This is a genomic window from Natrinema zhouii, assembly GCF_013456555.2.
Taxonomy (GTDB): domain Archaea; phylum Halobacteriota; class Halobacteria; order Halobacteriales; family Natrialbaceae; genus Natrinema; species Natrinema zhouii.
In genome coordinates, this window is the sequence record NZ_CP059154.1 from 1,859,732 (window position 1) to 2,084,536 (window position 224,805).

Consider the following 224,805-nt stretch of genomic DNA (forward strand, 5'->3'; position numbering starts at 1 on the left):
TTCGCCGCGAGATCCCAGACTTCTTCGGTGACCACGAACGGACCGGCGAGCAGGAACCCGCCGACGATCTGCTGCGCAGAGTCCGCGAGACGGAAATCGCGCGGACGGTGTGGCCGTCGTAGTTTCATAGCAGTGGATTACGGCGGATCGGTAAAACGGTCCCGTTTGAGGGGCGAGTTCAGACGAACAGCAACAGCGCGGCATAGCTCGCCGCACCGCCGGCGAACGCCCAGAACCGGCTCTCGCGGTCGGACGGCAGTTCCTCCTTGATCACGTTGAGGATGATCCCGCCAGCCAGAAACGGCACGAACACCGCGAGAAGGAGTTCGGTATCTTCGAGGACGGAGCCGCCGGCGAAGCCGGCGATCACCGACGCGGACAACAGCCATCGCCCGCGGCGGTGGTACGGCTGCCCGTGGTGGTCTCGGAGATTGTCGTCCGTGACGAGGAAGTGCAGCGCCATCGCGACGGTAAACAGGAGGACACTGCCGAGTTCACGGTCCCAGAGGAGGTAGCCGACGATCGCGTTGTAAGCGGCGAATGATCCGACGTGGATCCAGAAGACGCCGGTTCCGGCCGGTTCTCTGCTCCGTCCCGGATCGGTATTCGACTGCCGGGCGAGGTGCTCGAGGCCGTAGAAGGTGACGAACCCGAGGAGCGCGATCAGGTAGCCGTGGTGTTCGGCGAAGGCAGTCGGGTTTCCGTGTTCCGCGAGCGTCGCCGCTGCCTCCCGGACCTCGGGCAGGAGGTGGACGAACACGTACGCGACCGAGACGCCGCCGGCGATCGACAGCCATCGGCTCCGCGGGATCCGGCTGCCGAACCCCAGTCGGCCGGCGAAGAGATGGACCAGCGCGAGGGTGATCGCGAACACCGGTGTGAGCACCGCGTCGGAAAACAGTGCGTCGCTCGAGAGCATCGACGCGGACGATACCGCTCCCAGAAGTATCGGTCTGTGGCCGGCCGATTCATACGGACTACTGTCAGTCAGTTCCAGCGCACCCGCATGGCGGATCGCGGGTGCGCTGGTACACAGGGACAGCAGACCGTATCAGTCGTCGGCGCTGGCCGGACGATCTCCACCCATCGACATCGCGTCGCCGACGGTCCCCGCCGTTCGGCGGACGAGACGACCGAACGCCCGCCGCCGACTGACGAACAGCGCCGTCCCGAGCACGAGGTAGATCGCGCTGTAGACGAGCAGGAGGTCGGTGCTCGAGACCGGCAACGAAACGAACTCGCGGATGAGAGCGAACTCGAGGAAGACCTGCGAGAGGAACAGGACGAGCAGGGTGAGTGCTTCTCTGACCGATATTTCGAACCGGATCAGCAGCGAGACGGCGAAGAAGGACTGGGCGGCCGTCAGCCAGATCTCCGCGGACTGCTTGAAGTCAAAGGCGAGGACGCCGTAACTGCCCAGTGCGAGAGAGTGAACGACGACGAGCGTCCCGATGAGCAGCGTCCACTGGTTGAGCTTCGACGAGATCAAGGCGTTAAAGCCCGCCGTCGAGCGCGCCTTGTTCACCAGGTAGACGACGACGATGAGCTCCGGCGCTTCGGAGGCCAGCGGCGCGATCCACTGGATCATGAAGAAGGAGGGGATGCCGACGCTCTCGCCGAGGAACTCGAGCCCGTGTGCGAAGGGCTCGACGGCGGTGAAGATCATCACGCCGGAGTAGACGAAGAGCACGATGACGGTCGCGATCCGACCCGGTCTCGAGAAGCTCTGGAGGTAGGCTGGGACGCCGACGTGATCCATGTCCGGTTCGACCTCACCGCGGAGAATGACCGCGATGTAGCAGACGTAGAGGCCGACCAGAAACAGCATGTCGAAGATGTCGATACCGCCGCTGAGTGGGACGAGGAACGCCCAGAGCGTCGCGATCAGTAAGAAGACGATCTCGAGGCCGATCTCGCGGTCGAGGATCACGACGTCCGAGAGGAAGCCGGGTCGCCGTTCGACCGCGGGATCGGCCGACGACCCCCGGCGGAAGATCGTAAAGAGCGCGACGCCGGCCCAGCCGATGCCGATGAGGATCCGGTTCGCACCGGTCATGTTGGCGACCGCGAGGTTGCCGGCCTCGATCCCCCGTTCGGTCCCCGCGAACACGCCCGCGTTCCACGCGTACAGCGCGTCGACGGCGTACTCGGGCGCGACCGCTAACACGGCGAGGACCGCGATCGCGAACGCTTGCGGGACGTCCTTCTCGGCGGTTTCGGCGGCCCACGCGAGGAGGAACGCCGCACCGAGGACGGCGAGGCCGGTCACGATCACCGTGCTGAGCGTGGACAATGTTTGGAGCGCAGCCGGTGCTCGATAGTCGAGCCCGACGGCCGCCGTGAGCCAGGGGAGCAGATCGGTAGCCACCACTACGGCGACCCAGGGGAGTGTCAGTGCGACTGCGGCCGAAATCGCGCCAAGTGCTCGTCGTCTCATAGAACTCGTATAGGAACGCGTACTGGTCGAACGGTGATACGTGATACGGTGCGATGGCGATACGGCCTGCTACTGCTGTGGCGTGTGCTCTTCGTAGGGCTGGACGACGACGAACCCCTCCGAGCCGGTGAACTCGAGCTGGTAGGTCTCGTCGGAGGACTGGCCGATCATGTTCGAGAGGGCTCGGTCCACGTGACTGCCGGGAGTCGTCCCGCTCCAGGCGACGGTCGCGCTGGGGTCGGTTCTGACCGGCGGGCGCAGAACCAGCGGCTCACCGTGGGTCGTGATCGCGACGCTCCCGGGACCCTCGAGGAAGACGTTGGTCATGCCGCCGGCCGAGAAGCCGGCGATGCTCTTGATGGTCCGGATCTCGTAGTTCACGCTCGATTCGAACGCGAGAACGTCGTTTCCGTTGACCGAGATCGACTGGCCGGCATCGAGCTCGAGAATCTGGATCTTTTTCTCCTGATCCGCCAGATAGAGGTGGCCCGTTCCGGTCGCCTCCATTACCGGCGTCCCCTCGCTCGTGGCTTTCTCCTTGAGGAAGCCAGTGATTCCGCCTTCGGCGGACGACTTCCCCTCGAAGGAGATATCCCCGTCGTAAGCGATCATCGATCCGGCCTTCGCGATTACGGACCCGTCGAGGGCAATGTCCAGCAGCTTGCCGTTCTCCAGTTGAAACGTGTCTCCACCCTCTTTCGGTTCGTTCGTCGTGACGAATTCGTTGACGTTCATGGTCTCTCGAGCCGGATGGCTCTCCCGACCATTGGGCGGGAGTGGGGAAATAGTTACTCGTATACCACTTTCAGGCCGGCGTGAACGACTGCCGAGCGTCGATCAGGCCCCGTTCCGAACGAAATCGGCCGCCTTCTCGGCGATCATCGTCGTCGGCGCGTCCGTGTTGCCGCTCGTGATCGTCGGCATCACCGAGGCGTCGACGACGCGAAGCCCCTCGAGCCCGTGGACTCGAAGCCGGTCGTCGACGACCGCCAGCTCGTCGTCACCCATCTTGCAGGTCCCGACCGGATGGTACAGCGTCTCGGCCGTCTCGCGGATGTGCTCGATCAGCGCCGCATCGCTCTGTGCGTCCGGTCCGGGTAGCACCTCCGCACCGCGGTACTCATCGAACGGCTCGGCCTGCACGATTGCTCGGGCTAGCTTGACGCCCTCGAGCAATACCTCGAGGTCCGTATCTTCAGTCAGATACTGCGGATCGATGGCCGGTTCGTCGAAGGGATCGGCGGACTCGAGCGTGACCCGGCCCCGGCTGTCGGGACGGAGCCGGAGCGCGCCGAGCGAGAAGCCGTGGCCGTCGGGGTTGCCGAATCCGTGTTCGACGAAGTGCGACGGGCCGAAGTGGAACTGGATCTCGGGCCGATCGGCGTCCTCGGTGACGGTCGCGAACCCGCCGGCTTCGGCGATATTTGAGGTCAATGGCCCCGTCTTCAGTACCAGGTATTTGAGGAGGTTCCGGATCGAGTCCGCGTCCGCGAGGCTGATCGGTTTCTCGCACTCGTAGTTGATCCCGACCTGCAGGTGGTCTTGCAGGTTCCGGCCGACGCCGGGGAGATCCGCGACGACGTTGATGCCGTGGTCCGCGAGGTGGTCGGCCGGCCCGACGCCGGAGAGCAGCAGTAGTTGGGGCGAGTTAATCGCACCGGCCGAGAGAACGACCTCTTCGGTCGCGTCGGCCGTCGCGTGACGCCCGTCGGCATCGTCTCGAGCGTACTCGACGCCGACGGCGTCCGTCCCATCGAAGCGGACCCGCGTCGCCCGGGCACCCGTCACCGCAGTCAGGTTCGGGCGATCGAGTACCGGTTTCAGGTACGCGTCGGCGGCGCTGTGGCGACGGCCGTCCGTCTGCGTGACCTGATAGAGACCGACCCCTTCCTGATCGCCGGCGTTGAAGTCCTCGTTGTGCGGGAGGCCGACCGCCCGTCCGGCGTCGACGAACGCCTCGCTGAGTTCGTTCGGCGACTGCGGATCTGCGACGTTCCGCGGCCCGCTGATCGCGTGATAATCCGAGGGGCCGCGCTCGTTGTGTTCGGCACGCTTGAAGTAGGGAAAGACGTCGTCGTACCCCCAGCCCTCGTTACCCAGTTCCGCCCAGTGATCGTAGTCCTCGGGCTGGCCGCGCACGTAGATCATCGCGTTGATCGAACTCGAGCCACCGAGGGTCTTCCCGCGGGGCCAATAGAGTTCCCTATCGTTGAGTTCCGATTGCGGGTCGGTGTGATAGTTCCAGTCGACCCCGGACTGGAACAGCTTCGAGAACGCCGCCGGAATACCGATCTCCCGCCGCTCGTCGGGCTCCCCGGCCTCGAGTAGCAGTACCTCGGTGTCGGCGTCGGCCGACAGCCTATTCGCGAGTACGCACCCCGCCGGCCCCGCGCCGACGATCACGTAATCGGCGGCCCGCCCAGATCCTGGCATGGTACTTCACACCATATAGCGGCGCTGTAATAAACATTTAAGCGAAAGATCGACGGATGCGACGGCAGTCGTCGTCGGCTCGAGTCGCCGATCGAAGCCGTGACGTTCGCCGCGAAATCCGACCGAGCGATCGCTCGAATATCAACGGCCTGAACGTGTAACCCGACGCCGGAACTACGAGCGGGTAGGAAATTCGATAGATGGTTCGTCGCAGAACGGGAGCGGTGATTCTCCTCACAGTCGTCCTGATCGTCGCAACTGCGGCTTACGGTGTCCTCGTGGTGGACCGTCCGCAGGTCGAATCCGTCGACAACGAGTGGGGAACCGTCACGAACGACCGAACCGAAGTCGAGACGCAGATCGGCGTCGACAACCCGCTGTTGCTCCGCGTCGGTGACGCCGCGGCGGACGTCTCGTATACGGTCTCGATGAACGACATCGAGTTCGCGACGGAGCAGGAAAACCGCGTCTCCCTCGCTGGCGACGAGAGCACCGTCACCGTCTCGACGTGGCTCGACAACAACGAAATTCCGGCGTGGTGGGCCTCTCACGTCACCAACAACGAGACGACGACGGTACGCGTCGAACCGGACGTCGTCGTCGACTACGCCGGTCTTCGACTCCCGGCAGACGAGTGGACGCAAACACAGACGGTCCACACGGATTTGCTCGAGCCACTCGAGACGAACGAGAGCCAGGAGTTTCAGGCGTACGGCCGGACGGTGCTGGTCGCCGACGAGACGAACGCGGAGTGGGGGAACACAACCGCCAACCGAACGCCGATCGACGCGTCGGCGACGGTGACCAACCCGACGCCGATCCCGTTGCCGATCACGGAGATCAGGTACACGATCCAGCTGAACGGAATCGTCGTCGGAGAGGGCGTCACCGCCCAACAGACCGTGCTGGAGCCCGACAGCACCCAACCGCTCGAGGCCACCGCGGCCATCGATAACTCGAGACTCGACGAGTGGTGGGTCACCCACCTCCGGAACGACGAGAGATCGAATCTGACGGTCGACTTCGACGCGACCCTCGAGTACGGCGGCGTCGAACGCACGGTCCCGCTCGAGTTCATCTCGTACGAACGGACGTTCGAGACGGACCTGCTCGGCGCGGCGGACTCGAGTGCGAACGAGTCGGCGGGGAACGGGTCTGCGGGGGGAGAGGTCGAGGAGAGGCAACAGGAACAGTTGTCAAACTGGAACTGATCGTCAATCGGGGTGAACGCGGCTATAGACTGCTCGAGCCACTAGATTCGCGCTCGAGTTCAGTAGACGCGGTCGAGCCCCGATCGACGTCTTCCGTGACCACGTCTCGCTCACGTTCTGCTCGTTCGAGCGTCGGTCGCCCGACGAGTTCTATCGTCTCGTCGCGAGAGATTGCCATCGTGACCGACGACCGCCGCGAAGCAACCGCCGTCCGATCGAGCTTTTTCGGACTCCGCCACGTCGACGCAGACATGACCGACTTCCGCGGCGCCTGGAGCGAAGACGAGGTCGCGACCTTCCTGCAGGAGGCGACGATTCCAGTCCGAATCGCCACCCATCGGCCGGACGGCTCGCTGTGGGTCGTCACGCTGTGGTACCGCTATCGCGACGGCGCGCTCGAGTGTGCGACGGGAGCGAACGCGGACGTCGTGCGATTTCTCCGGAACGACCCGACAGTCGCCTTCGACATTTCGACCAACGACATCCCCTATCGCGGGATCAGAGGGAACGGAACCGTCGAACTCTCGTCCGATAGCGAGAAGGAGGTCTTGCGAGACCTCATCGAGCGCTACCTCGGCGGAACGGACTCCTCGCTCGCACGGCGACTGCTCGACGACGACCGCGACGAGGTTCGGATCCGACTCGAGCCGCGAACGGTCTACAGCTGGGACTACAGCGAACGGATGGGGACAGACTCGAGCGAGAAATCCGAATAAGGGACGGAGTTACGTTCGGTTCCGTCTCAGCGTCGTTACGTGTTCAGTCGTCGGCGCTCGGTTTGACTGCTTTCGGCCCGTCGGAGTCGTCGCCGCGCGGGAAGTTGTCGATCGTCTCCTCGCGGAACGCCGCCTCGTCGAACTCGTACTCGTCGCCGAGGAAATCGAGCACCGTGTGCGTGTCGCGCATGGCGTTCTTGAGACATGTCGAGGCACCCGGCGACGGCGTGATGTTGAAGATGACATCGTCGCCGACGATCTTGGCCTCGCCCATGTCCAGGGACTTGTTCTTCGTGTCGACGATCTGCGGGCGGACGCCGCCGTAGCCCTTGGCGCGTTCGATGTCCTCGAGTTCGACGCTCGGGACGACCTTCTGGACGTGGGGCAGGAACTGTTTCCGGCCGACGTTCGGGAGGTCGTAGACGAGGTTCCGAAGGACGTACGGCAGGAGGATCCGATCCGAGAGGATGTTGGCGTAGCTCAGGAACGCCGCCGCGTTCAGCCCGAACACGTCGAGGAAGTCTTTCACGGTCGAGATGCGGCCGCGCTCGAGCGTCGGGACGAGCTTCGCGGTCGGCCCGAATCGCGTAATCGACGAGTCGTGGACGTCCGCGTCGCCGTGGACCGCGGCGAAGGGCAGCTTCTTCATCTGGAGCGTGTAGACCTTCCCGTTGAGGAGGTCGTCCGCGAGGAAGAAACTCCCGGCGATGGGGAGCAGGACCTTGTCCTGGCCGTAGCCGAGTTCCTTCGCGATCTGGAGGCTGTGTGAACCGGCGGCGACGACGGTGGCGTCGCAGTCGAACCGGCCGTCGTCCGTCTCGATCGTGTAGCCGTCGAGCGTCGGCGTGATGTCCCCGACTTTCGTCCCGGTGTGGATGTCGACGTTCGTCTCTTCGGCGGCTTGCTCGATGAACGACTTCGTCGTCTCGCCGTAGTCGACGACGTAGCCGTCCGGCGTCTGCAGCGCGAGCATGTCCTTCGAGGGGTCGCGGCCCTCGACGACCTTGGGTTCGATCTCGCCGATCTCGTCGCGTTCGATCGGTCGGAGTTTCGGGAAGAGGTCACCGAAGCCCTCGTCCTCGTATCGCTGCTCGAGTTGCTCGACCTCTTCGTCACCCACCCCGAGCACCATCTTGCTGCGCTTGGCGTGCATCTCCCGGTCGGGATCGTTGTTCTCGAGATACCCTGCGAGGAGTTCCGCGCCCTCTTTGACCGATTCGGCCTTCTCGAGGGTGTAGTTCGTCTCGATATCCCCGAAGTGGAGGGTCTGCGAGTTGTTCGTGTGGTGGGAGTTGATCGCTGCGATATCCGATTCTTTCTCGATCAGCGCGATCGAGTCGATATCAGTGAACTTCGCGGTCGTGTATAGAAGTGATGCGCCACTGATACCACCGCCGACGATTACGAGATCGTATTTTCCTGACATTATTGATCGGTGTGGGTCGGTAGTACAAATGCTCGACTCCAGACTGATAACTCATATTTTTTTGATCGGGTTTTCGACGGTTGTCGTATGTCGCATCGACGGCTGCATATCCGGGTTTTGACTGGCCGGAGCAAAGCGAATATATCTGCCGATAGAGTCCCCTCTACCCGGCCATTACCAGTCGGACTCACTCACACACACCGATTGCTTGCGTGCTACTCTCCCCGGTCGTTCCGGTCATCTCGCTGTCGTACACTCCGATTGTATCGACAGTCGACGTACCGGTGCATCTGCCGTCCCGTCGAAAAGCGGCGTGAGGTAACTACCACTCGCGCGCTCGCAGCGACCAGCAGTGAACAGTGGAGCCGTTTGTTCATACCGATAGGTTCCAGCGGCAGGGAGTCGACGACAGTCCGATCGGTGGCAGACGCAGTCCGACTATACTTTAGGTGCTCACCCGCAACAGCACACGTGAATTCTAACGAGGTCCGCCGCCAGTGGGCAGAACGGACCGGAGAGTACTCACCGGAATATTACGCCTACTACGGCCCGGACGAGCGCAGCGAGTCGGTCCGCGGCCTTCTCGAGCGCTTCGTCGACCGAGACGCGTCCGTCCTCGAGCTCGGCTGTAGTTCGGGTCGGCACCTCGCACACCTCCACGAACACGGCTTCGAGGACCTGACCGGGATCGACGTCAACGACGACGCGTTCGACGTCATGGACGAGACCTACCCCGACCTCGCCGCCGCCGGCACGTTCTACCACGACACCATCGAAGGCGTCGTCGGCGACTTCGACGACGACCAGTTCGACGTCGTCTACTCGGTCGAGACGCTCCAGCACCTCCACCCGGACGCGGAGTGGGTCCTCGAGGACATCTCACGGATCACCGACGACCTCCTCATCACGGTCGAAAACGAGGGCGAGGCCGCCGATCATACCGATCACTCGGCGTCGGCCGACCCCGACGTGAGTTACGTCAACGACGACTTCCCCCTCTACCACCGCGACTGGAACCGCGTGTTCACCGAGCTTGGGTTGCTCGAGGTCGAGATGGAGCGAGGCGATCGAGATACCGTCCGAGCGTTCCGAAATTCGCAGGAATAGGTGTTCTGGAGGCGGTTCGAGCGATCGACTCAGTTCGACTCGTATTCGACGAGTTCGACCTCGAGGTCGAGTTCGCCCTCATCAGTGTAGCTGGCTACGTAGGGGGCACTCCCGCCGTCCGAGCCGCGGAGACAGCTCTGTTGGGAGAGTTCGCCGTCGACCGTCGTCTCGACGAAGACGCACTCGAGCCCCGCGTAGGAGCGTTCCTCCGTGACCTCGGTGACCTGGGTCCCCTCGTCGGTGGTGGTCTGTTTGCGGTTACCGACCGAGGGGTTCGTAAAGCCCATCTCGAAGTAGTAGAGTATGGATGCGCTCTGAAGGGCTAAGACCGGCGCGTGTGCGGGAGTGAGGAACAGCTGGCCCCTCACCTCGTCACCGGGACTGGTTATCGTCGATTGATACTGCTCGCCGCCGAACTCGTAGTCGACACTCACGGTCACCTCCTCGCCAGCGTCCTCGATATCGTACACCAGGTGCCCGGTGACCTGTTCGCCGGTCTCCTCGTCCATTCCCGCGAGGTCGAAGGTATAGTGGCCCGGTCGACTCAGGTTGAACCAGTCGTCGTCCGCGTCGACCATCGAGTTGAATTCGTCGCCGTCGGCATCGCTGCTGCCGGACCCATCGTTTTCGCCGTTCCCACCGTCACCGACCCCGGCCATCCCGGTACAGCCCGCGAGAGCGACCGAGAGGACGACCGCCAGCGTCAGCAGGGTGTGGGCAGTCAGTCTCGTGTTCAGGAGTCGATCCAGTCCGGATTGTCCGCGTAATTTGTCCATGTGTCGTGTCGTACTTCCGCGTTCAGTTCGTTTCGACGGCGAACGACTCGACGATTCGCGCGGCGAGTTCGTCGAGTCCGTCATCGTCGTTCCAGTCCACTCCGAGGACGTACCCGTTCCCGCCCTCGCGGACGAAGAGATACGTGAGCCGCCAGCGCTCACCATCGGGCACGCTCCAGTAGGCGCAATCGATCACCTGACCCGTCTCCCCGTTCTCGAGGAAGCGGTCTCGCCGCTCGAGGCGCTCGATCGCCCGGATGTGCTCGTCGGTCTCGAGGGCCTCGAGGAAGTCCGCGACGTACTCCGCCAGCGTGAGGGCGACGCCCTCGTCGACGGAGACGGTCGCACCGGCCGAGCTCGTTCGGTCGTCAAACGACACCCCGCCCGCAGGCTCCGTCTTCGCGGACCAGGTCGTCGGATACGCGAGCCGATAGCCGTACTCGTCGTCGGCGTACATCTCGAACGTCGGTGTCGGTCCCACTCCGTCCATCTCGTCGTCGCCGGCCCCATCTGTTCGTCCAGCGCTCGCTCGTCCGGCCGTATTCCCCGTTTCCTCTCGGTTCGCGGGCACGCCGTCACCTCAGACCAGCCTGTCGGCGATCCCCGCGACGACGGGCAGGCGAATCGTCTTGCCCCGGTAGGTCGTGACCATGAGGTAGGCCCAGATCGCGAACCCGCCGAGCGCGAGTCCAAGCCAGATCAACCCGAGGAACAACGAGATAATGCTCCCGATGATGAACGTGTTCATACTGGCGAACAGAATCGTGAGGATAGTCCCGACGATGCTTACTGCGATATACGCCAGCACGAACAGGCCGGAAACGACCATGCTCTGGGCGGCGTGAAACCGCACGAACGGGTTGTCCCCTTCGATCACGAAGAAGAGCAGCCCTGTAACGAATCCGACCAGATACGAGAGCGCCCCCGCGATGTTCGGCTCGAGCCCCGATTCGGTTTCCACTGGGTCCGCCGCGCGTTCGGCCTCGATATCGACGTCTTGTGTATTGCTTGCCATTGGTGGTATCAGTGAGGGGCGCCGTTGTCGTGCCCGCTCCAGTACCAGTCAGCAGGCGCGACAATCGGTTATATGAACCGAGTGGGATCATCTCAGTAGATGAAATCGTCTCAAATCGTGAGACGACGCTCGGCGGCTGGTTCGGTTCCGTTCGATAGAGCCACGATAAACGCGAGTTACCGTCTCATCGCCGCAGGATCGGTGACTGACCAATGGACTTAATATCACCATGGGTCACTATCAGCGTGTGAATGGATGTCGAGGGACTCATCGAAATCGTCCGGCAAAAGCCGGTACTCGACGCGTTACGCGAGGAGGGTGGGATAGATCGACGAGAGTTAGAAGAACGCCTGGACGTCTCTCGGTCGACCGTCCACCGGTTCACCCGATCGCTCAGGGACAGCGGCCTGATCGAACGCGTCGACGGCGAATTCGTCCTCACGCCGTTCGGTGAGGTAACCGCTGCGGAGGTCGCCGAATTTCAGTCGGCTCTCGAGGCCGCGTCGGAACTCGCCCCCATCCTCCAGGTTGCGGCCGCTCACGACATCGACATCGATATCGCGGCGTTCACGGGTGCGACCGTGACGACCGCTGCGCCCGGAGATCCCTACCGCCCGGTGAATCGGTTCATGTCGCTGGTGAAAACGACCGAGACGTTGCGGGGGCTCGACCCAGCGACTATCAACCCGCTGCACCTGGACGAGTTGTCCGATCGCATCAATGCTGGAATGGAGACGGAGGCCGTGTATCCGCCGGCGGTAGTCGAGGAGATCCTTACGTCGAACCCGGAACGGGCACGCACAGTCATCGGAAGCGGCAATCTGACGTTTTGGATCCACGATGACATCCCGTTCGGACTGACGCTCTGTGACGACCGAATCGGCGTCGGCATCTACGACGACGAGACCGGTCTGCTGCGCACGTACGTCGATACCGATTCACAGACCGCACGCGAGTGGGCCGAAGATCTCTATACGAAATATCGCACCGAAGCGACTCCCCTTGCGGAGGAACTCGACGCTCTCGAGTTTGATGGCGGACACTGAGTTCCCCCGTCAATTTCGGTCATCGATCGACCGCTCCCTGCTCGAGACGAGGTCGTCTCGGTTCTGAATCCGAATGACGGATCGCAGTTGCTCTCGTTTCGGGCAGAAAAACACCCTACATACCTCCCCCGCGTTCTTATTGACACACGTTACCAAGTGTAACCATGAAACGGAGGCGTTTTCTCACAACGTCTGTGACCGTCACGACGGTCGTTCTTGCTGGCTGTAGTGGCCCAGACGACGATGACGACGGAGGTGGTGGCGGATACGACCTCGGCGAACCCCAGCAATTGCGGGCTCGAGATAACTTCTGAGTCTCAAGGTGACTGGCGCTCACGACGATCTCCGAGTTACTGATTCCCCTCCCCCGTAGTTGCGATTCCTTGGAATGTCTTAGATACCGTGAAAGAGGAGGAGGAGGAGTGCATGTAAATCGATGGCCTCGGCACTCATAGGGCTCGTCACCACCGGGTGCCGAGTCCGGTTCGGAGCGGGTGCATCGTCATCGGCCACGCAAACCTACCGCCGTCGCTCCAAAGACGGTTTGGATTCGGCAGCGAAAACCACATCGAACCTCGAGCTTACGGGCCGCGTCCCGCGTCCTCGTTCGCGAACGCCGCGTTCCACTCGTCGATCAGGTTCTCGAGTCGCCCCGTACTCCCGTGCGAGAACGTTCGGGGAGCGCGGTCGGTGGCCGTCCGCGGATCCTCGGTGACGGCGCTCGAGGGAGCCGGTTGGGTTCGAGTCGATGTTCGATTCGGTGTCGGTTCGGCGTCGGTCGTGGACTGCAGGCGTTGTATGCTCATGTCGGTCGGGTGTTGGAGATCGTCAAAATCGGTACTCGTCGGCGGCGACAAATTCAGGCTGCTACGTGTACGACCGACATCTGTATCCACCCCTACTGAGCCCATAGTTATAAAAGTTCATGATAGACATTAGCTCTGCGACCAGCTGTCTGAAACCAAATAGCATGGAACTGATTCGCACGATCGGTCGCAGCTCCCTCCTCGCTCAAACCGTGACACGACGCGCGTCTCGGCCCGCAGAAGTCCGATAGCTTGAGAACCCGCCCCCGTGATCACTCGAGTACTGATGACTGGCGACGAGCGCGACGGTGACGGCGACGACGTAGACGTCAGTTTCGTGGTGCCGGCGCGAAACGAAGCGGACTACCTCCGGGGAGCCCTCGCGAGCCTGACCGCGCTGGACACGGCCTACGCGTACGAGGTGCTCGTCGTCGATGGCGACTCGAGCGACGCGACCCGCGAAATCGCCCGCGAGTACGACGCGACGGTCGTCCGCGAAGCCGGCGAGAGCATCGCCGCGGCGCGGAATCTCGGGGCTGAGCGCGCGTCCGGCGAGTGGTTGGCGTTCATCGATGCAGACACGCGGGTACGGGCGAACTACCTCACCGAACTGCTCGGCTTCGTCGAGGCGAACGGACTCGCGGCCGCAAGTTCCTACTGCCGAATCACCGGCCCCCACCGAGCGAAGCTCATGGAGGCGACGATCAACCACGTCTTCTCGCGGCTCGAGCGGCCGATCCTCCCGGGGTTCAACTGTTTCGTCCACCGGCGCGCCTTCGAGGAGATCGGCGGCTTTCCCGAGGTGTCGAACGAGGACACGGCGTTCAGTCGACGGCTCGCTCGTCGCTACCCGACGGCCTACTGCCCGACCGTGCTGGTCGAGAGTTCGGGCCGACGGATCGTCGAAGACGGACTGACGGGGACGCTGTGGCACTACGCGCGTCTCGACCTCGATCGACTCCGGACGGAGTACTGATCGAGGACCGGTCGCTCGCGATCCGCCGCTTCAGGGTCCCACTTTTTGCTGCTCGGCGTGGCCGATACCGCCGTGACGAACGTGCCACCGGAGGCGGAACGACTGCTCGAGAGCGAGCCGTTGATGGCCCATCTGGGAACCTGCACCGAGGGACGGCCCCACGTCGCGCCGGTCTGGTACCGGTACGCCGACGGCGTCGTCGAGATCGTGACAACGGGCCGGAAGCTGGCGAATATCAGGGAGAACCCGCGAGTCGCCCTCTCGATACAGAAGGATGATGCGGGGCACACACAGTGGATGGTATCGCTACTCGGCACGGCGACGGTCGTCGACGACGAAAGCGAGACCACCGCGGCCCGCCGCCGGATCAACGAGAAGTACGACGCGGAGTCCGACGCGTACGCCGAAAACACGCTGGTCCGGATCGAGGTCGGCTCGGCGACGTACCAGACCTACGACTGAGCGGCGCTCCTCGAGGGGCGGACCTCGAAACCGTCTCGCAACACCGCCGTCATTCCCTGCCCGGCGACGGCCCGCGAAGCCCCGGATGCGTTTCCAGTTCGCGAACGCGTCGCATCTGTGCGCGGAGATCCGGCGGGCTTCCCGGAACGTCGAGGGCTGGAAAGTCGTCGCCGTCCTCGGTTTCCTCGAGTTCGTCGAGCGATTTCGGAAACGTCCGGAGGTCCTTGTGAATCGCCAGCCCGGCGTAGGCACCGTCGCCGATGGCGATCGTCGTCTGGTTCTGGCCGTGGGTGACGTCGCCGACGGCGTAGACGCCGTCGACGCTGGTCTCTCGGTCTTCGTCGACCTCGAGCGCCCCGTCGTCACCCAGTTCGCAGCCGAGGGCCGCAGCGAGGTCGGCGTTGTACGCGGAGCCGTACATCGCGAACCCGCCGAGGTAGTCTCGCTCGGTCCCGTCAGCGAAGGCGAAGCCGCCGAGCCACGGCGGTTCGTCCGCGTCGATACTCTCGTCGTCGTAGGCGGAGACGACGGCCGTGTCGATCCGGTCGACCGGGTGGGCGTCGAGTTGGGCGTCGGTGTCCTCGTCCCACTCCGGCTCGCGGTCGTTCAGGAGGAGGTCGACATCGGCGGTGAAGTTGCACATCGTCATCGCGACGTGGGCCGCGCTTTCGGTGTGGCCGAGCACGAAGACCGGGCCGTCGCCCAGCGTGTAGGCGTCGCAGTGCAGACAGTAGTGGAGCCCGCGGCCGGTGAACCGCTCGAGCTCCGACACTTCGGGGCTTCGATCCCGAAACCCGGTCGCGAAGACGACCCTGTCGGCGTCGATCGTTGCGTGGGTCGACTCGAGTCGAAATCGGGGGTCGGAATCAGCGTCCGTCGTCCTCTCGTCCCCGCCATCGTCCAGTCGCGACACCGATTCCACGGCGTCCGGGTAGAAGTCGCCCCCGTAGTGCTCGAGTTGTGCGACGGCGTGAGCCGCCAACTCCTGCCCGGAGACGTCCTCGGAGACGCCCGGCATGTTGTGGACGTGACTGACCATCGCGTGCCGACCGCCTTCCTTCTCGAAGAGAACAGTGCGGTGGCCGAGTCGGGTCGTGTACAGCGCCGTCGTCAGGCCGGCGGGGCCGCCACCGACGACGGCGACCTCGTACTCCAGTGGATCGGTCATGCGACTCCCCGTCCGACGCCCAGCGGGTTGAGGCTGAGCCGTGAATATGCGGCCGGATCGCGACCGGAATCCGTTCGTCGACTCGCATCAGGGTCGAAGAGAGTCCCGCGAGTTTCGAAAGGGGTTGAAACGGACGCACGGTGGAGGGTCGTCTATGAGCCAGGTTCACGATGCGGACGTCGACCTCGAACTCCCGACCGACGAAACCGACGACGCCGACCTCGAGCACGGATCGATCTTCTTCGTCGGAACCGCGACGGTGATCCTCGAGTACGCCGGCTTCACGATCCTGACGGATCCGAACTTCCTCCACAGCGGCGATCACGTCCACCTCGGCTACGGGATCACCTCTCGGCGGCGGACCGATCCCGCCCTCGAAATCGAGGAGTTGCCGTCGATCGATTTCGTCCTGCTGTCACACTACCACGGCGACCACTTCGACCGCGTCGTCGAGGCGAAACTCGACAAGGGGCTCCCGATCGTGACGACCCCGCACGCGGCCGAGAAGCTCGCCGAAAAGGGGTTTCACGAGACCTACCCGCTCGAGACCTGGGAGGAATGCCGGCTTCAGAAGGGGACCGCCCGCCTCACGATTACGGCGACGCCCGGCCGCCACGGCCCGCCCGTCGTCTCGAAGGGGCTGCCGCCGGTGATGGGGAGCATGCTCGAGTTCCGGTCCGACGAGATCGCCCCCGAGGAGCCGCCGCTCATCCGGCTCTACGTCTCGGGCGATACGCTCGTCTACGACGCGCTCGAGGAGATTCCCGAGCGCTACCCCGAGATCGACCTCGCGCTGTTGCACCTGGGCGGGACGCGGATCCTGGGCGTGCTCCTGACGATGGACGCGAAACAGGGGGTCGAGGCCGTCGACCTGATCGACGCCGAGACCTCGATTCCGATCCACTACAACGACTACGAGGTGTTCCGGTCGCCGCTGTCGAACTTCAAAGCGGCAGTCGAGAAGGCGGGACTCGAGGATCGCGTGGCATACCTCGAGCACGGCGAGAGCTACGAGTTCGAACCGTCGTCAAATCGGGGGTGAGTCGCCGGCGAGCGGCCAATGCGGCGGCCCGCCGTGTCGCTTCGGTTTGAGCAACCGGTGTGCGGTGGCGCGCGCTGAACCGCAGTGAGCGACCAGCGAACTGCGGTTCGATCTGTGCGAGGGATGAGTGAGCGACTTTGGAGCGAACGAATCGGCTGGGGAGGATGTGGAAATCCCTGTTGCCACGATAGCAGGGACACTGTGTTCGTTTCAATCTCACCGACGACGAGCGTCCTGCTCATGCTGGCAACACGGAGTAGCCACGCCCTCCCCAGCCGATTGCGGTCCTCGCTCCCGCTGGTCGCTGCGGTCCTCATCCCTCGCGCAGTTTCGGTCCGCGTCTCACTGATCGTTCGACGCGACCCAGCGCGCGCCACCGCACGTCGGTTGACCAGTCTCGAGCCGATGTGGTACTCATTGTGGGCAAGCGCAGTGGTATCATCTCCCTCAAGCGCCGTGAGATTAGTTTTCGAGCCGTTCGCGAGCCGCGGCGACCACGAGCGGGAGCGTGATCGTCGCGTCGGCGTAGACCGAGACGTTCTCGGCGTCTTTCTCGAGTTTGCCCCACGAGCGGGCCTCGTCGAGGGTTGCGCCGGAGAGGCCGCCGGTCTGTTGGGGATCCATCGTCAACTGGACCGCGTAATCGTAGGCGTCGGGCGAGACGAGCATCGTCTGGAGGGTGAAGTTCTTGGGGACGCCGCCGCCGACGACGAACGCGCCGGCCTCCTCGGCGTGGTAGGCGATATCGGTCAGCGGCGTCATGTCCGCCAGCGCGTCCAGCGAGAACTCCGAGGTCTGGGAGTACATCCACGCCTGCAGGCCGAGCACGGAGTCCTGGACGGCGGGGCAGTAGATCGGCACGTCGTTCTCGTACGCCGCGGCGGCGATACCCGCGTCCTCGTCGACGTCGTCGCGTTCGTTCACCTCGGCGTTCGCCCGCCCGAGCTCCTCGGTGAGTCGCTGGATCGGGACGACACCCTCCTCCTCGAGGACCGGAAAGACCTCGTCGCGCAGGTGCGATTCGAAGGTCGCGAAGAACTCCTGTGGGAGGTAGACGTTGTAGATGCGGTCGACGCCCTCGTCGCGCAGCGTCTCGTCGTGTTCGCGCTCGGTCTTCCCCTCGGCGTGGACCGCGCCGTGGTGGTGTTTCCCGCCGATGGCCTCGATGGAATCGTGGGTGAGGTTCGCGCCGGTCGTGACGAGAACGTCGATATAGCCGTCCCGGATCAGCTCGGCGACGATGGCTCGCATCCCCGTGGGGACCATCGCGCCCGCGAGGCCGAAGAAGACGGTCACGTCGTCGTCGAACATCGCTTCGGTGACGTCGACGGCCTCGTGGAGGTCCGCCGCACCGACGCCGGCGTTGCCGTACTCGTCGGCGAGTTCCCCGACCGTCATTCCGGCCCGGACCTCGGCGTGGCCGATCGGGTCGTGCGAGAAGGTCTTTCGGTCGGGCTCGTGATGGCCGTCCGCCTCGCCGTCGGCGTCGTCGCTCCCGTGGTCGTGCTCGTCGCTCATGTCCACGTGTCCGCGAGCCAGCGGTTTCAACGTCGCGATTCCGTCGATCCGTCGCCGCGAGGTATCCGAAACCCTCTCTCGGGAGCCGTCGAACCACTATCCATCAAGCACCCGTCACAGCTCGTCTGCTCACGAGGGGGCACTCACCCACTGCCGTCGCGGCGAATCACGACAGTAGCGAACGGAGCGCCGCCGCGATCAGCACTACGAGCAGCCCGATTGCTGTCAGCCGCAGGACGATCGCCGTCTGTTCTTCGGCAACAGTTCTGCGACGCCCGACAGGCCCGCCGCGGCTCCGAGAACCAGCAGCGAGACTGAGCCGCTGGTATGGAGGAGTTCGAAGTACGCGTACAGAGCGGCGAACGCGAGCGACCCACCGAGGGACACCCGCGCAGCGCGCCAGCCGCTCGGTTCGGAGGCGAGCGCCATAATATGAATGTCCACAGGCCCTGATACTGTCCGCTCCAAGTAAAAAGTGCGGTCCCTTCCTTCCGTACCGACGGCCGCACGCGACCGGCGAACCGCGTGTCGGCTTCGAACGGGAGGGAAACGATCGGCCGAACCGCTCGCGAACGGCCGTCAGAGCCCCGTCGGCACGTCGAGGAAGGTCGTCTCGAGGTCCCACCCCTCGACCAGGTCCTGCAGCGAGCGCACGCCGAACGTCTCCGTCGCGTAGTGACCCGCGAGGAAGACGTGGATTCCCGCCTCCTGCGCTTCGTGGTAGGTCTTCCCTTTCCCCTCGCCGGTCACCAGCGCGTCCGCGCCCGCGTCGACGGCCTCGTCGAGCCAGTCGACCCCGCTGCCGGTAACGACCGCGACGTCTTCGATCTCGTCCGGCCCGAACGCGAGGTGCTGGACCGGCTGGCCACCGGTATCCAGATTCGTCTCGAGGCGCTCGCGGAGCTCGTCGGGTGCGTAGGGATCGGCGGCCGTCCCGCGCTGGCCGATGTGCTCGGGGCCGAGTTCGCCAAACGGGGCGCGGTCCTCGAGTCCGAGCAGGTCGGCGACGCCGGCGGCGTTGCCCAGTTCCTGCTGGCCGTCGAGCGGGAGATGGGAGACGTACAGCGCGAGGTCGTTCGTGAGCAGCGGAGCGATTCGGTCGTAGGTGCGGCCGGTCACGCGGTCGAAGCCGCCCCACGAGAGCCCGTGGTGGACGACCAGCAGGTCCGCGTTGGCCTCGACGGCGCGGTCAATCGTCTCGCGGACGCCGTCGACGGCGAACGCGACGCGCTCGATATCGGCCTCGTCCGGGCCGACCTGCAGCCCGTTCGCGCTGGCGTCGATGTCAGCGTAATCTTCGGTTCGAAGCTCTTCGTCGAGTCGATCGACGACGCTCGAGAGTTGCATGCTCCGCCGTTCGGCGGCGGGCTCCTTGTATCCGGTTGATTCCCACTGGAATCGGGATGGGGCGAGCGACCGTCGCGTGCGGAAAACGTGGAGACGGGCGCGCTACATGAGGTAGAACAGCGGGAAGAGAATCACCCAGACGATGTCGACGAAGTGCCAGTAGAGCCCGAAGTACTCGACCGGGCGGTCGTCCGTGAGGTAGGCGTCGACGGTCACGATCCGGTAGATCATGAACGCCGCGATGAGCAGCCCGAGGATGACGTGGAACGCGTGGAGGCCGGTCGTCACGAAGTACAGCGAGTACTGGAGTTCGGTAAACCAGTAGATGTCGTGAGCGAACTCCTGGCCCCACTCGTAGCCCTTGATGCCGAGGAACGTGAGTCCGAGTAGCAGCGTGACCCCCATCGACGCCAGCAGCCCGCGCTTGTTCCCGCGTTCGGCCATCACCAGCGCGAGGATGACCGTGAAACTCGAGGTGATCAGGACGTAGGTGTTGATCAGGCCGATCGTCGCCGACGGCGGCACGGTCTCGAAGTTGCCCCAGCCGGCGTGGAGCCGCATGAACACGTACGCCCCGATGACGGCACCGAAGACGACGACGTCCGAGGCGAGGAAGAACCAGACGCCGGTCTTCGTCGTGCCGACCCCCCCGAACGGCCAGCGCTCGGCGATAGCCATCTCGGGTGCGTTGAATTCCTCGCGCCCGTACTGGAACAGCGCGGTCCCCAGAATGCCGACACCGATGAGCGAGAGCACGGGATAGAGAACGTTCTCTGATCCGGTAACCGTCCCGGGGAGGTCAGCGCCACGTGCGGTCGCGAAGTCGGCGACGTAGGGCGTCAGTCCCGACAGTCCGAGGAACATGACGAACATGCCGATTCCGATCCCGAACGGCCAGATGCTCGCGTGATCCTCGTGGTCGGCCTCGAGCGACTCGGCTTCCCCGGTTTGCTCGTGGGCGACCGCACCGCCGTCGGCCGCCGTCGCGTCGTCGACGAACTCGAGGCGACCGCTCGCGTAGCTGGGTCGGTTCGGCCAGTTCTCGAGCGGCGGCGGCGACGTGGTCGCCCACTCGGCGGTCCGCGTGTATGTCCACGGGTTATCGGGCGCATCGGGCCCCAAAACGAAACTCTTCGCGAGTGTGATGAACACGAGCAGAACCCCCATCCCGATAACGAAGGCCCCGACAGTCGCCAGCTGGTGGTAGAGCTCGGTCCCCTCGGGGTAGTGGAAGACGCGACGAGGCGTCTCCCACGCGAGGAACATCGGGAAGTACAGCAGGTTGAATCCGACGAAGTAGACGGCGAAGCTGAGCTTCCCGAGCCGTTCGTCGTACATCTTGCCGGAGATCTTCGGCCACCAGTAGTAGAGGCCGCCGATCAGCGCGGTGACACCGGAGACCATCACGTAGTGGAAGTGAGCGACGACCCAGTAGGTGCCCCGGAACTCGTAGTCGAGAACCACTGCACCGAGGAAGACGCCCGTAATGCCGCCGATGATAAACAGGACGAGCGCGCCCAGCGAGAACAGAAACGGTGTCGTGAATCGAACGCGACCCTTGACCATCGTGTAGATCAACGCGAAGACCATCAGGTCGAAGGGGAGCGAAATCCCGATCGTCGTCGCCATGAACAGCGTTTTGATCGGGAGGTTGATCGTCGTCAGAAACATGTGGTGCATCCAGACCAGGAAGGACTGCACCGCGACGAGCACCATGGCGATGATGACCCACTTCCGGCCGACGATTCGGCGGCCAGTGAACGTCTGGAACGTCTCGAACATGATCCCCAGTGCGGGGAAGAAGACGATGTACACCTCCGGATGGCCGAAGAACCAGAAGAGATGCCCCCACAGCAGGCTCGAGCCCTGCTCCGTCGAAGAGAAGTACTGCGTGAGCAGGAGGCGGTCGGTCAACATGAGGATCAGTGCGGCCAGCAGCGCCGCGAACGCGAATAGCATCATCCAGACGGTCAGGAGGATCCCCCACGAGACCAGCGGCATGTTCCACAGGCCGAGGCCCTCGGCGCGACAGCAGTGAATCGTCGTCAGGAAATTCACCGTACTGAGGGTGGTCGACAGGACGAACAGGGTCAACGCGAGGATCGTCGTATTGCCGCCCATCGTCAGCGTGTAGCCGGGGTTGTAGATCGGCACGTTCAGCGGCGCGTACATGTACCAGCCGTTGGCCCACGTCGCCCCCTGGAAGAACGAGACGATGACGAGAAGGCCCGAGAAAAGGTAGAACCAGTAACTCAGCGCGTTCAGGCGCGGAAATGCCATATCCTGTGCTCCGAGCTGGAGCGGAACGATATAGTTCCCGAAGCCGAATCCGAGCGGTGAAATAAACCAGAACACCATCAACAGCCCGTGGATTGAAACCGACTGATTGTACTCGTTGTTGGTGAGGAGTCCGGTGCCGCCGAACTCCCAGAGGTGAGCGCGGAATAACAATGCGAGGACGCCGCCGGCGATGAGGAAGAACAGCGCCGTCGCGATGTATAGAATTCCGACGTCTTTGTGATTCGTCGTCACCAGCCACCGCTTGATACTCGTCTGCGGCGGGAGTTCGCTCATGGAGCACCACCTCCTGAGCAGTGCCTCGAGTAGAGATCATCTCTGAACGTGGTGGGGCCGGTTTCGCCCGCGAACCCACGGTCGAAACGGCTCTCCGAACGCACAACGAGATACATAGTCACCACATCCTCTGCACGATTTATCGTATCAAGGTATCCGGCGCAGTTGCAGGCAGTACTTACCCTCTCACACTTCCGTTGGAATCGTGTTCTCCGGTTACAGCCCTCTAGGGGCACTCAGACGACCGAATCTCATCAGAACCGCTCTGACAGTCGATCTCGAACGGGAAACCGAGCCGGGATCAGTGGCTGCTATCGCACTCGCTTACCCGCGAATCGTCACTGCAGGATTGCCGTGGCGGAACCGAACGGGCTATCGCTCGCTCGAGTCCCGATCCAGTCCGGGATAGTCGGCGATGATTCCGTCGACGCCGGCCGCCGCGAGCTGCTCGAACTGGAGCCAGTTCGTCGCCGTCCAGGCGTTGACCGCTCGACCCTCCGCGTGGGCCGCCTCGAGCACGTCGATCTCGGGTTCCCCCGTCGAAAAACCGGCGTAGACCGTCTCGGCCAGCTCCGTTCCGGCGATCGCGTTCCGCGGCGGATGGATCGCCTCGCAGTCGTAGCGGCGCGCGATCTCGAGCCCGGCCTCGAGGTCGTCCCACACCAGCGGCGCAGCGGCGTCGTCGGCGACCTCGCGGAGCGCCGCGATCGCCCCCTCGCAAAAGGACGAGAAGAGCAGTTCGCCGCCGAACCCCTCGCAGTCGGCGACGACGCGCTCGACGAACGGTCGCCACACCTCTCGGCGCTCGGCGCGTTCGTTCCCCGAAAGCAACTCACCGACGCGCAGGTCCGATCGGCCGGGATTCTTCAGTTCGACGTTGAGGCCCACTGTCTCGGGGACGGCCTCGAGCACGTCCGCGAGCGTCGGGATCGTCGCGTCGGTACCCAGCACCCGCGCCGTTCGAAGCTCCGCGAGCGGCGTCTCCCGGACGAGCCCCGCCGCGTCGGTCAGTGGCCGGCCGTCGCGGACCCCCTCGAGGCGCTCGTCGTGGACGACGACCGGGGTTCCGCAGGCGGCCGGTTGGACGTCGATCTCGAGCATCGCGGTCTCGTCGCGGTCGGCAGCTCGAGTCGCCGCCTCGATCGTGTTTTCGGGTGCGATGCCGGCGTAGCCGCGGTGGGCGATGACGGCTGGGCGTGCCATACCGGATCGACGGGAAGCCGGGTAATGGAAGCTGTGGCGTCGGCGCTCGCATCCTAGACGTGGCGATACCCGGCCCGTCTTTAATCCGTATCCCCGCGGAAGGGGTCACCATGACCGAGACCACGCTCGCGGACGTCGAACGCGCGCTCGACCGCGCCGCCGACCTCGAGACCGAGGAGGCCGTCGCCGTCCTGCGAACGGCCCGGCAGGACCTGCAGGATCTGGGGAACAACGCCGACGTCGACGAGGAACGGCGACGGGCGCTCGAGGATCGACTCGAACAGCGGATCCGCGAGGTGACCGAGCGCGACGCCTACGATAGCGGGCTGGGCGCGGCGATGAACCCGTCCGAGGACGATGCACCGTAGTGGTCTCACCTATAGTACCAACTGAAAGTCAATAAGTCAATGTGCACCCGATCGCACGACGGGAGCACGGTTCGGGACGAGAACCGCGGCCTGTGCGATCGGTGTGAGAATCGCTTCAGGTGATACTATACCGGCGATTGACCGCGTAGCTGAAACCGAGATACAGTGCGACCATCGACAGAAATCGGGATCCCCCGGCCAGTGTCGAAGACGGGTCGAAAAACAGCTCCCAGACGGCGGTAACCAGCAGCGAAAACGCCAGACTGAGTATCACTGCCGAAACGACGACGAGCACCCACAGCCGCGTGGACTCGTAGTCGGTTGCGACGCTCCAGACCTCGCGGAGCGAGTGACGTACGGATGACATAGCCGACGATTCGCATCGTCGAGGCAAAACAGTTCGGACTGGTGACGGTCACAGATGGCCGCGTCATCCCCAGGTTTCCGGTCCGACACAGACACAGTGTTCCGCTCACAGCCGACGGCATCGCACAGCATCGCTGGCGGTGGTCACCGTTATCATACCACTGCGAGCGGAGATCACCGCTCGAGCGCATCAGAGAACCCGGCGAGATCGGCCGATCTCCGGCCCTTTTATTCGGGTGCTCCCCCGAGAGGTGCGTATGCGAATTGCACTACTCGGCGGCACCGGCGACATCGGCGAGGGACTCGCCCTGCGGTTGGCGCGCGATACGGGCCACGAGATTCTCATCGGCTCGAGGGATCCGGAAAAGGCCCGCGACGCGGTCGCGGAATACGAAGACGAACTCGCGGACCGCACCGACGACGTCGACATCAAGGGCTTCGGGAACGAGATGGCGGCCGATCGGGCCGATGTCGTGGTTCTCAGCGTCCCGCCGTACTACGTCGGCGACACCGTCGAAGCGGTCGCCGATAGCCTCGACGCGGACACCGTGCTGGTCACCCCCGCCGTCGGGATGCAGGGCGACGAGGACGGCCTGCACTACCACCCGCCGGACGCCGGCAGCGTCACCGAACTCGTCGCGCAGCGGGCCCCCGACGAAGTGCCGGTCGTCGGTGCCTTTCACAACCTCGCGGCCGACGCGCTGTCGACCCTCGAGAACGACCTCGACCTCGATACGCTCGTCGTCGCGGACGACGATGACGCGAAAGAGACCGTCCTGACGATTGCCAACGAGCTCGAAGGGCTGCGCGCGCTCGAGGCCGGGCCGCTGGCCAACGCGGCCGAAGTCGAGAGCGTCACGCCACTGGTCATCAACATCGCGAAGTACAACGAGGACATGCACGACGTCGGCGTGAAGTGGACGTAAACGGCGTGGGCTGAACCGAGACGAGCCAGAGCGACTGACGTCGTCCCGATTCGACGCACTCGAGAACTCCCGCTCCTCGAGCGGGCGCGCCGTACGGAAACGGCCGACGCTGCCGCTCGTCGCTCGCGAAAACCGAAGAAAATCGTAGGTGTTCGTCGTCTACGCGCCGGCCGACTCGAGGGCGTCCTCGATGTCGTTGCGCTGGGTGACGCCGACGAAGCGCTCGACGATGCCGTCGTCGTTCTCGATGACGAGCGTCGGCAGCGATCGAACCTGGTACTCGTTGGCGACGTCCTGTTGTTCGTCGACGTTTACTTTCTCGACTTCGAATCGGCCCTCCCAGTCGTCCTCGAGCTCCTCGAGGATTGGGTCCTGGGTCTTGCAGGGGCCACACCAGTCTGCGTAGAAGTCCTTGAGTGTGACAGTCATGCGGTCAACGCTAGTTGCCACGCGCTGCGCATAAGGGTTTCCCACTGCCAACACATTGCCGTGATCGGCGACGAGCTCGGTCGAAAGGTTTAGTTTCAGGGGCCCATAGGGACGAGTATGGACAAAGGACAGAACACTGGCGGGCTGATGTCCAGTGCCGGACTCGTCCGGTACTTCGACTCCGAGGACTCGAACGCCATCCGTATCGACCCCAAGACGGTCATCGCGTTCGGCGTCATGCTGGGCGTGCTGGTCCAGTTGCTGACGTTCGTCTCGTAACGCGGCCATCCGCCACTTCTCGTTGCATCGCTCGAGTAGCGAGAGCAAGAGCGAAATTTCGATACACCGGCGAGGGCCCGTCGCGGGATCGGACATCGCGAACGAATTCATCTCGTCTCGAGGACCCGGTCGGCTCGAGTCGCGTCCGAGACGGAAAGTCGCCACCGGTTCGTCGCTACCGCTGGGAGTTGCGGAGGATCAGCGGTTCGATCGCGAGCGTTCGCTTGGCGACCGTCACGATTCTGAGGACGTAGGCCGCGAACAGCAGAAACGGCACGAGCGTCGCCGTGAACGCCGCGCCGATCGCCAACGTGATGTTCGCCACGCCGAGCGTTCGCCCGGGGAACGTGCCCGCGTCGACGACCGTGAGCATGACGCCGGCGATGACCAGCGCCGGAATCGCCGCGTAGAGGATCATCTGCGAGAGCGTGACGAGTTCCCACTCGAAGTACAACGTCTTGACGTGCTCTCGCGCCGGCCCGAACAGGCTGAGCGATGTCTTCAGATCCTCTAAATTGGACAGCTCTTCGTCGCTCAGGCTGTCTTCGAAATCGTTCGCGATCCGTTCGACCTGGAAAATCTTCCAGCCGTAGTTGAAGTTCAGTGCGGCGAACAGGACGCTGAAGTTCCCGAACGTTGCGTCCTCGAGTTGATCGATGACCACTTCGGCGTTACCCACGAGGCTGTCGGTGAACTCGTCGACCTCCGCGCGGAGCTGGTCGTCGTCGTTGTCGGCGACGCCGTCGCGAAGCGCCTTCGCTCGCAGTTCGGCCACGAAGACGAGTTGGCGGAGGAACTCCGACGGATCCGCCGGGCTGGGCGACCCGATCAGTTCCTCGGTGTACTCCCGGAAGTCCATCGAGTTCTCCATCCGATCGCGCTGTTCGCCGAGCGGACCGTTCTCTTGGGAGAGTACCAACTGACCGATGGTGACGACGAGCGTGGCGCCGGTGATGATCGCCCCGATCATCGTGGAGAACATCGTTTCGATGGTGTCGCCGGTCTGAAGCTGTGGATGCAGGGGAGACGGCGTGAGGGTGACGAACACGACGAACGCGACGAACACGCCGAGCGCCAGGACGACGGTCACCTGCAGCCGAGAGGCGGCGAGCAGGAGCCAAATCTTGAGCCGACTTTCGCCGGCGCGTTCGCGCATCGTGTTGGCCGTGCCGATGTCCGAGTCGCCGTCCGTCTCGGTATCGGTGTCGTCAGCTATCTCACTATCGAGGTCGTCGGTGTCGTTCACAGCGATTCACCCGTCATCGGCACCGGTGCTCGTCTCGGCGGGGCGTTTGAATACCAGATACTTGGTCCCGCCGCCCGTGTAGTCGATCGTCTCGACGAGTTCCCAGCCGTCAGCGCCGTGCTCGTTCAGCGCCGCTTGCGGATCCTCTGCCTCCTTTTTCGTTTCGCTGCGAGACGGTCTGATCGTCCTGTACTCCCATCGACGCGCGTTGGATTGACTCATCTCTGATTTAGCTGATGTGGCCGAGGGCGGTAAGGATGCGGCAGACATGTCCCAACCGACCGGGTCCGACGCCGCAGTCGGTTCCGATGGCGCGACGTTTTTGACGCCCCCTTCCGTAGCCGCGGCCATGTCACTGACTGCGGGCGTCGTCGCGGTCCAGGGCGACGTTGAGGAACACGCGGCGGCCATCGAACGCGCCGCGGCGGCCCGCGACCGCGAGGTCACCGTCCGCGAGATCCGCGAGTCGGGGATCGTTCCCGACTGCGATCTGCTGGCGATGCCCGGCGGCGAGTCGACGACCATCTCTCGACTGCTCCACGGCGAGGGGATCGCCGCCGAGATCCGGGCGCACGTCGCCGCCGACAAACCGCTGCTCGCGACCTGTGCCGGCCTGATCGTCGCCTCGAGCGACGCCGGGGACGACCGGATCGGAGAACTCGAGGTGATCGACGTCACGGTCGAACGCAACGCCTTCGGCCGGCAGAAGGACAGTTTCGAAGCGCCGCTCGCGGTTGCGGGACTCGACGAGCCGTATCCGGCCGTGTTCATTCGCGCGCCCGCTATCGATTCGGTCGGCGACGCCGACGTGCTCGCGACGTGGGACGACCGCCCGGTCGCGGTCCGGGACGGCCCGGTCGTCGGCACTGCCTTCCATCCGGAACTGACCCCCGACAGCCGCATCCACGGGCTGGCCCTCTTCGAGAACGCCGACGCCGACGTCCCTGCAGCGAGCGAGCGCAGTAGTTAGAACCCGCGTGCGGTGAGCGTCCCCGCATCCAGTGAGCGCAACGTAGACCGAGTGGCGCAGAACAGCGAGTAGCACCTCGATCACCGCTCGCAGCCGGGACGAAGTGGGCGACTGTTTTATCTCGTCACATGGTGTGACTGGGGATACATGTCGAGCGAACACGACGCGCCCGATTACGAGATCACTGCCGGCGACGAGACGGTTCACAGCGCGTGGAACAACGGCCTCGAGCCGGTACAAACGATCGAGCCCGGCGACACCGTCCGCTTTACGTGCGAGGACTCGACGGGCGGACAGCTCGGTCCCGACTCGGCGATCGCCGACGTCGCCGCCCTCGACGTCGACCGGGTTCACTCGCTGACCGGCCCCGTCGCGGTCGAGGGCGCTCGACCGGGCGACGTCCTCGAGGTCGAACTGCTCGAAATCGACCATCACGGGTGGGGGTACACGCTGGTCCTCCCGGGTGAAGCGGAACTCGGGCTACTGGCCGACGAGTTTCCGGAGCCGGAGCTGTACGTCTGGGAGTTCGACGGTGACGTCGCTCGGTTCGTGAACGACATCGAGGTGCCGCTCGATCCGTTCCCCGGCGTGATCGGCGTCGCACCCGCCGAGGACGGTACTCACGAGACGTTCCCGCCGCGGTCGGTCGGCGGGAACGTGGACATCAAACAGCTCACGGCGGGATCAACGCTGTATCTGCCCGTCGCGGTCGACGGAGCCCTTTTCAGTATCGGTGACGGGCACGCCGCGCAGGGAGACGGCGAAGTCTGTGGAACCGGTATCGAGACGCCGATGACCGTCACCTGTCGGTTCGATCTCCGGTCGGACCTGTCGATCGACCGGCCCCAGTTCGAGACCACGGGGCCGTTCACCCCGACCGGCCGGGACGAGCCGATGTACGGGACGACGGGGATCGCGGACGACCTGCTGACGGCGACCAGAGCGGCCGTCCGGAACATGATTGACCACCTGCACGACGAGCGCGGCCTCGAGCGGAGCGAGGCCTACATCCTGTGTTCGGCGGCCGTCGATCTGAAGCTCAACGAGGTGGTCAACGCCCCGAACTGGGTCGTCTCCGCGTACCTTCCGGAGCGTCTCTTTCCGGCCGGAGAACGCCGATCGATATGACGTAGTGGTCGATATTCAGGGTGGAACCAGTGGTACGCATTTATTCATTGGCACCGTAGCAGTGCTATGCGCTGGTGTCGAATCACCGAAACGTCGAGCGATCGCCGCAAGGCGAATTCCGCGGACAGCGAGCGGACGGTAACGCGATGACGGACGTACCAGCGAGCGGCGTTCGCGACGACGAATCGTCAGAGCGGAGGACGAACGAGAACGAATCGCAAGAAACGCTTCCCGAGGACCTCGCGCGACGGCTCTTCGACGTCTGTCCGGTCGCCGCCCTCGTGATCGATTCGACTGGCAGTATCGCCTTCGCGAACGAACGCGCGGCGGAAACGCTTGGACTCCCGCGCGAGGAACTCATTGGCCGAGCGTACGGCCCGTCCGAGTGGAACATCTACTACGACGACGGGACGCCCGTCTCCGCGGACGACCACGCCGTCACGCGCGTCTTCGAGACCGGTGCGCCCGAGTTCGGGTTCGAACACTGGATCGAGCTCCCGGACGGCGCCGAGCGGTGGTTCTCGAGCAACGTCGCACCCCTCTTCGACGAGGACGGCAGCATCGAGTACGTCGTCGTTGCGTTCGAAGACGTGACATCGTTGAAGCGACGCGAGAAGCGGCTCACCAATGACCGCGTCAGACTGCTCGAGTTCCGCACGGACGAGTCGGCGGTTCCGCCCTCGCTTCGCGTCGAGGACGGCGAAACGCGGATCGAAATCGACTCCGTCGTCTCGCTGCCGGACGGAACCACCGTCCAGTACATGGGAACGTCGGATCTCGCTGCGAGCGACTTCGTCACCGCTATCGAAGAGGTCCCCCACTACCTCGACGTGCGGTTGCTCAGTTCGGTCGGCGGCCACAGTCGAGTCGAAGCGCACTCGGAATCGGAGACGGTCGCCCACGTGTTCTCGTTGCTCGGCGGCCGTCCCCGCGAAATTGTCGTCGCTCCCGACGAGGTCAGGTTCCGCGGCGAGCTCCCCGGCGACGTGGATCACCGGACGGCTGCGGACGAGATTCGACGGTTCCACGACCCGGTCGAACTGGTGTCCGAAGAACTCGTCTACTCTCCCTCGCTGCTGTACGACATCGTCACCGATGCGCTTACCGACCGGCAGTTGGCCACGCTCGATGCCGCGTACTTCAGCGGCTACTTCGACACGCCGCGGACGAGCACCGGTGACGAGCTGGCAGACCGGTTCGGCGTCACCCGTCAGACCTTCAATCAACACCTCCGCAAGGCGGAGCGGACCGTCTTCCAGCACCTCTTCGAGAAGTCCGGCGCGGACGGACGCTGACTAGTCAGTGCCGCCCCTTACGACGCCGTCTGCGATACTAGGTCGTAATGAACGACGAGACGGCCCACTCCGGTTCCGCTTCAGCCCAACCACACAGTGCAGACAGTTCGGGATACGATCCCATTACAGAAACGTTCCACAGCCGATTCGATGACGGCTCCGACACGATCGTCGCGATCGTCGAAGCCGTGGCATCCGTGACGAACTGTGAACTCTCCGCGATGTCACCGCTCTACGATACCGTCGATCCCGAGGCGCTCACCGACATCGTGACGTCCGGTCGAGACCGCCCCATCGACGTTTCCTTCTCCTACGAGGGGTGTTGGGTGACCGTCTCGAGCAACGGACACGTCGTCGTCGAACCACCGGAGAACTGAACGCGGCCGCGATCCGCAGTTCGGCCGAGCGCCGGATTCCTGCACCGTCTGGTTCCTCATCCAGTCACACCGTCTCGAGTTCGAGCGGCGGGTCTGACCGCCGCTCGCAGCCGCCAGAACCACTCACGCGACCGTATTCAGTGGTATTCATCCGCACGCCGGCCGTCACCGACGTCGCCGTCGGCTCCATAGCGGATCCGTGCATGCATTCGCGACCGGACCTGTTTTCTCTCTCCTCCCCAACGGTATGGGTATGCAGGCATCCATCGACGCGGTTCGCGTCGCGGGGACTCCCCAAGGGCCGGTCCCGGTGGTCGTCCTCGCCGTCGACGGTGAGGACGATGTCGTGCCGATCTTCATCGGCTTCAGCGAGGCGACGAGTATCGCCCGCGGGCTCGAGGCCGAGGATATCGGACGGCCGCTGACCCACGATCTGTTGTTGGACGTCATGGAGGAGTTGGGCAGTCGGATCGACCGCATCGTCGTCAACGAAATCGAGGAGCGCGAAGACGGGCAGGGCGGGACCTACATCGCCGACCTCCACCTCGAGACGGCCCGCGGCGAGACGGTGATCGACGCCCGACCGAGCGATTCGCTCGCGCTGGCGGCTCGGACGAACGCGCCGATCGAGATCACCGAAGGGGTCTTCGAGGACGGCCGAGACGACAGCGAGAAGTTCGACGAACTCGAAGACATCCGTAACGTGTCGGAGGAGATGTAGATGGACGAGACGCTCGAGGAGCTGTTCGCCGTGATCGAAGACCGGAAGGAAACGCTTCCCGAGGACTCCTACACCGCGTCGCTGTTCACCCACGAGAAGGGCGAGAACGAAGTGTTAGAGAAACTCGGCGAGGAGACGACCGAACTCGTGCTGGCCGCGAAGGACGACGACCGCGAGGAGATCGCCCACGAGGGTGCTGACATCATCTACCACCTGCTCGTCCTGCTCTCCATGAAGGACATGGAGCTGTCGGACCTCGAGGCGGAGCTCGAGGCGCGGCGCTAGGGACTGCGATCGGATGCCGTTCCGCCGCTCAGACTCACTGTCGCTTGCATTCGCCGCCGCTTGCATTCGCCGCGAGTATCTTGAATCGGCTGGGCAGTAGAGACACAGGCGATGGCACTACAACAACTCCAGAACGCGCATTCGGACGAGCAGATGCAGGAGTGTATCGACAACTGTCTCGAGGCCGCGCAGGTCTGTGAGTGGTGTGCGGACGCCTGTGCGGGCGAGGGTGAGGGAATGGCCCGCTGCATCCGGCTCTGCCGGGACGTGGCCGACATCGCGTCGCTGCACGCGCGGTTCATGGCCCGCAACTCGGACTACCATCAGGAGCTGGGCGAACTCTGTGCCGATCTCTGCGAGGAGTGCGCCGAGGAGTGCGAACAGCACGATCACGACCACTGTCAAGCCTGTGCTGAGGTGCTGCCGAAGTGTGCCGAAAGCTGTCGGGAGATGGCCTCGGCCTGAAATGACGCGCCGGGCGACTACGGATCGAACTGCGAATCAAGAACTCGACGGCATCCTTTTTCGAACGGATCAATTACTGACCGCGGCACCGACGGCACCGGCGACGGCGCTCTCGAGTGCCATCACGATCGAGATCGTGACGGCGAGCAGGAAGATACCGATCCCGGCAGCGCCGGAGACCGCCCCGCCGAGCGGCCCGAGCGCGAGACCCGAGAGACCGACGGCGACGGCGATGAGCAGGCCACCGATGATCCCGCCGAGCGAGCCCGCGAGCAGCCCGTGCCAGACGCCGCTTCCGAGGCTCCCGCCGGCCATGTAGCCGGCGACGAACCCGCCGACCAGCCCTGCAACGAGCTGGCCGACGCCCGGGACGACGAGGCCGACGATTCCGAAGACGGTCGCGACGAGGAATCCGACGAAGACGGCGCGCCAGTTTGTCATACGAGATCGAAGGACGGCAACGGGGATAAGTTCGCGGCGGACAACGAACGACCTTTTATGACCGCGCGTTCTACTTGTAGCCATGATTTTCGAAGACCTTCCGACAACGCCCACGTCGGAAGAGCTGATCGACAAGGCGTTTTCGCGGGCGGCGCGGGCCGGCAAGGCCAAGGGCGGCCTCGAGGCCCAGCAGTCGATGCTCCAGACGGCGGCCAACATCATCTCGGACAACCTCGAGAACGTCGTCACGGCATGGCCGGACTTCGAGTACGAGGACGACGTGCATCCCTTCTACTACGAGCTGGCCGACGCGATCGTCGACGTCGACAAGCTCCGACAGGCGCTGTCGGAAGTGATGTGGGCCAGCCGGAAGGCCCGCGAGATCCACGAGGAGTACCAGCCCCGACTCCGGAAGACCGACGTGGACACGGCGCGCAAGCACCGCAAGCAGGCCTTCGCCCGACTCGCCGATATCGTCGAGCAGGTCGACGACCACCTGCTGTACATCAACAAATCGCGTAACGACCTGCGCGACCTGCCGGAGATCAATCCCGACGAGCCGACGATCGTCGTCGCCGGCTACCCCAACGTCGGCAAGTCCTCGTTCGTCAACGACATCACGAACGCCCGCGGCGAGACCGCCTCCTACCCCTTCACGACGAAGGGGATCGGCGTCGGCCACTTCGAGCGCGACCACATCCGCTACCAGATCGTCGACACCCCCGGGCTGCTCGACCGGCCGCCACAGGATCGCAACGAGATCGAATCGCAGGCGGTCAGCGCCATCGAGCACCTCGCCGATTGCATGCTCGTCATGGTCGATCCCACCGGTGAGTGCGGCTATCCGATCGGCCCGCAACTCGAGCTTCGGGACTCGATCTCGGCCCAGTTCGAGGACATCCCCGTGTTCACGATCGCGAACAAGGAAGACCGGTTCGAGGAGGGAGACCTGACCGAGGCCGTCGCGGCCGACTTCACCATGAGCGTCGAGACCGGCGCGAACGTCGAGACGGTCGTCGACGCCACCGTCGAGGCGATCGGCTACGAGCCCGAGTTGCCGTTCGACGGATAACAGCTTTCACGCCCTCGATGCTGGCGAAATCGAAGAATTACCCATGATCGCGACTGGACTCGAGTCCCGGCAATGAAGGGGCCCGGTCTTCTCTGGTGGCTCCAGACCGCCGCAGGAATCTCGATGGCAGGACCGATGTTCGTCGTCGGCGTCGGATTCCTTCGGAGCGGCCAGCTCGTCGGTGGGATCGGATTTCTGGCGCTCGGCACGGGGACGCTCTACTTCCCGACGTATCTCGTCAACCGGATCGGCGGGCCGAGGACGTGGCTTCGGCGATGGATTGGTCGCACCGGTCGTGATGGTACTGCGACCGGTGCTGACGCCAATTCCGAGTCCGAGCCCGAGTCCGAATCCCGCCGCTCGAGGATCCTCGAGCGGCTTCGATGATAGCGGGCGACGAAACGTCGGTCTCGATGGCCGTAAGTTACGGATGGGAGGATGGTTCCCGGCGAATCACGAACAGCAGGCGAGCCGCGAATTCACAGCAGCTACCGCCTGAGAATTTCGACGTACCTGATTTCGACCGAGACGGACTGATCTGCGTGGCTATTGATTCGTTCGTGGAGGATATCGGCTAACTCGGGTGCTGACTCGCCCGGCGGACCGCCGATCGTCACGACCACCTGCTCCGGATTCCGGAACGGATAGTTGTCGTCCATCACCACCTGGTACTCGAGCAGTTCGTAGCTCTCGTATTGCTCCTGTGTAAGGACTGTCTCTACTTCGTCACGAGCGTCCTGCTCGAAGTTGCCCGCCTCGTAGGAGGCGTAGGTGATCCCGCCGAGGAACACCGCGAAGACGAGGACGATGACCATGAGACCGACGATCCGCCGGCGCAAGCGCTGTTCCGTCTCGCCGATCGAAAACAGATTCTCCGGACGATAGCCGGCGTACCACAGCGTCAACAGGCCGGCGAGGTTCACCGACAGCAAGTTGACGAGGACGAGCACCGTCGCGCCGATCGCGGCCGTCGGTTGTCCCCACGCGAGCGTGATCCCCGCGACGCCCGCGGGCGGAATCAACGCCGCCGCGATCATCACGCCGACGAGCGCGACGGAGGTTCCCGTCGCGATGCTGACGACCCCCGCGACGCCCGCGCCGAGCGCGATCGCGAGCGACAGTAAGTCGGGTGCGAGTCGTTCGGAGATCTCGCCGACGCTCGAGAGGACGAGATCGGGCGGGACGATGTTCATCGACCGAACCAGCACCGCGAAGACCGCCGCCGCGCCAATCGCGACCACGACGCCGAGGATCTGGTAGGTGATGCTCTCGATAAACAGCTCCTCGTCGTCGATCACCGTGCCGACGCTGGCCCCCAGCGCCGGCCCGATCAGCGGCGCGATCACCATCGAGCCGACGACGACCGCAGGCGAGTCCAGCAGCAGCCCCGCGGTCGCGACCACGGCGCTGATGACCGTCATCACCACGTAGACGGGGAAACTCGGCGTCAGGTCGTCGGCCTCCGCCTGCAACTCCTGGCGCGAAATGCGGTCCGATCCGACGTCGCCCTCCTCGTACTCCTCGCGCAGTGCCTGGAACCGTCGGGAGATGACCGTCTCCGCGTCGACGACGACCGTGTAGGCGTCCTCGTCGACGCCGGCCGCCTGAATCTCGTCGAGTACCGGTTCGACGGCCGCATCCGGTAACGGAAAGTAGACGACCGCCGTGTACGCCCGACTGCCGGTCTCGTCCGTCACGACGTAGTCGATCTCCCGCTCGTCGAGCGTCTCGAGGATCGTCTCTCGCTTCCCCGTCGGTACCGTCAACTGTACGAGCCGCACGTGTCCGTCTGAGACCGCGCGGGGTCATAACTCCGGGGCATTCCGTCCCACCGTGGAGGACGGTTCCGGCTCGAGCGCGGCGAGTCGTTTCGCTATTTTCTTGTAGTGACTTCTGGGAGTGTGCGTATGATACGACGTCTCGCCTCGGTAGCCGGCGCGGTAATACTGGTGTCCGCCGCTGGTTTCCTCGCCGTCGTCAGGCGCGACGTTCTCACCGATCCCGTCACCGCGACGGTCTTCGCCGGGCTCGTCCTCGCGTCGCTCCTGTGGATCACCGGCAGCCTCACCGATTCGGTCTCGCTCGGCCGGCGAGCCGTGTCGTGGAACGTCTTCGTCGGAGCGGCGAACGTCGTCCTGTCGGCCGCCGTCGTTCTCTTGACGGTCCGATCCGCCATCGACACCGGTGCCGAGAGCGCCTGGTTTATCACCGCGGCGATGCTCGCCGGCGGCGTCTCGCTGTCCTGGCTGGGTGTCCAGATCGTCTTCGACAGCCACCACGTCGACCTCGAGGAGGCACCCTCGAGCGGGCGGGTTCTCGCCGTCGCACTGCTCGTCGCCGGGGCGTTCGGCGTCGGATTGCTCGCGGGAAGAGTGGTGTAGCGGCCCGTCCGCACGTGGGCGAGTGTGATCGAGCGCTCGGCTCCCGTTCAGTGTATATAAAGGGACGAGACGCCTACACCGGTGTATGTTCGATACTCGCCCCAATCGAGGGGCCGAAATCGCCCTCGTCGGCCGCTCGAACGTGGGCAAATCGACGCTCATGCGCGAGCTCACCGGCCACAGCTTCGACACCGGCGGCAAACCCGGCGTCACCCGCTCGCCCAACCACTACGACTGGGCCCCCGAGGACTTCGTCATCACCGACCTCCCCGGCTTCGGCTTCATGAGCGGCGTCGACGAGGAGCACCGCGAGCAGATCAAGACCGAAATCGTCCACTACCTCGAGGAGTACGCCGACAACGTCCTCGTCGCGATCCTCGTCGTCGACGGCAAGAGCGTCATCGACATCATCGACCGCCACTCCGGTCCCGACGAAATCCCCTACGACGTCGAGATGTTCCACTTCCTGCGCGATCTCGACATCCCGACGATCGTCGCCGTCAACAAGATGGACAAGGTCGACGACGAGGACGAGCGACTCGACGCCCTCTGCGACCGCCTCGGCCTCTACCCGCCCTGGAAGCAGTGGCAGGACACCATTGTACCCATCAGCGCGAAGAAGGGGCAACTCGAGCCGCTGAACGAGGCCGTCCGGAGCCATCTGCACGAGCAGGAGCGAGACGATTTGTTCAAGTTCTTCTAACGAAATTTTGCTCTGCGGGCCGCAGAGCGGCCCTCGGCAAAATCTTCAAAAGAGCGCTATGCACTCTTTTGGACATCGCGGGATCTTCGATCACGCTCAGTTTCGATTAAAAGCACTCCTCCTTCCTCTCCGCTCGTGTTACTCGCTCCGAGTCAGTCGTCGGCCCGCTCGCTCCCTGGCTCACGGCTACGCCGTTCGCCTTCTCGCGGCGCTTCGCGCCGCGCTTTCGGTCGCTCGCGGTGAGTATCGGGTAAGCGCCTGCCCTCCCCCGCTGAGCGGAAACTTGCTTCCGCGATGCTCGGAAGAGCTTGCTCTTCCGTAGGATCGCGCGACTCTCGCAGTTGCTCGAGCCGCGCTCTTGGCCATCTTACGTCGTAATCGCGCTCAAACAACCCGGTTGTGGAACTCCTCGCCGGTCTCGAGGCGGTCGACGTTCTCGCGGACAATGTCACCCACATCTCGGAAATAGTCCCGCGTGTACGCGGCGCAGTGCGGTGAGACGATCACCTCGTCCAGCTCCCACAGCGGCGAGTCCTCGGGAAGCGGTTCCTCTTCGAAGACGTCCAGCGCCGCGCCCGCGAGGGAACTCGCCTCGAGCGCGTCGATCAGCGCCGGTTCGTCGACGACCGGCCCCCGAGCGACGTTCACGAAGTACGCATCGTCGCGCATCGCATCGAACGCCTCGGCGTCGAAGAGGTGGTGCGTCTCGTCGGTCAGCGGCACGGTAACGATCACGAACTCCGCCGCTTCGATCGCTTCGAACAATCGGTCGTTCGCGTAGATCTCGTCGAAGCCGGGGACGGGATCGCCGGAGCGACGGACGCCAGTGACACGAACGCCGAGCGCGCCCAGCGTTTCCGCGACGCCTCGGCCGAGCGTTCCGGTGCCGACGACGCAGGCCGTCGTTCCCGGGAGAGTAAAGGCCTCGTCCCACTCCGGTCGCTCCCAGCGCCGTTCCTGCTGGTTCGCAACGTGGTCGTGGAGCCGCCGGGCGAACATGAGCAGGTAGCCCGCGACCGTCTCGCCGACGGTTCGGTCGTGGATCCCCGTGCTGTTCGTCAGAATTACCTCGTTCGCCTCGAGTTCGTCGAACGGAAACCGATCGACCCCCGCCTGAATCGAGTGAATCCAGTCCAGTTCGAGGAAGGCGTCCCGATACTCGAGGGTGACGACCGCGTCGCAGGACGCGATCTCGTCGTCGCTGACTACTTCGATCTCAATCGGGAGATCAGCGAGATAAGTCGCGAGCTCTCCCGGCGGAAAGACGTCGTCGACTGACTCGTGGATGCCCAGACTGGCGACTGGCGACTCGAATTGGGTACGCATACGCACCGCTACGAACGAGGCGGGATTGAACCTTTGGTCGATTACGATTCGGAAGCCGACCGCATCGGAGGGTTTTCTGACCCGGAGAATTTCCTTTCATATTGATATACTTCCGTTCGTAGCGTCCTGCTATGCAACAACGAATTGACGCCGGTTCGAACGGCGAGCTCGGGATCGAAACGAGTCGCGTCACTCGACGGAGTACCCTGATCGGGGTCGGGGCGATGGCCGTTACCGGGTTGGCCGGGTGCTCGGCCAGAGCGAACGAAAGACTCGAGGACGTGACCGTCTTCAACGAGACCGACGAGCCGATCGACGGGACGATCGAAATCGTCGGGCCGGACGATGAGGTCGCTCTTTCGGACGCGTTCGACGTCGCATCACACGACGAGGAAGTCAACGGGGACTCGAACGCGTCGGCAGCGTACGAGCGGGTCTGGGGAACCATCGGCGACTACGACGTTTTCGTCCAACTAGCTGACGGGTTCGACATCGCCGGGAAAACGCGTGCGGACGAAACGGTGACGATCGAAGACACGGATAGCGCACTGCTCGCCGTCGTTCTCGGCTCGGACGACCGCGAAGACGAGATCGGTTTCGCCGTGGGAGAACGCTGGAGCGACTTCGAGCGGTAGTCATGGTACGGGTCACTGCCGGGACCATTCGTCGCGCCATCTCGGATTCTACAGGAATGCAGGGAGATACGTCTCCGGGTCGCTGAGAGGGTGGCTCAGTGAAAGCTATCATCACAAGGGGCTAAGCGGGGGTAACTCTCGTCATCGCCACCGATCGATGGTACCCCCGTCGGACGCAAAAGCCTCACGGACATCCGTTCGAATCCGAAAATCCGCTGGGTCACGAGCCCCGACGGGAATCCACGTTCGACTATCGCTACCACTCCTCGAGCCTGCGCAGTTCCTCGGCCACGTCCTCGATTTCGTCGGGCTCGAGCGCGCCACGTTCGGTCACGATCTCGGAAACGCAGTCGGCGGGCGTTACGTCGAATGTCGGGTTCAGCACGTCGATCCCGGCGTCGCCGTCGTACACCGCGGCCCGGTCGCCCGACTCGAGGTTCACGGCCTCGCGGGTCGAAACTTTGTCCGTCGCCGCGACGACGGACACTGGAATCCCCTCGCGGTCGGCGGCGATCGCCAGCGCTCGCGTCCCGGTCTTGTTCACGACGGAGCCGTCGGGAAGGACGGTGTCCGCGCCGACCACGACGCGGTCGACGTCCGCGTCGGCCAGCACGTGCGCCGCCGCCGCGTCGGTGTGGACCGTCACGGTGCTCGACGTCGTTTCGGCCAGTTCCGCCGCGACGGCGATCCCCTCGCGGGCCGGCCGCGATTCGGCGACGAAGACCCGCAACGGTTCGGCCGTTCGGAGCACCTCGAGCACTGTCCCCGACCGCGAGAGGGTCGCGACGCTGCCCTCGATCCGCTCGCTCGCGTTTTTCGCGGCGTCCTCGTCGGCCGTCAGCGCGCGATCGATGTTCGACAGCGCCGACTCGAGGACTGCGGGTGCACCCGTCTCCGCCTCCGTATCGCCATCTGCACCGGCCATCACCCGGTTTACTCGGTTCCGGAGGACGGCCATCGAGGGTCGCGCCTCGAGCAACCGGCTCGCGAGTTCGACGAGCTCGTCCCGCTCGCCGTCGGGATCCGCACCGAACGCATCCCGTTCGGCCACGAGAAGGCCCGCTCGATCGCGCAGCACCTCGAGCGCTCGTACGGACAGATATGCAGCGCCGTGTTCGTCGTCGGCCGCGATCGATCGAACGGTGGGAGCCACGCGCTCGTAGGCGGTCCACAGTTCGGGGACCGTCTCGCGGTCGTCCCCGACTTTCTCGAGCAGTTCGGTAGGGGCGACCCACTCGAGGTCGTCGTGTTCCTCGCTCAGATCGATCTCGCGAGCGTCGCAGTCGAACAGATAAGGGTGAACGACCCACTCGCGCTCGAGGTTCGAGTCCTCGAACTCGACCGGCCGACCGGAACGGACCAGCGAGACGGCGTCGGCCTCGAGGCCGGTTTCCTCGCGAATCTCGACGAGGACCTGCTCGTCCGGCCGTCCCTCCGCGAAGCCGGAGACGCCGCCCCACTGTCCCCTGTAGGTGCCGACCGAATCGCTCCGGCGCAACACGAGGACCTCGCTGCGGTTGCGGAGGAACGCGGTGACGACGCGGGTCGCGCTCGCCGCTTCGTCCTCGGATTCGTCGCGATCCCTCGCTGAGTCACTCATACTCGAGGCCACGACCGCTCGCGGGGAATCGCTTTCGGGATTGGCTGCCGTCTCCACGGCTATGCAACGTGCAGACCGAGTGAGTCCTCCGTCGGCGATCTGCCACCGACCTCGAGTGCGTGAACTATACCCGTCTCGGGTACCCTCGTGAGAGCATGACACAGCGCGTAACGGTATCGCTCGACGACGACTCGGCCGCGGCCCTCGAGACGTTGGTCGCCGAGACGGGCAACGGACAGAGCGAGGTCGTCCGCCGCGCACTCACCTTCTACGCGGCGAACTTCGAGGCGGCCAACGAACGGCCGAGCGAGAACCTCGAGCGGTACTACCGGATGCTCTCCTCGGGGGAGCACGTCCTGCTCGATATCGACTTCCTCCACGCCTTCCTCGAGCACTGCTACGCCGGCGGCGAACCCGATCCGGCGTTCGTCGAGGCGGCCGACCGGGTCTCCGACTACCACGCCCGCGAGTACGAGACCCGATTCGACGAGGTCGGCGACCTGCTCGAGTGGCTCTCCTTCTGTGGCTTCCTCGACGTCCGCGAGGAGGGCGAGGGGGTCTACCACCTCGTCTTTCCCTCGGAGGCCGTTCGCTGGTTCATGACCCGGTTCATCGAGCGCAGCACCGTCGAGTTGCCGACGGAGATCGAACTCGAGGGCGGCGTCTCGAAGGTGATCGTCACCGAACGGACGGCCGACTGACGCGAACAGGTGGCCGACTGACGATCGCTCGGCACGAGCGCCGATCCGTGATCAACGACTGGCAGGGAACCCGCTCGGCAGCTATCAGTGAACGCGCTCGAATACTGGGAACGGATCGTGACGATCACACGAGTTCATACGACTTCATACGTCGATCACAGTTCCTCTAGTCGCCGGACTGTCCGTATGTTCGACTCTTAACAACCCTTTTGGGAATCTCGGAGAGTGGTGTATGTGAATACACATCATGGGTGTCATCGATCGAGTGAAGGCGATCGGACCGGGCGCGCTCGTCGCGGCGGCGTTCGTCGGTCCGGGGACGGTAACGACCGCGAGCGTGATCGGTGCCGAGTACGCGTACCTGCTCGTGTGGACGATCGCGTTCTCGATCCTGGCGACGATCGTGCTCCAGGAGATGAGCGCGCGGCTGGGACTGATCACGCAGGAAGGACTGGGCGAAGCGTTCCGAAACGAGTTCGATAACCCGATTCCGCAGGCGATCACCGTCGCGCTCGTCGTGAGCGCGATCGGCATCGGGACGGCGGCGTTCCAGACGGGCAACATCGTCGGCGGCGCTGCCGGCCTGGCGACGATCACCGGCGTCAGCGAGAATATCTGGGGACCGATCATGGGTCTCGTCGCCGCCGGCCTGCTGTGGACGGGGAACTACAAGCTGATCGAGCGGGTCTTCATCGGCCTCGTCACCGTCATGGGACTGGCGTTCGTGCTCAACGCGATCATCGTCCGGCCCGATATCGGCTCGCTGGCGGGCGGCCTCGTCCCGACCGTCCCCGAGGGATCGGCGTACCTCATCGCCGGCCTCGTCGGGACCACCGTCGTCGGCTACAACCTGTTCCTGCACGCGAGCACCGTCCAGGAGCGGTGGGACGGTGCCGAAGACCTCGCCGAGTGTCGCGCGGACACGATCGGCATGGTCATCGTCGGCGGTATTATCACGACTGCAATCGTCGTCACGGCCGCCGCGGTGTTCCCCGAAGGAACGCAGATCAGTAACGTCGGCGAGATGGCCGACCAGCTCGAGCCGGTCTTCGGCGGCTACGCGCTCACGTTCTTCGCGATCGGCCTCTTCGCGGCTGGCTTCACGAGTTCGATGAGCGCGCCACTCGCGGGCGCCTACGCCACCGCCGGCGCGCTGGGCTGGGAGCGGGACCTGACATCGACCCGGTTCCGGGCGATCTGGATGACGATCCTCGGCGTCGGCATCGTCTTCTCGGCGCTGGACTACAACCCCGTGCAGGTGATCGTCTTCGCACAGGTCGCCAACGGGCTCTTGCTGCCGATTCTGGCGGTGTTCCTCATCTACGCGATGAACAACGACGGCCTGCTGGGCGAGCACACGAACAGTACCCTCCAGAACGTTCTCGGCGGGCTCGTCACGCTCGTCGTGATCGGTATCGGCCTCCGAACGCTCTACGACGTCTTGCTCCTCTAACGGACGACCGAATGACAGATTCAAACGCATATAACTCGAACGCGGACGCATCGATGGCTACCGACGAATCGACGGGTGACGGCGACACGCGCATCGGCGTCGATGTCGGCGGCACGTTCACCGACGTGGCGCTGACCGTCGACGACCGACTCGTCACCGCGAAGGTTCCGACGACTGACGAGCAGCACGTCGGCGTCCTCAAGGGGATCGAAAAGGCCTGCGACCGGGCTAGTATCGACCCCGCTGAGATCGACGGCTTCGCCCACGCCATGACCGTCTCGGTCAACGCCCTCCTCGAGCGCGGCGGCGCGGAGACCGCGCTCGTGACCACCGAGGGGTTCCGGGACATCCTCGAGATCGGCCGCCAGGACCGGCCGGCTCTGTACGATCTCGAGGCCGAGAAACCCGAGCCGCTGGTCCCTCGCGACCGGCGGTTCGAGGTCGACGAGCGGACGACCGCGGCAGGGGTCGAGCGACCGGTCGACGAGAGCGAGGTCCGCGACCTCGCGGCGACGCTGCGCGACCGCGACGTCGAGGCGGTCGCAGTCTCTTTGCTGCACGCCTACGCCGACCCCGAAAACGAGCGCCTCGTGGCCGAGACGCTCCGCGAAGAACTCGAGGTGCCCGTCTCCGCGTCTCACGAGGTGCTCGCGGAGTTCCGCGAGTTCGAACGCACGTCCACGACGGCGGTCGACGCCTACGTCCGACCGGCGATCGACCGCTACGTCGGCCGGTTAGTCGACGAGGCCGGCGGTGCCGGGATTCCGGCACCGCGAATCATGCAGGCCAACGGCGGCATCGCCGATCCCGAAACGGTCCGCGAGCACGCCGTGACGACGACGCTGTCGGGGCCGGCCGCGGGCGTCGTCGGTGCCGCGGCGACCGTCGACGACGACGACGTCGAGGGGCTCGTCACCTTCGACATGGGCGGCACCTCGAGCGACGTGAGCCTCGTCCGGGACGGCCGGGCGGAGCGGACGACTGACGCCGAAATCGACGGGCTACCGATCCGGACGCCGATGGTCGACGTGAACACCGTCGGCGCGGGCGGCGGCTCGATCGCCTGGGTCGATTCGGGCGGCGCGCTCCGGGTCGGTCCGGAATCGTCGGGCGCCCAGCCCGGACCGGCCTGCTACGGCCGCGGCGGGACGCGGCCGACCGTCACCGACGCCAACGTCGTGCTGGGCTACATCGGCCCCGAGACCGCGCTCGGCGGCGAGATGACGCTCGACGTCGCGGCCGCTCGCGACGCGCTCGAGCGACTGGCCGACGAAGCGGGTCTGGACGGGGCGCTCGAGGCGGCCCGCGGGGTCTACCGCGTCGCGAACGCGACGATGACGCGGACGATCCGTTCGGTCACCGTCGAGCGGGGCCACGACCCCCGCGAGTTCGCGCTCGTCGCCTTCGGCGGCGCGGGCCCGATGCACGCCGCGGCGCTGGCCGACTCGCTCTCCGTGGACCGGGTCGTCGTCCCGAGACCGGGCGGCGTCCTCTCCGCATTCGGCCTGCTCGCGGCCGATGAGAGCTACGACGCCGTTCGGACGGTGGGTGTGGGCCTCGACACGGCCGATCCCGCCGATCTCGAGAGCGTCTACGACGGCCTCGTCGAAACCGTGCGTTCGGACGCGTCCGATCCGGACGCGGCGCGGGTCGAACGGGCCGCCGACTGCCGGTATTCCGGCCAGAGCTTCGAGCTGACCGTGCCCGTCGACGACGAGTTCGACGCGAGGGCGGTCGCCGACCGCTTCCACGACGCCCACGAGCGGACCTACGGCTACGCGATGGACGAATCGATCGAGGTCGTCAATCTCCGCGCGACGGCGACGATCCCCGGTTCGGAGCCGACCATCCGCCACGAGGGCGCGGGCGACGCCGTCGTCGGGACTCGAGAAGCGCACTTCCCCGGCACCGGCGCGCGGGAGGCGACCGTCTACGACCGAGATTGGCTCGAGACCGGCGCATCGATCGAGGGGGCAGCGGTCCTCGAGCAGGCCGAAAGCACGACCGTCGTCCCGCCCGCTTGGGCAGGCGAAATCCTCGCGGACGGAACGCTAGTCATGACGCGAACGGAGGACGAAGGACAATGACGACAGACTCGACAGACGGGACGGACGACACAGACGACAGCATCGATCCGGTGACCCTCGAGGTACTGCGCAACCAGCTCGAGAGCGTCGCCGAGGAGATGGGACAGACTCTAATCCGCGGAGCCTACTCGCCGAACATCAAGGAACGTCGGGACTGCTCGACCGCGCTGTTCGACGCCGAGGGGCGGATGATCGCCCAGGCCGAGCACATCCCGGTCCACCTCGGCGCGATGCCGGCCGCCGTCGACGCCGTGCGCGAGCACGACCCGAAACCGGGCGACGTGTTCGTGCTCAACGACCCCTTCACCGGCGGAACGCACCTGCCGGACGTGACGATGGTCTCGCCGATCGCGCCCGGGCGTAGAGAGACCGGTACCGAGGATGACAGCGAGATCGTCGGGTACGCCGTCTCTCGAGCCCACCACGCCGACGTCGGCGGGATGACCCCCGGCAGCATGCCCGCCGGTGCGCAGGAGATCTATCAGGAGGGGCTCCGACTCCCGCCGACCCGACTCGTCGAGGGCGGTGAGGATCGAGACGACGTCCGCTCGCTGATCCTCGCGAACGTCCGCAACCCCGGCGAGCGCCGGGCCGACCTCCGCGCCCAGCAGGCGGCGAACGAGCGCGCCGAGGAACGGCTCGCCGCCCTCTTCGAGGAGCACGGCCGCGAGACCGTCCTCGAGGGGTTCGACGCCGTGATCGACTACTCCCGCGAGCGAATTACCGAGGAGATCGCGGCCTTGCCCGACGGTACCTACGAGGCGACCGACCTCCTCGAGGGCGACGGCGTGACCGACGAGGACATCGAGATCGCGGTGACGGTGACCGTCGACGGCGAGACGATCCACGTCGACTTCGCGGGGACCGCGGCGCAGGTCGCGGGCAATCTCAACGCCCCAGTGGCGGTCGCGACGAGCGCCGTCTACTTCGTCGTGCGCTGTATCACCGACCCCGAGATCCCGCCGAACCACGGCTGCTACGAACCGGTGAGCGTCCACGCGCCCGAGGGTTCGCTGCTCAATCCGAACCCCCCCGCGGCGGTCGTCGGCGGCAACGTCGAGACCAGCCAGCGGGTCACCGACGTGGTCTTCACCGCGCTCGCGGGGGCCGCGCCCGATCGCGTGCCGGCGCAGAGTCAGGGGACGATGAACAACCTCACTATCGGCGCGCGGGACGGCTCCTTCGCCTACTACGAAACGATCGGCGGCGGCTTTGGCGCGCGAGCGGACCGCGACGGGATGGACGGCGTGCAGGTCGGCATGACGAACACGCTCAACACGCCCGTCGAATCCCTCGAGACAGAGTACCCGCTCCGGGTCGAGCGTTACGCGCTCCGGGACGGCAGCGGCGGTCGCGGGCGATTTCGCGGCGGGCTGGGGCTCGAGCGCTCGGTCACCGTCGAGACCGATGCGACGGTGTCGCTGCTGACCGAGCGCCGGCGGCACGCGCCGAAGGGCGTCGCGGGCGGGGAGAACGGCGCGACCGGAGAGAACCTGATCGACGGCGAGGCGGTTCCCGCGAAGACGACCGTCGACGTCGCGGCCGGGACGACGGTGACGGTCAAAACGCCCGGCGGCGGCGGTCACGGCGAGCCGGACGAGCGGGAGGACGGGGGTGGCGATGTCTGATCAGAACAGTCGAAACGGGCGAGTCGGGCTGATCGTCCCCTCCTCGAACACGACAGTTGAACCGGAGTTCCGGGCGTTCCTCCCCAACGAGGTCACCGTCCACGGCGCGCGGATGGCCCTCGAGTCGGTCACCGTCGACGAACTCGACGCGATGAGCGACGACGCGGCGCGGGCCGCCGAACTCCTCGGCCACGCAGACGTCGACGCGGTCGCCTACGCCTGTACCACCGGCAGCCTGATCCACGGCCCGGGATTCGACGCCGAACTCGAGGAGCGCTTGCGAGAGGCGGCCGGCGTCCCCGCGGTCGCGACGGCCCGTTCGGTCGTCCGCGCGCTCAAGGCACTCGAGGCCGACCGGATCGCCGTCGCGACGCCCTATACCAGCGAACTCGACGAGAAAGAGCGGGAGTTCCTCGCGGAATCGGGATTCGACGTCGCGTCGATCGACGGTCGTGGACTCGCGGCGAACACCGAAATCGGTGCGCTGACTCCTGACGACGCGTCCCGGCAGGTGCTCGAGCACGTCGGTAGCGACGACGACCTCGATGCCGTCTTCGTCTCCTGTACGAACTACCGGTCGCTCGCCGCGATCGACGCGCTCGAGGCGAAACTGGGGGTACCGGTGATCACGAGCAACGGGGCGACGCTGTGGGACGTCTGCGGAGCGGCCGGTTTCGCGGTCGATGGCCCGGGAACGCTGTTCGGTCGCGACCGGTAGCCCGCTACCGGATTCGATTGGGGTCCGCGTCGCTGATTCGTCGTCCGTCTTCCGTCGGTACCTGTCGCCATTGGCTGAAGTCTCCGGTGACGGTGCGTTTTTAGCGCCGCTACTCCACCGTCCGATATGGAACTCAACGGCGTGGCGGAGCTGCCCGAAATCCGCCCCGGCGACGACATCGCCGAACTCGTCGCGGATCGGGCCGCCCTCGAGCCGGGCGACGTGCTCACCGTCGCGAGTACGATCGTCTCGAAGGCCGAGGGTCGCACGGCTGATCTCGAGGACTACCCGGTCAGCGGTCGGGCACAGGAGATTGCCGACCGCATCGCCGAACTGGCCGACGAGGAGAAGGATCCGCGGTTCGCGCAGGCCGTCCTCGAGGAGAGCACGGAACTGCTGATCGACACCCCGTTCTTGCTGACCGAGACCAGATTCGGCCACATCTGCGTGAACGCGGGGATCGACCGCTCGAACGTGCCGGATCACGACCTGTTGCTCCTGCCGAAGCGACCGACCGAGAGCGCCGAGCGGATTCGATCGGGGCTCGAGCAGCGGGGCATCGAGGACGTCGCGGTGGTCGTCACGGACACCTGTGGTCGCCCGTTCCGGCACGGTCAGCGCGGCGTCGCGCTCGGCTGGGCCGGCATGCCCGCGAGCAGGGACTGGCGGGGCGAACTCGACCGGGACGGTCACGAACTCGGCGTCACCGTCCAGTCGGTGGTCGACGAACTCGCCGCCGCCGCGAACCTCGTCACCGGCGAGGGTGCCGGCGGGACGCCCGCCGTCGTCGTTCGGGGCTGGGAGTTCGGCGACCACGAGGGAAGCGACGAACTCTTTCGATCCGTCGAGAGTGACTTCGTTCGACAGTCGCTCCGAGACTGGAGGTTCGATAAATGAGTGAGAACACCGACTCGAGCGACGATCCGACGTGGGGCATCGAACTCACCCCTGAGCACCCACCCGATCGAGTGGCCGACCTGGCCGCGCTCGCGGAGGACGAGGGGTTCGACGTCGCGTTCGCGAGCAGCCACTACTTCAACCGCGATCCGTTCGTCGTGCTCTCGCGGATGGCCGCCGCCACGGAGACCATTCGGCTCGGGCCGGGCGTCGTCAATCCCTACGAAACGCATCCCGTGAAACTGGCCGCGCAGACGGCGACGATCGACGAAATCAGCGACGGTCGAGGGGTTTTCGGCGTCGGCGCGGGCGATCGCTCCTCCCTCTCGAATCTAGGGATCGAACGCGACAGCCCCCTCCGTCGCGTCCTCGAGACGTTCGACCTCGCTCGAGACCTCTGGGACGGCCGGACGGTCACCCACGATGGGACGTTCACCGCGCGAGATGCATCGCTAAACCTCGATCCGCCGTCCGAGGCCATTCCGGTCTACATCGGCGCGCAGGGACCGCATATGCTCCGGATGAGCGCGAAACACGCCGACGGCGTGCTGGTCAACGCCGCCCATCCAAGAGATCTCGAGTGGGCTGCGGGCCAGCTCGAGCAGGGGCTGTCCGACCGACCCGACGACTACGGCGAATTCGAGTCGCTCGCGTTCGCGAGTGTCAGCGTCGCCGGCGACGAGGATGCCGCGCGCGAGGCAGCCCGACCGCCCGTCGCCTTCATCGTCGGCGGGGCCGCCGACCCGGTCCTCGAGCGCCACGATATCGACCGCGAGGCCGCGACGGCGGTCAGCGAGGCCCTCGAGCGGGGCGATCTTCCCGAGGCTTTCGGTCACGTTACTCCGGCGATGATCAACGCGTTCTGTATCGCGGGAACGATGGAGACGGTCGCGGACCGGTTCGCCAGGGCGCTCGAGTACGTCGACGGAATCGTCGTGGGATCGCCGCTGGGACCGGATCTCGAGGACGCAGTCGAACGGGCGAGCGAGGCGCTCGCTCGCGCGACCGAGACGTGACTGTCCGCTGCGCTTCAGCGAGTGAAAAATCGGTCGCTGCCGCTGCGGTCAGTTTGCAGTGAAGAGGTCCCCGATAGCGCCGAGGGTGAGGGCGCCGAAGACGCCCATCGAGAAGACGACGAGGAGCGCGCCGATCAGGATGAGCAGCGGTGCGAGCCCCGCGCCCATCGCGACGTCACCGAAGAGTTCGGTCATCTCGGTAAGGTTGTCAACGACGACGTTCAGCGGTGTGACGGTGTCCATATTCGGGCGTTGTTACCGGTGCTACTTGGCCGTACCGGTCCCTAATGAGGGGAGACTAAGTCGCCACCGCTCGTACCCCGATCCGTGACCGACGACGCGACGCTCTCGGATTTCGATACGTCCGCTGGCGATGCTGACAGCACCACGACGGAGTCACCACGAGCGGACGCTGCTCCCAGCGAAACTGACGATGGAACGGTCGATACCGGTGCTTCCGCTGACGGCCCGGGAGAGAAACGCAGCGAGACCGTATTCTCGACGTACGCGTGGGGAACGTATACCTGCAGTCAGTGCGGCGACGAGACTGACTCCGTCTGGCGTTCCGACGGCGAGCTGGTCTGTCCTGAGTGCAAAGAGTGGTAATAAGTAACTGAACCCGGTAATAGCCGACTTCTCGAGGGCTGCTTGCGATCCTTCTCCCGAAGATTTATATCTTCGTCGCGGCTCTATTGAGATGCAATGGCGAAAGGCACGGTCGACTTCTTCAACGACACTGGCGGCTATGGATTCATCGAAACTGACGACGCGGACGACGACGTGTTCTTCCACATGGAAGACGTCGGCGGTCCTGACCTAGAGGAGGGTCAGGAGGTCGAGTTCGACATCGAGGAGGCCGAGAAGGGGCCACGCGCGACGAACCTCGAACGGCTGTAAGCCGGTCCAAACGGGTGTATCGTTTTCTGATTGCTACTCGAGTAGCAGCGGCTCTCGAGTGAGAGCGGACGGCTCGCAGGCGGGATCGGTCGTGGTTCGGTCGAAAGCGGCCATCTCGCGCGGAGAGCCCCAACGGATGCGGCGCCAGTAACGTCTTCTCAGACGACTGGTAGTTCACGTGACACAAAACATATGGTCCGGAGCCACGGATATCGCCGTAATGACCGGGCCGTCCGGGTTCCCGTCGACACCTTCGACACTATGACCGATGCAAACCCGACAGTAGATGCAGGTACCGAGCCGATGGCTGACGGCGACACCCTCCAGATTTCGACCGTCGAGCGGCTGTGTACCGACATCGAGACGAACGTCTCGCGCGTGATCGTCGGCCACGACGACGTCATCGAACACGTCATCACCGCCATCCTCGGGCGCGGACACGTCCTGCTCGACGACGTCCCCGGCGTCGGCAAGACGATGCTGGCGCGCTCGATCGCCAAATCCGTCGACTGTACGTTCAGCCGCGTCCAGTTCACGCCGGATCTCCTTCCCACCGACGTCACCGGCGTGAACGTCTTCAACCAGAAGACTCGCGAGTTCGAGTTTCAATCCGGCCCCGTCTTCGGGAACATCGTGCTGGGCGACGAGATTAATCGCGCGCCACCCAAGACGCAGGCGGCACTGCTCGAGGCCATGGAGGAAGGGCAGGTCACCACCGACGGGCGGACGCGTGAGCTACCGACGCCGTTTACCGTCATCGCGACGCAGAACGCTGTCGAACCGAATCGGACCTACGACCTGCCATTCGCCGAACTCGATCGGTTCATGAAGAAGCTCCACCTCGGCTATCCGGAGCCCGAAGAGGAAGCGGAGCTACTCGGCCGAACCGTCGGCGACCACCCGATCGAATCGCTCGAGCCGGTGACGGATCGCGAGACCCTCGTCGAGGCCCGCGAGACCGTCTCGACAGTGCAGGTCGCGGAGCCGGTTCGAACGTACGTGACGCGGCTCGCGGCGTACACCCGCGAGAACGCCCACATCGGCGTCAGCCCCCGCGGGACGATCTCGCTGCTCCGGGCGGCCCAGGCTCGCGCCGTCACGAACGGCCGGGAGTACGTGACCCCCGACGACGTGCAGGCCGAGGCGACCGTCGTCATGAGCCACCGGATCAAGACGAACGGGCGCGACCGCGACGGGAACGCGGTCGTCGAGGACGCACTCGAGCGCGTTCCCGTCGAATGAGACTCCCGTATCGACTGCGGCTGACGCTCCGCGGCTGGACCGTCGTCGTTGCCGTCGGCGTGGCCGTCGTGCTGAGCCGGGAGTTCGGCCCCCGTGCGCTGAACGCGATCGTCGTTCCGCTGGTCGTCGTCCTGCTCGCCGGCCTCGTCACGACCGCCCGAACGGACCGGCCGCGCGTCATCCGCCAGCCCGTCGCCGAGGGATTCATCGGCGAACAGCGACGGGTCGAAGTCGCAATCGAGACCGAGAGCCCGGTCGCCGCGACCGTCCGCGACACCGTCGGCGACGGCCTCTCGGCGACCGCGGAGCCAGTCGCCGAGACGACCCTCGACGGTGACGAGACGGTTACCTACGACGTCCGACTCGAGGCGCGGGGCCGTCGCCGAGTCGGACCGCTCTCGATCGCCGTCAGCGACATCGTCGGCCTCGTCGAGCGCCGGTTCGAGTACGAGGAAACGACGCCCGTGCTCGTCTATCCACGCGTTCACGATCTGAGCAGTGGCCCCGCCGCCGACCTCCGGGCGCTCGCCGGCGTCGCCGATCGGCACGAACGCGACGAGTTCGATCACCTCCGGGAGTACCACCGCGGGGATCCGTTCCGAGACATCCACTGGAAGGCCGCAGCCAAACGCCCCGACGACGAGCTCGTTATCACGGAGTACGCGGACGACGAGGCGGTCAGTGCTGTCACGGTCGCCGCGGAGTGTCGCCCGCGCCGGGCGGGAGACTCTGTTGACCACGATGGCGACGGCGAGCGCACCGGACGCAACGACGAACCGACCGGGTACGACGACGAGATGGCGGCCGCCGCCGCCAGCGTCGCGACCGCACTCCTCGAGCGGGGCGTGCCGGTCGAACTCGCCGTTCCCGACGGGACGCAGCCGCCGGGTGACGGCCGAGGCCATCACCGCGAACTGCTGGGACTGCTGGCCGTCGCCGGCCCCGGCGAACTCGACGACCGGACGCGACGGGACGCCGACGTCCTGGTTCGGACCGATGCGGACGGGACGACGATCGTCGTTGACGGCCGCGAGATTCCCTTCGATCGCCTCCGTGGGCGGGGTCGAGGGGAGCGAGAGGGGAGCGTCACGACCGATTACGACGAGCAACGCGACCAGACCGGTCACGACGGAGGGGACGATAGAACCGATCACGGCGGACGACGCGACCGCAACGACGGCGGACGGGAGGTGCGCCCATGAGTACGGATTCGTCCGAACGCGCCGGTACTCGGACGATATCGCTCGGTACCGACGGAACCGTTGGCTCCAATACCGTTCGTCCACTCGCGCTGGGCTGTGTGATAGCCCTGACGGCGTCGTACGTGGGTGTCCTCTACGGGATAACGCAGGTCGTCGGCGGCAGTCAGTCGCTGTTCGCGCTCGTCGCGGCGATGCTCGTCGCGGCGACGGTACTCGCGCGACTGATCCGGCCGTGGACCGCGGCGATCCTCGCGCTGGCGGCGACCGGAATCGGGTTCGCCTACTACCTCACGTCGGCTGGCGTCGATCCCGGCGTTGTCTTCACGGCGACCGACGCGCTCATCTCGGACACCGTCGCGCTCGCGACCGGGCTCCCCCTCCTCCGGATGCTGCAGGCGGGCGTCTGGACGCTCGGATTCGCGCCCGCACCCGTCTTCCTCTCGTGGTATCTCGCCCTGCGAGGCCGGTACGCGCTCAGCGTCGTCCCCGGCGGGGCCGCGCTGGGTTTTCTCGTGTTGACCGGCGACGCGGGCACGCTCGCCACCCTGGCCGGCACCCTCGCCGCCATCGGCGCCGTCGCCGCCGGCGAACTCGAGAAACGGGGCGGCTCGATCCGGCAGGCGGACCTGCTGGCGGCGCTGTTCGCGCTGATCGTCGTCCTCTCGATGACGATCACGATCGTCCCCGGCCAGCCGGCGGGGCCGACCCACCTCGTCCAGGGCGAAGCCGGGACGCTCGAGGCGACGCTCGATACCGCGCCCCAGCGGTCGGGGATCTCCGGGCAGGTCGATCTCTCACCGGAGGTGCGGTTCACGGTCGAGTCCGACCGGCGGTCGTACTGGCGCACGGGCGTCTACGATCGCTTCACCGGCGACGAGTGGATCCGGACCGGGCAGAGCGATCGGTACGACGGGCGGATCGGATCGCCGCCGGGCGACTACGACCAGGTCGAACAGACCATCACCGCCGAGACGAAACTGGGAATTATGCCCGTCGCGCCACACCCGATCTCGCTCGGCGGCGACGTGACGCGACGGACGACCGTCTCCACCCACGGCCAGCCGCGGCCCGAAACGCCGCTGGCGGCGGGCGACAGCTACACCGTCGAGAGCGCGATCGTCAATCCCGACCCGTCCACGCTCCGAGCCGCAGGGACGAACTATCCCGACGACGTCACCGATCAGTACCTCCAGACGCCCGAAAGCACCTCGAGCGAGTTCCGGGAGCGCACCGCCGAAATCACGGCCGATGCCGACAATCCGTACGAGACCGCGGTCGCGATCGAGCGCCACCTCGAGTCCTCGAAGGAGTACTCCCTGAAGGTCTCCAAGCCCCCCGGAAACGCCGCCGAGGAGTTCCTGCTCGAGATGGACGAGGGCTACTGCGTCTACTTCGCGACGACGATGGCGCAGATGCTCCGCGAGGAGGGCGTCCCGGCCCGCTACGCCACCGGCTACACGAGCGGCCAGCAGGTCGACGACGACAAATACGTGGTCCGCGGGCTCGACGCCCACGCCTGGGTCGAGGCCTACTTCCCCGACCACGGCTGGGTCCGGTTCGACCCGACGCCGGGAAACGGCCGTGACGACGTCCACACCGACCGGCTCGAGGAGGCCCGCGAAAACGGCAACGAGGACGCGGACACCGAGGAAAGCGCCGACGTTCCGATCGACGACGAACAGTCCAGTGATCCCGAGAATGAACCGACCGATCCGAACGAGCCGAATAATTCGTCGCCGAACGATCCCGAGAACCCGACCGATCCGAACGAGCCGAATAATTCGTCGCCGAACGAGCCGGCCAACGGGACGAACGAGACACCAGCAGACACGACCGATGGCTCGGACACCGACAGCGCGATCGACGACGCGATCGCCGATTTCACGCCCAGAACGGCAGTGCTCGGCCTCGCGCTCCTCGTCGGAGTTGCTGCAGGAATGCGCCGAACCGATGCGACGATGCGCGTGCGTAGCGAACTCGGCATCTACTGGCACGGCCGCCGGCGTGACCCCGACCGGGACGCCAAGCGCGCATTTGCCCGACTCGAGCGGCTACTCGCACGGCAGTACCGGCCGCGTCGTCGGTCGGAATCGGCTCGAGCCTATCTGACGGCGCTGTCAGCAGCGGCCGATGCGGCCGACGCGGAGCCGATCGACCCGCGAGCCGAACTGGTCGTCGACCGCTACGAGCGAGCGACCTACGGCAGCGGTGTCAGCCGAGCGGAGGCCGATGAGGCGATCGAGATCGTCGACGAACTCGCCCGGGACCGGCTGCCGGTGATCGGTCGGCTGCGATGAGACGAGTGCTACTCCGGTTTCGACCGGCCGGTCGAACGGGGACGGTTCGGTGACCGACGTTCGACTATCAGTGACCTCTGCGTATTGAAAAAGAACCACGCGAGAGCATGCGGGTCCCGATAGTGTTTAATATGCCCGTTTCATAGCTACGAACGTAATGTCGGAAGTCTGCTCGACGTGCGGGCTGCCCGAGGAACTCTGCGTCTGCGAGGACGTGGCCAAGGGACAACAGCAACTCAACATCCGCATTGACGAGCGCAGATACGGGAAAGAGGTAACGATCGTCGAAGGATTCGACCCGAAGGACGTCGATCTAGACAGTCTTTCGTCGGATCTCAAATCAAAGTTCGCGTGTGGCGGCACCGTCGAGGACGACCACATCGAACTCCAGGGAAATCACACCGGTCGCATCGAAGAGTTCCTTCGGGACCGGGGCTTCAACGTCGCCTGATACCCGCGATGCTCTGAGACGACTTCCGAACCCACGACCGCGTCGCAACTCTCCTATTCGTTTTTCTCTCGTTCCCACCAGTCGTATCGCCGTTCCGAGTAGTCGCGTCACTGGTCAGGTCCGAAGCCAACTCGAGCCATCGCTCCCCCAAATCACCCGCCGACTGAACGACGGCGGTTGGAGGCGTGACTCCGCAGGAGAGACGATGTGTACCCGAACCCGCTATCGAACCGATTAGAACGGGGATTCGCGGTCGACCGGTTCGGCTCTGTCCTCCTCCTCGCGGATGAGCCCGAACTTCATGCCGTACTTATCGAGCCCGCCTGCCATGCTCTCGACGCGTGCATCGGCGGTCCCCTCGTAGGAGCCGATGAGCTGTGCGGCCTGGACACTGGCCTTTCCGTGTGGACAGACGGTGACGATGTGGTCGTCGTCCTCGAGTTCGTCTACACGGTTCGTGAGTTCGGGGAAGGGGATGTTCTCACTACCCGGAATGTGACTGTGCTTGAAGCTTCGCTCGTCGCGGATATCGACGATGCGAACGTCGGCATCGTCCTCGAGGAGTTCCTTGACCTCGTCGGTGGAGATTTCGCCGTCCATTACCGGCGTGTTAGGTCGCGGGCTGAATAAGGATACGGGTCCACTCGCATTCAGCCGGGCAGTCGAGTGAATGCAGCGAATCGTGATCGCGCTACAGGACGCCGTCTTCCTTCGCGAGCAACAGCGCCGACAGCGTCGAATCGTTCGCTGGCTGTTCGCGGGCGCGCTCGAGCGCCTCGCCCACCGGCACCGTCCGCACCTCGAGGAACTCGTTGTTGTCGAGTTCGCGCTCGCCCGGCTCGAGCCCCTCCGCGTAGACGACGCCGCGGTCGTGGCGCAACACGCCGGTCGCGACCGCGTACTCCTGCAAGAGTGCGGTACTCGAGGGACGAAAACCGGTCTCCTCCTCGAGCTCGCGGGTCGCCGCCCGCGTGTACGACTCGCCGTCTTCGACGATCCCTGCGGGGAGTTCGAGATGCGTTTCACGGATCGCCGGGCGGTACTGTTCGACGAACAGGAGGTGGTCTTCATCACCGCTGCTATTCGCGTCCGCGAGGACACCGCCATTGATCCGCGCGACCACGACGACTGCAGGAGGAAGGTCCGCCCAGTAGTACCGTTTCTGGCTTCCGTCGGGCTGTTCGAGTAGATCGTAGCCACCGTCGTACCAGCCCGTCTCGTACTCGGTCCGTTCCTCGAGCAGGTCCCACTCGTCGGGTGCAGTCATCGTGGACAAGTGGGCGCTCGAGTGGATAATAGGTGATGGTCGATCCGCCGGCTGCGACTGACAGTTACTCGCCCGGAAGTCCCCGTCGTCGCTCGTGGGTTTGAGTATAACCCGGGCGACCTACACGATATCCCGGTACAAGCGCCCGAACGCCTGTCGACGAAGCGTCGCGATGGCCGCCTCCTCCTCGTTTTGAAACGTCGCCGCGACGGCCTCGTCGTCCGGCCCCGCGTGCCAGACGACGCGGTCGACGTCCTCGTGACCTGCCATCGTCACCTCGCCGTCGTAGTCGTCGCGCCAGTCTGCGAACTCCTCGCGGCGTCCGACGCGGACCTCGAGCAGGCTCGCGAAGAGGGCATCGCGCGCGGTTTCGACGACGTCGCTGGTGACGCGCTCGTCGTACTCCTCACGGTCGAATTCCATGGCCTTCACGACCTCACGGACGACCGTCTGGGCCGCTGGACCGACCGACTCGTACTCCGTGCGTGCGTCCGCGGCTGACTCGAAGGTAAACGTCCCCACTGTGTGCATATCTATCCAGTCGGCAGAGAAGCAGTTACGCGTTTTCGTTCTCGTCGATGTCGCTCTCTACGCGATCGCCGTCTCCGTTATCGTCTCCCACGTCATCCGCGTTCGACGGCGATTCGTCGTCCCCATCGCTCTCGCCTGCTGTCTGCATCTCTCGAGTCAACTCGGCGGCTTCCTGGAGGACGTTTTCGGCTTCGGTAGTCATCGATCCCCGGCCGGGCTGACTGCTCTGGCGGGCGAGTCCGTCCTCGAGCGAGTCGGGGCGACCGGGGTCGTGGTTGTGGCCAGCCTCCTCGAATTCGGGCGTGTCGATTTCCCGTGCGTGGGGAGTGACGCGCTCGCCGAGCTCCTCGGGAGTACAGTCGCCCCAGTCGGGTGCGTGCTCCTCGAGCCACTCGCGATGGTTTTCGCGGCCGAGCGACGCAGTGATCGCGAGATGGTTCGCGAGGTGCACCGCGTCGGCCTCTTCGGTGTCGCAGACCGGACAGGCGTATCCCATACGAGACCGTACGACTGCGAACGGTAAAACGTCCCGCAACCGGCTATTCCACTTTCCGAATCATCACGATTGCGGCCTCGCCGTCACCGTAATACTGCGGGATCCGCCGAAGCGGATCGAAGCCAAAGCCCTGATACAGCCGTTTCGCTTCGTCGTTCGACCGCCGAACCTCGAGTTTGACCGTCTCTGCACCGTGGACTGCAAGCACGCCGAGCGAGCGGGAAAGCAACATGGAGGCGACGCCCGCCCGACGGTGATCCGGGTGCACGGCGATATCCTTGACGTGGCCGAGCGCACGACCGAGCTGCTGTGTCACGTCGGCAACGATGTAGCCGGCGATCTCGCCGGCGACTTCGACGACGAGAAACCCCGGTTCGCCGAGGAACCGCTCGAAGGCGTTGTACGGCCAGGGCTGTGCGAACGATGCATTCTCGATACGAACGACCGCGAGTAGGTCCGCACGCTCTGCCGGTCTAATCGCCACCTCCTCGTGCTCCTCCGGGGCGGGCGTCGTCACACGCGAGGATAACGCACCGAACAGTAAAAGCCGTACGCGTCGCGGCAGGGTCACTCGAGTTTGAGGCGCGTTCGATTCGATCGCGGCGAAAACGGATCCCACAGGGTGCCTATTCCTCGTCGCTCTCTTCGTCGTCACCCTCGTCGAGATCCGTCGTCGGCTCCTCGTCTTCAGTGCCGCCGTACTGGGTCTGCTCTTCCTCGTTTTGCGTGTCGTCGTCAGCCATGGGAGTCACTCGGCTGGGATCGCGTCCATCTCGAAATCCTCGGTCAGCTCCTTCAGCTCGTCGAGGGCGTCTTGTTCCTCCCGGAGGTTTTCCTCGAGCAGATCGGCCGCGTCTCCCATCCCGAGCTGGTCCGCCAGCGGGATCAGGTTGCCGTACGCGGCGATCTCGTAGTGCTCGGTCTTCTCGGCGGCCGCCATGTTGTGGTAGTCCATCACCTCCTGGGCGGGATCCATCGACGTGAACTCCTCGTACTCCTCGAGGAGCCCTTCGATCCCCTCACACTCCTCCTTCTCGGGTGGCTCGCCGAACATGTCGAAGACCTCCTCGAGCCGGTCGATCTGCTCCTGGGTCTCCTCGCGGTGCTCCGCAAACGCCTGGGAGATTTCGTCGCGTTCGGTGTTGCTCTCGAGTTCCTCGAGGGCATCGAGTAGCTGATGCTCCGCGTGATAGATGTCTTCGAGGCCGTGCTCGAACAGGTCCTGAACAGTGTCCATGCTCATGATGTAACCAATCCGTAGTTCATCGTCCGAGTGAAAAAGACGCGAGCCTGCGACGGCAGGTGCCAGCGCGGGCTGCCATCGTCCCCATGGAGACCGCGGCTACTCCATCGCGTCTTCGACTCGGTCTGCGTATTTCTCGAGGTCCGTAGCCAGTGTTCGGGCCTGCTCCGGTGTCAACTCGAGTTCGTCCATGTGCTTTGGCAGGTGCTCCTCGGCGAGATTGTCGAGTTCGAGCTGGAGGCGAACGCAGTCGGGATCCTCGCGGTCAGCGGTCGCGTTCACGACGGCGACTGACTCCCACTCGAAGGTCTCACCTACTGCTTTCCCCTCGACGTAATCCAGCGTCGTGTACCCGGTAACCGACAGCAGTCGATCAGACATGTCAGTTCACACCTCATGCGCAGAGCACTTATACTGCCGGCTGTCTCGAGCGATGACATCCGAACTGACGAGAAACCGACCGTGACGCGCGGTCGTCGACGCGCTCTACGGAACGAAGGTCGACCGGAACCTCGGGTTCGGAACCAACTCCCCGAGCGTTCGATCAAGAGCCGTCTTTCAGACAGGACACGAATGGATCCGAGTTGGTGTGTACAGCAGTCACACCAATCAATTCAGATGGTTCTGAAAGTAGCGCCACACCTACCGGCCGTTTTTGCCACAACTAGCTCGCAGTAAATTGGGGATTGACTCGAATAGTGCGTGGAAAATCGATTCAGCGCACCGGATAATAGATCACAATACACTCGGTCAACAACAGTTACTTGGAACTCTCCGCCGCCATTCGTGTTCTCTCCCATCCGCTGCCGCTTCAACGGTCCTGAGACGAGAGTGCCTATTGTTATAATAGAATTTGGAACAAGCGCTACAGTCCATCAGGACCGGTGTCAAATGGGTCTCCACACTCTCTCTAATTCTCCGTACCATAGCAACCGTTCAGTAATCCTGATTCGAGTACCGGCTCCGATCGAGTGCCAACTGTTACTCGTGAAAGCCACATGCATCAAGCCGTCGCGACCGATTCTATGAGCCGTGCTTCGACACCACTCGTCTGAGAAACGACCGCCTCGAGAGAAGTATACGTCAGAGATAGCGGCAGAATGATCCCATAAGACAGAGCACGGGTATCGTTTGCAGCCGAAGCGATACTTATGCCTACAGGGTTCGAATGACCGTTAATGACTGATACAGCGGAATGCAAACCAGAGCCGGTTGAGCAGGAAGCGGAGGAACGCGACGATGCCCACCTCGACGATATCGAAGAAGGGGCCGGCTGCACGGAAATCTGGGAGCACCTCGCCGAGCAGCGCGAGGACTAACGTAAGCGCCCACCCCGACAACGAGCTTTTTGGCGGCAGCACTCCTACCGAGGTTCATGACCAACAATCGTCCTGATGATCGTTCGAACCGACGCGACGAGAGTAATCGATCGATCCCAACGGACCGTGAATCGCCCGTCGGTTCACCAGTTATCCGGGGCGACGAATCGGTCGCTGGGACCCGCGCCCGCGAAGCCGTCCAGTTCGATCCCGACGACCCCGAGAGCCTCGCAGCTGCCGCCGAAACCGTCCGCCAATTCGCCGCCGGCAAAACCAACGACGACCATCTCTACATGCTCCGCGGCGCAGCCGCCTGCGCTGCCCTCGTTCGCGGCGAAGGCTCCTACAAAGCCGCCGCCGAACGCGCCGGCGGCGACGCCACCGTTTCATTTATCCGCAAGTGGGCTCGCGTCCATGACCTCCCGCGATCGGTCCGCAAACAGGTCGCACTCGGACAGATCGCACCAACCGCCGCCAAACACATTGCCCGCGTCGGCGGCGAATCGCGTCTCCTCCTCGCATGGGCCACCCTCGACGGTGATCTCACCGTCCGCGATGTCCGTAACGTTGCCAGTGTCATCAACGACGGCACCTCCATCGACCAGGCACTCGACGATCACGACATTACTCTCGGCCAGCTCGAACTCACTCTCTCGCCGACTACCTACCGCGACCTTCGACGACGTGCATCTATCGAAGACGTCGATCCCGGCCAGCTCGTTACCGAGGCGCTCGAGCAGTACTTCGAATGAGGAAGATCGGGCTGACGAGTAGCATATCGCGGCAGTGGAGAAAGAAACGTTTAACCGCTGCTCCCCGAAAAAGGAAACTACAGGGCCGGTAGCTCAGTTTGGCAGAGCGTCTGGCTTTTAACCAGACGGTCGCGTGTTCAAATCGCGCCCGGCCCGCTTTTCGCCGCGAGCAAATCCGAGAGCGGTAAGCATTAGAACCAGCGGGATTTGAACGCAGGGAGGTCGCGCGCAACGAAGCGAGCAACCGCTTCGCGTAATCAAATTGCGTCCGGCTGCCTTCTTGTTTCGAACAATTTCATGAGCGACAGATCACGAAAGCAACAGTGTTTGAATGTGGATCACATTTTTCGGACTTCAGCACGTTCTTACTGAGGAATCGGACACCAATCAGAACGAATTGAAGGGTGCAAATCTGACAATTACGAGGTAATCCCCATTTTTCTTTTACCAGATATCTACTAACAACGGCCGAGTAATACAGTATTGAAGTCGATTATAGTAGGTTACACTGTGTGGACAAAGGACGAACCCAGACACCCAGGGGATCAACGACAGTAGTCACTGTGTTCTGGGAGTTGGGATTAAGAAAAGCCAAGGGCCGGATTTGAACCGGCGGTGGGCGGCTCTGCAGGCCGCTGCGTTCGGCCGGACTCTGCCACCTTGGCGCGTTCTACGGTTGTCACTGCGTTCGTTTAAGCATAGCGGTACGGCACAATTCTCGTACGATCGCTATGCCAACTCTACATGCAGAAAACCCCGCAGAGCAACTGCTTCGGCAGTCGCTCTGTGGGGTTGATGGTATGAGTGGAGGCGGCGAAACGAATTTCCCAGAGGCTCGCGCACTCCAGTACTCACCGTAACGCTGGCGAGCTTATCTTCCGTGTTCGGGATGGGTACGGGAGGCACCTCGCCGCTGTGGCCGCCCTAACGCCGACCAACGGAATCGAACCGTTGTAACAACGGAAGACGATGTCTTCCGAGCCTTGGACGGAAGTCCAAGAAACCGTAATCGGTGGTGTGTCTCAAACCGTGTGTATGTGTAGTCCAGTTTACGTCCGGACCCGTTCTCGCGTCACGGATCCAATGCGATGTAATGTATGAATGTGTGGCTTGGCCGGTTAGTGCTCGCGGACTCAACACCTCGTTGCCTTGGTGCGTACATCCCGAGTCTATCGAACTCGTCTTCTACGAGTGGCCTCAGTGGTATCTCTTTTCCAGGTGGGTTTCGAGCTTAGATGCGTTCAGCTCTTACCCCGTGGTGCGTCGCTGCCCGGCACGTGCTCTTTCGAACAGCCGGTACACGAGTGGCACCCAATCGTAGTTCCTCTCGTACTATACGATCGTTCCCGTCAGATACCGTAACACCCCCAATAGATAGCAGCCGACCTGTCTCACGACGGTCTAAACCCAGCTCACGACCTCCTTTAATAGGCGAACAACCTCACCCTTGCCCGCTTCTGCACGGGCAGGATGGAGGGAACCGACATCGAGGTAGCAAGCCACCCGGTCGATATGTGCTCTTGCGGGTGACGACTCTGTTATCCCTAAGGTAGCTTTTCTGTCAGCAATTGGCCGCATCAAGCAGCCTAATTGGTTCGCTAGACCACGCTTTCGCGTCAGCGTCGATCGTTGTGTTCGACACTGTCAGACTTCCTTTTGCTCTTGCGCTCTTCCTCGGGTCTCCGACCCGAGTGAGGAAATCTTGGGGCGCGCCCGATATCTTTTCAGGCGCGTACCGCCCCAGTCAAACTGCCCGGCTACCAGTGTCCTCCGCCAGGAGTGAGAGTCGCAGTCACCATCGGGTAGTATTTCAATGATGCCTCGGTGGCCCGCTAGCGCGGGTACCTGTGTAGCGGCTCCTACCTATGCTGCACAATGGCGACCACGTCTCAGTGACAGCCTGCAGTAAAGCTCTATAGGGTCTTCGCTTCCCCTTGGGGGTCTCCAGACTCCGCACTGGAACGTACAGTTCACCGGGCCCAACGTTGGGACAGTGGCGCTCTCGTTGATCCATTCATGCAAGCCGCTACTAAAGCGGCAAGGTACTACGCTACCTTAAGAGGGTCATAGTTACCCCCGCCGTTAACAGGTCCTTCGTCCCCTTGTACGGGGTGTTCAGATACCTGCACTGGGCAGGATTCAGTGACCGTACGAGTCCTTGCGGATTTGCGGTCACCTATGTTGTTACTAGACAGTCGGAGCGCCCGAGTCACTGCGACCTGCCTCTTCGCGAGGCAGGCATCCCTTATTGCGAACGTACGGGACTAACTTGCCGAATTCCCTAACGTCGGTTGCTCCCGACAGACCTTGGCTTTCGCCGCCATGAGTACCTGTGTCGGATCTCGGTACGGACAGTGTGCTCGCCTTTTCACGGGCTCTAGGTTGGCCTCTCTTACGCTATCCTACCATTCGTCCGCTTCGTACCATTACGGTTTCCACGGATTTCGATAGTTAGACTGGGCGAAGGCCCAGCAGAGGCGGCCCCAAAGCGTTGGCTTTGAGTGCACACTGGCATAGGAATATTAACCTATTTCCCTTTTGTCAGCTTCGACTTACGGGCTGACTTAGGACCGGCTAACCCTCAGCTGATCAGCATTGCTGAGGAACCCTTACTCGTTCGGCCGTCGGGGGTCTAACCCGACTAACGCTGCTACTATGACCAGAATTTTCGTTACTGAACGGTCCACACGATCTCTCGACCGTGCTTCCATCCGAACAGAACGCCAACCTACGGAATCACTCGGTGAAGAGTGCCGCTAGGTCTCGGTGGTAGACTTGAGCCCCGATCATTTTGGGCGCCTCAAACCTCGGCCGGTAAGCTATTACGCTTTTCTTAGAGGGTAGCTGCTTCTAAGCTCACCTCCCGGCTGTCTAGGGCTTGAGACCACCTTCGATCGCACTTAGTCTACACTTGGGGACCTTAACCCAGCTCTGGGTTGTCTCCCTCACGGTACACAGGCTTACCCCGTGCACCGGACTCCCTGCGTCAAACGGCGTTTGTAGGTTCGGAGTTGGACAGGGGGGCGCACTCCTCTCGGAGTGCGATCCCCCAATCCGTCGCTCTACCCCACAAACTACCTCGGCAGAGGTCATGCTTCGACATGTTTCGGTTGGAACCAGCTGTTTCCGGACTCGATGGGCCTTTCACCCCTAGACGTAAGTCACGAGAGGGTATTGTAGGACACCAACTCTAACAGACTTCCACGTGCCTTTCGGCACGCTTCATCTTGCTCACGCCTAGATCGTCCGGTTTCGGGTCGTGCCCGTTTGACTCCCCGCGCTTGAACACGGTGACCCTGGTGCAAAGCACTGCGGTCATATCGGTTTCCCTACGCCTTCCTTGATAATCAAGTTAGACTCGTCAAACAGGCACACTCTCTGGTTCGTTTTTCAAAACGTACGACAGAACACCGGCTTCCCAAACTTCTTACTACAGGTTCGCACCTGATTCATTTCGCCTGGGACCTTGTATGCCCTGTCGCTCTATCGCCAACTGATTTCACGCCCTATTGCACCTCCCTTCATGGGGTGCTTTTCAGCGTTCGTTCACACTACTTGTTCGCTATCGGTCTTGAGGAGTGTTTAGTCTTCGCGGTCGATGCCCGCGATATTCACGAGGGATATCCAACCCCCGATACTCTGGAGCTGACTCGTCTCTTACTCGATAACAGTACGGGACTGTCACCCTGTTTCGTACTCTATTCCAAGAGACTTCGTGTTATCTTTCGGAGAGTGATCGTCAGTCCGAACACCACATTGCCCGTGAGGGCTTCGGTTTGGACTGTGTCGCGTTTATTCGCCATTACTAACGACATCGCGTTTGCTTTCTTTTCCTGTCGATACTAAGATGTTTCAATTCTCGACGTTCCCCATTGCGCGAAGCAATTGCGGTGGGGATTCCCATTCGGAAATCCTGAGTTCTTCGCCTCCGTGCGGCTCCCTCAGGCTTATCGCAGCTTGGCACGTCCTTCTTCAGCTCTCAAGCCGAGCGATCCACCAGCTGGCACAGTAGCCACGTTCATCGGATCTGAATTGCAACCTGCAGTTGTAATTCAAGAGTGACCCGGGAACGGGTCCAGTGGACGCCTGGACTACACGTACACACGGTCTCATCTGCACGCCGTAGACGCGGCATGCATTAACCCTTCCCAGCCACGTTTACACGGGCTGGTGCATCGGTTGTTGTTCGGATTAAACCGAAATCGCCTGCCCCACTTAAGGGGCACGATTCGGTCGTCTTCCGAGACATGGACCCACAGGGATTCGAACCCTGGGCATCCTCCTTGCAAAGGAGGCACTCTACCACTGAGCTATGGGCCCACGCCCGTCTCAAATCGAGACGGGCATGGTTTGGGTGTTAGCCTTGATAGTTCTAAGGTGCCCGATCGGCCAAACGGTGGTCGATCGAACGTGGAACCGCAATCCGCTAAGGTGGGTCAGGCACGACGGCCTGATCCCGGTCTGTGGAGGTGATCCAGCCGCAGATTCCCCTACGGCTACCTTGTTACGACTTAAGCCCCCTTGCGGAGCCCAGATTCGACCCTGGAATCAGGGCCTCATCCGGACCCCACTCGGGTGCTTTGACGGGCGGTGTGTGCAAGGAGCAGGGACGTATTCACCGCGCTCTTCTGAAGCGCGATTACTACCGAATCCAGCTTCATGAGGGCGAGTTTCAGCCCTCAATCCGAACTACGACCGAGTTTCGGAGATTAGCGTCCCCTTTCGGGGTTGCATCCCACTGTCTCGGCCATTGTAGCCCGCGTGTCGCCCAGCACATTCGGGGCATACTGACCTACCGTTGCCCATTCCTTCCTCCAGTTTGGCACTGGCAGTCTCCCTAATGTACCCAACCACCACAAGGGTGTTGCTGGCAATTAAGGATGTGGGTCTCGCTCGTTGCCTGACTTAACAGGACGCCTCACGGTACGAGCTGACGGCGGCCATGCACCTCCTCTCAATGGCTCCAGTAAGATCATCAATCTGACCTTCACTGCACATTGTCGATGCTGGTGAGATGTCCGGCGTTGAGTCCAATTAAACCGCAGGCTCCTCCGGTTGTAGTGCTCCCCCGCCAATTCCTTTAAGTTTCATCCTTGCGGACGTACTTCCCAGGCGGTCTGCTTCTCGGCTTCCCTACGGCACAGCACAGGCTCGTAGCCTGTGCCACACCTAGCAGACATCGTTTACAGCTCGGACTACCCGGGTATCTAATCCGGTTCGTGACCCGAGCTTTCGTCCCTCACCGTCGGATCCGTCTTCCAGAGGCGCTTTCGCCACCGGTGGTCCGTCCAGGATTACGGGATTTCACTCCTACCCCGGACGTACCCCTCTGGTCTTCCGGTCCCAAGCCACACAGTTTCCACCGGACGCCTGCGCGTTAAGCGCGCAGATTTCCCGATAGACTTGCGTGGCCAGCTACGGACGCTTTAGGCCCAATAATAGCGGTCATCACTTGTGCTGCCGGTATTACCGCGGCGGCTGGCACCGGTCTTGCCCAGCACTTATTCTACCACCTCCTTACGGTGGTGAAAAGCGAGGACTATATGCCCTCGCACTTGGAGTCCCCTTATCGCACTCGCGTGCAGTGTAAAGGTTTCGCGCCTGCTGCGCCCCGTAGGGCCCGGTATCTTGTCTCAGATACCGTCTCCGGGCTCTTGCTCTCACAACCCGTACCGATTATGGGCACGGTGGGCCGTTACCCCACCGTCTACCTAATCGGCCGCAGCCACATCCTATAGCGCCTGAACGTTTCGAGTTCACGCCACTCCAGGCGTTGAACTGTATCGGCTATTAGCCTCAGTTTCCCGAGGTTATCGCCGTCTATAGGGCAGTTTGGCCACGTGTTACTGAGCTATCTGCTACGAGTCTGAACTCGTGCAACTAGCATGGCTAAATCGGACTCCAATAGCAATGACCTCCGGCAGGATCAACCGGAATGCTATATATGTACTCCCAGCTTGGCTGGGAGGGTCTGTTGGCGGTGAATGTTGCAAACACACTCACACATAAATGGTCCACGTTCGATGACACTGATCGAGTGACCGATCGGGCGTCACCGAACTACCAAGGCTAACATCAGATCCCATCTGTACGGCGGACCGCAGGGGTAGGATCCTCATTTCCTTCGGACATATTCGTAAGTCGTCTGGGGTACATAACCCCTTCGGACTCGAATCGTCCGTGACAACGCGGCGTATCCAAACGCCCCGTCGCCACATCTTCGTGTTCACATCCAAATGCCCTCGAACGTATAAGGGCGTCGGATCGCCCCCACGCCGGAAACCGCATCCGGCGGGGGTGTGTACGATCACAACTGAACGCCCAGGCACGTATAAGGGCTCCGGATCATCGCGACCGGCAGTTCCGATCGCGACCATGATCGTGTGGAGCCCTCGAGTACGCAGTCTCTCGTCGGATCGAAGCGACGAGGTGTCCGAGGACGGATGTAACGTCTGCCTCCGCGCCGGGTTGCGGCCGGAGGGGACGTGGCGGCGTGCGCCACGTCGTTCGCATTACAATCAGATGCCGGGCGTACATATAAGGCCGTCGGACGAGACTTGTATCGGAATCCGATACCATGGCACGGTTTTCCACGAAAACGTAGTGTCAATAACACTGATAAGTGCGATCGCTGCTCGAGCGAGCGGAACCAGTCTCGAGAATGTCACGCGGGCGGAGGTCGGCCGATCATCCCACCCTTGCAGGTGCGGTCTGGCCGAATGATACCCGCGTGGTCGCACTCGAGCGCGAACGCGCAAGAAGGCTTCGTGTCGTGAGTCACTGCGCTGGGGGCAGAGACGCGCATCGATGCCGATAAACCACGTGCGTTGCAAGGGGGAAACGAATGGTCCGGGACCCGTTCGCTTCGGAGTCGACGCCGTCCGCGGAGGAGATCTGTGCTGCGCTGGACGATCCCGACTGCCGCGAGATTATCCGGAATCTCGAGAAGCCCATGACTGCGTCCGAGCTATCGAAGCGGTGTGAGATCCCGCAGTCAACGCTGTACCGGAAACTCGAGCTGTTGACCGAATCGACGCTGCTCGAGGAGTCGACCGAGATTCGACAGGACGGACACCACGCGAGCAAGTACTCGGTCGCGTTCGACGAGATTACGCTCGGATTGGACGAGGATCGATCGCTGTCGGTCGAGATCGAGCGACCGGCCCGGACGGCGGACGAACGGCTCGCGGAGCTGTGGTCGGAGGTGCGAAAGGAAACATGAATCCGTTCCCGACAGGACCGACCGAGACGATGCTCGCGCTGGCGGTCGTCAAGACGCTCGTGCTCGTCGTTGGAGGGGTCATTACGTACTTCGCGCTCAAGGCGTATCGGCGAACGCGACAGCGCGCGCTAGGGTATCTCGCGGCGGGATTCGGGCTGGTCACGCTCGGATTTGTACTCGCCGGGATGTTGTACGAGCTACTCGGCGTCGAGCTTGCGACTGGGATTTTGCTCGAGAGTCTGCTCGTCCTGGCCGGGTTTCTCGTGATCGCGTACTCGCTGTACGTGCAGTAACGGGCGCGAGCGCCGATCGATAGAAGACGGACTGAGGTGAAAGCGACGCGGAACGGACTCTTTGTGTCGGCTCGATGAGAAAGACGAAATAGCAGACTGCTATCGTGGCAACAGGGGATCGCCACGCCCTCCCCAGCCGATTCGTTCGCTGCGCTCACTCATCCCTCGCACGGAGTCGTCCTGCGTTTCGCCGTCGGCGAACCGCAAGCCAGCGCGCGCCATATCGGATTATCAAGTAGCGCGACGCGGCGGATCGTGGCCGTCACGTCGTCGGTACGAATCAAGCCGTCATCGGTTCAGAGTATGAATCGCGTGTCCGAGTGCGTTTTCCGCGGCTTCCATCACCGACTCCGAGAGCGTCGGATGCGCGTGGACCGTCGCGGCGACGTCCTCGAGGGTCGCGCCGAGTTCGATCGCGAGACCGAGTTCGGCGATCAGTTCCGAGGCTTCGGGGCCGACGATCGAGGCACCGAGGACGTAGCCGTCCGCGTCGTCGGCGACGATTTTGACGGAGCCGTCCGAGTCGCCGGTCGTCAGCGCGCGACCGCTGGCCCGGAACGGGAACTGTCCGGTCACGGTGTCGAAGCCGGCTTCCTCGGCTTCGGGTTCGGTCATCCCGACGGTAGCGATTTCGGGGTCGGTGAAGACGACTGCGGGCATAGCCTGGTGGTCGAGAGCCGCGGGCTCGCCGGCGATCACCTCGGCGGCGACCTTCCCCTCCGCGCTGCCCTTGTGTGCGAGCATCGGTTCGCCAGCGACGTCACCGGCGGCGAAGATGTGATCGACGTTCGTACGCGCGCGCGAATCGGTTTCAATGAACCCGCGCTCGTTCGTCTCGACGCCGGCCGCCTCGAGGTCGAGCGTGTCCGAGACCGGCTGTCGACCGACGGCCACGAGCACCCGCTCGACGTCGAACTCGATCCGTTCGTCCGCCGCCTGTTCCGCGCCGCTCGCCTCCGCGGCGCGTGACGCCTCGCTCCCGCCGTCAGCAGCGGCCTGCTCGGCCGGTTCGGCGACGACGCGGATTCCGCCCTCGTCGTGGTCGTGCCAATCCGCGGCGGTGTAGCCGAACTCGAAGTCGATCCCGAGGTCGTTCGCCCGCTGCTTCACGGGGCGTTTGAGGTCGTCATCGTACCCCGGGAGGATCGAGTCGAGCATCTCGACGACGGTCACGTCGGTCCCGAGCTTGGCGAAGACACTCGCGAGTTCCATCCCAATGTAGCCGGCCCCGACGACGACCATCGAATCGGGGACCGACTCGAGGGCCAGCGCCTGTTTCGAGTCCAGCACGGGCTCGTCCCCGAACTCGAAGTTCGGGATCTGGATGGGACGCGAACCGGTCGCGACGACCGCGTGTTCGAACTCGAGGCTCTCCGAACCCTGGCCCTCGCCGCTGTGAGAGACGCGGACGGTGTTCTCGTCCGCGAATCGGGCGGTGCCCTCGAGCAGGTTGACCTGATTCGCCTTGCAGAGCTTCTCGACGCCGCTCGTGAGCTGATCGACGACGCCATCCTTCCAGTCCATCATCCTGGCGAGGTCGACCGCGGGGTCGGCGTGGATCCCCATCTCCTCGGCGGTGGCGGCCTCGTGGGCGACATCGGTCGCGGTAATAAGCGCTTTCGAGGGGATGCAGCCGTAGTTCAGGCAGGTCCCTCCGTACGCGTCTTTCTCGACGAGCGTGACGTCCAGATCGAGCTGTCCGGCGCGGATCGCAGCCACGTAGCCGGCGGGGCCCGCGCCGATAATCAGTACGTCCGTTCCGGTGGTGACGTCTCCGACGACCATCGGTTACCGTCCTCCGTCGTGTATGAAATGTGCGCTCATGTTGGGTAGGTTCGTCTTCGATCACTCGAGCAATAGTAGGCCGGGGTTCTCGAGGTACTCCATCACGGTATTCGTGAACTGGGCACCGACGGCTCCGTCGATCAACCGGTGGTCGAACGACAGCGAGAGCGTCAGCACAGAACGGGGTTCGATCGACTCGGTTCCGTCCTCGTCGGTCATCACGCGCGGTTTACGCTTTATTTCGCCGATCGCGAGGATCCCCGCCTCGGGGTAGTTGATGATCGGCGTGGCGTACTCGCCGCCGATACCGCCGACGTTGGTGATCGTAAACGTCGACCCCTGCAGTTCGCTGGGGCTGATCGTCCGATCGCGAGCCTTCTGGACGAGTTCGTTCATCTCCGAGGAGAGCTGGAGCAGTCCCTTCTGATCGATGTCGTCGACCACTGGTACCATCAGTCCGACGTCGGTCGCGGTCGCGATGCCGATGTTGTAGTAGTCGCGGTAGACGACCTCCTCGTTTGCCTCGTCGATGACCGCGTTCATCTCGGGGTGTTCTTTCAGCGCCGCGACGACGGCCTTCATGATGAACGGCATGTAGGTCAGTCGAATGCCCCGCTCCTCGGCGCGCGGTTTGAGGTCCTCGCGGGCCTCGACGAGTTCGGTCACGTCGACCTCGTCGTGGTGGGTGACGTGAGGGGCGCTGTACTTCGACTCGACCATCGCTTCGGCGATTCGCTTGCGGACGCCCCGGAACGGCTCGCGTCGTTCGCGCTCGCCCTCCGCGAAATCGGTTCCCTTCGTCCCGACCGATTCGCCCGCTTCGACCGCTTCTCTATCTGCTTCTTGCGCCTGACGCTGTGCCTCGGCGTACTCCTGAACTGCGTCCGGCGTGACGAACGCCTCGCCGTCGCGCTCTTCAGTCGACGGGACGGCATCGATATCGATCCCCTCCTCCGCAGCCATCCGCCGGGTCGCCGGCGCGGCGAGGGTCGTATCGCGGTCCGCTGACTCGACCTGCGTCGGTGTCCCGGTCCGCTGTGGACTCGAGGCCCCGGTCGTGCTCTCGGTCGCCGTTTCCTCGGTGGGCTCGATGTCTGCACTCGCCCCGCTCGAGTCGCTCGGTTCAGATTCCGCCTCGCTGGGTGCTTCTCCGGCCGCCCGTGACTGGACCTGGGCCGCGTCGTCGCCGGACCCGCCCCCGGTCGCGGCCTGCATGTCGGCTGCAGTGATCCGGCCGCCAGGACCGCTGCCCTGAATCCTCGAGAGGTCGATCCCCTGTTCGCGGGCCATGCGACGAACGCGCGGCGGTGCGAAGACGCGGTCGTCGGGCGGGGCGACTTCCTCGGTGTCGGTGCCGGTCGCACCGAGGTCGCCGGCAGGTTCGGCGCCGTCGCCCGGTGGCTCGCTCGGATCGTCGACGCCGGCTGGTTCGCTCGTCATCTCCTGCTCCGATTCGGTCGGTTCTGCAGCCTCGTCGCTCTCCTCGCCTGCAACGTCGAACGAAATGATTACCGTCCCAACCGGGACGATCTCGCCCTCCTCGACGTGCAACTCGCGGACGGTGCCGTTGACCGGCGCGGGGACCTCCACGAGGGCCTTGTCCGTCTCGACCTCCGCGACCGGCTGATCTTCGGACACCGCATCGCCCGCCTCGACCAGCCACGAGACCAGTTCGCCCTCCGCGACCCCTTCGCCGACGTCCGGTAGTTCGAACTCTCTGACCATGTTAGAACTCCACAGCGTTGCGAATGCCGTCCTCGATGCGCGCCGGTTCGGGCAGGTAGTAGTCCTCGAGCGCGTACAGCGGGAACGGCGTGTCGAACCCCGTGATGCGCTCCACCGGCGCTTCCTGATACAGGAGTGCTTCCTCCTGCAGGGTCGCGGTGATCTCGGCTCCCAGACCGCCCGTCTTGGGAGCCTCGTGAACGACGGCAGCGCGACCGGTTTTCTTGAACGATTCGACGATGGTCTCCTCGTCCAGCGGGGACACCGTCCGCAGGTCGACCACCTCGGCGTCGATCCCCTCGTTCGCGAGGTTCTCCGCCGCCTCGAGCGTCGGCCGGGTCATTGCACCCCAGGTGTAGACCGAAATGTCGCTCCCCTCGCGGCGGACGGCCGCCTCGCCGATCGGCACCTCGTACGATTCCTCGGGGACTTCCTCGCGGAAGGCCCGGTAGATGAGCTTCGGCTCGAGGAAGAGCACCGGATCCGGGCTCCGGATGGCGCTGGTCAGCAGCCCCTTGGTGTCGTAGGGAGTGGAGGGGATGACGACCTTGAGCCCGGGCTGGTGGACGAACATCGCCTCCGTCGACTCGGAGTGGTGTTCCGGCGCGCGAATCCCGCCGCCGTAGGGAGCCCTGATGACCATGGGGCACGTATATCGGCCGCGCGAGCGCGTCCGCAGGCGCGCCGCGTGCGAGACGATCTGGTCGAACGCGGGGTAGATGAAGCCCATGAACTGGATCTCGGGCACCGGCCGCATCCCGTAGGCGGCCATCCCGATCGCCGTGCCGACGATCCCCGACTCCGCCAGCGGGGTATCGATCACCCGGTTCTCGCCGAACTCGTCGTAGAGCCCTTCGGTCGCGCGGAAGACGCCGCCGTTCCGGCCGACGTCCTCGCCCATGACGAGGACGTCCTCGTCTCGTTCCATCTCGGTTTGCAAGCCGTCCTGTACCGCCTGTACCAGCGTGAGGTTCTCTGCGTCGGATTCTACGGACATGATATCACTCCAGCAGCGCGTCGTCGCCGTGGTCTTCGCGAATCGATTCGAAGTACTCGAGCTGTCGCCGTAACCGTCGGGGCATCCCCTCGTAGACGTGGGCGAAGATTTCTTCAGGATCCGGCCGTTCGACCGACTCGGCCTCGTCGATGGCGTCGGCCACGTTCCTCTCGATCCGATCTTCGATCGCGTCGACCCGCTCGTCGTCGAGCATGCCGTTCGATCGCAGATACGTCTCGAGGCGCGGGATGGGGTCCTTCTGCTTCCAGCGTTCGACCTCGTCGTCGCTCCGGTAGACGGAGGGGTCGTCGGCGGTGGTGTGAGCCCCGAACCGGTACTGGACGGCCTCGATGAGCGTCGGTCGCAGTTCGCCCTCGCCGGGGTTTTTCGCCTTCTCGACGGCCTCGCGGGTGACCTTGTAGACAGCTAGCGGGTCCATGCCGTCGACCTGCACGCCCTCGAAGCCGTAGGCGGTGGCCTTCTGGGCCAGCGTCGCGCTGGCCGTCTGGCGCTCGCGCGGCACCGAGATGGCCCACTGGTTGTTGTTACAGAAGAAGACGTTCGGCGTGTCGAAGACGCCGGCGAAGTTCAGTCCCTCGTGGAAGTCGCCCTCCGACGTCGCGCCGTCGCCGAAGTAACACATGAAGGCCTTCTCTTCGCCCTTGAGCTTCGAGGCCCACGCCGCGCCGGTCGCGTGGGGAATCTGGGTCGCGATGGGGACGGCGACCGAGAAGATGTTGACGTCCTCAGGCATGTAGTTGCCCCGCTCGTGGCCCATCCAGTAGAGCAGCGTTCGCTCGAGGGAGAGGCCCCGAACCAGTCCGACGCCGTGCTCGCGGTAGCTGGGGAACACCCAGTCCTCGGTGTCCAAGGCGTGGGCGCTGCCGACCTGTGCGCCCTCTTGCCCCGACAGCGGCGGATAGGTCCCCATCCGTCCCTGCCGCTGGAGGCTGACGGCCCGCTCGTCGAAGCGGCGCACGAGCCGCATCTGCTCGTACATCTCGACGAGTTCGTCCTCGGTGAGGTCGGGCACGTCGACGCCCTCGCGAACGCGGCCCGCCTCGTCGAGTACCTGTACTCGCTCGTCGGGATCGCGCTGTAACGTACTCACGGGAAGACCCACCTGTACATACCCTAGTGAACTATCGCTCAGGGTAAAGGAGTTTCCCAAATAGTTTACTAACGGAGAGATTCTTGCCAGCCCGCTTCGAAAATATCGATCCTCAGTGGAAGATTCTGGACAGAAGTGATCGGAGATGGGCATTTTGTGCTGATCGTCGAAACAGAGCCTCGAGACGGGACCCGGACTGAGTGAAACCGACGTTCGATCGGAGCCGATTCACCGATCTGTATGGCGGAGCGCCCATTCGTCGACGCAACACTCAGGACTCGGAGCGCTCCGGACTCGATCGCCGCGCACCGGCTCGCGCTTCCTCGACGCTTTTCCCCTCGCGCAACACGGCGTCGACGAACAGTTCTCCCGCCTTGTACGACGACCGAACCATCGGGCCGCTCGCGCAGTACAGGAACCCTAACTCGTCCTCGGCGACACGTCGCCACGTCTCGTACTTATCGGGGTGATCGTAGCGTCGCACCTCGAGGTGATCTCTCGACGGGCGCAGATACTGCCCGAGCGTGACGATGTCGACGCCGCGCTCGCGCAGGTCGGCCAGCGTCTGGTAGACCTCGTGGTCGTACTCGCCGTGGCCGAGCATGATCGAGGTCTTCGTGTAGATATCGGATTCGCGCTCGATGCACTCGAGCACCGAGAGGCTCTGTTCGTAGCCCGCGCGCCGATCGCGAACGGGGAACTGCAGGCGCTCGACGGTCTCGACGTTGTGTGCGATTACGTCGGGTTCGGCGTCGATGATCTTCCGGACGAGTCGCTTCTCGCCCTGGAAGTCCGGGATCAGAACCTCGACGAGGATCCCCGGATGACGGTCCTTGATCTCGCGGATCGTCTCGGCGAAGTGGCTCGCGCCCTGATCCGGAAGGTCGTCGCGATCGACGCTCGTGAGGACGACGTAGTCCAGCCCGATCTCGGCGATAGCGCTGGCGACGTTCTCGGGTTCGTCGGGATCGAGCGATTCCATCCCGCCCGTTTTCACGTCGCAGAAGTTACAGGCTCGAGAGCAGCGGTCACCCATCAGCATGAAGGTGGCCGTCCCACCGCCGGCGTCACCTGATTTCGCGGTTCCGTCAGGGCCGGAGCGACCCGACCAGCACTCGCCCAGATTCGGACAGTTGGCCTCCTCGCAGACGGTGTGCAGGTCGTGCTCCCGGAGCGTCTCCCGGATGTCCGCGAACTCCTGGCCCGACGGCGGGCGGCTCTTCAGCCAGTCGGGTTTGCGCGCGCGGCTCATATCCCATCGTCGGGCCGCGCAGTGAAAAACCGTGGTGGTCCCGCGGGTAGTGTCGGAGCGTGATAGCCCAATAGGGGGCATCGGAGCATAGTGATCCGACAGGCCGACAGGAGACGTCGGCGTGTAGTAGTCGATAGGGACAGCGGAGCGTGATACTCCCCAAGAGGCGACGGATCGGGAAGTCTTGCGGGCGGCGTCGAGCCCCGAACTGACGGACGCTGACCCGGTCAGTAAGGTGGATCAAACCGTCTTCGTCGTCACCGGTAACCGATCCGTTCCCCGATAGCTTTACGGAGAAGTGCGGAATAGGCGCGGCCGATGGCCTTCGGCTCGACTCCAGACTGGTTTCACATCAGCGACGACGAGAGTATCGTCTGGGAGAGCCGCCCGCATCCGGTCACGATGGGGATCAGACTGCCAATCGGGATCGGGGTCGCGCTCGCCGGCTTTCTCATTACCGGCTGGAGCGGGACCGACGGCATCGGTCTCCTGACGATACTCGGACTCCTCCTGATCGTCGTCGGCGTGATCGGCGCATCCGTTCGCTATCTCGTCTGGACGAACACCCGCTACGTCATCACCTCCTCGGAGCTCTACAAGAAACGCGGGATCGTCTCGAGGGACGTCACCCAGTTTCGCCTCGAGCGCGTCCAGAACACCAGCCTGCGCCAGTCCGGGATCGGTCGCCTGCTTGGCTACGGCGACCTGACCGTCTACACCGCCGGCTCCGGCGAACCGGAGCTGACCTTCGAACGCGTCCCCAAACCGGAACGGGCGAGCAGCCGGCTCAGTGACCAACTCGAGTACGTCGCAACCGACGAGGCCGCTGTCTGAGCGACGACTCGGCGACTCCGGCAGCGACAGTCATCGACTGCACTTCCAGAACGGCGAGCTACTCGAGTAGCCGACGACATCCTCGGAACGGCCGGTAACCAAAGCTCATTAGAGCAAGTATCTCATAGAATCCATAATGTCTTCACGGCTGATAACGTCCGAAGAGGGACCGGTATCGCGTGGCTCGAGCGTTGCGGCGAGTGCGGGACTCGGCGTCTTCGCCGCCGCGCTCGGGTATCTCGTCACGTACCTGCTGATCGGGAGCGAGGTTCGCGAGGCCGTCGGCGAGGATATCGCCACCTGGAAGGGGGTCGCCTGGTACTTCTACGAGGCCCACATGGTCGATATCAAGGCCAGCAGCCAGGCCGGCTCGTTCAGCGGAACGCAGATCCTCAACCTCATCGCCGAGTCGAGCAGTTCGAGCGCCGACGTGTTGTACGTGCTTCCGCCGCTCGTGTTGTTCGCAGTCGGTGCGTTCCTGGCCGTGCGGTGGAACGTTACCGCTCTCGACGAGGCCGTCATCGCCGGTGCGCCGGTGACCATCGGGTACGCCGTGATTATGGGCCTCGGTGCGGTCGTCGCCGAAACCACCGCCGAATGGTCCGCATTCGGGATCGAAGCCACCAGCACGGTCGCGCCGGCACTCCTGCCCGCGGTCGTGCTCGGCGGCATACTGTACCCGCTGATATTCGCTACTGCGGGGGCTGCGATCACCGCCGTCGTCAATACGCGATAGACACTGCGCTGTGAGGGAGACGTGAAGTGCCACGAGAGTGGGATTTCGATGGCGACCGTCTTGCGACTCGAAGGAAACGCCTTTGACCCGCCACTCCCCCTTACCGTGTGATGGAGGTCGCCGAGGTTCTCCCCGAATTCGCCGACGCCTTTGCCTTCGAGGAGTTCAACCGGATGCAACGCGAGGCACTGCCCGCACTGCTCGAGTCCGAGGACAACGTGGTCGCGAGCGCGCCCACGGCCTCGGGGAAGACGGCGCTCGCGGAACTGGCGATCTGTAAGGCGCTCGCCGACGGCGGCACGGCGCTGTTTATCGCTCCGATGCGAGCGCTGACGAACGAAAAGGAAGACGACTGGGACCGCTTCGAGGCCCTCGATTACTCGGTGTACGTCGTCACCGGCGAGCGCGACCTGAATCCCCGCCGCGCGCGCCGAGCGGACATCCTCGTGATGACCCCCGAGAAACTCGACTCGGCGACCCGCAAACACGACTCTCGACGGTACGACTTCGTCACCGATATCGACGTCTGCGTCATCGACGAGGTCCACCTGCTGGATGCGGATCGACGGGGATCCGTGCTCGAGGTGACGATTTCTCGTCTCCGGCGGCTCTGTGATCCCCGCATCGTCGCGCTGTCGGCGACGATGCCGAACATCGGCGACGTGGCGGCGTGGCTCGATGCGCCCGCGGAGACGACCTTCGAGTTCGGCGAGGAGTACCGGCCCGTCGACCTCAACGCGGGCGTCAAGACCTACACCCACGGCGACAATTCCTTCGCCGACAAGTACCGCCGACTCTACCGGGCGCTGGATCTCGCGGAACCGCATCTCCGGGAGGACGGCCAGTCGCTCGTCTTCGTCTCGTCCCGGCAGGACACCGTTCAGGCCACGAAGAAGGCTCGCGACGAGATCGCCGAGCGAGATATTCCGATGGGCGCTCGCGGCGACTACGATTTCCATACCGACTCGAAAGAACTCGACGACGCCACGCTCCGCAAGTCGGTGCTCGATGGCGTGGCTTTTCACCACGCCGGACTCTCGAAGAACGATCGCGACCTCGTCGAGGAGTGGTTCAAGGCGGGACACATCGAACTACTCTTCTCGACCTCGACCCTCGCCTGGGGCGTCAATCTGCCCGCCCGCTGCGTCGTGATCCGCGATACGAAGTACCACGATCCGCTCGAGGGCGAGGTCGACATGAGCCCCCTCGACGTGCTCCAGATGCTCGGTCGTGCCGGGCGGCCGGGGTACGACGACATCGGCTACGGCTGGGTGGTCTGCGATTCGGCCGAGGCCGACAAGTACCGCCGACTGCTGCGCGACGGCAAGGAGATCGAGTCCCGACTGGCCGAGAGCCTCGAGACCCACCTCAACGCCGAGATCGCGATGGGGACGATCACCGATCTCGAGGACGTGATGGACTGGCTCGAGACGACCTTTTACTACGTCCGCGGTCAGTCGAAACCAGACGACTACGACTTCCCCAATCTCCGCCAGCGGGTGCGAGACTGCCTCGAGGGGCTGGTCGATCGGGGCTTCGTCGAGACCGGCGAGGACCTCTCGATCGAGGCGACGGCGCGAGGCGTGTTGACCTCGAAGTACTACCTCCGACTCGATACGGCGGCTCGCTTCGCGGAACTGTGCGATCGCGTGGGGAGCGAGGGGGACGACGAACTCGAGGCGAGCGACATCCTCGCGGCGGTCGCGACCGCCGAGGAGTTCGACTCGGTGTCGGCCCGTCAGGACGAACGCGACGCGGTCGACGCGGTGCTCGTGGGGGAGGATACGGAGGACCTCGAGCCGGGTCAGCGGAAGGTGCTCGCGATCCTCCGCAGTGCGGCCAGCGGCTCGACCCCGTCGGAACTGCGCAGCGACGCGTGGGTCATCCGGCGCAACGCGACGCGGCTCGTCTCGGCGCTCGGAGCCTTCCTCGATCGATTCGTCGGGCCCCACGCCGCGAACCTCGCGCGGCGGGTCGAGGCCCGCATCGAGAACGGCGTCGCGGAGGACGCGGTCGGGCTGACCGCCATCGACGGCGTCGGCCCGGGTCGCGCGAGCAAACTCGCGAAAGAGGGGCTGTCGACGCCCGGTGACATCATCGACGCGGGCGTCGAGGGACTCGTCGACGCCGGCCTTTCGGAGGGCGTCGCCGAGCGCGTCTACGAGGGGGCTCAGTCACTCCCCGCGGTCGAAATCGAGTGGGGACGGTTCCCCGACAGCGTCGCGACGGGCGAGAACGAGGTCTGCGAGGTCACGGTTCGGAACGTCGGCGAACCCGCCCGCGCCGGCGTCCGGGTGACCGTCAATGGTGTAGAGATGACGAGTACGAACCCCTACCTGCGCGACGAAGCAACCGTCCCGGTCGGCGTCTTCGGTGCCGACGCCGAGGAACTCGAGTACACCGTCAGCGTCGCCTTCCCCGAACTCCCGCTGATTCCGATCGAGGCGAGTCGGACCGTCGGCGTTCGATAGCGGGGTGAGTGGTGTGGTCGACGTTCGATAGTAAGGACGTTCGACGTTTGATAGCGAGAGAGGCATTCGACAGCCACTCGAGCGGTGACGCTATTCGCCGGCCGTTCGTTCGTCGAAGTGCGTCTCGCAGAGGACCTGGAAGACCGTTCCGTCGGTCACCTCGTCCCCGCGGGCGGTTTTCTTCAGCAGTGCGATACCGTACGCGACCTCCGAATCGCAGTCGATACACGTGCTCCGCTCGCCGTAGGTTCCCTCGGTCTTACTTCCCTGATTTCGTATTTCCGCACAGTCGCGACAGAGCCACCACTTGTGCTCCGGGTCCGATAACTCGAAGACCCGGTGTGCCATCTTGTGCTGATTGAACTGAACCGGCGACTCGCAGAAGGCGCAATCCATATCGGATCTCGCTGCGAGCAGCCGCATAACGATTCGCCACGTATTGTAAGGGAGACGGCGTTCGGCGGCGCTACTCCCGCTCCGCCAGCGCGAGGACGCGCTCTCGAAGTTCGGCGGGCGAATCGACGATCTCGTCGGCCGGCGACCGATCGATGTCGCCGTGAGCGGCGATCCGATACGCGATCACGATCGTCCCGGCTCGAGCGGCCGCCTCGATTCCGTTCGCCGAGTCTTCGACGACGACGCACTCCTCGGCCGGGACGCCGATTTCGTCCGCCGCGTACTCGAAGACGTCGGGAGCCGGCTTGCTCGCGGCGTCGATATCGTCGGCGCTGATCACGCGGTCGAACGACCCTTCGAGGTCGAACTCCTCGAGGACCATGCCGATCCAGTCGTGTGGCGACGATGAAACGAGCGCTGTGGGAACGCCGCGGTCGTCCAGTTCGGCGAGGAGGTCGTGGAGTCCGTCGAGCGCTTCGGCGCGCTCGGTGTAGATCTCCTCGGCGGCCGCGTTGAATCGCTGGATGAACTCCTCGCGGGAGATGGCGGTTCCGTACTCCGCCTCGAGGTAGTCGTAGATCTCGCGGAAGTTCATCCCGCTCGTCTCGGCGAGGTCGACGTCCTCGTCGGGGACGGCCGCGGGGAAGAGTTCCTCGCGCTCGAAGTCGACCCAGTAATCTTCGCTGTTGACGAGCACTCCGTCCATATCGAAGAGTACAGCAGTCATCTACACCGGGCTATTCGATCGCCCCGTATAGCCGTTTGGCAAGCACCAGAGGGAGTTGCGAACCGATCCGCTGTTCGAGAACTGATTTCGTCCCGCGGTCCGTGAACGGCCAGTACGACGGTGGGAGAGAAGAGAAATAGAAGCGTACGAACGGAGTAGATCGCTCTCCTCGAGTGCAGAGTGGGTAGACCAAGAGCCGATCGCTCGAGCGCCTGCCCGACGGAGCGGGAGCCGACCCGCTCGAGCGTTACTCGTAGTAATCCAGTCGTTCCACTACGTCCGCGAACGCGACGTTTTCTTGCACCTGGGTGATTTCGATCCGGACTCGTTCTCCTTTGTCCGTCCCGGAAACGATGACGACGAATCCGCGTTCGACGCGCGTGATGCCGTCTCCCTGATCGCCGACGTCTTCGATCTCCACTGTTCGGGTTTCGCCCGGTTCGACTGGCGGTTCCAGCGAGCCGTGTGACTGGGTCGAGCTCCGGCCCGTCGCGGCCTCCGATTCGCGTTCCGTCTCTGCCGCCGAGTCGTGTTCCGCCTCCTCGTTCGATTCCGTCGAGGGGGACAACACGGCGATTCGGTACGATTGGCCCTCGTCTACATCGCCGAGTCGAAGCTCTCGTTTGGGAACCTCGACGACGTACGATTCGTCTCGCTCTTCGACTTGTCCGGAAAACAGACAAAGAAGTCGATCAGATATTTTCATTGGATGTATCGTATCTTACGGAGTGGAACCATATGCCCTTGAGTCTACTGAATACATCGGCTCGGTGGCCAGTCGTTCGGTTTCTCTGTCGTCACCGCGTGTTCGCCACAGCCCTACTAGCGGTGAGTCCACCGGCTACTGACCGGCTGCTAACTGGCCGAACCGACGGACGGCGAACTGGTAGAGAGTCCCTCGAGAGAACAGCGTGTCAGCCGACGACCTCGCCGCGCCGTTCGTGTTCCATCTCCGTTTCGACGGCCGTAGCGATCCTCGCACCGAACTCGCGTTCGAGGAGCCACAGCGCCAGGTCGATCCCCGCGGTAACGCCGCCGGCGGTGAGCACGTCACCGTCGTCCACCACGCGTGCGCCGACGACGGTCTCGGCGTGCGCCTCGAGGTCATCGATCGCGACCTGATGAGTAGTTACGGGTCGCCCCTCGAGCAGGCCCGCTTCGGCCAGCACCATCGCACCGGTACAGACCGAGGCGACGGTCACACCGGCGGTATAGCGCTCGCCGACTGCCCTCGGCAAGCGACCGTCCTCGACGACGGCTCGGACACCGCCGTCTTCGGTCGTCCATCCGCCACCGGGGACGAGCAGAAGGTCCGGCCGACCGATCGTTCCGTCCGGCTCGACGCGGAGACCGTGACTCGCCGTCACGAGGCCGGATTGCTCGAGCGTGACCAGTCGCGTCTCGAGCGACGCACCGGCCTGAGCGCCGTTCTGCAACACTTCGTAGGGACCGATCGCGTCGAGTTCGTCGAAGCCGTCGAACAGGACGATTTCGGCAGTCAGGTCGACCATATATGGGAGTCGACAGCACGGTAGAAATCCGTTGTGTCCCCGTCAGAGATTTGCTCGAGTCGGTCGTCCCCGAGTCGGCGCGTTGGGAACGTGCCACCGGTCGCTCTGCCAGAATTCGTCCGCACGTCGTGACCCGACCGGCTGTCACCAGTGCGATCCTGTTCGATCCGCATTGAACGGAGGAAAACCCGCGAAAACGTCCTCAAAATGGGCTCAAACGTCCGAAATGCGGGGCCACGACATGCCCCCTTCAAGTCGGTCGGACTACCGAGAGTCGGATGCGAACTATGAGACGAACAACGCTCATCGCAGCTGTCTGCGCAGTACTGATCATGGCGACCGGGTTCGCCGCTGCAGCGCCCGGAAACGCACCTGCGGCAACGGACACGGACGCGGATAGTACCGACGAACGGCACGCGAACGGACACGCAGACGAACACGACGACCGAAGCGAGAACGGAGCCGCTGCCGATGGTAACGCGGACGAACGCGACGGACAGGGATCTCCTGTCGACCTCCCTGACCAGGTCCCCGATCACGTCTCCGAAATCCACGACCGGATCTCGTCGTTCCTGAGCGGTGCCCTTGAGGGCTCGCTCGGCGACGCGATCAGTGACGTGACACCTAATGACGACGAGAGCGATGACGCTGACGACAACAACGAAGTCGAGGACACCAACGACGCTGACGGCACTAACGAAGACGACACCACCGATGACGAATCACAGGAAGGTAACGACGAGCAGACTGACGATGATGAGCAGATCGACGACGAACGGGATGAGTCGTCCGATACCGACGAACAGGCCGACGCGTAACTGACTCACCATGCCCGTATCAGCATCGATGATAATCGGTCTCGAGGACCGGCTACTGACGTTCGCCGTGAACCTGCTGATCGGCGGGATGGCCCTCCATGTCGGTACCCACGTCGTCTCGGATACGCGTGAGTACGCCCACGCGGTGCTGACCGCGTTGCTCGGCGCACTGGTCTGGGCGCTCCTCGAGCCAGTCCCGCTACTCGGCGGGCTGCTGGCGGTCGTCGCGTGGGTCGCGGTCGTCAAGTGGCGCTATCGGCACGGCTGGGTCCGATCCAGCGCGGTCGGTATCGCCGCCTGGGCGGCAGCCGTCGTCGTCCTCGCGGCCCTCGAGCTGGCCGGTATCGGCTCGGTCTCGACACTCGGTGTCCCGGGTGCCTGAATCGCGTTCCCGCTGACGCTCACCGCCGCCGACCCCCCTCCACCAAATTCGTCCCCGCTGACGCACCCTCCACCAAACCTGTCCCCGCTGACGCTCTCTTTCGCCGAACCCACCCCGCTAGTGCGTTCCGCTTACGTCGCTGCGCTTGCTGACGCATTCGAACACGCGGATTCTCGCGTCGGAGACGACCACGAAATACCGATAACGACCGCGATGGCAGTGTTCACGCGATAGCAGGTCGTGTCCGCTCGAGCGTCAGCGGCGTACTGGTACTCGACAATCGTCAGCGCGCCAGCGTCGGTCCCGGATGGGTCCGTTATAATTATCTGGCCACGGAATTGGGTTCCATGGTCGCCGTTATCGGATCGCTCGTCGCCTTCGTCGTTGCACTACTCGTCGGTGGACTGGCGATATTCGTCAGCGCGCGGTTCATCGTCGACGTCGAGGACTACTCGTACGCAATCGTTACGGCGATCCTCGGCGCGATCGCCTGGGCACTAACCTCGTGGATACCGCTGCTGGGGCCGATACTCGCGCTCATCGCCTGGGTCTGGGTGATCAACTGGCGCTACCCCGGCGGCTGGGGAACGGCCGCAACGATCGGGTTCATCGCTTGGATCGCCGCGCTCGCCATGCTCTTCGTCCTCAACGTCGTCTTCCGGCTCGGCGTCGGCGCGTTCGGCGTTCCCGGTGCGTAGCGCTCTGCAACGTTTTCGGCCGGAAAGAATCGATATTCCGGCGCGTCCGGACCGAACAGCGACAGTGAATGATGGAGAATTGACCCATCTCGAATCGAATCGGCTGTATAGCACAGTATAGGCGTTCAGACGCCACGTTATGACTTCCGTATGATTTAAGCGAAGTGGCAAGTACCGACACGTATGAACAGTCGCGTCGGCTTGACAATCGTGGTCGTCGCAGTGCTTCTTATCGGAGCGGGGCCGATTGGCGCCGCCACCGGGGCCACGAACGCCGGCCAGCCGCAATCCAGTCCGTTTGCAGTTCAGCAAGACCAGATCGACGCGGACGAGGTCCGAATGGACGTCGCATTCGAGGCAAACGGGACCGCCGCGTGGACGGTCGAGTTCTGGATTCGCCTCGACGACAACGAGAGCACGACGGCGTTCGAGTCGCTGCGAGACGATATTCAGGACGATCCCGAAAACCGCACGCAGTCGTTCGCCGATCAGATGGACGAGACGGTCGCCACGGCGAGTAAGGCGACTGGTCGTGACATGTCCGCCGACGGATTCGACGTGACTACCGCGCGACAGTCGTTCGCACGGGAGTACGGCGTCGTCAGGTACACGTTCCGCTGGCACGAGTTCACCGCCGTCGAGGGCGACAAGCTCCGCGCCGGCGATGCCCTCGAGGGGATCTATCTCGACGATGGGATCCGATTACTGCTCGAGTGGCCGGACGGCTACGAGCGAACGTCGGTTACACCCGATCCGGACGACGAACGCGAGAACGCGGTGATCTGGCGGGGCGGCGAGACGGACTTCGTCTCCGGAGAACCGCGAGTCGTCGTTACCGCCGCTGGGAGCGGCTCCGGGGCCGACACGGCGATGATCGCGGGAGCCGCGATCGTCCTGGTTGGTCTCGGTGCCGTCGGCGCGTGGTGGTACCGAAATCGCAGGGAAGGGGCGGGGCAGACGGCTGACGGGGACGGTGCACCCGAGCCGAATTCCGGTCCCGGTCCCAGCCCCGACAACGGCCCCGGTTCGGCGTCCGGAACGACGTCGGCAGCGAGCGCCGGATCAGCGGCCACAGGCGCGACTGGAACGCCGGATACGGCGCTCCTCACCAACGAAGAGCAGGTGCTTCGACTTATCACGGATCATGGCGGCCGGATGAAACAGCAGGCGGTCGTCGAGGAACTCGACTGGACCGACGCGAAGACCAGCAAGGTGGTCAGCGCGCTCCGCGAGGAGGGGAAACTCGAGTCGTTCCGTCTCGGTCGCGAGAACGTGCTCTCGCTCCCCGACGCGGACGACGGAATCACGACGTATATCGGCGATGACGAAGCGGAATGAGACGAACGCACGTCGCCGTCGATTCCGGTCTGGCGAGTGAGCCGAGACGGCCGAAATCGGTAAAACCGCCAGACTGCAACGCATCGAAAACGGCGTTGAATGGCGGAAACTGTCGATGAACCCAAGTCATCGACTCGAGTGTCTATCACTACGGACAGACAACTAGCACCAATGAATCGAACCCTATCGATCACGCTGGCAGCGGTACTCGTCGTCGCGATGGTCGCGGTCCCCCTCGCCGCGGCGAGCGTCTCCTCGAGCGCGAACGGACAGGCGACAAGCGACTCCGAGGCAGGAAACGAGTCGATCAAGCCCGGTGAGCAGTTCGCCGCCGCTGTCGGCGTCCAGAACGCCGAAATCGAGGGCGACGTTTCGGAGCGGGCCTTCGGCATCCGAATCGCGAACGCGGAGACCAACGAGACGAAAGCGGCCGTCGTTGCCGCGCAGTTCAACGAAACGGAAGCGCGTCTCGCCGAACTCGAGCGCAGACTCGAGAAACTGAACGAGTCCCGCGAGGCCGGCGATATCAGCGAGGGACGCTATCGTGCGGAAGTCGCGACGACCGTCGTCGAGATGCGGACCCTCGAGCGACAGGCAGCGACGGCCGAGACGACCGCGGCTGGACTCCCCGAAGCGGTGCTCACCGAGCGCGGTATCGACGTCGACTCAATCCGAACGCTTCGAGACCGCGCCGGCGACCTCGGGGGACCAGAAACCGCAGCAATCGCTCGATCGATCGCCGGCAACGGCGATGAGCGGTCGCTCGGTCCCGACTCCGATCCGAACAGTTCGATCGACGTCGGCGGTGAAAATCGAATCGACGAAGTGGGCGTCAACGGTGCGGACGAGACTGCAGCGGAGTCGAGCGAAGCGTGACCCGGTGAGTAGCGCATGTCCGTTTTTTGCCGTTCGGTTCCGTAGACTGGTGAGATGGTCGACGCGTATGCGATGATCGACACCGCGGCCGGGACCGCCGAGGAGGTGTGCCAGACCCTGCGCGCTGCAGAGGGAGTGATCGACGCACACGTCATCGCAGGCGACTTCGACATCATGGTCGAGTTAGCGGGCGACGAGCCACACGACATCCTCGAGACGATCACCGACACCGTTCGGTCGCTCGAGGGGGTCGGGATGACGCGAACGTACATCTGCATCGACTGAGCCAGCGAGTCTGCCAGTCGCCCGACCCCGATGGGCCAGAACAGCGTCGACCGTTCGTCCGCGACTTTAAGTACGAACCCGCGGCCAGACGGCCCATGATCGACGACGCGATCCGCGTCCTCGCGGGCGACTGCACCGTCATCGCCGAGGACGACGACCGACAAGAGTACCGCGGTCGAGTGACGACGATCGTCAAACCCGACAACACCATCCTCGTCCACGACACCGACGGCTACCAGCCCGTCGCGTGGCTGACCCGCGCCGACAGCGTCTCGAGCGATCGTACGGGCGGCTTCACCCTTGTCGCGAAGAAGGGGACCCAGACGCTGCGGATCGCGACCCACGACCAGGACGGGTTCGCCCACTACCCGTCCTCGGCGGCCGGGACGCCCATCGGGGCGTGTCCCGACTGCGGCGGCGCGCTCGTGCGCTCGAGCGGGGTCCACTGCGTCGGCTGTGGCGACCGCTACGGCGTGCCTGCGGACGCGACGATCCGTGACGAGCAGTGTGATTGCGACTGCGGGCTTCCCAAGATGCGCGTCGAGCGTGGCCTGGCGTTCAACGTCTGCCTCGACCGGGGCTGTGAATCCCTCGACGCGGCGGTCACGGAGGCCTTCGACCGTGAATGGGCGTGCCCCGAACCCGACTGCGACGGTAACCTCCGAATTCTCCGGCGCGGCGGCCTCATCGCCGGCTGCGAGCACTATCCCGACTGCGACACCGGCTTCGCCGTCCCCGCCGGCGTCGTCGACGGCGACTGCGGCTGTGGGCTACCGACCTTCGAGACCGCCAGCGGCACCCGCTGTCTCGATGCGACCTGTGATCGGGGGCTCGAGGAGGCGCTCGAGGCCGAATCCGCGGCGGACGACTGACGACTTGATCGAAACCGAGACGACCACCGTGCTATAGCCGGCTACTCAGCCGCTGCAGTGGGTGGGAATGAAAGGGGCTTTCGGGGTGTTTGCAGCAGAGATGCTCCTGAACCCGCCCACGGTTCTCAAGCTCGCACGCCCAGCAGTGTCCGTCCCACCACCACCCTCGAATGGGAATCGATCCGTAGCCACTTAGTCACGGCTCGCAAAACCCCGACTATGTCACTCGAGGGGCGGTTCGACGACGGCGTCGTCCGCGTGGGCAGCGACGCGCGCCAGCGGTATCACGACTCGCGGGGCTACGGCTATCCGCTCGAGGGGAACGAAATCGCCCTCGCGCCGGTCGAAGCGGCGCACCTCCTGTATCGGGGGGACCTCGAGGCAGTGGTCGACGCCGCCAGCGGCGAGCGTCTCGGGTTTCGGGAATTCATAGCTCGCGAGCCCGGCGAGGATTTCGGTGTCCGATTTCTGGTCTACGCGGATCTACGGTCGCGGGGCTTCTATCTCTCGCCGGCCGCGGAGCCGTGGGTTCCGAACCCGCCGAGCGGCGAGGCAGATTTCGCGGTTTTTCCGCGAGGGAAGGGGCCTCGAGACGGCGAGATTGCCTACGCGTTACGAATCATCGGCGAGCGGACCGACATTCCGGCCGCCGAACTCCGGGAGGGCGTGCTGGCGGTCGTCGACGAAGAGAGCGAGATTACCTACTTCGAAATAGGACAGCGAGATCCGACCGGCACGTCGGGTGCCGATATCACCCTTCCCGAGAACTGCGAGGCCGACCTGCTCGCGGATCGGGTCGTCGTCTGGGAGCCGCCGCTCTCCCTCTACGAGCAGACGTTCTACGGCCAGCCACTCGAGGGCCGGGAGTACGACGAACCGACGCTGCAGTGTTCGCTGCTCGAGGCGACCTACCTCGCGGAGCGAGGAGCGCTCGCGCTCGAGGCCAGCACGGTTCGCGAGCGGGGCCGCGAGGTCGAGGGCGAGCGGTTCGATCGGCGGCTGACCGTCTACACCGAGTTGCGCGAACGCGGCGTCGTTCCCAAGACGGGGTACAAGTTCGGTGCCGACTTCCGGACCTACGCGGACGTGGAGTCAGTCGAGAACCTCGGTCACTCCGAACTGCTGGTTCGCGTGCATCCCGCGGCGTACGTCTTCGAGCCGCGCGATCTGGCGCTCGACGTTCGGCTCGCCCACGGGGTGCGGAAGACGATGGTGTTCGCGCTGGTGGAGTCGAACGGATCCGACGGGGACGCGGGGATCGAGTGGTGGTCGCTCGAGCGACTGACGCCGTAGTAACCGGATCTCTCGCCGAACGCTGCTCGGTGGGTGGAACGCGCTTCTCAGTGGGTGCCGTTTTCGTTCTGGTACGTGGTAACGTGAAGACCAGCGTTCTGCCCGTACTGGCAACAGGGAATCACCACACCCTCCCCAACCGATTCACTCAGTCACTTCGTTCCTTCGTTCATCCCTCGCGTGCGTTCGAGCCGCAGTTCGCTGACGCGAACCGCGGCACAGCACGCGCCACCACGCGGAAAATCTCCTCTCACGTACGATCTCCGTCCCAGCTAGCTCGGCTAAACAAACCAACGTGAGATCGTCCTCCTGTTGCCGATCGATTTCGGGATCCTCGAGCACGCCAACGAAGGACAGACCGGAACGATTCAGCCCTGCAGCGAGTCCGCGGACGGATAGCAATCGCCTTCTACTCACCCGGAATACCTGCCCCCTCGTGCTCGAGCAGTCGCCGTTTCAGATCGAGCCCGCCGCCGTAGCCGACGAGCGAGTCCACGCCGACGATCCGATGACAGGGAACGATCACGGGGATCGGATTGCGGCCACAGGCCTGCCCGACCGCGATCGGTGCGCTCTCGAGGTCGTCCGCGATTGCGCCGTACGTTCGCGTTTCGCCGGCCGAAATCTCCGTCATCGCTCGCATAACGCTGCCCGTGAAGTCGTCAGGGAACGCGATCTCGAGGTCGAACGCCGTCCTCGTTCCCGATTCGTACTCCCGGACCTGCTCGCGGATCGTCGCCGGATCCGCACCGATCCGTGACTCGTCGAGTTCCCGCTCACACCCGAATATCTGAATCTGCATCGTCGATCGACGTTCGGCGCGCACCCTCTTTACTCTCGCCGATCGAAGATTTCGGCGACGGCGAAGCCGAAGGTTTTTGCGCGCTGCCGAGCCAAAACGCACGTAATGACCGGAGACGACCCACTCGAGGAGTCCGAGTCAGGGGAATCGACGACCGGGGAGCCGTTACCCGATGGAGGGGCTGCCGGAGCCGACGACGTCGCGCTGGACCCCTGGGGATCCTCGAGCGTCTCCGACTACCGGAAACTGTTCGAGGAGTTCGGCATCGAGGAGTTCGACGAGATACTCGAGCAGGTACCGAACCCCCACTACCTGATGCGCCGCGGCGTCATCTTCGGCCACCGGGACTACCGACCGGTCGCCGAGGCCTTACAGAACGACGAGCCCGCGGCCGTCCTCTCGGGGTTCATGCCCACCGGCGATCCCCACATCGGCCACAAACTGGTCTTCGACGAGATCATCTGGCATCAGGAACAGGGGGCCGACGCCTACGGCCTGATCGCCGACCTCGAGGCCAACTCCGCTCGCGGGCTGAGCTGGGACGAGATCGACGAGCACGCGCGCAACTACCTGCTCTCGCTGCTCGCACTCGGCTTCGACCCCGAGGAGGGCGAACTCTACCGCCAGTCGACTAACCGCGAGGTACAGGATCTCGCCTTCGACCTCGGCGCGGAGGCCAACTTCTCCGAGTTCCAGGCAATTTACGGCTTCGATGGCGAGACCGACGTCTCGCACATGCAGTCGGTCGTCACCCAGATGGCCGACATCCTCTACCCGCAACTCGAGGAGCCCAAACCGACCGTGATACCCGTCGGCCCGGACCAGGACCCCCACGTCCGGCTGGCTCGGGATCTCGCCGAGCGGATGCGCTTCTTCAAAGTCTCCGAAGCGTACGCCAGCTTCGAACTCGAGCCAGCGGAACGCGCTCTCGTCGCCGAGTTCTACGAGCGACTCGAGCCCGCCGAGTTCGACGACGACACGCTCCGCTGCGTTCACGTCGCCGAAGCGCTCGAGGAGACGCCGCTGTCGGAGCTCGCGGTCAGCGCGGACACGCTGAGTTCGGTCCTGACGAAGTTGAACGGGGCGGGGATGGAACCGATCCGACCGCGAACCCGCTTTTCCGACCGGCGGGCGACGGACGAGGCCTTCGACGCGCTCATCGACGCCATCGAGGGCGAGAAGCGAGTCTACGAGAGCCACATCGATGCCTTCGAGCTCGACCGCGGCGAGGCCGAGGAACTCGCCCGACAAGTGGAGGTCGACAACGGCGGCTACGGATTCCAGCCGCCGTCGTCGATCTACCACAGATTCATGACCGGCCTCACTGGCGGGAAAATGTCCTCCTCGATCCCGGCGAGCCATATCTCACTGCTGGACGACCCCGAGGACGGCTACGACAAGGTGAAGGCGGCGACGACCGGCGGTCGCGAGACCGCTGAAGAGCAACGCGAGAAGGGCGGTCGGGCTGACGAGTGTCCCGTCTACGAACTCTACGCCTACCTATTGGCCGGCGACGACGACGAGTTCGCCAAGCGCGTCTACGACGAGTGCGTCGGCGGCGAGCGCCTCTGTGGCGACTGCAAGGAGCAGGCCGCCCAGCTCATGCGGGAGTTCCTCGCGGAACACCAGGAAAAACGCGAAGAGGTCGAAGACCTGCTCGAGGAAGCGGATATCGAACTCGAGTCGCCGCGGCGTCGCTGAGCGGCGATCCACCGGACGGTACTGACGAGCGCTGGCGATCGGTCGATCGAGCTGCTCTGTTTTTCCGGGCGCGAGCGATAATACGTTTTCAGCGTCTGACGAAGATATATCAGTTCGGTTGTGGAACCCGAAAATATCCATGGCCCGGTCCCTTCGCGAGTCGAACGACGACCTGTTGGTCCCCGCCGACGTGCTCGGTGCGTTCGGCGTTACGCCGGCGGATCTCGGACCGGGTCCGTCCGGTGGCGATAGCCTCGAGACGGCGCTGGCCGACGCGCTCTCGACGGGTATCGACCGGCGGACGGTGCTCCGCCGGACGATCACGCGGAGCGACCGCGGGCTCGCCTGTCCGGCCCGGTACTCGGCGGCCGATCTCGAGTGCGAACTCGTCGCCGTCTTCGAGGCGATCGGCTGGTCGCTCGCGGTCACGCACACGCAAACCGGACTCCGACTCACCGCCACCGACTCCCGCGGCCGTCGCCGCGAAACGTCGGTCGAGTATCCCGACACGCCGCTGGGGACCGACAACCTCCCCGCCGTCCTCTGGACGATCAACGACGCTATCCTCGGGGGAACCGGCGCACGGTTCGTCCTCCTCTCGGCGGGCGTCGACCGCTGGCGGGCCGCACTGATCGAAACGAGTGCGCTCGAGCGGCTCCGCGATCGCTACGGCCCGCGGATCGAGGCCGTCGATCGGCCGCTGTGTCCGGAAGACGGACTCGAGGCGTACGTCCCCGCGGCGACGGCCGATGATACGACCGAACCGGACGGCGAAAGTCTCGGCACTGACGGCAACGACCCGTGGCCGCCGTGGGCGCTCGAGCGGGGCGCTGACCGGTCGCGCGATCCGACGACGAGCGTCGATTCACTCATCGACGAAGCCGAGCCATCCGCGCGACCGGAGCTGAATTCGGACGCAGCGTCTACGCACGTCTCGAGCGACGCGCTAACCGGACAACCGTCGAGGGAAACGTCGGAACAATCGACCACATCGGCTCCCTCGAGCGAAATTGACGGCTTCGAACTCCGGGGAACTCCTAGGGGCTCGAGACCTGAAGATGACGATGAGCGATCCGAGAACTGTGAGCCGGGAACGAACGGGGTCGACGAGGGGAGGTGTACAACGAGTAGCGACGAAGACGCGACGACCGCGGACGAATTCGGGACGCTCTCGGGGAGTAGTGAGACGGCACGCATCGACAACGGTTCGTTCGGGACGGAACTCGAGCCCCACTCCGAGGACGACCGCTATCAGGCGCTCGGCGCAGCGCTCGACGCGGGCGGAAACGTCTCCGTGCAGGGGTTACTCGAGGACGACGAGTTCCTCCCCGAACTGCCGGCTACCGAGTCCGCAGAGACCCGTATCGAGTTCGCCGACGGCTGTGCACCCGTTGACGTCCCCGAGGCGACGGCGACGACCGAGCGGTCGGGATTCGAATGGGTCGATACCGGCTCGCTCGAGACGGCGCGGGCCTCGGATCAGTAGCGCGTCGTCCGTCACGACGGACTGTCGTCCGATTCGGCGTGATCGGCGGGTGGGGACAGGACCGGAACGTCGACAGTGACGACCGAACCGGTCGGATCGTCCGTCTCGAACGTCACCTCACCGCCGGCGATTTCGGTCCCCCACTTGGCTAACCAGAGCCCGAGACCGCTGCCGTGTTCCAGCGGGGTTTCCGTTCCGCGCTCCAGAATAGACCGTTCGTAGTCCTCGATCCCGGATCCGTTATCCGCGATACGTATCTGTACCCGATCGCCGTCCGATTCGACCGTGACTCGAACGGACGGGTTCGGACCCGTGTTGTGCTCGATACCGTTTTCGATGAGGTTCACGAACACGGGCTCGAGGACGCTGGCGACGAAGAGATCGACCGAGGCCGGCTCACGGTCGATGCGAGCGTTCGGATACTCCTCGCTGACGGTCGCGATTCCGTCCGCGAGGAGCGACTCGAGCGGGACGGCTTCAATCGAGTCCCGCCCTCGTTCGAAGACGTCGATGATTTCGCGGGCTTTGACCCCCAGTTCTTCGATTCGTCGCGCGCTCGCCGTGATCTCGTCAGCAGCGCCCTGATCGTCCTCGTCCGCGAGTAACTCGGCGTAGCTGCTGATGACGTTCGTTTCCGTCCGGATGTTGTGTCGGAAGACGCGATTCAGGACTTCGTGGCGCTGTTGCTGTCGGACGTGTTCGCTGATATCGTGAAACGTGATGACGTGGCCGATCGTCCGATCGTGGATGTCGGTAATGGCGGTCGCCGTCACGTCGTACAGCCGGCCGTCGTGCGGGCTCTGGAACGAGCTCCCCACTGCGACCGACCCGTCCGTCGGGAGCAGCAAGTCGTCGGGAACGATCTCCTGAAGCGGCCTGCCGAGCACGTGACGGGGTTCGGTTCCCAGGACGTCCGAGCCAGCGTCGTTGATTTCGACGATGTAGTCGTGGCTGTCGGTAACGATGGCACCGTCCGGCATCCGCTCGAAGAGCAATCGGCGTGCGCGCGGGTTCGGCGACGGACTCTTCCCGAAGAGCTGAAAGCGCGTGAGTGCGCCGAGACAGGCGACGCCGGAGATCGAAAACGCGACCGGTGTGGGGTCGAGACCCGTGACCGGGATGGCACCCACGAGAAAGAGGATATTGCTCACCCAGGGTGCCAGGATCGCGACGAGAAGTGCGGCGCTTTGTCCCCTGAAGGGGAGTGAATCGTCCCGGATCAGTTCGATGAGCGGTACGGACCCGAGCAGTCCCAGCAGGTACGTGTAGGCGGTGATAATCCAGAACCAGGGCCCGGGGGTCCGACTGAGCAACAGCATACCCTCCTCGCGAACCAGGCTCGAGTCGGTATAGAGCAGGGTACTGTCGGTCAGCGCGACGACGACGGTGAGCACCGGAACGATCGAGAGGAGAGCAATGTAACGCGGCCGGACGTACCGGTCTCGGCCGGTGTACTCGAGCGAAAAGAGCACCCATCCGACCGGAATGGCGACGACGCCGATCCACCTGAGGTTCGCCCAGAAGAGCTTCGCACCCAGCGTCGACGCCTCGATGTCGAAGATCAGGAGCGCTGACCACCAGCACTGTCCGGCGAGCAGAACGACGAGTGGCGCTGCGCCCGGCTCAGGTCGTTCCTGCCAGGCGATAAGCGCCGCTGTGGTTCCGATCGCAATGGTCGCAAGTAATATTGCCGTCAGAATGGTAAGAGAGAACACCAATACGCGATAAATGCGGCCGTTATATATTAAGCGTGCGGGAAAATCGTCCCATCGTGAAATATATTCGAGTTGTTAGGTAGATCAGGGAGCGTGCACGATCAACAGGAGGACGGCGAAGACGACGAGGTACTCGCACTCGGCAGCCTTCGAGAGCAGGCGCTCGTTCTCGTACCGACCGACCAGCGACGTGATACCCAGCGAGTAGCCGATGCCAGCGAGCAGCGCGAGCCCCAGTACAGGAGGCAGGTTCCCGGTGTGAACCACGATCGCCACGAGTCCGGCCGTACAGCAGTCGATCCCGGAGAGAATCCAGCGCGTCCGGTCCACGCCGAAAACGACCGGAATCGTCAGCACACCGATCGCTCGGTCGCCGTCAATGTCGCGGACGTTCGGAATCTCCGTGTTCGTGAACACCCGGAGGAAGAAGTACGCGAAGACGACCAGCGCCGGGATCGTTATGGAGCTACCGGCGAACGCGAGCGGGAGAAAGGTCAACGTCACTGCCCACGCGAACGCGACCATGATCGTGTTGACGAGGAAGACGTCTTTCAACCGCCGGACGCGCGCGCCGGTATTGGGGATCCAGTCCGTAGCATAGCATACCCAGAACGCCCCCGGAAGCAGGGTGATCGCGAGTGCGGCCGGGCCACCGAGCACGGAGAGCGTGACGGCGAGTCCGTACGCGACCGACGCCAGCACGGAGAGCAGGTCTCGATATCGGTTGACGAACGCTGCTTGCTCAGGGTTCGACACCGCGTCGGTATCGGCGTCTGCGAGCCGGTCGTTGGTATAGACGGCGAAGACGACCAGCCCGACGACGACCGCCGCCGGACTCGGCGGCAACGAGAGGAGTGTCGAAACGATGACCACCTCGGCCATCGCGATCAGCGACAGATACACCGAACTGTACACCAGTGCGTTCCAGGCTCGGCCTGTGATCGGGGGGAGTTGGGCGAACAACGTGTTGAGTCGCACTGCCGTCGTACTACCCTCGTCAGCGAGCGTGTGATTTTTTCGTACCATAGTTACGTTTGACTTGAGAGCGACCAGTTCCGGCCGCTCTGTACCAAATATGTCGCCAGTACTGACCGATGTAAGTATGGGTTACAGCCAGATTACATGACCACTTACAGGCCGGCTACGTATCGATCAGTCGCGGACCAAACCGGAGCCGACACGGAGAAACACGCCATATTGTTCTGGCGAGCTGGTGCGGTGGGCGATGGACAATCGTCGGTCCGATCCGAACACGAGAACCGTACTGAACGCAAGATTTTTCGCCTCTCGTCGAGAGTCGGCACGTATGGCACCCGAATCCCACGAAATCGGTGTCGGCACCCAATCAATACACCAGCGGTCGGGATTCGGCTTCTTCTTCGTCCGGTGACTCCAGGCCGGTGGATCCGCGAGCGCACATCTCGGGTGCTCGAGGCGAAACCGACCGTCCCACTCCCCGTCGGGGGACGTCCCGAGCAGTATCGGAACCGCTAACTGACCGACACGCAGCCATCCAAACAAGCGAATGCAACTTCCAGCACAACAGGTCGCGGTCTTGGAGGCCGCGAGTACGGACGAGGCAACGTCCGTCGACGCCCTCGCCGCGGCGACCGACCTCCCGCCCGAAACCGTCACCGGAGCGGTCTTCGAACTCGAGGACCGGGGACTGGTCGCCGTCAGCGAACGCGTCGACGAAACGGTCGCGCTCACCGACGAGGGACGCGACTACGTCACCGACGGGCTGCCCGAGATCCGGCTCTACGAGGCCGCACTCGAGGCCGGAGCCGACGCCGATCCCGTCTCGATGGGGCAGGTCATCGGCGCATCAGGGCTCGAGGGCGGCGCGGTCGATATCGCGCTTTCGAACTACGCTCGCAAGGGGTACGGCACGATCGACAGCGGCGAGATCACCGCCGATGCTGATGCGGATCCGGACGCTGACGCGGAGGCGAACGCGCTCGAGGCGCTTTCCGACGTCGACGACGCGCCGGTCGACAGCGTCGGCGTGGATGCGGAGACGCTCGAGTCGCTCGAACGCCGCGGGCTACTCGAGCGCCGCGAGTCGACGGTTCGCGAGGTGACGCTGACGGAGCGGGCCGTCACCGAACTGATGGCGGGAATCGAGACGAGCGAGACGGTCGGCCAGGTCACCCCGGAACTGCTCACCAGCGGCGAGTGGGAGGACGTCGAGTTTTCGGAGTACAACGTCGAGGCCGACGCCGAGCGCTTCGACGGCGGCAAGGTCCACATCCTGCGCCAGACCGCCGAGCGCGTCAAGGACGTCCTCGTCGGCATGGGCTTCCAGGAGATGGAAGGCCCCCACGTCGACGCGGACTTCTGGATCAACGACTGCCTGTTCATGCCCCAGGACCATCCCGCCCGCACGCACTGGGACCGGTTCGCGCTCGAGCGGCCGGCCCACATCGACGAGCTGCCGGAGGACCTCGTCGAGCGCGTCGAGCGCGCTCACAGGGAAGGCGTCGGCGAGGACGGCGAGGGCTATCACTCCCCCTGGGACGAGGACTTCGCCCGGGCGCTCGCGCTGCGCGGGCACACCACCTCGCTGTCGACCCGCTACCTCTCGGGCGAGGAGGTCGGCGAACTCGAGCCGCCACAGCGGTACTTCAGCGTCGAGAAAGTGTATCGGAACGACACACTCGACCCGACGCACTTGCTCGAGTTCTTCCAGATCGAGGGCTGGGTGATGGCCGAGGACCTCTCGGTGCGCGATCTGATGGGCACCTTCGAGGAGTTCTACGCCCAGTTCGGGATCACGGACATCCAGTTCAAGCCCCATTACAACCCCTATACGGAGCCGAGTTTCGAGCTGTTCGGCACCCACCCGACGACGGGCGAACTCGTCGAGATCGGCAACTCGGGGATCTTCCGCGAGGAGATGCTCGAGCCCCTCGGCGTGGAGTGCGACGTGATGGCATGGGGACTGGCCCTGGAGCGACTGCTCATGCTGATGTACGGCTTCGAGGACATCCGGGACATCCACGGTACCCTGTGTGACCTCGACCTGCTGCGCGAAACGGAGGTGACCTACTGATGCCCACTGTCGATATCGACCCCGACGAACTGCGGACCCTGACCGGTCACGACGAAAAGAGCGACGACGACCTGATCGACGATCTGTTCGGCCTCGGCCTCGAGTTCGAGGGCCGCACGGAGGACGGCGAGTTCGAACTCGAGTTCGCACCGGACCGGCTCGATCGGCTCTCCGTCGAGGGCGTCGCCCGCTCGATGCGATACCAGTACGGCGACGCGCGGGGGGTCCACGTCCCCTCGCCGAACTCGCCGGAGTGGACGATCGAAGTCGAGGAGTCGGTCCCCGACGAGCGGCCGTACGTCACGGGCGCGGTCGTCCGCGACGTCGAGCTGGACGAGGAAGCCCTCGAGTCCCTCATTCAGCTGCAGGAAAAGCTCCACGCGACGATGGGGCGCAAGCGCGCGAAGGGCGCGATCGGGATTCACGATCTGACGATGCTGAAGGGGACCGCTGCAACGGAGGGCAACCCGACCATCCAGTACGTCGGCGTCGAACCCGACGAGGACCGGTTCGTGCCGCTCGATTCCGATCAGGAGATGACGCCGGCCGACGTGCTCGAGGAGCACCAGACCGGCCGGACCTACGCCGATCTGGTCAGCGAGTACGAGCGGTATCCGGCGATCTACGACAGTATCGGGCTGTTCTCGTTCCCGCCGGTCATCAACGGCCGCCGCACCGAGGTCTCGACGGACTCGCGGGACCTGTTCGTCGAGATGACGGGCACCGACCAGTGGACGATCGACAAGATGCTGAACATCGTCTGCTACGCGCTGTCGGCTCGCGGGGCCACTCTCGAGGAAGTTCGGGTCGAGTATCCCGACAGCGAGTCCGCGAACGCGGACTCGAACGGGAGCCGGACTGCGTCCGGCGGGCGCGATCTAGTGCGTCCGGACCTCTCGATGAAGACGAAGACGGTCGCCCACGACCGCATCGAGACGATCCTCGGAATCGGACTCGATCCCGACGAAGTGATCGACCTCGCCGAGCGGTCGGGGCTCAAGGCCGAAAAGAAAGAAAGCGATGCGGGTGACCTCGTCTACGAGGTGACGATCCCGCCCTACCGCGTCGACGTGCTCCACCCGCTGGACGTCATCGACGACCTCGGGCGGGCCTACGGCTTCAACGAACTCGAGCCCCGGTATCCCGACGTGGGGACCGTCGGTGGCCGCCACGAGCGCTCTCGACTCGAGAACGCCGCCAGAACCCAGCTCGTCGGATTGGGCTTCGAGGACCTGCTGAACTTCCACATGATCAGCGAGGGTGAGAACTTCGATCGGCTCGATATTGCGCCAAACGAAGACGTCTACGGGGCCAGCGAGCCCGCGACGATCAAAGAGCCCTACAGCGAGGACTTCACCATGCTCCGGACCTGGGTCATGCCCTCGCTGTTGATGGTCCTCGAGCGAAACACTCACCGATCCTACCCGCAGAATCTCGCCGAGATCGGCTTCGCCGCCGAAGTCGACGAGAGAGAGAACACCGGCGTCGCGGAGGGCCGCCGCGTCGGAGCCGTCCTCGCGAGCCACGAGTCCGGCTACGAGGACGCCAAGGCCCGACTCCAGACGCTCGCCCGCAACTTCGACGTCGACCTCGAGACGCCGCCGACCGACCACCCGACCTTCATTTCGGGTCGAACCGCGGCGGTCGTCATCGACGGCGAGGAAATCGGCGTGATCGGCGAGGTTCATCCGAAGGTGCTCGTCGAGCACGACCTCGAGGTGCCGGTGTCGGCGTTCGAGTTCGATCTCGAGGCGCTCCGGTAGGGCCGCGAGCGAAGCGAGCGGTTCTTTTTTGGTCCAGATTTTTTGCGTGAGCGGTGGTGAGCATCGCGAGCCACCCGAACGGAAAAAAGGTGGGTGCACGGCCTTCGAGTTCGATCTCGAGGCGCTGCGCTAATCGGCTCGAGTCGAGAGGCAATCGAGTTTTCTCGAGTTCGAGAGGTAGTCTGCGGTCGCGGTCCAGCGTGTTGTACCGCGAGCGACCGAATGCGCGGCGCGAAGCGCCGCGAAAAGACGAGCGGCCAACGGCCGCGAGTCAGGGAGCGAGCGGCTCTTTTTGGTCCAGATTTTTGCGCCGAGCGGTTCGCTCGCGGAGCGAGCGAATCCCGAGGCGTAAAAAGGTGGGTTCTAGAATTCGTGTTCGACGTCGTCTTCGTCGGCTTTCTGGATGATTATTTTGCCGTCCCGGACTCGGACGAAGACCTCGTCGCCGATATCCATGCCCGCGACCTCGAGTTCGTCTTCGTGGAGGTTGAGGTGGACGTTGTGGTAGTTACCGTCGTCGTCTTTCGCACCGCTTGGACTCAGCTTCTTTTTCCGTACCATCGCGGGATTCTATTCCGAACTTCGCCGTAGGATATACTTAAGTGTTTTCGACGACCCAGTGCGTAACAAGGTCACGCACGCATCGGGAGAACAACGACGAGACGGCGAACGGGTACTGGTCTAGAGATTGGGAAGAAGTGGTGTACGCTACTCACTTAAAGATACCGGCGCAGTCGGTCGGTTTTCGGGGGATATCTTTATGTCGGATCGTGTGCTTGACTGACATGGAGGCGATAATCATGGTACGCGAAGACGGTAAACGAAACTTTGCATTGCGCGAATCACCTGACGATGAGTCGAGTGTCTTCTCGGGTAACACACCCAGACAAGCGGCCCTCAAGGCGGCCCGACGGCTCGAGCCCGGCTCGAGCGAGGACGCGGCGGAACGCGTCGAGTTGAAACTACGAGAGAAGGGGACGGACAAGGTACACATCTACGACGGCTGGGCGTGGGAGGAGACGGCTCCCGACGACAAGCCCGACTGGATGCCCGACGAGATCACGGAAGCGAACGTCTCGAAGAAGGGAATCGAGCACCTCGACGAGTAAGCCGTCCGATCAGTAGTTTTCTCCGGTGTGCGATCGACCGAGAGCGGTGTCGCTCGGCCGGAGATGGCGCTACCGCGTACCGTGAGATGCCGACGAATCGGGTTCGGCGAAACAACCGAACGGACAATCACCTGAACCCAACATTGGTTTCGATCTTTTCATAATATTCGCAGAGAGGCACGATTGTCAGCGAACTAAAGGGCATAATACACGAGTTCTTTGTTAGAATACTGCCGTACAGTTGGTGATATTCTAATAAGAGAATTTATACGGTAGTTCCCGAACAGCTCAAGCGAAGCATGTGGAAGAACGTCGGACTATATCAGATAATACGGCACGAATTGGCTGGACAGTCGGGTATAAGGAGATCATTCAGCCGTAGTAAGGGGGTAGAGGCGAACAAATTAAAATGTTCTACGAATGGATTCGATCGAGGTGAATGGTCGTGATCACGATGACCAAATGGCGGACGCTGTTGCTGGCGACGATCGGGTTCAACTTCTCGTTCCTGATCTGGTTCTCCTTCGCGCCGTTCACGGGGCCGATGGCCGAGGAGTTCGGCCTCTCGCTCGCCGAGATCGGGATCCTCGCCAGCGCGGCGATCTGGCTCGCGCCGTTCGGTCGCATCCTGACCGGCTGGCTCTCCGACCGCTGGGGCGCGCCGACGGTGTTCGCCATCGTGTTGGCCTACGTCGGCGTCTTCTCTATCGCGTCGGCGTTCGCCCAGTCCTACGCCGTCTTCTTCGTCGAGCGGCTGATCGTCGCGACCGCGGGAATCACCTTCGTCATCGGGATCCAGCACGTCTCCGAGTGGTTCGACGAGGAGCAACTGGGGACTGCAGAGGGTATCTACGCCGGCGTCGGCAACGCCGGTGCCGCCGGCGGCGCGCTCATCCTCCCGCGCGTGTTCACCGAGAGCTGGAGCGGGCCGATCTTCGACACGAGCTGGCGAGCGGCCTTCTTCTACACCGGGATCGTTTCGATCCTGCTGGCAATCGTCTACTACACGATCGGTGAGGCCGCTAGAAGCGACGCGAAACGAGAGGCGACCAAGTCGACTGCGAACCTCAGGGACTGGCTCTACACTGCCACGCGCTACGGGACGGTCGTACTCGCACTGGCCTACGTGATGAGCTTCGGCCTCGAGCTCTCCATGAACGGCTGGCTGGCGACCTACTACCGCGAGGGGTTCGACACGGACAACCTCGTGCTCGCCAGCACGTTCGCCGCGACGTTCTCGGTCGCGGCCGGCCTGCTCCGACCGATCGGTGGCTACGTCAGCGACCTGCTCGCACGCAAAGAGAAGAACATCCTGCCGGTCTTCACCGGCCGCTACCGCGAGCAGTGGACGTTCGTCTCGCTGTGTTTCATCGTCGTCGCGATGGTCGGGATGACCCTCGCGGGGATGAGCGGTCAGGTACTGCTCGCCGTCGGGGCCGGCTTCGTCGTCGGCATGGGCTGTGCGTTCGCCGAGGGAGCCATCTTCGCGCAGGTGCCCGCGATGTTCCCGAACAGTTCCGGTGCCGTCGCCGGCGTCGTCGGCGGTGTCGGAACGGTCGGCGGGATCGTCTACCCGCTCGTCTACGCCGCGCCGCTGATGCCGAGCCTCCACACCGGCTACTCCGTCGTCGCGGCCACGATGATCCCCATTCTGTTGCTGTGCGCGTGGGTCTTCCAGCCCCACGTCGCCGCTCGCGCGACCGACGACGGCGTCCTCGCCTCAAGCGGCGATAGCAGCGCCTCGAGAGCACCGATCGACGACTGAGCGCCGGTGAACCGCCGTCGACCGACCCGCGGAACCCGACGGTCTTTTGACCCGTAGCCTGCTATCGGCGGGTAATGGCTGCAGTTACGCTGGGACCCGAAGGAACCTATTCACACCGGGCGACGAGCGCGATCGCGGACAACGGCGAGATCGACTTCCGGCAGTCGGTCACGGCGATCGTCGACGCCGTCGCTGCCGGCGAATACGACCGCGGCGTCATTCCCATCGAGAACAGCATCGAGGGCTCCGTCACGGAGAGTCTCGACGCCATCGCGGACTACGACGTCGCCGTCGTCCGCGAGATCGTGACGCCGATCCGGCACGCCCTGCTCGCACAGGGGCCGTCGTTCGACACCGTCGCCAGCCACTCCCAGGCGCTGGCACAGTGTCGCACCTACCTCGAGCGCGAGTACCCCGACGCCACGCTCGAGGCCGTCGCGAGCACGGCTCAGGGCGTCGAGTTTGCCCGCGACGATCCCTCGATGGCGGGGATCGGCCACCCGGCCAACGCCGAGGACGGCGTCGACCTCGAGGTGCTGGCCGAGGACATTCAGGATCAGGACTCGAACGCGACGCGCTTTTTCGCGATCGCGCCCGCCGCGGAGCGCTCGACGGGTGGCGGCAAGACCTCGCTGGTGGTCTACCCGAACGCCAACTACCCCGGCCTGTTGCTCGAGTTGCTCGAACCTTTCGCGGATCGCGACATCAACCTGACCCGCGTCGAGTCGCGCCCGAGTGGGGAGCGCCTGGGCGACTACGTCTTTCACGTCGACTTCGAGGCCGGGCTCTACGAGTCGCGGACGCAGGAGGCGATCGGGGACCTCGAGGAACTCGCCGAGAACGGCTGGGTCCGGCGGCTGGGCTCGTACGATACGGAACACGTCGTCGAGTAGCGCCTCGAGAACGCCAATCGATTCGGTGCCCGCGGCTCGAGGGACTCAGAGAACGGGCCAACGCGAACGTAGTGTGAACTGATTAGAAGCGATTACTCGGTGGTCGTACTGCCTTCGGGACGGAACCACTCGCGAATCCGATCGGCGTAGGCAGCCACGCCGAGTCCCGCGACGAACGTCAGGAACGAGGGGACGAGAATCCACAGGAGGTCGGGATGCTCCGAGCCGGTGTGCAAGGCGGTGTCGATCATAGGGCACCTACGCGAACGGGTGCGTTAATTCGACCGGCAGGGGCAGAATTGACCGTTACTGCCGAATCGGCCACCCTCGCAGCCGGGCACTGAATCGAGGACCGCAAACTGTTTTCTCCGTCCTGCGCTACCGGGAGTATGCCACTCGCTGCAGGCGACGACGCGCCGACCGTGACCGCACCGAACCAGGACGGCGAGGAGGTTCGCCTCGGGTTCGAGGAGCCGACGGTCGTCTACTTCTACCCGAAAGACGACACCCCCGGCTGTACGATCGAGGCCAACCAGTTCCAGCGCGAGCGCGAGACCTACCGCGACGCCGGCGTCGACGTCTACGGCGTCTCGGTCGACGACGTCGACTCCCATCGATCGTTTTGCGAGTCGGAGGGCCTCGAGTTCGATCTGCTCGCGGATCCCGACGGGGAGCTCGCCGACGCGTTCGATGTCGAACTGCGCGACAGCGGCGTGACTACCCGGACGACGTTCTTCCTCGCCGACGGCGAGGTACGGGCGGTCTACGAGGGTGTCGATCCCGACGGTCACGCCCGCGAGGTGCTGCTCGACGCGATCGACGACGGGCTCGTAACGCTCCCCGAATAGCTTCCTTCTGTCGCCGCGTTGCGGGCAGAATTTATCCCGCTCGGGAACCTACGCTCGAGTATGCGAGGAAATCCGTTCGACGATATCGAGGAGATGCTCGACCGCGTCAGTCGTCAGGTCGAAGAGGGGATGACCGCCGGCGGCCTACAGGTCCCCGGTTCGGTGCCGGTCGACGTCGCCGATGCGGACGACGAGTACGTCGTCACGGCCGACCTGCCCGGCTACGAGACCGACGACATCGACCTGACGCTCTCGGATGGCACGCTGCGCCTCGAGGCCAACCGGGCCGACGAGACGGAGCACGCCGACGGACGATACCTCCGTCGCGAACGGACCAAAACATCGGCGAGCCGACGCATCCGCCTGCCCGATCCGGTCGACGAAGAGTCGGTGGCCGCCGGCTTCGAGAACGGCGTGTTGACGGTTCGACTGCCGAAGGTCTCGAGCGGCGAGGATTCGCGCCGGATCGACATCGAGTGAGAGCTGTTCTCGAGGGACGATCGCGGGAGACGGCGAGAGCGATAGCAGCGGACGAAGAAAGCAGTTACGGAAGACGCGAAAGCGGTCGCGGGAGTCGTTCGACGGCCCGACTGGCCACGGTATGGAAAGGTATAGGGAGGCGTCTTCCCCATACGTATATAAGCAAATGAGCGACGCGGGATACGACCACGCGACGGTCGAACGGCGCTGGCAGGAGGCGTGGGACGAGGCGGACGTCTACCGGACGTCCGACGACGTCGAGGATCCGACGTACGTCCTCGGGATGTACCCGTATCCGTCGGGCAAACTTCACATGGGCCACGTCCGCAACTACACGATTACGGACGCGTACGCCCGGTACCGCCGGATGCGTGGCGACAACGTCCTCCACCCGATGGGGTGGGACGCGTTCGGTCTCCCCGCCGAGAACGCGGCCAAAGAGCGCGACACGAACCCCCGCGACTGGACGTTCGACTGCATCGAGACGATGACCGGCCAGATGAAGTCGATGGGATTCGGCTACGACTGGGATCGCGAGATCGCCACCTGCACGCCGGAGTACTACCAGTGGAACCAGTGGCTGTTTTCCCGGTTCCACGAGGAGGGTCTGGTCGAGCGACGCGACGCCGAGGTCAACTGGTGTCCCCACTGCGAGACCGTCCTCGCTGACGAGCAGGTCGAGGGCGAAGAAGAGCTGTGCTGGCGGTGTGATACGCCCGTCGAACAGCGCGAACTCGAGCAGTGGTTCCTGCAGATCACCGAGTACGCGGACGAGCTGCTGGAAGCGATCGACGACCTCGAGGGATGGCCGAACTCGGTGCGACAGATGCAGCGCAACTGGATCGGCCGGCAGTACGGGACGGAACTGGAGTTCGAGATCGACGACCACAGTGCCGTCGAGGCGTTCACCACCCGCGTCGACACCATCTACGGAGCGACCTTCTTCGCGCTCGCGCCGGATCACCCGATCAGCGAGGAACTGGCCGCCGAAAACGAGGAGATCCGGGAGTTCATCGAGCACGAGGCCGATCCCGAGGGCGACGAACCCAACGGGGTCGAGACGGGACTGACCGCGACGAACCCCGTCACCGGCGAGGAGATCCCCGTCTACGTCGCCGACTTCGTCCTCTCGGACGTCGGGACGGGCGCGCTGATGGCCGTTCCGGGTCACGACGAGCGTGACCACGCGTTCGCACGGAAGATGGGCATCGACATCGAGCCCGTCATCGCCCCCGAACCGGACGACTGGGACGGTGAAACGGTCCCCGATGCACCCGACGTGAGCGAGGAAGCGTACACCGACGACGGCGTCCTCGTCAACTCCGGCGAGCACTCGGGCCTCGAGAGCGAGGCGGCCCGCGAGCGACTCACCGAGGAGATCGACAGCGCCGAGGAGGCCACGCAGTACCAGCTGCGCGACTGGGGGATATCCCGCCAGCGCTACTGGGGCACCCCGATTCCGGTGATCCACTGCGACGAGTGTGGCCCCGTCATGGTCCCCGAGGAGGACCTGCCCGTCGAGTTGCCGGAGTTCATCAACACGACCGGGAACCCGCTGGACGCCGCCGAGGAGTGGAAGCGGACGACGTGTCCGGACTGCGGCGGCGACGCCACCCGCGAGACGGATACGATGGACACCTTCGTCGACTCCTCGTGGTACTTCCTGCGGTACGTCTCCCCCGGCCTCGAGGACGCGCCCTTCGACCGCGAGCGGGCCAACGACTGGATGCCCGTCGACCAGTACGTCGGCGGCATCGAGCACGCCGTGATGCACCTGCTGTACTCGCGCTTTTTCACGAAGGTGCTCGCCGACCACGAAGGGCTCGAACACCGCGAGCCCTTCACGAACCTGCTCGCACAGGGAATGGTCCAGCTCGAGGGCGAGAAGATGTCCAAGTCGAAGGGGAACGTCGTCTCGCCCCAGCGGATCGTCGAGGAGTACGGCGCGGACACCGCGCGCCTGTTCATGATGCAGGCCGCCCAGCCCGAACGCGACTTCGACTGGAGCGAGGAGGGCGTCCAGTCGACGTACGCCTTCCTCGAGCGACTGCAGGGGATGGTTAGAGACTACACCGCGAACGGACCGACGGGCGACGACGACGCGATCGCCAGCTACGTCGACGCGGAGATCGACGCCACGATCGCCATCGCCAGCGACGAGTACGATGACCTGACGTTCAACAAGGCGCTGCGCGAAACACAGGATCTGGTTCGGACACTCCGACAGTATGCAGACTACACCGAACCCCACGCCGAGACCTACGAGCGCGGACTGTCGGCCGTCGTCCGACTGCTCTCGCCGGTCGCACCGCACATCGCCGAAGAATTGTACGAGACGCTGGGGGGCAGCGGATTCGTCGCGAACGCCGAGTGGCCGACCGCCGAGGTCGACCGCGACTACGTGTCCAAGCGCCGCCGACTGGTCGCGAACACTCGCGAGGACATCCGCGACATCGTCGACGTCGCGGGGATCGAGGACCCGCAGGCGATCGATGTCGTCGTCGCCCCCGACTGGAAGTACGACGCCCTCGAGATCGCGATCGAGAGCGACGCCGACAACCTGATCGGCGAACTCATGGGCGAGTCGCACATCCGCGAGCAGGGCGACGCCGCGGCCGACTACGGCCAGGACCTCCAGGCCGAGCGCGAGGCGCTGTCGATGACGCTCGCGCCCGACGAGGAGCACGCGGCCCTCGAGTCCGCGGCGTGGCTGATCGAACGCGAGTTCGACGCGCCGGTTCGCGTCGTCCGTGCCGACGAGGCCGACGACGACGTGCTCACGAACGCCGCACCTGGTCGACCGGCGATCGAGATCGACGACTGACGGACTCGCTGGATAGTCCTCCCGAGAGTCCGAGGGGCGGGGCGATCGAACCACTATCGGATTTGACAGCATACTAGCCATTTTATACGCCGGTCCGTCGTAGGGTATCGACAGCACCTGTTGGTTCTGAAGATGACTGCACAACGGACGGATCCCTTTCGATGGACGTTCGCAGATGGGGCATCGCCGAACGCACCGCATGTCGCCTCGATGACCTGGCGCGACGGACTGTTCACACACTGGCCGGTCGACCCGGACGAGCTTCGACCGCATGTTCCCGATCCGTTGACCCTCGAGACGCGGGACGGTCGCGCTTGGCTGAGCGTGCTCCCGTTCGTGCTGTCGAACGTGGGACTCCGCGGGACGCCGTCGATCACGCGGCTGGCCTTTCCCGAACTCAACGTCCGGACCTACGTCCGCTATCGGGGCGATCCCGGGCTCTTCTTCTTCAGCATCGATCTCGACAGTTCGCTGGTCGCGACGACGATCGGTCGAACGACGAGATTGCCCGTCTACGACGCGACCATGCGGGTCGGGGCCACCGAGGGAGACCACGTAGCCTTCGCGAGCGAGCGGCGGCGGACGGACGGTGACACACCCACCCGCTTCGCCGCGACCTACCGCCCCGACGGCGAGGTCCGGACCGCCGAACCGGACACGCTCGAGCACTGGCTCACCGCCCGTCGGCGGTTCTACGCGCCGACCGCGAGCGGCGTTCTGGCCGGCGAGATCGCACACGACCCGTGGCCGCTCCAGCCCGCCGACGTGACGATCCACGAGAATACGATGCTCGAGGCCAACGGCCTGCCGAACCCGACCGGCGACCCGATCGTCCACTACGCCGACGAGCTATCGATGACGGGGTCGATTCCGCGGCGGCTCAGAACCTGACCGTGCCTCAGCGGGGACGCCCTGGCACTCAGTTCGGTTCGGAGCCGCCGATCGGCCTTCGGAACGCCGATGGTGCTCCGTGTGGCACGCAGCGCAGCGCATCGGCTGCCCTACCACTATCGGAGCACGTATCGATAGATTTGTTAACTACGATATGAAATAATATTCCTGTATAATACTAATGTCAACAACACGCACAGGAGCGACCGGCAACGAACGGAATTCGTTTATCTACATCGTCGCGGCGTTGGCCGCGCTCAACGGGTTACTGTTCGGGTTCGATACCGGCGTCATCTCCGGCGCGATGTTATACATTCGAAATACGTTCGAACTGGCGACCGTATTCGGGTATTCGATAAATGCTTCGTTGATCGAGGGGGTCATCGTCAGCGGGGCGATGATCGGCGCGATCGGCGGTGCGGCGCTCGGCGGTCGGCTCGCGGATCGGCTCGGTCGACGACGCCTCATCCTCGTCGGTGCCGTCGTCTTCTTCGTCGGATCGCTCATCATGGCGATCGCGCCGACCGTCGAGATACTGATCGTCGGTCGAATCGTCGACGGGATCGGCGTGGGCTTTGCCTCGGTCGTCGGTCCGCTGTACATTTCGGAGATCTCACCGCCGGAGATCCGCGGGTCGCTGGTCTCGCTGAATCAGCTGACGATCACCAGCGGCATCCTCATCGCGTACCTCGTTAACTTCGCGTTCGCCAGCGGCGGCGAGTGGCGCTGGATGCTCGGCCTCGGCATGGTCCCCGCCGCAGTCCTGTTCGTCGGGATGCTGTTCATGCCCGAGAGTCCTCGCTGGCTCTACGAGCACGGTCGGGAGAGCGACGCTCGCAGGGTACTCGCCAGTACCCGCATCGAGAGTCAGGTCGAGGACGAACTCCGCGAGATCGAAGAGACGGTCCGAACCGAGTCCGGAACGCTCCGTGACCTGTTCGAACCGTGGGTGCGGCCAATGTTGATCGTCGGTGTCGGGCTGGCGGTGTTCCAGCAGGTCACCGGCATCAATACGGTCATGTACTATGCGCCGACGATCCTCGAATCGACCGGCTTCGCGGACACCGCCTCTATCCTCGCAACCGTCGGTATCGGCGTCGTCAACGTCGTCATGACCGTCGTCGCGGTGCTGTTGATCGATCGCACCGGCCGCCGACCGCTCTTGCTCACGGGGCTGGGCGGGATGACCGTCATGCTCGCCGTCCTCGGGATCGCGTTCTACTTGCCCGGCCTCTCGGGCGCGATCGGCTGGATCGCGACCGGGAGCCTGATGCTGTACGTCGCCTTCTTCGCGATCGGGCTCGGCCCGGTCTTCTGGCTGATGATCTCCGAGATCTACCCGATGGAGGTCCGCGGCACGGCGATGGGCGTCGTTACCGTCGTCAACTGGGCCGGCAACCTGCTCGTCTCGCTGACGTTCCTCCGGCTGGTCGACGGCATCGGTCAGACGGGAACGTTCTGGCTATACGGCGCGCTCTCCTTGCTCGCGCTGGGCTTCTGTTATCGACTCGTCCCCGAGACGAAGGGGCGGTCGCTCGAGGCGATCGAGGCAGACCTCCGCGAAACGGCGTTCGGAGGCGATGCCAGCGAGCAGCCCCGCGCAACGGAGACGGACGACTAACGGTCGAGACGCACGCTGTTTCGATCGTGAACGAACCGCTCGAGGCACGTCGGTTCGACGGCCGGCGAGCGGCCCTCTTACTGACCGGTATTGATCATACCGAACTCGTATCCGGCATCGGTCTCGCGGGCGGTCTCGTAGACCACCCGCGCGGCCGCTACGTCCTGAATCGCGAGCCCGGTCGAATCGAAGACCGTAATCCCCGTCTCGTCGGTCCGGCCTGCCTTCGACCCGACGACGAGTTCGCCGATCTCGCCGTGGATGTCCGCATCGGTCAGGCTCCCCTCGCCGTACGGGACGTTGATCTCGCCCGAGTGAGTGCACTGCTCGTGGTCATCGATGACGATCCGCGCTGCTTGCAGGAGGTCGTCTGCCAGTTCGTGTTTCCCCTCGGCGTCGGCCCCGATGGCGTTGATATGAGTTTTCTCACCGACGTCCTCGAGTCCCACGATCGGCTCCTCGACGGGCGTCACGGTCGAGAGAACGTCACAGCGTCCCGCTTCCGAAATCGAGCCGCCACGGACGTCGAAGCGATCCTCGTAGGTCTCGACGAACCGCTGGACGCGCTCGTCGTCGGGATCCGAGACGACGACCGTCTCGATCGGACGGACCTCGCTGATCGCCTCGAGTTGCGTGTACGACTGGACGCCGGCCCCGACGAGGCCAAGGCTCGAGGCGTCCTCGACGGCCAGATAATCGGTCGCGACCGCTGCCGCAGCGCCCGTGCGTTTCATGGTGAGCGTCGTCCCGTCCATGATCGCCAGCGGGAAGGCGGTCTCGGGATCGGAGTAGATCATCGTCCCCAGCACCGTCGGCAGGTCGTGGTCCTCTGGGTTGTCCGGGTGGACGTTGACCCATTTCAGTCCGGCCGCGTCCCACTCGCCCGTATCGAGGTAGGCGGGCATCGACCGGAAGTCGCCGTTGTACTCTGGAAGGTCGATGTAGGACTTGGCAGGCATCTGTGTCGTCCCGCGCTCGAAGGCCGCGAACGCCTGCTCGACCGCGTCGATGACGTCGGCGAGTCGCGCGTGCTCGTCGACGTCGTCGCTGTCCAGGAGAAGCGTGTTCATAGTGGTGAATATTGCGGGAGTTCACTTAATTCGTCGTGAAACGACGAACCGGATGCGGAACGATCGGGATCGATCTGGACTGCAGAAAGTGGACTGCGACGCTCGAGTAGGAATGGGAGCGACGACCAAAGCGAGAAAATGGGCCGACTCGAGCGGATGGGCCGAGCGGTAGTGTCCCCCGTTCTCACCGCGAGGGCCGAAGGCCCGAGCGGGCCGACGACCGATGTGACGAGCGCGAAGCGCTCGGAACGGAGGGAGGGGTGCTTTTGATCGAAATTTTGCCGAGGGCCGCGAAGCGGCCCGTGGTTCGAAAGGCGCGAAGCGCCTTTCGTCATCACGAGAGAGCGAAGCTCTCTCGAACGACAGAGCAAAATTTCGTTCCTACATCATGCCGCCCATGCCGCCGCCCATACCGCCCATGCCGCCGCCCATGCCACCGCCGCCCGGTGGCATCTCTTCCTCGTCGTCGTCGTGGGAGACCGCGAGGTCGCCCGCGGCGATGACGTCGTCGATGCGAAGCAGCATGACGGCCGCCTCGGTGGCGGACTCGATCGCCTGCGTCTTCACGCGAAGCGGCTCGTAGACGCCCTCGGCGTCCATGTCGATGGTGTCGCCGGTGTAGGCGTCGAGCCCGGCACCCGTGTCGCCGCCGTCGTGGGCACTGCGCAGCTCCACGAGGGAGTCGATGGGGTCGAGTCCAGCGTTCTCGGCCAGCGTGCGCGGGATGACCTCGAGCGCGTCGGCGAAGGCCTCGACTGCCAGCTGTTCGCGGCCGCCGACGGAGTCAGCGTAGTCGCGCAGCGAGAGCGAGACGTCGATTTCGGGTGCGCCGCCGCCGGCGAGCACCTTGCCGTCCTCGACGGTCGTGCGAACGACGCCCAGCGAGTCCTCGATTGCGCGGTCGATCTCGTCGATGACGTGCTCGGTGCCACCGCGGAGGATCAGGGTGACAGCGTTGGCGTCCTCGACGTCCTCGACGAAGATGCGCTGATCGCCAGCGATCTCCTTCTGCGCGACGCTGCCGGCGAGGCCGAGGTCGCCCTCGCTCAGATCGTCGACGCTCGAGACGGGGGTCGCGCCGGTCGCGCGAGCGAGCTGGGACTGGTCGCTGGACTTGACGCGGCGGACGGCGATGATGCCCTCCTGTGCGAGGTAGTGCTGGGCCATGTCGTCGATGCCGCCGTCGACGAAGACGACGTCAGCGCCGACGTCGGCGATCTGTTCGGCCATCTCGCGCAGCTGGGCCTCTTCCTGCTCGAGGAACTGCTCGAGCTGGTCGGGATCGGTGACGTTGACTTCGGCGTCGATCTCGGTCTCCTTGATCTCGAGGTCGCCGTTGACGATCGCGACGTCGGCGTCCTCGGCGAAGTACGGCATGTTGTCGGAGACGCGTTCCTTATCGACGATGACGCCTTCGACGAGTTCGGAGTTCTCGACGGAGCCGCCGACGACCTTCTCGACTTTGATGTTGTCCGTGTCGACGCCGTCGTCGTCCGCGACTGCGCGGACGGCCTCGACGACGAGTCGCGAGAGCAGGTCCTTGGCGTTCTCCGCGCCCTTGCCGGTCATCGCCGTCGCGGCGATCTGCTCGAGAACCTCCGTGTCGTCCTCGTCGACGTCGATGGCGATCTCCTCGAGGGCCGCGGTGGCTTCCTCGGCGGCCTCTCGGTACCCCTGGGCGAGGGTGGTCGCGTGGATGTCCTGGTCGAGGAGGTCCTCGGCCTGGCTGAGGAGTTCGCCGGCGATGACGACGGCGCTGGTGGTGCCGTCACCGACTTCCTCTTCCTGGGTTTCGGCGACTTCGACGATCATGTCGGCCGCGGGGTGGTCGATCTCCATCTCCGAGAGCAGCGTGACACCGTCGTTGGTGACGATGACGTTGCCCGAGGAGTCGACGAGCATCTTGTCCATCCCCTTCGGGCCGAGCGTCGTCCGAACGGACTCGGCGACGGCCTTCCCGGCCTGTACGTTCATCGACTGCGCGTCCTCTCCGGAGGTTCGCTGACTGTCCTCCGAGAGTACGATAAGGGGCTGATTGCCCATCTGCTGTTGAGCCATAGTCACTCGAGTGATTGTTTGTGATTCTATATAAGCCTTACTCTATCAAATGGAGGAGAGCGCTCGAGGTGGCCCCTGTCTGGCGTTTACGATCCGATGGACGTTCGGGTATATATGGTCGCACTACGTGAGAATCGTCGAATGGCTGCGCGTCGCCAGTGATTTCGGCGGGGTTCGAACGGGCGCGGGAAAACGAATTCAGTCGATCATCTGATAGGTCGCGTATGTAGATGCATCAACGAAGCAGCCGACTACCGATGCGTCGACAGAACGGACGAAAATCGCGTGAGTGCCCCAAGTGTCCGTTCAGGACTGACCGCCGGGGAACCGGTGGTATTCCATCCCCTTGTGCTTCATCTCGTTGTGCTTCTCCTCGAGGAAGGAGTAGACCGCGCCGTGGGGTGCCCCGTCGAGGAGCATCTCGGCGGCGCTGCGGACCACGTCGACTGCCTGTGGGCCGCCAATGATGCCGAGCGTCGAGCCGTAGATGACGACGTCGGCGCCGGTCAGCTCCTCCATCAGTTCACGGGTCCGGCCGCTCTCGCCGATGAGCCGGCCCTTCTTGCGTTTCATGTCGGTCTTGTTGCGCGAGGCGGCGTCGATGTCGACGACGTCGAACAACATCATGTCGTCCTCGAGCAATCGAAGGGCGTCTTCGGGTGCGAATCCGCGGCCGATCGCGCGAACGATCTCGGGACCTTTGAGGCCGAGTACGGGATCGCCGACGGTTTCGACGGCGACGGAGCCGTTCTCCGAGTCGATGTCGAGTCGCACTTCCGCTTCCGCCTCGATCTCGCGCATCGTCTCGCCTCCTTCACCGATGAGAACGCCGATGCGGTCCTGCGGAATCTTCACGTGCTGCATAGGGTTCGCTACTGGCTGGGTGAGGTTAAGACCTTGGTCCGCGAGTACTGGGTGGGTCGTGGCACCCACGCACGTGATCCCGGCCGAGATCAACGTACCCGACCGAAGCCGAATCTACTCGAGCACCGATCGGAATCGCACCGACTCCGAGCGCGTGTCGACGATCGCGACGGTCCGGTCCTCATCGGAGTTCGGCAGGAAGTGCGCCCCGGGATTGAGTATCGTCGTTTGCCCTTCCTCCGAGTGTTCGCGTTCGTGATGATGGCCGTAACAGACGAAATCGTACGTCTCGCCGGCCGCGACCGCCTCGACCTCCGCGAGACTCTCGCCGTGGAGCACGGCGAGGGAGAGGCCGTCGAACTCGAGGTCCGCAAATCGACCGTGTAGCTGGCTCTCGCCGCCGAGCGAGTCGAAGGCGGCCCGGAGGTTGGCGACGTCACCGTCGTTGTTTCCGAGGACGCCGTGCAGTTCGAACTCGTCGAAATAGGGGACCATCAGCGGGGCGACGAAGTCCCCGCAGTGGATGACGATGTCGACGCCCTCCGCCGCGAAGATTTCAGTCGCGCGTTCGGTCGCCTCGGCGTTGTCGTGCGTATCCGAGATGATACCGATATTCATACGCGTTTTCGCGAGGCCGACCCACTAATGCGTTCGGGGACTGCCGATTCGAGCCGGCTCCTGTCACACGAGCCTTCACTCCTCGAGCGGCGATATCACCTGCCGGTCACGAGCCATCGAGCAGTGGGGAAACCATAGTAGGTTACATTCCAGCGTTGATGAACCCGTAAATGATTAATAACTGTTCGTCATGTGCTAGAGCATGCCAGTTAGGAGCCTCCTCACTCGGTACCCGCATCAGGCCCGGGCGCGAGCGATCGTCAAGACGATGCTCTATCGCGTGTTCATGCTCGCGATCACTGTGACTATCGCGTTCGTCGTAACCGACAATATCGGCGATGCACTGAGTATCGGCCTCGCCGCGAACGTCCTGAAGACGGTCACGTACTACGTCTACGAGCGAGCCTGGGATCGAGTGACGTGGGGCATCTCGGACGCAGAAGCGGACGCGATATAACGGAGAATTTGCCTGACTGTCGTCCTGTTCGTCTGACCGTCGTCCTGTTCATCTGGCCGTCGTCCTGTCCGTCTGACCGTCGTCCTGTTCATCTGGCCGTCGTTCCCGCTAGCCTCGAGACGGATCCGGCTCCGGATTCGTGACGAACTCGAACAGGTCGTCCTCGGCCACCTCGAGTCCCTGTCGGGAGAAAAACGAGGCCACGTTCCGGCAGTCACGCTCGAGGAACTCGCGGCTGTTGGGGTGGTGGACAGTGACGGCCTGTCCGAGGTCGATGACCACCAGCTGGCCCTCGCTCTCGTCGAAGACGACGTTGTACTCGCTGAGGTCACCGTGGATCAACCCGGCCGAGTAGAGTCGGCGCATGTACTCGCGCATGACCTCGTAGGCCGTCTGGGGATTCTCGATCTGGACCTCGCCGAGGCGCTTCGCGCGGTCGTCCGCGGTGCCGATGTACTCCATCACCAGTACGTTGCGCTCGGTGGCGATCGGTTCCGGAACTCGCACCCCGGCCGCCTGCGCTCGTCGGAGGTTCGCCAGTTCCTTCTTGGTCCACGCGAGGACGACGTCTTTCTTCTTGCCGCCGAGCCCCTCGAATCTGGGGTCGCCCTCGAGGTAGTCGCGCATCTGCGTGAAGTTCGAGGCGTTGATCCGGTAGATCTTGACCGCGACCTCGCGGTCGTCGGCCTGCGCGAGGTAGACGTTGGCCTCTTTACCAGTCGAGAGCGGGCCGCCGAACGCATCGACGTAGCCGTCCTGGACGAGTTTGTAGAGCGCCGCCAGCGTCGCGTCGTCGAACACCGACTGCTCGACCTTGAACTGGTCGGCGTCTTTGATCCGCTCCTCGAACTGCTCGAACTTCCGGTCGCGCTTGCGGGCGATGCGATCGGCGTCGGTCTCCGAGACGTCGATCTCCTCCCACTCGTCGCCTGGGCTCTCGACGTCCTCGAGGTCGACCAGTCCGAACTCCGTTCCCTGTTCCATCTATCCGGACCTACGGGTCGGGTGCGGGTAAATACTGGGTATCGATCGGCCGGACTCGATCCGGTGGCTGCCGGGCAAACACTCGCGTCCCCCTTTTCCGACTGCCCGTCGTAGCACCGGTTATGAGTCGAACGACCGAACGGCGTCCGACAGTCGAGGGCCACCGATGACGGACTACGACGTGACGCTCGAGCGGACCAGTGGACCGACCCGGACGATCGGGGTCAGCGACGACGAAACGGTACTCGAAGCGGCCCAGCGGGCCGGCGTCAGACTGCCCTCCGACTGCCGGAGCGGGACCTGCATCACCTGTGTCGGGCGACTGCTCGCGCTCGAGGATGACGACGAGTCCGGCGAAGGCGGGACGGACCAGCCGCTCGACGCCGCAGCGGCGTTCACCTATCGGCGGCCGCCGCAGGCGCTGACCGACGACGAACGAGCGGACGGCTACGTCTTGCTCTGTATCGCACACCCGCGAGCGAACTGCCGAATCGAGGTCGGTCCGCGAGTCCGTGCGGAAGTCGGCGACAGTCCCTGGGCGTAGCTCCCGCTCCCGTCACCCCGACCAGATTTATCTACTTGTTCATGGTCGGAACACCTATGAGTGATGCTAGCACGCCAAGCGACGTCGAACCGGACCATGATCACGACCACCACGAGGGACCCGGCTACGCGACGCCCCAGGCCGCCATCGAAGAGGGCGAGCGGGAACGGTTGGCCTACGTGATGAGCCTCTACGTCGGCACCGATGTCGACGCGCCGGACTTCGTCTCGGTCGTTGACCTCGATCCCGACTCGGACACGTACTGCGACATCGTCGACCGCATCGAACTGCCGAATCGCGGCGACGAACTCCACCACTTCGGGTGGAACGCCTGTTCGTCATCGTGTCACATGGACGGCCTCGAGCGGCGACACCTGATCGTCCCCGGCCAGCGCTCCTCGCGGATCCACGTGATCGACGCGCAAGACCGGCGGAATCCCGAACTCGAGACGGTGATCGAACCCGAGGAGGTCTTCGAATACGACCTCTCGGCACCGCACACCGTCCACTGCATCCCGGACGGAGAGATCCTGATCAGCATGCTCGGCGACGCCGACGGCGAGCTTCCGGGCGGCTTCCTCGAGTTGAACGAGGACTTCGAGATCGAAGGGCGGTGGGAGCCGCCGGGCGAGATCGAGATGAACTACGACTACTGGTACCAGCCCCGCCAGAACGTGATGGTCTCGAGCGAGTGGGCCGCTCCCAAAACGTACTACCCCGGATTCGACCTCGAGGACGTCGAGGAAGGGAACTACGGCCAGCGGCTCCACTTCTGGGACTGGGAGGCGGGCACCGTCGAGCAGACGATCGATCTCGGCGAGGAGGGACTGATTCCCCTCGAGGTTCGCTTCCTCCACACTCCCGAATCGACCCACGGGTTCGTGGGGGCGGCGCTCTCGTCGAACGTCTTCCACTTCTGGCGGGACGAAGAGAGCGAAGAATACCGCGCCGAGAAGGTGATCGACTTCGAGAGCCGGGAGCACGACGACTGGGACATGCCGGTCCCCGCGCTGCCGACGGACATCCTGATCTCGATGGACGATCGGTACCTGTTCGGTTCGAACTGGCTCCACGGCGAGGTCTGGATGTACGACATCTCGGACCCGTCGAACCCGCGGCGGGCCGACTCGCTCTCGGTCGGCGGCACCTTCGGCGAGGTGCAGGAGGTCCAGGGCCGCGAGCTGGCCGCCGGCCCGCAGATGGTTCAGCTCTCGCTCGACGGCGAACGGCTCTACTGGACCACCTCGCTGTTCTCCTCGTGGGACGACCAGTTCTACCCCGAGGAGGCCGAGCGCGGATCGGTGATGCTGAAAGCCGACGTCGACCCCAGAAACGGCACCCTCGAACTCGACGAGGACTTCCTCGTCGACTGGGGCGAGTGCTCGGAGGGACCGGCCCGCGCCCACGAGATCCGGTGGCCCGACGGCGACTGCACGAGCGACGTCTGGCAGTGAGCGGCCGCGGACCGGTTTCGACTGAGCGGATGACGAGCCACGACGTGACCCTCGAGTGGCCCGACGGTCGGACGCGGACCGTCGAAGTTCGCGAAGACGAGACGGTCCTCAGAGGGGCCGAGCGAGCCGACATCGCGCTTCCGTACGGCTGTCGTACCGGTGCCTGCGGAACCTGTACGGGACGGCTACTCGAAATCGACGGGACGAAACCCGGAGACGACGGCGAGACGGGAGGATCCGACGTCGACGCCGCGTTCGCGTATCGCCGTCCGCCTCGAGCCCTGAAGGATCGACACCGAGCGGACGGCTACGTACTGTTGTGTATCGCCGCACCGCGGACTGACTGTCGAATTGCGGTCGGCTCGAGCGTCCACAGCGAACTGGTGGACAACCCGTGGAAATAGTGGGTGACGGCCCGACTCGAGTCGGCTCGAAACGGATCGGCCGCGCCGCGGTCAGTAACGTTAACGGGTGCGAGCGGCAACCCTCGAGCAAGAATGCCAGTCGCCGACGAGGACGCGGACGAAGACAACCCGTATCTCCGAGAGCCGCCGACGGACTTCGCCCCGCTCGAGGACCTCTCGGAGGTCGAGGCGCGCGAGCAGGTCGAACTGCTCAGGGAGGCCATTCGCGAGCACGACCGCCGGTACTACGTCGAGAGCGAGCCGCTGATCGCCGATCGGACCTACGACGCGCTCTTCGCCCGACTGCGCGACCTCGAGGAGGAATTCGATCTCTCTCATCCCGACAGCCCCACCCGAAGCGTCGGCGGCGAACCGATGGAGGAGTTCGAGACGGTCGAACACGTCGAACCGATGCTCTCGATCGACCAGAGCGGCGAGGTCGAGGACGTGCGGGACTTTGGCAATCGCGTACAGCGGGAGGTCGGAGACGTCGAATACGTCTGCGAGCCCAAGTTCGACGGCGTCTCCATGGAGTTCGTCTACGAAGCGGGCAGCCTCGAGCGCGCCGTGACTCGCGGCGACGGCCGCGAAGGGGACGACGTCACGCGCAACGCGCGTACGATCGGCTCCGTGCCACAGCAACTCCACGGCGACCACCCCGAGTTCCTCGCGGTGCGCGGCGAGGTCTACATGCCCAAAGACGCCTTTCAGGCGCACAACCGCGAGCGTATCGAGCGCGGCGAGGAGCCCTTCGCCAATCCGCGCAACGCTACCGCTGGAACCATCCGCCAACTCGATCCCGCGATCGTCGCCGAGCGCCCGCTCGCGGTCTTCTACTTCGACGTGCTCGCTGCCAGCGAACTCGAGGACACCCACCGGGACGAACTCGAGCGCTTCCCCGAGTTCGGTCTGCGGGTGAACGACCGCGTGGAGGTGGTGGACGACATCGAGGACGCGATCGAGTACCGCGACCGCATGCTCGAGGCCCGCGACGACCTGGGCTACGAGATCGACGGCGTCGTGATCAAGGTCGACGATCGAGACGCCCGCGAGGAACTCGGACAGACGGCGCGCCACGACCGCTGGGCCTTCGCCTACAAGTTCCCCGCCCGCGCGGAGGTGACGCCGATCGTCGACGTCGCGCTCCAGGTCGGTCGGACGGGCCGACTGACGCCCGTCGCCTTGCTCGAGCCGGTCGACGTCGGCGGCGTGACGGTGTCGCGGGCGAGCCTGCACAACCCCGAGGAGATCGCCGAGAAGAACGTCAACGTCGGGGACACGGTCCGCGTCCAGCGCGCGGGCGACGTGATCCCCTACGTCGAGGAGGTCGTCAAAAAAGGGAGCGAGGGACACTACGAGATGCTCGACGCGTGCCCCGTCTGTGGCAGCCCCGTCGAGCGCGACGGCCCGATCGCCTTCTGTACCGGCGGGCTGGGCTGTGACGCCCAACTCCGGCGCTCGATCGAGTACTACGCGAGCGACGACGGCCTTGACCTCGAGGGACTAGGCGAGAAGAGCGTCCGCCAACTGGTCGATGCCGACCTCCTCGAGTCCGTTGCGGACCTCTACGAACTCGAGCAGGACGAACTGTTGGCGCTCGAGGGCTGGGGCGGGACCAGCGCCGAGAACCTCCTCAAGGAGATTGAGGGCAGTCGCGAGCCGCCGCTTTCCGACTTCATCTCCGCGCTCGGCATCCCCCTCGTCGGTCCGACGACGGCCCGCGAACTCGCCCGCGAGTTCGGCACCTTCGACGCGTTCCGCGAGGCCGCCGAAACCGAGCCCGAGCGACTCGAGGGCGTCGACGACGTCGGTGACACCGTCGCCGAGACGATCCACGAGTTCTTCGTGAGCGAGGCGAACGCCGCCGTCGTCGATAGCGTGCTCGAGCACGTCTCCCCGCAGGAAGTCGACATCGACACCGGCGGCGACGAACTCGCGGGACTGACCTTCGTCTTCACGGGCTCGCTCGAGGAGATGACCAGAGGCGACGCGCGGGAACTCGTCGAGACCCACGGCGCGAACGCGACGGGAAGCGTCTCTGGCAATACGGACTACCTCGTCGCCGGCGACAATCCGGGCGCGACGAAGCAAGAGGACGCCCGAGACGAAGACGTGCCGATCCTCGACGAATCCGAATTCTGGACGCTGCTCGAGGACGAAGGGATCGACCTCGGGTAGTCGCTCGAGACAGGTCAAGTACTCCCGAGACACTCACTCTCCGTCCGTTTCCAGATTGACTATCCCCATGCGGTGGCGCGCTATAGTGCGGTGAGTCGACGACGAACCGCACTTCGAACTCGTGAGAGGTCTTCGCGAGTGGAACGAGCGAACGGCTCGGAAGACGCAGAGCGTCTTCCGTTGGATGAGCGAGGGAAGAATGACCGAGCGTTAGCGCGGGACCGGAGATCCCGCGAACCATCCGAACAGGTGCGAAGCACCCGTGAGGAGAAATCGGCTGGGAAGGGTGTGGCTTCTCCGTGCTGCCAGCAGGAGCAGAACACGTGATTCGAATGGAATGGCTACAGAGAGACGACGAAAATATCGATGATGGCTGGTTGATTACCGACGAGTGAGCATTACGAAGACTGCAATCACGGCAACGACAACGCCGATAATCGTCGGGACGAGCTGTCCGGAACCCCACTCCCAGCCCAGCACCTGCGTGCCGACGATGGCCACGAGCGCGACGGCCGCGCCGATCGCCGTGACGAGCGGAGACGAGTTCCGACCGAGCGAGAGTGCCATGATAGATTGTATCACATCAGACATCATAAATGTAGTGGCGAAACCCGCTGTGATCGCTCAGGTCGGCAGTCGCTCGGCGATCACCGCCAGCGACTCCCCGCCCTGCACTTCCCCCTCGAGGTCGGGCAGCGTCACTACCTCGAGTCCCGGAAACGCCTCGCGGATTTCGGCGAGCCGTTCCTCGTGGCGCGCCTGTCGCGACTCACAGCGCGGACAGCCCTCGTGGAGGTCCTCGAGCACTCGATTCACCACCAGTCGCTCGACCGATACCCCCGCCTCGCGAAGCCGTGCGACGAGCCGTTCGGACTCCGCGATGGCCATCGCCTCCGGAATCAGGACGACGCGGAACTCGGTCCGCTCGGGATCGGTGAGCAGGTCGCGAGCGCGCTCGAGGCGGGCCTGAAACGCCGCGAGGCTCTCTTCTTCGTCATCGTGCTGCCCGCCGAGCATCGACATCGGTCCGAGAACCGCCGTCCGCGCGGCGTTGCCGATCCGCTTCGCCTGCCCGCGAAGCGACTGGGCCGTCTCGAGCGCGCGTCCCATGGTTCCGGGCATGTCGAACAGCCGCAGGGTGTGGCCCGTCGGCGCGGTGTCGAAGACGACGACGTCCCACTCGCCGGAGTCGACGTACTCGACCAGCAAATCGAGCGCCGCGATCTCGTCGCTGCCGGCCGGCGCGCCGCCGGCGAAGAGTTCCTCGACCTCCGCGTCAGAGAGGCTGATCCCGGCGCTGCGCAGGTCCGCCGCCAGCGCTCTCGCTGCGTTTCGGGATCGATCTCGACGGCCCACAGGCTCCCCGATCGGTCGGCGTCGGACTCGAGCGTCGCGGACGTCTCGGCCCCCTCGAGTAGAGTGGGTACCTCGAGTTCGGCCGGCTCCGATCCGATATCGACCTCGAGCGAGTCGGCGAGCGAGTGGGCCGGATCGGTGGAGACGACGAGCGTCCGCCGACCCGCGGCGGCCAGCGAGAGCCCGGTGGCCGCCGCGCAGGTCGTCTTGCCGACGCCGCCCTTGCCGCCGTAGCAGATGCAGTCGGTCACGGGGTCGCATACGGACGGAGGAGCCCTAAATCGATTGCCACGATCGGCGGAGTGTCATCGCTGGCGGTCGGACTTGCGGTCGGGACTCGCGCGTGAAACGCAGGAGAGAGGCAGTCGCGCGTCAGTTCACAGGTCGACGCGATCGAACCGCCAGAGCGCGATCGCGAGCGGGACGACGATCCAGGCCAGCAGGATGATAAAGGAGAACCAGTCCTGGAGGAAAAACGGTAGTTCGCCGCCGAACATTTCCTCGTTCAACTGGGCCTGCATCTGGATCGAGTCGACATCGGTGACCAGTGTCAGGACGCGTCTAAATGCTTCGCCGGGATCGAGATTGATAATGAAGTACGCCCAGTCCGGGAGGCGTTCGACTTGCATTTCCCGTCCCTGAACTTCAGTGGTGTAGTTCACGGTATCGAAGAAGAGAATATCTCGATCCGCCAGCAGCCCGAACACCCCCGATAGACTGTTCCAGATGACGTAGAACAGGAGAAAGATGCTGAACATCGCGGCACCGGCGATCGTCGTCGAGCGAGTCAGGGACGAGAGGGAGACGGCGATACTCGTGTACGCCACGCCGTAGATGATCGACATCGCGAGGAGGCCGACGTAGTCCACGACGTCGAAGCTACCGAGCAACGCGGCGACGACGGCGGCGGCGAGGACGAATCCGACGATCAACGAGAGCGAGAGGACAGCCGATCGACCGATCAGTTTCCCGAGCAGGACGTCCTTCCGGGAGTGGGGGAGCGAGAGCATAACCTTGATGCTCCCGCTCTCGCGCTCGCCGGCGATCGATTTCCAGCCGAGCACTAGCGCGATCAGCGGAATTACAAGTCGCGTGATCTCACTGGCCAACGACACGAGCATATTGGTCGTCGCTCCTTGCGCTGCGATATCCTCACCGAAGTACGCGAGCGCACCCGTGATACCGACCAGCAGCAGGAAGAAGAAGAAACTCAGGCCCCAGAACAGCCACGAGCGAACCGCGTCCTGAAAGTCCTTCTTCGCGACCGCGCGGACGCTCTCGAGGTTGATCGAACTCGAGGTCGATCCGCCCGAATCCACGGATCCCGTTTCGGTGCCCGTATCGGTGCTCATCGCGCGTGCACCCCCGTCCCGGCGTCGGTCGTGTATGACTGGAAGACGTCCTCGAGCGACGCTTCGGTCGTCTCGAAGTCCTGAATCTCGATGCCGCGATCCTCGAGCGCGGAGAGGACGGCCGTCTTGGAGCCGTCGACGGCGACGACGATCGTCGGCGGGTTCTGCCCCTGAACGGAGGCGCTACTGACGTCGGGCAGCGAGCGGACCGCCTGCAGCGCGTCGTCGTCGATCCGATCGACGGTGACGCGGAGCGTCGTCCCGCCTTCGACGGAGTCGCGCAGTCCCTCGACGGAGTCGATGGCGACCATCTCGCCCTCCCGGAGGATGCCGACGCGGTCGCAGACCGCCTCGACCTGCTCCATGATGTGACTCGAGAAGAAGACGGTCGCGCCCCGTTCGTTCTCCTCGCGGACGATGTCGCGCATCTCGCGGGCCCCGTTGGGGTCGAGCCCGGTCGAGGGCTCGTCGAGGATCAGCAGATCGGGCTCGCCGACCAGCGCCATCGCGAGCATGAGCCGCTGGGCCATCCCCTTCGAGTAGCCGCCGGCCTTTCTGTCGATCGCGTCGGCCAGGTCGACCCGCTCGAGCAGCGCTTCGGGGTCGTCATTGGCGTTCTTCGAGTCGATCGCGAACTCGAGGTGCTGGCGAGCGGTCAGGCGGTCGTACAGTTCGACGCCCTCGGGGAGGACCCCGGTTCGCTGCCGGATGTCCCGGCTGTAGCGCTGGGCGTCCATTCCGAGAACGCTCACCTCGCCCGCCGTCGGGCGGGCGAAATCGAGAATGATGTTGATCGTCGTCGACTTCCCGGCACCGTTGGGACCGAGGAATCCGAACACCTCGCCCTCTTCGACCTGGAAGGAGAGGTCTTCGAGTGCGACGGTCTGACCGAAGGATTTGGTCAGGTCGTCGACTGTGATAGCGGGCATGACAGAGTGGTCGTAGCGTTGCCCGATAAGGTTTGTGACATCGCCATTACAGTTGTATTCAACGGTATGAGGACGTTATGAGCCGATATCGGCGTCTCGAATGAAACGGCTAGTCGGCCCCTAGATCGGATCGTCGGGATCGTACTGATCGGCGGTCCGTTCGACTTCCGTGGCGTAGCGCTCGCGGGTTTCCTCGTCGGACACCGGCTCGAGTTCGTCCTCCGGAATCTCCGTGGCCGCGGTAACCGGTGTGCCGCTTTGGAGCGACGTCGAGGACCGTTCCCGCTGCTGGTAGCGAGAGCCGTCGGGCGTCGCGTAGACGATCGTCACGAGGTTGCGGTCGTCGAACGTTCGTTCGACGAGCCAGCACTGAACCGTCGAGTCACTCATACGTGGCTAATTACCGGTCGAGCATTGAGAAAGTACCGAGTCGGACCCGTCCCGTCACGTCGGATCCGTCTCGAAGGCGCGCCCTACTCGCGCGAACGAGCCCCGCCGTACTTGGGGGTCGACGTTGGAGAGATGACGACGATCACCGATGACCGAGACCCGAAGCGAGCGCATCGCGCAGTGGAGCGAGCACGCCGACCAGCTGTGCGACGACGGAGAGACCGTCGAACGACGCGTCGACCTCGAGCGGGCGACGGTTGTCGTCACGAACCGTCGCGTCATGACGTTCGTCCCGGACGCGGACGGGCCGGAGTTTCGCCACGCCGAGCGGCCAAACGTCGGAACCGTGAGCGTCGAAACGGACGACCGGCTCGGGCAGCTCTGCTGGGGAATCGTCGCCGCCTTCGTCGGCGTCGGACTGCTCGAGATGGCGAGGACCGTCAGGTTCGTCGATTTCGCGCCATCGTTCGGGTTTCGGGACACCGGCTCACTCCCGGGATCGAACGCCATCGCAAACCTCGTCGACGCCGCGCTGTCGGCGACCGAAACGGCCCTCCTGGGACTCGACTGGGGCGTTCTCCTGAGCGGCGTCGCCGCACTGGCCATCGCCGCCGCCTTCGGCTGGCGCTACGTCCGCTCGCGTTCGCGCCGGCTCGTCCTCCGGGTGCGCGGCGAGGACGCTCTCGAGGTTCCCGTTAGCAAGGCCGATCTCGAGGCCGGCCTGATCGCCGACATCGAGACTGCGATTCGGCCGGAATCCACACCGGCATTGACGCTCGAGGAAAGCACCGGTGCCGAAGGCGGTCGTAGCGAACGGCGACGGGACGAACGCACCGATGACGAACAGCGACGGGGCGAGCGCACCGAAGACGAACGGTTGCGGGACGGACATACCGACCACGACGACCAGAGTCGAACTGACCGTCCCGGCGCGGAGTGGCTCGGGGACGAGGAGTCAGGCTGAAACCTCCTGACTCCGTAGGGCAGTCGATGAACGCCGACGTGGTTCGCGAGCGTGCCGGGTCGTTGCCCAGAGAGCCCGGCGTCTACCAGTTCCGCGAGGGCGAAACGACCCTGTACGTCGGGAAAGCGGTCGATCTGCGCAGTCGGGTCCGGTCCTACGCCGACCCCCGCAGCGCGCGGATCCGCCGAATGGTCGATCGCGCCGACGGGATCGAGATCGCCGTCACCGACACCGAGACGCAGGCACTGCTGCTCGAGGCGAACCTGATCAAGCGCCACCAGCCCCGCTACAACGTCCGGCTTAAGGACGACAAGTCGTATCCGATGGTTCAGCTGACGGCCCACAACGCGCCGCGGATCGAAATCACGCGCGATCCCGACGAGTCCGCGACCGTCTTCGGCCCCTACACCAGCAAGACGCAGGTCGAGACGGTCGTGAAAGCGCTGCGGGAAACGTACGGCGTGCGGGGCTGCTCGGACCACAAGTACGCGGGTCGCGACCGGCCGTGTCTGGACTACGAGATGGGGCTCTGTACCGCGCCCTGCACCCGGGAGATCGACCTCGAGAGCTACGCCCAGGACGTCACTGCCGTCGAGCGCTTCCTCGAGGGCGAGACCGGGATCCTCGCGGACCCGCTCCGCCGGGAGATGGAGGCCGCCGCGGAATCGCAGAACTTCGAGCGCGCGGCGAACCTGCGGGACCGACTCGAGACCGTCGCGGCCTTCCACGGCGAGGGCGGCGAGGCGGTCCAGTCGGTCGGCGACGAGCGGGGCGTCGACGTCCTCGGCGTCGCCATCGAGGGCGAGGACGCGACCGTCGCCCGACTGCGCGCGGAGCACGGCAAGCTGATCGACCGGGACCGACACACGCTCGAGGCACCCGGCTCCGCGGGGGTCGACGCCGACGGCGAGGCTGACGGCGTGCCGAGCGTGCTGGCGGCGTTCATCGTCCAGTACTACGCCGAACGTGAGCTTCCGGACGCCCTGCTCCTGCCCGAACGCCACGACGACGACGAGGTCGCGGCCTGGCTCGAGGCCGAGGGGGTCTCCGTCCGCGTCCCGGGTGCGGGCCGGGAGGCCAAACTCGTCGAACTCGCGCTGAAGAACGCCCGACGAAACGTGGGGCGGCGCGACGAGTGCGGGATGCTCGCGGACGCCCTCGAGATCGATTCGGCCCGGCGAATCGAGGGCTTCGACGTGAGCCACGCCCAGGGGAAAGCGGCAGTCGGCAGCAACGTCACCTTCGTCGACGGCAGCGCCGAGAAAGCGGATTACCGGCGGAAGAAGCTCACTGACCAGAACGACGATTACGACAACATGCGAGCCCTGCTCGAGTGGCGCGCCAGTCGCGCCGTCGAGGACCGCGACGACCGTCCGGATCCCGATCTGTTACTGATCGACGGCGGGGAGGGACAGCTCGAGGCCGCCCGAGACGCCCTCGAGGCGGTCGGCTGGGACGTGCCGGCGGTCGCGCTGGCGAAGGCCGAGGAACACGTCGTCACCCCCCACCGAACGTTCTCGTGGCCGAGCGACGCGCCGCACCTGCATCTCCTCCAGCGCGTGCGCGACGAGGCCCACCGCTTTGCCGTACAGTACCACCAGACTATCCGTGACGAGGTCAAGACGGTGCTCGACGACGTGCAGGGGGTCGGTCCCGAAACCCGAAAACAGCTGCTCGGCCGCTTCGGCAGCGTCGAAAACGTTCGCGAGGCGAGCCTCGAGGACCTCCGGAGCGTCGAGGGGATCGGCAAGAAGACCGCCGAGACCATCAGATCGAGGCTCTGAGAGCCGCTCAAGCGCGGTCTTTCGTGTGAGATGTTCGTTTACGGAGCGGAGTGTTTCTGCCGAAACCCCATTCCCGTTTCGTGCTGTCTCCGTCTAACACCTATGCGTCGGCCACTATTCGGATCTCTCCGCCACTACGGACACGGACGAGATATCCCTCGTACGTGAACTCGATGGTCACGTCACGATCGTGGCCGTTCGAATGCTCTAGTAACTGTTCCATCGCGGTCGGTTCGATCGTCTCGTACAACGTCTCGAGTTCGCGTTCAGGGACTCCTTCATCGCAGCAATACCGCGGAGTATCGCTGCCGTCGTCGATTCGTTTGCATGTTCCGCGACCAGAATCGATAAGTCGTCATCGATGTCCGTCCGTTCATGATGAGAGCGGTCTCGATGCATTCATCGGATACGACCTGGCCGGAGATTTTAGCCTACTCCCAAGCCATGTAGAGTGTGAGTATCTGAGTTAACCCTTTGAGCGACGGCGAGGGCCATGACGGCCGTACCAGACGAGGAGACAGTAACGGACTCGAGTCGGGAGCATCGATGCTGCCTGCCGACTGGCAGATATCGTACTGCCGGGGCTGAGAGAGCGTGCTACGACCGGACCGACATCGAGTGTTAGCCCCTCGAGCCGTCGACCGTTGCGAAGGCAAGGACAGGGCTATCCTCGCGCACAGTCCATGTGAGGATATGGCAGACAACGACGACCTCGACGACCTGCTCGACGAACTCGACAGTCAGGGCGACCTCGAGACGTCCCAGCAAGTACTGTCGCTGCGGACGGAGAGCCGACGATACGACAAACCGGTGACGATCATCGAGGGCTTCGACCTCACGCAGTCGGAGATCGAATCGACCGCTTCGGACCTGAAGAGTTCGCTCGGGACGGGCGGAACGGTCGACGACGGGCGCATCGAACTGCAGGGCGATCACCGGGACCGCGTCCCGGACCTGCTTCGGGACCGAGGGTTCGACGTTCGCGACTGAACGAGCGGTTCCCTGTCGTTCCGGCGAGAAATTACGCGATAGCCGCTCGGTCCGGTGAACGCATTCCAACGAGTTATTTATGTCTCACCTTCAATAATGATGTATGAACGTCCGATCCGCGACGCCCGACGATTTCGAAGCAATTACCGCCGTAGCCCGCGATACTTGGCACGAAACGTACGACGAACTCGAGGCCGACATGATCGACCGGACCGTCGACAACTGGTACACCGACGACTCGATGCCGCTCGAGGCCCCCGGGACGGTCGTTCTCGTCGCCGAGCGCGCGGAGCGACGGTCCGCGGATGGGAGTCGGACGGAGTCCGACGAACGCGACGGCGACCTCGTCGGCTTCACCCACGCGGTTGCACAGGGTGAAACGGCCGACATCCTCCGGATGTACGTGCACCCCGACTATCAGGGCGAGGGGATCGGATCGGACCTCCACGAACGGCTGATGACGGAACTCGAGTCCCGCGACGCTGAACGGGTCCGCTCGTTCGACTTCGCGTTCAACGACACCAGCCGCGCGTTCTACGAAGGACTCGGGTTCGAGCAGACCGACGAAGGCGAAGTCGAGATCGACGGCGAGCTCTACCCCGAAGCCGTCTACACGCTCGAATTGTAGTCGCTGACTGTCGCGGAATTCACCTACAATCGCTGTCTCTCGACACCACCTGAGTGAGACGGTGTAATCACTTTGGTACTCGGTGTCGTTACACACGGTATGGAGATCAGACCAGCGAGACGGGACGACCGCGAGCGGATCAGGACCGTCGCCCGAGAGACGTGGCACGAGACGTACGACGAACTCGAGCCGGAGACGATCGATCGGACCATCGACGAGTGGTACGGCGACGAGGCCCTCGAGACGGCGTTGTCGAAACCCGGTACCGCGTTTCTCGTCGCGGAACGGGACGGTGAGATCGTCGGCTTCACGCACGGCGTCGTCACCGAAGACGAGGGCGACGTGCTGCGACTGTCCGTCCATCCCGACCGGCAGGGTGAGGGGATCGGCACCGCGCTGTACGAGCGGCTGCGCGAGGACCTTCGAGACTTCAACATGGAACGGATGCGCGCGATCGATCTCGCCTCGAACGAGGGCGGCCGGGAGTTCTACGAGACTCACGGATTCGAGCCCACCGACGAAGACGAGGTCGAAATCGGCGGCGAGCAGCGACGGGAAGTGGTCTACACGCTCGAACTGTAGCGCGACGGCGAAGCAATAGAGTAGAAATCGGCCATCGTCTCACTCGCGGTTGACGATTTCGATGGCGAGATTGTCGTTCGAACGGGGCACTCGAGGAGCTGACTGGAGACCTTGCAAATGCACCGCACGGACGCAAGTGATCCGCTGGTGTGGTCCACCGTAGCACGATGGGGACGAAAACGCCGAGCGAGGCCGATATTCTGCGGCCGATCGGAACGACCTCGACGACGTACTTCGTGATGGTAGCCGTAGCGGGGCTGGCATTTCTGGCCTTCCTCGTCGGCTGGGCCTACCAGCTACAGCAGGGCCTGTCCGTCACTGCATTGGGTGACTGGGGGAGCGGCGGCGGCGCCACGTGGGGGATCTACATCGGCGCGTTCATCTGGTGGGTCGGCATCGCTCACGGCGGGATCATCCTCTCGGCGGCGGTCAGGCTCCTCGGGATGGACCGCTATATGCCAGTCGCACGACTCGCCGAATTGCTGACTCTCGCCGGGCTGTCCGCGGCGGGCTTTTACATCATCGTCCACCTCGGCCGACCCGACCGGATGGTCACAAGCGTCATCGGCCACTACCACGTCACGGTCCACGCCTCGCCGCTGGTGTGGGACGTGACCGTCATCACGGCCTACTTCGTACTGACCGCGACCTACCTCGCGCTCACCCTCCGCTACGACGTGAGCCGATTGCGCGAGCAGTTGCCGGATCGCCTCGATCCGATTTACCGACTGATGACGCTCGGTTACACGGAGAAGGAAGACGCGATCGTCCAGCGCATGGTCTGGTGGCTCGCGCTCGCGATTATCATCATGGCCCCGCTCCTGCTCCACGGCGGCGTGATCCCGTGGCTGTTCGCCGTGTTGCCGAACTATCCGACCTGGTTCGGCGGCGTGCAGGGGCCGCAGTTCCTCACCATCGCGCTCACGTCCGCCATCAGCGGCGTGATCATCCTCGCCTATTCGTTCCGCTACGCCTACGACTGGGACCACATCTTCACCGACGACATCTTCCGCGGACTGCTCCTCTGGCTCGGCTTCTTCTGCCTGCTCTTCCTGTGGCTGCAGCTCCAACAGAACATCACCGGGCTGTTCACTGCACCTGTCGACCTGACCGTCGCGGCCCTGGCCAGGGCCACCAACCCGATCTACATCACTTCGATGTCGCTGGTCTTCCTGACGCTGTCGTACATCTTCGCCCAGACGCTCCGGCCGACGCTGTTCAGCAAGCGACGAGCCGTCATCTCCGGCCTCGCCGTCCTCACCGCGACGATCCTCGAGAAAGTGCTGTTCGTCGTCGAGGGGTTCCTGCACCCGACGTTCGACATCTACGAGGCGGTGCCGGGCGTTTACGTGCCGAGCCTGATCGAGATCGCGTCGATCCTCGGGACGATCGGCATGGTCTGTCTGTTCTTCCTCACCGTCGCGAAGATCTTCCCCGTGGTCGAACTCCACGCGATCGAACACCTGCGCGACGACCACGAGAACGAGTAGGAACTGAGTGACGATCACGAGCGGGACAGCGCGCCTTTCCTCTCGTGAGAATACGGACGACGGGAGGCAACCGTAACACGGGGAGGCTGCCGTGAACGAGTCCGTCGACCACGTGAGCGGCGAACTGGCACGAGCCACCAGTAACTATTTAGCCAATGGTGCTAAACCTGTTTTTAGAGATGTCTAATCCTTGGGCCATCCGAACCCAATCCTCGAGTGAGGTGACATGAACGAACTGCTGGAGGTCCTCCTCGTCTCGCTTCGGGACGGCTACGTCCAGGTGAGCGCGTTCGTCGCGGTGACGGTGCTGGCCTTCGGCCTGCTCCAGTACGCGACCGACGGGGCCGTCATCGGTGCGATAGAGGGAAACGAGCGACTGCAAGTGCTGTTCGGCGGGCTGCTGGGGCTGACCCCCGGCTGTGGCGGCGCGATCGTCGTCATGCCGCTGTACGTCCGCGGGACGGTCAGCTTCGGGACCGTCGTCGCGACCCTCGGTGCGACCGCGGGCGACTCGGCGTTCGTCATCCTCGCGCTCGCACCCGAAGCCGCGCTCTACGCCTACGCCATCGCCTTCGCGGCGAGCGTCGCGACCGGCTACCTCGTCGACGAGGTCGGACTGGGCGTCTCGCGGGTCGACGCCGCCGTCGCACAACTGTCGCCCGCCGCGACGCCGGACGGCGGGACCGTAGTCAACGGCGGCGTCGGACCCAACCCCACCCACGATTACGGCGGCCCGGCTCCCACTCACGCCCACGAGACGGGACCGGATCGCCACTCTCGAGTACTTACCCCACTCTCTCATCTCGCGCACGTTCTGTGGTGGGGAGCCGCCATCTCGGGACTCATCTTCGGAAGCCTCTACCTGCTCCGCGGCGGCCCCGAAGTCGCACTGGCGCTCGGCCTCAGCTTCGACGGGCTGTTCACCGTCGTCGGCATCGTCGGCGCGGTCCTGTCGCTGTACCTCTACGCCGTTGGCCGCCACTACGTCGGCGAGGGAGAAATCGCGCGGGCTCGAGACTCCTTCGGCTCTGTCTACGACACGCTCACCCACGCGGCGATGGAGACCAGTTTCGTCACCGTCTGGGTGCTCGTGGCCTTTCTCGTCTACGAATATTTCGTCCTCTTCAGCGGGGCGAACATCGCGACCCTCGCCGCGGCGGCAGGCGTGCTGGCACCGATCGGCGGCGCGGTCGTCGGGCTGATCCCCGGCTGTGGCCCCCAGATCCTGCTCGCGAGCGTCTACGCCGAGGGGGGCTTACCGTTCTCGGCGCTGAGCGCCAACGCGATCGCCCAGGACGGCGACGCCCTGTTCCCGCTACTGGCCGTCGACGCCAGGGCCGCCATCGTCGCGACGATCTACAACTTCCTGCCCGCCGTGGTCGTCGGCGTCGCGCTCCACTTCCTGTGGGGCCCCGTCTTCGGGATGGCGGAGTTCGGATTCGGCGTGCTGTGACTGGCTACGGGTAGCGGCCAGTCACAAACATGCTCTGTACTACTCCAGACCGAGGGACCAATATGCGGTGGCGCGCGCTGACGGCTGGCTGAGCGCTAGCGAAGACAGCCGATGACACTGCGCGAGGGATGAGTGAGCGAACGGGGAGGGACGACCCGTGAGCGAACGAATCGGTTGGGGAGGGTGTGGAAATCCCGTGTTGCCGCGATAGCAGAACGCTCACCGCGGCTTCCAGCATTCCCTCTAGCAGTAGTTGGTAATACGATTTCTTTAATGAGGATTGAGTGAGGAACTGAAACGGCTAATTCGGCAACTATAGCTGCATATTGTCCAGTATTAGATTCTGGCTTTGATGTAATTGAACCCGCCTCTATAGACAAGGAGATACGAAATAACCACCATAACTGGTGCTAATGGTAAATAGTAGAAAATTTGCGTGAACGGGTCAGGAGGAGATACTATCGCTACAAGCATGAACGCAAGCATATTCGCTATAAATAGTGTGAGTAAAAGTTCACCAAACGCCGTATAGTCCATAATTAAGAATTTATGTAATCAAACATATTTCTTGTGGGTCTCTCATTCTTCCATCACAGCGGAAGAACGGTCGCCTGAGTGCCCTGTACTGAATGGCAACTACGTGTGCAAACGTACCTTTTTGCTGCGGGTTGCTGAGAAATCGGAGATTTCTCGCATCGCAAAACGGCTCTGCCGTTTTGAACGATCTCGCTCCCTTCGGTCGCTCGAACCGCTTGCAAAAATCTACGCTAAAAAGGCCGCCTCCGCGGACTTCACCCGCTTCGGCGGTGAACTGCTCACTTCGTTCGCAGATGCTCATCCGGTAACGTCTTCACCTGTACTTGTCGCGAGTTTCACGGGTTCTTCTGAGTAAAGAAACCGTGATACTATCTACTGCTAACGCGAGCGACTCGAGGCCAGGAATAACCCCGTCGGCCTCGATTCCCACACGGAAGTCCGACGACTCGACGACCGTGCGCTGACAGAGTTTCGTTCAGAACTCCTCGGTCGGCGGCGCGATCCCCTCGTCACTGCCCTCGAGTTCGAACTCCTCGCGCACTTCTCGAATCCGGTCGCGAATATCAGCCGCCAGTTCGAACTCGAGGTTCCCCGCCGCTTCCTCCATCCGCTCCTCGAGTTCGTCGACGTACCGCGCCGCGTCGTCTTCGCCCTCGATCTCCCGGCCGGAGACCTCGCTGGTGTCGGTCTTGCTTCCGGGCAGGTTGGTCTCGCTGACCTCCTTCTCGATCGTCGTGGGCTCGAGGTCGTGTTTCTGGTTGTACTCCCGCTGGATCTCGCGGCGGCGCTGGGTCTCTTCGATCGCGGACTCCATGGCGTTCGAGGGCTCGTCGGCGTAGAGGACGACCTCGCCGTTGACGTTCCGGGCCGCTCGGCCCATCGTCTGGACGAGCGTCGTCTCGGAGCGCAGGAATCCCTCCTGGTCGGCATCCAGAATCGCCACTAGCGAGACCTCGGGGATGTCCAGTCCCTCCCGCAGGAGGTTGATCCCGACGAGCACGTCGATCTCTCCCAATCGCAGCGAGCGGATGATCTCGTGGCGCTCGAGCGTGTCGGTCTCGTCGTGCATGTAGGCCACGTCGACGCCGGATTCCTCGAGGTACTCGGTGAGGTCCTCGGCCATCCGTTTGGTCAGCGTCGTCACGAGCGTGCGCTCATCGCGCTCGATCCGCTCGTCGATGCGGTCCATCAGATCGTCGACCTGCCCTGTGGCGTCGGAGACCTCGATCGCCGGGTCGACGAGATGGGTGGGGCGAACGATCTGTTCGACGATCTGCTCGCTCTCCTCGCGCTCGTAATCGCTGGGCGTGGCGCTCACGTAGAGGGTCTGATCGGTCTTCTCCTCGAACTCCTCGAAGGTGAGCGGCCGGTTGTCGTAGGCCGTCGGCAGCCGAAAGCCGTTCTCGACCAGCGAGTCCTTCCGGGACTTGTCGCCGGCGAACTGCCCGCGAATCTGTGGGAGGGTGACGTGGGACTCGTCGACCACGGTCAGGAAGTCATCGGGGAAGTAGTCCATGAGGGTGTAGGGAGCCTCGCCCGACTCGCGATCCGAGAGGTACAACGAGTAGTTCTCGATCCCCGAACAGTAGCCCGTCTCCTGCATCATCTCGAGGTCGAAGCTCGTCCGTTCTTCGATGCGCTGGGCGGCGATCATGTCACCCTTCCGCTCGAAGTAGGAAATGCGTGAATCCAGATCGTCGCGGATCTCGTCCATCGCATCCTCGAGTGTGGTCTCCGGAATCGAGTAGTGCTCTGCGGGGTGGACGAGCACCGCCTGCTGGTCGCCCTGGGTTTTCCCCTCGAGCGGATCGACCTTGACCATGCGGTCGATCTCGTCGCCCCAGAGTTCGACGCGCACCGCGTACCGGCCGTACATCGGGTAGATCTCGACGGTGTCGCCCCGCACCCGGAAGGTGCCCTGCGTGAAGTCGACGTCGTTGCGTTCGTAGTTCAGGTCCACCAAGCGTTTGAGGAGTTCGTCGCGGCCGATCTCCTCGCCGACCTCGAGTCGCAACGACATATCGATGTAGTTGCGCGGGTCACCGAGGCCGTAAATCGCGGAGACGCTCGCAACGACGATGACGTCCTCGCGGGTCAGCAGCGACCGCGTGGCGGAGTGGCGCAGGCGGTCGATTTCGTCGTTGACCGAGGCGTCCTTGTCGATGTAGGTGTCGCTCTGCTCGACGTAGGCCTCGGGCTGGTAGTAGTCGTAGTAGGAGACGAAGTACTCGACGGCGTTGTCCGGGAAGAGATTTCGAAACTCCTCGTAGAGCTGGGCCGCCAGCGTCTTGTTGTGGGCGATTACCAGCGTCGGTTTCTGGATCTCCTCGGCGACCCACGAGACGGTGTTCGTTTTTCCGGAGCCGGTCACCCCGAGCAGGGTCTGTTTGTCCATTCCGGACTGGAACCCGTCGACTAACTGCTCGATCGCTTCGGACTGGTCGCCCGCGGGCTCGAAGGGCGCATCGACCCGAAACGGGTGATCGACGTTCGGACGGTCCGGCTGAAGGGGACCTTGCGCGTCACTCATTATCGGAGTCAGGGGTTCGAGCCACTTTACGCGCTCGCATCTGTGATCGCGGCGGTGAGAGAGGACGCTCGAGTATCTGTGACGACTCTGAACGCGACGAAAGGCCCGTTCAGTCCCGGCCGCGTCGCTCGATCAGCTAGCCGGCAGCAGTGGGTCGTTCGTACTGAAATCGAGCGACTCGAAACCGGAAGTGCGGACCTCGAACAGCGCCCGGGTCGCAGCCGAACAGCGCCCCGACTGCAGCCGAACGTGGCCACTGCTCGCCCAACCGTTATGCATCGGCTCGTACTGAATTCACGTATGACTGAACAACTCCAGCAGGCCCGCGACGATCTCGAAGAGGCTGCGAAGTCGGCGGACAGCGACGACGTCCGCGAGGACATCCGCGAGACCACGGACGCGTTCGCCGACTACGTGATGAGCGATACCGAACCCGATCACGCCGTCCTCGACGAACGGCTCAATACGCTCCGCCAGGTCCGCGAGCAGGCGGACGGCAATACGAAAGACAAGCTCGAGTCGGCCATCGAGACGACCGAAGACTATCGCGAGACCCTCGATCAGGCCTGAGAGCGAATCCAACGGACGAAATCGCCGAACGAAATCGGAATCGACGAGCGAACCCGACGAACGAAACCGCGACGGTCAGTATTCTCCCGGCGTTCGATCCCCGACGTCGACGTCCGCGTCCGTCTCCGCGAGCAACTCCTCGAAGCCGTACTGTTCGAACTGGTCGACGACCGCCGCGCGCTCGCTCTCGTCGACCGCCTCGAGGAGCGTCCCCAACACGGCCGTTGACGCCTCCTGTCCGGGAACGTCGACGGTGTCCATGCGCTGGTCGACTCGCGAGACGAACTCCTCCTCGGAGAAGCGGCGACCCGACTCACCCTCGGTGAGGTGCCGGCTCAGCTCTCCCGGCAACTGTGCGGCCAGATCCTCGGCCTCGTCCTCGCTCAGTCGTTCGCCCAACGTCTCGAGGACCGCTCGCGTGACGTCGGTCGCCGATTGTTCATCAGCAGCGGTTCGGTCGCTCACTCGCTCGAGCAGTTCCGCTCGTTCCATAGCCGAGGTCACGCCGGCTCAGCCCCTCACGGTTCGGGCGGCAACTGCCGGGTTCGCGCCGCCGTCGAGTCGTTAGCGTTCGGCACCGGGGCCGGACTCGGGGACGATTTCGTCGTAGCCGAACTCCTCGAGTCGCTCGCGCAGCCCGTCGGCTTCGTCCTCGTCGACGTGTTCGAGCAGCGCCCCGACGACGGCCCGCGAGAGCTGGTCCGGATCGCGCCCGTCGGTGCGGTCGGTTCGCTCCGCGACGCGCGAGCGGAACTCGTCGGCGGAGAGCGCTCGGCCCGACGGCCCCTCGGCGAGGTGGTCGCCGATCTCAGCGGGCAGGTCGCCGTCGAGACGCTGCGAACGGGTGTCGTCCAGCCGCTCGCCGAGGGCGGACAGCACCGCCTGCGTCGCGTCTCGAGCGTCGGCTTCGTCTCCGAGATTCGCCTGCTGTTCGACGGATCGGTAGAAATCGTTGCGCTCCATACCGGTCGTTGAACGGAGCCTGCCCTTGGGACTTGGCCGGCGACTGCCGGCAGCGGGGACGGGGCAACCGCGACAGCGAGGCAGCGACGGGTCACTCTCGAATCGCGGACAGTGGCCGCTTCGGATCGATGTCGCGCTCGCGGTCAAGCTGGCGGTCGTGGGCTCGCTTGGCCGCTTCGTGAGCCGCGTCGTCGCCCTTGCCGCGATCGGCCAGTTCCCGCAGCCGTTCTTCCTGCCCGTACGCGATGACCTGATCGCCGGCGTGGATTCTGTGTTCGCCTGACGGCGCGCCGATGTACGTACCACCTTCCCGCTCGATGCCGAGAACCGTCACTCCCTCCGCCGAGCGCAACTCGAGGTCGCCGAGGCGCTCGCCGGCCACCCACTCGTCCTCGTCGACGGCGAAATCGGCGACGCAGTACTCCCGATCGAGATTCAGGAGGCCAGTGTAGTCGCGGAGCTGGAACCGCGCGGACTGCGACAGCCCCAGTTTGATGACGGGCGTGAGCAGGTCGTTGAACCACGTGCTGCGAGCGAGCGCGAGCAGAAGGAAACAGACGACGACGAGGATACCCAGTCGCCGGAGCCGCGTCACCGGATCGGCGAAGGAGATGACCAGCGAGGCGATCGTCGTGACGAGCCCGACGTTGCCCAGCCGCATGAGCATCTTGACCGTTCGACGGCGGCTCGGATACGCCGTGATCTCCTCGGCCTCGTCGGTCGTGAACCCGGCCCCTGAGTAGGCCGACAGCGACTGGAAGGAGGCGACCTCCGTCGAGAGCCCGGTCATCGTCAGCGCGACGGTGCCCACTCGAACGACGAGCATCGACAGCGAGATAATGATGATCAGGGAGACGAGCGCGTACATTCGTCTCCGGGAAGTAGGGCAGAACGGTCGTTTGTATCCAGTGCTGGCTTATTCAAGCCAGTCAACGAGAGCGTCCCAAACCCGATCTCGAGGATCGAGCGTCGTCCCTCACTGGAGCAGCGGACTCACCGGTGACGTCTCGTCCGGCGTCGACTCGTCGAAGAAGCCGTCGACGCCGTCGAGTTCGAAGACGAATTCGGGACCGAAGGCGCCGGCGGGCGTCTGAAACCCGTCCTCGGCGTCGCCCGCGAGCACTCGTTCGGCGACCGTCACGGCTCCGTCGGTGGTGACGACGTACGGGTCCGGCGTCCGCAGTCGGGAGACGACGCGTTCGCCGTCGTCAGTGCTGGCCTCACCCCAGATGTACGCCGAGCCGCGTTCGCGGGCCCGTTCGGACGGACCGTCACGGATTCCGGCCACTCCCTTCAGCGTCCGTCGAACCAGCTTCGACTCGAACAGCGGTTCGAGGTAGCGATGCGATTCGAGCGCCAGTCGAGCGGGCTGGGGCATCACCGCGTACATCTCGACGTTCGGGACGCCGGTCGTGTAGTGGGCTGTCGAGATGTCACCCATCGGCATCGTGACGGCCGGCCGGGTTCCGCGACCGAAGTCGATTTCGCGGGTTCGCCACGCCGTCGGAACGCTCTCAACGTGGCCGTCGCGACGAACGGCCCCGCCGGTGTCGGCCCCCTCGAGTACCGTCCGCACGGTCCCGATCGACGGCACCCGGAACGAGTCGACGCCCAGCGCGAGGTCGGTCGCCTCGGGGAGCCGCTCGACGAGGTGGGCGGCGAGACAGTCCATCGGAACCGTCGAGAGCGCGGCGGCCGGCAGGAGCGTCACACCGGCGTCGATCGCCGCTTCGTCCCGGTCTTCGATCGACTCGATGACGGGGATCTCACCCGTGATATCGACGTAGTCCGTTTCGCTCCGCAGACAGCCCTCGACGAGCGCGTCGGCGGTGTTCGAGAACGGACCGGCGCAGTTCAGGACGCAGTCGACGTCCTCGAGCGCGTCTGCGACGATTTCGGGGTCCTCGAGGTCGAATCGCCGACCCGATTGCCCGAGGTCGTCGACCTGCTCGCGGAGCTGATCGTGGTCACGGCCGGCGAGCATCGGATCCAGTCCGCGGTCGATCGCCTCGCGGGCGATCAAATTTCCGACGTAGCCGTACGAGCCGTAAATCAGAAGTGAGGCCATACCTCGAGTAGGCGCTCTCGGTGGGTAAGCGGCGGGCCGGCATTACTATCGTGGCCGACGAGATCGAAATGGATTCCGCACGGGATCACTCGAGCCGATCGAGGACCGCCTCTTTCTCGTAGGTCAGCGAGAGCGATCTCGAGCGGCCGCGGCCGTCGACGTCCGCGTAGTCGGCGTCGATCAGGCCGAGCTGGTCGAGTTTGTTGACGATCTCGGAGTAGCGCGTGTAGCCGAGTTCGGTTCGGTCGTGGAAGACCTCGTAGACCTCGCCCGCCTGGTCACCGTCGTGTTCGGCGATCACCTCGAGCAGCGCCCGTTCGGTGTCGGTCAGTCCCGACAGCGAACGCGAGAGGTTGATGTACTTGGACTTTTCGTAGGCGTCTTCGACGTCCTGGCGCTCGACGTGACGGCTGCCCCGCATCTCGGCGTTGAGCCCCGCCCGCCGCAGGAGGTCGATTCCGACGCGAAGATCGCCGCTCTCGGCCGTGAGTTCGGCGACGTACTCCAGGGTCTCCCGGCCGATGACGTCGTCGTGGAAGCCGCGGGTGACGCGCTCCTCGAGGATGTCGACGATCTCGGGCTGGTCGTAGACCGGGAAGTAGACGTCTTCCGGGCGGAAGACGCTCTGGACTCGGGAGTCGAGTTCGTCGATGACGTCTAGCGCGGGATCGGAGGAGACCACGACGACGCCGATCTTCGCGCCGGGATACTCCTCGTGGGCTCGCAACAGCGAGTAGAGCGTATCCGACGCTTCGTTCTCGTAGAAGAGGTAGTTGATGTCGTCGAGCGCCACGACCAGTACCCGGTCCTCCTCGACGAGTTTCTCGGCGATCTGGCCGAACAGCTTCTTGAAGGAGATGCCCGAGGAGGGCGGTTCGTAGTCGAACGTGCCCTCGAACAGCCGGGAGAACACCGAGTAGCGGGTCGCGTTGACCTGACAGTTGACCCGGATCGTCCGGACCTCGCTCGTCTGGGCACCTACCTCGTCGAACAGCTTCTGGATCGCAGTCGTCTTTCCCGTCCCGGGCGGCCCCCGAACCACGACGTTCAGCGGTCGCGACCCCCGCACCGCGGGGCGCAGCGCGTACGTCAGGCTCTGGGTCTGGCCCTCGCGGTGCTTGAACGTCTCGGGGACGTAGTCGATCTCGAAGACGTGCTCGTTCTTGAACACGGATTCGTCCCACGACAACATCCCCTCCTCGGGGTCGTCCACCATCACTTTCACCCTGCTTCCGCAGCGTCTTAATGGTTCGGTGGCACGATTCCGCGTTCGAACGGCCGTGATACCTGTTACTGTTTCACACAGTCACAAGAATTAATATTCATTATATCGATTACGGTGACAGAGATGAGGCCACCGGAGCCCTCGGATGCGATTCCAGACTTCCTGTTCGAGAAGTTCAACGACCTCTCCCCCGAGACCCTGCGTGGAGTCGCCGACTACGCCCGGCGGGACACGTACGTAGCGCCCGACGAGATGCCGGATTCCCTGATCGAATCGTTCGCACTGCAAGACGAGGAGACGCTCGAGGCGATCGCGACGTACGTCGACGAACTCGCCGCATTCCTCGAGGAAGAGGGCGCTGACTCGCTCAGGGAACTCATCGGCGACTCGAGCGACGAGGACGAGACGTGGGGCCAGCAGCAGCTCCGGGAGTGGCACGAGCAGTAGCGTAAGCGGGACCGACGGGAACGACGAAACAATTCAGGCGGCCTCGATCCGCTCGAGCCACCGATCGAGGTCCGCCGGGGCGATTCGATCACAGTGAGCGACGCGGGCGTGGGCTCGCGCGAGTCGCGCCGCCTCGTGGTCGGCGTCACAGCGCAGCTCGAAACAGCACCGCTCCCTCGGACACCGAAATTGATATGGCACAAGTTGACAGAGGAAGCGCGCAGTCCTCAACATTACACTTGCAAAGCCCGGCGTAGTATGGCGACTAACACCGACTCGAGAGCGGGGATCGACTACTCGAACTTCTCCAGCAACCGATCGTAAAACAGCGGCTTCGAGTCCGCCGTACCGTCCGGCGCACCGCCGTTGGCCGCAATCTCCGTATCCCGGCTCTCCCCGGCCAGTTTCTCGACGATCAGCTCCGGGGTCGACCGCGCCAGGTGATCCTTAACCGGCGACCGGTTCACCTCGAGTTCGCCGTCTACGAGCCCGACGGCTTCGATCCCGTCGACGGTCACCGCGAACTCGGCCATCTCGCGGATCTCGTCCGCCAGATGCGAGACGAACACCGCCGTCGCGCCGTTCTCGGAGAGCGCCTCGAGGATGCCGGCGATGATCTTCGCCGACGCGCCGGGTTCGGTGATGCTCTCGAGTTCGTCGACCAGCACCAGCGATCCCTCGCCGCCCTCGGCGAGATCGGCGAACTCCCGGACGGTGGATTCGAAGGCCCCGGCGTCGAGCGTTCCCTGGGTCTTCGCGTGGTAGTGCAGGTCGTCGAACCGCCGCAAGCGCACGCGCTCGGCGGGAACGGGGAGCCCCATATGGGCCAGCACGACGACGCTCGCGACCAGGTCCAGCATGGAGGTCTTCCCGCCGCTGTTGACCCCCGAGAGCAGGGCGACGCCCGAAACCTCGTAGTTGACGGGATCGATTCGCTCGAGCGGTTCGTCGAGCAGGGGCGAGCGGCCGCCCTCGATCGCGAATCCGACGGCGTCGTCGCTCGCACCCTCGAGATCGGACGGCTCAGCGAATTCGGGCATCACACACTCGTACTCCTCGGCGAACCGCGCGATCGCGAGTTCGACGTCTAACTCGAGCGCGTCTCGGACGAGCCGGCGGGCACCGTCGCGCTGATCGGCCAGATCGGCCGCCAGTTCGCGTTTGAGTTTGCCCGCGCGGCGCTCCTTGGCCGCCGTCAACTCCTCGCGCAGCCGACTGATGACGTCCTCGTCGCGCTCGACCGGAAACGTCGGTTCGTCGCTGAAGGCGCGGCGCGCGATTTCGCTCTCCCCCTGATCGAGGTCCAGCGCGTCGACGAGGTGGTCGCGGGCCGCCTCGACCGCCGCGGCGTACTCGTCCGCGAGTTCCCGCGAGAGCAGGGAGTCGACGCCGGCCCCGCGCTCGACCAGCGAGAGCAGGTCCGAGCCCTCGATCGTCACGTCCTGTTCGCGGATCGCCTCCCGAAGGTGGTCGTTGGCGACGCTTTCGGCCGCGCTCGCCGCCGCGTCGAGATCGTCGACCGCCGTCGTCAGCCGATCGAGTTCGTCGTCGCCCGCGACCGTGCCATCCTCGTCGAGCCGCGAGAGGCCGTCCTCGAGGGCCGCGAGCTCACAGGGCGGCTCGAGATCGGCGGCGCGGTGGACCTCGACGGCCGCCTGCAGCCGATCTCGGTTGCGCGCGAAGAACGCCAGCGGCCGCTCGGGGACGACCTCGGCCGGGTTCTCGAGGGCGTCGGGCCGGACCTGCACGTCACCCTCGAGCGTGACGCCGGCGAAGGAGTCGTCGAGGGCGATTACCGTCGCGTACCCTCGGGCGAGTTCGGCCAGCCCCTGTGCGTCCTCGACGATCTCGACGGAGAGTTCCGGGATCGCCTCGCGCGCCTCACTGTAGCGCTCGGCATCGGTCGTCGCCAGACAGCGTTCGCGGACCCGTACGTCACCCGGCTCCCGGAGGGGTTGTACCCCCTCGAGCGCGTCGAGCACCGCGGGATCGGGGTCGCGCTCGAGGGCCTCGTGGGCGAATTCCTGCACCTCCTCGATGCGCGAGCGCCGCGGGCTCGGATAGATCGTCTCGAGTCGCCGGGCGGCGTAGTCGGTGACCGTGCGCTCCTCGAGCAGTCCGAGGAGTTCGCGGTAGACCTCGCGGGCACGGTCGGTCGCGAGGAACCCGCCGGGATCGTCGTGCTCGAGCCGGATCGCACCGCGCGCGATGCGGGCGGCCCGCCCCTGGGAGATCCCCGGTGCGGTCGCGATCGCTTCCACGTCGCCCGTCCGGAGCGCGCGCTCGGGATCGTCGAGCGCGGACAGCGCTCGGGCAGTCTTCTCGCCGACGCCCGGAATCGACTCGAGGTCCATGTTCTCGAGCGGTGTAACAAACCGGAGCGAGGAAAAAGTTCCTGCCCGGGTTTTTCCGCATCGACGTGGTAGCTCGGCGCATGCCGACCGGGGCGATCGACTACCACGAGCGGACGAAGCACTCGCCCAGAAGCGTTCGGGAGGGCGGTCGCGGCCTGAACTTCGACAATAAGCCGACCCCGTACAAGGAGTACACCGGCTTGCCTTCGAAGGCGCTCGCTGACCGAATTCGCCCGCCGCAGCAACCCGCGCTCGCGGCGATCGCGGAGCCGACGCCCGACGGCGATCCGGCTCGAGCGCGCCAGCCGGACCTCGAGACGGTCACGAGCCTGTGTTACTACGCCGCGGGCATCACGAAACGGATCGGCAGGCGCGATCGCACCCTCTTCTTTCGCGCCGCGGCGACGACCGGCGCGCTCTACCACGTCGACCTGTACGTCGTCTGCGGTGAGCTCGGGGGTGACGACGGCGACGACGAGACCGGTGAGCCGGGGCGCGAACTCGAGGCCGGCGTCTACCACTTCGATCCCCGGACGCTGTCGCTCGACGTGCTCCGCGAGGGGGACTACCGCGGCGTGCTCGCGAGCGCCAGCGAGCGCGCGGGCGTCGCCGACGCGCCGCTGTCGGTCGTCGCGACCTCGACGTGGTGGCGAAACGCCTGGAAGTATGGGGGCCGGACGTTTCGCCACGCGTTCTGGGACTCCGGGACGCACCTCGCGAACCTGCTGGCGGTCGCCCACGCGCTCGACTACCGCGCCGAGGTCGTCACCGGCTTCGCCGACCGACCCGTCGCCGACCTGCTCGGACTCGAGCCCGAACGCGAAGCGGCGCTCGAGATCGTGCCGATCGGTTCGAGTGACGCCGGACTCGAGTCCGACCCTGCCACCGATTCCGGTTCGACCGGCGTCGACCCGATCGATCCCGACACCGAACCGCTCTCGCCGAACGAGCGGGAGTTCCCGCTGATCCACGAGGCGTGGTCGGCCGGCGCTCTCGAGAGCGGCGCAGTCGACTCCTGGCGGTCCGGGCGGCCGGCGGGACCGATCGGCACCCGCGAACCCGGCGACGGCGAACGGATCGCGCTCGAGCCGGTCGATCACGAGACGGCCTCGAGCCGGCCGCTCCACGAGACGATCCGTCGCCGCGGCTCCTGTCGCGAGTACGAGCGCGAGCCGATCAGTTTTCGGAAGCTGTCGACCGTGCTCGACCGGGCCGTTCGCGGGGTGGCGATGGACAGCCGTTTCGAGGACGACCCGCCGCTCTCGTTCGTCGATCCGTATCTCATCGTCAACGGCGTCGACGGCCTCGCGTCGGGCAGCTACCGCTACCATCCGGCCCGAGGCGAACTCGAGCGGCTGCAGGCCGGCGAATTTCGTAGCGAGGCGGGCCACCTCGCGCTGGATCAGCGGTTGGCCGCCGACGCCGCGGTCTGCGTCTACTTCGTGACTGACCTCGAGGAGATCGTCGACGCGCTCGGGGATCGCGGCTACCGGGTGGCACAGCTCGAGGCGTCGCTGACGGCCGGCCGGCTCTACCTAGGGACCTACGCCCACCGCGACCTCGGCGGGACCGGGCTGACGTTCTACGACGACGTCGTCTCGGACTTCTTCGCACCCCATGCCGCGGGACAGACGCCGATGTTCCTGTACACGATGGGGCGGCCGGCCTGAAACCGCGTTTCGCCGAGCCGGACGGCGACGGTGGACAGGGACGGGAGATGAGGACGGGTAGCACGCGCTGACGAGGTTGTCGCACTTTTATACGGGCGCACGTCGCCCCATCGACCATGCAGCCGAAACGGCGGCTCGGTCGCTCGGGCTCGAGACGGTGGAACCGAACGCTGTCGAGCCGCGACGCCGACCGGCGACGCCAGGAACGAACACATGGAGTATGAACGAACCGACGTGGTCGTCGACCGACTCGAGTTGCTCCGGGCCTACGGCTACGGGCTCTGTATGGGTGCGGCCGACGCCCTGCCCGGCGTCTCCGGCGGGACCGTCGCGCTCCTGCTGGGCTTCTACGGCCGGCTGATCGCCGCCGTCACCGCGCTCACGCCCCAGCGAGCGATCGCCGTTCTCCGGGGGTATCACCCCGACCGACGGGATCGAGCGCGGGAGTCCCTGCTCGAGATGGACCTGCAGTTTCTGGTCCCCCTCGGCGTCGGCATGGTCACCTCGGTCGTGCTCATCGCCGACGTCGTCTCGTCGCTTGCGGAGTCCCATCCCGTGGCGATCTTCGGCTTCTTTACCGGGCTGATCGCCGCCTCGGCGATCGCGCTCGGCCGGAGCCTCGAGTTCGACTCGCCGGCACACGTCGTCGCTGCGCTGGTGGGCACGACGCTCGCGTTGCTGGTCGCCGCCGACGTCGTCCAGTTACCCGGCGGCGGTCCGGTCGTGATCTTCGTCGCCGGCGCGATTGCGATCAGTGCGATGATCCTGCCGGGGATCTCCGGCTCGCTCATCCTGATCCTGCTCGGCCAGTACGTCTTCCTCTCCGGCGAGCTGAGCGAGTTCGTCCGCGCCGGCGCGGACCTGCTCGGCGGCGGCTCGCTCGCGGCGGTCATCGATCCGGGAACGACCGTGGCGCTGTTCGTCGCCGGCGGCGTCGTCGGCCTCGTCACCATCGCTCGCGTCGTGCGCGCCGCGCTGGCTCGCAACCGCGGACTGACCCTCGTCTTCCTGGTGAGCCTGATCGCCGGCTCGGTTCCCGCACCCCTGCACAACATCGGCGAAACGCACGCGTGGACGACGGAAACGATGGCGCTGACGGCCGCGTGGGCCGCAGTCGGTGCGGTCGCACTGTTCGCCCTCGAGTATCTCGTCGGCGGGTTCGATCCGGAGTGAACGCAACGAACGCGACGGGGCGGGCGGCAATCCGACGTACACCTCGCCCTTGCATGCTCTGAGACGGCGTTATATCGGTGCCGCTACGAGGGACGCGTATGCCAGTCACGGCCCTCTTCGGGACGAAACCGACGCGGGCGGTGTCGGTCCGCTCGGTGGTTTCGGCAGCGGCGCGGGAGTTCAATGACGGGAACTGGGCGCGCGGGCTCTTACTACTCAGTGTCCTCGTCCTCGTCTGGACGGGAGCGGTCGTCGACCTGACTGCACGTCGTCTCGTCGGTGCGTGCCGCAGCGGTCGGCCGCCGATCGCTTAGTCGCCGAAGTCGGCGTCTTCGAAGTGCTCGTTCGCGAGGTCGTCGATCAGCTCCTCGATATCGTTCTGTTTGTCGTCGTCGAGGTCTTCGACCGCGCCGACGCCGTGGCCGCCGCTTTTCGCCGTCTGCAGGGCGTTCTTGTTGAGGTTGCCGTCCGGATCGACCACCGGGAGTTTGAGGTCCGTGAAGTTCTCCGGCGGGAATCCCGACGACGAGAGGACGAAGTGGTCCGCGACCTCGTCCAGGTCGTCAGTGTCGAAGTCCTCGAGTTGCGGTTCGTCCCATTCCTCGGTCGTCGTGCCCGAAAAGTCGGGCTCGTGCATCGCGTAGTCGGTCACGAACGCGAGTACGTTACGGCGGAAAATCGGCGTATTCCTTGCGTTTTCAGCGAGGGTGACGGGCACGCACCGCGTTGGTCGACAGCCGCTGAGACCGTCTCCGCGGCGTCGCCGGCGGCGCTACCAGCGATGGTGGACGTGTTCGAACACGTACTCCTCGTAGACGTCGCGGACGGCACCGTGAACCCGGTGGGATAACGGCGACAGCTCCGAGACGGCGGCGTTGCTCCGGACGTGCTCCGGCGAGGTCGTCCCCGGAATGACCGTCGAGACCGCCTCGTGGTCGAGGATCCACCGGAGCGTCAGCTCGGCCAGCGACAGGTCCTCGGGAACGTGGGGATCGAGCGCCTCCACCGCGTCGTGGCCCGTCTCGTAGGGGACGCCGGCGAACGTCTCGCCGACGTCGAAGGCCTCGCCCTCGCGGTTGAAGTTTCGGTGGTCGTCCTCGGCGAACGTCTGGTCGCGCTCGAGCGCGCCGGTCAACAGCCCCGACGCGTACGGAACCCGGACGATCACGCCGACGTCTTCCCGGCGGGCCCGCTCGAAGAACAGCTCCGCCGGCCGCTGGCGGAACGGGTTGAAGATGAGCTGGACGGTCTCGACGATGTCGTACTCGATCGCCTTGAGCGCCTCCTCGACTTTCTCGACGCTCACGCCGGCGCGAGCGATTTTGTCTTCGTTTTTCAGTCGTTCGAGCGCCTCGAACGTCGACGGCTGGTAGTACACCTCGGTCGGCGGACAGTGCAATTGGAGGAGGTCGAGCGTTTCCTCGCCGAGGTTCTCGCGGCTTCGATCGACGAACGAGGAGAGGTGATCGTAGTCGTAGCGGTCGGCCTCGTGCGGATCGAGCCGCCGGCCGGCTTTCGTCGCGACGAACACGTTGTCGTGGGCGTCGCGCTCGTCGAGGACGTGGCCGATGTGGCGTTCGCTGCGGCCGTCGCCGTACACGTCGGCGGTATCGACGAAGTCGATATCCGCGTCGATGGCGGCGCGAACGACGTCGCGGCCGGTCTCGTCCGAGACGTCGCCCCAGGAGCCGCCGATGTTCCACGTTCCGAGGCCGACCTCGGAGACGTTCCGTCCGGTCGAACCGAGTCGTCGATAGTTCATGTGCATCCGTGTTCGCGAACCGGTGTATGCGTTGGCCTGTCGGCAACCCGTCGAACCGCCACACCGCCGCACTCGAGACCGCGACGACCAACAGATGGCTGAAATCGATGGATAGAGGGGGCGTAACGGACTCTCGGACCGACGGCCGCGAACTGTCGTCGCCTGCAGGCTGTGGTACTTTCCCGCCCATCGGGGTAGGAGCGCCCGATGAACCGTATTGACACCGAGACGGACGAGGTCCGATCGCTGGAACTCGGGTCGGTCAGTCAGCTCTTCGGGGACGCGACCTTCCCGATGACGACCGACGAGGTACTCGCGGAGTTCGCCGACGTGGAGATCACGTACCCCCGCCGATCGGATTCGCTCCGGACGATCCTCGAGACGTCGGGTCACGAGACCTACGAGACGCAGGACGAACTCGAACTGGCGATTCTCAACGGGGTCAGGCGGGACGCCGTGGGTCGGCCGCGGTACAGTGACCGCGGGGACAGTCCCCACGTCATCGACGAAGACATGCGAGGCCAGCAGTCGTTCTAACCGATCGATTCGCGCGAAGAGACGGACGAGACAGCCATGAGTACGACAACGACCACACCCCACGACGCGTTGACGACCGAGCTGGAGCGACTCTACTACATCGAACGAGAACTCTGTGGCGAACTCGAGACGCTGGCGGCCGATGTCGCGATCGATACCCTGGACGACGGCCGCGTCACGGAATGTCGGGAGCGACTCTGGGAGACGATCGACGGCCACTGCGACGAGACCCAGCGACACTGCGAGCGCATCGAACGGGCCTTCGACGCGCTCGGGGAGGAGCCCCGGACCAGACCCGTTCCGGCGTTCGACGGCCTGATCGCCGACAAGGAGGCGTTCAACAACGTCGTTCTGAACGACGAACTCCGGCCGCTGTACTACATCGAGACGACCCTGAAACTCGAGGCGCTCGAGTGTACGATCTACGAGACGACGATGGCGCTCGCGAACTCGCTCGAGGACGAGGCGGGCGAACGCGTCGTCGACGCGCTCCGGCCGAACTACGACGACGAGCGGGCGATGCGAACGGAACTCGAGTCGCTGTCGGACAGCGACGCCGTCGAACTGTTGCTCGCGTCGAGTCCGGTCGGCGAGGCCAGCCGCGGCTCACTCGATCGGAGATGAGGATACGCACATCATGAACATCGAAACGCTCGAAGACAGCTTCGGTTTCCAGTTACAGCACGCCTACTACGTCGAACGTACCCACGTTGAACTGCTCGCCGAGATGGCGGCCGACGCCGCGAGCGACGAACTCGCCGAGGCGTTCGCGACCCACCGCGACGAGACCGAACGACAGGTCGAACGGCTCGAGGACGTCTTCGCAGCGCTCGGTCGTCGACCGCGCGCGAGTCGATCGCGAGCAGCCGACGGCCTCGCCGAGTCGCGACGGAGCCGCACGGCCGACGGCGAGTCGCCACCGGAGTACGTCGACCTCGAGATCGGGCTCACGGCGGAGCGCCTGGAGATCCGCTCCTACGAGGGGCTGCTCACGCTCGCAGGTCGTCTCGCCTACGCGGACGACATCGTCGAGCCGCTCGAGGAAAATCTCGAGGAGGAACGAACGACGCTCCAGCGACTCGAAGGCCTCGAGACGGAGACGTCGATTACCGGCTCGCTGGAAACGGGCCGGCCGTAGTCCGCGGTTTCCGCGATGGCTGAGTCCCGGTCACTCCCCGCGACTGATTGCGGGCGATGACGACCACATCGGTGGAACGACGGAGAAGAACACGTCGAACCCCGCCAGCCCGAGAGCAGCAGCCCCGGTGAAATAGCGGTGGCGGCTGCAGGGCGCGGTCACTTCCGCGAATCCGTCCAACTGGACTGATACGACCATCGAATTCGAAGTCTGGTCCTCGAGCCGGCCGACCGAACCGATCGAGCCCGTCTGACAAAGTTGCGGCCGTATGAAACCGACGCCGTCCGCCTGACCGACCGATGGGAACGCAGTCACCTCGAGCATGAAAACGAGCATCGAAGTCGAGTACTGGGTCGTCGACAGCGACGGCAGCCTCACCGAACCGGGGCCGCTCGCCGACGTGTCGGCGCAAACCGAGCGGGAGTTCGTCGAACCGCTGTTCGAACTGAAGACGCCGCCCTGCGAGACGGTCTCGGGGCTCCGAACGGAACTCGTCACGGAGCTCGAGGATGTCCTCTCGAGAGCGGCGGAGCTGGACAAGCATCTCGTTCCGCTGGGGACGCCGATCAACGGCGACGCGATCGACCGCCGCCCCGATGAGCGGGGCCGTATCCAGAAGGAAGTGATCGGCGAGAACTTCGACTACGCGAAGTACTGCGCCGGGACCCACATCCATGTCGAGAAGCGAAACGTAACCGACCAGCTCAACGCGCTCATCGCCCTCGATCCGGCGCTCGCGCTGGTCAACTCGTCGCCGTACCATCGAGGGGAACGGATCGCCAACGGGGCCCGCGCCCACTGCTACCGGAAGAAGAGCTACGAGGCGTTCCCGAAACACGGCCAGCTCTGGCGCTACGTCGAGAACGTCGGCGAGTGGCACCGACGGCTCGAGCACTGTTACGAGGAGTTCGAAGCGGCAGCCGTCGCGGCGGGCGTCGACGCGGCGGCCGTCGAGGAGCACTTCTCGCCCGACGACGTGGTCTGGACGCCCGTGCGACTGCGCGATTCGATGCCGACCGTCGAGTGGCGCTCGCCCGACACCGCCCTGCCGAGCCAGCTGCTCCGACTGGTCGACGAACTCGAGACGGTGATGGAACGGCTCCACCACACCACCGTCCGGATCGACGGTGCGGGCGGGAGAGACGGTGGCCGCCGGGAGAGCGCCGACGGCGGAATCGCGAGCGACAGCGGCGTCCCGCGGGCTCGACCCGGCCACGTCACGGACGACGGGATCTCCCTCCCCGCGTTCGAAACCGTCCGTGATCTCGCCGAGTCGGCGATCGATCAGGGCCTCGAGTCGGCGGCCGTCGCGAGCTACCTCGAGCGGATGGGGTTCACCGTCGGTGACTACCACCCGATCTCGACGCAGATCGACGGCCGCCAGTACGTGACGAAAGCCGACGCCCGCGAGCTGCGGCTCGAGTACGCGAGTCGACTCGAGGAAGACGTCGAGGAACTGGTGGCGGCCGTCGAGTCCTGACCCACTGCGCCTCGCGTTCGTCGGCGGCCGTCAGTCGTCGTCCAACGATTCGACGGCCTCGAGCGGCTTGCCGGAGTCGACCGAGCCGGAGCCGACACCGTCCGTCAGATCGCCCTCGCGCCACGTTCCCCGGCGGAACCAGGCGATAGCGATGAACGCGCCGGCGATCGTCGAGATCGCGAACGCGAGCCAGACGCCCGTCGAGCCGAACCGCTCGGCCCCGACCCAGGCGAGCGGGAACCGGATGAGACCGAGGGTGATGACGGAGATGACCGCCGCGATGAGCGTGTGACCGGAGCCGCGGAAGCCGCCGCTGTACGCCCGAAGGACGCCCATGAACCCGAACGTCAGCGCCGTGTACTGGAGGAAGACGGCCCCCTCCGCGACGACGGCCGGATCGGTCGTGAAGACCGCGATAATCGGCTCCGCCGCGAGGAAGACGAGACTGCCGAGGAGGGTGAGCCCGACGAACATCACCTTCGCGCCGAAGTGGTTCGTGCGGGCCGCGCGATCAGTCTTTCCGGCACCCATGTTCTGCCCGGTCATCGTCTCGATGCCCTGCGAGAACGCGATCGCCGGGAGGAAGATAACGGAGAACACGCGCGTTCCGATGCCGTACGCCGCCACGACCGTCTCCGGGAAGGCCGCGATGATCACGAGCAGGAGGTTGATCGAGAGCGCGCGCGTCGTCCCCTCGACCGAGGCCGGCATCCCGATATCGAAGAGTCGGCGCAGGTAGCCGAGATCGGGGCGCATCTGCTCGAGGTGGATCTGAACGCCGTGCGTGCCGCGGAACAGGATCGCGAGGCCGACCGCGAACGCCAGCACCCTCGAGGCGACGGTCGCGATCGCCGCACCCTCGATGCCGGAGCCGGCGTAGGTGGTCAGCTCGAACAGCTGCGCTTCGACGCCGCCCAGTCCCAGATAGCCGAACAGGGGGTTATTCTGAAACCCGAAGATGAGGAACGGATCGAGGACGATGTTGAGAACCACCGAGCCGAACATGACGAGCATCGGCGTGACGGTGTCGCCGTACCCCCGCATGAGCGCGATGAAGACGAAGAAGCCGAAGACGGCGCTCAGCCCGAGGGCGAACACCCGCATGTACGACGCGGCGAGCGGGGCGATACTGTCGGACGCCCCGAGTAACGCAAGCACCTCGTCGATGAAGAGGTAGCCGACCGCGCCCAGAACGAGCGAGATTATCACGGCGAACGTCACCGTCTGTGCGGCGGCGTACTCGGCGTCGCGCTCCCTGCCGGCACCCGTGTACTGCGCGACGAGGACGCTCCCGGCGACCGACACGCCGAGCGCGAGCGCGATGAGGAAGAATACCATCGGGAACGCGAAACTGATCGCGGCGAGCGAGGTCGTGCTGTACTGGCCCAGCCAGAACGTGTCCGCGAGGTTGTAGGCGACCTGGAGCAGATTCGTGATAATGAGCGGAACCGAGAGATACAACAACGGCTTCGCGATGCCGCCGGACGTGAGATCGAGTTCCTCGGGGGATTTGAAGATGGCGTCGACGTGTTGGCGGAGGCTCACGGCGAGCGTTCCTCCGCGGCGTTCGCATCGTTCGTCCCGTTCGCGGCGTCCGCGTCGGTCGTAGCGACGAGATGGCGGTCGACGTAGTCGAGGAGCTGTGCGCGCGTCTGCTCCGGCGGGTGACCGACGGCGACGTGGCGCGTCTGTGCCCCGTTCAGCACCGTCACGAGGAAATCGGCGATCGACTCGGCATCGAAATCGTCCCGGAAGACGCCCCGTTCCTGACCGTCCAGCAGGGTCGACTCGAGGCGCTCGTGGAGGAGGTGATCGAACGCCTCGAGTTGCACCCTGAACTCGTCGTCGTAGGGTCCCTGGGCCTTGATTTCGAGGAGGGCCGTCCGGAACTCCTGCTCCGTCTCCCCGTCCCGCGGGGAGAGGACGGTCTCGATCAGGGCTCGCAGGCGCTCGTCCGGACCGTCGGCCTCGAGGGCGTCGATGCGGGCGGCGAACGAGTCGTACAGGTACTCCAGGAACGCGGACAGCAGCTCCTGTTTGCTGTCGTAGTGGTAATGGAGAGTTCCCTTGCTCTTCGACGATTCGGCGGCGATGTCTTGCATGCGGAGCGACGCGTAGCCGTGTTTGCAGAGGGCCACGTAGGTCGCTTCCATGAGTTCGTTCTGTGTCGTAGTCATTCAGGCTCCGTGACTGGCTGGCCAGTCAGGTCGATACCTGACTTACCGGCCAGTCAAAGATAAGTCGTTCGCACGGCGATGACTCGTCTGACCGACGAGAGCCCGCGACGGGTGATCGAGAACGAGCGCGAAAATCAGCGAAACGGGGAGCGATCAGTTGCCGTTATCGTACTCGTACTCCCGTTCCGGATCCTCGACGCCCTCGGTCCGTGAACCGACCCACGCGCCCAGCGAGAGGCCATAAACGAGATGGCCCGCGTGGAAGAGCGCGAGTTCGTCGGCCTCGAGGCGGATATCGAGGAGTTCCTTCAGCATGACCTGCGCGCCGAAGGCCGACAGGACCATGCCGTAGATCGAGCCCCAGACGAGTCCGCGCTGTTCGGGTTCGATGGATCGACCGGCGTCGTACAGGGAGAACAGCACGCCGAATACCACGCCCGAGCTGACCCCGTAGAGCAGGTGAAGGGCGAGGCCGGCGACCGGGTGATCGTCCGGGTCGCCGTCGGCGACGTACTGCGACCAGAAGTTCGCCGACGGCGGCAGCGAGCGCAGGATCGGCAGGCGGAAGGCCGTCATGATGAGCGTCGCAACGAACCCCGCCTGAATCCCGCGGACAGCCGCGCCGGTAGCGTGTTCCAGCCGCGAGTGCTCGTCGGTGGCTTCGGTGTCGCCCTCGGTGTCGATGATCGGTCGAAGGAGATCGGATACAGACATCGTGGTCTCGGTATCCGTGGTAGCACGGATATCCCCTTAACCCTCCGGCGCGCTGTTTACTGGTCCCCGCGTCCCGGCCGTGAACGGGTCGGCTCGGCGGCAGCGATGATTCGGTGGGCGCGGCGATCACCGCTCACCGCCGACTGCTGGAATATTTATACGCGTTCCCGAAACACACGGACATGGATTTCGGCGTCCTCAGTACGGCGGGCATCGCACAGAAGGCGTTCCTCCCGGGAATCGAAGCCAGCGACCACGCCGTGACGGCAATTGCGTCTCGCGACGAAGCCGACGCGCGCGCCGTCGCGGCCGAGTACGGGATCGGAGAGACCTACGGCGACTACGGCGAACTCATCGCGAACGCCGATGTCGACGCCCTCTATATCCCGCTGCCGAACGCCCTGCACGCGGAGTGGACGAAACGCGCGGCCGACGCCGGGCTCGACGTCCTCTGTGAGAAGCCGCTGGCGGTCGACACGGCGGAAGCGCGCGACGTCGTCGACCACTGTGCAGATCGGGGTGTGGCCCTGATGGAAGCGTTCATGTACCGGTACCACCCCCGAACCGAGCGCGCGTTCGCCCTGGCGCGCGACGAGCTCGAGGACGTGCGCTCGGTGACGGCGACGTTCAAGTACCGGCTCGACCGGACGGAAGACATTCGCCTCTCGCCCGAGCTGGCGGGCGGGAGCCTGATGGATGTCGGCTGCTACGCCGTCTCCGTGGTCCGTCAGGCCCTCGGCGAGCCGGAGCGGGCGTACGCGACCGCAGCCGACACCCGTGATGCCGGCGTCGATACGGAGCTGACCGGAATCCTCGAGTACGCGGACGGGGTGACCGGCCGAGTCTCGTCGGGCTTCGACACCGAAGGCGTCCAGCGCTACCGCATCGAGGCGACCAACGGCTGGGTCGAGGTCCAGGACGCGTTCGATATCCCCGAGGGGGAACTGTCCCTCGAGTACCGGATCGACGGCCGTCACGGCGTCGAGACGCTCGATCCGGTCGACCAGTTCCGGCTCGAGATCGATCACTTCGCCGACTGCGTCGCCGCCGACCGGACCCCGCGAACGGACGGCGACGAGGCGATCGCCAATATGCGGGTGCTCGATGCGCTGTCGGAAAGCGCCGAGCGCGACCGTCCCGTCGATCTTTGACGAACCCTACGTGAGCCGCGGACAACGTCCTTTTGCCCGTCCGGTTCGAACGACGCCCATGACATCGGTCGAGGCGAAACTCGAGGCCGCGCGCGACGACCTCGCCGGCCGGGACGGGGTCCTCGTGGCCTTCTCCGGCGGGGTCGACTCGAGCGTGGTGGCCGCGCTCGCCCACGACGCGCTCGGCGCGGACGCCGTCGCCTGCACTGCAAAGAGCGAGACGCTTCCCGCGGCCGAACTCGAGGACGCCGAGCGGGTCGCACGCGAGATCGGCATCCACCACGAGATCGTCTCCTTCTCGGAGCTCGAGAGCGACGCGTTCGTCGAAAACGACGACGATCGCTGCTATCACTGCCGGACGATGCGACTCGGCGAGATGCTCGAGACCGCCCGCGAGCTCGAGGTCGGGACGGTCTGTGACGGCACGAACGCGGACGATCCAGGCGCGGGCCATCGGCCCGGACTGCAGGCGGTAGACGAACTCGACGTTCACTCGCCGCTGCTGGCCAACGACATCGCGAAAGACGAGGTCCGCGAGATCGCCGCCCGCTACGACCTGTCGGTCGCCGACAAGCCCTCGATGGCCTGTCTCTCCTCGCGGATCCCGACCGGGCTCGATGTCACCGACGACCGACTCGCGCGGATCGAGCGGGCCGAGGCGCTGCTCCGCCAGTGGGGCTTCGACCAGTTCCGCGTCCGCGACCACGACGGCCTCGCCCGCATCGAGGTTGCACCCGACGAACTCGAGCGCGCCCTGGAGCGCGAGTTCGTCGAGACGGTCCGGACCGAACTCTCGAAACTGGGGTTCGATCACGTCACGCTCGACCTCCACGGCTACCGGACCGGGAGCGTCAGTCCCGAGGCCGCCGGCGACGACGATTAACAACGAAATTTTGTTCTGCGCGAGCGGCGGCGCTATGCGCCTTGCTCGCTCGACAAAATTTCGATCAAAAGCACTCCTCCTTCCCCGCCGCTCGCTTCGCTCGCTCTGGGTCAGTCGTCGGCCCGCTCGCTCACTGACTCGCGGCCGTTGGCCGCTCGTCTTTTCGCGGCGCTTTGCGCCGCGCGTTCGGTCGCTTGCGGTGGTTATTGGTTAACCGCCTGCCCTCCCCCGGGTTACGCGGCTCTCGCATCTGCTCGAGCCGCGCTCCCGGCCAGACAAATAGGTTCGTTCTGTGTCGAATCCTCGAGTCATAACTGACCGCTCCCGGCCAAGAATCAACAGTCGATCGCGGAACGGAGGCGAGGAACCGGCCGCCGCTACGAGAACAGATTCATCGATTGTAACGATACAGCGTTCGTCAGTAGACAAACTTCCAAAATATAATCGTCTATGCACCAGAGAACCCGTCATAGATGAAGGTTCTGGACTAGCGTCCGATAATATTGCTCGTTACGATACGAACGTAGCACTTGGGTTAGTATCAGTAATCGATGGAAGCCGACGTGCCGCTCGAGTGGAACACGGAAGAGTGTCGGACCTATACCCCGGCCGACACGGACCGGGAAATGCAGTATCGGACGTACCGCCACGAATCAGGTGATTTACGGCTCAAGGTCGCACCCGCCTCGCTCGACGGTGAAGATCACCCCGGCTACTCGCTGACGGCGACGAGCTATCCGGGGCTCGATCTCTCCGAAACGATGCGGGTCAGAACCGTCCTCACGTTCGAACGGTGTAACCGAATCGCTCGAGAGTTCATGGATCTCTTCTCGGCCAGCTACGACGGCCCCGGCTCGCTCGAGGACGCGCTGGACTACGCCTACGAGCGAACGCGTGAGCATCGCTAACGGATCAATCGGCGGCAACGACAAATTATCCGGTCGGGTCTCGGGTGCCACGCCCAAGAGCAGCGTTACTCGATTTCTAACTGTCCGCCGCTCCCGTCCTCCCCGTCGGTCTCGTCCCACTCGAGTTCGAACTCGACGCTCAGTTCGCCGGGCGCGTCGGTCGGCCCCTCGCGTTCGGCTTTGACCTCGAATGTGGGACGAGCGGGCGGATCGAGCGTCACGGATTCGGATCCCGCTTTGAGCGTGATCGCCTCGCCGTCCTCGAGGTTGTCCGCGACGCGACGGAGTAACATCGCGATATCCGCTCGACTCTGGTCGCTCTCGGATTTGAAGAGTACTTCTTCGGGCATGCTCGACTATACGGTCCGGGAGTTGATAAATACGTGCTCGAGAAATCGATTTGATACCGCCGAACCGGTGCCGTCTCCGTCTCAGTCGTCTGAAGGGGCCGCGGACTCCTCGCCGACCGCGGCCGCCGCGGACTCGCTCTCCGCGAAGGGGTACCACGACTGCTTGGCGTCGGCCATGTACGGTGCCTCGAAATTCGTCTCCTCGGGCTCGCAGAACTCTACGAGCTGTTCGGTGCCAGTGGCCTCGACCCACTGACGGAACGTCTGTCCCTCCGAACGGTGGGCCGCGTAGGCCTGAAGCAGGTTTCGAATCGCGCCGGGTGCCTCGTCGGCCGGCACGCGCTGTTGCACCCACTCGATGAACGAGGGCTCCTCGCCGACGCCGCCGCCGACGCCGATGTCGAAGGCCTCGACCATTTCGCCGTTTTTGCGGGCGCGCATCCCTTGCAGACCGATGTCGGCGGTCATCGCCTGCCCGCAGTCGGCCGTGCAGCCGGAGTAGTGCATCTTGATCTTCCCGACGTCGTCGGGCAGGTCGACGTTCTTGTTGAACCAGCGCAGCATGCGAGCCATCCGCCCTTTCGTCTCGGTCAGCGCGATCGAGCAGAACTCCGTGCCCGTACAGGCCATCGCGCCGCGCTCGAAGGGGCTCGGCTCGGCGGGGTACTCCTCGAGCAGCGGTTCGGCGAGCAGGGCCTCGAGATCCTCGTCGGCGACGTCGACGATGACGGGGTTCTGGCGGCGGGTCAGGCGGACCTCGCCGGAGCCGTACTCGTCGGCGTAGTCGGCCAGTTCGATGGCGTCCTCGGCCGGCAGGCGGCCGACGGGAACGCTCAGGCCGACGTAGTTCTGCCCGTCCTTCTGGTCGCCGACACCGACGTGGTCGTGTTGGCCGTCCTCGACGGGGCGGCCGGCGTTGTAGGTGTACTCCTCGCGGTAGTCCTCGCCCGCGCGGAGCATCTCGAAGTCGACGTACTCCTCCTGGAGCGTCTCGCGGATCTTTTCCATGCCCCAGTCCTCGGCGAAGAACCGCGCGCGGTTCTTCGAGCGGTTCTGGCGGTTGCCGTAGTCGTGGTAGAGTTCGACGAACCCGCGGCCGACCTCGTAGGCGTTCTCCGGTCGGACGAAAACGTCCAGCGGCGTCGCGGCGCGGGGCTGGCGACCGCCGAGCCCGCCGCCGATGCGGACGTTGAATCCCTTGACAGTCTCGCCGTCTACCTCCTTCGTCGCCGGCTCGAACCCGATGTCGTTGATCGAGTCCTGCGCGCAGCCGACCGTACAGCCCGACGCGCTGATGTTGAACTTCCGGGGCATGTTCGACAGCGCGTCGTCTTTGCGAAGCTCCTCCTCGAAGCGCTCGAGCAGGGGCCCGGACTCGACGAACTCCTCGGCCTTCCCGTGGAGCGGACAGCCCGAAATGTTGCGCATCGTGTCGCCGCCCGCGGACCGGGAGTGGACGCCGGCGGACTCGAGTTTCTTCCAGATTTCGGGCACGTCCTCGAGCTCGAGCCAGTGGAGTTGGACGGACTGGCGGGTCGTGAGATCGATCCAGCCGTTGCCGAACTCGGGATTTTCGACGGGGCCCGTCGCGTAGTCGCGGGCGACCTCGCCGATCGTTCGCAGCTGATCCGGCTCTAAGATGCCGCTGGCGTTGGTCAGCCGCATCATGAAGTACGATTCCTGCCCGGAGCGCTGGTGGAACAGTCCCCAGAACTTGAACCGGGTGAACCACTTCTCGCGTTCGTCCTCCGGAATCGCCTCGTAGCCGCCGTTCTCGGCGAACTCGAGGATGTGTTCGCGAACCTCGTCGCCGTAACAGCCCTCCTTGAGCGCTTCTTTCTTATGCGCCATCGTGGACCACCCCGATCGAACGATCGGAACCGAATCCGCAGAGTTCCTCGCCAAACATGATGTAATTCACGTTTTGACCTCATGGTCCTAAATCATATAACAGTAATCGTTTACAAATAGTTAATTTAGTCGCGCATTCGGGACCGGATGTGGTATCTCCAATGGAATATGGTCTGTATTAGGATGTATATCGCGACTCAGCGGGTGGAGAATGGGCGATTGCAAACGCGTTCGGCGGTAGTCGTCGGTGTCTCGCGAAGGAACGCGGATACCGTATCCGATATCGGCGCACGAGGGCGCGCGGCGCGTGAAACCGACGTGCCACCACTCCGACGGAGACAGCGATCGGTCTCGAACTCGAGGAACGGGCAGAAACACGGTCGATAACCGAACGTGTTCAATCGTCGGCCGGAGCCGGTCCCTCCGGCGTCGGCTCCACTCGAGCGCGGTACAGCCCGCCCGAGAGCCCGATCGAGGCGATCGCGAGAACGAGGAAGACGACGAAGCCGTTGGCGTAGCCGGCGGTTCCCTGCAGGTCGACGAAGAGCCCGAGCACCGGCGGGATGACGAAGCCGCCGAACGCGCCGAGTCCGCCGACCAGCCCCGACGCGCCGCCGACGGCCTCGGGCACGTACTTCGGGACGAGCCCGAACACCGCCGCGTTAGCGACGCCGATTCCGATACCGAGCAGGACCGTCGCGCCGACCGCGAGCGGAACGGTCCGAGCCGCCATCAGAACGGCCGCGGCGATGCCGATGACGACGAAACTCGCGATCGCGGTCCGTTCACCGCCAATTCGGTCGCTGATGACGCCGCCCGGAACGCGAACGAGCGCCGCCAGCAGCGTGAACGCGACCGCGGTGAGGGCACCGGACGCCTGCAGGTCGAGGTCGTGGACGGCCGTCCAGTACGACGGGAACCAGGTCGTCAGCGCCAGAAAGCCGCCAAAGGATGCGAAGAAGAGCGCGACGAGCACCCACGTTCGCGGGATGCCGGCCGCCTCGCGGATCGACGCCATCGCGTCCCCGCTCGGGAACAGCTCCTGGCCCCGCGTTTCGGCCCGTCGCTTCGCCGTCTCGGCCTCGAGTCCCCGCTTCCGGAGCTGGAAGAACGGCGGGTCGACGGCGATGACGCCGTAGACGAACGTCCCGCAGACGAGGAAGGCGAACCACGCGAGGTAGGCACCCGTCAGTCCGAGTGCGGCGAGCGCGACGGGGACGAGAAGTGTGAAGATTCCCGGCGAACTGTTGCCCAGGCCCGCGTACACCGCGAGCATCGTCCCCTGTCGGTCTTCGGGCGACCAGTAGGACGTCTGGGCGGCCCCGACGGAGAACGTCGCGATCCCGCAGCCCGAAAGCGCGCCGAACAGGAAGACGAGCGGATAATGGGCCATCGTCAGGCCGTCGGTCCCGAGGGTCACGAGAATCGTCGACAGGCCGGCCATCCCCACGACGGCACACCCGAGGAGGACCAGAAACGGCTTCGCCGCCCCGACGTCCTCGACCCACGCGCCGAAGGGGATGCGAAGCAACGAACCGGTCAACTGCGGCGCGGCGACTAACAGCCCGAGCGCGAGTCCGGACAGGCCCATCGCCCCCTCGAGTTCGGACGCGACGGGGCCGTAGAGGACGACGCCGGCGAAGCCGACGAAGAAGCCGAGCGTCGCGGACGCCACGCCCCGACGCGGATTCCCTCGGATCGGCGGTGTGCCGTCGCTCGCGGGTTCGGGTGTCGGTTTCGCGGTCATGAGTCCTCAGGCACTCGCTTCCGCGACCGCCCTGACGTCCTGTTCCCGCGGCGGCTCGAGGCGGACCGCACACTGCTTGAAGTTCGGCTCGTTCGAGCGCGGGTCGACGTCGGGCAGCGTGAGATCGTTGACGTCGGGGTGGTGAATCGGCAGCCAGACGACCCCGTCGGGAATCGCGTCGTCGGTCTCGACGCAAACCGTGACCGACGCCCGCCGGGAGACGACGCGGCCGTACTGCCGGCCCTCATCTCCCTCGTCGGCCTCGTCACTCATGTGACCGTCGGCGGGGGCCTCGAGGTCGTCCGCGATCGCCGCTGCCGTCGCCGGACTGACCCGCGCCGTCGGCGGTTCGTCTTCGCGGGTCCGGACCCCGGTGTTGTACGCGTCCGGACGGCGCGCGGTCGTCAGCGTGAACGGATAGGATTCGTCGGTCGGCTCCGGCAGCGCCCGGGCCTCGCCCGTCGAGAACCGCGCGCGGCCGGATTCGGTGTAGAACGACCACGATTCATCGGCTGGGGCGTCATCAGTAGTCGTCCGCTCGTCGCCGGCGTCCCCGGCCTCGTAGTACCGGTACCCCGCCGACACGTCCGGTGCCGGTGCCGGCCAGCGGACCGCGCGTTCTGCCTCGAGGCGGTCGTAACTGATCCCGGAGAGATCGGCGGGGGTGCCGGCTGTCAGCGCCGCAAACTCGTCGAAGACCGATTCGGGTTCCGGTGTCTCGTCGAACAGATCGGGGACGATGCGATCGGCGAGATCGCCGATCAACGCGAGATCGGTTCGGACGCCCGAAGGGGTCTCCGTCGCGGCTCGAACCCGGGAGACGGTCCGCTCCATGTTTGTCGTCGTCCCCTCGGACTCGCCCCACGTCGCCGCGGGCAGGACGACATCGGCGTACTCGACGGTTTCGCTCCGGAACGCGTCCTGCACAACGAGGAACGCGTGCTCGAGTTTCTCGCGGACGCGCGTCGTGTCGGGCATTCCCGCGACGGGATTCGTCGCGACCGCGTAGACGGCCTCTACGTCGTCGCCGATCGCGTCGACGATGCCGACCGGTCCCGGTCCGGGGTCGTCGGGGAACCGCGAGACCGGAACGTCCCACGTCTCGGCGACCGCTCTACGGTGATCCGGATCTGCGAAGGGGCGGTGACCGGGCCAGGATCCCTTCGAGGAGCAGACGCGGGTCCCCATCGAGTTGGCCTGCCCGGTCAGCGAGAACGGACCCGATCCCGGCCGGAGGTTGCCGGTCGCGAGACAGAGGTCGATCAGCGCGCCCGCAGCCGCGGTCCCGTTGACGCTCTGGTTGATGCCCATTCCCCAGTAGAGCAGGGTGGGATCCTCGAGCGCGTCCGTGAGGTGGTCGACGTCGGCCATCGAGACGCCTGCCATCTCGGCGGCCTCGGCCGCGTCGGGAAGGTCGTCCCGAAGCTCGTCGAAGCCGACCGTCGCCTCGTCGACGAACGCCTCATCGACGCGGTCCGTCTCGATGACTCGAGCGAGAACGGCTCGAGCCAGCGCGAGATCGCCACCCGGCTCGAGCGGCACATGGTGGTCGGCTACTTCGGCGGTCTCGCTGTGGACGGGGTCGACGACGATGAGTTCGGAGTCGTCATCGTCCGCGGACTGACGGATCCAGCGAAACATGACCGGGTGGGCGGCCGACGGATTCGCGCCCCAGACGACGTGCGTCTCTGCCTCGGGGATGTCGTCGTAGGTCGGCGGCGGCGCGTCGCTACCGAAGGCGTCGTAGTACGCCGTGACGGCGGACGCCATACACAGCGTCGTGTTGGCGTCGTAGTAGCGGGTTCCGAAGCCGCCGCGTGCGAGCTTGCCCAGCGCGTAGGCGGCCTCGTTCGTCTGCTGGCCGCTTCCCAGGACCGCGACGCTGTCGCTCCCGCTGTCTTCCAGCGCCGTTCCGAGCCCTTCCGCCGCGCGCTCGAGAGCCGATTCGATCGTCGTCGGCACGAGCTCGCCGCCCTTGCGGACGAGCGGTCTGGTGAGCCACTCGCCGTCCGGATCGGCGGTCTCGCTGACGCCGCGCTGGCAGGCCAGTCCCCGGTTGACCGGATGGCTGGGATCGCCGCGGACGGACCCGAGACCGTATCCCCGGTCGGGAGCCTGCTGGACGTGTCCGCAGCCGACCGCACACCGCATACACGTAGTCGGCACGAGATCGGTCACCGCTCCCACCTCCGGGACCCAGAACGAACGGGGCCAGATGATTTACAATCGAACCCATTGGAGGTATATTCGCTTGATATCATTCAGATGTTCTTGGATTAGGAGTACATATACAACTACTAAACGGTGATCGTTTACGAACCGTTAATTTTGTGCCGAGATCGGTGTGGAGTCCGCAATATGCGAATGGATGAATACAATATAAGGCCGTTAGATAGCAGCGATTCGGGGCCCTGATCGAACGCACGTCCATGAATTCGCGACGTGTGCGACTAATTGGCGCAGGGAGCGTCGGCGTAGGAAAACGAACGGCGACTCGAGTCGGATTACGTCCGTCCGACCCACTTCAGGATGAACAGCGTCCCTTCGAACAGCAGGATCATCGTGACGGCGACGAGGATGGGGGCCATCCCGGTCGGGTCGAGCGTGAACATGAACGAGAGCCCCGCGAACCCCGCCCAGAAGTACAGCCGCTTCTGGGCCAGCCAGCGGCGGGTCGTCACGCCCATCATGATCGCCAGCATGATGAAGAGCGGAATCTGGAAGACGATCGCGAGAAAGCCCATCAGCGTGATGATCAGGTTGAACGTATCACCCAGCGCGTACGCGATGTTGGCGCTCCCCTCTGCGTAGTAGGTGAAGTACCGAAAGAGGATCGGCAACACGAGCACGTAGGAAAACAGCATCCCGATCGCGCCGAGAACGACGCTCGTCGGCACCGCCGCGAGGTAGTACTTGCGCTCGTTCGGATACAGTCCCGGCCGCATGAACAGGTAACACTCGTAGACGAACGCCGGCAGCGCGATCATGATCCCGAGCAGCGACGAAATCTTGATCCGGGTTAACCACAGCTCGAGCGGGTTGTAGACGTGGGGCGGCGGAACCTCGCCGGCGTCGTACGGGAAGACGTTGAACCAGACGAACTCGATCGCGTTGGAGGCCCACAGCAGCCCGATCGCCGTCCCGCCGGCCCCGAACAGCAAGACGACCGCCAGCCGGAGCACCATCTCCTCGATGTGATCGGCCAGCGGCATCTCCTCGTCGTCCGGCGGCGTCGAGATCCCGCCGATGTCGTCGTCGGGATCCGGATAGGTCGGCTCCGGGTTCGGCGAATCGCCGACGACGCCTTCGCCGTCGGTCTCGAGGTTCGGACCGGCCGCGTCGTCGGTTGCAGGCGGCCCAGCATCGGGTCTCGGATCGGATCCGGCGGTATCGTCGGGTCGTGGCTGACGCTCATCGGGGCCATCCCGTGGCGCTTCGAGACCGTCGACGTCGCGGTCGTCCCGTGGCTCATCGGGACCCTCGACGTCGCGGTCGTCCACCGGCTCGTCCGACATCTACGGAACACTGATAGGCCACCGGTTATAGGCCTTTTTCTTACGACAGCCCCTCGAGAGTGAGAAGGCCGTTCGATCGCCCCTCGAACCCGCACACCCACTCGAAAGGTTGATAACTGGATGTCAGTTACCCCAACCCAATGAGTTCTGCCGTCGACGAGGACACCGCCCGGGCCATCAACAGCGGCCGGGAGACGGCCGGTGCACTCCTCTCGAGTGCCCAGGAGCACCTTCAGAAGGTATTTATCGTCTTTCTCATCGGCTTTGTCAGTTCCTTCTACGCGCTCCGCATGGTCGTCTGGGACTTCCTTGAGGCGACCGCGAAGGGCCAGATGGGTGAGGAGATCGCCGCTTCGACCGACATCATCACGCGAACGCCGTTCGAGGTGATCCTCTTACAGGCCAAGATCGGGATGATCACGGGCATCATCGTCGCCATTCCCGCACTGCTCTTTTTCTCCCGGGAAGCGATCCGTCGCCGCGGCTATCACAGCGTCGTGCCGATCTCGAAGGGGTACATCGCCGGCTTCGTCGTAATGGCGCTCTCGCTGTTCGTGGCGGGGGTCATCTACGCCTACAGCATCTTCTTCCCGTACGCGTTCGGCTTCCTCGCGGGGAACGCCGTCAGCGCCGGCGTCAAACCCAGTTACGGTATCACCGAGTTCACCGAGTTCATGGCGCTGCTGACGCTGTCGTTCGGACTCGCCGCCCAGCTCCCGCTGTTGATGGGCGTGCTGTCCTACACCGAGATCATCCCCTACGAGACGTTCCGGGACAAGTGGCGACACGCCGTCGTCGGAATCGTCGTCTTCGGGGCCCTCTTCTCGCCGCCGGATCCGTTCACGCAGGTCATGTGGGCCATGCCGATGGTCATCCTCTACGTCTTCAGCCTCGGACTGGCCAAGGTCGTCACCAACGTCCGCCGGCGCGGTGCAGCCAAATCCGAGGGGACGGGAACCGACCACGTCAAGCGACGTCTCCTCCAGTTCGGCGGCGTGCTCGCCGTCGTCGCGGCCGCGATCTCCGTCGCCGTCAATCAGGGCGGCTTCGGCTACCTCCGCGAGTCGGTCTACCCCACGTTCCCGTCGTGGCTGCGACCCAGCGGCCCACTCGGGCTCGAGACGACGGCGAACACCCACGGTCTCGCCGGCGAGGTCGCGGTCGGACTGCTGATCGCCGCCGCCGTCGGCTTCGTCATCCTGCTCGGCTACACGATTCACGTGCTCCAGCAGCCGGTCTATCCGCGAGAAGACGACATTCGACGGGCGGATACGCACGAGGACGTCGACTTCGAGACGCTCGCAGTCGAGGACATCGACGACGTGTCGGTGCAGGTCTTCCGCAGTATGAGCGAGGATCAGGCGCTCGAGTACTCCCGGCAGGCGATGTACGACGACGACCGGGAGAAAGCGCAGGCCATCCTCGACCGGTTCGATTCGATAGACGCGGCGAGCGGCGACGGCTCGGCCGCAGGCGCTGGCGCAAGCGGCGGGGCAGGCGGTGCAACGGGCGACGAGGACGAGAGCCTCTTCGCGAGCACCGCGGCCGGCATGCTCGACCCGTTCACCGAGGAGGAGACGGACGAGGACGACATCGGGGGCTACGCCTACGACATCGCCTTCATCTTCAACAGTCTCACCTCGAAGGTGTTCCGCATCGTCGGGCTGTTCATGGTCGTCATGGGCGGCACCTTCTTCTGGCTCTACTCCGGCGGTCTCGGGGACGTTCTCAGGCTCTTCCTCGATCGGGTTCCCCGACACGTGCTCGAGGAGGTCGTCGAGGAGGGCGCCGATCCGAGCAGGATGGACCTCGGCGAACTCATCGAAGCGATGGACATCGTCGTCGCTCTGCACCCGGTCGAAGTGCTCATCTTCGAGGCGAAGGTGAGCGCGCTCGCCGGACTCGTCGCCACGCTGCCGGTGATACTGTTCTATGCCTGGCCGCCGGCCAAGGAGCGCGGGCTCGTCTACGGCGATCGGCGCACGTTCGTCGTCTGGGGCGGCGGCCTGCTCGTCGGCTTCGCCGTCGGAACCTACCTCGGGTTCTTCTGGGTCGCGCCGACGATCATCTCGTATCTGGTCTCGGACGCGATCAGCAACGGGATGGTCATCTCCTACCGGATCAAGAGCTTCTTCTGGCTCGTGATCGCCACGACCGTCGGCATCGGCTTCCTCCTCAACATCATCGTCACGATGGCGCTGTTCCACGTCGGCGGCGTCGCCAGCTACCGCTCGATGCTCGAGCGCTGGCGGCCGGTCGTCGTCGGCATCTTCGCCATCGCCGCCTTCTTCAGCCCGAAGGGGATCCTGATGATGTTGCTGTTCGCCATCCCGATCTCGCTCACCTACCTGCTCGGCCTCGCCATCCTCTACGTCCTCACCGGTGGCGGCCGGCTGTTCGGCGGTGGTGGTGGCGGCTCGGCGGCACCGGACGCCGAGGACACCGGTGCGACCGCAACGGAGTGACGGAGTCGCCGCACGCACGTCCCGTCCAACCGATAGTTCAGTCAGTGATCGACCGGCATGCGGTGGCGCGCGCTGTCGGCCGGCCGAGCGTCGCGAGGTGCGAACACAGTGAGCACCTCGGAAAGCGAACGGTGACCGGAGGGAACCGTGAGCCAAGCGAGGACGGCTGACGATCTGTGCGAGGGATGAGCGAGTGACCGCAGGGAATGAGCGAATCGGCTGGGGAGGGTGTGGCGATTCCGTGTTGCCACGATAGCAGGACGCTTCATCTCACTCAATCCCATCAGAAACCAACTGTTCCCTCACTCACTAACCGACTCGCTCGAAACGGCGTCTATCTCGAGACGGCCATGAACGAGAACTGACCGATCAACCCTCTTAAGACGAAGACGTGCGAACGACTACCTATACTGATGCCCAAGATCAGCGTCGAAATTCCGCAGGAACTCCTCGAGGATCTGGACGACCACGTCGGCGACGACGGGAAGTTCGTCAACCGCAGCGACGCGATTCGGTCCTCGATTCGAAAGAACCTGGATATCTTAGACGAAATCGACGAACGCCACGACCGGCTCGAGACGGAGGAGTAGTCGACCGGTCAGTCCCGGTCGATCCGCTGTGCGAAGCCAAAGTTCGGCTTGACGTCCTCGACGCGCACCGTGACTGTCTCGCCTTCCTCGGTGTCGGGGACGAACAGCCGGTAGCCGTCGACGCTCGCCATGCCGTCGCCCTCGTTCCCGACGGCGTCGATCTCGACCTCGAGTTCGTCGCCCGGCCGCACCGTGGCGGTGAGCCGCCCCTTTCCGATGAAGTAGACCTCGGAGGACTCGTCACGGCTGGCCTTCGGTGACGTCGCGCGGACGTACTGGAACTCCTTCTCGACGTCCGCTCGGAAGTCGTCGACGTCGGGGCCCTCGAAGACCTTCACGACGAAGTCCCCGCCGCTGTCGAGCAGTTCGACGGCGGTCTCGAACGCCTGTCGCGCGAGGTGCAGCGAGCGGGCCTGATCGAGCGAGTACTCGCCGGACATGTTGGGTGCCATGTCGGAGATGACGACGTCGACCGGGCCGCCGGCGGCGTCGATGACCCGATCGCGGGTCTTGTCTTCGGTCATGTCCCCGCGGAGCGTCTCGACGTTGTCGTGGTCCTCGAAGTCCTTGATCCGCTGGAAGTCGACGCCGATGACGTTCCCGTCCGAGCCGACTTCCTCGGCGGCGACCTCGAGCCAGCCGCCGGGGGCCGCCCCCAGGTCGACGACCGTATCGCCGGGATCGATGACGTTCTCGAGGTTGTCGAGCTGTTTGAGCTTGTAGGCCGCTCGAGAGCGGTAGCCTTCCTGCTTCGCCTTGTTGTAGTAGTGGTCTTTTGCCATGAGTCGTTCCTCACGTAGTCGCAGTCTCGTGCGATCCGAGCAGGGATCGCCGACGAAACCGAACCGAGTGCCGTTGCCGTCACTCGGGACGGTCGTCGTATTCGTCAACGGGTAGGGACCAGAAGCGGAAAGACCTGCTGAAAACGATTTCCGGTCCGACGTGGACTCGTCTACTCCGGACCCTGCCGTCGTCCGACGTCCTCTTCGGGATCGATTTCGGCCTCCGGATCGCCCTCGGTCACGTCGTCCGGATCGACGTCGACATCGTCACGGTCCGTCGAGTCCCGGTCGTCGTCGGTGGGTTCGTCGTCTCGGGAGTTTGCATCCGGCGACTCCGTCGCGTCCGACGACTCCGTTCCCTCCGGCGGCTCCATCTCGTCGTCGGGATCGACTCGAGCGCCACCCTCTGGGGTATCGTAGAACTCGTCGTCTTCCATCATCGGTTCCGAATCGTCGAGACCGTCGGTACCGGTTCCGGGGCCGTCGTCAGTTCCGGCGATGTCGGTCGAGTTCGACGTCACCGGTTCGCCGGGATCGTAATCGGCGTCCGTCCGGTCGATTCCCTCGGTGCTGTCGCCGGGTTCGTCGGAACTGTCGTCCTCGGCTTCGGTCCCCGTCGCGATGCTCTCGGCCTGGAACCCGGCCTCGAGTCGGATCGCATCGTCGGTGATTTCGGTGACGGCGTCGTCCGTGAGCGGGACCGCCTCGGTGGCGTCGCGCTCCCAGTCGAGGGCGGCCCTGGTCGAGTCCGCCGCGTCCGCCGCCGGTTCGACGTACGCGGTCTCCGGATCGATATCCGCGACGGCCCCGAGCCGTTCGCCCTCGGCGGTCTCGACCAGCTTTCCGATATCGTCCTCGGTAAACGTCGGGCACATACTCGAGCCGAGGGCCGTTCGCGGGAAGCGAGTCCTGCCTGCACAGCCCGGGCGTTCTCGGTCGCGGGCTCGAGCAATCGATCCGGTCGAGCAGCCGGGCACCGTCGGGTTTCGAACGCCGGGCCAGCAGTTATCCCGCCGAAGCGTGGACCGGCGACCATGGGCGAAGAGATCACGGTCGAGGACGGCGGAAAGCGCGTGATCGATAGCAACGGCAACGAGATCGGAGTCGTCATGGACGTCGACGACGGAACGGCCTACGTCGATCCGAGCGAGGAGCTCGGCGGCGAACTCAAGACCAGACTCGGCTGGGGCCGAGACACCGAGAGCAGGTATCCGCTCCGGAACGATGCGATCGGTGAAATTACCGACGAGGAGATCCGATTGCGCGAGGAGTACTGAGGAGTCCCCCGATCCCAAGTCGACAATTTTCCAGTTGAATATCCGTTTTCCTACGGGTGTGGCGGCCGCTCGAGCGGAGACGATGAGCACCGAACTGTCCACAGAGTACGCGATCCGTTCTGCCACTCGCGGGTCCCCGCTCGCGCGTAAAGGGTGCCTTTTTATGGCAACCGTCCGTACGCGGACCTATATGTTCAAGGCCATCGTGAGCGCCGAAACGCTCACCAGCGCGCTCGATTCGGTGAGCGTGCTGGTCGACGAGTGCAAGATCCACCTCGAGGAAGACGGACTGGAAATCCGGGCCGTCGACCCCGCGAACGTCGGGATGGTCGACCTCTCGCTCGATGCGGCTGCGTTCGAATCCTACGAGGCGGACGGCGGACTGATCGGCGTCGACCTCTCGCGGCTCGAAGATATCGCTGGCATGGCCGAATCCGGCCAGCTCGTCCAGCTCGAGCTCGACGAGGAGACGCGCAAGCTCCACATCCAGATCGACGGGCTCGAGTACACGCTCGCGCTCATCGATCCCGACTCGATCCGCCAGGAGCCGGACATTCCGGATCTCGACCTGCCCGCGGAGGTCGTCCTCGAGGGGAAAGACGTCAACCGCTCGGTGACGGCCGCCGACATGGTGTCGGACCACATCGCACTCGGCGTCGACGAAACTGACGAGTTCTTCTACGTCAACGCGGAGGGCGATACCGACGACGTTCACCTCGAGTTGACCAGAGACGATCTGATCGATCTGCAGGTCGGCCCCGCTCGCTCGCTGTTCTCGCTGGACTATCTCAAGGACATGAACAAGGCGATCCCCAAGGACACCGAGGTCACGCTCGATCTCGGCGAGGAGTTCCCCGTCAAGATCTACTTCGGCTTCGCGGAGGGACAGGGACAGGTCACCTACATGCTCGCGCCGCGCATCCAGAGCGACTGACGCGCTCGAGCGCCGGTCCGCTTCTCGAACGTTCGATCGAAACAGCGACGAGCGGGGCGCTTTTCGGAATATTCGCCGGCGGTGCTCTCCATTCACCTCGACTGCACGCGTCCGGTGAGAGGATTCGCAGCGTCCCGCCTCAGAGCGATCCCTCGGCAATCGGCAGCGTCAGCGTCGATTCGTCGTTCTGGACGGTCGCCGAGCCGTGCTCGTCGAGGTAGAAGGGGTCGCTGGCCTCGATTCGCAGTTCGAGCGCGTCGCCGCGGGGCAGCTCCCGCAGGAGCGGTTCGAGATCGAGTTCGAGGCGGTGCGTGCCCGTCTCCTCGAGGCGGAACCCGGTTACCTGATCGTCGATCTGCTCGCCGTCGGACCGGCCCTCGACGTGATGGAGACTGGCGAAGCAAATCAACGGCGCGTCGTGGGCCTCGATCGTCAGCGAGAGTTCGGGCGCCCCCCGGATCCGGACTTCGTCGGCGTCGAGTTCGTAGGTCGCCGTCTCGTCGGGCCGGAACGAGGAGTGTCTCACCGTCGAGGTGGCGCCGTCGAGGGCCGACAGCGAGACCGTCTCGCGATCGACGCTTTCGTCGACTGCATCGAAGGTTCGCCAGGTGTCAGACTGTTCGTCCCACAGCGACACCTCGGGAACGACGTCGGTCTCGGCGCCCCGGACGTGGCGGTCCATCCAGTCGAGGGCCGCCCGGTTCACGTACTCGTGCTGGTCATCGTCGACATCGAGTTCGTCGGCGTTGTGTCCACCGCCGTACATGACGAGTCGCGACTCGACGCCCGAGTCGTCGATCTCGCGGTAGTTGGCGACCGCCTCGCTCGGTGGGAAGAGCGTGTCCGTCCAGCCCGAGATGACGAGCGCCGGAGCCTCGAGGTCCTCGAGGTACCGCGTCGGTGAGCGCTCCGCGAAGTAGTCGATGACGGCCTCGGGCATGGCGTTGTTCGCCATCGCCTCCGCGTACCACCCCTGGAGGTCCGAGTCGATGCTCTCGCCGACGTCGCCGGTGAGCCGCGAGGAGACCGTGCCGAGGCCGACCAGCATCGTCAACCAGCCGGACTTGATCGCGCCGTTCGGCGCCCCGGAAGCGACGAGGTCGTTCCAGGCGATCCGCGGGACGATGGCGTCGACGCGGTCGTCCCGTGCAGCGGTCAGCAGCTGGATACCGCCCCCGTAGGAGCCGCCGTCCATCCCTATCCGCGGATCGTCGCCGTCGGCGATCACGGCGTCGTGGTCGGCGAGCCAGTCGATCAGCGCCTGGGCGTCGGAGACCTCCTTCGGACCGTTGACCTGAACCTCGCCGCCGGAGTCGCCGTACCCCCGCGAGTCGTACGCGAGGACGACGTAGCCGTTGTCGGCGTACATGGCCGCGGTACAGCGGAGGAACGCCCTGTTCATGCCCCAGCCGTGGGTCGTGAGCACGGCCGGGTGCGGTCCCGCCGCGTCCGGTTCGTAGACCGTCCCTGCGATCGCCGTCCCGTCGAACGACTCGATCGTCACGTCTCGCGCCGTGAACGCTCCCTCCTCGGTGAAGAACTCGCCCGAGCGGACGCACTCGAGTTCGATCGCTGCTGCCGGTCTCGTCCCCATTCCCACCCCGGTGGCCGCGATGCCACTGGCCGCGGTCGCTCGGAGTAGCATCCGTCGGTTCAATTCCATGTGGTATCGTCCGGCATGATCTGCAACGCGAATAATCGTTATCCGATGGATAGGAGGGAAGTAATATACGAAGTACCGTTCCCTTCGTCACTCGGCCTGCGGATTTGGTCGTCGAGAAAGCGGTTTCCGCATCAACTCGAAGACGGACGCAAACCTGTGTGCAGCGGCCCCGGTATCTTCGCCTAGTTAAAAGTGCGACATAGGAAGGGGACGACCTACCAGTCCCCTCACGGTCGTCTCCAGTATGCCCTCCCCGAACGATTCAACTGACGAGTCGGAGTCGACCGATTACAGCTACGTCACGACGTTCGATCCGACGGACGGACGGCCGAGCGAGGCCGTCGTCACCGCAGTCGCCGCGGTTCTCGAAGCGGATCCCGCCGAGCTACCGCCGCTGTACGATGTCATGGATCCGGGCGCGCTCAACGATCTGGTCGAACACGCCCAGCGACGGGCGACCGACGGCACTCATCTGGTGTGGTTCACTTACGAGGGTCTCGAGGTCGGCGTCCGAAGCGACGGCGAGATCCGGATTCGGGACGTTACTGCAGCCAGCTGACGATCGGCTCCCGAGCAGCGCCGAGACGGCCGGCATTCGTACCTGTCGTCACTCCTGCTCCTCGAGGAACGCGAGCAGGTGCTCGTTGACCAGTTCGTCGTCCTCGATGAAGAAGAGGTGCGAGCCGCCCTCGACGAGTTCGAGTCGGCTGTCCGAAATCTTCTCTGCGAGCAGCCGCGCGTTCTCGACGGGAACGACCTGGTCGTCGGTCCCGTGGAGGAGCAGCGTCGGCACGCGGAGCCCGTCGAGGCGGTCGCTGACGTCGAAATTCTGGACGGCGGCGGCCTGAGCCTCGCGAGCGGGGGCGCTGGCGTCCTGCTCGAGTCGCCACTCGATGATTCGATCCATCAGGTGGGGGTTCCGGTTGGTGAATCGGTCGTTGAACGCGGGGCGCATTCGATGGCGGATCGTCTCCCGATCGCTGGCTCCGTCGGGCGTATCGAACATGCGTTCCTGCGTCTCCTCGGGAACCGGTGCCGCGTCGGGGCCCCCGTGGGACGTACAACACAACGTCAGTGACTTCGCCCGGGAGTACTCCAGCGCGTAGCGCTGGGCGATCATTCCGCCCATGCTCGCGCCGACGATGTGGGCGTCGTAGATCCCCGCGTCGTCGAGGACGGCCTCGAGATCGGCGGCCAGCCCGCCCATCGAGTAGCCGGCCAGTTTGAGGAGGACGAGGCCGCGGAGCGTCCCCGGCAGTCGCGCCACGAGCGGCGGCAGGCCGACGTCCGAACGGCCGGTGCCCCGGTTGTCGGGGGCCACGATATCGTACTCGTCGGCGACCGCCTCGCGTTGCCACCGCCACATCCACCGACCGAATGCGAGTCCCTGAACGAAGACGACCGGCGCTCGCCCGTCCCCATCACGTCGCTCGTGTTCGTAGTAAATCGACACGCCGTCTCTCGTCGCCTGTGGCATACCCGGACAGACGTGTCGAACACCCTTGAAATCGATCCTCGAACTGTGGGCAGTGTCATCCCATGTCGTCCGGCCGGCTGGCGGAAACTGGTAATCCGATTTTATCGCCGCGGTGACGGCCGGGCGACGGCCCTCTCGAGGTCGCTCGATTGACGACCGACTGACGACCAGCGCTCGAGTCGAACCATCGAAACGGGGTGCTGGGATAAAGAGTGATTGTGGTAATCAGCGCGTTTATCCCGTCGCGGTAAAATGGTATTACCGATGCAGCGACTGCACGCGCGGTATCCGTTTCTCGAGGCCGCTCGCGAGTCCGTCGCGACGGAGGCGGTCGATCTCGCGACCGTCGTCGAACAGGACCCGGCGGTCGTCGACCGCGCGCGCCAACGCGTGATTATCGCGCTCGAGGAAGGAGAGGTCGGAGCGCCACACCGCGAGAGCCGCGTCGAATTGCTTTCCTATCCCGTCGCGCGGGTGCTCGTCTCGATGGTCGGGGAGCAGGTGCTCGTCCGCAAGTACGCCCGCGGGGAGGCCGCGACGGCCTACGAGCGGTTTACCGCCGACATGGCCGACACCACCGAACTGAAAAGCGTCGAGACGACGGGGCTGGAGCTCGCGGACCTGCTCGCCGAGTTCGATCTGCGAGACGACGTTCGCGAACGACCCGACGGCGACGGGTATCGGATCGACGTCGGCGCTTATCTCCCGCTGTCCGAAGACCTGTGGGAGGACGAGTGGCGGCTCGTTAATCGCTCGTTGGACGCCGGCGAAGTGCCCGTCGACGGGGACGAGTTACTCGCGCTCCTCCGCGAGGCGATTCGGAGCCGCATCGAGGACGGGCTCCCCTTCGAGGTGCCCGACGCCATCGCGACCGCGCTCGAGGACGACGCCGCCGAGATCCGCGAGGTGGTCGCCGACCTCGAGTTGACGCAGGATATCGACACCGTCGTTCCGGACCTGTTCCCGCCGTGCATGAAGGCCCTGCTCGATCAGATACAGAAGGGCGAACATTTGGCCCACCACTCTCGATTCGCGATCACCGCATTCCTGACGAGTATCGGGATGACCACCGATCAGGTCGTCGACCTCTACCGCGTCAACTCGTCGTTCGGCGAGGAGATGACCCGCTACCAGACCGATCACATCCGCGGGGATAGCTCCCCGACGGAGTACTCGCCGCCCTCGTGTGCGACGATGCAGTCCTACGGCGACTGCGTGAACAAGGACGACCTCTGCGAGCGCATTCCGCACCCGATGGCCTACTACGAACAGCGGATCGACGACGCCGACGACGATGAGATCGAAGACTGGCGGGACGGGGCTGACGACGGCGAAAATAGCGCTGCGAGCGGCGATTGATCGTTCCGTTCGTGACGTCACTTCTGCGAAGGCTCGTCGGACAGTTCGTCGGCCTGTTGCTGAATGTCCCGTAGCGCCCGTTCCTGCTCACCGCGGGCGAGACCGCCAGATTCGGCGTGTCGACCGTCGTACTGGTCGGACGGGATCGCGTTCCAGACGTTCGAACCGTCGTCGTCCCCGGCCTCGCGAACGGCTGTCGAGTCACCCGAGACGGCCCATCGCCACAGGAGCGCGATCGCGAGTCCGGTGGGAACCACCACCGCGCCGGCGGCGACGACCGGGTCGACGATGGACAGCACGCTCACGAGCAGCGACGAACAGAGCAAGACGAGCACGACGACGACGGCAGCCTGACCGGAACGGGACCCATCCGTTCGAGTCGTACTGGAGTCACCACTACCCATAGGTTCTGTCAGTCGTCCAAGGTGAAAAACGTACCGACGCCCTCAGAATGTTCCCTTCGCGTCCGCATCGTCGTCATCGTCGCTGGTCTCGAGGCCGTTCCCGGGGTCGTTGAGCAGGTACGCGAGAAGTATTCCGACTCCAGTCATCAAGAGGATGAAGACGCCGATAACCGCAACGAGCATCTGGCCGCCCTCGGGCGAGAGCGTGCTGTTTTCAGCGCCGTAGGAGGATCCGACGGCGACCATGGCACCCAACATGAGGAGGACGGCACCGACGGCCGCGACGATTTCGATGAGCTGTTCGCGCTCGAGCATTATCCCTGTGCTTTCGCCGGACCGGTGAAAAGCACTTCGAAGGGTGCCTCGAGGATCGATCGTCGGCTGCGATGGTGAGCCGATCCCAGCTATCGTATAAAGGTCAGCCATGAGATTGCAAGCGGACCCGTTATGGCCATCGAGCCCCTATCCATGTCGAATAGCCAGCCGACCAGCGAATCCACTTCGACGCACCTATGAAAACAACAGCGTCACCGAAAGCACCGCTTCCAGTACCGTCAGCAGATCACCTCACGAAGCGATCGCACCGGGCACGCATCGAACCGATGTCGGTGTTGTCGCTGGGCGACGGCCTCTACGAGGTCGAGTCCGCGAGCGACCACACCTACCTCGTCGATCTCGAGGCGGGTCGATGCACCTGTCCGGATCACGTCTTCCGCGAGGCCCGCTGCAAGCACATCCGCAGAGTCGCGATCGAGATCACGGAGGGCCGGACCCCGCCGCCGGGCGAGGTCGCGGTTGACTGTCGCGACTGCGGCGAGACGATCTTCGTCGACGAGGACGAACCCGCGCCGTTCTACTGCGACGAGCACGCGATCTACGCCGGCGACACCGTCGTCGACCGCGAAACCGGCGATCGACTCACCGTCGTCGACGTCTCGGAGCTGCGAGCCGACGCCGTCGAGATCGGGGCGGCCGACACCACCGTCGCCGACTACGAGACCAACGCGGACTACGACCCCGACGTCCCCGTCGTCGGCGCGATCTATCCCCACGCCACCGTCGCCCCAAACGGCGTCGTCCCCTCGTCGCTGCGGGTCTACGTCTTCCCGCGGACCCGCCTCGAGAAGGCGACGTAGCGACTCGAGCCGGCTTCGCGGGGAGATAGTGAGCCGGTAGACACCGCCGCTGCCGCCGCGTCGACGTCGACAACGCCTTCCAACGCGCTGCCGGTTGACAGTACCCGTATTCTTGTGGGACGGTATCGACTAGCGAGGCATGGGTTCGGGAATCGACTACGGCGAGTTCGACGAGGGACGACACGTGAACTACTGGAAACTCGACCGCACGCTCCAGCGAGAGCTGCGTCGAGCGTCCGACGCCGAGGCGTTCGAGTGGGGCGAACCACGGCTCGCCGACTTCGGGGAGGTGATCGGCCACACCGTGGCGGACAACGCGGATTACGTCGACGACCACGGGCCGGAACTCCGAACCTACGACAAGTACGGCGACGTGCAGAACTTCGTCCGCTATCCCGCCGAACAGTTCGAGAGCGACGAGCTGGTGTACGAGGCGGGCATCGTGGCCGACGCCTTCGAGGCCCCGCCCGGCCGCGACGAGCCGATGCCGGTCAGCCACTTCCTGGCGACGTTACAGCTGCTGTGTTACGCCGACGCCGGCTTCGGCTGTCCCGTCGCGATGACCGCCGGCGCGGCGCTCGTCCTCGAGCGATTCGACGACGGCGACCTCGAGCCCTATTATCAGGGGCTGGTCAGCCGCGACTACGACGAGCTGATCGAGGGGGCGATGTTCCTCACCGAAGAACAGGGCGGCAGCGACGTGGGTGCGAACGAGACGACGGCGCGCTACGACGAGAAGGGCGACTGCTGGCGGCTCACCGGCGAAAAGTGGTTCTGCTCGAATATCGACGCCGAGGGGACGCTCGCGCTCGCTCGGGCTGAAGGCGCGCCGGCGGGGACCGACGGCCTCTCGATGTTCCTCGTCCCCCACAGCGACCCGGACGAGGGTGTCCTGACGAAGGGCGACCGCCGCGAGTTCGAGGGACCGCCGCCGGGCGAGGCGCTCAACGACCAGCGCTACCGACGACTGAAGGACAAGCTCGGGACGATCGCCGTCCCGACCGGCGAGGTGGAGTTCGAAGAGACGAAGGCGTCCCTCGTCGGCGAGCGAGAGGCGGGCTTCCGTCAGATGACCGAGATGCTCAACCTCGAGCGCCTCGCCAACGCCGCGGCCTCCTGTGGCGTCATGGGACGGGCACTGCTCGAGAGCAAAGTCCAGGCCGCCACCCGCGAGGCGTTCGGGCGGACGATCGACGAGTTCCCGCTGATGCGAGCGGATCTCGTCGACATGGCCGTCGATTACGAGGCCGCGACGGCGTACGTCCACGAGGTCGGCCGACTCTTCTCCGAGCGCGAGCGGGCGCGGCGGAACGGGGAGACGGGCGACGGCGGTTCGCAGGGTGCGGGTGACGAGACCGACGACTACCGGCTGCTCCGCCTGCTGATCCCGATCGCCAAGCTTCGCACGGGCAGGATGGCCGTCGACACCGCCTCCTACGCCATGGAGATTCAGGGCGGGAACGGCTACGTCGACGACTTCGTCACCAATCGATTGCTCCGGGACGCGCAGGTGCTGCCGATCTGGGAGGGGACGGAGAACGTCCTCTCGCTCGACGTGGTCCGCGCGCTCGAGCGCGAGGACGCGTACGAGCCGTTCGCAGCGGCGGTCGAGGCGCGACTCGATTCGATTGCTCACCCCGCGATCGCGGACGCGGCCGAAACGGTGGCCGAGGAGTACGACGCGCTGACCGAAGCGCTCGTCGCGCTGGCCAGCGAGGACCCCGAGTACGCCCAGTTGTCGGCCAAGCGGCTCGCTCACTACTGCTTCGAGGTCTTCACCGCCGCGCTGTTGCTCGAGGAGGCTCAAACTGACCTCGAAAACGGCGACGGCCGGACGGCGCTCGTCGCGCAACGATTCGTCGCGACCGAGCTCGAAGACCGGGCGGCGCGGGGAATCACCGGTGGCGACCGGTTCGTCCTCGAGGCGTTCGAGTCGATCGTCCGCTACGCACCGGTCGATCCCGAGACGGTCTCGGAGACGGTGACGGAGACTGCCGATAACTGAGCACTGGCCACCCGTTCGACCGCTGCGAGGCTGATTCCCGAATCCGCCTACTCGAGCAACTCCGCGGCTTCCTCGACGTCCATCACGCCCTGCTCGACGGCGTTGAGCACGCGAAGCACGTCCTCGTCGGGCCCGTCGTCGCCACCGCCGTCGGCGGCCTCCTCGAGCGTGACCTTCTCGGATCGGCCGGTGAACTCGGGGAAGTCGGTGCCGTCGGCGACGGCTGTCTCCTTCTTGACGCGGTAGTTGCCGCCGTCGGTCACGTAGAGGTCGCCGGGATGGAAGAAGTACCAGTCCTCGCGGTCGAAGCGGATGCCGATCCGGGGTTTCGCGCCGAAGTTCTGTGCGAAGTAGATGAGCGCTTCGACCTCCTCGCCGGTGAGATAGATCGGGTCGCCCGAACTCGATTTCGCCTCGATCGCGTAGAACTGTTCGCCGTCGCCGGCGAGCACGTCGGGGAGTTCCCGTTCGGTCGCAGAACCGCTGGCGGGCGCACGCATGACCGCGAAGCCGGCCTCGTCGAGCGCGTTGACGAGTTCCCGCTCGCGGCGGTCGCCCTTCGCCTGAGACATACCCCTTCCTCACCGGCCGGCGATAATAAAGGAACTGACAGCGCGGTGGAAGTGATCCGCTGGAACCACCCTACAGCGCCACGGCCGTCAACACGTCGACGAGTATCGAGGTCGAGGGTTCGGCGGTCTCGATGCCGTACTCGAGGGCGATGTAGAGGATGCCGAACTGGATGGCGTTGAAGGCGGCGTGGGCGGCGATCGGCACGAAGAGGTTGTCCGTTTTCGCGTAGAGCAGCCCGAAGATAATCGAGCCGCCGAAGACGACGACGACCGGAACGACGGTCGCGAGCAGCGATCCGGAGACAGCGTACGACAGAATGTGGATCAGCGCGAAGATCGCGCTGGCGATGATAACCGCCTGAAGCCGAGAGAACGCGTCGTAGAGGCGCTTCTGGACGATGTTCCGGAAGAGGAACTCCTCGGCCGGTGCGTTGAAGAGGAAGACGATCCCGATCATGACGAGAACCATCGTCTGATCGTCGCCGATGAAGCCCGAGACCGAGTTTTCCGCGGACGGCAGCGAGAGTAGCTGGACGAGTATGCTGACGAGAACGTAAAACACGAAGCTCCCGAGGACGCCGGCCAGAATGTAGCCCCAGCCACGTTTCGTGGGGGCTCGGAGGTCGACGTACGACCAGCCGCGGTCGGTCGCCGCGAGATAGATCGCACCGGCGAGCGCGAAGCCGACGAAGTTCAGGGTTAACAGGAGCGCCCGACTCGTGATCGACGACTCCATCGGTGTCCTCACCACCGCCGGATCGAGCAGGACGGCGGGGAGGACCGTGAACTGACTGGCGAGAATACCGAACGCTGCCAGGCCGATCGCGACGAGCGTCGACCGAATCGGACCGTCGTCGCGACGGCGTTCGGATGTTTCCATACGGATACGTACGACGACCGGGCCCTTGGGCGTTCCTCATCCGAAACGATCCGTCTCGGGAGGCGCCACTCTCGGCGAAACGTGTCGTGGCGATCCGGATCACTCCGCGGAAATCGGACGTTCGTCCTCGAACAGCTGCGCCAGCAGCCGCTGCTGGCCGATCCGCAGGTGTCTGTTGACCGTCGGCTGTGTCACCGCGAGTAGCTCGGCGATTTCCTCGCCGGTGCTCTCGCGGGGCCACTCGAAGAACCCGGCGAAGTAGGCGGTTCGGAGGACCTCGAGTTGGCGGTCAGTCAGCGCGTCGAACAGCGACGTGACGAGTTCGCTTCGCGTCCCCATCGATCGCTCGACGTGGCGGCGGGATCGGAGCTCGACGGTCGGATACCCCTCGCGGACCATCTCGATGAACTCGCGGACGTCAGTACCAGGGGGAACGTCGACGGTGATTTCGGTTCCCGCGGCATCGGCGCGCATCGAGCGCGGACTGCCGCCGTGGCGGACCAGCCGCGAGGCGATGACCGACCCGGTGACGGTCGCCTCGAACCGGCAGTCGCCGTCGGCCTCACTGATGAGCCGGGACTCCGTCACCGAGACGAGATCGTCGAGGACCCGGCGGACGTCGTCTGGCGGCACGCCGCTGGTTTCGAAGAATAACAGCGTCTCGTTGCCGGAGTGCGTTCCCAGACCCGCGTACTCGACCCGAGCACCCGTCTTCGCCGCGATCCGAGACAGCAGGTCCTCCGAGCCCTCGATCCGGAGGGTCAGCTCGAGCAGCGTTTCCGCGTGCAGCGCCTCCCGCGTTTTGACGGCGTTGATCGCGTTCGCGATCCCCTCGCCGAGTTCCGTCATGACCGTTCGCTCGAGGTCGCCGAACGCGTCCGGTTCGCGGGCGTAGACCGTGAGGACGCCGGCGGAGTACTCCGCGTGAGAAAGCGGGACGCTGATGACCGACTGGAAGCCCCGATCGACGGCCCGTCGCCGCCAGGGGTCGCCTTGCAACCCCTCGACGACGTTCGAGACGACCGTCGGCGTCTCGGTTCGGGCGGTCCGGACGGCCGGCTCGGCCGACGCGTCGTACTCGAGCGAAACGTCGTCGAGGTACTCTTGGCCGGAGCCGGCCCAGGCCCGGGGCTCGAGTCGAGTGCCGCTGGCGTCAGGTTGACCGATCCACGCGAACGCCACGTCGTCGGCCTCGATCAGCCGCTCGGGGACGGTCCGTTCGATCTCCGCGCGGCTGTCTGCCCCGATCAGCGACTGGTCGATCCGCCGGATGAGTTCGGTAATTTCGATCTGGCGGTTGAGTCGGCGGTTTCGCTCCTCGAGTTCCGCTTCCCGCTCGCGGAGGCTGGCCTCGCTCTCGAGGCGATCGAACGCGGCCTCAGTCGTGGCGACGAGCGTCTCGATCAGTCGCCGGCCCTCAGCGTCGATCGCCCGTTCCCCCGACGCGATCGCGAAGACGCCGTGATCGCCGATCGGAACGACGACGCCGCTTTCGACGGCCGGGCCGAAGACCTGCGATCGATCGAACGCCGCCGGATCGTCGATAACGGTCCCCGTTTCCGTCACGTACGCGTTCCAGAGGACGGAATTGTCGTCGCCGACGGCGACCGACGGCGCGTCGTCGCCGTTACAGAGCGTCGCGAACTCGTCGGTGGACGCGATGGGATCGAACCGGTTCACGTCGGGATTGAGGCCGTAGACCGCCACACCCGATGCCTCGAGGATTTCCGCGGCCGTCTCGACGACCAGTTCCGCGACTTCCCGTTCGGTGTCAGTGCCGAGCAGGTCGCGAGCGGTGTCGTGGAGCGATTCGAGCGCCAGCTCCTGTTCCTTGGACTCGGTGATGTCCTGAATCGTTCCCCGAACGCCGACGATCTCGTCGGACGGAGGCCGGGGTTCGTCGATATCGGACTGCGGCCGGCCGTCGGCGGGGTCGTCCACCGTGTCGCCGACTGCCCGTCGGTCGCCCTCGGAACGGCGTCGCTCCCCGTCCGCCCGGATCGGTTCGCCGATCGATCGGACCCAGCGCTCGTTACCCTCGGCCGTCTGCATCCGATGTTCGATCTCGTAGCTATCTCCGTCCACCATCGCTGTGTTGACGACGTCGAGGACGGCCGCTCGGTCGTCGGGATGGGGGAACGAGGACGCCTGCTCTTGGGTCACGTCCGCGTCCGGGGAGAGTTCGTAGAGCCGTCGTAGCCCGTCCGTCAGGGTTATCTCCCCCGGCTCATCGCTGACGTCGAGTTCCCAGCCGCCGATCCCGGCCAGCCGCTCGGCCTGCTCGAGCAGCTCCGTCGTCCGCTCGAGTTCGCGTTCGCGCTCCTTGCGCTCGGTGATATCGCGGATGACGCCCGCGGTCCCGGCGAACTCGCCGTCAGTCATCGGTAACAGCGCCATGTGACTTTCCGCGTCGAGCACGTCGCCGTGATCGGTCTCGAGGGCCATCTCGAACGTCCGGGACGGTTCATCGGCGCGGAGCAGGTCGCGGATTCGATCCCTGGCCGTCTCGAGGTCCCCTTCGGCCATCACCGTCGAAACACGCTCGCCGATCAACTCCTCGGGCTCGTAGCCGGTAATGGGCGTGAGCGCATCGTTCAGGAACTGGAATCGGCCGTCCGCATCGATCGTGTACACCAGTTCGTCCAGCGCCTGAATGATCGTCTCGGTGCGCTCGAGTTCGCGTTCGCGCTCCTTGCGCTCGGTGATGTCCTGAAACGAGCCTCTGACTTTGACGACGTCGCCGTCGCCGGACTGCAGCCGGCCATCGGCGGAGCAGTACTCAGCTCCGCTCTCGAAGACCGGTTCGCCGATGGCCCGAACCCATCGCCGGTCACCGTCGTCCGTCGTGATGCGGAGTTCGAGGTCGTACGGCTCCCCGTCCTCGATCGCGCGCTCGACCGCCTCGCGAATCCGCGGTCGATCGTCGGGATGGTAGAATCCGAGCGCCTGCTCGATATCGACCGCCTCGTCCGACGAGACGCCGTGAATTCGGCGAACCTCGTCAGTCCACCACGGCTCGTACGGCTCCTCGGTCACGTCGAGTTCCCACGCGCCGATCTTCGCCAGCCGCTGGGACTGCTCGAGCAGGTGCGTCGTTCGCTCGAGACGGGTCTCGCGCTCGCGGAGCCGGCGTTCTTTGTCCCTGCGCTCGGTGATGTCCCGGCCGATTCCGACTTCGACCGGTCGCCCGTCGGGATCCTCGAGGACCGACGCAATGAATTCGTAGGGGATCCGCTCGCCCGATTTCGTTTGCAGCGCCGCTTCGATGTGCGTCTCGCCCGTCTCGAAGGCCTCTTCGATCGAATCACGGATGGCCGTCCGATTTTCTTCGTCGAAGAAGTCGAGCGCGTGCATCGATTCGATCTCGGCGTCCGTGTAGCCGGAAACCTCGACCAGCGTCTCGTTCCAGCGCTGGAACGCACCCTCCTCGTCGAGGACGTAGAAGACGTCGTCTAACGCGTCGAGAACGTCGTTCGTGAACTGCTCGTATCGCTCGAGCCGCCGCTCTTTGTCCCTGCGTTCGCTGACGTCGCGGCCGACACCGGCGATGAGTGGGTCTCCGGCCGGGTTTTCGAGGGTCGACCCGACGAACTCGTAGGGAATCCGCCGACCGTCGCTGGTCACAAGCGGGGCGTCGATGCGTGCGGAACCGGTCTCGAGAACCTCGTCGATCGCGTTCGTAATCCGGTCGCGATCGGGTTCGTCGAAGAAGTCGAGCGCGTGCATCGACTCGATCTCGGTGTCCACGTAGCCGGTCGCCTCGCACAGACTCTCGTTCCACCGTCTGACCTCGCCGTCCTCGTCGATCAGATAGACGACGTCGTCGACGGCGTCGAGCATGTCGTCGGTGAACTGCTGGGCCCGCTCGAGGCGTTGCTCGCGTTCCTCGATCCGCCGAACGTCCGTGCGCCGCTCGATGGCCTGGCTCACCCAGCGGGTCATCAGGTCCACGAACGACGTTTCGGCGGCCGTAAACGGTCGGTCCCGCGGGTCACGGTTCAGAAAGCAGAGCGTTCCGTAGAGTTCCCCTTCGACGACGATCTTGCCGCCGAGGTAGCAACTGACGCCGAGTTCGTCGGCGGCGGGGTGGTCTTCCCGTCCCGTCGCCGCGGCGTCGTGGATCCCCAGAATATCATCCGACGTGATCGTCTCTCGACAGTAGATCGTCGAGAGGTCCAGCACCGACCCCTCGAGTTCGGCCTCGTTACCGACGGCCGTCTCGACCTCGTAGCGCTCGGTCGACTCGTCGATTCGGGAGAGGAGCCCCGTCTCGAGCCCCAGCCGGTCACAGCCGAACTCGAGCAGCCGACGGATCTTCGTCTCTCCCCGGCAGTCCGGGTCGGACGTGATGCGGTAGAGGTCCCGGCGATCGCGTTCGCTCTCGGCGCGTCGCCGTTCGCGGTCACACATCGTCTCCGTCAGGTCCTCGATGGCCTCGGCGAGACGGCCGACCTCGTCGTCTCGGTCGATTTCGAAGTCGACAGCTGCAACGGGGTCGGCCGGACTATCGGTGTGGTTCACCTCGAGTGGTGCGGGATCGTCCTCGAGACGCGAGAGGAACTGTCGGAGTTCGTCGGTGAGCCGTTCGAGATCGTTCGGCCCGCCGGCGTCGTCTCGCGCGGCGAGTCCCGCGACGAGCAGTCCGGGTTCCGTCGCTGTGTTGATCCCCAGCACTGTGAACTCAGATGGGATTATCCCGGCAACCATACCGACCACTACGCCAATAGCTCCGAGAAAAATCGCGCTCGAACGCGTTACGCGATCCGCAAGCAACCCATGACAACCCGCGATGCCGACCATAGTACCCCTACGAAATGACTGCCAATGATATTCGCGGTTTGTTTTCTCGGTGATAGGAGAATATGTAATGAGAGAATGGATCGATGTAATCCGGGTTCGATGGCAGCAGAGACCGAGAGTCGATGGCGCGGGAGCCGTGTCCGAAATCGTCTCGGACGTCCGATCCGCTGAGCAGCGGCGGGAAACGGCGACGCTCGCTCGCAGCGTCGCGGGACACTATACACGTAGTGTCCCACCTGCGTCGGAATTACGTGTATAACGACCAAGCGGATACCCGCCGCTCGCGTTAGTCCGACCAAGATGACTGGAACCACCTTAGATTACCACAGCGATTCGATTAGTCTCCGCGTCGTCGAGGCGCTCGCGACTGCGACCGACACCGCCGCACACGAACTCGAGCCCCTGTACGACGTCGTCGATCCCGAAGCGCTCGATCAACTCTTCCAGCCCGGTTCCCCCGGCGGGATCCGCGTCGAGTTCGAGTACGACGATTCGCTGGTCGAAGTTCGAAACGACGGCACCATCAGCGTGGACGGAACCGTCCACGTCAGCGGGTGACCGCCGGCGGTTCGAGCCGATCCGAGAAGAGCAATCGACTCGAGTCCGAGACGGCGACCGACGGACGAACGCAACGCAACCCGGCAATCAGCGGGCGGATCCGGCCCCAGACCAACTGAATCCCCGACCAAAACCCGATCGAAGCTGAAACTACCAGTGAGACCCACCGCTGCAGTCCCTGTGCCGACCGTTCGAACGCAGCCGTCACAGCTCCGTCTCCTCGTCGTCGGGCAGGGCTGTGACGACATCGACCGCGCGTTCGACGACGCCACAACAGAGACCACCGTCGAGTCGGTTCCGACGCTCGAGGACGCACGGACCAGGTTCGACGACATCGACTGCCTCATTGTGCAGCCGACGACGGTGGCGGACGACGGAAGCGGAGACCGCGAGAGAAGGACAGACGTGATTGATCGCCTCGAGACGATCAGAAGCAACGCGCCCGAACTGCCGGTCGTCGTCCTCGTCAACGAGCAAACGTCCGATCTCGTGCGAACGGTCCGGTCGTACGACTGGACCGACGTCCTCGAGCGGGACGACGCGTTCGCGCGACTCGCCCACCGCGTCCTCGATTTGCTCGAGCGCCACCGGCTGGCCGTGCTCTCGCGGCGATCGCTGGCGAGTCTCGAGTTCACCGGCGACGCGATCGCGATCGTCGATTCCGACGGCGACGTCCAGTTCGCGAGTCGCTCCTTCGCGATACAGTTCGGCACCGATCGCGACGACCTCACCGGAACCCCGTGGCGAGCGCTGTTCACCGACGCGACCGTCGCCCACCTCGAGTCGGGGGCGCTTCCAGCCGTCGCGGAGGGCTGGCGGTGGGCCGGGAGCTGTACCGGCCGACGACAAACGGGGGCGACGTTCGCGGCTCGGATTCGGCTCGGCGGGCTCGAGGACGGCAGTCTGGTGTTTGCAGTCGACGAATCTGCGGAGAGCGACGAGCCTGCGGAGTGAGGTCTCCGAGACTCGAATACGAACGAGGGCGTCAGTACTCGCTCAGCTGCGCTGAAAAAGCGGCGCGGACCTATGTTCCGTGGTCCCAGCTTCCCATGTAGTCGCGCTGGGTATCGGTCAGCGAATCGAAGTCGACGCCCTCGGCCGTGAGTTTGATCTCGGCGATTTCCTTGTCGAGCTCGTCGGGGACGTCGTGGACGCCGGCGTCGTACTCGTCGCTGTTCTCGAGCATCTCGCGCACGCAGACGGCCTGGACGCCGAAGGACTGGTCCATGACCTCAACGGGGTGGCCCAGCGAGACGGGCGCGGCGAGGTTGACGAGTCGGCCCTCGGCGATGACGTTCAGTTTCCGGCCGTCGTCCATCTCGTACGCTTCGACGCCGTCGCGGGCCTCGTGGCGGTCGACCGCGAGGTCATCGAGCGCCTCGAGGTCGATCTCGATATCGAAGTGGCCCGCGTTGGCGAGCAGGACGCCGTCTTGCATCGCCTCGAAGTGCTCTTCGACGATGACGTCTCGGTTGCCGGTCGTCGTCAGGAAGACGTCGCCGACTTCGGCGGCCTCGGCCATCGGCATGACATCGTAGCCCTCCATGTGAGCCTCGAGCGCGCGGCGTGGCTCGACTTCGGTGACGATGACGTTCGCGTTCTGGCCCGAGGCCTTCTTCGCGACACCCTTCCCGCAGTAGCCGTAGCCCGCGACGACGACGTTCTTGCCGGCCCACGAGAGGTTCGTGGTCATGGCGATCGACGCCAGCGAGGACTCGCCGGTGCCGTGAACGTTGTCGAAGAGGCGCTTCATCGGCGTGTCGTTGACCGCGAAGACGGGGTACTCGAGCGCGCCGTCCGCGTCCATCGCGCGCAGGCGGTGGACACCCGTCGTCGTCTCCTCCGCGCCGCCGACGATGCCGTCGATCAGTTCGGGATAGTCCTCGTGGATCGCGGCGACGAGGTCCATCCCGTCGTCGACCGTAACGGTGGGCTCGTGGGCGATGACGGCCTCGATCGCGGCGTAGTACTCCTCGTCGTCGACGCCGCGTTTGGCGTAGCTGGTGATGTTCTCGTGCGTGTCGAGCGCCGCCGAAACGTCGTCGTGGGTCGAGAGCGGATTGCAGCCGGTGACGGCGACTTCGGCCCCGCCCTCCGCGAGCGTCTCGACGAGGATCGCCGTCTTGGCTTCGACGTGCATCGCCATCCCGATACGCTCGCCCGCGAAGGGCTGGTTCGCGACGAACTCCTCGCGAACGTGCTCGCAGATCGGCATGTGTTGGGCGGCCCAGTCCATCTTCCGGCGTCCCTCCTCGCGAGCGGACTCGAGATCGTCGAGTTGCTCACTGATCGGGGGATACTCGGTGTCGGTCATGGGTCGACTGAGTGGGACCGTGGCCAAAACGGTACCGAACCACTCCGACAGTCAGTTTCGTGCCGTAGCTTGGTCTCGACAACAAGAGATGTCTCTCCTGGTTCGGAACGAATCGGCGAGAGTGGTGGGTGATCCGCAGTCGCTACGTGCCTGCTCGATCGGGGCAACTGCCTCGAGGGCGAGTGCCGCGATCAGGTTCCGACACCGGCGACGGTTCACTGCATCTCAGTGCCGTCGTCCGGCATCGGTCGGTCAGTCCGATTGAACCGGACTATGCTTCGGCATCGGCTTCGTCGTCAACGTCGCCGCTATCGTTATTTCGGTCCGCCCGCGTGACTCGGCGGGCCGTCGCCCTTCTTGTCGTTGCTCTCGTTGTCACTGTTGTCGCCGTCAGCGTCATTCGGTCCGCCCGCGTGACTCGGCGGACCTCGTTTGTCGCCGGTCTTGTTGTCGTCATCATCGTCGTCGTCAGCCGGCGGGCCCGCGTGGCTCGGCGGACCGGCGTGGTCCGGCGCGTTGCCCGGGTTGTTCGCGACGACGAAGCTCGCGACCGAGAGGCCGATCGACTCGTTGGACTCGTTTTGCTGATTCTCGACGTACCGAGAGACGAGTGAACCGAAGTTCGTCGCGGACTCGTCGTCCGTCTCGTTGCCATCGTCATCGTCGGCGTCCGCGGTCAGCGTCACCGTGGTCGTCGCCGTCTGGTTGTCAGCCGTCGCAGTGATCGCGAGAGTGACGTTCTCGACGGGGTCGGGAAGCACGACTTCGCCGGCTTCGTCGGTCGTGTGCGTTCCGGTCCCGTTGTAGGACGCGTTCTCATCAGTCGCCGCGACGTCGACGGTCGCGTTCGCGACCGCAGTGCCGTTCGACGTGACTCCGACGACGACGTCGTCACCGTCGTCGACAGTCACCGCGAGGTCGCCGTCGGTCTCGGCTGCGACCGTCCCTACCGATGCGAACGCGGACGTAACCATAACGGCAACCAGTGCCATCGTGAGTAGTCTGTTCTTCATCCGTCCGTGACTTTCAGTCTTTATTAGATAAACCCGGACGGCAGTTCTCGTCGTTCTCCGATTCCGAAAGCAGTTGTAAAATCGTTTCGAGCGTTTATCAGCCGCTGTGAGAGTTTAATTCTGAGGGCGAGTCCGCGTCGGTCCGAACGGCTACTCGTCGACGCGAGCCGACAGCGACTCGGCCGCCTCGAGCGCTCGCTCTCGAACCGCCGCTTCCTCGAGCGTCAGCACCTCGCGGTCGCGCATGAGCACCCGGCCGTCACAGACGGTGTGACGGACGTCGGCCGCCGCGGCCGCGTACGCGAGGTGGCTCACCATGTCGTGTGGTGGCGTCAGATGCGGTTTTTCGAGGTCGATCACCGCGAAATCGGCCGGCGCACCCTCCTCGAGTCGGCCGGAGTCGAGGCCGATCGCGTTGGCGTTCCCGCGAGTCATCGCGTCGACGACCGCTTCGGCGGGCACCGCGCTGGCGTCGTCGGCGGCGAGTTTGCCCAGCATGGCCGCGTCGCGGGCCTCGTCGAGCATCGAGAGGTCGTTGTTCGAGGCCGCGCCGTCCGTGCCGAGTCCGACGGTGACGCCGGCCTCGAGCATCCGCTGGACGGGAGCCATCCCGCTCGCCAGTTTCATGTTCGAGGCCGGACAGTGGATCACGCCGGTGCCGGCCTCGGCGAGCAGTTCGATCTCCCGGTCGTCGACGTGGACGGCGTGCGCGACGAAGTCCTCGGGCTCGAGGAGTCCGTGCTCGGCGGCGTACTCGAGCGGGCGCTGGCCGTGTTCCTCGACGATCGGCGCGACCTCGTCCGTGGTCTCGTTGGCGTGGTAGTGGATCGGCACGCCCGCGTTCCGCGCTTCGGGGACGAACTCCTCGAGGTACTCGCTCCCGACGGTCGTCAGCGAGTGGGGCATGAAGGCCGTCGAAATCCGCCCGTCGGCCGCGCCGTCGTACTCGCGGGCGATCTCGAGACTCGTTCGCGCGTCGTCGCGCGCGGCCTCGCCGTCCTTGCCGACGGTGACGATTCCGTGACCGAGGCGGGCCCGGAGCCCTGCGTCCTCGACCGCGGCAGCGACCTCGGGGACGTGGAAGTACATGTCCGCGAAGGCGGTGGTTCCGGATTTGATCAGCTCGAGCAGGCCGAGTTCGGAACCGACGCGAACGTCGTCGGGCGTCAGCTCTCCCTCGGCGGGCCAGATGTCCTCCTGGAGCCACGCCTCGAGGGGCTTGTCGTCGGCGTACCCCCGCAGAAGCGACATGGCGACGTGGCAGTGGCCGTTGACGAATCCCGGCGTCACGAGCGAGTCCGCGGCGTCGAGCGTTTCGTCGGCGTCGCCCGCGAGATCGGGACCGACCTCGAGGATCTCGCCGCGTTCCTGATCGACCAGTACGTCGGCAGTCGCCACCGTCAGATCGGGACGGAGAACCTGCCCGTCGATAATCGCAAGCGTCGTCATTGGTGCAGGATTCTCGTCGGGCGGCCTTAGCCTGTCGATGGCCGGCCGCGAGACGAGCCGCGGGCTTTATGGGTTATTTCGGAAATGTAAGACTATGAACGAACGAACCCGGCGCGAGCACGACCGCTCCGACGGCGGCTATCCACCGCGCGCCGCGCTCGCGGACGCGTGGGACGAGCACAGCCGCTACGTCGGCTTCGCCACCGGCCTGTTCGCGTTCGGGATCCTCGTCGGCATCGCGCTGATGGTCGCCGGCTACAACCTGCTCGAGATCATCGAAGAGTTGGTCGGGGAGCCGCTCTTCCCGGATATCGGCGGGCAGAGCAGAACCGAACTAGCGCGCTTCCTGCTCGTGAACAACACGCGGGCGTTCCTGCTATCGATCCTCGGCGTGCTTACGCTCGGCCTCCTGACCGTCTGGGCGATGGTGTTTAACGGAATTATCGTCGGGAATCTCGGCGCGGTCGTCGCCAGCAACGTCGGAATCGGCTACATCCTCGTCGGCCTGCTTCCGCACGGGGTCTTCGAACTCCCCGCGCTCTTCATCGCCGCTGGCGTCGGCTTTCGACTGCTGTACCGGGTCGGCCAGCGGCTTCGCGGGTCGCGAAACGCGATCCTCACGAGACGCTACCTCTACCGGACCGGTCTCCTCGTCCTCGTCGGCTGGCTGTTACTCGTCGTCGCCGCCATTATCGAGGCCTTCGTCACTCCCGCATTGCTCGAGGCGCTGTTCGCTGCCTGACTCGAGGGATGGGAGCAACAGTCTCACTGGATCGGTATCGAACCACTCTTCACCCAGTTTTGGAGCGTCTGAACGGTTGTGAACGGATCGAATCGTCGACTCCCTTTTACCGGATGGCTGACTGTCACTGCGTATGAACAGACAAGCGGTCCAACTGATACTCGTTGCAGCCCTCGTCGCCATCGCCGGCTGTGCCGGTGGGATGGGCGGGGATCTGGGGAACGATTCACCGACCGACGACTCGTCCACGACGGACTCGAGCGACGGCGGGATGGGGACGGCCGCGTTCTACGTCAGCGACGACCCGAGCGTGATCGACGATTTCCGACACCTCAACGTGACGATTACGAAGGTCGGGTTCAAGAGAACCGGCAATCTGAGTGACGGCGACTCGAACGAGACCGACAGTAGCGGGAACGAAACTGACGGGGACGACGAGAACGAGTCCGGCGATGGCAGCGAACCGGTGAACGAAACAGACACAGAAGCAGACAAGGACACCGAGGCGGACGACGGCGCGTCCGATGAACACTGGGTCGAGTACGATGTCGACAATCAGACGGTCGACCTCACCGAACTAAAAGGGGCAAACGCGTCCCTGGTCGACGAGTTCGAGCTTCCGGCCGGTGACTACGAGAAGGTCTTCATCTACGTCAGCGACACCGAGGGTATCCTGACCGACGGGAGCGAGACGAAGGTGAAACTGCCGAGTAACAAGCTCCATATCAACTCGAAGTTCACCGTCGGCGACGGCGATCGGGTCGACTTCGTCTACGACATCGCACCCCACAAGGCCGGGAAGAGCGGGAAGTACATCCTCAAGCCGGTGATCAGTCAGAGCGGCACCGGTGACGATATCGAAATTCGCGACGTCGACAGGGACAAAGACGACGGCGAGCAGAAGAACGGGAACGACGACAAACGACACGGCGACGGCGAGAACCGAGCGAAAGGAAAGTAGCCGGCCGACCGAGGCGGTCGATCTCGTTTTCGAAACGGCACGAGAGGTGATTCGAGCGTTCTCGCTCGAGTGATCCACCGATCACCGCGAAACCCGGCTCCGTCCGATCAACGGCGAAGCCGCCCGAACAGCTCGTAGTCGTGATCCGGCGTGTATCGACGGAAGAGCAGGCTGTTCGAGAGGACCGACACCGAGGACAGCGCCATCGCGCCGGCCGCGAGCACGGGCTGGAGCAGGCCGAGCGAGGCCAACGGGATCATCGCCGTGTTGTAGCCCAGTGCCCAGACGAGGTTCTGCTTGATCTTCGCCAGCGTGGCCTCCGAGATGCGGATCACCTTCACCACGTCGAGCGGGTCGTCGCGCATCAGCGTCACATCCGCGGCCTCGATGGCCACGTCCGTCCCCGAACCGATCGCCGTGCCGACGTATGCGACCGCGAGCGCTGGCGCGTCGTTGACGCCGTCACCGACCATCATCGCCTTGCGACCCGTCGACTGGATTTCCTCGAGCGCGTCGGCCTTGTCCTCGGGGAGGACTCCCGCGCGAACGTTGTCGGGGTCGATCCCGACGCGCTCGGCGACGGCGCGGGCCGTTCGCTCGTTGTCGCCGGTGATCATCATGACATCGAGACCGCGCTCCTGCAGCGCGGCGACCGCCTCGGCCGAGCTCTCCTTGACGGTGTCGGCGTCCGCGACGACGCCGACGGCCTCGCCGTCGACCGTGACCAGCATCGCGGTCTTGCCCTCGCGCTCGAGGCGCTCCATCGCCGATTCGGCGAGCGACGGATCGACGTCGTTGGCCTCGAGCAGCCGCCGGTTGCCGACCAGCACCTCGCGGTCGTCGACGGTCGCCCGGACGCCCTGTCCCGGAACGTTCTCGAACGAGTCGGGATCGGATAGCTCGAGGCCGCGCTCCTCGGCCCCCTCGACGATGGCCTGCGCGAGCGGGTGTTCGCTGTCGCGCTCGGCGCTGGCGGCGAGTCGGAGCACCGCGTCCTGATCGAGTCTCGTTCGAGCAGCCACCGCTCCTCCATCGGCCGCGGCGTCGCCACCGTCGGCGGCCGCTCGGTTGCCCTCGTCCTCGAGCGCGACCACGTCGGTCAGCGTCATCTCGCCGGTCGTCAGGGTTCCGGTCTTGTCGAAGACGACGGTGTCGACGTCCTTCGCGCGCTCGAGGATATCGCCGCCCTTGAACAGGACGCCGTTTTTCGCGCCGAGCGTGGAGCCGACCATCGTCGCCGCGGGGGTCGCCAGCCCGAGCGCGCAGGGACAAGCGATCAGCACCGAGGAGGCGAAGACGACGATTGCGAACTCGAACGCCGAGAGCGCGGCCGGGCCGCCGCCGACCAGTCCCCAGAGCGGCAGCGCGCTCACGACGCTGGAGAGGGTCTCGGGGAAGAGGAACCAGACGAGCCCCCAGAACGTCGCGTTGATGATGACCGCGGGGACGAAGTACGCCGAGATGCGATCGGCGAGGTTCTGGATTTCGGGCTGTCGCGACTGTGCCTCTTTGACAGTCTGGACGATCCCCTGCAAAGCCGTGTCCTCGCCGACTTTCGTTGCTTCGACGGTCAGCACCCCGTTCTCGTTGATCGTCGAACCGATCACCTCGTCGCCCGACTCCTTCTCGACGGGGATCGACTCGCCGGTCACCATCGACTCGTCGACTGCGGACTGGCCGTCGACGACGACGCCGTCGGTTGGCACCTTCTCGCCCGGTCGGACTTTCATTCGGTCGCCGACCTCAACGTCCTCGAGCGGCACTTCCTCCTCGTTGCCCTCGTCGTCGACCAGCGTGGCCGTCTCGGCCTCCATCTCGAGGAGTTTCCGCAGGGCGTCGCCGGCCTGGCCCTTCGAGCGGGCCTCGAGGTAGTTGCCCAGCGTGATAAACACGAGGATCAACGCGGCGGTGTCGAAGTACATGCTACCGGCCAGCAGGCCGAGCAGGACGACGAGGCTGTAGACGTACGCCGTCGACGAGCCCAGCGCGATCAGCACGTCCATGTTGGCGCGCCGATTCTTCACGAGCGCGTTGTAGGAGTTGACGTAGAACGGGCGGCCCAGGACGAGCTGGACCGGCGTCGCGAGCAGGAACTCCACCCAGCCAAAGTCGATGCCGAAGACGGTTTCCGGCACGAGCGTCCCGCCGAGCAGGAACTTGTCGGCGAGGAAGAGCAGGAACGGGGCCGAGAGAACGGCACCGAAGATCGTCAGCCGGCGCTGTTTCCGCAGCTCCGCCTGCCGAGCCGCGTCGCGGCGCTTCTGGTCCGATTCGTCACCCGCCTCGTCGCGGACGGGCGTGTAGCCGGCCGTCTCGATCGCGTCGTAGAGGGCCGCGAGCGAGACGTCGTCCGGATTGTACTCGACAGTCGTCTCGTCGGTCGCGTAGTTGACGTCCGCGTCGATGACGCCGGGAACGTCCTCGAGCGCCGACTCGTTCGTCTCGGCGCAGTTCGCACAGGACATGTCCGTGATCCCGATCGACCGACTCGCGCGCTCGGCGCTGTAGCCGGCCGCCTCGATCGCCTCGTAGATTTCGGCGAGCGATACTACTTCGGAGTCGTACTCGACGGTCCCGTCGTCGGTCGCGTAGTTGGCGTTCGCCACGCTCACGCCGTCGAGGGACTCCAGGGCATCGCCGATCGTCTGCGAACAGTTCGCACAGCTCATGCCCCGGATGTCCAAGTGTGCGGTCCGGGTACTCATTGAGAACTAGTAGGGGACCCGACCTTACCCCCTTTACTGGTTACAATCCGAAGTTCGACGCGCCCGTTTCTTTGCGATCGAAAGTCAGATCCCCTCCTCGAGCCGGTCGTATCGCCCTTCGAACCGGCTCGAGCAGGAGGGACAGCAGAAGTGGTACACCTCGCCGTCGATGCGGGTCGACTCGCCCTCGCTGTCGACGGTGTTACCGCACTCCGCGCAGGTGAGCGCGAACGCCGTCCCCTCGAGCGAGGGCGTCCACTCGGCGTCGTCGATCAGCGTCACCGCGTAGTCGACCCCGTCGGCATCGGGGAGGAGTCCGTCGAGCCACTCGCGGACCCGCCGGACTTGAGCGCGAGCGTAGAACCAGAGCTCGCCGTCGGCGGTGACGAACACGTACTCGACGGCGTCTGCGTCCGCGATTGTCGATTTGCAGTCGTCGACGTCGGCCGCGGGAACGGTCGCCTGTACGAACACCGGGATTCCGGCTCTGAGTTGTGACTGATCCACGTCGACGGTGAAGCGCTCGATGACGCCTGCCTCCTCGAGTCGCTCGACGCGGTCCGAGACGGCCGGCCCGGAGAGGTCCACCGCCGCGGCGATTTCGCTGTACGGCCGGCGCGCGTCTTCGCCCAGTAGCCGCAGGATCTCCATATCGGTCTCGTCGAGGTCGCGCATACCACACTATTTGATCGGGATGGCAAAGAGAATGGCGACTGGTACTTTGGAATCCGAAGTATATATCGCCGCTACGCTCACGTCGAAAGTAGCAACGCACAAAGAGCGGCCACTCATATGGTCTCGTATGAGTCAGACCATTACCGTCGAAGGAATGTCCTGTGAACACTGCGAGCAAACCGTCGAAGACGCGCTCGAGGGCGTACAGGGCGTGAATTCCGTGGACGTCGACCGCGAGGCAGAGCGGGCGACGGTCGAGGGTGATGCGGAAACCGCCGATCTCGTCGAAGCGGTCGACGAGGCGGGATACGAGGCCAGCGCGTAACTGCGCGAGCCGACTGCAGCGCTACTGACGCCGCTCTTCTAATCGCGTTCCGTCTCGAGGACAGTAGTCGTATCCGCGATTCCGCGCCCGGAACCCGCAGGAGGGGCACGCTCGAACCGGTTCCCCGGACGCGTCTCGGCTCGAGCCGCGGAACAGAAACGGGACGAACGGAATGAGCAGGAAGAACACGAACGTGTTGAAGCGCCACCAGAGGACGGCACTCACGAGCAGGCTGACCAGCAGCCCCACCACTGCCGTCGCGGTCCGTGAACTGGGCATACGGGATGGGACGTTTCCGACGACGAAAAGGAACGGGAGAGTCGAGCACCGGATTCGTGACCAACGGGTTCGTACCGATCGATGAATTCGCGAGTCAGTCCGCCGGCCGCGGCTCCCGCGGCGCGGAGACGCCCGGCAGGCTCGGCACGGAGAGATCGACGCGCCGGAGGAACTGCGCGTTGATCGCGACGATCACCGTGCTGAGCGACATGAGCAGCGCGCCGACGGCCGGCGAGAGGAGGATACCGATCGGCGCGAGGATCCCGGCCGCCAACGGGAGCGCGAACACGTTGTAGCCCGCGGCCCAGACGAGGTTCTGTTGCATCTTCCGGTAGCTCGCGCGGCTCAGTTTCACGAGCCGAACCACGTCCATCGGGTTGTTCTTGACGAGGATGATGTCCGCCGACTGGACCGCGACGTCCGTCCCGCTCCCGATCGCGATCCCGATGTCGGCCCGGGTGAGCGCCGGCGCGTCGTTGACGCCGTCGCCGACCATCGCGACCGATTTTCCCTGCGCCTGGAGTTCCGTGATCTTCTCGTCCTTGTCCTCGGGCAGCACCTCGGCGAACACCGTGTCGATGCCGAGATCGTCCGCGACCGCTCGAGCCACGTCCTCGGAATCACCGGTCAGCATCGCCACCTCGAGGCCGAGTTCGTGAAGCGCGTCGACGACCCGGTAGCTCTCCTCGCGGACGACGTCCGCGAGCGCGAACGCGGCGACTGGGTCCCCCTCTCGGATGAGGTAAACCACCGTCTGCGCGTTCTCACCTGCTCGATCGGCGAATCGCTCGAGGTCCGTAGGCATGCCGCCCTCGAGTTCCGAAAGGAGATTCGGGCCGCCGACGTGGACCCGTTCGCCGTCTCGCGGCTCGTCGCCGCGAGACAGTCCGGCGGCGCGGAGCGCCGCCCCGTCGACGGTCGCGCGAACGCCCTTGCCTTTCAGCGCCTCGAAGTCCGTGGCAGTTCCCCGCTCGAGGCCGCGCTCGTCGGCCGCTTCGCGGATCGCTCGGGCGATCATGTGTTCGGAGTCGCCCTCGACGGTGGCCGCCAGCGCGAGCGCCTCGTCCTCGGAGACGCCGTCGACGGTCGCGATATCGACCACGCCCTGTTCGCCCTCGGTGAGCGTCCCGGTCTTGTCGAAGACGACCGTATCGAGGGTTCGGGCCCGCTCCATGGCGATGCGGTCCCGGACGAGCATCCCGTTGCGCGCGGCCAGCGAGGTGTTGATCGCTACGACGAGCGGAATGGCCAGTCCGAGCGCGTGCGGACAGGCGATGACGAGGACGGTGACGACGCGTTCGATCACCGCCGAGTCGAATCCCGTCGCAATCGTCCACGCGGCGGCCGTGACGGCGGCCGCGCCGAGGGCGACGTAGAACAGCCAGCCCGCGGCGCGATCCGCCAGCGCCTGCGTTTTCGATTCGCTCGACTGGGCCTCCTCGACCAGGCGCATGATGCCGGCGAGCGTCGTCTCCTCGCCCGTCGCGCTGATCCGCACCCGGAGGCTGCCGTCGCCGTTTACCGTCCCGCCGATCACCTCGTCTGTGGGTTCCTTCGAGACCGGCGTCGATTCGCCGGTGATCATCGATTCGTTGACCTCGGACTCGCCCTCCTCGACGACGCCGTCCGCGGGAACGCTCGCGCCGGGCCGAACGAGCACGAGATCCCCTTCCTCGAGTTCGCTCGCCGGAATCTCCTCGGTATCGCCGGACTCCGTGATCCGTTCCGCGGTGTCCGGCATGAGTTTCGCCAGTTCGTCCAGCGCGCTCGAGGCCCGCCGGACCGAGCGCATCTCGATCCAGTGGCCCAGCAGCATGATGTCGATGAGCGTGACGAGTTCCCAGAAGAAGGCCGACTCGGTCGGCACGACGACGCTCGCGAGGCTGTAGACGAACGCGACGGTGATCGCCATCGAGATGAGCGTCATCATCCCCGGCGCGCGCTCTCGCAGTTCCGGGGCGGCCATCCGGAGGAACGGAACGCCGCCGTAGGCGAAGACGATCACCGCGAAGACGGGGGTGAGCCACTCGCTGCCGGGGAACGCCGGCATCGAGAAGCCGAGCCACCCCTGAAGCGTCTCGCTGTAGAGGAGGACGGGGATCGAGAGCAGCGTCGAGACGAAAAACCGCCGCCGGAACATCGTTTCGTGGCCGGCGTGCATGCCGCCATCGCCGTGGCCGCCGTGGTCGCCGTGGTCGTGACCGCCACCGCCGCGATCGTCGCCAGCCTCGTGGCGGTCGTGCTCTTGCCGATCCCGGATCTCGTCTCTCCCCCGTTCGGCGTCGTCGGCCTCGTCCTCGAGCATCGACCGCTCAACCTGGTCCGACCGCTCGCCGTCGCCTCGAGCGGTATCGGCCGGCTCCGGATCGTCCCCGGTTCGGCGGTCGTGGTCGTCCATCGGTCGGTTCTCGACCGGCTGCTATGCGGTCGCGCACCAAGGAAGTGGGGCTGGCCACTCCCGGGAGAAAGGGTCGTGAGGTGGCCGTCGGTCGGATGAAAAGACAATTCCCGTCCCGCCGCCAAGACGCCAGCATATGCGAATCGCCGTTCCCAACAAGGGCCGCCTGCACGAGCCGACGATCGACCTCCTAGAGCGGGCGGGGCTCCACCTCGAGAACGGAGCGGACCGAAAACTCTACGCGGACACCGTCGACCCCGACGTGACGGTGCTGTTCGCCCGCGCTGCGGACATTCCGGAGTACGTCTCCGACGGCGCGGCCGATCTCGGCATTACGGGCTTCGATCAGGTGCAAGAAGCGCGCGTGGACAACGTCTCGGAGCTACTGGATCTCGAGTTCGGGCGCTGTCGACTCGTCCTCGCGGCTCCCGAGGACGGCGATATCGATAGCGTCGAGGATCTGGCCGGCAAGACGGTAGCCACCGAGTTCCCGAACATCACCGAGGACTTCTTCGCCGACACCGGCGTCGAGCCGGATATCGTCGAAGTGTCGGGCGCGACGGAACTCACGCCCCACGTCGAGATGGCCGACGCAATCGTCGACATCACGAGCACCGGGACGACGCTGAAGATGAATCGACTCGCCGTCGTCGACGAGGTGCTCTCGAGTTCGGTCCGGCTGTTCGGTCGCGACGACGTGCTCGACGAGCCCAAGATCGGCGAGGTCAGGACCGCCCTCTCCTCGGTGAAGCAGGCCGAGGGGAAGCGCTACCTGATGATGAACGTCCCACGGGATCGACTCGAGGACGTCCGCGACGTCATCCCGGGGCTGGGCGGGCCGACGATCATGGACATCGCCGACGAAGACGACGGCGAGTCGACCGTCGCCGTTCACGCCGTCGTCGACGAGCGAAACGTCTTCGAGACGATTACGGAGGTCAAAAGCGCCGGCGCGAGCGATATTTTGGTGACCGAGATCGAGCGACTGGTCGAGTAATCCGGTCGGGGCTCGAGCGACCGGTCGAGGCTCGAGCAGTCGGTCGGTTCGGTCGGATACCCGGACTTGAGCGCCCGATCGATCCGAGTCCGACTACTCGAGTCGGGCGGCGATCGGTCGCTCGAGCGAGTCGAACTCGAGAAGTGCGTCAAACGCGGCGCAGTTCGCCGCCGGACCGACGAGGCTTCGCACCCGATCGTAGCGCACGATATCGTGTTCCTCAAGCAGCGGGAGGTGGGTTTCGCGCAGCGACGTGTAGATCCGCTGGCGCAGTTGATGAATCGTCGTTCCGACCGTCGGGTCGTGTTCGGCGTCGGCGAGCCGGCCGACCAGCGTTCGGAGCGGAATCGGATCGTCGGTCGCGAGCACGCAGCGAAGGACCTCGCGGCGGCGGTCGCTGTCTACTATCCGGGAGACTACCTCGCGCGGGAGTGGGCGACGACCGAGCGCACCGTTGCTGCCAGGCTGAAACCGATCTGCAGTGGTTGGCGTCGAATCAGGGTGGATCGTCATGGGCACGAGAAAGTCAGCGACGGCGCTCCGGATAAACGCGAGCAGTCGTTTCGGCGAGTGTGCCTCGATTCAGGCCAGTCGGACCCGCTACAGTCGGAATAAACGATTAATAATCCAGTGAAAGCGACGACCATTCGGAGACCAGCGACGGAACTCGTGACGATTCGGAATCGACGCGAGTTCCCGAACGCGAGTAAAATAGTATTATCGACCGGTGATCGACGGAATCGTTCTGCAGCGTATGGATTCGGAACGATGTCGCGCAGACGGTTCCCGATGACACGTCTGTGAACGGACAGGCACTGATGGCGACGACACCGGCTCGAGCAACCCGACTCGGACGGTGTTACTCGAGCAGGCCGAGGTCCTCGAGCCGGGAGACGATCTTGTCGACCGCGTGTTCGGCGTCGACGGGCTTCTTGCCGCCGGTGATGACGAGTTTCCCGGAGCCAAAGAGCAGGGCGACGACCTCGGGCTCGTCGAGCCGGTAGACGAGGCCGGGGAACTGCTCGGGTTCGTACTCGATGTTCTCGAGGCCCAGCCCGATGGCGATCGCGTTCAGGTTGAGGTTCCGGCCTAAATCGGCCGAGGTGACGATGTTCTGGACGATGATCTCGGGGTCTTCGTTGACCTGAATCTGGAGTTCACGAAGCTTGTCGAAAACGATTCGCAGGCTCTCGTGGACGTCGTCGGTGCTCTTCGCGCCGGTACAGACGATCTTTCCCGAGCGGAAGATCAGGGCGGCGGATTTGGGATTCTGGGTTCGGTAGACGAGACCGGGGAACTGTTCGGGGTCGTAGTCGGCCCCCTCGAGGTCCATCGCGACACTCTGGAGGTCGAGTTCCTGCCCGATGCCGGTCGACGCCACCACGTTTTCGATATTGATGGTGTCCTTCGGATCCGTCATTAGTCGCTTAAAAAGACGTATTTAAGGTTTATAAAGGTTGGTACCGCCACCTGATATGTCCGGTACATAGGACCGAAACCGATCCGAAACCGTCGCCGGGTTATGGTTGCTTACACGACCAGTATATCGCTCCGTACTGACGAACCACGTGCGGTGGCGCGTGCTGTGCCGCGGTGAGTGATATACGAACCGCGGCACGAAGTCGTGCGAGGGATGAGCGAACGCAGTGAGCGAATCGGCTGGGGAGGGTGTGGTCTCCCCTAGTTGCCACGATAGCAGGGCGCTCTTCTTCGGATCCCCCACTCGAGCCACGTAATCGATCTCGCAAAAACGGCACCCTCATACTCGAGGCGCGGTGACAGTCGACCGTGTACCTGCTCGAGTTCGGCGGCGAGGACGACGCGTTCGCGGCTCGCGAGGCCCGGAGCGCCGCGACCGGCGTGGAGGGAATCGCACCGGGGCTCGCCGTCGCACGAACGGTCGTCCCCGAGCGCGTCCGCGGCCTCGCCTACACCCACCGCGCCAGCGAACTCCTCGGACGGGGCAACGCCGACCTCGAGAGCGCTCGCGCGATCCTCGAGGCCGCGTCGATCGACCGGGAGGGATCGGTCGCGGTCCGGGCGACGGACGTCCACGGCTCGAGCGGCGTGAGCACCGAAACGGCGGAACGCGAACTCGGCCAGGTGCTGGTCGATCGGGGCTTTTCGGTGGATCTCGAGGAGCCGGATCACCTCCTGCGCGTCGCGTTTTCGGCGGGCGCGCTCGAGTACGATGGAGACGATGGCGTGCTCGAATCCGTAGCGAACGACACTGACGACCCTGCGGGCGAGCAGGTCTCAGTCTGCGCGCTCGGCTGGCTCGAAGCGGAGAGCGTCCGCGATTTCGGAACTCGCGCGCCGACGGACAAACCCTTCTTCCAGCCCGGCAGCATGGATCCGCTACTCGCGCGGGCCGTCGCGAACGTCGCCGGCGCTCGACCGGGCGCGACGATCCTCGACCCGATGTGTGGCACCGGCGGCGTGCTCGTCGAGGCGGGCCTCGTCGGCGCGGACGTGATCGGCACCGACGCGCAGGCGAAGATGGCTGAGGGCGCTCGTGAGAATTTGCTGTCCTTCCTCGAGCGCGACGAGCCCTCGCCGACCGGCGTTTCGCGTGGGTCGTGGCACGTCGGCCGGGGCGATGCGACCCGGCTGCCGCTGGCGGACGACGCGGTCGACGGCGTCGTCTTCGACGCGCCGTACGGACGTCAGTCGAAGATCGAGACGCATCGGCTCGCGGACCTCGTTTCCGGCGCGCTCGAGGAAGCCCATCGGGTAGCCCCGCGGGCGGTCGTGATCGCGGATCGGTCGTGGGCCGGTGCGGCGCGAGCGGCCGGCTGGGAACTCGAGTCTACGTTCGAGCGCCGGGTTCATCGGTCGCTGACGCGGTACGTGATGGTGCTCGAGCGACGATCTCCGTAGTCAGTTCTGCTGCGTAAACGGAGTTGTCTGATGAGACAAGCGTTCTGCTACCGTGGCGGCAAGGGATCGCCACACCCTCCCCAGCCGATTCGTTCGCTTCGCTCACTCATCCCTCGCGCATATTCAGCCCGCGGTTCGCTGTCCGCTCACCGCGGCCCAGCGCGCGCCACCGCAGAAATCGAGGCGGCCGTTCAGTCCTCGATCTCGAGAACGCGGTCCCGAAGCCGCATCCCTTCGTCAGTCTCGACCGAGAGATCGGGAACGGGAACCTTGTCACCGTTCTCGTCGATCGCGACGAACGTGAACGTCGACTCGGTCGTTTTCTCGGTTTCGCCCGATCGGGGCTCCTCGCGCCAGGCGCGGAGCGCGACGTGGACGCTCGTCCGGCCCGAATCGTAGACGTAGGCCTCGACGAGGGCGGTGTCGCCGATCCGGATCGGCCGCTCGAAGTCCAGTTCGTTCACTCGAGCGGTGACGCAGGTTTCACCGGCAAAGCGCATCGCGGACATCGCGCTCACCTCGTCGAGCCACTTCATCAGGTTACCGCCGTGCAGCGTGTTATTGTTGTTCGCGTGGTTCGGCTGGACGCGGAAGCGATTCCGAATGTGGGTCTCGAGAAGCGTCGGCATACCCGACCTTCGTCCGGCGATGGGATAACGCTCCGGATCGATAGAAGTCGCGGTCTCGAGAAGCCCCCCGTCGACCGAGTGAAGCGGGACAGTCGGTCAGTGACGCGACGCTCAGGCGTCCCGGCCGAGTTCCGCAAGGAGATGCGAGACGTGAATTCGATCGCTCGTCCCCTCGTGCATCTCGAAATCGATATCGGCTGCCAGCTGATGTACTCGAGCCAGCTGTTCTCCCTGATAGCGTTTGCGCGCGATCTGGAGGACCTCCTCGAGCACCTCGTTCCCGTCTAATCCCTCGTCGACGAGCAGGTCGTCCAGCGTCGACCGGGCGTCGGTGAATTCGCCGGCTTCGGCGTCGTCGAGCATCGACTCGATCTCCTCGTCGAGGCCGACCTCGCCGATCGTCTCGTAGGCCGCGCTCATCGTGAGTTCGCCCGCGTCCTCGACGGTCGTCTGGGCCGCGAGGATCGCCTGCCGGAGGTTACCGTTCGCGTAGCCCGCGACGAACTCGAGGCCGTCCTCGTCGTAGTCGACTCCCTCTTCCTCGACGATGCGCTCGAGGACGACCACGATCTCCTCGCTCGAGGGCGAGCGCAGGGAGACGGGGAAACACCGCGAGCGGATCGGCGGGATGAGTTTGGTCGGTTGGCGCGTCCCGATGATAAACTGCGTCGTCCGGTGGTGTTGCTCCATGATCCGACGCAGGGCCTGCTGGAAGTCCTCGCGGACGTCTTCGGCGTTGTCGAGCAAGATCGTGGTATAGCCCCCCGAGACGGGCGCGTAGCTCGCGGACTCCTTGAGGACGTGATTGATCATGTCCCGCTTGGACATCGACGAGCGGCCGACGAGGAAGTGCTCGAACCGCGGATCGTTCTTGATCTCGGTCTTGGTCCGGCCGAAGAAGTCGGCGACGTTGATCTCGACGAAATCGTTGTCCGGGTCGTCGTGTGCCGCGCGGACCAGTGCGCGCGCCGCGGCCGTCTTCCCGCTTCCGGGCGGCCCCTGCAGGAGGAGGTTGATCGGCTCCTCGACGGCTCGCTCGAGGTACTCGCGAGCGTCGTCCTGTGGCAACTCGGCCAGCTCCGGGGCGTGGGTTTCGGTCCACAGCGGCGCGTCCATCGCCAGCCAGTAGGAGTGGGCCGGGTAAGAATCGGTCGGTTGTTCGGCGGTCGAGTCGGCAGCTACTCGGCGATTGAATGGGCAGCTACTCGGCGATTGAATGGACGGCTACTCGCCGGTCGATTCGTTGTCAGCGCCGTCACCGCCGTCGCTCGAGTCGTCGGCCACGTCCCCGAGCGTAAACGTGGTTTGGACCGGTTCGCCCTCGAACTCGATCGGCGAGGCTGCGTCGGCGTCGGCGGGATCGCCCGCGTAGAGGCTCGCTGTCAGCTCCTCGCTCTCGCCGAGCGAGGCGTCGGAGAGGTTGATACTGACGTTCTCGTGCTCGCCGGGCTCGAGTTGCTCGCTCGTCCCGAGTACGGTTCCGTTTCGTTCGAGGGTAACGAATCCCTCCTCGGGCGTCGCTGCGGAGACCCTCACGGTATCGTTGCTCGCCCCATCGACCGCGACGCTCGGATCGGTGTGGAACGTGAGATCGATCCGTGAGAGCGCGCCGTCGTCCTCGGTGTAGACGCCGATCGACTGATTACCGGGCGGAGCCCCGCTCGTGTCCGTCTCGAGCGTCACGTTTCGGGTTTCGTCGCCCTCGAGTTCCAGTATCTGTCGCGCGAAGACGGTGCCATCGATGCGGACCTCGACGGGCTGTTGGGCCATCGACTCCGTCGGGTTTCGAATTTGAGCGTTCACGTCGATCGTCTCGTTCGTCGTGGCCGCCGTCGGCGCGTCGATCGATTCGACGACGAACGAGTTGCTGACCGCGTCGTCACCGGTCGTCACCGTCGCGGTGTCGCTGACCGGGAACCCGTCCTCGAGATAGGGCTGGTCCTCCTCGCCGTTGCTCGCCTCGTAGGCGTAGCCCTCGTCGTCGGAGGTATCACGATGAGCCGTCGCGGTCAGCTGACCGACGAGTTCGCGCGTGGCGTCGTCCTCGCGCTCGACGGTCACGTTCTCGTGAGTGCCGGCCTCGAGGCGCTCGGAGACGGCCAGCGGTTCGTCGCCGTCGTCGCTGATGACGACGTAGCCGCCGTCCGAAAGGGTGATTTCCTGTATCGTCACGGCGGAGCCGTTACTCCGCTGGTCTTCGAACGTGATCGAGGCCTCGGGGTCCTCCTCGACGCCGAAAATGGCGGGAGCCTGCCCGACGACGATACCGGCCGTGATGACGATCGTGATCGCGATCAGGATGGCAACGATCCGCTTCAGCGTGCCAAACGTCAGTCTCGAACTCATTGGGGGTGGTGTCGTGTTTCGCTTCGTGTTCGACGGACGTAAAATGCGTCGTCTGTTCGCAGAACGGAGTGGTTCCGAACGGTTCGCACGAATAGTCGCCAGTTACGACGGTTCGGTAGCGGGGTTTATGGATGTCACAAGGCGAAAATCCACCCTTCAGGGCGAGGATCGTGAGAGGCGACAACTCGTCGTCCCCGTCGCGCGGGAGAGGACACCGCTCGAGACGCCGTCAGCGAGCGACCCGAACGGTCGCGCCCACGATTCCCCACTCGGTGAGTTCGACGCTGAACCCGAATCGCAGACTCGAGCGATCCGAAGCCGGTTTAGTCGCGGCCCGCCGAAGGGGTACCGATGCCACTGCGCGTGACGTTTCTGGGGACGGCCGGAGCGATTCCGACGACGGCGCGAAATCCGAGTAGCGTCTTCGTCGCCCGCGAGGGCGAGGGGCTGCTGTTCGACGCCGGCGAGGGGACCCAGCGCCAGATGATGCGCTTTGGCACCGGCTTTTCCGTCTCGCAGCTGTTCGTCACGCACCTCCACGGAGATCACGTCCTCGGAATTCCGGGACTGCTCCAGACGATGGCGTTCAACGACCGCGACGCGCCGCTGGCGATCCACACCCCTCGCGGCACGCGTACCCAGCTCAAGTCGCTGGTGAACGCCCTCGGAAACCGCCCCTCGTTTCCGGTACGGATCAACGAGGTCGGCGGCGGCGACGTCGCCTACCGCGCCGACGAGTACGAGGTCCGCGCGTTCGACACCGACCACGACACCCGCTCGGTCGGCTACGCGCTCGTCGAAGACGATCGCAAGGGCCGATTCGACCGCGAGCGCGCCGAGGAACTCGGCGTTCCCGTCGGGCCGGCGTTCTCGAAGCTCCACGAGGGCGAGGTCGTCGAACTCGAGGACGGCACCGTCGTCGACCCGGATCAGGTCGTCGGCGACCCCCGACCTGGCCGATCGATCGTCTACACCGGCGACACCCGCCCCGCGCAGGCGACGATCGAAGTCGCGGACGACCCCGACCTGCTGATCCACGACGCGACCTTCGCTGACGACCGGGCCGATCGGGCGACCGACACCGCCCACTCGACGGCCCGGCAGGCCGCCGAAATCGCGAACCGCGCCGGCGCAGATCGGCTCGCGCTCATGCATCTCTCCTCGCGCTACGCCGGACAGACGGACGCCCACGAAGAACAGGCCCGCGAGGTCTTCGCGGGCGACAGCGAGGGCGTGTTCGTTCCCGACGACGGGCAGAAGCTCGAGATTCCGTATCCCGACGGCGAGTAGATCAATCGACGCTACCGTTCGATACAGGGGTACTACGTATCACTCCTGACCGGACACCCGGTGTGCGGTGGCGCGCGCTGTCGACCGACCGAACGGGAGTGAGGGCGGTCGTCAATGCCGTGCGAGGGATGAGCGAGCGACCGCAGGGAGTGAGCGAATCGGCTGGGGAGGGCGTGGCGATTCCCTGCTGCCACGATAGCAGGACACTTTGTTCACCGAATATCCATCAGAACTTGCTGTTCCATACACTATGTGTATAAGCGAATCGGCTGGAGAACACAATACCTGCTCCCGGCTTTCACCCGACTCTATCGCGGTGCGAACCCGCGCCGGATTTATAGCCGTCTCGTTCCTACGGCCCGCTGTGAGTACGCGAACGAGTGCGCTCGATGCAGTCGTCTTCGGTGTCGACGTTCAGAGCGGTGACGTGCGTGGCGATGCACCATCGTACGCACTGGCAGTATACGACGGAGACGAGATCACTCGAGACGTCGTCTCCCACCGCAAGCTCAGACGACTGATCGACGACGAGGAGCCGGCGATCGTCGCGACGGACAACATGTACGAGCTGGCCGCCGACAAGGACCAGCTGATCCACTTCCTCGGCTCGCTGCCGACCGGAACCAAGCTCGTGCAGGTGACGGGTGCCGAACAGCCCGAACCGCTCTCCCGCGTCGCGAACCGCCACAACGTCCCCTACGGAAAGGACCCGATGCAGGAGGCCGAAGCCGCCGCCCGGCTGGCCGCCCACAACGTCGGCCACGAGGTATCGGCCTTCACCGACACGACCGAAGTGAAGGTCGCACGGGGGCGCTCGACCGGCAGCGGCGGCTGGAGTGAGGACCGCTACACCCGCCGCATCCACGGCTCGGTCAGGAAACGAGCCCGCGAGGTCGAGTCCGAACTCGAGGAGCACAACCTCGAGTACGAGCGCGACGTTCGGGAGGCATACGGTGGCTTCGCGAACGCGATTTTCACCGTGCAGGCCCGACCCAGTGACATCCCCGTCTCCCGAAATCGCTCGGGTGATGTCCGCGTCGAGATCGAGCGCGAGCGCCGCGACGGCATCGAGTTCGAGCCCCTCGTCAAGCGCCGCGATCACGTCATCGTCGGCATCGACCCCGGGACGACGACCGCCGTCGCCATCGTCGGCCTCGAGGGCGAGGTGCTCGACGTCTGGAGTTCCCGAACCAGCGACACCGCCGACGTGATCGAGTGGATCGTCGAGCGGGGCCGCCCGATCATCGTCGCGGCCGACGTGACGCCGATGCCCGAAACCGTCGAGAAGTTCCGCCGGAGCTTCGACGCCGCGGGCTGGACGCCCGGGAGCGATCTCCCGGTCGACGAAAAACAACACCGCACGCGCGAGCATCCCTACGACGACGACCACCAGCGCGACGCGATGGCCGCCGCGCTCTACGCCCTCGACGCCCACGAGGACCAGTTCGAGCGGATCGCCGACAAGCTCCCGCCGGGGATCGATCGCGGCGAGGTCACCGCCCGCGTCGTCGCCGGCGAGGAGAGCGTCGAGGCCGTCCTCCGGGACCTGACCGACGACGAGAGCGGCGACGAGGAGGAATCTACCGAGCACGAGCCCCGTGAACTCACCGCGGAAGAGAAACGGATCAAGGACCTCGAGCGGCAGGTCGAACGGCTCCAGTCACACGTCGAACGGCTCGAGGGCCGAGTCGAAGACCGCGACGACCGGATCGACGAACTCGAGTCGAAACTGACGCTCGCTCGCCGCGAGGAACGAACGCAGGTTCGCAAGGACCGCGAGGTGAGCCGCCTCGAGCGGAAGGCGAACCGACTCGAACGCGAGCGCGACGATGCTCGCGAGGACGTCGAGACGCTCGAGAACAAGGTCGAGCGGATGAAGGCCCTCTGGAAGCTCGATCACTCGAACTTCAGCGACGTCTCCGCGAAGAAGGAGGGGCTGGTTCCGGTCAAAGTCGTCGAGAAGTTCACCAAGGGCGCGATCCGCGAGGCCGACGAGCAGTACGGCATCGCGAGCGGCGACGTGGTCTACATCCGGGACGCCAGTGGTGCGGGTCGCTCAACGGCCGAACTCCTCGCGGAGTTCGATCCCCGCGTCGTCCTCAAGGACGGCGGCCTCTCGGAGATCGCCGACGAGATCCTCTTCGACGAGGAGATTCCAGTCGGTCCCGCCGACGACGTCGCCATGCAGGAGGTCGACGAACTCGCCGTCGCTCGCGAGGACGACGTGGAAGCCGCCATCGACGACTGGCACGAACGCGCCGACGCGCGCAAGCGGAACCGCAAATCGGCGATGGTCGACCAGCTCATCAGCGAGCATCGAGCGGGCGACAACGAAGTCTGAATCGGCACGCTCGCGTTACGGTTCGGGTCCGGACTCCATCGGCGACAGCACGTTGGACACCTCCTCGAGGGGGGGGCCTCCTCGGTCAGGTCCTCGGAGTCATCGACCGGTCCATTGACGAACAACGCGTGGCCAATAAACGCGATCGCGACCAACACGAGGTCGTCGTACTGGAGCGTGTATCCATACCAACGATACGCGATTCGGAAAGAAAACGCTCGAGCCTCGATATTCGGGCGGACTCGAGGACGGTCAGAACATTCCGAAGTTCTGGAGCATTCCCGAAATCAGGGACTTGACGACCAGGCCGAGACCGGCGACAATGAGCGCCATCCCCGCAGCGATCAGGAGATTCTGGGACGCGATGAGGCCGATACCGGCAAGCAAGATTACGATACCGGCGATGCCGAGCGCGCCGAGATTTTTCAACATACGCAGGGTTGCAAAGCCGAGCGAAATAAACGGCATGGTTTCGAGCCTCACAACAAAACGACGAAACGGCGACCGCTAGCGATTCCAGCGTCCAAATCAGTAAAACGTTAAACCCCTCGAACGCGAATCCACGGCCATGAGCGACGACGGAGACGGCGGTCGGAAGAACCTCCGGATGCCCGAGGATGACGAGGTCTTCGCGACCGTCACCAACATGCTCGGGGCGAATCGGGTCAAAGTACGCTGTGCCGACGGCACTGAGCGCACAGCGCGCATCCCCGGCAAAATGCAAAAGCGCATCTGGATCCGCGAAGACGACGTCGTGCTCGTCGAACCCTGGGACTGGCAGGACGAAAAGGCCGACATCACTTGGCGCTACGAGAAGAGCGAGGCCGATCAGCTGCGGGAAGAAGGCCACATCCAATAGGGACGAAGTTTTGCTCTGCGGGTGCGCCTGCGGCGCACCCTCGGTAAAAATTGGCCGTGGTGAATCGCCATACAGAGTTTGATTTCACTGTGTCACGGCCCGCTCGATGTTGTAGATGACACACATCAGGACGAGTTCACGGAACTCGCCGTACGAGACGCGGAACGTCAAGTGAGCCGGCGCCAGCGAACCGTTGCCGCGGAATTTTAACCCATCAGACTCAGCCCGCGCAGCCGCTCGACGCGCGGGGAGCCGGACTTTTTGCATCCCATCCTGAGTCATTGCCAGCAGTCACCGAGGTGATGGGTATCCTTCGCCCCGCAGCTGGCAGTACGCCCGGGGACCCGTAACACCTAGGTTGCCCCTATTTCGCGCCTCGAAGTGGCACCCGTTCGACCGGGAGACCCTTCGGAACGACTGGCCTGCAGAACGTGAGAGGGGCGGCGTCAGAATCGATGATTGCCTTGGGGTGAACTATCGGGATTGCCTACTGACATGCTCTTCGAGGGCGGCGAGAATCTCTTCCTCGTCCGGCCGGATATCGGACCGGGAGAACCGGATACTGGGCAGCAGCCCCTCTCGATGGAGTACGACGGCATCGTCGGAGAGCGTGAGCGATTCGATCTCCGACCACGGGAGGAACTGGCGGTGAGTGTAAAGTGTTCCACTCCGGACGTGTGATAGTCCGGCCGGAGTCAGCTCGAACTCTCGTTCGGAGAGGAACATCCTCGTGACAAGAACGAGTACCAAGACGAAGGGGCCAGTGAATACGACCGATACAGGCGCTACCGTGACTGCAAGGATCGCGAGGAGACCGATACCCACGAGTACGACGATCACTAAGATATTCAGCTTGTGCGACCGTGGCCACCTGACGGACCACTTGATCGTCAGATCCTCGGCCCTCGTGGCGGAGCAAGCGATCTGGTTGCGGGCAGCACGCAGGGCTATTTCACCGACGAACGCTGCAACGATCCCGAGGATGAACGCGATCGACGCCACGAGACTCGTGACCGGGATCGAAGCCCCTTCGACGAACAACGTCGCGAACACCTCGATAAGACTGAAATGGTAGGCGATCACCGGGAGGATCCCGGCAACCGGGAATAGCCACGGTAGCCATCCCGTGTTCAGCCACGAGAGGAGTCCCTCGTTGTCCCCTACGACGGACACTGTCGAAGCACCGACCACGATAGCGACTACGCCCATCACACCGAGCGCCAGGAGGCGACTGCGGATCTGCACGTACTCGACGGCCCAGAGAGTCAGCGTCGGCGCGACGAGCGCAGCCACGTAGCATCCAGCGAGCACGGCGAACTGGGTGTTCGCTTGGCCCGGTGGTACGGCCGTGGGCTGCTCAATATCTTTCATATGACACACGTCATTCTCGATGGACTAAATGTTACCTGAATGTCAACATGGCCAGTGGTGAGCTCAGCGATACAGACGAGGCGATTTGCAACTACGTCGCCCGAAAAAGCGAGCCAGAGAGTGGGAACGGTGACGAGGAGAGTTACTGGTGTCTCGATAGACAGCCAGAGATCGATTACTTCGGTTTCGGGCACCATCGCTTCTGCCTCGCCGACAGTACCCATCGAAAATAAATTAACGTTGATACGGTATCGACGCGACCAACCGATCGCTTCGGCAGACTGTCATCGGACACAGAAGACTTATTCCGTATTTCTGCCTCTCCCTATCCATGCAACTGAGCCGGCGTCAGTTACTACAGGGTGTCGGAGCCACCGTCGCAGTCGGAGCGCTCGGTACGCCCGCGTCGGCCGCGGAAACTGACAGGAAGCGAGTCTTCGTCCATCCGCGTTCGGGACTGATCGGTGAACTCCTCGACGTACTCGAGGCCGTCGGCGGCACGACGGTTTTCGAGTACGACAATTTCGACTTCGTGGTTGCGGAGGTGCCGTCGACCAGGCTCGACGAGCTGCGTCGCGACCGCCGCGTGGCGTCCGTCGAAGACGACGACGAGACTGGAATTCCCGGAGACTGGTCGCCAACCCCAGCCCTATCGGACATCCTGAATCCCCCAGACAGGTCCGACTGTTCCACCCACCCCGACCAACGGCCGTCCTGGGGTATAGACCGCATCGGTGCCGACAGCGTCGAACCGGACGGATCGGGCGTCGACGTGGGAATTCTCGACACGGGCATCGAGTCGGGACACTGCAGTTTGTCGGTCGACGGCGGTCGGAACTTTACCGCTGACGGCACGTCCGGCGACTACGAGGACCGCCACGGTCACGGAACGCACGTCGCCGGGATCGCCGGCGCGTTGGACAACGACCTCGGCGTCGTTGGCGTCGCTCCCAACACGAACCTGTACGCGGTGAAGGTACTCGGCGACGACGGCTCCGGTCGGTACAGCGAACTGATCGCCGGAATCGACTGGTGTATGTCGAACGACATAGAGCTGATCTCGATGAGCCTCGGCGGCGAGGCCACGAGCGCCACGATGGACAGGGCTATCGAGGCCGCACACTCGGCGGGACACCTTCTGCTCTGTGCGGCCGGTAACGAAGGAAACGGCGGAAACGGATCGTGCGACGCGGAAACGATGACCTATCCGGCGACCCACGAGAAGGTCGTCGCGGTGACCGCGATGGACGAGGACGACACGCTGGCGTCCTACAGCAGCGTCGGTTCGGCCGTCGACCTGCTGGCACCGGGGACGGGCGTTACCTCGGCGACCGTCGACAACGAGTACGCCGAGGCGAGCGGGACGAGCATCGCCTGCCCGTTCGTCACCGGCGTCGCGGCACTGGTCTGGGAGACCCGCGAGGAAGACGGTCCCGGCCCCAATGAACAGGTGCGCCGGATTCTCACCGACACCGCCGAACCGGTGTTGGGTACCTGTGAGGAGGGACACGGACTCGTGGACGCCCGCACGGCGCTCGGTCACGAGCGCGCGGATAAGGGCGGCGGCGTCGTCACCGGCGGCGTGGGGTCGATTATCGAGAAGCTCGTCTCGGGACTGGAGTGGATCGCGGATCAGATCGCGGCCGTCCTCGACTGGTTCCTGGGGCTGTTCCGGTGAGCGTCGGCCGTTGAATACCCTTTTACACCCGATATCGTACTATAATTCGGCGATGTCTTCGATGGCGTCGGTGAGTTCCTCGATCGACTCGAGGTCGTGTTCACCCATATGACCGATGCGGAACGTTTCCTCGCCGAGTTGCGAGCCGTAGCCGTTCGAGAAGACCATATCGTACTCCTCGTCGACGGTGTCGATGGTCTCCGCGACGTCGATCCCCTGCGTGTTCTCGATGCAGGCTACCGTCTGGGATTCGTACCCCTCCTCGGGAAACATATCGAAGTGCTCGCGGGCCCACTCGCGCGTGTACTCGGCCATCTCTCGGTGACGCTGGTCGCGTGCGTCGTGGCCCTCCTCAAGCATGTGTTTCATCTGCTTTCGATACGCGAGCATGACCGGAATCGCCGGCGTGGAGTGAGTCTGACCCTTCCGGTCGTAGTAGTCCAGCGAGCGCTGGAAGCCGCCGTACCACGACGCCGAGTCTTTCTCGAGTTCTCGCTCGTAGGCGTCGTCGCTGACGACGCAGACGGCGAGTCCCGGCGGCATGGCGAACGCCTTCTGGACCGACGTGAAGATGACGTCGATGTCGTGCTCGTCGATATCGACGAGGTCACCGCCCAGCGCCGAGACGGCGTCGACAATGAAGTAGATGTCCGGATACTCGGCGACGACGTCGCCGATCCCTTCGATCGGATTGCGGACGCCGGTCGAACTCTCGTTCATCACGCAGGTGACGGCGTCGTAGTCGGCGTCGCTCTCCTCGAGTCGCTCGCGGACGTCTTCGGGTTTGACCGCCTGGCCCCACTCGTACTCGAGCGTGTCGACGGTCTTGCCGAGGCGTTCGGCGACGTTTGCCTGACGCTCGCTGAAACTGCCACAGGTCGTACAGAGGACGTTCTCATCGACGAGATTCAGAATCGAACTCTCCATGAACTCGGTCCCCGACCCCGTGAGGATGATGACCTCGTTGTCGGTGCTGAGGAACTCCTTCGTGTCCTCGACGATGGTCGTGTAGAGATCGGTCATTCGGTCCATCCGGTGGCCGAACATCGGCTCGCACATCGCCTCGAGGACGTCCTCGCGGACCTCGGTCGGGCCCGGGATGTACAGCGTCTTGTCGGGATAGTCAGCTTTGTATTCGCGTTTCTTGGTCACGGAAACCACCTGAGTACGGCTTACTGGTAGGCGAGACGGTATGGTACTTTTGATGCGCTATCGGAGACGGGGAGACTGGCCGGTGGACAGCCGATAAGCGCTGTACTCGAGGCCGCGATACTGCTCACGGGTCGCGCTCTGTCGAGTGAGTGGTCGTGTTGGATCACGTACGACAGTGATCGACCACATCTGCGATGCGTACCCGGGATCAGTGGACAGTCGGGTGTCGCAAGCGGTAATGAAAACGAGACGAGAAAGGAGAAAAAACGTTGTGGTCAGCGACCGATCGAACGCCGTTATTCGACCTGAATATCGCCTTCCATGCCGGTGTGGGGCTCACACCGGTATGTGGCCATGTCGGAGTTGGCCGTGATCTCCAGAATCTGGCTCTCGTCCGGCTCCTCGACGGGTTCACCCGTCGTGAGGTCGTCGAGGACTTCCCCGCTGTCGTCGCGGATCTGCATGTTGTGACCGCTGCCGTCGCCTTCCGTCCAGCCGATCGTATAATCCTCGCCCTCCGTCAGGATGAGCGTCGGATTCGATTCGCCCTCGATCGAGGACGGCTCGAGGCCGTCCCAGCTGCTGGTCTGGCCGCTGAACCGAATGTCGGCACCGCTTTCGATTTCGATGCCGTCTTCGCTGTCGCCGTTACCGTTGCCGTCACCGTTTCCACCGCTACAACCGGCGACGAGTGCCGTCGATGCGGCCGCTCCCGTCAGCTTCAGCGCTGTCCGTCGCGAAACTGGATTGTCTTGTGCCATCACCGGAGGTTGGGTTCGGCCACATAAAAATTGATACCTTCCCTCAGTACAATGTTATGTGACCACATACCGCAATATAGGAACGAGTACATTCGGAGAACGTTCGGTGAAGCTACCGGTAGCAGCTACTGGAAGTCAGTTCACTCGACCGCACGGCTGTCAGCGGTGAGTGTGGGATGATGGCAGTTGAGAGATGTGTCAGGCCTCACCGCGATCGCTCGAGCGAACCTGATCGGTCGGCTCGAGTGAGAGCCGCAGAAACACCGGCACGGTGACGACGGCGATCGCGATCTCGAGGCCGCCGACGACGAGGAACGCGAGGCCGTAGCCGTAGGTACTGGCGACGGTGCCGCCGAGGAGGAAGCCGCCGAGGAAGCCGAGGCTACCGGCGAGATTGAAGCCGGCCATGGCGAGTCCGCGTTCGCTCTCGTCGGCGAGGTCGGTGACCAGCGCCATCGTGGCGGGGGCGACCAGTGCACCGAGGACGCCGACGCCGACCATCGCGATCGCGGCGGTCGCGACCGATGGTGCGGCCCCGACGAGGAGGATCCCACCGCCGTAACACAGCGAGCCGACGACGATCGGGATCGTCCGACCGATCCGATCCGAGAGGGCACCCATCGGATACTGCAGGAGGGCGAAGGGGGCGAAAAAGCACGCCAGCATGAGCCCGGTCGTCCCGGCGTCGAGCCCGAACACTTCCTGAAAGTAGAGCGTGCCCACGAGCGCGAAAAACCCGGCTGTGAGCCGATCGACGAAGCCGAAGGCGAACGGAATCGATAGCGTCGGCCGGCGGCGAATTCCGTCGACGAGCGCGCGAGCGGACCGGCGTTCATCGGGCGTGCGGTCCTCGACGAACGAAACGACGAGGCCTACGCAGACGAGCAAGCCAGCGGCGACGAGTAACGGTGCGATCGGGTTGACCTCCGTTAGCTGGCCGCCGATCGGCGCGCCGAGTGCAGCACCGAGCCCGATGGCGATCCCCGCCGCGCCCATGTTCCGGCCGTGGCCGCCCTCAAGATCCATCAGCATGGTCATCGTCAGGGAGAACGCGCCGATCGTCATCGCGCCCTGAACGACGCGCAAGAGGAGGACGCCCCCGAAGGATATCGACCCTACCGTGGGAACGACGGCGAGAGCGGCGTAGCCACCGGCACCGGCGAGGGCACTACCGACGATAAAGGGCGTCCGCCGACCGGTCGCATCGCTGACGACGCCCCAGACGCCGACGAACGTCACGTAGGCGGCGAACTCCGAGACCAGAAACCACATGCTCGCATCGAGCGGTGTCGCCGCAAACGCCGAACTCGTCGCGTCCGCACCCAGCGCCGCCACGAGCGTCGCCACGCCCGGATAGAGCAACACCTGCGAGAACAACACTGCGAAGACGAGGGCGGCAAGCACGACCCGATCGCGATCACTCGAGTGCACGAGCACCCCTTGACGCTCCGAGAGTATCAAGTCGTTCGTCTCGAGGCGAGCCACTAGCCGCCCGAGAGACGTCTTCGCCGATCCTGTCACACGCGAATGAGGCCTCTGCCGGAACCGATGGAGTTTCGGTCGCTGAGAACGTGTTACTCTCGATGACACTCACGCGTCGGCAACTACTCGCTGCAGGAGTAGCCGCCGGAACGGGGGTCGTTGCCGGCTGTACGAATGTCGTCGAAGATTCGCTCTCGTCGAACGTAGCGACCGTCTCCGGGGCAGCGCTCGCGGAAACCGGGTACGACGAACGCGCCGTCGACGAACTCGTCGTCAGGCGGACCGTCGGCCGGTTCGGAATCGAACGCTCGTTCGAGGCCCGGAACTGGTACGCCGAGTACGACCGAGCGGTCCCTCTCGAGGCGCTCGGACTGATGCGCGTGCAGGCAGCGGTTGTCGCCGTCCTCACGACGCCACAGGTGTCCGTCCTCGGGAAGACGTTCAATCCCGTCGGCGACTACTCGACGAACGAGCTCGTCGCGCTGATCCAGAGCCAGTACGACCGGCTCGAGGACATCCGGTCCGTCGGCGAGGAATCGATCTCGATCCTGGGAACCGAGACGACACTCGCCCGGTACGAGGCGCGTGCGCGACTGATTTCCGAAGAGAGCAGGCTCGACGTCGCTCTTCAGGTCAGCGAGCCCGTCGCCCACGGCGACGACTTCGTGATCTGCGTTGCGGTCTATCCGCAGGCAGGGGGACTCGAGACGGAGTCCGATGCCGTTCGGACGATGCTCGAGTCGCTCGAGCACGATTGAACGGAGTTGCAGGGCCCCGGAAAACGGCTCTGTACTTGCGACTACTACGGACGAATGTAGGCGTAGCCCTCGCTCTGCAACCGGGTAAGTTCACCGCCGCCGGAGGGGACGGTTTCGACGCCCTCGACGAGATCCGATTCCGCGAGGTCTTTGAGGTCGAGCGTGTTGCCGCAGGCCTTGACCGAGATACCTGTCTCGAGGAGCGATTCGACCATGTCGCTGCCCTCTCCACCGGCCGTCAGCGGCTCGATTCCATCGGCCTGTGCGACGATCGCGATGTCGTCGATCTCGACGGAGTCGTCTTTCGTGAGGTTCTCAGCGATCGTCAGCGCGGTCTGTTGTTGTGCCGGTTCGTCGGCGATGAGGTGGAAGACCGTCTGCATGTCTCGACAGGGTGGCCGGCCAGCGAAAGCGTTTGAGCCTGCAAGCGAAGCGCCCGGCGGAACCGATCGGCTCGAGCCGTCGGAGATTACCTGCCCGTGCCGTCGGAAGCGGCCGCCTCAAGTACTCGAGACGGCTGTCTGTGCATTCGTAGACGAACGTGCGCAAACCCAGCCGGTCAGTGTGTGACAGTCTCTAGTCCGCGGTTTTTGCCGTTACTGCCACGCATATGAACGTGGAGTAGTATGCATACTAAACATGAGCGACGACGCGAGCGACGAGCACGACGCCGACTCCGACGCCAAGCGTGACGGGCGCGGACTCGGCACGCGCAGCGTCCACGCCGGCCAGTCTCCTGATCCGGAGACCGGCGCGATGGCACCGCCGATCTACCAGACGACCTCCTACGTCTTCGAGGACGCCGACACGGCCGCCGCCCGCTACGCCCTCGAGGACGACGGCTACATCTACTCCCGGATCGCCAACCCGACCGTCACGATGCTCGAGGACCGCCTCGCCGACCTCGAGGGCGGTGCCGGCGCGGTCGCGACGGGCAGCGGCATGGCCGCGCTCGACTCCGCGGTTCTCATTCTCGCGGAGGCGGGCGACAACGTGGTCTGCTCGACCGACACCTACGGCGGAACCACCGCCTATTTCTCGAAGACGGCGACTCGCAGGGACATCGAACCCCGATTCGTTCCCACGCTCGAGTACGACGCCTACGACGACGCCATCGACGAGGACACCGCGTTCGTCCACGTCGAGACGATCGGCAACCCCTCGCTGGTCACGCCCGACTTCGAGCGCGTCGCCGAAGTCGCCCACGACAACGGCGTCCCGCTCGTCGTGGACAACACCTTCGCGACGCCGGCGCTGTGCCGACCGCTCGAGCACGGTGCCGACGTCGTCTGGGAGTCGACGACCAAGTGGCTCCACGGCTCCGGGACGACGGTCGGCGGGGTGCTGGTCGACGGCGGCTCGTTCCCCTGGGGCGAGCACGGCTACGACGAGATCGCGGGGCAGAACCACGCCTACCACGACGTCGACTTCTCGCGGGACTTTTCGGACGCACCGTTCGCGGCCGCCGCGCGATTCCGCTCGCTGCGCAGCCTCGGCAACCAGCAGTCGCCGTTCGACGCCTGGCAGACCCTCCAGGGCCTCGAGTCCATGCCCCTGCGCGTCGAAAAGCACTGCGAGAACGCCGCGATCGTCGCGGAGTATCTGGACGACCACGAGGACGTCGCCTGGGTCACGCATCCCGGACTCGCGGACCATCCGACCCACGACAACGCCGCGCGGTATCTCGAGGACTTCGGCGGGATGGTCGCGTTCGGGCTCGAGGAGGGGTTCGAGGCGGGCAAGGCCTTCTGCGAGAACGTCGACCTCGCCCAGTTCCTCGCGAACATCGGCGACGCGAAGACGCTCGTCATCCATCCCGCAAGCACGACCCACGGCCAACTCTCGCCGGAAGAGCGCGAGGAAGCGGGCGTGACGGCCGACCTGATCCGGATGTCGGTCGGGATCGAGGATCCCGAGGACATTCTGGCCGACCTCGAGCGAGCCATCGAGGCGGCGACGCGGGCCTGTCGAGGGACGGGTGAAACACGATGACGACCAAGGAAACGGCCGATCTGGGGGAATTTCAGTTCGAATCGGGGGAGTCGATTCCGAACCTCGAGGTCGCCTACGAGACCTACGGCGATTTCACCGGCGACAACGCGGTGCTGGTCTGTCACGCGCTGACCGGCAGCGCCCACGTCGCCCGTCGACCCGATGCAGGCGGCGAGACGGCGGGGCAGGCCCGCGCCTGGTGGGGTGACGTCGTCGGCCCCGGGAAAGCGATCGACACGAGCGAATACTACGTGATCTGTGCGAACGCGCCCGGTTCGTGTTACGGGACGACCGGCCCCGCCAGCGAGAACCCGGAGACGGGCGAGCCCTACGGCACCGACTTCCCACCGGTCACAGTCGGCGACTGGACCCGCGCCCAGCGCGAGCTACTGGACAGCCTCGGCGTCGGACGAATTCACGCCGTCGTCGGCGGCAGCGTCGGCGGAATGAACGTCCTCGACTGGCTGCGGCGCTTTCCCGACGACGTCGAACGCGCCGGCGCAGTCGCCACCGCCGCCCGACTCGACCCGCAGTGTCTCGCGCTCGATACCGTCGCCCGCCGGGCGATCACCAGCGATCCCAACTGGAACGGCGGCCACTACTACGGCGGCCCGGAACCCCAGGACGGCCTCGCTCGAGCGCGCCAGATCGGCCACATCATGTACCTCTCGAAGGCCTCGATGGGGCGCAAGTTCGGCCGGCGCGCTGCGGGTCGAGAAGCGGTCCGCGAGGAGCCGCCAGACCCCGCGGCCGCGTTCTTCCCCTACCGGGAGGTCGAGTCCTATCTTGACTATCAGGCCGACAAGTTCACCAACCGGTTCGACGCCAACAGCTACCTCTACATGACCCGCGCGATGGACGATTTCGACCTCTCGGCGGGCTACGAGTCCGACGCCGACGCGCTGGCGGCCTTCGAGGGCGAACTCCTCTTGCTGTCGTTTACCGGTGACTGGCACTTCACCGTCGAACAGGCCGAAGCGCTGGCCGAGGCCTGCCGCGACACCGGCGTCGACGTCGCCCACCACGTGATCGAGTCCGACCACGGCCACGACGCGTTCCTCGTCGAACCCGAAACCGTCGGCCCGCCGCTCTCGGGCCTGCTCGAGGACGGACTCGAGGGCCGTGCAATCACCGATACGGCACCGGACGCCGACGATACCAGTGAGTTCGCCCCAGTCCACACGAGTCTGTTTTCGAAGTGATATAGTCCGATCGCCGATACGAATGGAAATTTCCGCTCGAAAGAACGTCTTGAGTCCATTCTCATTGAGTTGAAAGTCATTCTAAGTAAATAGTATAGTAAAGTATAATAACACGCTGTCTGATGTATCGGTGATGTCAGACGGGAAGCAATTGGATTACGAAACCGATGAATCGACAGAAGAACAGCGGGTATCGCGGGACGATGAGAGTGAGCTCCCGATCAAAGAGGGGGCAGTGTTTGGGGCCATCGCCGTACTCGCCACGTACCTGACTCACCTGCTGCTGACGATTATGACGACGGCAAGAATCAGTCCTGAGGCGGGTGTGGTGGGAAGTGGTGAAGATGCATCGTACGTCGTTACGGACATGGTGGCGTCTTGGAAAGCCGCAGGCTGGAGTTATCTCAGTGCGTTCGGTTCTGGATTCGAAGCCGAGGGAGAAAGTGCAGTGCTAAGTGCCGTCCCTAACCACGGTACTGCGTTCGTGAACGGTCCATTCGGGCTATCTGACCTGTTCCTCTTCCTCGTAACGCTCGGTGGTATCGTCGCCGCCGGATACGGGATCGCGCGATACACTGAGACTGATACTGCCACCGAGGCTGTGAAAACCAGTCTGACCGTCGTCCCGGCATACCTCGTGTTCGCTGCGATTGCCGCAGTCATGATGACCCACACGTTCACCGAAGATCCCGCTATCACAGCGTTCATCGGGGAAGCTACTGGTCACGCTAATGCTGCCGTCGGACTCGAAGTCAGCGACATCGTCACCGAAAACGGGTACAGCGATATTGCGTTCGGACCGTCGACAAGTAGCGCGATTCTCCTCGCTGGTCTCGTCGTTCCCGCTATCCTCGCCGCTATCGGTGGAGTGCTTACCAAGCCTCGAGACGCCCTCGAGACCGTGATGGCGAAAGTTCAGTAACTGGACTGCACAATCACCGACCGAGCTACCACGGAGCAGGGATAGTTCAGTACGCTACTGTATTCTCTTTCCGGGACGGCTACTGCGCCCAGACGTGTTGCGCTCGAGTAGTCACTGAAGAAACGGTCGGACACGATAGCGAGTGGCGCGAGCGCGTCGGGCGAGAAAATACACGGAGGAAAGCGGTTTCGGACGTGTACCGTCGAGTATCAGTACTGCTGTTCGTGGCCGTGATCGAACGAGACGTACTGTTCCGCGGTCGATCGGTCAGAGCGTCGGCGGTCGATCCAGTACAGCAGATCGGAGACGAACAGCGCGAGGTTTTCGCGGGCGAGTAGTTTCATCGAGACGCCCTGGGGCGAGCGGAACAGGGCGATCAACGACCACATCGAACCGGCGGCGAGCGCGCCCAACGCGGAGAAACTCATTCCGAGCGTGAAGAACGTCGTGCTGTAGACGAACCCGATCGTCATCGACGGGAGGCTCGTGCCGAGCGGAACCCGCGCGCTCGAGTCGCGTAGCGTCGGCGCGAGGAAGATAATCGAGAGGCCGCTTCCGAGCATGAATACGAGGTCTTGCCACATCATCATGATTACTTACTCGGCTATGAGTTAAAACTCTCTCGGTCGGGAAATCGGCAGTTAGCACGGACAGTCACTGAGTGCTGGCGGAATGTCGAAACCGGCGTCAGGAGGACGAAAAACACCGGAACCCGCAGAACGGTTCGACGGCGCAGGACCGCAACGAGCTATTACGCGGACGAAATCGGAAATGGTCCCGACGAATCAGTGCTCTGTGAGGACGGCCTCTTCGAGCAGCGTCTCGCGGGCCTCGGCCATCGACGTGACGACGACGTCACAGTGGGGTTCGACGGCGGGTTTCGGTTCGAAGCCGATCGCCAGCCCGGCGACCTCGAGCATTGGCAGGTCGTTGGCCCCGTCACCGACCGCGACGGTATCCGCGAGATCGACGCCGACGTCGTCCGCGAGGGCCGCGAGCGCATCGTCCTTGGTGCCCTCGATCAGCGGTCCCTCGACCGCACCGGTGAGTTCGTCCCCCTCGATCGGGAGTCGATTCGAAACGATGTGATCGACGGAGACACCCTCGCGCTCGAGGGCGGCCGCGACGCCGCGTTCGAACCCGCCCGTGAGGATGGCGGTCGTGACGCCGGCCGCGTTCAGTTCCTCGATGAGGTCGGCGGCCCCCTCACGGAGGACGACCTCGTCGAAGGCCGCGTCGGCCTCGGCCTGGGGTAGGCCCTCAAGCAGGGCCGCGCGCTTGCGCAGGCTCTCGGCGTACTCGATTTCATCGTTCATCGCGCGCTCGGTAATCTCGTCCATGTCGGCGGCGACGCCGCGGCGGTCGCCCAGCAGGACGGTCATCTCGGAGTCGGAAAGCGTCCCGTCGAAGTCGAAAGCGACGACTGTCATTGCTCGCCGATTATCGGTCACCGGATAAACCAGTTCAGGTTTCGTATCGCGTCGACATTCGTTTCGACACGTTGGATTATCGAAAGCTATTATCAATCGGTCTCCGTTGCCGAGCACATGTCGTCAGAGAGACGGTTCGAATACGATAAGGGGCCCGACCTCGAGGAGAAGGAAGAGGAGCCCGCCGCCGAGAACGATAGCGACGGCGACGGGAGTGATCCCGTCGACGCGCTGCCCCGCGGACGAACGCAGTTATCCGTTCCACCGTGGAAAGCCGGAGCCGTCTCGGGCGCGAGCGCCTTCGCGGTCGTTTTCGCGGTGACCTACCAGCTCGTCGGAGCGATGTTCGCAGGAGGACTGTTCGGCGGGGCGGAAGATCAACCGAGCAGATGGGTCGCGACGGGACTCTTGACGTTGGGGAGTCACGGCGCAACGATCGAACACGGTGAAGAGACGATACGAGGCGCGTTCGGATTCATTCGCGGCCTGACCAGCCACGTCTCGGCACTCGTCCCGATCGTCGTGCTGATGGTCGCCGGCTACCTCCTCGTGCGCTACGTCCGCCTCGAGACGCGTCAGGACGCCGGTCTCGCACTCGGTTCGCTGATCGCGTGTTATATCGTCCCGACTGCCGCACTGGCGGCGCTCGCACGCTGGACGCCCGAGACGGGCTCCAACAGCGCGCAGGAAGCCGAAACGATCGCTATCGCGACCGATCTCTCCCTCATCGTGGCGATCGGCGGAACGACGATCACGTTCGTCGCGATCGGGGCTGCCATCGCCGCCGTTCCGCGGTTGCTGGCCGCCGAGTGATCCTGAATCTCGACCGCACTGACACGGTTTGCGACACGCCATCGCTATCCCGCATCGCGATTTCGACAGACAGCGGTATTTTTTGCCGACCCCGACAACAACGGAAGGGTTTACGTTCTCCACACGGTTGTCTCGCGCATGAAGGTTCTCGTCACGGATCCGATCGCGGACGCGGGTCTGGACGTACTCAGAGATGCCGGCCACGACGTCGAAACGGGCTACGAACTCGAGGGCGACGACCTCCTCGAGGCGGTCTCGGACGCGAACGGACTGATCGTTCGCTCCGGGACCGAAGTCACCGAGGAAGTCCTCGCAGCCGCCGAGGAACTCGCGATCGTCGGCCGGGCCGGGATCGGCGTCGACAACATCGACATCGACGCCGCGACGGACAACGGCGTCATCGTCGCTAACGCCCCCGAAGGAAACGTTCGCGCGGCCGCCGAGCACACCGTCGCGATGACGTTCGCGAGCGCCCGGTCGATCCCGCAAGCCCACATCCGCCTGAAAAACGGCGAGTGGGCGAAAAGCGACTACCTCGGGACCGAACTCGACGGCAAGACGCTCGGCGTCGTCGGCCTCGGCCGCGTCGGTCAGGAAGTCGCCAAGAAACTCGACTCGCTGGGGATGGACATCGTCGCCTACGACCCCTACATCAGCGAGGAGCGCGCCGAGCGCATCGGCGCCGAGCTCGTCGAGTTCGATCCGTGCCTCGAGCGAGCCGACGTCCTGACCGTCCACACGCCGCTCACGCCGGAGACTGAGGGGCTGATCAGCGAGCCCGAACTCGATCAACTCGGCGACGGCTACCTCGTCAACTGCGCCCGCGGCGGTGTCGTCGACGAGGACGCACTGGCCGCCAAGGTCGAGGACGGTACCCTCGCCGGCGCGGCGATCGACGTCTTCGCCGAGGAACCGCTCTCGGCGGACTCGCCGCTGCTCGAGCACGACGACATCATCGTCACGCCCCACCTCGGTGCCTCGACGGAGGCCGCTCAGGAGAACGTCGCCACCTCGACGGCCGCGCAGGTCAACGCCGCGCTGGTCGGCGAGCCGGTCGCGAACGCGCTGAACGCGCCGTCGATCGACGAGAGCGCGTTCCCCCGCGTCGAGCCCTATATCGAGCTCGCAGAGACCGCCGGCAAGGTCGCCGCGCAGTTGCTCGAGGGCCGCATCGAGAACGTCGAAGTCGTCTACGAGGGCGACATCGCCGACGAGGACATCGAGTTCGTCACCGCGAGCGCACTCAAGGGCGTCTTCGAGCCCCTCGAGTGGCAGGTCAACGCCGTCAACGCGCCCCAGATCGCCGAGGATCGCGGCGTCGACGTCACCGAGTCCAAGACCCGACAGGCCGAAGACTTCCAGAGCCTGATCTCGGTGACCGTCAGCAACGACGACGATCAGGTCTCGGTCGACGGAACGCTCTTCGCCGGCGACGATCCGCGTATCGTTCGCATCGACGGCTACCGCGTCGACGCCATCCCCCACGGCCGGATGGTCGTCACCCGAAACACCGACGAACCCGGCGTCATCGGCCTCATCGGCTCCGTGATGGGCAAACACGGCGTCAACATCGCCGGCATGTTCAACGCCCGCGAGACCATCGGCGGCGAAGCGCTGACCGTCTACAACGTCGACAGCGAGGTCCCCGCCGAAGCGAAGGCGGAACTCGAGGAAGACGAGCGAGTCATCGGCGTCAGCGACATCACGCTGAACGGCCAGAGCTGAGCGGCGCAGACCAACTCCGATACTGCGGCTCCGACTTTCAGTTCGAAGAAATTAGAACGGCCGGTAGGACGACGGCGAGGAGCGGTACCGCTCGCCGATATCGTCGAATTCGAGCGAGTCGTGAGCACCTCGCCGCGGCAAAAGACCTATCGCTCGGACGAACGATGTTGCGCGTATGGACGACGACGTTTCGGTCGACTTCGGCGAGGACGGACTCGTCCCCGCCGTGGCACAGGATACCGACTCTGGCGAGGTGCTCATGCTCGCGTACGTCTCGCCGGAGGCGCTCGAGCGGACCCGCGAGACCGGCCGAGCGCACTACTACTCCCGGAGCCGGGAGGAGCTCTGGGAGAAGGGAGCGACGAGCGGCCACGTGCAGAATGTCGCGGAGGTCCGGGTCGACTGCGACGCCGACACCCTCCTCTATCTGGTCGACCAGGAGGGCGGCGCGTGCCACACCGGCCACCGATCGTGTTTCTACCGGACGATAGAAGGCGAGAACGTCGGCGAGAAAGTGTTCGATCCCGATGCCGTCTACGAGTGAGATGAGCGAGCGCGTCCACTCCGCCGACGGCCGCTCGAACGACAGTGTCGGAAGGGGCGACGGTCCGGCTCCGCTCGAGGCCCTCGAGGCCGCCCGCCAGCGGCTCGAAACGGCCGACCGGCGAATCGCGGAGCACGACGAGGAAACCGTCGAAGAAGTCGCGGCGGCCCACCGAGACGCGACCAAGCTATTGGACGACTACGTCGACCGAGCGACCGGAACTGGCCGGGAGAACTTCCAAGCCTACATCGAACTCGAGGGGAAGTTCGACGGGCTCGTCTCGAGCCTCTCCGACGACCTCGTCGAGTACGAGGCGTTCGAGGACTCCCTCGAGGCGATCGACAAGCGCCGGCTCAGCGAGTCGGACTTCGAGCGCGCTCGTGAGGCCCTCGCACCGGCCGCCGAGTACGCCGACCTGCTCGAGGAACGCGAGGCCGCCCGCGAGGAGGTAGCGGAGGCTCGCAAAGCCGCGAACAAACGCCTGCGGGCGCTCGACGACGAAATCGCCGAGCGCGAACGGCTGCTC

222 protein-coding genes, 3 tRNA genes, 3 rRNA genes and 1 pseudogene (2 of these 229 only partly in view) are annotated in these 224,805 nt (G+C 64.7%); 114 read left to right on the forward strand and 115 right to left on the reverse strand.

Annotated features, from left to right (window positions below; genetic code table 11):
* The 5 genes from HYG81_RS27860 to HYG81_RS27880 form a co-directional block, all read right to left on the reverse strand.
* Nucleotides 1-128: the beginning of a DUF2391 family protein gene (locus HYG81_RS27860; RefSeq protein WP_180842895.1), read on the reverse strand. 322 nt of this gene lie to the left of the window's left edge; only the first 128 of its 450 coding nucleotides appear in the window; its start codon is at nt 126-128; its stop codon lies beyond the left edge, outside the window.
* A gap of 50 nt (nt 129-178) precedes the next feature.
* Nucleotides 179-919 (reverse strand): ZIP family transporter, encoded by a 741-nt coding sequence (locus HYG81_RS27865; RefSeq protein ID WP_180842896.1) that lies wholly within the window; start codon nt 917-919, stop codon nt 179-181.
* A 132-nt stretch (nt 920-1,051) separates the two neighbouring features.
* Nucleotides 1,052-2,437 carry a sodium:calcium antiporter gene (locus tag HYG81_RS27870; RefSeq protein ID WP_180842897.1) on the reverse strand — a complete coding sequence of 462 codons (1,386 nt, stop codon included), beginning with the start codon at nt 2,435-2,437 and terminating at the stop codon, nt 1,052-1,054.
* 69 nt (nt 2,438-2,506) lie between these two features.
* Nucleotides 2,507-3,172: an AIM24 family protein gene (locus HYG81_RS27875; RefSeq protein WP_180842898.1), complete on the reverse strand. Its 666-nt coding sequence runs from the start codon at nt 3,170-3,172 to the stop codon at nt 2,507-2,509.
* A gap of 102 nt (nt 3,173-3,274) precedes the next feature.
* Nucleotides 3,275-4,870, reverse strand: a complete 1,596-nt coding sequence (locus HYG81_RS27880; protein WP_180842899.1) for a GMC family oxidoreductase — start codon at nt 4,868-4,870, stop codon at nt 3,275-3,277.
* A gap of 224 nt (nt 4,871-5,094) precedes the next feature.
* Between HYG81_RS27880 and HYG81_RS27885 the strand changes: the two genes are divergently transcribed.
* The gene (locus HYG81_RS27885; protein WP_226777537.1) at nt 5,095-6,081 is read left to right on the forward strand and encodes an LEA/WHy family protein; all 987 of its coding nucleotides are present in this window, start codon (nt 5,095-5,097) and stop codon (nt 6,079-6,081) included.
* 22 nt (nt 6,082-6,103) lie between these two features.
* Here HYG81_RS27885 and HYG81_RS27890 read toward each other — a convergent pair whose 3' ends face one another.
* Complete coding sequence (locus HYG81_RS27890) at nt 6,104-6,259, reverse strand: hypothetical protein (protein ID WP_180842901.1); 156 nt, start codon at nt 6,257-6,259, stop codon at nt 6,104-6,106.
* Between the two features lie 73 nt (nt 6,260-6,332).
* On the opposite strand from HYG81_RS27890, the gene HYG81_RS27895 reads away from it, so the two are divergent.
* On the forward strand, nt 6,333-6,797 hold the full coding sequence (locus HYG81_RS27895) for a pyridoxamine 5'-phosphate oxidase family protein (protein WP_180843001.1): 465 nt from the start codon (nt 6,333-6,335) through the stop codon (nt 6,795-6,797).
* Nucleotides 6,798-6,840: 43 nt separating this feature from the next.
* On the opposite strand, the gene HYG81_RS27900 is transcribed toward HYG81_RS27895, so the two are convergent.
* Nucleotides 6,841-8,223 carry an FAD-dependent oxidoreductase gene (locus tag HYG81_RS27900; RefSeq protein WP_180842902.1) on the reverse strand — a complete coding sequence of 461 codons (1,383 nt, stop codon included), beginning with the start codon at nt 8,221-8,223 and terminating at the stop codon, nt 6,841-6,843.
* A 471-nt stretch (nt 8,224-8,694) separates the two neighbouring features.
* Between HYG81_RS27900 and HYG81_RS27905 the strand changes: the two genes are divergently transcribed.
* Nucleotides 8,695-9,330 carry a class I SAM-dependent methyltransferase gene (locus tag HYG81_RS27905; protein WP_180842903.1) on the forward strand — a complete coding sequence of 212 codons (636 nt, stop codon included), beginning with the start codon at nt 8,695-8,697 and terminating at the stop codon, nt 9,328-9,330.
* A gap of 29 nt (nt 9,331-9,359) precedes the next feature.
* On the opposite strand, the gene HYG81_RS27910 is transcribed toward HYG81_RS27905, so the two are convergent.
* The 3 genes from HYG81_RS27910 to HYG81_RS27920 are packed head-to-tail and all read right to left on the reverse strand — an operon-like array spanning nt 9,360 to nt 11,121.
* On the reverse strand, nt 9,360-10,106 hold the full coding sequence (locus HYG81_RS27910) for a hypothetical protein (RefSeq protein WP_180842904.1): 747 nt from the start codon (nt 10,104-10,106) through the stop codon (nt 9,360-9,362).
* Between the two features lie 22 nt (nt 10,107-10,128).
* Nucleotides 10,129-10,677 (reverse strand): hypothetical protein, encoded by a 549-nt coding sequence (locus HYG81_RS27915; RefSeq protein ID WP_180842905.1) that lies wholly within the window; start codon nt 10,675-10,677, stop codon nt 10,129-10,131.
* A 9-nt stretch (nt 10,678-10,686) separates the two neighbouring features.
* A complete protein-coding gene (locus HYG81_RS27920; RefSeq protein ID WP_180842906.1) occupies nt 10,687-11,121 on the reverse strand; it encodes a DUF4870 domain-containing protein in 435 nt (144 codons plus the stop codon).
* 251 nt (nt 11,122-11,372) lie between these two features.
* Here HYG81_RS27920 and HYG81_RS27925 point away from each other — a divergent pair, with 251 nt between their 5' ends.
* Nucleotides 11,373-12,167, forward strand: coding sequence for a helix-turn-helix transcriptional regulator (locus HYG81_RS27925; RefSeq protein WP_180842907.1), 795 nt, complete (start codon nt 11,373-11,375; stop codon nt 12,165-12,167).
* A 581-nt stretch (nt 12,168-12,748) separates the two neighbouring features.
* Here HYG81_RS27925 and HYG81_RS27930 read toward each other — a convergent pair.
* On the reverse strand, nt 12,749-12,973 hold the full coding sequence (locus HYG81_RS27930; protein WP_180842908.1) for a hypothetical protein: 225 nt from the start codon (nt 12,971-12,973) through the stop codon (nt 12,749-12,751).
* A 286-nt stretch (nt 12,974-13,259) separates the two neighbouring features.
* On the opposite strand from HYG81_RS27930, the gene HYG81_RS27935 reads away from it, so the two are divergent.
* Both HYG81_RS27935 and HYG81_RS27940 read left to right on the forward strand, forming a co-directional pair.
* Nucleotides 13,260-13,949 (forward strand): glycosyltransferase family 2 protein, encoded by a 690-nt coding sequence (locus HYG81_RS27935; protein WP_180842909.1) that lies wholly within the window; start codon nt 13,260-13,262, stop codon nt 13,947-13,949.
* Nucleotides 13,950-14,021: 72 nt separating this feature from the next.
* The gene (locus HYG81_RS27940; protein WP_180843002.1) at nt 14,022-14,411 is read left to right on the forward strand and encodes a pyridoxamine 5'-phosphate oxidase family protein; all 390 of its coding nucleotides are present in this window, start codon (nt 14,022-14,024) and stop codon (nt 14,409-14,411) included.
* 49 nt (nt 14,412-14,460) lie between these two features.
* Here HYG81_RS27940 and HYG81_RS27945 read toward each other — a convergent pair whose 3' ends face one another.
* On the reverse strand, nt 14,461-15,579 hold the full coding sequence (locus tag HYG81_RS27945; protein WP_180842910.1) for an NAD(P)/FAD-dependent oxidoreductase: 1,119 nt from the start codon (nt 15,577-15,579) through the stop codon (nt 14,461-14,463).
* Between the two features lie 154 nt (nt 15,580-15,733).
* On the opposite strand from HYG81_RS27945, the gene HYG81_RS27950 reads away from it, so the two are divergent.
* Complete coding sequence (locus tag HYG81_RS27950; protein ID WP_180842911.1) at nt 15,734-16,621, forward strand: MBL fold metallo-hydrolase; 888 nt, start codon at nt 15,734-15,736, stop codon at nt 16,619-16,621.
* A 462-nt stretch (nt 16,622-17,083) separates the two neighbouring features.
* Here HYG81_RS27950 and HYG81_RS27955 read toward each other — a convergent pair whose 3' ends face one another.
* The 5 genes from HYG81_RS27955 to HYG81_RS27975 form a co-directional block, all read right to left on the reverse strand.
* The gene (locus HYG81_RS27955) at nt 17,084-18,139 is read right to left on the reverse strand and encodes a deoxyhypusine synthase (protein ID WP_180842912.1); all 1,056 of its coding nucleotides are present in this window, start codon (nt 18,137-18,139) and stop codon (nt 17,084-17,086) included.
* Nucleotides 18,140-18,364: 225 nt separating this feature from the next.
* Nucleotides 18,365-18,583 (reverse strand): DUF8011 family protein, encoded by a 219-nt coding sequence (locus HYG81_RS27960; protein ID WP_226376056.1) that lies wholly within the window; start codon nt 18,581-18,583, stop codon nt 18,365-18,367.
* Between the two features lie 135 nt (nt 18,584-18,718).
* Complete coding sequence (locus tag HYG81_RS27965; RefSeq protein WP_180842913.1) at nt 18,719-19,486, reverse strand: Nif3-like dinuclear metal center hexameric protein; 768 nt, start codon at nt 19,484-19,486, stop codon at nt 18,719-18,721.
* A gap of 102 nt (nt 19,487-19,588) precedes the next feature.
* Nucleotides 19,589-22,060 carry a cbb3-type cytochrome c oxidase subunit I gene (locus HYG81_RS27970; RefSeq protein WP_180842914.1) on the reverse strand — a complete coding sequence of 824 codons (2,472 nt, stop codon included), beginning with the start codon at nt 22,058-22,060 and terminating at the stop codon, nt 19,589-19,591.
* A gap of 372 nt (nt 22,061-22,432) precedes the next feature.
* Nucleotides 22,433-23,263 carry a glycerophosphodiester phosphodiesterase gene (locus HYG81_RS27975; protein WP_180842915.1) on the reverse strand — a complete coding sequence of 277 codons (831 nt, stop codon included), beginning with the start codon at nt 23,261-23,263 and terminating at the stop codon, nt 22,433-22,435.
* Nucleotides 23,264-23,373: 110 nt separating this feature from the next.
* Here HYG81_RS27975 and HYG81_RS27980 point away from each other — a divergent pair, with 110 nt between their 5' ends.
* Complete coding sequence (locus HYG81_RS27980; RefSeq protein WP_180842916.1) at nt 23,374-23,631, forward strand: hypothetical protein; 258 nt, start codon at nt 23,374-23,376, stop codon at nt 23,629-23,631.
* 115 nt (nt 23,632-23,746) lie between these two features.
* On the opposite strand, the gene HYG81_RS27985 is transcribed toward HYG81_RS27980, so the two are convergent.
* Nucleotides 23,747-23,998: a hypothetical protein gene (locus HYG81_RS27985; RefSeq protein WP_180842917.1), complete on the reverse strand. Its 252-nt coding sequence runs from the start codon at nt 23,996-23,998 to the stop codon at nt 23,747-23,749.
* Between the two features lie 256 nt (nt 23,999-24,254).
* Between HYG81_RS27985 and npdG the strand changes: the two genes are divergently transcribed.
* Entirely contained in the window at nt 24,255-24,923 is a 669-nt protein-coding gene (gene npdG / locus HYG81_RS27990; protein WP_180842918.1) for an NADPH-dependent F420 reductase, read from the forward strand.
* A gap of 159 nt (nt 24,924-25,082) precedes the next feature.
* Here the strand turns inward: npdG and HYG81_RS27995 are convergent, their stop codons facing one another.
* Entirely contained in the window at nt 25,083-25,352 is a 270-nt protein-coding gene (locus HYG81_RS27995) for a thioredoxin family protein (RefSeq protein ID WP_180842919.1), read from the reverse strand.
* Nucleotides 25,353-25,469: 117 nt separating this feature from the next.
* Between HYG81_RS27995 and HYG81_RS28000 the strand changes: the two genes are divergently transcribed.
* Nucleotides 25,470-25,631, forward strand: coding sequence for a preprotein translocase subunit Sec61beta (locus HYG81_RS28000; RefSeq protein ID WP_097379553.1), 162 nt, complete (start codon nt 25,470-25,472; stop codon nt 25,629-25,631).
* A 175-nt stretch (nt 25,632-25,806) separates the two neighbouring features.
* Here HYG81_RS28000 and HYG81_RS28005 read toward each other — a convergent pair whose 3' ends face one another.
* Entirely contained in the window at nt 25,807-26,877 is a 1,071-nt protein-coding gene (locus HYG81_RS28005) for a DUF7972 family membrane protein (RefSeq protein WP_425607542.1), read from the reverse strand.
* Between the two features lie 6 nt (nt 26,878-26,883).
* Nucleotides 26,884-27,099 (reverse strand): Sp36 family protein, encoded by a 216-nt coding sequence (gene sp36, locus HYG81_RS28010; RefSeq protein WP_180842920.1) that lies wholly within the window; start codon nt 27,097-27,099, stop codon nt 26,884-26,886.
* Nucleotides 27,100-27,226: 127 nt separating this feature from the next.
* Here sp36 and pdxT point away from each other — a divergent pair, with 127 nt between their 5' ends.
* From pdxT to HYG81_RS28030, 4 genes are all read left to right on the forward strand, one after another.
* On the forward strand, nt 27,227-27,847 hold the full coding sequence (pdxT, locus tag HYG81_RS28015) for a pyridoxal 5'-phosphate synthase glutaminase subunit PdxT (RefSeq protein ID WP_180842921.1): 621 nt from the start codon (nt 27,227-27,229) through the stop codon (nt 27,845-27,847).
* Nucleotides 27,848-27,994: 147 nt separating this feature from the next.
* Entirely contained in the window at nt 27,995-28,975 is a 981-nt protein-coding gene (locus tag HYG81_RS28020) for an acetamidase/formamidase family protein (protein WP_180842922.1), read from the forward strand.
* A gap of 146 nt (nt 28,976-29,121) precedes the next feature.
* Nucleotides 29,122-30,270, forward strand: a complete 1,149-nt coding sequence (locus HYG81_RS28025) for a bacterio-opsin activator domain-containing protein (protein ID WP_180842923.1) — start codon at nt 29,122-29,124, stop codon at nt 30,268-30,270.
* A 47-nt stretch (nt 30,271-30,317) separates the two neighbouring features.
* Complete coding sequence (locus tag HYG81_RS28030; protein WP_180839409.1) at nt 30,318-30,647, forward strand: HalOD1 output domain-containing protein; 330 nt, start codon at nt 30,318-30,320, stop codon at nt 30,645-30,647.
* Between the two features lie 64 nt (nt 30,648-30,711).
* Here HYG81_RS28030 and HYG81_RS28035 read toward each other — a convergent pair whose 3' ends face one another.
* Nucleotides 30,712-30,852, reverse strand: a complete 141-nt coding sequence (locus HYG81_RS28035) for a hypothetical protein (RefSeq protein WP_226777479.1) — start codon at nt 30,850-30,852, stop codon at nt 30,712-30,714.
* A 48-nt stretch (nt 30,853-30,900) separates the two neighbouring features.
* Between HYG81_RS28035 and HYG81_RS28040 the strand changes: the two genes are divergently transcribed.
* The 3 genes from HYG81_RS28040 (at nt 30,901) to HYG81_RS28050 (ending at nt 32,118) form a co-directional block, all read left to right on the forward strand.
* Complete coding sequence (locus HYG81_RS28040; RefSeq protein WP_180839410.1) at nt 30,901-31,368, forward strand: bifunctional nuclease family protein; 468 nt, start codon at nt 30,901-30,903, stop codon at nt 31,366-31,368.
* Nucleotides 31,369-31,653, forward strand: a complete 285-nt coding sequence (gene hisE, locus HYG81_RS28045; protein ID WP_180839411.1) for a phosphoribosyl-ATP diphosphatase — start codon at nt 31,369-31,371, stop codon at nt 31,651-31,653.
* A gap of 111 nt (nt 31,654-31,764) precedes the next feature.
* The gene (locus HYG81_RS28050; RefSeq protein WP_180839412.1) at nt 31,765-32,118 is read left to right on the forward strand and encodes a four-helix bundle copper-binding protein; all 354 of its coding nucleotides are present in this window, start codon (nt 31,765-31,767) and stop codon (nt 32,116-32,118) included.
* A gap of 69 nt (nt 32,119-32,187) precedes the next feature.
* Here the strand turns inward: HYG81_RS28050 and HYG81_RS28055 are convergent, their stop codons facing one another.
* A complete protein-coding gene (locus tag HYG81_RS28055) occupies nt 32,188-32,559 on the reverse strand; it encodes a DUF5518 domain-containing protein (RefSeq protein WP_180839413.1) in 372 nt (123 codons plus the stop codon).
* A gap of 82 nt (nt 32,560-32,641) precedes the next feature.
* Between HYG81_RS28055 and HYG81_RS28060 the strand changes: the two genes are divergently transcribed.
* Nucleotides 32,642-33,631 carry an NOG1 family protein gene (locus HYG81_RS28060; protein WP_180839414.1) on the forward strand — a complete coding sequence of 330 codons (990 nt, stop codon included), beginning with the start codon at nt 32,642-32,644 and terminating at the stop codon, nt 33,629-33,631.
* A 72-nt stretch (nt 33,632-33,703) separates the two neighbouring features.
* The gene (locus tag HYG81_RS28065) at nt 33,704-34,018 is read left to right on the forward strand and encodes a hypothetical protein (protein WP_180839415.1); all 315 of its coding nucleotides are present in this window, start codon (nt 33,704-33,706) and stop codon (nt 34,016-34,018) included.
* A 101-nt stretch (nt 34,019-34,119) separates the two neighbouring features.
* Here the strand turns inward: HYG81_RS28065 and HYG81_RS28070 are convergent, their stop codons facing one another.
* Complete coding sequence (locus tag HYG81_RS28070; protein ID WP_180839416.1) at nt 34,120-35,412, reverse strand: TIGR00341 family protein; 1,293 nt, start codon at nt 35,410-35,412, stop codon at nt 34,120-34,122.
* Between the two features lie 126 nt (nt 35,413-35,538).
* On the opposite strand from HYG81_RS28070, the gene HYG81_RS28075 reads away from it, so the two are divergent.
* Nucleotides 35,539-36,012: a DUF7994 family protein gene (locus tag HYG81_RS28075; protein WP_180839417.1), complete on the forward strand. Its 474-nt coding sequence runs from the start codon at nt 35,539-35,541 to the stop codon at nt 36,010-36,012.
* 85 nt (nt 36,013-36,097) lie between these two features.
* A complete protein-coding gene (engB, locus tag HYG81_RS28080; protein ID WP_180839418.1) occupies nt 36,098-36,715 on the forward strand; it encodes a GTP-binding protein EngB in 618 nt (205 codons plus the stop codon).
* A 384-nt stretch (nt 36,716-37,099) separates the two neighbouring features.
* On the opposite strand, the gene ddh is transcribed toward engB, so the two are convergent.
* Nucleotides 37,100-38,041, reverse strand: coding sequence for a D-2-hydroxyacid dehydrogenase (gene ddh / locus HYG81_RS28085; RefSeq protein ID WP_180839419.1), 942 nt, complete (start codon nt 38,039-38,041; stop codon nt 37,100-37,102).
* A gap of 131 nt (nt 38,042-38,172) precedes the next feature.
* On the opposite strand from ddh, the gene HYG81_RS28090 reads away from it, so the two are divergent.
* Complete coding sequence (locus tag HYG81_RS28090) at nt 38,173-38,676, forward strand: hypothetical protein (RefSeq protein WP_180839420.1); 504 nt, start codon at nt 38,173-38,175, stop codon at nt 38,674-38,676.
* A gap of 256 nt (nt 38,677-38,932) precedes the next feature.
* On the opposite strand, the gene HYG81_RS28095 is transcribed toward HYG81_RS28090, so the two are convergent.
* On the reverse strand, nt 38,933-40,276 hold the full coding sequence (locus HYG81_RS28095) for an eIF2B alpha/beta/delta subunit family protein (protein WP_226375926.1): 1,344 nt from the start codon (nt 40,274-40,276) through the stop codon (nt 38,933-38,935).
* Nucleotides 40,277-40,431: 155 nt separating this feature from the next.
* Here HYG81_RS28095 and HYG81_RS28100 point away from each other — a divergent pair, with 155 nt between their 5' ends.
* The 7 genes from HYG81_RS28100 (at nt 40,432) to HYG81_RS28130 (ending at nt 48,776) form a co-directional block, all read left to right on the forward strand.
* Nucleotides 40,432-40,977: a ribbon-helix-helix protein, CopG family gene (locus HYG81_RS28100; RefSeq protein WP_180839421.1), complete on the forward strand. Its 546-nt coding sequence runs from the start codon at nt 40,432-40,434 to the stop codon at nt 40,975-40,977.
* Between the two features lie 247 nt (nt 40,978-41,224).
* Complete coding sequence (locus HYG81_RS28105; protein ID WP_180839422.1) at nt 41,225-42,430, forward strand: Nramp family divalent metal transporter; 1,206 nt, start codon at nt 41,225-41,227, stop codon at nt 42,428-42,430.
* 11 nt (nt 42,431-42,441) lie between these two features.
* Nucleotides 42,442-44,517 carry a hydantoinase/oxoprolinase family protein gene (locus tag HYG81_RS28110; protein ID WP_180839423.1) on the forward strand — a complete coding sequence of 692 codons (2,076 nt, stop codon included), beginning with the start codon at nt 42,442-42,444 and terminating at the stop codon, nt 44,515-44,517.
* Nucleotides 44,514-46,145 carry a hydantoinase B/oxoprolinase family protein gene (locus tag HYG81_RS28115; RefSeq protein ID WP_180839424.1) on the forward strand — a complete coding sequence of 544 codons (1,632 nt, stop codon included), beginning with the start codon at nt 44,514-44,516 and terminating at the stop codon, nt 46,143-46,145. The genes HYG81_RS28110 and HYG81_RS28115 overlap by 4 nt, the downstream gene beginning before the upstream one ends.
* The gene (locus HYG81_RS28120) at nt 46,138-46,863 is read left to right on the forward strand and encodes a maleate cis-trans isomerase family protein (protein ID WP_180839425.1); all 726 of its coding nucleotides are present in this window, start codon (nt 46,138-46,140) and stop codon (nt 46,861-46,863) included. The genes HYG81_RS28115 and HYG81_RS28120 overlap by 8 nt, the downstream gene beginning before the upstream one ends.
* 126 nt (nt 46,864-46,989) lie before the next feature.
* The gene (locus HYG81_RS28125) at nt 46,990-47,760 is read left to right on the forward strand and encodes a coenzyme F420-0:L-glutamate ligase (RefSeq protein ID WP_180839426.1); all 771 of its coding nucleotides are present in this window, start codon (nt 46,990-46,992) and stop codon (nt 47,758-47,760) included.
* Entirely contained in the window at nt 47,757-48,776 is a 1,020-nt protein-coding gene (locus HYG81_RS28130; protein WP_180839427.1) for a 5,10-methylenetetrahydromethanopterin reductase, read from the forward strand. Before HYG81_RS28125 ends, HYG81_RS28130 begins: the two co-directional genes overlap by 4 nt.
* 48 nt (nt 48,777-48,824) lie before the next feature.
* Here the strand turns inward: HYG81_RS28130 and HYG81_RS28135 are convergent, their stop codons facing one another.
* A complete protein-coding gene (locus HYG81_RS28135) occupies nt 48,825-49,019 on the reverse strand; it encodes a DUF8024 family protein (protein ID WP_180839428.1) in 195 nt (64 codons plus the stop codon).
* An 84-nt stretch (nt 49,020-49,103) separates the two neighbouring features.
* Between HYG81_RS28135 and HYG81_RS28140 the strand changes: the two genes are divergently transcribed.
* The 6 genes from HYG81_RS28140 to yciH all read left to right on the forward strand — a co-directional run bounded on the left by HYG81_RS28140 (nt 49,104) and on the right by yciH (nt 54,865).
* Entirely contained in the window at nt 49,104-49,382 is a 279-nt protein-coding gene (locus HYG81_RS28140; RefSeq protein WP_180839429.1) for a DUF7573 domain-containing protein, read from the forward strand.
* Nucleotides 49,383-49,478: 96 nt separating this feature from the next.
* The gene (locus HYG81_RS28145) at nt 49,479-49,673 is read left to right on the forward strand and encodes a cold-shock protein (RefSeq protein ID WP_006088631.1); all 195 of its coding nucleotides are present in this window, start codon (nt 49,479-49,481) and stop codon (nt 49,671-49,673) included.
* Between the two features lie 261 nt (nt 49,674-49,934).
* Nucleotides 49,935-50,915 (forward strand): AAA family ATPase, encoded by a 981-nt coding sequence (locus HYG81_RS28150; RefSeq protein WP_180839430.1) that lies wholly within the window; start codon nt 49,935-49,937, stop codon nt 50,913-50,915.
* Between the two features lie 14 nt (nt 50,916-50,929).
* A complete protein-coding gene (locus HYG81_RS28155) occupies nt 50,930-52,117 on the forward strand; it encodes a DUF58 domain-containing protein (protein WP_180843005.1) in 1,188 nt (395 codons plus the stop codon).
* Complete coding sequence (locus tag HYG81_RS28160; protein WP_180839431.1) at nt 52,114-54,414, forward strand: transglutaminase TgpA family protein; 2,301 nt, start codon at nt 52,114-52,116, stop codon at nt 54,412-54,414. The genes HYG81_RS28155 and HYG81_RS28160 overlap by 4 nt, the downstream gene beginning before the upstream one ends.
* 157 nt (nt 54,415-54,571) lie before the next feature.
* Nucleotides 54,572-54,865: a stress response translation initiation inhibitor YciH gene (gene yciH / locus HYG81_RS28165; RefSeq protein WP_098725285.1), complete on the forward strand. Its 294-nt coding sequence runs from the start codon at nt 54,572-54,574 to the stop codon at nt 54,863-54,865.
* Between the two features lie 234 nt (nt 54,866-55,099).
* On the opposite strand, the gene HYG81_RS28170 is transcribed toward yciH, so the two are convergent.
* The 7 genes from HYG81_RS28170 to HYG81_RS28200 all read right to left on the reverse strand — a co-directional run bounded on the left by HYG81_RS28170 (nt 55,100) and on the right by HYG81_RS28200 (nt 58,783).
* On the reverse strand, nt 55,100-55,465 hold the full coding sequence (locus tag HYG81_RS28170; RefSeq protein ID WP_180839432.1) for a rhodanese-like domain-containing protein: 366 nt from the start codon (nt 55,463-55,465) through the stop codon (nt 55,100-55,102).
* A gap of 91 nt (nt 55,466-55,556) precedes the next feature.
* Nucleotides 55,557-56,132, reverse strand: coding sequence for an NUDIX hydrolase (locus HYG81_RS28175; protein WP_180839433.1), 576 nt, complete (start codon nt 56,130-56,132; stop codon nt 55,557-55,559).
* 120 nt (nt 56,133-56,252) lie between these two features.
* Nucleotides 56,253-56,663 carry a DUF5809 family protein gene (locus HYG81_RS28180; RefSeq protein WP_180839434.1) on the reverse strand — a complete coding sequence of 137 codons (411 nt, stop codon included), beginning with the start codon at nt 56,661-56,663 and terminating at the stop codon, nt 56,253-56,255.
* Nucleotides 56,664-56,688: 25 nt separating this feature from the next.
* A complete protein-coding gene (locus HYG81_RS28185; RefSeq protein ID WP_180839435.1) occupies nt 56,689-57,159 on the reverse strand; it encodes a DUF5810 domain-containing protein in 471 nt (156 codons plus the stop codon).
* Nucleotides 57,160-57,202: 43 nt separating this feature from the next.
* Nucleotides 57,203-57,676 carry a ribosomal protein S18-alanine N-acetyltransferase gene (gene rimI, locus HYG81_RS28190; RefSeq protein ID WP_180839436.1) on the reverse strand — a complete coding sequence of 158 codons (474 nt, stop codon included), beginning with the start codon at nt 57,674-57,676 and terminating at the stop codon, nt 57,203-57,205.
* Between the two features lie 231 nt (nt 57,677-57,907).
* Nucleotides 57,908-58,402, reverse strand: coding sequence for a ferritin-like domain-containing protein (locus tag HYG81_RS28195; RefSeq protein WP_180839437.1), 495 nt, complete (start codon nt 58,400-58,402; stop codon nt 57,908-57,910).
* A 99-nt stretch (nt 58,403-58,501) separates the two neighbouring features.
* Nucleotides 58,502-58,783 (reverse strand): DUF6360 family protein, encoded by a 282-nt coding sequence (locus HYG81_RS28200; RefSeq protein ID WP_180839438.1) that lies wholly within the window; start codon nt 58,781-58,783, stop codon nt 58,502-58,504.
* Between the two features lie 797 nt (nt 58,784-59,580).
* On the opposite strand from HYG81_RS28200, the gene HYG81_RS28205 reads away from it, so the two are divergent.
* The 3 genes from HYG81_RS28205 (at nt 59,581) to HYG81_RS28215 (ending at nt 60,629) form a co-directional block, all read left to right on the forward strand.
* The gene (locus HYG81_RS28205) at nt 59,581-59,721 is read left to right on the forward strand and encodes a hypothetical protein (protein WP_180839439.1); all 141 of its coding nucleotides are present in this window, start codon (nt 59,581-59,583) and stop codon (nt 59,719-59,721) included.
* 56 nt (nt 59,722-59,777) lie between these two features.
* Entirely contained in the window at nt 59,778-60,473 is a 696-nt protein-coding gene (locus HYG81_RS28210; protein WP_180839440.1) for a DUF7119 family protein, read from the forward strand.
* A gap of 82 nt (nt 60,474-60,555) precedes the next feature.
* A tRNA-Lys gene (locus tag HYG81_RS28215) sits at nt 60,556-60,629 on the forward strand.
* 433 nt (nt 60,630-61,062) lie between these two features.
* On the opposite strand, the gene HYG81_RS28220 is transcribed toward HYG81_RS28215, so the two are convergent.
* From HYG81_RS28220 to HYG81_RS28240, 5 genes are all read right to left on the reverse strand, one after another.
* Nucleotides 61,063-61,138 (reverse strand) — tRNA-Cys (locus tag HYG81_RS28220).
* Nucleotides 61,139-61,278: 140 nt separating this feature from the next.
* Nucleotides 61,279-61,400: ribosomal RNA gene (rrf, locus tag HYG81_RS28225) — 5S ribosomal RNA — on the reverse strand.
* Between the two features lie 173 nt (nt 61,401-61,573).
* Nucleotides 61,574-64,494 (reverse strand): 23S ribosomal RNA (locus HYG81_RS28230).
* Nucleotides 64,495-64,721: 227 nt separating this feature from the next.
* A tRNA-Ala gene (locus HYG81_RS28235) sits at nt 64,722-64,793 on the reverse strand.
* Between the two features lie 144 nt (nt 64,794-64,937).
* Nucleotides 64,938-66,410 (reverse strand): 16S ribosomal RNA (locus tag HYG81_RS28240).
* Together the 16S, 23S and 5S rRNA genes with 2 tRNA genes alongside form the textbook arrangement of a ribosomal RNA operon.
* A gap of 907 nt (nt 66,411-67,317) precedes the next feature.
* On the opposite strand from HYG81_RS28240, the gene HYG81_RS28245 reads away from it, so the two are divergent.
* Nucleotides 67,318-67,695, forward strand: coding sequence for a winged helix-turn-helix domain-containing protein (locus HYG81_RS28245; RefSeq protein WP_180839441.1), 378 nt, complete (start codon nt 67,318-67,320; stop codon nt 67,693-67,695).
* Complete coding sequence (locus HYG81_RS28250; protein ID WP_180839442.1) at nt 67,692-67,988, forward strand: DUF7521 family protein; 297 nt, start codon at nt 67,692-67,694, stop codon at nt 67,986-67,988. The genes HYG81_RS28245 and HYG81_RS28250 overlap by 4 nt, the downstream gene beginning before the upstream one ends.
* Nucleotides 67,989-68,276: 288 nt before the next feature.
* Here HYG81_RS28250 and lpdA read toward each other — a convergent pair whose 3' ends face one another.
* The 5 genes from lpdA to lipA form a co-directional block, all read right to left on the reverse strand.
* A complete protein-coding gene (lpdA, locus tag HYG81_RS28255) occupies nt 68,277-69,773 on the reverse strand; it encodes a dihydrolipoyl dehydrogenase (RefSeq protein ID WP_180839443.1) in 1,497 nt (498 codons plus the stop codon).
* Nucleotides 69,774-69,833: 60 nt separating this feature from the next.
* Nucleotides 69,834-71,498, reverse strand: coding sequence for a 2-oxo acid dehydrogenase subunit E2 (locus HYG81_RS28260; RefSeq protein WP_180839444.1), 1,665 nt, complete (start codon nt 71,496-71,498; stop codon nt 69,834-69,836).
* Between the two features lies 1 nt (nt 71,499).
* Entirely contained in the window at nt 71,500-72,495 is a 996-nt protein-coding gene (locus HYG81_RS28265; RefSeq protein ID WP_180839445.1) for an alpha-ketoacid dehydrogenase subunit beta, read from the reverse strand.
* A 4-nt stretch (nt 72,496-72,499) separates the two neighbouring features.
* On the reverse strand, nt 72,500-73,606 hold the full coding sequence (gene pdhA / locus HYG81_RS28270) for a pyruvate dehydrogenase (acetyl-transferring) E1 component subunit alpha (protein WP_180839446.1): 1,107 nt from the start codon (nt 73,604-73,606) through the stop codon (nt 72,500-72,502).
* Nucleotides 73,607-73,877: 271 nt separating this feature from the next.
* Nucleotides 73,878-74,858: a lipoyl synthase gene (lipA, locus tag HYG81_RS28275; RefSeq protein WP_180839447.1), complete on the reverse strand. Its 981-nt coding sequence runs from the start codon at nt 74,856-74,858 to the stop codon at nt 73,878-73,880.
* A gap of 318 nt (nt 74,859-75,176) precedes the next feature.
* Between lipA and HYG81_RS28280 the strand changes: the two genes are divergently transcribed.
* The 3 genes from HYG81_RS28280 (at nt 75,177) to HYG81_RS28290 (ending at nt 78,899) form a co-directional block, all read left to right on the forward strand.
* On the forward strand, nt 75,177-75,692 hold the full coding sequence (locus HYG81_RS28280; protein ID WP_180839448.1) for a PH domain-containing protein: 516 nt from the start codon (nt 75,177-75,179) through the stop codon (nt 75,690-75,692).
* A gap of 136 nt (nt 75,693-75,828) precedes the next feature.
* Entirely contained in the window at nt 75,829-76,428 is a 600-nt protein-coding gene (locus tag HYG81_RS28285; protein WP_180839449.1) for a DUF7978 family protein, read from the forward strand.
* Nucleotides 76,429-76,538: 110 nt separating this feature from the next.
* Nucleotides 76,539-78,899 carry a DEAD/DEAH box helicase gene (locus HYG81_RS28290; RefSeq protein WP_180839450.1) on the forward strand — a complete coding sequence of 787 codons (2,361 nt, stop codon included), beginning with the start codon at nt 76,539-76,541 and terminating at the stop codon, nt 78,897-78,899.
* Between the two features lie 90 nt (nt 78,900-78,989).
* Here the strand turns inward: HYG81_RS28290 and HYG81_RS28295 are convergent, their stop codons facing one another.
* The 4 genes from HYG81_RS28295 to HYG81_RS28310 form a co-directional block, all read right to left on the reverse strand.
* A complete protein-coding gene (locus HYG81_RS28295) occupies nt 78,990-79,295 on the reverse strand; it encodes a hypothetical protein (protein WP_180839451.1) in 306 nt (101 codons plus the stop codon).
* A 70-nt stretch (nt 79,296-79,365) separates the two neighbouring features.
* A complete protein-coding gene (locus tag HYG81_RS28300; protein WP_180839452.1) occupies nt 79,366-80,022 on the reverse strand; it encodes an HAD family hydrolase in 657 nt (218 codons plus the stop codon).
* Nucleotides 80,023-80,269: 247 nt separating this feature from the next.
* On the reverse strand, nt 80,270-80,728 hold the full coding sequence (locus tag HYG81_RS28305; protein ID WP_180839453.1) for a TRAM domain-containing protein: 459 nt from the start codon (nt 80,726-80,728) through the stop codon (nt 80,270-80,272).
* 208 nt (nt 80,729-80,936) lie between these two features.
* Nucleotides 80,937-81,533: a DJ-1/PfpI family protein gene (locus tag HYG81_RS28310; RefSeq protein ID WP_180839454.1), complete on the reverse strand. Its 597-nt coding sequence runs from the start codon at nt 81,531-81,533 to the stop codon at nt 80,937-80,939.
* A 287-nt stretch (nt 81,534-81,820) separates the two neighbouring features.
* Here HYG81_RS28310 and HYG81_RS28315 point away from each other — a divergent pair, with 287 nt between their 5' ends.
* The 8 genes from HYG81_RS28315 (at nt 81,821) to endA (ending at nt 88,095) form a co-directional block, all read left to right on the forward strand.
* Nucleotides 81,821-82,351 (forward strand): hypothetical protein, encoded by a 531-nt coding sequence (locus HYG81_RS28315; protein ID WP_180839455.1) that lies wholly within the window; start codon nt 81,821-81,823, stop codon nt 82,349-82,351.
* A 10-nt stretch (nt 82,352-82,361) separates the two neighbouring features.
* On the forward strand, nt 82,362-82,733 hold the full coding sequence (locus HYG81_RS28320; protein WP_180839456.1) for a hypothetical protein: 372 nt from the start codon (nt 82,362-82,364) through the stop codon (nt 82,731-82,733).
* Nucleotides 82,734-83,080: 347 nt separating this feature from the next.
* The gene (locus HYG81_RS28325; RefSeq protein ID WP_180839457.1) at nt 83,081-83,431 is read left to right on the forward strand and encodes a hypothetical protein; all 351 of its coding nucleotides are present in this window, start codon (nt 83,081-83,083) and stop codon (nt 83,429-83,431) included.
* 183 nt (nt 83,432-83,614) lie between these two features.
* The gene (locus HYG81_RS28330) at nt 83,615-84,769 is read left to right on the forward strand and encodes a DUF7343 domain-containing protein (protein WP_180839458.1); all 1,155 of its coding nucleotides are present in this window, start codon (nt 83,615-83,617) and stop codon (nt 84,767-84,769) included.
* Nucleotides 84,770-84,940: 171 nt separating this feature from the next.
* The gene (locus tag HYG81_RS28335; protein ID WP_180839459.1) at nt 84,941-85,645 is read left to right on the forward strand and encodes a hypothetical protein; all 705 of its coding nucleotides are present in this window, start codon (nt 84,941-84,943) and stop codon (nt 85,643-85,645) included.
* A gap of 54 nt (nt 85,646-85,699) precedes the next feature.
* Nucleotides 85,700-85,930, forward strand: coding sequence for an Lrp/AsnC ligand binding domain-containing protein (locus HYG81_RS28340; RefSeq protein WP_180839460.1), 231 nt, complete (start codon nt 85,700-85,702; stop codon nt 85,928-85,930).
* Between the two features lie 95 nt (nt 85,931-86,025).
* A complete protein-coding gene (locus HYG81_RS28345) occupies nt 86,026-86,802 on the forward strand; it encodes a DUF91 domain-containing protein (RefSeq protein ID WP_180839461.1) in 777 nt (258 codons plus the stop codon).
* 219 nt (nt 86,803-87,021) lie between these two features.
* Complete coding sequence (gene endA, locus HYG81_RS28350) at nt 87,022-88,095, forward strand: tRNA-intron lyase (RefSeq protein ID WP_180839462.1); 1,074 nt, start codon at nt 87,022-87,024, stop codon at nt 88,093-88,095.
* A 409-nt stretch (nt 88,096-88,504) separates the two neighbouring features.
* On the opposite strand, the gene HYG81_RS28355 is transcribed toward endA, so the two are convergent.
* Nucleotides 88,505-88,897, reverse strand: coding sequence for a methylated-DNA--[protein]-cysteine S-methyltransferase (locus HYG81_RS28355; protein WP_180839463.1), 393 nt, complete (start codon nt 88,895-88,897; stop codon nt 88,505-88,507).
* Between the two features lie 105 nt (nt 88,898-89,002).
* Here HYG81_RS28355 and HYG81_RS28360 point away from each other — a divergent pair, with 105 nt between their 5' ends.
* A complete protein-coding gene (locus HYG81_RS28360; RefSeq protein WP_180839464.1) occupies nt 89,003-90,598 on the forward strand; it encodes a tryptophan--tRNA ligase in 1,596 nt (531 codons plus the stop codon).
* A gap of 139 nt (nt 90,599-90,737) precedes the next feature.
* The gene (locus HYG81_RS28365) at nt 90,738-92,084 is read left to right on the forward strand and encodes a hypothetical protein (RefSeq protein ID WP_180839465.1); all 1,347 of its coding nucleotides are present in this window, start codon (nt 90,738-90,740) and stop codon (nt 92,082-92,084) included.
* Nucleotides 92,085-92,095: 11 nt separating this feature from the next.
* Here HYG81_RS28365 and HYG81_RS28370 read toward each other — a convergent pair whose 3' ends face one another.
* Together HYG81_RS28370 and HYG81_RS28375 are read right to left on the reverse strand one after the other, a co-directional pair.
* Nucleotides 92,096-93,799 carry a sensor histidine kinase gene (locus HYG81_RS28370; protein ID WP_226375928.1) on the reverse strand — a complete coding sequence of 568 codons (1,704 nt, stop codon included), beginning with the start codon at nt 93,797-93,799 and terminating at the stop codon, nt 92,096-92,098.
* An 84-nt stretch (nt 93,800-93,883) separates the two neighbouring features.
* Complete coding sequence (locus HYG81_RS28375; RefSeq protein WP_180839466.1) at nt 93,884-94,825, reverse strand: UbiA family prenyltransferase; 942 nt, start codon at nt 94,823-94,825, stop codon at nt 93,884-93,886.
* 499 nt (nt 94,826-95,324) lie between these two features.
* Between HYG81_RS28375 and pheS the strand changes: the two genes are divergently transcribed.
* The gene (pheS, locus tag HYG81_RS28380; protein WP_180839467.1) at nt 95,325-96,851 is read left to right on the forward strand and encodes a phenylalanine--tRNA ligase subunit alpha; all 1,527 of its coding nucleotides are present in this window, start codon (nt 95,325-95,327) and stop codon (nt 96,849-96,851) included.
* Complete coding sequence (gene pheT / locus HYG81_RS28385; protein ID WP_180839468.1) at nt 96,851-98,614, forward strand: phenylalanine--tRNA ligase subunit beta; 1,764 nt, start codon at nt 96,851-96,853, stop codon at nt 98,612-98,614. The genes pheS and pheT overlap by 1 nt, the downstream gene beginning before the upstream one ends.
* 363 nt (nt 98,615-98,977) lie before the next feature.
* On the opposite strand, the gene HYG81_RS28390 is transcribed toward pheT, so the two are convergent.
* A complete protein-coding gene (locus HYG81_RS28390; protein ID WP_006185211.1) occupies nt 98,978-99,175 on the reverse strand; it encodes a SymE family type I addiction module toxin in 198 nt (65 codons plus the stop codon).
* A 239-nt stretch (nt 99,176-99,414) separates the two neighbouring features.
* On the opposite strand from HYG81_RS28390, the gene HYG81_RS28395 reads away from it, so the two are divergent.
* From HYG81_RS28395 to pheA, 3 genes are all read left to right on the forward strand, one after another.
* Complete coding sequence (locus HYG81_RS28395) at nt 99,415-99,723, forward strand: non-histone chromosomal MC1 family protein (RefSeq protein ID WP_180839469.1); 309 nt, start codon at nt 99,415-99,417, stop codon at nt 99,721-99,723.
* A 454-nt stretch (nt 99,724-100,177) separates the two neighbouring features.
* Nucleotides 100,178-101,488: an MFS transporter gene (locus HYG81_RS28400; RefSeq protein ID WP_180843007.1), complete on the forward strand. Its 1,311-nt coding sequence runs from the start codon at nt 100,178-100,180 to the stop codon at nt 101,486-101,488.
* A 74-nt stretch (nt 101,489-101,562) separates the two neighbouring features.
* Nucleotides 101,563-102,381 (forward strand): prephenate dehydratase, encoded by an 819-nt coding sequence (gene pheA, locus HYG81_RS28405; RefSeq protein WP_180839470.1) that lies wholly within the window; start codon nt 101,563-101,565, stop codon nt 102,379-102,381.
* 92 nt (nt 102,382-102,473) lie between these two features.
* On the opposite strand, the gene HYG81_RS28410 is transcribed toward pheA, so the two are convergent.
* Complete coding sequence (locus HYG81_RS28410; protein ID WP_180839471.1) at nt 102,474-102,632, reverse strand: hypothetical protein; 159 nt, start codon at nt 102,630-102,632, stop codon at nt 102,474-102,476.
* A 138-nt stretch (nt 102,633-102,770) separates the two neighbouring features.
* Here HYG81_RS28410 and HYG81_RS28415 point away from each other — a divergent pair, with 138 nt between their 5' ends.
* The 5 genes from HYG81_RS28415 (at nt 102,771) to HYG81_RS28435 (ending at nt 109,045) form a co-directional block, all read left to right on the forward strand.
* Complete coding sequence (locus HYG81_RS28415) at nt 102,771-103,229, forward strand: peroxiredoxin (RefSeq protein ID WP_180839472.1); 459 nt, start codon at nt 102,771-102,773, stop codon at nt 103,227-103,229.
* 60 nt (nt 103,230-103,289) lie between these two features.
* Complete coding sequence (locus tag HYG81_RS28420) at nt 103,290-103,709, forward strand: Hsp20/alpha crystallin family protein (RefSeq protein ID WP_180839473.1); 420 nt, start codon at nt 103,290-103,292, stop codon at nt 103,707-103,709.
* A 166-nt stretch (nt 103,710-103,875) separates the two neighbouring features.
* Complete coding sequence (gene leuS / locus HYG81_RS28425; RefSeq protein ID WP_180839474.1) at nt 103,876-106,533, forward strand: leucine--tRNA ligase; 2,658 nt, start codon at nt 103,876-103,878, stop codon at nt 106,531-106,533.
* Nucleotides 106,534-106,665: 132 nt separating this feature from the next.
* Nucleotides 106,666-107,424, forward strand: coding sequence for a YqjF family protein (locus tag HYG81_RS28430; protein ID WP_180839475.1), 759 nt, complete (start codon nt 106,666-106,668; stop codon nt 107,422-107,424).
* A 181-nt stretch (nt 107,425-107,605) separates the two neighbouring features.
* Nucleotides 107,606-109,045 carry a sugar porter family MFS transporter gene (locus tag HYG81_RS28435; RefSeq protein ID WP_180839476.1) on the forward strand — a complete coding sequence of 480 codons (1,440 nt, stop codon included), beginning with the start codon at nt 107,606-107,608 and terminating at the stop codon, nt 109,043-109,045.
* Between the two features lie 77 nt (nt 109,046-109,122).
* Here HYG81_RS28435 and HYG81_RS28440 read toward each other — a convergent pair whose 3' ends face one another.
* From HYG81_RS28440 to HYG81_RS28455, 4 genes are all read right to left on the reverse strand, one after another.
* Nucleotides 109,123-110,115 carry an ornithine cyclodeaminase family protein gene (locus HYG81_RS28440; RefSeq protein WP_180839477.1) on the reverse strand — a complete coding sequence of 331 codons (993 nt, stop codon included), beginning with the start codon at nt 110,113-110,115 and terminating at the stop codon, nt 109,123-109,125.
* Nucleotides 110,116-110,496: 381 nt separating this feature from the next.
* Complete coding sequence (gene thsA / locus HYG81_RS28445; protein WP_180843008.1) at nt 110,497-112,158, reverse strand: thermosome subunit alpha; 1,662 nt, start codon at nt 112,156-112,158, stop codon at nt 110,497-110,499.
* A gap of 321 nt (nt 112,159-112,479) precedes the next feature.
* Nucleotides 112,480-113,037 carry a KH domain-containing protein gene (locus HYG81_RS28450; RefSeq protein WP_180839478.1) on the reverse strand — a complete coding sequence of 186 codons (558 nt, stop codon included), beginning with the start codon at nt 113,035-113,037 and terminating at the stop codon, nt 112,480-112,482.
* Nucleotides 113,038-113,151: 114 nt separating this feature from the next.
* Nucleotides 113,152-113,655 (reverse strand): YfcE family phosphodiesterase, encoded by a 504-nt coding sequence (locus tag HYG81_RS28455; RefSeq protein ID WP_180839479.1) that lies wholly within the window; start codon nt 113,653-113,655, stop codon nt 113,152-113,154.
* Between the two features lie 202 nt (nt 113,656-113,857).
* Here HYG81_RS28455 and HYG81_RS28460 point away from each other — a divergent pair, with 202 nt between their 5' ends.
* On the forward strand, nt 113,858-114,112 hold the full coding sequence (locus HYG81_RS28460) for a DUF2061 domain-containing protein (RefSeq protein WP_180839480.1): 255 nt from the start codon (nt 113,858-113,860) through the stop codon (nt 114,110-114,112).
* Between the two features lie 108 nt (nt 114,113-114,220).
* On the opposite strand, the gene rio1 is transcribed toward HYG81_RS28460, so the two are convergent.
* A complete protein-coding gene (gene rio1, locus HYG81_RS28465; RefSeq protein ID WP_180839481.1) occupies nt 114,221-115,096 on the reverse strand; it encodes a serine/threonine-protein kinase Rio1 in 876 nt (291 codons plus the stop codon).
* A 166-nt stretch (nt 115,097-115,262) separates the two neighbouring features.
* Here rio1 and HYG81_RS28470 point away from each other — a divergent pair, with 166 nt between their 5' ends.
* From HYG81_RS28470 to ligA, 4 genes are all read left to right on the forward strand, one after another.
* Nucleotides 115,263-115,640: a 2Fe-2S iron-sulfur cluster-binding protein gene (locus tag HYG81_RS28470; protein WP_180839482.1), complete on the forward strand. Its 378-nt coding sequence runs from the start codon at nt 115,263-115,265 to the stop codon at nt 115,638-115,640.
* A gap of 56 nt (nt 115,641-115,696) precedes the next feature.
* The gene (locus tag HYG81_RS28475; protein WP_180839483.1) at nt 115,697-117,094 is read left to right on the forward strand and encodes a selenium-binding protein SBP56-related protein; all 1,398 of its coding nucleotides are present in this window, start codon (nt 115,697-115,699) and stop codon (nt 117,092-117,094) included.
* A 29-nt stretch (nt 117,095-117,123) separates the two neighbouring features.
* Entirely contained in the window at nt 117,124-117,498 is a 375-nt protein-coding gene (locus HYG81_RS28480) for a 2Fe-2S iron-sulfur cluster-binding protein (protein WP_180839484.1), read from the forward strand.
* A 93-nt stretch (nt 117,499-117,591) separates the two neighbouring features.
* On the forward strand, nt 117,592-119,676 hold the full coding sequence (gene ligA, locus HYG81_RS28485) for an NAD-dependent DNA ligase LigA (protein ID WP_180839485.1): 2,085 nt from the start codon (nt 117,592-117,594) through the stop codon (nt 119,674-119,676).
* Nucleotides 119,677-120,057: 381 nt separating this feature from the next.
* Here the strand turns inward: ligA and HYG81_RS28490 are convergent, their stop codons facing one another.
* From HYG81_RS28490 to HYG81_RS28510, 5 genes and pseudogenes are all read right to left on the reverse strand, one after another.
* Nucleotides 120,058-120,243 carry a multidrug transporter gene (locus tag HYG81_RS28490; RefSeq protein WP_180839486.1) on the reverse strand — a complete coding sequence of 62 codons (186 nt, stop codon included), beginning with the start codon at nt 120,241-120,243 and terminating at the stop codon, nt 120,058-120,060.
* Between the two features lie 57 nt (nt 120,244-120,300).
* A pseudogene (locus HYG81_RS28495) lies at nt 120,301-121,283 on the reverse strand (ArsA family ATPase).
* 126 nt (nt 121,284-121,409) lie between these two features.
* Entirely contained in the window at nt 121,410-122,384 is a 975-nt protein-coding gene (locus HYG81_RS28500; protein WP_180839487.1) for an ABC transporter permease, read from the reverse strand.
* Nucleotides 122,381-123,313: an ABC transporter ATP-binding protein gene (locus tag HYG81_RS28505; RefSeq protein WP_180839488.1), complete on the reverse strand. Its 933-nt coding sequence runs from the start codon at nt 123,311-123,313 to the stop codon at nt 122,381-122,383. The genes HYG81_RS28500 and HYG81_RS28505 overlap by 4 nt, the downstream gene beginning before the upstream one ends.
* A gap of 120 nt (nt 123,314-123,433) precedes the next feature.
* Nucleotides 123,434-123,703 carry a DUF7967 family protein gene (locus tag HYG81_RS28510; protein ID WP_180839489.1) on the reverse strand — a complete coding sequence of 90 codons (270 nt, stop codon included), beginning with the start codon at nt 123,701-123,703 and terminating at the stop codon, nt 123,434-123,436.
* Nucleotides 123,704-123,851: 148 nt separating this feature from the next.
* On the opposite strand from HYG81_RS28510, the gene HYG81_RS28515 reads away from it, so the two are divergent.
* Nucleotides 123,852-124,667, forward strand: coding sequence for a hypothetical protein (locus HYG81_RS28515; RefSeq protein WP_180839490.1), 816 nt, complete (start codon nt 123,852-123,854; stop codon nt 124,665-124,667).
* 26 nt (nt 124,668-124,693) lie between these two features.
* A complete protein-coding gene (locus tag HYG81_RS28520; RefSeq protein ID WP_180839491.1) occupies nt 124,694-126,451 on the forward strand; it encodes an excinuclease ABC subunit C in 1,758 nt (585 codons plus the stop codon).
* A 100-nt stretch (nt 126,452-126,551) separates the two neighbouring features.
* Here HYG81_RS28520 and HYG81_RS45755 read toward each other — a convergent pair whose 3' ends face one another.
* Nucleotides 126,552-126,674, reverse strand: coding sequence for a HalOD1 output domain-containing protein (locus tag HYG81_RS45755; RefSeq protein ID WP_425607547.1), 123 nt, complete (start codon nt 126,672-126,674; stop codon nt 126,552-126,554).
* Between the two features lie 470 nt (nt 126,675-127,144).
* Here HYG81_RS45755 and HYG81_RS28530 point away from each other — a divergent pair, with 470 nt between their 5' ends.
* The 5 genes from HYG81_RS28530 to HYG81_RS28550 all read left to right on the forward strand — a co-directional run bounded on the left by HYG81_RS28530 (nt 127,145) and on the right by HYG81_RS28550 (nt 131,594).
* A complete protein-coding gene (locus tag HYG81_RS28530; RefSeq protein WP_180839493.1) occupies nt 127,145-127,441 on the forward strand; it encodes an SUI1 family translation initiation factor in 297 nt (98 codons plus the stop codon).
* Nucleotides 127,442-127,544: 103 nt separating this feature from the next.
* The gene (locus HYG81_RS28535; RefSeq protein ID WP_180839494.1) at nt 127,545-128,069 is read left to right on the forward strand and encodes a GNAT family N-acetyltransferase; all 525 of its coding nucleotides are present in this window, start codon (nt 127,545-127,547) and stop codon (nt 128,067-128,069) included.
* Nucleotides 128,070-128,168: 99 nt separating this feature from the next.
* Nucleotides 128,169-128,651 (forward strand): GNAT family N-acetyltransferase, encoded by a 483-nt coding sequence (locus tag HYG81_RS28540; RefSeq protein ID WP_180839495.1) that lies wholly within the window; start codon nt 128,169-128,171, stop codon nt 128,649-128,651.
* A gap of 167 nt (nt 128,652-128,818) precedes the next feature.
* Nucleotides 128,819-130,141, forward strand: a complete 1,323-nt coding sequence (gene nrfD, locus HYG81_RS28545; protein WP_180839496.1) for an NrfD/PsrC family molybdoenzyme membrane anchor subunit — start codon at nt 128,819-128,821, stop codon at nt 130,139-130,141.
* A 226-nt stretch (nt 130,142-130,367) separates the two neighbouring features.
* Nucleotides 130,368-131,594 carry a putative manganese transporter gene (locus HYG81_RS28550; RefSeq protein WP_180839497.1) on the forward strand — a complete coding sequence of 409 codons (1,227 nt, stop codon included), beginning with the start codon at nt 130,368-130,370 and terminating at the stop codon, nt 131,592-131,594.
* A 336-nt stretch (nt 131,595-131,930) separates the two neighbouring features.
* Here HYG81_RS28550 and HYG81_RS45760 read toward each other — a convergent pair whose 3' ends face one another.
* Both HYG81_RS45760 and uvrB read right to left on the reverse strand, forming a co-directional pair.
* A complete protein-coding gene (locus HYG81_RS45760; protein ID WP_425607509.1) occupies nt 131,931-132,131 on the reverse strand; it encodes a DUF7534 family protein in 201 nt (66 codons plus the stop codon).
* 475 nt (nt 132,132-132,606) lie between these two features.
* Nucleotides 132,607-134,661 (reverse strand): excinuclease ABC subunit UvrB, encoded by a 2,055-nt coding sequence (gene uvrB / locus HYG81_RS28555; protein ID WP_180839498.1) that lies wholly within the window; start codon nt 134,659-134,661, stop codon nt 132,607-132,609.
* A 300-nt stretch (nt 134,662-134,961) separates the two neighbouring features.
* On the opposite strand from uvrB, the gene HYG81_RS28560 reads away from it, so the two are divergent.
* Nucleotides 134,962-135,231 carry a DUF7553 family protein gene (locus tag HYG81_RS28560; protein WP_180839499.1) on the forward strand — a complete coding sequence of 90 codons (270 nt, stop codon included), beginning with the start codon at nt 134,962-134,964 and terminating at the stop codon, nt 135,229-135,231.
* 75 nt (nt 135,232-135,306) lie between these two features.
* Here the strand turns inward: HYG81_RS28560 and HYG81_RS28565 are convergent, their stop codons facing one another.
* The 5 genes from HYG81_RS28565 to HYG81_RS28585 form a co-directional block, all read right to left on the reverse strand.
* Entirely contained in the window at nt 135,307-135,723 is a 417-nt protein-coding gene (locus tag HYG81_RS28565) for a DUF2267 domain-containing protein (protein WP_180839500.1), read from the reverse strand.
* Between the two features lie 72 nt (nt 135,724-135,795).
* Nucleotides 135,796-136,194: a DUF2267 domain-containing protein gene (locus HYG81_RS28570; protein WP_180839501.1), complete on the reverse strand. Its 399-nt coding sequence runs from the start codon at nt 136,192-136,194 to the stop codon at nt 135,796-135,798.
* Nucleotides 136,195-136,285: 91 nt separating this feature from the next.
* A complete protein-coding gene (locus tag HYG81_RS28575; RefSeq protein ID WP_180839502.1) occupies nt 136,286-137,062 on the reverse strand; it encodes a TrkA C-terminal domain-containing protein in 777 nt (258 codons plus the stop codon).
* Nucleotides 137,063-137,170: 108 nt separating this feature from the next.
* A complete protein-coding gene (locus tag HYG81_RS28580; protein WP_180839503.1) occupies nt 137,171-138,262 on the reverse strand; it encodes a saccharopine dehydrogenase family protein in 1,092 nt (363 codons plus the stop codon).
* Nucleotides 138,263-138,347: 85 nt separating this feature from the next.
* Nucleotides 138,348-139,478: an ORC1-type DNA replication protein gene (locus tag HYG81_RS28585; protein WP_180839504.1), complete on the reverse strand. Its 1,131-nt coding sequence runs from the start codon at nt 139,476-139,478 to the stop codon at nt 138,348-138,350.
* A 132-nt stretch (nt 139,479-139,610) separates the two neighbouring features.
* On the opposite strand from HYG81_RS28585, the gene HYG81_RS28590 reads away from it, so the two are divergent.
* On the forward strand, nt 139,611-139,934 hold the full coding sequence (locus tag HYG81_RS28590; protein WP_180839505.1) for a hypothetical protein: 324 nt from the start codon (nt 139,611-139,613) through the stop codon (nt 139,932-139,934).
* Nucleotides 139,935-139,967: 33 nt separating this feature from the next.
* Here the strand turns inward: HYG81_RS28590 and HYG81_RS28595 are convergent, their stop codons facing one another.
* Complete coding sequence (locus HYG81_RS28595; RefSeq protein ID WP_180839506.1) at nt 139,968-140,135, reverse strand: hypothetical protein; 168 nt, start codon at nt 140,133-140,135, stop codon at nt 139,968-139,970.
* A 92-nt stretch (nt 140,136-140,227) separates the two neighbouring features.
* Nucleotides 140,228-142,288, reverse strand: coding sequence for a MutS-related protein (locus tag HYG81_RS28600; protein WP_180839507.1), 2,061 nt, complete (start codon nt 142,286-142,288; stop codon nt 140,228-140,230).
* A gap of 80 nt (nt 142,289-142,368) precedes the next feature.
* Here HYG81_RS28600 and HYG81_RS28605 point away from each other — a divergent pair, with 80 nt between their 5' ends.
* From HYG81_RS28605 to HYG81_RS28615, 3 genes are all read left to right on the forward strand, one after another.
* A complete protein-coding gene (locus HYG81_RS28605; RefSeq protein ID WP_180839508.1) occupies nt 142,369-143,958 on the forward strand; it encodes a SagB/ThcOx family dehydrogenase in 1,590 nt (529 codons plus the stop codon).
* A 213-nt stretch (nt 143,959-144,171) separates the two neighbouring features.
* The gene (locus HYG81_RS28610; protein WP_180839509.1) at nt 144,172-145,131 is read left to right on the forward strand and encodes a DUF368 domain-containing protein; all 960 of its coding nucleotides are present in this window, start codon (nt 144,172-144,174) and stop codon (nt 145,129-145,131) included.
* A 98-nt stretch (nt 145,132-145,229) separates the two neighbouring features.
* Nucleotides 145,230-145,445 (forward strand): hypothetical protein, encoded by a 216-nt coding sequence (locus HYG81_RS28615; protein WP_180839510.1) that lies wholly within the window; start codon nt 145,230-145,232, stop codon nt 145,443-145,445.
* Here HYG81_RS28615 and HYG81_RS28620 read toward each other — a convergent pair.
* The gene (locus HYG81_RS28620; RefSeq protein WP_180839511.1) at nt 145,442-145,783 is read right to left on the reverse strand and encodes a hypothetical protein; all 342 of its coding nucleotides are present in this window, start codon (nt 145,781-145,783) and stop codon (nt 145,442-145,444) included. The genes HYG81_RS28615 and HYG81_RS28620 overlap by 4 nt on opposite strands.
* Nucleotides 145,784-145,903: 120 nt before the next feature.
* Nucleotides 145,904-146,893, reverse strand: a complete 990-nt coding sequence (locus tag HYG81_RS28625; protein ID WP_180839512.1) for an aldo/keto reductase — start codon at nt 146,891-146,893, stop codon at nt 145,904-145,906.
* A 207-nt stretch (nt 146,894-147,100) separates the two neighbouring features.
* Between HYG81_RS28625 and HYG81_RS28630 the strand changes: the two genes are divergently transcribed.
* Genes HYG81_RS28630 through HYG81_RS28640 form a run of 3 tightly spaced genes read left to right on the forward strand, consistent with a single transcriptional unit; the run spans nt 147,101 to nt 148,568 of the window.
* Nucleotides 147,101-147,430, forward strand: coding sequence for a DUF5789 family protein (locus tag HYG81_RS28630; RefSeq protein WP_180839513.1), 330 nt, complete (start codon nt 147,101-147,103; stop codon nt 147,428-147,430).
* Nucleotides 147,431-147,466: 36 nt separating this feature from the next.
* A complete protein-coding gene (locus tag HYG81_RS28635) occupies nt 147,467-148,054 on the forward strand; it encodes a YciE/YciF ferroxidase family protein (RefSeq protein WP_180839514.1) in 588 nt (195 codons plus the stop codon).
* A 13-nt stretch (nt 148,055-148,067) separates the two neighbouring features.
* Nucleotides 148,068-148,568 (forward strand): YciE/YciF ferroxidase family protein, encoded by a 501-nt coding sequence (locus HYG81_RS28640; protein ID WP_180839515.1) that lies wholly within the window; start codon nt 148,068-148,070, stop codon nt 148,566-148,568.
* A 30-nt stretch (nt 148,569-148,598) separates the two neighbouring features.
* Here the strand turns inward: HYG81_RS28640 and HYG81_RS28645 are convergent, their stop codons facing one another.
* Nucleotides 148,599-148,766, reverse strand: coding sequence for a hypothetical protein (locus HYG81_RS28645; RefSeq protein WP_226777480.1), 168 nt, complete (start codon nt 148,764-148,766; stop codon nt 148,599-148,601).
* A 124-nt stretch (nt 148,767-148,890) separates the two neighbouring features.
* Here HYG81_RS28645 and HYG81_RS28650 point away from each other — a divergent pair, with 124 nt between their 5' ends.
* Complete coding sequence (locus HYG81_RS28650) at nt 148,891-150,048, forward strand: glutamate-cysteine ligase family protein (RefSeq protein WP_180839516.1); 1,158 nt, start codon at nt 148,891-148,893, stop codon at nt 150,046-150,048.
* Nucleotides 150,049-150,078: 30 nt separating this feature from the next.
* Here the strand turns inward: HYG81_RS28650 and HYG81_RS28655 are convergent, their stop codons facing one another.
* The 3 genes from HYG81_RS28655 to HYG81_RS28665 form a co-directional block, all read right to left on the reverse strand.
* Nucleotides 150,079-151,593 (reverse strand): MATE family efflux transporter, encoded by a 1,515-nt coding sequence (locus HYG81_RS28655; protein ID WP_180839517.1) that lies wholly within the window; start codon nt 151,591-151,593, stop codon nt 150,079-150,081.
* Nucleotides 151,590-152,225, reverse strand: coding sequence for a TetR/AcrR family transcriptional regulator (locus tag HYG81_RS28660; RefSeq protein WP_226375929.1), 636 nt, complete (start codon nt 152,223-152,225; stop codon nt 151,590-151,592). Before HYG81_RS28660 ends, HYG81_RS28655 begins: the two co-directional genes overlap by 4 nt.
* A gap of 153 nt (nt 152,226-152,378) precedes the next feature.
* Nucleotides 152,379-152,939 carry a DUF6789 family protein gene (locus tag HYG81_RS28665; protein WP_180839518.1) on the reverse strand — a complete coding sequence of 187 codons (561 nt, stop codon included), beginning with the start codon at nt 152,937-152,939 and terminating at the stop codon, nt 152,379-152,381.
* A gap of 182 nt (nt 152,940-153,121) precedes the next feature.
* On the opposite strand from HYG81_RS28665, the gene HYG81_RS28670 reads away from it, so the two are divergent.
* From HYG81_RS28670 to HYG81_RS28680, 3 genes are all read left to right on the forward strand, one after another.
* Nucleotides 153,122-154,090 (forward strand): Gfo/Idh/MocA family protein, encoded by a 969-nt coding sequence (locus tag HYG81_RS28670; RefSeq protein WP_180839519.1) that lies wholly within the window; start codon nt 153,122-153,124, stop codon nt 154,088-154,090.
* 58 nt (nt 154,091-154,148) lie between these two features.
* Nucleotides 154,149-154,973: an ATP-dependent sacrificial sulfur transferase LarE gene (gene larE / locus HYG81_RS28675; RefSeq protein ID WP_180839520.1), complete on the forward strand. Its 825-nt coding sequence runs from the start codon at nt 154,149-154,151 to the stop codon at nt 154,971-154,973.
* Between the two features lie 551 nt (nt 154,974-155,524).
* On the forward strand, nt 155,525-155,881 hold the full coding sequence (locus tag HYG81_RS28680; RefSeq protein ID WP_180839521.1) for a hypothetical protein: 357 nt from the start codon (nt 155,525-155,527) through the stop codon (nt 155,879-155,881).
* A gap of 65 nt (nt 155,882-155,946) precedes the next feature.
* On the opposite strand, the gene HYG81_RS28685 is transcribed toward HYG81_RS28680, so the two are convergent.
* The 5 genes from HYG81_RS28685 to tatC form a co-directional block, all read right to left on the reverse strand.
* Nucleotides 155,947-156,231 carry an amphi-Trp domain-containing protein gene (locus HYG81_RS28685; protein ID WP_180839522.1) on the reverse strand — a complete coding sequence of 95 codons (285 nt, stop codon included), beginning with the start codon at nt 156,229-156,231 and terminating at the stop codon, nt 155,947-155,949.
* Between the two features lie 81 nt (nt 156,232-156,312).
* Nucleotides 156,313-158,082: a nitrite/sulfite reductase gene (locus HYG81_RS28690; RefSeq protein ID WP_180839523.1), complete on the reverse strand. Its 1,770-nt coding sequence runs from the start codon at nt 158,080-158,082 to the stop codon at nt 156,313-156,315.
* Between the two features lie 397 nt (nt 158,083-158,479).
* A complete protein-coding gene (locus HYG81_RS28695; protein ID WP_180839524.1) occupies nt 158,480-159,829 on the reverse strand; it encodes an MFS transporter in 1,350 nt (449 codons plus the stop codon).
* A 6-nt stretch (nt 159,830-159,835) separates the two neighbouring features.
* Nucleotides 159,836-161,980 carry an assimilatory nitrate reductase NasA gene (gene nasA, locus HYG81_RS28700; RefSeq protein WP_233289919.1) on the reverse strand — a complete coding sequence of 715 codons (2,145 nt, stop codon included), beginning with the start codon at nt 161,978-161,980 and terminating at the stop codon, nt 159,836-159,838.
* A 353-nt stretch (nt 161,981-162,333) separates the two neighbouring features.
* Nucleotides 162,334-163,344, reverse strand: coding sequence for a twin-arginine translocase subunit TatC (tatC, locus tag HYG81_RS28705; protein WP_180839526.1), 1,011 nt, complete (start codon nt 163,342-163,344; stop codon nt 162,334-162,336).
* Between the two features lie 140 nt (nt 163,345-163,484).
* Here tatC and HYG81_RS28710 point away from each other — a divergent pair, with 140 nt between their 5' ends.
* Entirely contained in the window at nt 163,485-165,809 is a 2,325-nt protein-coding gene (locus HYG81_RS28710; RefSeq protein ID WP_180839527.1) for a twin-arginine translocase subunit TatC, read from the forward strand.
* A 413-nt stretch (nt 165,810-166,222) separates the two neighbouring features.
* Complete coding sequence (locus HYG81_RS28715) at nt 166,223-166,399, forward strand: ribbon-helix-helix domain-containing protein (RefSeq protein WP_098725150.1); 177 nt, start codon at nt 166,223-166,225, stop codon at nt 166,397-166,399.
* 8 nt (nt 166,400-166,407) lie between these two features.
* On the opposite strand, the gene HYG81_RS28720 is transcribed toward HYG81_RS28715, so the two are convergent.
* Together HYG81_RS28720 and HYG81_RS28725 are read right to left on the reverse strand one after the other, a co-directional pair.
* Complete coding sequence (locus tag HYG81_RS28720) at nt 166,408-167,181, reverse strand: 23S rRNA (uridine(2552)-2'-O)-methyltransferase (protein ID WP_180839528.1); 774 nt, start codon at nt 167,179-167,181, stop codon at nt 166,408-166,410.
* 170 nt (nt 167,182-167,351) lie between these two features.
* Entirely contained in the window at nt 167,352-168,056 is a 705-nt protein-coding gene (locus HYG81_RS28725) for a hypothetical protein (RefSeq protein WP_180839529.1), read from the reverse strand.
* 159 nt (nt 168,057-168,215) lie between these two features.
* Between HYG81_RS28725 and HYG81_RS28730 the strand changes: the two genes are divergently transcribed.
* Nucleotides 168,216-168,458 carry a PRC-barrel domain containing protein gene (locus HYG81_RS28730; protein WP_180839530.1) on the forward strand — a complete coding sequence of 81 codons (243 nt, stop codon included), beginning with the start codon at nt 168,216-168,218 and terminating at the stop codon, nt 168,456-168,458.
* A gap of 190 nt (nt 168,459-168,648) precedes the next feature.
* On the forward strand, nt 168,649-169,392 hold the full coding sequence (locus HYG81_RS28735) for a DNA polymerase sliding clamp (RefSeq protein ID WP_180839531.1): 744 nt from the start codon (nt 168,649-168,651) through the stop codon (nt 169,390-169,392).
* A gap of 139 nt (nt 169,393-169,531) precedes the next feature.
* On the opposite strand, the gene HYG81_RS28740 is transcribed toward HYG81_RS28735, so the two are convergent.
* Nucleotides 169,532-171,055, reverse strand: a complete 1,524-nt coding sequence (locus HYG81_RS28740) for an alpha/beta hydrolase family protein (protein WP_226375930.1) — start codon at nt 171,053-171,055, stop codon at nt 169,532-169,534.
* A 244-nt stretch (nt 171,056-171,299) separates the two neighbouring features.
* Here HYG81_RS28740 and HYG81_RS28745 point away from each other — a divergent pair, with 244 nt between their 5' ends.
* Nucleotides 171,300-171,614 (forward strand): HalOD1 output domain-containing protein, encoded by a 315-nt coding sequence (locus HYG81_RS28745; RefSeq protein WP_180839532.1) that lies wholly within the window; start codon nt 171,300-171,302, stop codon nt 171,612-171,614.
* 48 nt (nt 171,615-171,662) lie between these two features.
* Here HYG81_RS28745 and HYG81_RS28750 read toward each other — a convergent pair whose 3' ends face one another.
* On the reverse strand, nt 171,663-172,532 hold the full coding sequence (locus HYG81_RS28750; protein ID WP_180839533.1) for an alpha/beta fold hydrolase: 870 nt from the start codon (nt 172,530-172,532) through the stop codon (nt 171,663-171,665).
* Between the two features lie 264 nt (nt 172,533-172,796).
* Here HYG81_RS28750 and priL point away from each other — a divergent pair, with 264 nt between their 5' ends.
* Nucleotides 172,797-173,891, forward strand: a complete 1,095-nt coding sequence (priL, locus tag HYG81_RS28755; RefSeq protein WP_180839534.1) for a DNA primase regulatory subunit PriL — start codon at nt 172,797-172,799, stop codon at nt 173,889-173,891.
* A 17-nt stretch (nt 173,892-173,908) separates the two neighbouring features.
* On the opposite strand, the gene HYG81_RS28760 is transcribed toward priL, so the two are convergent.
* Nucleotides 173,909-174,295: a hypothetical protein gene (locus tag HYG81_RS28760; protein ID WP_180839535.1), complete on the reverse strand. Its 387-nt coding sequence runs from the start codon at nt 174,293-174,295 to the stop codon at nt 173,909-173,911.
* Nucleotides 174,296-174,337: 42 nt separating this feature from the next.
* Entirely contained in the window at nt 174,338-174,610 is a 273-nt protein-coding gene (locus tag HYG81_RS28765; protein WP_180839536.1) for a DUF7472 family protein, read from the reverse strand.
* Nucleotides 174,611-174,807: 197 nt separating this feature from the next.
* On the opposite strand from HYG81_RS28765, the gene HYG81_RS28770 reads away from it, so the two are divergent.
* The gene (locus tag HYG81_RS28770; RefSeq protein WP_180839537.1) at nt 174,808-175,431 is read left to right on the forward strand and encodes an SWIM zinc finger family protein; all 624 of its coding nucleotides are present in this window, start codon (nt 174,808-174,810) and stop codon (nt 175,429-175,431) included.
* Nucleotides 175,432-175,570: 139 nt separating this feature from the next.
* Entirely contained in the window at nt 175,571-177,436 is a 1,866-nt protein-coding gene (locus tag HYG81_RS28775) for an acyl-CoA dehydrogenase family protein (RefSeq protein ID WP_180839538.1), read from the forward strand.
* Nucleotides 177,437-177,483: 47 nt separating this feature from the next.
* Here HYG81_RS28775 and hjc read toward each other — a convergent pair whose 3' ends face one another.
* From hjc to HYG81_RS28790, 3 genes are all read right to left on the reverse strand, one after another.
* The gene (hjc, locus tag HYG81_RS28780) at nt 177,484-178,008 is read right to left on the reverse strand and encodes a Holliday junction resolvase Hjc (RefSeq protein WP_180839539.1); all 525 of its coding nucleotides are present in this window, start codon (nt 178,006-178,008) and stop codon (nt 177,484-177,486) included.
* Between the two features lie 70 nt (nt 178,009-178,078).
* Nucleotides 178,079-178,888 carry a CPBP family intramembrane glutamic endopeptidase gene (locus tag HYG81_RS28785; RefSeq protein ID WP_180839540.1) on the reverse strand — a complete coding sequence of 270 codons (810 nt, stop codon included), beginning with the start codon at nt 178,886-178,888 and terminating at the stop codon, nt 178,079-178,081.
* 99 nt (nt 178,889-178,987) lie between these two features.
* Complete coding sequence (locus HYG81_RS28790) at nt 178,988-183,595, reverse strand: PAS domain S-box protein (protein WP_226375931.1); 4,608 nt, start codon at nt 183,593-183,595, stop codon at nt 178,988-178,990.
* A 393-nt stretch (nt 183,596-183,988) separates the two neighbouring features.
* On the opposite strand from HYG81_RS28790, the gene ddfA reads away from it, so the two are divergent.
* Together ddfA and HYG81_RS28800 are read left to right on the forward strand one after the other, a co-directional pair.
* Nucleotides 183,989-184,246 (forward strand): DdfA family disk-determining factor, encoded by a 258-nt coding sequence (gene ddfA / locus HYG81_RS28795; RefSeq protein ID WP_180839542.1) that lies wholly within the window; start codon nt 183,989-183,991, stop codon nt 184,244-184,246.
* 180 nt (nt 184,247-184,426) lie between these two features.
* Nucleotides 184,427-185,200, forward strand: a complete 774-nt coding sequence (locus HYG81_RS28800) for a PAS domain-containing protein (RefSeq protein ID WP_226375932.1) — start codon at nt 184,427-184,429, stop codon at nt 185,198-185,200.
* A gap of 70 nt (nt 185,201-185,270) precedes the next feature.
* Here the strand turns inward: HYG81_RS28800 and HYG81_RS28805 are convergent, their stop codons facing one another.
* The 3 genes from HYG81_RS28805 to HYG81_RS28815 form a co-directional block, all read right to left on the reverse strand.
* Nucleotides 185,271-186,560: an adenosylhomocysteinase gene (locus HYG81_RS28805; RefSeq protein ID WP_180839544.1), complete on the reverse strand. Its 1,290-nt coding sequence runs from the start codon at nt 186,558-186,560 to the stop codon at nt 185,271-185,273.
* 314 nt (nt 186,561-186,874) lie between these two features.
* The gene (locus HYG81_RS28810) at nt 186,875-187,573 is read right to left on the reverse strand and encodes a hypothetical protein (protein ID WP_180839545.1); all 699 of its coding nucleotides are present in this window, start codon (nt 187,571-187,573) and stop codon (nt 186,875-186,877) included.
* A 150-nt stretch (nt 187,574-187,723) separates the two neighbouring features.
* Nucleotides 187,724-189,022, reverse strand: coding sequence for an amidohydrolase (locus tag HYG81_RS28815; protein WP_180839546.1), 1,299 nt, complete (start codon nt 189,020-189,022; stop codon nt 187,724-187,726).
* 94 nt (nt 189,023-189,116) lie between these two features.
* On the opposite strand from HYG81_RS28815, the gene HYG81_RS28820 reads away from it, so the two are divergent.
* Together HYG81_RS28820 and HYG81_RS28825 are read left to right on the forward strand one after the other, a co-directional pair.
* Nucleotides 189,117-189,764 carry a stage II sporulation protein M gene (locus HYG81_RS28820; protein ID WP_180839547.1) on the forward strand — a complete coding sequence of 216 codons (648 nt, stop codon included), beginning with the start codon at nt 189,117-189,119 and terminating at the stop codon, nt 189,762-189,764.
* Nucleotides 189,765-189,897: 133 nt separating this feature from the next.
* Nucleotides 189,898-190,725, forward strand: a complete 828-nt coding sequence (locus tag HYG81_RS28825; RefSeq protein WP_180839548.1) for a DUF4382 domain-containing protein — start codon at nt 189,898-189,900, stop codon at nt 190,723-190,725.
* A 107-nt stretch (nt 190,726-190,832) separates the two neighbouring features.
* On the opposite strand, the gene HYG81_RS28830 is transcribed toward HYG81_RS28825, so the two are convergent.
* Entirely contained in the window at nt 190,833-193,430 is a 2,598-nt protein-coding gene (locus tag HYG81_RS28830) for a heavy metal translocating P-type ATPase (RefSeq protein ID WP_180839549.1), read from the reverse strand.
* A gap of 84 nt (nt 193,431-193,514) precedes the next feature.
* Nucleotides 193,515-194,105, reverse strand: coding sequence for an AsnC family transcriptional regulator (locus HYG81_RS28835; RefSeq protein WP_180839550.1), 591 nt, complete (start codon nt 194,103-194,105; stop codon nt 193,515-193,517).
* Nucleotides 194,106-194,232: 127 nt separating this feature from the next.
* Here HYG81_RS28835 and HYG81_RS28840 point away from each other — a divergent pair, with 127 nt between their 5' ends.
* Nucleotides 194,233-194,430 carry a CopZ family metallochaperone gene (locus tag HYG81_RS28840; protein WP_180839551.1) on the forward strand — a complete coding sequence of 66 codons (198 nt, stop codon included), beginning with the start codon at nt 194,233-194,235 and terminating at the stop codon, nt 194,428-194,430.
* A 21-nt stretch (nt 194,431-194,451) separates the two neighbouring features.
* Here the strand turns inward: HYG81_RS28840 and HYG81_RS28845 are convergent, their stop codons facing one another.
* Both HYG81_RS28845 and HYG81_RS28850 read right to left on the reverse strand, forming a co-directional pair.
* Nucleotides 194,452-194,709 (reverse strand): hypothetical protein, encoded by a 258-nt coding sequence (locus HYG81_RS28845; RefSeq protein ID WP_180839552.1) that lies wholly within the window; start codon nt 194,707-194,709, stop codon nt 194,452-194,454.
* A gap of 94 nt (nt 194,710-194,803) precedes the next feature.
* A complete protein-coding gene (locus HYG81_RS28850) occupies nt 194,804-197,107 on the reverse strand; it encodes a heavy metal translocating P-type ATPase (protein ID WP_180839553.1) in 2,304 nt (767 codons plus the stop codon).
* Between the two features lie 136 nt (nt 197,108-197,243).
* Between HYG81_RS28850 and hisG the strand changes: the two genes are divergently transcribed.
* Complete coding sequence (gene hisG, locus HYG81_RS28855; protein WP_180839554.1) at nt 197,244-198,104, forward strand: ATP phosphoribosyltransferase; 861 nt, start codon at nt 197,244-197,246, stop codon at nt 198,102-198,104.
* Between the two features lie 93 nt (nt 198,105-198,197).
* On the opposite strand, the gene HYG81_RS28860 is transcribed toward hisG, so the two are convergent.
* Together HYG81_RS28860 and HYG81_RS28865 are read right to left on the reverse strand one after the other, a co-directional pair.
* The gene (locus HYG81_RS28860) at nt 198,198-198,617 is read right to left on the reverse strand and encodes a DUF7344 domain-containing protein (RefSeq protein ID WP_180839555.1); all 420 of its coding nucleotides are present in this window, start codon (nt 198,615-198,617) and stop codon (nt 198,198-198,200) included.
* 346 nt (nt 198,618-198,963) lie between these two features.
* On the reverse strand, nt 198,964-199,524 hold the full coding sequence (locus HYG81_RS28865) for a TATA-box-binding protein (protein WP_180839556.1): 561 nt from the start codon (nt 199,522-199,524) through the stop codon (nt 198,964-198,966).
* A gap of 368 nt (nt 199,525-199,892) precedes the next feature.
* On the opposite strand from HYG81_RS28865, the gene HYG81_RS28870 reads away from it, so the two are divergent.
* On the forward strand, nt 199,893-200,984 hold the full coding sequence (locus HYG81_RS28870; RefSeq protein WP_180839557.1) for a methyltransferase domain-containing protein: 1,092 nt from the start codon (nt 199,893-199,895) through the stop codon (nt 200,982-200,984).
* Between the two features lie 191 nt (nt 200,985-201,175).
* On the opposite strand, the gene HYG81_RS28875 is transcribed toward HYG81_RS28870, so the two are convergent.
* The 3 genes from HYG81_RS28875 to HYG81_RS28885 form a co-directional block, all read right to left on the reverse strand.
* A complete protein-coding gene (locus HYG81_RS28875) occupies nt 201,176-201,613 on the reverse strand; it encodes an acyl-CoA thioesterase (protein WP_180839558.1) in 438 nt (145 codons plus the stop codon).
* Nucleotides 201,614-201,724: 111 nt separating this feature from the next.
* On the reverse strand, nt 201,725-202,729 hold the full coding sequence (locus tag HYG81_RS28880; protein WP_180839559.1) for an AAA family ATPase: 1,005 nt from the start codon (nt 202,727-202,729) through the stop codon (nt 201,725-201,727).
* A gap of 108 nt (nt 202,730-202,837) precedes the next feature.
* Nucleotides 202,838-203,959 carry a DUF7282 domain-containing protein gene (locus HYG81_RS28885; protein WP_180839560.1) on the reverse strand — a complete coding sequence of 374 codons (1,122 nt, stop codon included), beginning with the start codon at nt 203,957-203,959 and terminating at the stop codon, nt 202,838-202,840.
* Between the two features lie 351 nt (nt 203,960-204,310).
* On the opposite strand from HYG81_RS28885, the gene rnz reads away from it, so the two are divergent.
* Together rnz and HYG81_RS28895 are read left to right on the forward strand one after the other, a co-directional pair.
* Nucleotides 204,311-205,249: a ribonuclease Z gene (gene rnz, locus HYG81_RS28890; protein ID WP_180839561.1), complete on the forward strand. Its 939-nt coding sequence runs from the start codon at nt 204,311-204,313 to the stop codon at nt 205,247-205,249.
* 364 nt (nt 205,250-205,613) lie between these two features.
* Nucleotides 205,614-207,590, forward strand: coding sequence for a DUF460 domain-containing protein (locus HYG81_RS28895; RefSeq protein WP_180839562.1), 1,977 nt, complete (start codon nt 205,614-205,616; stop codon nt 207,588-207,590).
* A 252-nt stretch (nt 207,591-207,842) separates the two neighbouring features.
* Here the strand turns inward: HYG81_RS28895 and HYG81_RS28900 are convergent, their stop codons facing one another.
* A complete protein-coding gene (locus HYG81_RS28900; RefSeq protein ID WP_098725111.1) occupies nt 207,843-208,022 on the reverse strand; it encodes a DUF7470 family protein in 180 nt (59 codons plus the stop codon).
* 136 nt (nt 208,023-208,158) lie between these two features.
* On the opposite strand from HYG81_RS28900, the gene eif1A reads away from it, so the two are divergent.
* Entirely contained in the window at nt 208,159-208,449 is a 291-nt protein-coding gene (gene eif1A, locus HYG81_RS28905; RefSeq protein WP_090617463.1) for a translation initiation factor eIF-1A, read from the forward strand.
* Between the two features lie 84 nt (nt 208,450-208,533).
* Here eif1A and HYG81_RS28910 read toward each other — a convergent pair whose 3' ends face one another.
* From HYG81_RS28910 to HYG81_RS28920, 3 genes are all read right to left on the reverse strand, one after another.
* Nucleotides 208,534-208,731 (reverse strand): hypothetical protein, encoded by a 198-nt coding sequence (locus HYG81_RS28910; protein ID WP_226777481.1) that lies wholly within the window; start codon nt 208,729-208,731, stop codon nt 208,534-208,536.
* A gap of 192 nt (nt 208,732-208,923) precedes the next feature.
* Complete coding sequence (locus HYG81_RS28915) at nt 208,924-209,820, reverse strand: hypothetical protein (RefSeq protein ID WP_180839563.1); 897 nt, start codon at nt 209,818-209,820, stop codon at nt 208,924-208,926.
* Nucleotides 209,817-210,044: a hypothetical protein gene (locus tag HYG81_RS28920; protein ID WP_226777482.1), complete on the reverse strand. Its 228-nt coding sequence runs from the start codon at nt 210,042-210,044 to the stop codon at nt 209,817-209,819. Before HYG81_RS28920 ends, HYG81_RS28915 begins: the two co-directional genes overlap by 4 nt.
* A gap of 107 nt (nt 210,045-210,151) precedes the next feature.
* Between HYG81_RS28920 and HYG81_RS28925 the strand changes: the two genes are divergently transcribed.
* A complete protein-coding gene (locus tag HYG81_RS28925; protein ID WP_180839564.1) occupies nt 210,152-211,498 on the forward strand; it encodes a S8 family peptidase in 1,347 nt (448 codons plus the stop codon).
* 39 nt (nt 211,499-211,537) lie between these two features.
* On the opposite strand, the gene HYG81_RS28930 is transcribed toward HYG81_RS28925, so the two are convergent.
* From HYG81_RS28930 to HYG81_RS28940, 3 genes are all read right to left on the reverse strand, one after another.
* Nucleotides 211,538-212,650: a pyridoxal-phosphate-dependent aminotransferase family protein gene (locus HYG81_RS28930; protein ID WP_180839565.1), complete on the reverse strand. Its 1,113-nt coding sequence runs from the start codon at nt 212,648-212,650 to the stop codon at nt 211,538-211,540.
* A 296-nt stretch (nt 212,651-212,946) separates the two neighbouring features.
* Entirely contained in the window at nt 212,947-213,411 is a 465-nt protein-coding gene (locus HYG81_RS28935; RefSeq protein ID WP_180839566.1) for a plastocyanin/azurin family copper-binding protein, read from the reverse strand.
* A 198-nt stretch (nt 213,412-213,609) separates the two neighbouring features.
* Nucleotides 213,610-214,842 carry an MFS transporter gene (locus HYG81_RS28940; RefSeq protein WP_180839567.1) on the reverse strand — a complete coding sequence of 411 codons (1,233 nt, stop codon included), beginning with the start codon at nt 214,840-214,842 and terminating at the stop codon, nt 213,610-213,612.
* A gap of 152 nt (nt 214,843-214,994) precedes the next feature.
* On the opposite strand from HYG81_RS28940, the gene HYG81_RS28945 reads away from it, so the two are divergent.
* Nucleotides 214,995-215,651 (forward strand): DUF6517 family protein, encoded by a 657-nt coding sequence (locus tag HYG81_RS28945; RefSeq protein ID WP_180839568.1) that lies wholly within the window; start codon nt 214,995-214,997, stop codon nt 215,649-215,651.
* Nucleotides 215,652-215,695: 44 nt separating this feature from the next.
* Here the strand turns inward: HYG81_RS28945 and HYG81_RS28950 are convergent, their stop codons facing one another.
* A complete protein-coding gene (locus HYG81_RS28950) occupies nt 215,696-216,034 on the reverse strand; it encodes a DsrE family protein (RefSeq protein ID WP_180839569.1) in 339 nt (112 codons plus the stop codon).
* 256 nt (nt 216,035-216,290) lie between these two features.
* Here HYG81_RS28950 and HYG81_RS28955 point away from each other — a divergent pair, with 256 nt between their 5' ends.
* The 3 genes from HYG81_RS28955 (at nt 216,291) to HYG81_RS28965 (ending at nt 219,767) form a co-directional block, all read left to right on the forward strand.
* The gene (locus tag HYG81_RS28955) at nt 216,291-217,643 is read left to right on the forward strand and encodes an O-acetylhomoserine aminocarboxypropyltransferase/cysteine synthase family protein (protein WP_180839570.1); all 1,353 of its coding nucleotides are present in this window, start codon (nt 216,291-216,293) and stop codon (nt 217,641-217,643) included.
* The gene (metX, locus tag HYG81_RS28960; protein ID WP_180839571.1) at nt 217,640-218,845 is read left to right on the forward strand and encodes a homoserine O-acetyltransferase MetX; all 1,206 of its coding nucleotides are present in this window, start codon (nt 217,640-217,642) and stop codon (nt 218,843-218,845) included. The genes HYG81_RS28955 and metX overlap by 4 nt, the downstream gene beginning before the upstream one ends.
* Nucleotides 218,846-218,978: 133 nt before the next feature.
* Nucleotides 218,979-219,767 carry a DUF7978 family protein gene (locus tag HYG81_RS28965; protein WP_180839572.1) on the forward strand — a complete coding sequence of 263 codons (789 nt, stop codon included), beginning with the start codon at nt 218,979-218,981 and terminating at the stop codon, nt 219,765-219,767.
* Between the two features lie 209 nt (nt 219,768-219,976).
* Here the strand turns inward: HYG81_RS28965 and HYG81_RS28970 are convergent, their stop codons facing one another.
* Together HYG81_RS28970 and serB are read right to left on the reverse strand one after the other, a co-directional pair.
* Complete coding sequence (locus HYG81_RS28970; protein WP_180839573.1) at nt 219,977-220,354, reverse strand: hypothetical protein; 378 nt, start codon at nt 220,352-220,354, stop codon at nt 219,977-219,979.
* A 198-nt stretch (nt 220,355-220,552) separates the two neighbouring features.
* Nucleotides 220,553-221,197 carry a phosphoserine phosphatase SerB gene (gene serB / locus HYG81_RS28975; RefSeq protein WP_180839574.1) on the reverse strand — a complete coding sequence of 215 codons (645 nt, stop codon included), beginning with the start codon at nt 221,195-221,197 and terminating at the stop codon, nt 220,553-220,555.
* Between the two features lie 117 nt (nt 221,198-221,314).
* On the opposite strand from serB, the gene HYG81_RS28980 reads away from it, so the two are divergent.
* The 4 genes from HYG81_RS28980 to HYG81_RS28995 form a co-directional block, all read left to right on the forward strand.
* Nucleotides 221,315-222,010, forward strand: a complete 696-nt coding sequence (locus HYG81_RS28980) for a DUF7978 family protein (RefSeq protein WP_180839575.1) — start codon at nt 221,315-221,317, stop codon at nt 222,008-222,010.
* Between the two features lie 138 nt (nt 222,011-222,148).
* Complete coding sequence (serA, locus tag HYG81_RS28985; RefSeq protein ID WP_180839576.1) at nt 222,149-223,735, forward strand: phosphoglycerate dehydrogenase; 1,587 nt, start codon at nt 222,149-222,151, stop codon at nt 223,733-223,735.
* Between the two features lie 175 nt (nt 223,736-223,910).
* Nucleotides 223,911-224,279: a phosphoribosyl-AMP cyclohydrolase gene (hisI, locus tag HYG81_RS28990; RefSeq protein WP_180839577.1), complete on the forward strand. Its 369-nt coding sequence runs from the start codon at nt 223,911-223,913 to the stop codon at nt 224,277-224,279.
* 1 nt (nt 224,280) lies between these two features.
* Nucleotides 224,281-224,805: the beginning of a DUF7118 family protein gene (locus HYG81_RS28995; RefSeq protein WP_180839578.1), read on the forward strand. Its footprint extends 654 nt past the window's final position; only the first 525 of its 1,179 coding nucleotides appear in the window; it begins with the start codon at nt 224,281-224,283; its stop codon lies beyond the right edge, outside the window.

Coding starts and splice junctions, on each gene's coding strand:
- HYG81_RS28330 (WP_180839458.1), top strand. CDS start 83,615: ATGAACAGTCGCGTCGGCTTGACAATCGTGGTCGTCGCAGTGCTTCTT.
- HYG81_RS28415 (WP_180839472.1), top strand. CDS start 102,771: ATGCCACTCGCTGCAGGCGACGACGCGCCGACCGTGACCGCACCGAAC.
- thsA (WP_180843008.1), bottom strand. CDS start 112,158: ATGGGCAATCAGCCCCTTATCGTACTCTCGGAGGACAGTCAGCGAACC.
- yciH (WP_098725285.1), top strand. CDS start 54,572: ATGTCGGAAGTCTGCTCGACGTGCGGGCTGCCCGAGGAACTCTGCGTC.
- HYG81_RS28340 (WP_180839460.1), top strand. CDS start 85,700: ATGGTCGACGCGTATGCGATGATCGACACCGCGGCCGGGACCGCCGAG.
- nasA (WP_233289919.1), bottom strand. CDS start 161,980: ATGCGGTGTGCGGTCGGCTGCGGACACGTCCAGCAGGCTCCCGACCGG.
- HYG81_RS28345 (WP_180839461.1), top strand. CDS start 86,026: ATGATCGACGACGCGATCCGCGTCCTCGCGGGCGACTGCACCGTCATC.
- HYG81_RS28025 (WP_180842923.1), top strand. CDS start 29,122: ATGACGGACGTACCAGCGAGCGGCGTTCGCGACGACGAATCGTCAGAG.
- HYG81_RS28550 (WP_180839497.1), top strand. CDS start 130,368: ATGAACGAACTGCTGGAGGTCCTCCTCGTCTCGCTTCGGGACGGCTAC.
- HYG81_RS28135 (WP_180839428.1), bottom strand. CDS start 49,019: ATGGACACCGTCACACCGCTGAACGTCGTCGTTGACAACCTTACCGAG.
- HYG81_RS27955 (WP_180842912.1), bottom strand. CDS start 18,139: ATGAGCGACGAGCACGACCACGGGAGCGACGACGCCGACGGCGAGGCG.
- sp36 (WP_180842920.1), bottom strand. CDS start 27,099: ATGAGTCAATCCAACGCGCGTCGATGGGAGTACAGGACGATCAGACCG.
- tatC (WP_180839526.1), bottom strand. CDS start 163,344: ATGTCGGACGAGCCGGTGGACGACCGCGACGTCGAGGGTCCCGATGAG.
- HYG81_RS28560 (WP_180839499.1), top strand. CDS start 134,962: ATGACTGAACAACTCCAGCAGGCCCGCGACGATCTCGAAGAGGCTGCG.
- HYG81_RS28565 (WP_180839500.1), bottom strand. CDS start 135,723: ATGGAACGAGCGGAACTGCTCGAGCGAGTGAGCGACCGAACCGCTGCT.
- nrfD (WP_180839496.1), top strand. CDS start 128,819: ATGGGGACGAAAACGCCGAGCGAGGCCGATATTCTGCGGCCGATCGGA.
- HYG81_RS28970 (WP_180839573.1), bottom strand. CDS start 220,354: ATGATGTGGCAAGACCTCGTATTCATGCTCGGAAGCGGCCTCTCGATT.
- HYG81_RS27935 (WP_180842909.1), top strand. CDS start 13,260: ATGACTGGCGACGAGCGCGACGGTGACGGCGACGACGTAGACGTCAGT.
- HYG81_RS28740 (WP_226375930.1), bottom strand. CDS start 171,055: ATGGAATTGAACCGACGGATGCTACTCCGAGCGACCGCGGCCAGTGGC.
- HYG81_RS28390 (WP_006185211.1), bottom strand. CDS start 99,175: ATGGTACGGAAAAAGAAGCTGAGTCCAAGCGGTGCGAAAGACGACGAC.
- HYG81_RS28210 (WP_180839440.1), top strand. CDS start 59,778: ATGACCAACAATCGTCCTGATGATCGTTCGAACCGACGCGACGAGAGT.
- HYG81_RS28915 (WP_180839563.1), bottom strand. CDS start 209,820: ATGAAAGATATTGAGCAGCCCACGGCCGTACCACCGGGCCAAGCGAAC.
- larE (WP_180839520.1), top strand. CDS start 154,149: ATGACATCGGTCGAGGCGAAACTCGAGGCCGCGCGCGACGACCTCGCC.
- HYG81_RS45755 (WP_425607547.1), bottom strand. CDS start 126,674: ATGGAACAGTTACTAGAGCATTCGAACGGCCACGATCGTGACGTGACC.
- HYG81_RS28040 (WP_180839410.1), top strand. CDS start 30,901: ATGCAGGCATCCATCGACGCGGTTCGCGTCGCGGGGACTCCCCAAGGG.
- HYG81_RS28320 (WP_180839456.1), top strand. CDS start 82,362: ATGCCCGTATCAGCATCGATGATAATCGGTCTCGAGGACCGGCTACTG.
- HYG81_RS28195 (WP_180839437.1), bottom strand. CDS start 58,402: ATGAGCATGGACACTGTTCAGGACCTGTTCGAGCACGGCCTCGAAGAC.
- HYG81_RS28825 (WP_180839548.1), top strand. CDS start 189,898: ATGAACAGACAAGCGGTCCAACTGATACTCGTTGCAGCCCTCGTCGCC.
- HYG81_RS28455 (WP_180839479.1), bottom strand. CDS start 113,655: ATGAATATCGGTATCATCTCGGATACGCACGACAACGCCGAGGCGACC.
- HYG81_RS45760 (WP_425607509.1), bottom strand. CDS start 132,131: ATGGACTATACGGCGTTTGGTGAACTTTTACTCACACTATTTATAGCG.
- HYG81_RS28375 (WP_180839466.1), bottom strand. CDS start 94,825: ATGGTACGAAAAAATCACACGCTCGCTGACGAGGGTAGTACGACGGCA.
- HYG81_RS28575 (WP_180839502.1), bottom strand. CDS start 137,062: ATGTACGCGCTCGTCTCCCTGATCATCATTATCTCGCTGTCGATGCTC.
- HYG81_RS28730 (WP_180839530.1), top strand. CDS start 168,216: ATGGGCGAAGAGATCACGGTCGAGGACGGCGGAAAGCGCGTGATCGAT.
- HYG81_RS27930 (WP_180842908.1), bottom strand. CDS start 12,973: ATGAGCATACAACGCCTGCAGTCCACGACCGACGCCGAACCGACACCG.
- serB (WP_180839574.1), bottom strand. CDS start 221,197: ATGACAGTCGTCGCTTTCGACTTCGACGGGACGCTTTCCGACTCCGAG.
- HYG81_RS28365 (WP_180839465.1), top strand. CDS start 90,738: ATGGCCCGGTCCCTTCGCGAGTCGAACGACGACCTGTTGGTCCCCGCC.
- HYG81_RS28840 (WP_180839551.1), top strand. CDS start 194,233: ATGAGTCAGACCATTACCGTCGAAGGAATGTCCTGTGAACACTGCGAG.
- HYG81_RS27980 (WP_180842916.1), top strand. CDS start 23,374: ATGACCGAGACCACGCTCGCGGACGTCGAACGCGCGCTCGACCGCGCC.
- HYG81_RS28835 (WP_180839550.1), bottom strand. CDS start 194,105: ATGCGCGACCTCGACGAGACCGATATGGAGATCCTGCGGCTACTGGGC.
- HYG81_RS27900 (WP_180842902.1), bottom strand. CDS start 8,223: ATGTCAGGAAAATACGATCTCGTAATCGTCGGCGGTGGTATCAGTGGC.
- HYG81_RS28075 (WP_180839417.1), top strand. CDS start 35,539: ATGATACGACGTCTCGCCTCGGTAGCCGGCGCGGTAATACTGGTGTCC.
- HYG81_RS28435 (WP_180839476.1), top strand. CDS start 107,606: ATGTCAACAACACGCACAGGAGCGACCGGCAACGAACGGAATTCGTTT.
- HYG81_RS28460 (WP_180839480.1), top strand. CDS start 113,858: ATGCCAGTTAGGAGCCTCCTCACTCGGTACCCGCATCAGGCCCGGGCG.
- HYG81_RS28300 (WP_180839452.1), bottom strand. CDS start 80,022: ATGACTGCTGTACTCTTCGATATGGACGGAGTGCTCGTCAACAGCGAA.
- endA (WP_180839462.1), top strand. CDS start 87,022: ATGTCACTCGAGGGGCGGTTCGACGACGGCGTCGTCCGCGTGGGCAGC.
- HYG81_RS28880 (WP_180839559.1), bottom strand. CDS start 202,729: ATGGACGCGCCGCTGTGGACCGAAACCCACGCCCCGGAGCTGGCCGAG.
- HYG81_RS28145 (WP_006088631.1), top strand. CDS start 49,479: ATGGCGAAAGGCACGGTCGACTTCTTCAACGACACTGGCGGCTATGGA.
- HYG81_RS28160 (WP_180839431.1), top strand. CDS start 52,114: ATGAGTACGGATTCGTCCGAACGCGCCGGTACTCGGACGATATCGCTC.
- HYG81_RS27865 (WP_180842896.1), bottom strand. CDS start 919: ATGCTCTCGAGCGACGCACTGTTTTCCGACGCGGTGCTCACACCGGTG.
- ddh (WP_180839419.1), bottom strand. CDS start 38,041: ATGCGTACCCAATTCGAGTCGCCAGTCGCCAGTCTGGGCATCCACGAG.
- HYG81_RS28175 (WP_180839433.1), bottom strand. CDS start 56,132: ATGACTGCACCCGACGAGTGGGACCTGCTCGAGGAACGGACCGAGTAC.
- HYG81_RS28950 (WP_180839569.1), bottom strand. CDS start 216,034: ATGCAGACGGTCTTCCACCTCATCGCCGACGAACCGGCACAACAACAG.
- HYG81_RS28410 (WP_180839471.1), bottom strand. CDS start 102,632: ATGATCGACACCGCCTTGCACACCGGCTCGGAGCATCCCGACCTCCTG.
- ddfA (WP_180839542.1), top strand. CDS start 183,989: ATGACTGGAACCACCTTAGATTACCACAGCGATTCGATTAGTCTCCGC.
- metX (WP_180839571.1), top strand. CDS start 217,640: ATGACGACCAAGGAAACGGCCGATCTGGGGGAATTTCAGTTCGAATCG.
- HYG81_RS28810 (WP_180839545.1), bottom strand. CDS start 187,573: ATGAAGAACAGACTACTCACGATGGCACTGGTTGCCGTTATGGTTACG.
- HYG81_RS28540 (WP_180839495.1), top strand. CDS start 128,169: ATGGAGATCAGACCAGCGAGACGGGACGACCGCGAGCGGATCAGGACC.
- HYG81_RS28735 (WP_180839531.1), top strand. CDS start 168,649: ATGTTCAAGGCCATCGTGAGCGCCGAAACGCTCACCAGCGCGCTCGAT.
- HYG81_RS28280 (WP_180839448.1), top strand. CDS start 75,177: ATGGCCTTCGGCTCGACTCCAGACTGGTTTCACATCAGCGACGACGAG.
- pheT (WP_180839468.1), top strand. CDS start 96,851: ATGCCCACTGTCGATATCGACCCCGACGAACTGCGGACCCTGACCGGT.
- HYG81_RS28335 (WP_180839459.1), top strand. CDS start 84,941: ATGAATCGAACCCTATCGATCACGCTGGCAGCGGTACTCGTCGTCGCG.
- HYG81_RS28725 (WP_180839529.1), bottom strand. CDS start 168,056: ATGTGCCCGACGTTTACCGAGGACGATATCGGAAAGCTGGTCGAGACC.
- HYG81_RS28110 (WP_180839423.1), top strand. CDS start 42,442: ATGACAGATTCAAACGCATATAACTCGAACGCGGACGCATCGATGGCT.
- rio1 (WP_180839481.1), bottom strand. CDS start 115,096: ATGGAACAGGGAACGGAGTTCGGACTGGTCGACCTCGAGGACGTCGAG.
- HYG81_RS28775 (WP_180839538.1), top strand. CDS start 175,571: ATGGGTTCGGGAATCGACTACGGCGAGTTCGACGAGGGACGACACGTG.
- HYG81_RS28610 (WP_180839509.1), top strand. CDS start 144,172: ATGGAGTATGAACGAACCGACGTGGTCGTCGACCGACTCGAGTTGCTC.
- HYG81_RS28865 (WP_180839556.1), bottom strand. CDS start 199,524: ATGACGGATCCGAAGGACACCATCAATATCGAAAACGTGGTGGCGTCG.
- HYG81_RS28420 (WP_180839473.1), top strand. CDS start 103,290: ATGCGAGGAAATCCGTTCGACGATATCGAGGAGATGCTCGACCGCGTC.
- HYG81_RS27965 (WP_180842913.1), bottom strand. CDS start 19,486: ATGCAACTCTCGAGCGTCGTCGATCGACTCGACGAAGAGCTTCGAACC.
- HYG81_RS28285 (WP_180839449.1), top strand. CDS start 75,829: ATGTCTTCACGGCTGATAACGTCCGAAGAGGGACCGGTATCGCGTGGC.
- HYG81_RS28505 (WP_180839488.1), bottom strand. CDS start 123,313: ATGCCCGCTATCACAGTCGACGACCTGACCAAATCCTTCGGTCAGACC.
- HYG81_RS28470 (WP_180839482.1), top strand. CDS start 115,263: ATGACGGACTACGACGTGACGCTCGAGCGGACCAGTGGACCGACCCGG.
- HYG81_RS28815 (WP_180839546.1), bottom strand. CDS start 189,022: ATGACGACGCTTGCGATTATCGACGGGCAGGTTCTCCGTCCCGATCTG.
- HYG81_RS28955 (WP_180839570.1), top strand. CDS start 216,291: ATGAGCGACGACGCGAGCGACGAGCACGACGCCGACTCCGACGCCAAG.
- HYG81_RS27970 (WP_180842914.1), bottom strand. CDS start 22,060: ATGAGCGAACTCCCGCCGCAGACGAGTATCAAGCGGTGGCTGGTGACG.
- HYG81_RS28845 (WP_180839552.1), bottom strand. CDS start 194,709: ATGCCCAGTTCACGGACCGCGACGGCAGTGGTGGGGCTGCTGGTCAGC.
- HYG81_RS28900 (WP_098725111.1), bottom strand. CDS start 208,022: ATGTTGAAAAATCTCGGCGCGCTCGGCATCGCCGGTATCGTAATCTTG.
- HYG81_RS28720 (WP_180839528.1), bottom strand. CDS start 167,181: ATGGCAAAAGACCACTACTACAACAAGGCGAAGCAGGAAGGCTACCGC.
- HYG81_RS28635 (WP_180839514.1), top strand. CDS start 147,467: ATGAGTACGACAACGACCACACCCCACGACGCGTTGACGACCGAGCTG.
- npdG (WP_180842918.1), top strand. CDS start 24,255: ATGCGAATTGCACTACTCGGCGGCACCGGCGACATCGGCGAGGGACTC.
- HYG81_RS28480 (WP_180839484.1), top strand. CDS start 117,124: ATGACGAGCCACGACGTGACCCTCGAGTGGCCCGACGGTCGGACGCGG.
- HYG81_RS28530 (WP_180839493.1), top strand. CDS start 127,145: ATGGCAGACAACGACGACCTCGACGACCTGCTCGACGAACTCGACAGT.
- HYG81_RS28020 (WP_180842922.1), top strand. CDS start 27,995: ATGTCGAGCGAACACGACGCGCCCGATTACGAGATCACTGCCGGCGAC.
- HYG81_RS28030 (WP_180839409.1), top strand. CDS start 30,318: ATGAACGACGAGACGGCCCACTCCGGTTCCGCTTCAGCCCAACCACAC.
- HYG81_RS27920 (WP_180842906.1), bottom strand. CDS start 11,121: ATGGCAAGCAATACACAAGACGTCGATATCGAGGCCGAACGCGCGGCG.
- engB (WP_180839418.1), top strand. CDS start 36,098: ATGTTCGATACTCGCCCCAATCGAGGGGCCGAAATCGCCCTCGTCGGC.
- priL (WP_180839534.1), top strand. CDS start 172,797: ATGCAGCGACTGCACGCGCGGTATCCGTTTCTCGAGGCCGCTCGCGAG.
- uvrB (WP_180839498.1), bottom strand. CDS start 134,661: ATGAGTGACGCGCAAGGTCCCCTTCAGCCGGACCGTCCGAACGTCGAT.
- HYG81_RS28760 (WP_180839535.1), bottom strand. CDS start 174,295: ATGGGTAGTGGTGACTCCAGTACGACTCGAACGGATGGGTCCCGTTCC.
- HYG81_RS27910 (WP_180842904.1), bottom strand. CDS start 10,106: ATGGACAAATTACGCGGACAATCCGGACTGGATCGACTCCTGAACACG.
- HYG81_RS28520 (WP_180839491.1), top strand. CDS start 124,694: ATGAACGCCGACGTGGTTCGCGAGCGTGCCGGGTCGTTGCCCAGAGAG.
- HYG81_RS28920 (WP_226777482.1), bottom strand. CDS start 210,044: ATGGGTACTGTCGGCGAGGCAGAAGCGATGGTGCCCGAAACCGAAGTA.
- hisE (WP_180839411.1), top strand. CDS start 31,369: ATGGACGAGACGCTCGAGGAGCTGTTCGCCGTGATCGAAGACCGGAAG.
- HYG81_RS28100 (WP_180839421.1), top strand. CDS start 40,432: ATGACACAGCGCGTAACGGTATCGCTCGACGACGACTCGGCCGCGGCC.
- HYG81_RS28695 (WP_180839524.1), bottom strand. CDS start 159,829: ATGACCGCGAAACCGACACCCGAACCCGCGAGCGACGGCACACCGCCG.
- pdxT (WP_180842921.1), top strand. CDS start 27,227: ATGTCACTGACTGCGGGCGTCGTCGCGGTCCAGGGCGACGTTGAGGAA.
- HYG81_RS28600 (WP_180839507.1), bottom strand. CDS start 142,288: ATGGACCTCGAGTCGATTCCGGGCGTCGGCGAGAAGACTGCCCGAGCG.
- HYG81_RS28805 (WP_180839544.1), bottom strand. CDS start 186,560: ATGACCGACACCGAGTATCCCCCGATCAGTGAGCAACTCGACGATCTC.
- HYG81_RS28130 (WP_180839427.1), top strand. CDS start 47,757: ATGAGTGAGAACACCGACTCGAGCGACGATCCGACGTGGGGCATCGAA.
- HYG81_RS27995 (WP_180842919.1), bottom strand. CDS start 25,352: ATGACTGTCACACTCAAGGACTTCTACGCAGACTGGTGTGGCCCCTGC.
- HYG81_RS28440 (WP_180839477.1), bottom strand. CDS start 110,115: ATGAACACGCTTCTCCTGGACAGCGACGACGTCGACGAGCACGCGCGA.
- HYG81_RS27925 (WP_180842907.1), top strand. CDS start 11,373: ATGGATGTCGAGGGACTCATCGAAATCGTCCGGCAAAAGCCGGTACTC.
- HYG81_RS28105 (WP_180839422.1), top strand. CDS start 41,225: ATGGGTGTCATCGATCGAGTGAAGGCGATCGGACCGGGCGCGCTCGTC.
- HYG81_RS28660 (WP_226375929.1), bottom strand. CDS start 152,225: ATGACTACGACACAGAACGAACTCATGGAAGCGACCTACGTGGCCCTC.
- HYG81_RS28980 (WP_180839575.1), top strand. CDS start 221,315: ATGTCGTCAGAGAGACGGTTCGAATACGATAAGGGGCCCGACCTCGAG.
- lpdA (WP_180839443.1), bottom strand. CDS start 69,773: ATGGTCGTCGGAGACGTCACCACCGGAACGGACGTACTGATTATCGGC.
- HYG81_RS28885 (WP_180839560.1), bottom strand. CDS start 203,959: ATGAGTTCGAGACTGACGTTTGGCACGCTGAAGCGGATCGTTGCCATC.
- HYG81_RS27895 (WP_180843001.1), top strand. CDS start 6,333: ATGACCGACTTCCGCGGCGCCTGGAGCGAAGACGAGGTCGCGACCTTC.
- HYG81_RS28490 (WP_180839486.1), bottom strand. CDS start 120,243: ATGGCACTCTCGCTCGGTCGGAACTCGTCTCCGCTCGTCACGGCGATC.
- serA (WP_180839576.1), top strand. CDS start 222,149: ATGAAGGTTCTCGTCACGGATCCGATCGCGGACGCGGGTCTGGACGTA.
- HYG81_RS27945 (WP_180842910.1), bottom strand. CDS start 15,579: ATGACCGATCCACTGGAGTACGAGGTCGCCGTCGTCGGTGGCGGCCCC.
- HYG81_RS28500 (WP_180839487.1), bottom strand. CDS start 122,384: ATGAGCACCGATACGGGCACCGAAACGGGATCCGTGGATTCGGGCGGA.
- HYG81_RS28055 (WP_180839413.1), bottom strand. CDS start 32,559: ATGACAAACTGGCGCGCCGTCTTCGTCGGATTCCTCGTCGCGACCGTC.
- HYG81_RS28095 (WP_226375926.1), bottom strand. CDS start 40,276: ATGAGTGACTCAGCGAGGGATCGCGACGAATCCGAGGACGAAGCGGCG.
- HYG81_RS28680 (WP_180839521.1), top strand. CDS start 155,525: ATGGAAGCCGACGTGCCGCTCGAGTGGAACACGGAAGAGTGTCGGACC.
- HYG81_RS28710 (WP_180839527.1), top strand. CDS start 163,485: ATGAGTTCTGCCGTCGACGAGGACACCGCCCGGGCCATCAACAGCGGC.
- HYG81_RS28065 (WP_180839415.1), top strand. CDS start 33,704: ATGAAGGGGCCCGGTCTTCTCTGGTGGCTCCAGACCGCCGCAGGAATC.
- HYG81_RS28640 (WP_180839515.1), top strand. CDS start 148,068: ATGAACATCGAAACGCTCGAAGACAGCTTCGGTTTCCAGTTACAGCAC.
- HYG81_RS28585 (WP_180839504.1), bottom strand. CDS start 139,478: ATGGTGGACGACCCCGAGGAGGGGATGTTGTCGTGGGACGAATCCGTG.
- pheA (WP_180839470.1), top strand. CDS start 101,563: ATGGCTGCAGTTACGCTGGGACCCGAAGGAACCTATTCACACCGGGCG.
- hjc (WP_180839539.1), bottom strand. CDS start 178,008: ATGTCTCAGGCGAAGGGCGACCGCCGCGAGCGGGAACTCGTCAACGCG.
- HYG81_RS28670 (WP_180839519.1), top strand. CDS start 153,122: ATGGATTTCGGCGTCCTCAGTACGGCGGGCATCGCACAGAAGGCGTTC.
- HYG81_RS28250 (WP_180839442.1), top strand. CDS start 67,692: ATGAATCCGTTCCCGACAGGACCGACCGAGACGATGCTCGCGCTGGCG.
- eif1A (WP_090617463.1), top strand. CDS start 208,159: ATGAGCGACGACGGAGACGGCGGTCGGAAGAACCTCCGGATGCCCGAG.
- HYG81_RS28745 (WP_180839532.1), top strand. CDS start 171,300: ATGCCCTCCCCGAACGATTCAACTGACGAGTCGGAGTCGACCGATTAC.
- HYG81_RS28185 (WP_180839435.1), bottom strand. CDS start 57,159: ATGGGATACGCCTGTCCGGTCTGCGACACCGAAGAGGCCGACGCGGTG.
- lipA (WP_180839447.1), bottom strand. CDS start 74,858: ATGAGCCGCGCGCGCAAACCCGACTGGCTGAAGAGCCGCCCGCCGTCG.
- HYG81_RS28875 (WP_180839558.1), bottom strand. CDS start 201,613: ATGCCGACGCTTCTCGAGACCCACATTCGGAATCGCTTCCGCGTCCAG.
- HYG81_RS28125 (WP_180839426.1), top strand. CDS start 46,990: ATGGAACTCAACGGCGTGGCGGAGCTGCCCGAAATCCGCCCCGGCGAC.
- HYG81_RS28170 (WP_180839432.1), bottom strand. CDS start 55,465: ATGGACGGCGAAATCTCCACCGACGAGGTCAAGGAACTCCTCGAGGAC.
- HYG81_RS28295 (WP_180839451.1), bottom strand. CDS start 79,295: ATGGATTGCGCCTTCTGCGAGTCGCCGGTTCAGTTCAATCAGCACAAG.
- HYG81_RS28630 (WP_180839513.1), top strand. CDS start 147,101: ATGAACCGTATTGACACCGAGACGGACGAGGTCCGATCGCTGGAACTC.
- HYG81_RS28935 (WP_180839566.1), bottom strand. CDS start 213,411: ATGGCACAAGACAATCCAGTTTCGCGACGGACAGCGCTGAAGCTGACG.
- HYG81_RS27975 (WP_180842915.1), bottom strand. CDS start 23,263: ATGGCACGCCCAGCCGTCATCGCCCACCGCGGCTACGCCGGCATCGCA.
- HYG81_RS28310 (WP_180839454.1), bottom strand. CDS start 81,533: ATGGTCGACCTGACTGCCGAAATCGTCCTGTTCGACGGCTTCGACGAA.
- HYG81_RS28120 (WP_180839425.1), top strand. CDS start 46,138: ATGTCTGATCAGAACAGTCGAAACGGGCGAGTCGGGCTGATCGTCCCC.
- HYG81_RS27985 (WP_180842917.1), bottom strand. CDS start 23,998: ATGTCATCCGTACGTCACTCGCTCCGCGAGGTCTGGAGCGTCGCAACC.
- HYG81_RS28790 (WP_226375931.1), bottom strand. CDS start 183,595: ATGGTTGCCGGGATAATCCCATCTGAGTTCACAGTGCTGGGGATCAAC.
- pheS (WP_180839467.1), top strand. CDS start 95,325: ATGCAACTTCCAGCACAACAGGTCGCGGTCTTGGAGGCCGCGAGTACG.
- HYG81_RS28570 (WP_180839501.1), bottom strand. CDS start 136,194: ATGGAGCGCAACGATTTCTACCGATCCGTCGAACAGCAGGCGAATCTC.
- HYG81_RS28205 (WP_180839439.1), top strand. CDS start 59,581: ATGACTGATACAGCGGAATGCAAACCAGAGCCGGTTGAGCAGGAAGCG.
- HYG81_RS28590 (WP_180839505.1), top strand. CDS start 139,611: ATGAGGCCACCGGAGCCCTCGGATGCGATTCCAGACTTCCTGTTCGAG.
- HYG81_RS28650 (WP_180839516.1), top strand. CDS start 148,891: ATGAAAACGAGCATCGAAGTCGAGTACTGGGTCGTCGACAGCGACGGC.
- HYG81_RS27950 (WP_180842911.1), top strand. CDS start 15,734: ATGAGCCAGGTTCACGATGCGGACGTCGACCTCGAACTCCCGACCGAC.
- HYG81_RS28770 (WP_180839537.1), top strand. CDS start 174,808: ATGAAAACAACAGCGTCACCGAAAGCACCGCTTCCAGTACCGTCAGCA.
- HYG81_RS28090 (WP_180839420.1), top strand. CDS start 38,173: ATGCAACAACGAATTGACGCCGGTTCGAACGGCGAGCTCGGGATCGAA.
- HYG81_RS28400 (WP_180843007.1), top strand. CDS start 100,178: ATGACCAAATGGCGGACGCTGTTGCTGGCGACGATCGGGTTCAACTTC.
- HYG81_RS28605 (WP_180839508.1), top strand. CDS start 142,369: ATGCCGACCGGGGCGATCGACTACCACGAGCGGACGAAGCACTCGCCC.
- HYG81_RS28750 (WP_180839533.1), bottom strand. CDS start 172,532: ATGCCACAGGCGACGAGAGACGGCGTGTCGATTTACTACGAACACGAG.
- HYG81_RS28910 (WP_226777481.1), bottom strand. CDS start 208,731: ATGACTCAGGATGGGATGCAAAAAGTCCGGCTCCCCGCGCGTCGAGCG.
- HYG81_RS28200 (WP_180839438.1), bottom strand. CDS start 58,783: ATGTCTGATCGACTGCTGTCGGTTACCGGGTACACGACGCTGGATTAC.
- HYG81_RS28515 (WP_180839490.1), top strand. CDS start 123,852: ATGACCGAGACCCGAAGCGAGCGCATCGCGCAGTGGAGCGAGCACGCC.
- HYG81_RS28430 (WP_180839475.1), top strand. CDS start 106,666: ATGACTGCACAACGGACGGATCCCTTTCGATGGACGTTCGCAGATGGG.
- HYG81_RS28820 (WP_180839547.1), top strand. CDS start 189,117: ATGAACGAACGAACCCGGCGCGAGCACGACCGCTCCGACGGCGGCTAT.
- HYG81_RS28450 (WP_180839478.1), bottom strand. CDS start 113,037: ATGCAGCACGTGAAGATTCCGCAGGACCGCATCGGCGTTCTCATCGGT.
- HYG81_RS28150 (WP_180839430.1), top strand. CDS start 49,935: ATGACCGATGCAAACCCGACAGTAGATGCAGGTACCGAGCCGATGGCT.
- HYG81_RS28035 (WP_226777479.1), bottom strand. CDS start 30,852: ATGCACGGATCCGCTATGGAGCCGACGGCGACGTCGGTGACGGCCGGC.
- HYG81_RS28475 (WP_180839483.1), top strand. CDS start 115,697: ATGAGTGATGCTAGCACGCCAAGCGACGTCGAACCGGACCATGATCAC.
- HYG81_RS28115 (WP_180839424.1), top strand. CDS start 44,514: ATGACGACAGACTCGACAGACGGGACGGACGACACAGACGACAGCATC.
- HYG81_RS28245 (WP_180839441.1), top strand. CDS start 67,318: ATGGTCCGGGACCCGTTCGCTTCGGAGTCGACGCCGTCCGCGGAGGAG.
- HYG81_RS28830 (WP_180839549.1), bottom strand. CDS start 193,430: ATGAGTACCCGGACCGCACACTTGGACATCCGGGGCATGAGCTGTGCG.
- HYG81_RS28180 (WP_180839434.1), bottom strand. CDS start 56,663: ATGCACACAGTGGGGACGTTTACCTTCGAGTCAGCCGCGGACGCACGC.
- HYG81_RS28785 (WP_180839540.1), bottom strand. CDS start 178,888: ATGGAAACATCCGAACGCCGTCGCGACGACGGTCCGATTCGGTCGACG.
- HYG81_RS27870 (WP_180842897.1), bottom strand. CDS start 2,437: ATGAGACGACGAGCACTTGGCGCGATTTCGGCCGCAGTCGCACTGACA.
- HYG81_RS28645 (WP_226777480.1), bottom strand. CDS start 148,766: ATGGTCGTATCAGTCCAGTTGGACGGATTCGCGGAAGTGACCGCGCCC.
- HYG81_RS28965 (WP_180839572.1), top strand. CDS start 218,979: ATGTCAGACGGGAAGCAATTGGATTACGAAACCGATGAATCGACAGAA.
- HYG81_RS28355 (WP_180839463.1), bottom strand. CDS start 88,897: ATGCAGATTCAGATATTCGGGTGTGAGCGGGAACTCGACGAGTCACGG.
- HYG81_RS28290 (WP_180839450.1), top strand. CDS start 76,539: ATGGAGGTCGCCGAGGTTCTCCCCGAATTCGCCGACGCCTTTGCCTTC.
- HYG81_RS27880 (WP_180842899.1), bottom strand. CDS start 4,870: ATGCCAGGATCTGGGCGGGCCGCCGATTACGTGATCGTCGGCGCGGGG.
- HYG81_RS28260 (WP_180839444.1), bottom strand. CDS start 71,498: ATGGTCAGAGAGTTCGAACTACCGGACGTCGGCGAAGGGGTCGCGGAG.
- HYG81_RS28510 (WP_180839489.1), bottom strand. CDS start 123,703: ATGAGTGACTCGACGGTTCAGTGCTGGCTCGTCGAACGAACGTTCGAC.
- HYG81_RS28265 (WP_180839445.1), bottom strand. CDS start 72,495: ATGTCCGTAGAATCCGACGCAGAGAACCTCACGCTGGTACAGGCGGTA.
- HYG81_RS28000 (WP_097379553.1), top strand. CDS start 25,470: ATGGACAAAGGACAGAACACTGGCGGGCTGATGTCCAGTGCCGGACTC.
- rnz (WP_180839561.1), top strand. CDS start 204,311: ATGCCACTGCGCGTGACGTTTCTGGGGACGGCCGGAGCGATTCCGACG.
- hisI (WP_180839577.1), top strand. CDS start 223,911: ATGGACGACGACGTTTCGGTCGACTTCGGCGAGGACGGACTCGTCCCC.
- HYG81_RS28615 (WP_180839510.1), top strand. CDS start 145,230: ATGCCAGTCACGGCCCTCTTCGGGACGAAACCGACGCGGGCGGTGTCG.
- HYG81_RS28945 (WP_180839568.1), top strand. CDS start 214,995: ATGACACTCACGCGTCGGCAACTACTCGCTGCAGGAGTAGCCGCCGGA.
- HYG81_RS28325 (WP_180839457.1), top strand. CDS start 83,081: ATGGTCGCCGTTATCGGATCGCTCGTCGCCTTCGTCGTTGCACTACTC.
- HYG81_RS28925 (WP_180839564.1), top strand. CDS start 210,152: ATGCAACTGAGCCGGCGTCAGTTACTACAGGGTGTCGGAGCCACCGTC.
- HYG81_RS28580 (WP_180839503.1), bottom strand. CDS start 138,262: ATGGCCTCACTTCTGATTTACGGCTCGTACGGCTACGTCGGAAATTTG.
- HYG81_RS28850 (WP_180839553.1), bottom strand. CDS start 197,107: ATGGACGACCACGACCGCCGAACCGGGGACGATCCGGAGCCGGCCGAT.
- HYG81_RS28860 (WP_180839555.1), bottom strand. CDS start 198,617: ATGACGATCCACCCTGATTCGACGCCAACCACTGCAGATCGGTTTCAG.
- HYG81_RS28685 (WP_180839522.1), bottom strand. CDS start 156,231: ATGCCCGAAGAAGTACTCTTCAAATCCGAGAGCGACCAGAGTCGAGCG.
- HYG81_RS28395 (WP_180839469.1), top strand. CDS start 99,415: ATGGTACGCGAAGACGGTAAACGAAACTTTGCATTGCGCGAATCACCT.
- hisG (WP_180839554.1), top strand. CDS start 197,244: ATGCGAATCGCCGTTCCCAACAAGGGCCGCCTGCACGAGCCGACGATC.
- HYG81_RS28715 (WP_098725150.1), top strand. CDS start 166,223: ATGCCCAAGATCAGCGTCGAAATTCCGCAGGAACTCCTCGAGGATCTG.
- HYG81_RS28535 (WP_180839494.1), top strand. CDS start 127,545: ATGAACGTCCGATCCGCGACGCCCGACGATTTCGAAGCAATTACCGCC.
- HYG81_RS27875 (WP_180842898.1), bottom strand. CDS start 3,172: ATGAACGTCAACGAATTCGTCACGACGAACGAACCGAAAGAGGGTGGA.
- HYG81_RS28305 (WP_180839453.1), bottom strand. CDS start 80,728: ATGAAAATATCTGATCGACTTCTTTGTCTGTTTTCCGGACAAGTCGAA.
- HYG81_RS28315 (WP_180839455.1), top strand. CDS start 81,821: ATGAGACGAACAACGCTCATCGCAGCTGTCTGCGCAGTACTGATCATG.
- leuS (WP_180839474.1), top strand. CDS start 103,876: ATGAGCGACGCGGGATACGACCACGCGACGGTCGAACGGCGCTGGCAG.
- HYG81_RS28060 (WP_180839414.1), top strand. CDS start 32,642: ATGATTTTCGAAGACCTTCCGACAACGCCCACGTCGGAAGAGCTGATC.
- HYG81_RS28360 (WP_180839464.1), top strand. CDS start 89,003: ATGACCGGAGACGACCCACTCGAGGAGTCCGAGTCAGGGGAATCGACG.
- HYG81_RS28690 (WP_180839523.1), bottom strand. CDS start 158,082: ATGGCGCATAAGAAAGAAGCGCTCAAGGAGGGCTGTTACGGCGACGAG.
- HYG81_RS28050 (WP_180839412.1), top strand. CDS start 31,765: ATGGCACTACAACAACTCCAGAACGCGCATTCGGACGAGCAGATGCAG.
- HYG81_RS28665 (WP_180839518.1), bottom strand. CDS start 152,939: ATGTCTGTATCCGATCTCCTTCGACCGATCATCGACACCGAGGGCGAC.
- HYG81_RS28765 (WP_180839536.1), bottom strand. CDS start 174,610: ATGCTCGAGCGCGAACAGCTCATCGAAATCGTCGCGGCCGTCGGTGCC.
- HYG81_RS28625 (WP_180839512.1), bottom strand. CDS start 146,893: ATGAACTATCGACGACTCGGTTCGACCGGACGGAACGTCTCCGAGGTC.
- ligA (WP_180839485.1), top strand. CDS start 117,592: ATGCCAGTCGCCGACGAGGACGCGGACGAAGACAACCCGTATCTCCGA.
- HYG81_RS27890 (WP_180842901.1), bottom strand. CDS start 6,259: ATGGCAATCTCTCGCGACGAGACGATAGAACTCGTCGGGCGACCGACG.